This is a genomic window from Paraburkholderia lebeckiae, assembly GCF_014201005.1.
GTDB lineage: Bacteria > Pseudomonadota > Gammaproteobacteria > Burkholderiales > Burkholderiaceae > Paraburkholderia > Paraburkholderia tuberum.
Genome location: NZ_JACHDK010000002.1, coordinates 400,867 through 631,552 on the forward strand (window position 1 = coordinate 400,867; position 230,686 = coordinate 631,552).

Annotated in this window: 192 protein-coding genes, 5 tRNA genes and 8 pseudogenes (2 of these 205 running past the window's edge); 74 read left to right on the top strand and 131 right to left on the bottom strand. The window is 64.8% G+C overall.

The window, feature by feature from the left end; genetic code table 11:
- Window positions 1–2,901 carry the 3' portion of an efflux RND transporter permease subunit gene (locus tag HDG39_RS05115; RefSeq protein WP_184003773.1) on the top strand. Its footprint begins 159 nt before the window's first position, so the window shows 2,901 of its 3,060 coding nt (coding positions 160–3,060); the start codon falls outside the window, past its left edge; it ends in the stop codon at window positions 2,899–2,901.
- A 38-nt stretch (window positions 2,902–2,939) separates the two neighbouring features.
- On the opposite strand, the gene hpnK is transcribed toward HDG39_RS05115, so the two are convergent.
- From hpnK to HDG39_RS05130, 3 genes are read right to left on the bottom strand one after another with little or no spacing between them, the layout of a single operon-like run.
- A complete protein-coding gene (gene hpnK, locus HDG39_RS05120; RefSeq protein ID WP_184003776.1) occupies window positions 2,940–3,770 on the bottom strand; it encodes a hopanoid biosynthesis-associated protein HpnK in 831 nt (276 codons plus the stop codon).
- Window positions 3,770–5,035: a bacteriohopanetetrol glucosamine biosynthesis glycosyltransferase HpnI gene (gene hpnI, locus HDG39_RS05125; RefSeq protein ID WP_184003778.1), complete on the bottom strand. Its 1,266-nt coding sequence runs from the start codon at window positions 5,033–5,035 to the stop codon at window positions 3,770–3,772. The genes hpnK and hpnI (HDG39_RS05125) overlap by 1 nt, the downstream gene beginning before the upstream one ends.
- 19 nt (window positions 5,036–5,054) lie before the next feature.
- Window positions 5,055–5,405 carry a hypothetical protein gene (locus HDG39_RS05130; protein ID WP_184004192.1) on the bottom strand — a complete coding sequence of 117 codons (351 nt, stop codon included), beginning with the start codon at window positions 5,403–5,405 and terminating at the stop codon, window positions 5,055–5,057.
- Between the two features lie 387 nt (window positions 5,406–5,792).
- Between HDG39_RS05130 and HDG39_RS05135 the strand changes: the two genes are divergently transcribed.
- The gene (locus HDG39_RS05135; RefSeq protein WP_184003780.1) at window positions 5,793–6,452 is read left to right on the top strand and encodes a response regulator; all 660 of its coding nucleotides are present in this window, start codon (window positions 5,793–5,795) and stop codon (window positions 6,450–6,452) included.
- Window positions 6,449–7,852, top strand: a complete 1,404-nt coding sequence (locus HDG39_RS05140) for an ATP-binding protein (protein ID WP_184003782.1) — start codon at window positions 6,449–6,451, stop codon at window positions 7,850–7,852. The genes HDG39_RS05135 and HDG39_RS05140 overlap by 4 nt, the downstream gene beginning before the upstream one ends.
- Before the next feature lie 17 nt (window positions 7,853–7,869).
- Here the strand turns inward: HDG39_RS05140 and HDG39_RS05145 are convergent, their stop codons facing one another.
- From HDG39_RS05145 to HDG39_RS05165, 5 genes are all read right to left on the bottom strand, one after another.
- Window positions 7,870–8,931 carry a lysylphosphatidylglycerol synthase domain-containing protein gene (locus HDG39_RS05145; RefSeq protein WP_184003784.1) on the bottom strand — a complete coding sequence of 354 codons (1,062 nt, stop codon included), beginning with the start codon at window positions 8,929–8,931 and terminating at the stop codon, window positions 7,870–7,872.
- 145 nt (window positions 8,932–9,076) lie between these two features.
- Window positions 9,077–10,237, bottom strand: coding sequence for a bacteriohopanetetrol glucosamine biosynthesis glycosyltransferase HpnI (hpnI, locus tag HDG39_RS05150; RefSeq protein ID WP_184003786.1), 1,161 nt, complete (start codon window positions 10,235–10,237; stop codon window positions 9,077–9,079).
- Window positions 10,234–11,655: a hopanoid biosynthesis associated radical SAM protein HpnJ gene (hpnJ, locus tag HDG39_RS05155; RefSeq protein WP_018417789.1), complete on the bottom strand. Its 1,422-nt coding sequence runs from the start codon at window positions 11,653–11,655 to the stop codon at window positions 10,234–10,236. Before hpnJ ends, hpnI (HDG39_RS05150) begins: the two co-directional genes overlap by 4 nt.
- Before the next feature lie 381 nt (window positions 11,656–12,036).
- Window positions 12,037–12,447, bottom strand: a complete 411-nt coding sequence (locus HDG39_RS05160; protein WP_184003788.1) for a hypothetical protein — start codon at window positions 12,445–12,447, stop codon at window positions 12,037–12,039.
- A gap of 36 nt (window positions 12,448–12,483) precedes the next feature.
- A complete protein-coding gene (locus tag HDG39_RS05165) occupies window positions 12,484–12,687 on the bottom strand; it encodes a cold-shock protein (RefSeq protein ID WP_007181784.1) in 204 nt (67 codons plus the stop codon).
- 293 nt (window positions 12,688–12,980) lie between these two features.
- On the opposite strand from HDG39_RS05165, the gene HDG39_RS05170 reads away from it, so the two are divergent.
- On the top strand, window positions 12,981–14,426 hold the full coding sequence (locus HDG39_RS05170) for an NAD-dependent succinate-semialdehyde dehydrogenase (protein ID WP_184003790.1): 1,446 nt from the start codon (window positions 12,981–12,983) through the stop codon (window positions 14,424–14,426).
- A gap of 133 nt (window positions 14,427–14,559) precedes the next feature.
- Window positions 14,560–15,180 carry a GNAT family N-acetyltransferase gene (locus HDG39_RS05175; RefSeq protein ID WP_184003792.1) on the top strand — a complete coding sequence of 207 codons (621 nt, stop codon included), beginning with the start codon at window positions 14,560–14,562 and terminating at the stop codon, window positions 15,178–15,180.
- Window positions 15,181–15,211: 31 nt separating this feature from the next.
- Here HDG39_RS05175 and HDG39_RS05180 read toward each other — a convergent pair.
- Window positions 15,212–15,862: pseudogene (locus tag HDG39_RS05180) on the bottom strand (2-keto-3-deoxygluconate permease); the annotation flags it as partial.
- Between the two features lie 75 nt (window positions 15,863–15,937).
- Between HDG39_RS05180 and HDG39_RS05185 the strand changes: the two are divergent.
- The 3 genes and pseudogenes from HDG39_RS05185 to HDG39_RS05195 all read left to right on the top strand — a co-directional run bounded on the left by HDG39_RS05185 (window position 15,938) and on the right by HDG39_RS05195 (window position 18,046).
- A pseudogene (locus tag HDG39_RS05185) lies at window positions 15,938–16,643 on the top strand (IclR family transcriptional regulator domain-containing protein).
- Window positions 16,644–17,335: 692 nt separating this feature from the next.
- The gene (locus HDG39_RS05190) at window positions 17,336–17,722 is read left to right on the top strand and encodes a hypothetical protein (RefSeq protein WP_184003794.1); all 387 of its coding nucleotides are present in this window, start codon (window positions 17,336–17,338) and stop codon (window positions 17,720–17,722) included.
- A 75-nt stretch (window positions 17,723–17,797) separates the two neighbouring features.
- Window positions 17,798–18,046: a hypothetical protein gene (locus HDG39_RS05195; protein WP_026225344.1), complete on the top strand. Its 249-nt coding sequence runs from the start codon at window positions 17,798–17,800 to the stop codon at window positions 18,044–18,046.
- A gap of 45 nt (window positions 18,047–18,091) precedes the next feature.
- Here HDG39_RS05195 and HDG39_RS05200 read toward each other — a convergent pair whose 3' ends face one another.
- The 4 genes from HDG39_RS05200 to HDG39_RS05215 form a co-directional block, all read right to left on the bottom strand.
- Window positions 18,092–19,474, bottom strand: coding sequence for an MFS transporter (locus HDG39_RS05200; RefSeq protein ID WP_184003796.1), 1,383 nt, complete (start codon window positions 19,472–19,474; stop codon window positions 18,092–18,094).
- A 175-nt stretch (window positions 19,475–19,649) separates the two neighbouring features.
- Window positions 19,650–19,988, bottom strand: coding sequence for an NIPSNAP family protein (locus HDG39_RS05205; protein ID WP_184003798.1), 339 nt, complete (start codon window positions 19,986–19,988; stop codon window positions 19,650–19,652).
- The gene (locus tag HDG39_RS05210; RefSeq protein ID WP_184003800.1) at window positions 19,985–21,772 is read right to left on the bottom strand and encodes an FAD-dependent oxidoreductase; all 1,788 of its coding nucleotides are present in this window, start codon (window positions 21,770–21,772) and stop codon (window positions 19,985–19,987) included. Before HDG39_RS05210 ends, HDG39_RS05205 begins: the two co-directional genes overlap by 4 nt.
- Window positions 21,773–21,782: 10 nt before the next feature.
- Window positions 21,783–22,667, bottom strand: a complete 885-nt coding sequence (locus HDG39_RS05215) for an SDR family NAD(P)-dependent oxidoreductase (protein WP_184003802.1) — start codon at window positions 22,665–22,667, stop codon at window positions 21,783–21,785.
- A gap of 179 nt (window positions 22,668–22,846) precedes the next feature.
- Here HDG39_RS05215 and HDG39_RS05220 point away from each other — a divergent pair, with 179 nt between their 5' ends.
- Complete coding sequence (locus tag HDG39_RS05220; RefSeq protein WP_184003804.1) at window positions 22,847–23,737, top strand: helix-turn-helix domain-containing protein; 891 nt, start codon at window positions 22,847–22,849, stop codon at window positions 23,735–23,737.
- Window positions 23,738–23,772: 35 nt separating this feature from the next.
- On the opposite strand, the gene HDG39_RS05225 is transcribed toward HDG39_RS05220, so the two are convergent.
- From HDG39_RS05225 to HDG39_RS05245, 5 genes and pseudogenes are all read right to left on the bottom strand, one after another.
- Window positions 23,773–24,963, bottom strand: coding sequence for a 4-hydroxybenzoate 3-monooxygenase (locus HDG39_RS05225; protein WP_184003806.1), 1,191 nt, complete (start codon window positions 24,961–24,963; stop codon window positions 23,773–23,775).
- Window positions 24,964–25,201: 238 nt separating this feature from the next.
- A pseudogene (locus HDG39_RS05230) lies at window positions 25,202–25,776 on the bottom strand (threonine ammonia-lyase); the annotation flags it as partial.
- 283 nt (window positions 25,777–26,059) lie between these two features.
- Window positions 26,060–27,325 (bottom strand): virulence factor family protein, encoded by a 1,266-nt coding sequence (locus HDG39_RS05235; protein WP_184003808.1) that lies wholly within the window; start codon window positions 27,323–27,325, stop codon window positions 26,060–26,062.
- Window positions 27,322–29,913 (bottom strand): bifunctional lysylphosphatidylglycerol flippase/synthetase MprF, encoded by a 2,592-nt coding sequence (gene mprF / locus HDG39_RS05240; protein WP_184003810.1) that lies wholly within the window; start codon window positions 29,911–29,913, stop codon window positions 27,322–27,324. The genes HDG39_RS05235 and mprF overlap by 4 nt, the downstream gene beginning before the upstream one ends.
- 518 nt (window positions 29,914–30,431) lie before the next feature.
- Window positions 30,432–30,575: a hypothetical protein gene (locus HDG39_RS05245; protein ID WP_018417771.1), complete on the bottom strand. Its 144-nt coding sequence runs from the start codon at window positions 30,573–30,575 to the stop codon at window positions 30,432–30,434.
- Window positions 30,576–30,803: 228 nt separating this feature from the next.
- Here HDG39_RS05245 and HDG39_RS05250 point away from each other — a divergent pair, with 228 nt between their 5' ends.
- Window positions 30,804–32,207: an MFS transporter gene (locus HDG39_RS05250; RefSeq protein ID WP_184003812.1), complete on the top strand. Its 1,404-nt coding sequence runs from the start codon at window positions 30,804–30,806 to the stop codon at window positions 32,205–32,207.
- A gap of 52 nt (window positions 32,208–32,259) precedes the next feature.
- On the opposite strand, the gene HDG39_RS05255 is transcribed toward HDG39_RS05250, so the two are convergent.
- The 6 genes from HDG39_RS05255 to HDG39_RS05280 all read right to left on the bottom strand — a co-directional run bounded on the left by HDG39_RS05255 (window position 32,260) and on the right by HDG39_RS05280 (window position 38,993).
- A complete protein-coding gene (locus HDG39_RS05255; RefSeq protein WP_184003814.1) occupies window positions 32,260–32,754 on the bottom strand; it encodes a DUF421 domain-containing protein in 495 nt (164 codons plus the stop codon).
- An 89-nt stretch (window positions 32,755–32,843) separates the two neighbouring features.
- Entirely contained in the window at window positions 32,844–33,509 is a 666-nt protein-coding gene (locus HDG39_RS05260; RefSeq protein ID WP_018417768.1) for a glycosyltransferase family 2 protein, read from the bottom strand.
- Window positions 33,506–34,111: an SAM-dependent methyltransferase gene (locus tag HDG39_RS05265; protein ID WP_184003816.1), complete on the bottom strand. Its 606-nt coding sequence runs from the start codon at window positions 34,109–34,111 to the stop codon at window positions 33,506–33,508. Before HDG39_RS05265 ends, HDG39_RS05260 begins: the two co-directional genes overlap by 4 nt.
- A 33-nt stretch (window positions 34,112–34,144) precedes the next feature.
- Window positions 34,145–35,341, bottom strand: coding sequence for an acyl-CoA dehydrogenase family protein (locus HDG39_RS05270; protein ID WP_184004194.1), 1,197 nt, complete (start codon window positions 35,339–35,341; stop codon window positions 34,145–34,147).
- A gap of 120 nt (window positions 35,342–35,461) precedes the next feature.
- Window positions 35,462–37,435, bottom strand: coding sequence for a PAS domain-containing hybrid sensor histidine kinase/response regulator (locus HDG39_RS05275; RefSeq protein ID WP_184003818.1), 1,974 nt, complete (start codon window positions 37,433–37,435; stop codon window positions 35,462–35,464).
- 499 nt (window positions 37,436–37,934) lie between these two features.
- Window positions 37,935–38,993, bottom strand: a complete 1,059-nt coding sequence (locus HDG39_RS05280; RefSeq protein WP_184003820.1) for an NAD(P)/FAD-dependent oxidoreductase — start codon at window positions 38,991–38,993, stop codon at window positions 37,935–37,937.
- Between the two features lie 242 nt (window positions 38,994–39,235).
- Between HDG39_RS05280 and HDG39_RS05285 the strand changes: the two genes are divergently transcribed.
- A complete protein-coding gene (locus HDG39_RS05285; RefSeq protein ID WP_184003822.1) occupies window positions 39,236–39,673 on the top strand; it encodes a carboxymuconolactone decarboxylase family protein in 438 nt (145 codons plus the stop codon).
- 41 nt (window positions 39,674–39,714) lie between these two features.
- Here HDG39_RS05285 and HDG39_RS05290 read toward each other — a convergent pair whose 3' ends face one another.
- Window positions 39,715–40,575 (bottom strand): LysR family transcriptional regulator, encoded by an 861-nt coding sequence (locus HDG39_RS05290; RefSeq protein WP_184003824.1) that lies wholly within the window; start codon window positions 40,573–40,575, stop codon window positions 39,715–39,717.
- A gap of 151 nt (window positions 40,576–40,726) precedes the next feature.
- Between HDG39_RS05290 and HDG39_RS05295 the strand changes: the two genes are divergently transcribed.
- The 5 genes and pseudogenes from HDG39_RS05295 to HDG39_RS05315 form a co-directional block, all read left to right on the top strand.
- The gene (locus tag HDG39_RS05295) at window positions 40,727–42,124 is read left to right on the top strand and encodes a DHA2 family efflux MFS transporter permease subunit (RefSeq protein WP_221305632.1); all 1,398 of its coding nucleotides are present in this window, start codon (window positions 40,727–40,729) and stop codon (window positions 42,122–42,124) included.
- A gap of 94 nt (window positions 42,125–42,218) precedes the next feature.
- A complete protein-coding gene (locus tag HDG39_RS05300) occupies window positions 42,219–43,148 on the top strand; it encodes a LysR family transcriptional regulator (protein WP_184003826.1) in 930 nt (309 codons plus the stop codon).
- Between the two features lie 77 nt (window positions 43,149–43,225).
- Window positions 43,226–43,453 carry a hypothetical protein gene (locus HDG39_RS05305; protein WP_184003828.1) on the top strand — a complete coding sequence of 76 codons (228 nt, stop codon included), beginning with the start codon at window positions 43,226–43,228 and terminating at the stop codon, window positions 43,451–43,453.
- 228 nt (window positions 43,454–43,681) lie between these two features.
- Window positions 43,682–44,797 (top strand): glycosyltransferase family 2 protein, encoded by a 1,116-nt coding sequence (locus tag HDG39_RS05310; RefSeq protein WP_184003830.1) that lies wholly within the window; start codon window positions 43,682–43,684, stop codon window positions 44,795–44,797.
- A gap of 140 nt (window positions 44,798–44,937) precedes the next feature.
- Window positions 44,938–45,156, top strand: a pseudogene (locus HDG39_RS05315) (hypothetical protein); the annotation flags it as partial.
- A gap of 138 nt (window positions 45,157–45,294) precedes the next feature.
- Here HDG39_RS05315 and HDG39_RS05320 read toward each other — a convergent pair.
- The 13 genes from HDG39_RS05320 to HDG39_RS05380 all read right to left on the bottom strand — a co-directional run bounded on the left by HDG39_RS05320 (window position 45,295) and on the right by HDG39_RS05380 (window position 63,989).
- Window positions 45,295–46,602 (bottom strand): MFS family transporter, encoded by a 1,308-nt coding sequence (locus HDG39_RS05320; RefSeq protein WP_184003834.1) that lies wholly within the window; start codon window positions 46,600–46,602, stop codon window positions 45,295–45,297.
- Between the two features lie 256 nt (window positions 46,603–46,858).
- Window positions 46,859–48,382, bottom strand: a complete 1,524-nt coding sequence (locus HDG39_RS05325; protein WP_409259153.1) for a SpoVR family protein — start codon at window positions 48,380–48,382, stop codon at window positions 46,859–46,861.
- A 231-nt stretch (window positions 48,383–48,613) separates the two neighbouring features.
- A complete protein-coding gene (locus HDG39_RS05330; RefSeq protein ID WP_184003838.1) occupies window positions 48,614–49,885 on the bottom strand; it encodes a YeaH/YhbH family protein in 1,272 nt (423 codons plus the stop codon).
- A gap of 162 nt (window positions 49,886–50,047) precedes the next feature.
- Complete coding sequence (locus tag HDG39_RS05335) at window positions 50,048–51,970, bottom strand: PrkA family serine protein kinase (protein WP_018417752.1); 1,923 nt, start codon at window positions 51,968–51,970, stop codon at window positions 50,048–50,050.
- Window positions 51,971–52,552: 582 nt separating this feature from the next.
- Window positions 52,553–53,314, bottom strand: coding sequence for a 2-keto-4-pentenoate hydratase (locus HDG39_RS05340; protein WP_184003840.1), 762 nt, complete (start codon window positions 53,312–53,314; stop codon window positions 52,553–52,555).
- A gap of 366 nt (window positions 53,315–53,680) precedes the next feature.
- Window positions 53,681–55,471: a methyl-accepting chemotaxis protein gene (locus HDG39_RS05345; RefSeq protein WP_184003842.1), complete on the bottom strand. Its 1,791-nt coding sequence runs from the start codon at window positions 55,469–55,471 to the stop codon at window positions 53,681–53,683.
- Between the two features lie 358 nt (window positions 55,472–55,829).
- Window positions 55,830–56,759: a ribokinase gene (rbsK, locus tag HDG39_RS05350; RefSeq protein ID WP_184003844.1), complete on the bottom strand. Its 930-nt coding sequence runs from the start codon at window positions 56,757–56,759 to the stop codon at window positions 55,830–55,832.
- Window positions 56,760–56,845: 86 nt separating this feature from the next.
- Window positions 56,846–57,889 (bottom strand): LacI family DNA-binding transcriptional regulator, encoded by a 1,044-nt coding sequence (locus HDG39_RS05355; protein WP_184003846.1) that lies wholly within the window; start codon window positions 57,887–57,889, stop codon window positions 56,846–56,848.
- Between the two features lie 200 nt (window positions 57,890–58,089).
- The gene (locus HDG39_RS05360; RefSeq protein ID WP_184003848.1) at window positions 58,090–59,181 is read right to left on the bottom strand and encodes an ABC transporter permease; all 1,092 of its coding nucleotides are present in this window, start codon (window positions 59,179–59,181) and stop codon (window positions 58,090–58,092) included.
- Window positions 59,181–60,773, bottom strand: a complete 1,593-nt coding sequence (locus tag HDG39_RS05365) for a sugar ABC transporter ATP-binding protein (protein WP_184003850.1) — start codon at window positions 60,771–60,773, stop codon at window positions 59,181–59,183. The genes HDG39_RS05360 and HDG39_RS05365 overlap by 1 nt, the downstream gene beginning before the upstream one ends.
- Window positions 60,774–61,128: 355 nt before the next feature.
- Window positions 61,129–62,103: a sugar ABC transporter substrate-binding protein gene (locus HDG39_RS05370; RefSeq protein WP_184003852.1), complete on the bottom strand. Its 975-nt coding sequence runs from the start codon at window positions 62,101–62,103 to the stop codon at window positions 61,129–61,131.
- 315 nt (window positions 62,104–62,418) lie between these two features.
- On the bottom strand, window positions 62,419–63,396 hold the full coding sequence (corA, locus tag HDG39_RS05375) for a magnesium/cobalt transporter CorA (RefSeq protein ID WP_184003854.1): 978 nt from the start codon (window positions 63,394–63,396) through the stop codon (window positions 62,419–62,421).
- Window positions 63,397–63,575: 179 nt separating this feature from the next.
- Complete coding sequence (locus HDG39_RS05380; protein WP_260327537.1) at window positions 63,576–63,989, bottom strand: hypothetical protein; 414 nt, start codon at window positions 63,987–63,989, stop codon at window positions 63,576–63,578.
- Between the two features lie 367 nt (window positions 63,990–64,356).
- On the opposite strand from HDG39_RS05380, the gene cydX reads away from it, so the two are divergent.
- The gene (gene cydX / locus HDG39_RS05385) at window positions 64,357–64,503 is read left to right on the top strand and encodes a cytochrome bd-I oxidase subunit CydX (RefSeq protein WP_184003859.1); all 147 of its coding nucleotides are present in this window, start codon (window positions 64,357–64,359) and stop codon (window positions 64,501–64,503) included.
- Window positions 64,500–65,081, top strand: a complete 582-nt coding sequence (locus HDG39_RS05390; protein ID WP_184003861.1) for a P-loop nucleotide/nucleoside kinase family protein — start codon at window positions 64,500–64,502, stop codon at window positions 65,079–65,081. The genes cydX and HDG39_RS05390 overlap by 4 nt, the downstream gene beginning before the upstream one ends.
- A gap of 116 nt (window positions 65,082–65,197) precedes the next feature.
- Here the strand turns inward: HDG39_RS05390 and HDG39_RS05395 are convergent, their stop codons facing one another.
- A complete protein-coding gene (locus HDG39_RS05395) occupies window positions 65,198–66,295 on the bottom strand; it encodes a saccharopine dehydrogenase family protein (RefSeq protein ID WP_184003863.1) in 1,098 nt (365 codons plus the stop codon).
- 257 nt (window positions 66,296–66,552) lie between these two features.
- Complete coding sequence (locus HDG39_RS05400; RefSeq protein ID WP_184003865.1) at window positions 66,553–67,011, bottom strand: Lrp/AsnC family transcriptional regulator; 459 nt, start codon at window positions 67,009–67,011, stop codon at window positions 66,553–66,555.
- A gap of 344 nt (window positions 67,012–67,355) precedes the next feature.
- On the opposite strand from HDG39_RS05400, the gene HDG39_RS05405 reads away from it, so the two are divergent.
- Window positions 67,356–67,874: a Spy/CpxP family protein refolding chaperone gene (locus HDG39_RS05405; protein ID WP_184003867.1), complete on the top strand. Its 519-nt coding sequence runs from the start codon at window positions 67,356–67,358 to the stop codon at window positions 67,872–67,874.
- 265 nt (window positions 67,875–68,139) lie between these two features.
- Window positions 68,140–68,577, top strand: a complete 438-nt coding sequence (locus HDG39_RS05410; RefSeq protein WP_184003869.1) for a PGDYG domain-containing protein — start codon at window positions 68,140–68,142, stop codon at window positions 68,575–68,577.
- A gap of 28 nt (window positions 68,578–68,605) precedes the next feature.
- Here the strand turns inward: HDG39_RS05410 and HDG39_RS05415 are convergent, their stop codons facing one another.
- From HDG39_RS05415 to HDG39_RS05450, 8 genes are all read right to left on the bottom strand, one after another.
- The gene (locus tag HDG39_RS05415) at window positions 68,606–68,971 is read right to left on the bottom strand and encodes a DUF3022 domain-containing protein (protein ID WP_018417736.1); all 366 of its coding nucleotides are present in this window, start codon (window positions 68,969–68,971) and stop codon (window positions 68,606–68,608) included.
- 96 nt (window positions 68,972–69,067) lie between these two features.
- Window positions 69,068–69,964, bottom strand: a complete 897-nt coding sequence (locus HDG39_RS05420) for a YhfC family intramembrane metalloprotease (protein ID WP_184003871.1) — start codon at window positions 69,962–69,964, stop codon at window positions 69,068–69,070.
- Between the two features lie 83 nt (window positions 69,965–70,047).
- A complete protein-coding gene (locus HDG39_RS05425; protein ID WP_184003873.1) occupies window positions 70,048–71,136 on the bottom strand; it encodes a LacI family DNA-binding transcriptional regulator in 1,089 nt (362 codons plus the stop codon).
- A 54-nt stretch (window positions 71,137–71,190) separates the two neighbouring features.
- Entirely contained in the window at window positions 71,191–72,156 is a 966-nt protein-coding gene (locus tag HDG39_RS05430) for a 2-hydroxyacid dehydrogenase (RefSeq protein ID WP_184003875.1), read from the bottom strand.
- Entirely contained in the window at window positions 72,156–73,445 is a 1,290-nt protein-coding gene (locus tag HDG39_RS05435) for an MFS transporter (protein WP_184003877.1), read from the bottom strand. Before HDG39_RS05435 ends, HDG39_RS05430 begins: the two co-directional genes overlap by 1 nt.
- A 123-nt stretch (window positions 73,446–73,568) precedes the next feature.
- Window positions 73,569–74,552 carry a sugar kinase gene (locus HDG39_RS05440; RefSeq protein WP_184003879.1) on the bottom strand — a complete coding sequence of 328 codons (984 nt, stop codon included), beginning with the start codon at window positions 74,550–74,552 and terminating at the stop codon, window positions 73,569–73,571.
- Between the two features lie 143 nt (window positions 74,553–74,695).
- Window positions 74,696–75,490, bottom strand: a complete 795-nt coding sequence (locus HDG39_RS05445) for a sugar phosphate isomerase/epimerase family protein (RefSeq protein ID WP_184003881.1) — start codon at window positions 75,488–75,490, stop codon at window positions 74,696–74,698.
- Between the two features lie 236 nt (window positions 75,491–75,726).
- The gene (locus HDG39_RS05450) at window positions 75,727–76,620 is read right to left on the bottom strand and encodes a LysR family transcriptional regulator (RefSeq protein ID WP_184003883.1); all 894 of its coding nucleotides are present in this window, start codon (window positions 76,618–76,620) and stop codon (window positions 75,727–75,729) included.
- A gap of 132 nt (window positions 76,621–76,752) precedes the next feature.
- Between HDG39_RS05450 and HDG39_RS05455 the strand changes: the two genes are divergently transcribed.
- The 6 genes from HDG39_RS05455 to HDG39_RS05480 all read left to right on the top strand — a co-directional run bounded on the left by HDG39_RS05455 (window position 76,753) and on the right by HDG39_RS05480 (window position 82,990).
- Window positions 76,753–77,832 (top strand): YeiH family protein, encoded by a 1,080-nt coding sequence (locus HDG39_RS05455; RefSeq protein ID WP_184003885.1) that lies wholly within the window; start codon window positions 76,753–76,755, stop codon window positions 77,830–77,832.
- 202 nt (window positions 77,833–78,034) lie between these two features.
- Complete coding sequence (locus tag HDG39_RS05460) at window positions 78,035–78,772, top strand: glutathione S-transferase (RefSeq protein WP_184003887.1); 738 nt, start codon at window positions 78,035–78,037, stop codon at window positions 78,770–78,772.
- Window positions 78,773–78,884: 112 nt separating this feature from the next.
- On the top strand, window positions 78,885–80,618 hold the full coding sequence (locus tag HDG39_RS05465) for a ClcB-like voltage-gated chloride channel protein (protein ID WP_184004198.1): 1,734 nt from the start codon (window positions 78,885–78,887) through the stop codon (window positions 80,616–80,618).
- A 143-nt stretch (window positions 80,619–80,761) separates the two neighbouring features.
- Window positions 80,762–82,099, top strand: a complete 1,338-nt coding sequence (locus HDG39_RS05470; protein ID WP_184003889.1) for a C45 family autoproteolytic acyltransferase/hydrolase — start codon at window positions 80,762–80,764, stop codon at window positions 82,097–82,099.
- Between the two features lie 215 nt (window positions 82,100–82,314).
- Window positions 82,315–82,569, top strand: a complete 255-nt coding sequence (locus HDG39_RS05475) for a hypothetical protein (protein ID WP_184003891.1) — start codon at window positions 82,315–82,317, stop codon at window positions 82,567–82,569.
- A 190-nt stretch (window positions 82,570–82,759) separates the two neighbouring features.
- Entirely contained in the window at window positions 82,760–82,990 is a 231-nt protein-coding gene (locus HDG39_RS05480) for a DUF2795 domain-containing protein (protein ID WP_184003893.1), read from the top strand.
- Between the two features lie 31 nt (window positions 82,991–83,021).
- Here HDG39_RS05480 and HDG39_RS05485 read toward each other — a convergent pair whose 3' ends face one another.
- Window positions 83,022–84,086, bottom strand: a complete 1,065-nt coding sequence (locus tag HDG39_RS05485; RefSeq protein WP_184003895.1) for a LysR family transcriptional regulator — start codon at window positions 84,084–84,086, stop codon at window positions 83,022–83,024.
- A gap of 269 nt (window positions 84,087–84,355) precedes the next feature.
- Between HDG39_RS05485 and HDG39_RS05490 the strand changes: the two genes are divergently transcribed.
- Window positions 84,356–84,568 (top strand): hypothetical protein, encoded by a 213-nt coding sequence (locus HDG39_RS05490; protein WP_018417722.1) that lies wholly within the window; start codon window positions 84,356–84,358, stop codon window positions 84,566–84,568.
- Window positions 84,569–84,653: 85 nt separating this feature from the next.
- On the opposite strand, the gene HDG39_RS05495 is transcribed toward HDG39_RS05490, so the two are convergent.
- On the bottom strand, window positions 84,654–85,271 hold the full coding sequence (locus HDG39_RS05495) for a TetR/AcrR family transcriptional regulator (RefSeq protein ID WP_184003897.1): 618 nt from the start codon (window positions 85,269–85,271) through the stop codon (window positions 84,654–84,656).
- Between the two features lie 218 nt (window positions 85,272–85,489).
- Between HDG39_RS05495 and HDG39_RS05500 the strand changes: the two genes are divergently transcribed.
- From HDG39_RS05500 to HDG39_RS05510, 3 genes are read left to right on the top strand one after another with little or no spacing between them, the layout of a single operon-like run.
- On the top strand, window positions 85,490–86,638 hold the full coding sequence (locus HDG39_RS05500) for an efflux RND transporter periplasmic adaptor subunit (RefSeq protein WP_184003899.1): 1,149 nt from the start codon (window positions 85,490–85,492) through the stop codon (window positions 86,636–86,638).
- Entirely contained in the window at window positions 86,635–89,763 is a 3,129-nt protein-coding gene (locus tag HDG39_RS05505; RefSeq protein WP_184003901.1) for an efflux RND transporter permease subunit, read from the top strand. The genes HDG39_RS05500 and HDG39_RS05505 overlap by 4 nt, the downstream gene beginning before the upstream one ends.
- Window positions 89,764–89,771: 8 nt before the next feature.
- Window positions 89,772–91,304: an efflux transporter outer membrane subunit gene (locus tag HDG39_RS05510; RefSeq protein ID WP_184003903.1), complete on the top strand. Its 1,533-nt coding sequence runs from the start codon at window positions 89,772–89,774 to the stop codon at window positions 91,302–91,304.
- Between the two features lie 620 nt (window positions 91,305–91,924).
- On the opposite strand, the gene HDG39_RS05515 is transcribed toward HDG39_RS05510, so the two are convergent.
- The gene (locus HDG39_RS05515; protein WP_184003905.1) at window positions 91,925–94,426 is read right to left on the bottom strand and encodes a penicillin-binding protein 1A; all 2,502 of its coding nucleotides are present in this window, start codon (window positions 94,424–94,426) and stop codon (window positions 91,925–91,927) included.
- A gap of 559 nt (window positions 94,427–94,985) precedes the next feature.
- Here HDG39_RS05515 and HDG39_RS05520 point away from each other — a divergent pair.
- The 4 genes from HDG39_RS05520 to HDG39_RS05535 all read left to right on the top strand — a co-directional run bounded on the left by HDG39_RS05520 (window position 94,986) and on the right by HDG39_RS05535 (window position 99,793).
- A complete protein-coding gene (locus tag HDG39_RS05520) occupies window positions 94,986–95,669 on the top strand; it encodes a hypothetical protein (RefSeq protein ID WP_184003907.1) in 684 nt (227 codons plus the stop codon).
- Between the two features lie 449 nt (window positions 95,670–96,118).
- A complete protein-coding gene (locus tag HDG39_RS05525; protein WP_018417715.1) occupies window positions 96,119–96,799 on the top strand; it encodes a PspA/IM30 family protein in 681 nt (226 codons plus the stop codon).
- A gap of 178 nt (window positions 96,800–96,977) precedes the next feature.
- Entirely contained in the window at window positions 96,978–98,162 is a 1,185-nt protein-coding gene (locus tag HDG39_RS05530) for a tetratricopeptide repeat protein (protein ID WP_184003909.1), read from the top strand.
- Between the two features lie 140 nt (window positions 98,163–98,302).
- Window positions 98,303–99,793: a flavin-containing monooxygenase gene (locus HDG39_RS05535; RefSeq protein ID WP_184003911.1), complete on the top strand. Its 1,491-nt coding sequence runs from the start codon at window positions 98,303–98,305 to the stop codon at window positions 99,791–99,793.
- Between the two features lie 247 nt (window positions 99,794–100,040).
- On the opposite strand, the gene HDG39_RS05540 is transcribed toward HDG39_RS05535, so the two are convergent.
- From HDG39_RS05540 to HDG39_RS05555, 4 genes are all read right to left on the bottom strand, one after another.
- Window positions 100,041–100,859, bottom strand: a complete 819-nt coding sequence (locus HDG39_RS05540) for an ABC transporter permease subunit (protein WP_018417711.1) — start codon at window positions 100,857–100,859, stop codon at window positions 100,041–100,043.
- Window positions 100,856–101,788, bottom strand: a complete 933-nt coding sequence (locus HDG39_RS05545; protein WP_184003912.1) for an ABC transporter permease subunit — start codon at window positions 101,786–101,788, stop codon at window positions 100,856–100,858. The genes HDG39_RS05540 and HDG39_RS05545 overlap by 4 nt, the downstream gene beginning before the upstream one ends.
- Window positions 101,785–102,951: an ABC transporter ATP-binding protein gene (locus HDG39_RS05550; protein ID WP_026225328.1), complete on the bottom strand. Its 1,167-nt coding sequence runs from the start codon at window positions 102,949–102,951 to the stop codon at window positions 101,785–101,787. Before HDG39_RS05550 ends, HDG39_RS05545 begins: the two co-directional genes overlap by 4 nt.
- 90 nt (window positions 102,952–103,041) lie before the next feature.
- Complete coding sequence (locus tag HDG39_RS05555; protein WP_409259152.1) at window positions 103,042–104,142, bottom strand: polyamine ABC transporter substrate-binding protein; 1,101 nt, start codon at window positions 104,140–104,142, stop codon at window positions 103,042–103,044.
- Window positions 104,143–104,652: 510 nt separating this feature from the next.
- On the opposite strand from HDG39_RS05555, the gene HDG39_RS05560 reads away from it, so the two are divergent.
- Window positions 104,653–105,954, top strand: a complete 1,302-nt coding sequence (locus HDG39_RS05560) for an Nramp family divalent metal transporter (RefSeq protein WP_184003914.1) — start codon at window positions 104,653–104,655, stop codon at window positions 105,952–105,954.
- Between the two features lie 123 nt (window positions 105,955–106,077).
- Window positions 106,078–106,281 carry a DUF1289 domain-containing protein gene (locus HDG39_RS05565; RefSeq protein ID WP_018417706.1) on the top strand — a complete coding sequence of 68 codons (204 nt, stop codon included), beginning with the start codon at window positions 106,078–106,080 and terminating at the stop codon, window positions 106,279–106,281.
- A gap of 107 nt (window positions 106,282–106,388) precedes the next feature.
- Here HDG39_RS05565 and HDG39_RS05570 read toward each other — a convergent pair whose 3' ends face one another.
- Both HDG39_RS05570 and HDG39_RS05575 read right to left on the bottom strand, forming a co-directional pair.
- A complete protein-coding gene (locus HDG39_RS05570) occupies window positions 106,389–107,981 on the bottom strand; it encodes an ABC-F family ATPase (RefSeq protein WP_035470072.1) in 1,593 nt (530 codons plus the stop codon).
- A gap of 93 nt (window positions 107,982–108,074) precedes the next feature.
- A pseudogene (locus HDG39_RS05575) lies at window positions 108,075–108,752 on the bottom strand (NAD(P)-dependent oxidoreductase).
- Window positions 108,753–109,049: 297 nt separating this feature from the next.
- On the opposite strand from HDG39_RS05575, the gene HDG39_RS05580 reads away from it, so the two are divergent.
- Complete coding sequence (locus tag HDG39_RS05580; RefSeq protein ID WP_018417703.1) at window positions 109,050–109,259, top strand: dodecin; 210 nt, start codon at window positions 109,050–109,052, stop codon at window positions 109,257–109,259.
- Between the two features lie 109 nt (window positions 109,260–109,368).
- Here HDG39_RS05580 and HDG39_RS05585 read toward each other — a convergent pair whose 3' ends face one another.
- The 4 genes from HDG39_RS05585 to HDG39_RS05600 form a co-directional block, all read right to left on the bottom strand.
- Window positions 109,369–110,463 carry a BMP family ABC transporter substrate-binding protein gene (locus tag HDG39_RS05585; RefSeq protein WP_184003916.1) on the bottom strand — a complete coding sequence of 365 codons (1,095 nt, stop codon included), beginning with the start codon at window positions 110,461–110,463 and terminating at the stop codon, window positions 109,369–109,371.
- 65 nt (window positions 110,464–110,528) lie between these two features.
- A complete protein-coding gene (locus tag HDG39_RS05590; protein WP_090800507.1) occupies window positions 110,529–111,458 on the bottom strand; it encodes an ABC transporter permease in 930 nt (309 codons plus the stop codon).
- A 39-nt stretch (window positions 111,459–111,497) separates the two neighbouring features.
- A complete protein-coding gene (locus tag HDG39_RS05595; protein WP_184003917.1) occupies window positions 111,498–112,604 on the bottom strand; it encodes an ABC transporter permease in 1,107 nt (368 codons plus the stop codon).
- Between the two features lie 93 nt (window positions 112,605–112,697).
- Window positions 112,698–114,296, bottom strand: coding sequence for an ABC transporter ATP-binding protein (locus HDG39_RS05600; RefSeq protein WP_184003919.1), 1,599 nt, complete (start codon window positions 114,294–114,296; stop codon window positions 112,698–112,700).
- A 269-nt stretch (window positions 114,297–114,565) separates the two neighbouring features.
- On the opposite strand from HDG39_RS05600, the gene HDG39_RS05605 reads away from it, so the two are divergent.
- Window positions 114,566–115,498: a LysR substrate-binding domain-containing protein gene (locus HDG39_RS05605; protein ID WP_018417698.1), complete on the top strand. Its 933-nt coding sequence runs from the start codon at window positions 114,566–114,568 to the stop codon at window positions 115,496–115,498.
- Window positions 115,499–115,599: 101 nt separating this feature from the next.
- On the opposite strand, the gene HDG39_RS05610 is transcribed toward HDG39_RS05605, so the two are convergent.
- Window positions 115,600–116,988 carry an 8-oxoguanine deaminase gene (locus HDG39_RS05610; RefSeq protein ID WP_184003921.1) on the bottom strand — a complete coding sequence of 463 codons (1,389 nt, stop codon included), beginning with the start codon at window positions 116,986–116,988 and terminating at the stop codon, window positions 115,600–115,602.
- A 546-nt stretch (window positions 116,989–117,534) separates the two neighbouring features.
- Between HDG39_RS05610 and uraH the strand changes: the two genes are divergently transcribed.
- The 4 genes from uraH to HDG39_RS05630 all read left to right on the top strand — a co-directional run bounded on the left by uraH (window position 117,535) and on the right by HDG39_RS05630 (window position 121,123).
- Window positions 117,535–117,888: a hydroxyisourate hydrolase gene (gene uraH / locus HDG39_RS05615; protein ID WP_184003923.1), complete on the top strand. Its 354-nt coding sequence runs from the start codon at window positions 117,535–117,537 to the stop codon at window positions 117,886–117,888.
- 160 nt (window positions 117,889–118,048) lie between these two features.
- Window positions 118,049–119,242, top strand: coding sequence for a urate hydroxylase PuuD (locus HDG39_RS05620; RefSeq protein WP_184003925.1), 1,194 nt, complete (start codon window positions 118,049–118,051; stop codon window positions 119,240–119,242).
- A gap of 268 nt (window positions 119,243–119,510) precedes the next feature.
- A complete protein-coding gene (locus HDG39_RS05625; protein WP_018417694.1) occupies window positions 119,511–119,777 on the top strand; it encodes a helix-turn-helix domain-containing protein in 267 nt (88 codons plus the stop codon).
- Window positions 119,774–121,123 (top strand): type II toxin-antitoxin system HipA family toxin, encoded by a 1,350-nt coding sequence (locus HDG39_RS05630; protein WP_184003927.1) that lies wholly within the window; start codon window positions 119,774–119,776, stop codon window positions 121,121–121,123. The genes HDG39_RS05625 and HDG39_RS05630 overlap by 4 nt, the downstream gene beginning before the upstream one ends.
- A 95-nt stretch (window positions 121,124–121,218) precedes the next feature.
- Here HDG39_RS05630 and HDG39_RS05635 read toward each other — a convergent pair whose 3' ends face one another.
- From HDG39_RS05635 to HDG39_RS05685, 11 genes are all read right to left on the bottom strand, one after another.
- Entirely contained in the window at window positions 121,219–121,731 is a 513-nt protein-coding gene (locus HDG39_RS05635; protein WP_184003929.1) for an ureidoglycolate lyase, read from the bottom strand.
- Entirely contained in the window at window positions 121,728–122,738 is a 1,011-nt protein-coding gene (gene alc, locus HDG39_RS05640) for an allantoicase (protein WP_184003931.1), read from the bottom strand. The genes HDG39_RS05635 and alc overlap by 4 nt, the downstream gene beginning before the upstream one ends.
- Window positions 122,739–122,805: 67 nt before the next feature.
- Window positions 122,806–123,327 carry a 2-oxo-4-hydroxy-4-carboxy-5-ureidoimidazoline decarboxylase gene (uraD, locus tag HDG39_RS05645; RefSeq protein ID WP_184003933.1) on the bottom strand — a complete coding sequence of 174 codons (522 nt, stop codon included), beginning with the start codon at window positions 123,325–123,327 and terminating at the stop codon, window positions 122,806–122,808.
- A complete protein-coding gene (gene puuE, locus HDG39_RS05650; protein ID WP_184003935.1) occupies window positions 123,324–124,274 on the bottom strand; it encodes an allantoinase PuuE in 951 nt (316 codons plus the stop codon). Before puuE ends, uraD begins: the two co-directional genes overlap by 4 nt.
- 194 nt (window positions 124,275–124,468) lie before the next feature.
- The gene (locus tag HDG39_RS05655) at window positions 124,469–125,251 is read right to left on the bottom strand and encodes an aspartate/glutamate racemase family protein (RefSeq protein WP_184003937.1); all 783 of its coding nucleotides are present in this window, start codon (window positions 125,249–125,251) and stop codon (window positions 124,469–124,471) included.
- A 58-nt stretch (window positions 125,252–125,309) separates the two neighbouring features.
- Window positions 125,310–126,791 (bottom strand): NCS1 family nucleobase:cation symporter-1, encoded by a 1,482-nt coding sequence (locus HDG39_RS05660; RefSeq protein WP_184003939.1) that lies wholly within the window; start codon window positions 126,789–126,791, stop codon window positions 125,310–125,312.
- Window positions 126,792–127,159: 368 nt separating this feature from the next.
- The gene (locus HDG39_RS05665) at window positions 127,160–127,873 is read right to left on the bottom strand and encodes a GntR family transcriptional regulator (protein ID WP_176108312.1); all 714 of its coding nucleotides are present in this window, start codon (window positions 127,871–127,873) and stop codon (window positions 127,160–127,162) included.
- 320 nt (window positions 127,874–128,193) lie between these two features.
- Window positions 128,194–129,120: a muramoyltetrapeptide carboxypeptidase gene (gene ldcA / locus HDG39_RS05670; protein WP_184003941.1), complete on the bottom strand. Its 927-nt coding sequence runs from the start codon at window positions 129,118–129,120 to the stop codon at window positions 128,194–128,196.
- Window positions 129,121–129,146: 26 nt separating this feature from the next.
- Window positions 129,147–129,758: a tRNA adenosine(34) deaminase TadA gene (gene tadA, locus HDG39_RS05675; protein ID WP_260327538.1), complete on the bottom strand. Its 612-nt coding sequence runs from the start codon at window positions 129,756–129,758 to the stop codon at window positions 129,147–129,149.
- A 113-nt stretch (window positions 129,759–129,871) separates the two neighbouring features.
- Window positions 129,872–130,273 carry a DnaJ family domain-containing protein gene (locus HDG39_RS05680; protein ID WP_018417683.1) on the bottom strand — a complete coding sequence of 134 codons (402 nt, stop codon included), beginning with the start codon at window positions 130,271–130,273 and terminating at the stop codon, window positions 129,872–129,874.
- Between the two features lie 447 nt (window positions 130,274–130,720).
- Window positions 130,721–131,395, bottom strand: coding sequence for a 2'-5' RNA ligase family protein (locus HDG39_RS05685; RefSeq protein WP_260327539.1), 675 nt, complete (start codon window positions 131,393–131,395; stop codon window positions 130,721–130,723).
- Window positions 131,396–131,542: 147 nt separating this feature from the next.
- Between HDG39_RS05685 and HDG39_RS05690 the strand changes: the two genes are divergently transcribed.
- Complete coding sequence (locus HDG39_RS05690) at window positions 131,543–132,391, top strand: amidohydrolase family protein (protein WP_409339015.1); 849 nt, start codon at window positions 131,543–131,545, stop codon at window positions 132,389–132,391.
- On the opposite strand, the pseudogene HDG39_RS05695 reads toward HDG39_RS05690, so the two are convergent.
- Window positions 132,355–132,606: pseudogene (locus tag HDG39_RS05695) on the bottom strand (DUF2827 family protein); the annotation flags it as partial. The gene HDG39_RS05690 and the pseudogene HDG39_RS05695 sit on opposite strands and share 37 nt — an antisense overlap.
- A gap of 437 nt (window positions 132,607–133,043) precedes the next feature.
- Between HDG39_RS05695 and HDG39_RS05700 the strand changes: the two are divergent.
- Genes HDG39_RS05700 through HDG39_RS36020 form a run of 4 tightly spaced genes read left to right on the top strand, consistent with a single transcriptional unit; the run spans window position 133,044 to window position 139,708 of the window.
- The gene (locus HDG39_RS05700; RefSeq protein WP_018417679.1) at window positions 133,044–134,504 is read left to right on the top strand and encodes a DUF3375 domain-containing protein; all 1,461 of its coding nucleotides are present in this window, start codon (window positions 133,044–133,046) and stop codon (window positions 134,502–134,504) included.
- Window positions 134,505–134,506: 2 nt separating this feature from the next.
- Complete coding sequence (locus tag HDG39_RS05705; RefSeq protein ID WP_184003945.1) at window positions 134,507–135,163, top strand: DUF4194 domain-containing protein; 657 nt, start codon at window positions 134,507–134,509, stop codon at window positions 135,161–135,163.
- Complete coding sequence (locus tag HDG39_RS05710) at window positions 135,156–138,527, top strand: ATP-binding protein (RefSeq protein ID WP_184003947.1); 3,372 nt, start codon at window positions 135,156–135,158, stop codon at window positions 138,525–138,527. The genes HDG39_RS05705 and HDG39_RS05710 overlap by 8 nt, the downstream gene beginning before the upstream one ends.
- On the top strand, window positions 138,524–139,708 hold the full coding sequence (locus HDG39_RS36020) for a Wadjet anti-phage system protein JetD domain-containing protein (protein WP_184003949.1): 1,185 nt from the start codon (window positions 138,524–138,526) through the stop codon (window positions 139,706–139,708). The genes HDG39_RS05710 and HDG39_RS36020 overlap by 4 nt, the downstream gene beginning before the upstream one ends.
- Window positions 139,709–139,800: 92 nt before the next feature.
- On the opposite strand, the gene HDG39_RS05720 is transcribed toward HDG39_RS36020, so the two are convergent.
- Both HDG39_RS05720 and HDG39_RS05725 read right to left on the bottom strand, forming a co-directional pair.
- A complete protein-coding gene (locus HDG39_RS05720; protein ID WP_260327540.1) occupies window positions 139,801–142,272 on the bottom strand; it encodes a DEAD/DEAH box helicase in 2,472 nt (823 codons plus the stop codon).
- A 282-nt stretch (window positions 142,273–142,554) separates the two neighbouring features.
- Window positions 142,555–142,683, bottom strand: a pseudogene (locus HDG39_RS05725) (tyrosine-type recombinase/integrase); the annotation flags it as partial.
- A gap of 103 nt (window positions 142,684–142,786) precedes the next feature.
- Here HDG39_RS05725 and HDG39_RS05730 point away from each other — a divergent pair.
- Both HDG39_RS05730 and HDG39_RS05735 read left to right on the top strand, forming a co-directional pair.
- Window positions 142,787–143,059: a type II toxin-antitoxin system TacA family antitoxin gene (locus tag HDG39_RS05730; RefSeq protein ID WP_184003951.1), complete on the top strand. Its 273-nt coding sequence runs from the start codon at window positions 142,787–142,789 to the stop codon at window positions 143,057–143,059.
- A complete protein-coding gene (locus HDG39_RS05735; protein ID WP_184003953.1) occupies window positions 143,056–143,538 on the top strand; it encodes a GNAT family N-acetyltransferase in 483 nt (160 codons plus the stop codon). The genes HDG39_RS05730 and HDG39_RS05735 overlap by 4 nt, the downstream gene beginning before the upstream one ends.
- 611 nt (window positions 143,539–144,149) lie before the next feature.
- On the opposite strand, the gene guaA is transcribed toward HDG39_RS05735, so the two are convergent.
- From guaA to guaB, 3 genes are all read right to left on the bottom strand, one after another.
- A complete protein-coding gene (gene guaA, locus HDG39_RS05740; protein ID WP_184003955.1) occupies window positions 144,150–145,733 on the bottom strand; it encodes a glutamine-hydrolyzing GMP synthase in 1,584 nt (527 codons plus the stop codon).
- Between the two features lie 215 nt (window positions 145,734–145,948).
- Window positions 145,949–146,692, bottom strand: coding sequence for a hypothetical protein (locus HDG39_RS05745; protein WP_184003957.1), 744 nt, complete (start codon window positions 146,690–146,692; stop codon window positions 145,949–145,951).
- Window positions 146,693–146,698: 6 nt separating this feature from the next.
- A complete protein-coding gene (guaB, locus tag HDG39_RS05750) occupies window positions 146,699–148,159 on the bottom strand; it encodes an IMP dehydrogenase (protein ID WP_184003959.1) in 1,461 nt (486 codons plus the stop codon).
- Between the two features lie 317 nt (window positions 148,160–148,476).
- Between guaB and HDG39_RS05755 the strand changes: the two genes are divergently transcribed.
- Complete coding sequence (locus HDG39_RS05755; protein WP_184003961.1) at window positions 148,477–149,463, top strand: DMT family transporter; 987 nt, start codon at window positions 148,477–148,479, stop codon at window positions 149,461–149,463.
- Between the two features lie 71 nt (window positions 149,464–149,534).
- Here HDG39_RS05755 and HDG39_RS05760 read toward each other — a convergent pair whose 3' ends face one another.
- On the bottom strand, window positions 149,535–149,867 hold the full coding sequence (locus HDG39_RS05760; protein WP_090800565.1) for an RnfH family protein: 333 nt from the start codon (window positions 149,865–149,867) through the stop codon (window positions 149,535–149,537).
- Window positions 149,864–150,301, bottom strand: coding sequence for a type II toxin-antitoxin system RatA family toxin (locus HDG39_RS05765; RefSeq protein ID WP_018417666.1), 438 nt, complete (start codon window positions 150,299–150,301; stop codon window positions 149,864–149,866). The genes HDG39_RS05760 and HDG39_RS05765 overlap by 4 nt, the downstream gene beginning before the upstream one ends.
- Before the next feature lie 100 nt (window positions 150,302–150,401).
- On the opposite strand from HDG39_RS05765, the gene smpB reads away from it, so the two are divergent.
- Window positions 150,402–150,848 (top strand): SsrA-binding protein SmpB, encoded by a 447-nt coding sequence (smpB, locus tag HDG39_RS05770; protein WP_013089686.1) that lies wholly within the window; start codon window positions 150,402–150,404, stop codon window positions 150,846–150,848.
- A gap of 100 nt (window positions 150,849–150,948) precedes the next feature.
- On the opposite strand, the gene HDG39_RS05775 is transcribed toward smpB, so the two are convergent.
- From HDG39_RS05775 to ppsA, 3 genes are all read right to left on the bottom strand, one after another.
- Complete coding sequence (locus tag HDG39_RS05775) at window positions 150,949–151,896, bottom strand: SPFH domain-containing protein (RefSeq protein ID WP_090800567.1); 948 nt, start codon at window positions 151,894–151,896, stop codon at window positions 150,949–150,951.
- 87 nt (window positions 151,897–151,983) lie between these two features.
- On the bottom strand, window positions 151,984–152,439 hold the full coding sequence (locus HDG39_RS05780) for an NfeD family protein (protein WP_184003963.1): 456 nt from the start codon (window positions 152,437–152,439) through the stop codon (window positions 151,984–151,986).
- 117 nt (window positions 152,440–152,556) lie between these two features.
- Window positions 152,557–154,959, bottom strand: coding sequence for a phosphoenolpyruvate synthase (gene ppsA / locus HDG39_RS05785; protein ID WP_184003965.1), 2,403 nt, complete (start codon window positions 154,957–154,959; stop codon window positions 152,557–152,559).
- 513 nt (window positions 154,960–155,472) lie between these two features.
- On the opposite strand from ppsA, the gene ppsR reads away from it, so the two are divergent.
- The gene (gene ppsR, locus HDG39_RS05790) at window positions 155,473–156,288 is read left to right on the top strand and encodes a posphoenolpyruvate synthetase regulatory kinase/phosphorylase PpsR (RefSeq protein WP_013089690.1); all 816 of its coding nucleotides are present in this window, start codon (window positions 155,473–155,475) and stop codon (window positions 156,286–156,288) included.
- A 63-nt stretch (window positions 156,289–156,351) separates the two neighbouring features.
- Here the strand turns inward: ppsR and HDG39_RS05795 are convergent, their stop codons facing one another.
- The 16 genes from HDG39_RS05795 to rpsB all read right to left on the bottom strand — a co-directional run bounded on the left by HDG39_RS05795 (window position 156,352) and on the right by rpsB (window position 172,614).
- A complete protein-coding gene (locus HDG39_RS05795; protein WP_184003967.1) occupies window positions 156,352–157,140 on the bottom strand; it encodes a TrmH family RNA methyltransferase in 789 nt (262 codons plus the stop codon).
- 92 nt (window positions 157,141–157,232) lie between these two features.
- Window positions 157,233–157,982 carry a ribonuclease HII gene (gene rnhB, locus HDG39_RS05800; RefSeq protein ID WP_184003969.1) on the bottom strand — a complete coding sequence of 250 codons (750 nt, stop codon included), beginning with the start codon at window positions 157,980–157,982 and terminating at the stop codon, window positions 157,233–157,235.
- A complete protein-coding gene (gene lpxB, locus HDG39_RS05805; protein WP_184003971.1) occupies window positions 157,979–159,148 on the bottom strand; it encodes a lipid-A-disaccharide synthase in 1,170 nt (389 codons plus the stop codon). The genes rnhB and lpxB overlap by 4 nt, the downstream gene beginning before the upstream one ends.
- A 3-nt stretch (window positions 159,149–159,151) precedes the next feature.
- Window positions 159,152–159,940, bottom strand: a complete 789-nt coding sequence (gene lpxA, locus HDG39_RS05810) for an acyl-ACP--UDP-N-acetylglucosamine O-acyltransferase (protein ID WP_184003973.1) — start codon at window positions 159,938–159,940, stop codon at window positions 159,152–159,154.
- Between the two features lie 100 nt (window positions 159,941–160,040).
- Window positions 160,041–160,505 carry a 3-hydroxyacyl-ACP dehydratase FabZ gene (fabZ, locus tag HDG39_RS05815; protein WP_006048683.1) on the bottom strand — a complete coding sequence of 155 codons (465 nt, stop codon included), beginning with the start codon at window positions 160,503–160,505 and terminating at the stop codon, window positions 160,041–160,043.
- A 185-nt stretch (window positions 160,506–160,690) separates the two neighbouring features.
- Window positions 160,691–161,803: a UDP-3-O-(3-hydroxymyristoyl)glucosamine N-acyltransferase gene (gene lpxD / locus HDG39_RS05820; protein ID WP_184003975.1), complete on the bottom strand. Its 1,113-nt coding sequence runs from the start codon at window positions 161,801–161,803 to the stop codon at window positions 160,691–160,693.
- 94 nt (window positions 161,804–161,897) lie between these two features.
- Window positions 161,898–162,419: an OmpH/Skp family outer membrane protein gene (locus HDG39_RS05825; protein ID WP_026225318.1), complete on the bottom strand. Its 522-nt coding sequence runs from the start codon at window positions 162,417–162,419 to the stop codon at window positions 161,898–161,900.
- Between the two features lie 89 nt (window positions 162,420–162,508).
- Window positions 162,509–164,821, bottom strand: a complete 2,313-nt coding sequence (gene bamA, locus HDG39_RS05830; protein ID WP_184003977.1) for an outer membrane protein assembly factor BamA — start codon at window positions 164,819–164,821, stop codon at window positions 162,509–162,511.
- A gap of 67 nt (window positions 164,822–164,888) precedes the next feature.
- A complete protein-coding gene (gene rseP / locus HDG39_RS05835; protein ID WP_184003979.1) occupies window positions 164,889–166,283 on the bottom strand; it encodes an RIP metalloprotease RseP in 1,395 nt (464 codons plus the stop codon).
- A gap of 7 nt (window positions 166,284–166,290) precedes the next feature.
- Window positions 166,291–167,496: a 1-deoxy-D-xylulose-5-phosphate reductoisomerase gene (locus HDG39_RS05840; RefSeq protein ID WP_184003981.1), complete on the bottom strand. Its 1,206-nt coding sequence runs from the start codon at window positions 167,494–167,496 to the stop codon at window positions 166,291–166,293.
- 11 nt (window positions 167,497–167,507) lie between these two features.
- On the bottom strand, window positions 167,508–168,329 hold the full coding sequence (locus tag HDG39_RS05845) for a phosphatidate cytidylyltransferase (RefSeq protein WP_018417651.1): 822 nt from the start codon (window positions 168,327–168,329) through the stop codon (window positions 167,508–167,510).
- Window positions 168,323–169,105 (bottom strand): polyprenyl diphosphate synthase, encoded by a 783-nt coding sequence (uppS, locus tag HDG39_RS05850; protein ID WP_184003983.1) that lies wholly within the window; start codon window positions 169,103–169,105, stop codon window positions 168,323–168,325. The genes HDG39_RS05845 and uppS overlap by 7 nt, the downstream gene beginning before the upstream one ends.
- Window positions 169,106–169,167: 62 nt before the next feature.
- Window positions 169,168–169,728: a ribosome recycling factor gene (gene frr / locus HDG39_RS05855; protein ID WP_013089702.1), complete on the bottom strand. Its 561-nt coding sequence runs from the start codon at window positions 169,726–169,728 to the stop codon at window positions 169,168–169,170.
- Between the two features lie 97 nt (window positions 169,729–169,825).
- Window positions 169,826–170,539, bottom strand: a complete 714-nt coding sequence (gene pyrH, locus HDG39_RS05860; protein ID WP_090800588.1) for a UMP kinase — start codon at window positions 170,537–170,539, stop codon at window positions 169,826–169,828.
- 222 nt (window positions 170,540–170,761) lie between these two features.
- Entirely contained in the window at window positions 170,762–171,643 is an 882-nt protein-coding gene (gene tsf / locus HDG39_RS05865) for a translation elongation factor Ts (RefSeq protein WP_018417647.1), read from the bottom strand.
- A gap of 218 nt (window positions 171,644–171,861) precedes the next feature.
- Window positions 171,862–172,614 (bottom strand): 30S ribosomal protein S2, encoded by a 753-nt coding sequence (gene rpsB / locus HDG39_RS05870; protein WP_018417646.1) that lies wholly within the window; start codon window positions 172,612–172,614, stop codon window positions 171,862–171,864.
- Window positions 172,615–173,089: 475 nt separating this feature from the next.
- Between rpsB and map the strand changes: the two genes are divergently transcribed.
- Genes map through HDG39_RS05885 form a run of 3 tightly spaced genes read left to right on the top strand, consistent with a single transcriptional unit; the run spans window position 173,090 to window position 178,782 of the window.
- A complete protein-coding gene (gene map, locus HDG39_RS05875; protein ID WP_311665558.1) occupies window positions 173,090–173,980 on the top strand; it encodes a type I methionyl aminopeptidase in 891 nt (296 codons plus the stop codon).
- Window positions 173,981–174,009: 29 nt separating this feature from the next.
- Window positions 174,010–176,589, top strand: coding sequence for a [protein-PII] uridylyltransferase (locus HDG39_RS05880; protein ID WP_026225316.1), 2,580 nt, complete (start codon window positions 174,010–174,012; stop codon window positions 176,587–176,589).
- 6 nt (window positions 176,590–176,595) lie between these two features.
- Window positions 176,596–178,782 carry a pseudouridine synthase gene (locus tag HDG39_RS05885; protein ID WP_184003987.1) on the top strand — a complete coding sequence of 729 codons (2,187 nt, stop codon included), beginning with the start codon at window positions 176,596–176,598 and terminating at the stop codon, window positions 178,780–178,782.
- Between the two features lie 96 nt (window positions 178,783–178,878).
- On the opposite strand, the gene def is transcribed toward HDG39_RS05885, so the two are convergent.
- The 5 genes from def to HDG39_RS05910 all read right to left on the bottom strand — a co-directional run bounded on the left by def (window position 178,879) and on the right by HDG39_RS05910 (window position 187,836).
- Window positions 178,879–179,412: a peptide deformylase gene (gene def, locus HDG39_RS05890; RefSeq protein ID WP_184003989.1), complete on the bottom strand. Its 534-nt coding sequence runs from the start codon at window positions 179,410–179,412 to the stop codon at window positions 178,879–178,881.
- The gene (gene ligA, locus HDG39_RS05895; protein WP_184003991.1) at window positions 179,412–181,475 is read right to left on the bottom strand and encodes an NAD-dependent DNA ligase LigA; all 2,064 of its coding nucleotides are present in this window, start codon (window positions 181,473–181,475) and stop codon (window positions 179,412–179,414) included. Before ligA ends, def begins: the two co-directional genes overlap by 1 nt.
- Before the next feature lie 166 nt (window positions 181,476–181,641).
- Window positions 181,642–182,958, bottom strand: coding sequence for a cell division protein ZipA C-terminal FtsZ-binding domain-containing protein (locus HDG39_RS05900; RefSeq protein ID WP_184003993.1), 1,317 nt, complete (start codon window positions 182,956–182,958; stop codon window positions 181,642–181,644).
- 113 nt (window positions 182,959–183,071) lie between these two features.
- Window positions 183,072–186,590 (bottom strand): chromosome segregation protein SMC, encoded by a 3,519-nt coding sequence (gene smc, locus HDG39_RS05905; protein WP_184003995.1) that lies wholly within the window; start codon window positions 186,588–186,590, stop codon window positions 183,072–183,074.
- A gap of 184 nt (window positions 186,591–186,774) precedes the next feature.
- Window positions 186,775–187,836 (bottom strand): DMT family transporter, encoded by a 1,062-nt coding sequence (locus HDG39_RS05910; protein WP_184003997.1) that lies wholly within the window; start codon window positions 187,834–187,836, stop codon window positions 186,775–186,777.
- Window positions 187,837–188,209: 373 nt separating this feature from the next.
- On the opposite strand from HDG39_RS05910, the gene dapC reads away from it, so the two are divergent.
- From dapC to cls, 6 genes are all read left to right on the top strand, one after another.
- On the top strand, window positions 188,210–189,430 hold the full coding sequence (gene dapC, locus HDG39_RS05915) for a succinyldiaminopimelate transaminase (RefSeq protein WP_184003999.1): 1,221 nt from the start codon (window positions 188,210–188,212) through the stop codon (window positions 189,428–189,430).
- Between the two features lie 73 nt (window positions 189,431–189,503).
- The gene (gene dapD / locus HDG39_RS05920; RefSeq protein ID WP_184004001.1) at window positions 189,504–190,331 is read left to right on the top strand and encodes a 2,3,4,5-tetrahydropyridine-2,6-dicarboxylate N-succinyltransferase; all 828 of its coding nucleotides are present in this window, start codon (window positions 189,504–189,506) and stop codon (window positions 190,329–190,331) included.
- Window positions 190,331–190,696, top strand: a complete 366-nt coding sequence (locus HDG39_RS05925; RefSeq protein ID WP_018417635.1) for an ArsC family reductase — start codon at window positions 190,331–190,333, stop codon at window positions 190,694–190,696. The genes dapD and HDG39_RS05925 overlap by 1 nt, the downstream gene beginning before the upstream one ends.
- A gap of 141 nt (window positions 190,697–190,837) precedes the next feature.
- The gene (gene dapE, locus HDG39_RS05930; protein ID WP_184004003.1) at window positions 190,838–191,977 is read left to right on the top strand and encodes a succinyl-diaminopimelate desuccinylase; all 1,140 of its coding nucleotides are present in this window, start codon (window positions 190,838–190,840) and stop codon (window positions 191,975–191,977) included.
- 14 nt (window positions 191,978–191,991) lie between these two features.
- Window positions 191,992–192,876, top strand: coding sequence for a 50S ribosomal protein L3 N(5)-glutamine methyltransferase (gene prmB / locus HDG39_RS05935; protein ID WP_184004005.1), 885 nt, complete (start codon window positions 191,992–191,994; stop codon window positions 192,874–192,876).
- Between the two features lie 201 nt (window positions 192,877–193,077).
- Window positions 193,078–194,553 (top strand): cardiolipin synthase, encoded by a 1,476-nt coding sequence (gene cls, locus HDG39_RS05940; protein ID WP_184004007.1) that lies wholly within the window; start codon window positions 193,078–193,080, stop codon window positions 194,551–194,553.
- Between the two features lie 10 nt (window positions 194,554–194,563).
- Here the strand turns inward: cls and HDG39_RS05945 are convergent, their stop codons facing one another.
- On the bottom strand, window positions 194,564–195,043 hold the full coding sequence (locus tag HDG39_RS05945; protein ID WP_184004009.1) for a glutathione peroxidase: 480 nt from the start codon (window positions 195,041–195,043) through the stop codon (window positions 194,564–194,566).
- Between the two features lie 166 nt (window positions 195,044–195,209).
- Here HDG39_RS05945 and HDG39_RS05950 point away from each other — a divergent pair, with 166 nt between their 5' ends.
- Window positions 195,210–197,165: an ATP-binding cassette domain-containing protein gene (locus HDG39_RS05950; protein WP_184004011.1), complete on the top strand. Its 1,956-nt coding sequence runs from the start codon at window positions 195,210–195,212 to the stop codon at window positions 197,163–197,165.
- A gap of 108 nt (window positions 197,166–197,273) precedes the next feature.
- Entirely contained in the window at window positions 197,274–198,329 is a 1,056-nt protein-coding gene (locus HDG39_RS05955) for a CaiB/BaiF CoA transferase family protein (protein WP_184004013.1), read from the top strand.
- Window positions 198,330–198,399: 70 nt separating this feature from the next.
- Here the strand turns inward: HDG39_RS05955 and HDG39_RS05960 are convergent, their stop codons facing one another.
- The 3 genes from HDG39_RS05960 to alr all read right to left on the bottom strand — a co-directional run bounded on the left by HDG39_RS05960 (window position 198,400) and on the right by alr (window position 201,282).
- Window positions 198,400–198,678: a DUF2866 domain-containing protein gene (locus tag HDG39_RS05960; RefSeq protein WP_184004015.1), complete on the bottom strand. Its 279-nt coding sequence runs from the start codon at window positions 198,676–198,678 to the stop codon at window positions 198,400–198,402.
- A gap of 153 nt (window positions 198,679–198,831) precedes the next feature.
- Entirely contained in the window at window positions 198,832–200,208 is a 1,377-nt protein-coding gene (gene radA, locus HDG39_RS05965) for a DNA repair protein RadA (RefSeq protein ID WP_184004017.1), read from the bottom strand.
- Window positions 200,209–200,211: 3 nt separating this feature from the next.
- Window positions 200,212–201,282 carry an alanine racemase gene (gene alr / locus HDG39_RS05970; protein ID WP_184004019.1) on the bottom strand — a complete coding sequence of 357 codons (1,071 nt, stop codon included), beginning with the start codon at window positions 201,280–201,282 and terminating at the stop codon, window positions 200,212–200,214.
- A gap of 218 nt (window positions 201,283–201,500) precedes the next feature.
- Here alr and lplT point away from each other — a divergent pair, with 218 nt between their 5' ends.
- Together lplT and thiD are read left to right on the top strand one after the other, a co-directional pair.
- Entirely contained in the window at window positions 201,501–202,808 is a 1,308-nt protein-coding gene (gene lplT, locus HDG39_RS05975) for a lysophospholipid transporter LplT (RefSeq protein WP_018417625.1), read from the top strand.
- A gap of 61 nt (window positions 202,809–202,869) precedes the next feature.
- Window positions 202,870–203,676, top strand: coding sequence for a bifunctional hydroxymethylpyrimidine kinase/phosphomethylpyrimidine kinase (thiD, locus tag HDG39_RS05980; RefSeq protein WP_184004021.1), 807 nt, complete (start codon window positions 202,870–202,872; stop codon window positions 203,674–203,676).
- A gap of 6 nt (window positions 203,677–203,682) precedes the next feature.
- Here thiD and HDG39_RS05985 read toward each other — a convergent pair whose 3' ends face one another.
- Genes HDG39_RS05985 through tsaB form a run of 4 tightly spaced genes read right to left on the bottom strand, consistent with a single transcriptional unit; the run spans window position 203,683 to window position 207,125 of the window.
- Window positions 203,683–204,708 (bottom strand): DUF1853 family protein, encoded by a 1,026-nt coding sequence (locus HDG39_RS05985; RefSeq protein WP_260327554.1) that lies wholly within the window; start codon window positions 204,706–204,708, stop codon window positions 203,683–203,685.
- A 2-nt stretch (window positions 204,709–204,710) separates the two neighbouring features.
- The gene (locus tag HDG39_RS05990; protein WP_184004023.1) at window positions 204,711–205,811 is read right to left on the bottom strand and encodes a uracil-DNA glycosylase; all 1,101 of its coding nucleotides are present in this window, start codon (window positions 205,809–205,811) and stop codon (window positions 204,711–204,713) included.
- Window positions 205,798–206,292, bottom strand: coding sequence for a ribosomal protein S18-alanine N-acetyltransferase (gene rimI / locus HDG39_RS05995; RefSeq protein WP_018417621.1), 495 nt, complete (start codon window positions 206,290–206,292; stop codon window positions 205,798–205,800). Before rimI ends, HDG39_RS05990 begins: the two co-directional genes overlap by 14 nt.
- Window positions 206,289–207,125 (bottom strand): tRNA (adenosine(37)-N6)-threonylcarbamoyltransferase complex dimerization subunit type 1 TsaB, encoded by an 837-nt coding sequence (gene tsaB / locus HDG39_RS06000; RefSeq protein ID WP_184004025.1) that lies wholly within the window; start codon window positions 207,123–207,125, stop codon window positions 206,289–206,291. The genes rimI and tsaB overlap by 4 nt, the downstream gene beginning before the upstream one ends.
- A 167-nt stretch (window positions 207,126–207,292) precedes the next feature.
- On the opposite strand from tsaB, the gene HDG39_RS06005 reads away from it, so the two are divergent.
- Entirely contained in the window at window positions 207,293–207,562 is a 270-nt protein-coding gene (locus HDG39_RS06005) for an acyl-CoA-binding protein (RefSeq protein ID WP_184004027.1), read from the top strand.
- Between the two features lie 286 nt (window positions 207,563–207,848).
- On the opposite strand, the gene HDG39_RS06010 is transcribed toward HDG39_RS06005, so the two are convergent.
- Entirely contained in the window at window positions 207,849–208,055 is a 207-nt protein-coding gene (locus HDG39_RS06010; RefSeq protein ID WP_184004029.1) for a hypothetical protein, read from the bottom strand.
- Window positions 208,056–208,063: 8 nt separating this feature from the next.
- Between HDG39_RS06010 and HDG39_RS06015 the strand changes: the two genes are divergently transcribed.
- Both HDG39_RS06015 and aceA read left to right on the top strand, forming a co-directional pair.
- Entirely contained in the window at window positions 208,064–209,692 is a 1,629-nt protein-coding gene (locus tag HDG39_RS06015) for a DEAD/DEAH box helicase (protein ID WP_184004030.1), read from the top strand.
- A 402-nt stretch (window positions 209,693–210,094) separates the two neighbouring features.
- Window positions 210,095–211,399, top strand: coding sequence for an isocitrate lyase (gene aceA / locus HDG39_RS06020; protein ID WP_026225311.1), 1,305 nt, complete (start codon window positions 210,095–210,097; stop codon window positions 211,397–211,399).
- 270 nt (window positions 211,400–211,669) lie between these two features.
- On the opposite strand, the gene HDG39_RS06025 is transcribed toward aceA, so the two are convergent.
- Complete coding sequence (locus HDG39_RS06025) at window positions 211,670–212,104, bottom strand: universal stress protein (RefSeq protein WP_018417615.1); 435 nt, start codon at window positions 212,102–212,104, stop codon at window positions 211,670–211,672.
- Between the two features lie 127 nt (window positions 212,105–212,231).
- Complete coding sequence (locus HDG39_RS06030) at window positions 212,232–213,134, bottom strand: LysR family transcriptional regulator (RefSeq protein WP_184004033.1); 903 nt, start codon at window positions 213,132–213,134, stop codon at window positions 212,232–212,234.
- A gap of 151 nt (window positions 213,135–213,285) precedes the next feature.
- Here HDG39_RS06030 and HDG39_RS06035 point away from each other — a divergent pair, with 151 nt between their 5' ends.
- Both HDG39_RS06035 and aceB read left to right on the top strand, forming a co-directional pair.
- Window positions 213,286–214,092 carry a haloacid dehalogenase type II gene (locus HDG39_RS06035; protein WP_184004034.1) on the top strand — a complete coding sequence of 269 codons (807 nt, stop codon included), beginning with the start codon at window positions 213,286–213,288 and terminating at the stop codon, window positions 214,090–214,092.
- Window positions 214,093–214,172: 80 nt separating this feature from the next.
- Window positions 214,173–215,765, top strand: a complete 1,593-nt coding sequence (gene aceB, locus HDG39_RS06040; RefSeq protein ID WP_184004037.1) for a malate synthase A — start codon at window positions 214,173–214,175, stop codon at window positions 215,763–215,765.
- A 127-nt stretch (window positions 215,766–215,892) separates the two neighbouring features.
- On the opposite strand, the gene HDG39_RS06045 is transcribed toward aceB, so the two are convergent.
- Complete coding sequence (locus tag HDG39_RS06045; protein ID WP_184004039.1) at window positions 215,893–216,294, bottom strand: gamma-glutamylcyclotransferase family protein; 402 nt, start codon at window positions 216,292–216,294, stop codon at window positions 215,893–215,895.
- 182 nt (window positions 216,295–216,476) lie between these two features.
- Here HDG39_RS06045 and HDG39_RS06050 point away from each other — a divergent pair, with 182 nt between their 5' ends.
- Window positions 216,477–217,376, top strand: coding sequence for an AraC family transcriptional regulator (locus HDG39_RS06050; protein WP_184004041.1), 900 nt, complete (start codon window positions 216,477–216,479; stop codon window positions 217,374–217,376).
- 47 nt (window positions 217,377–217,423) lie between these two features.
- On the opposite strand, the gene HDG39_RS06055 is transcribed toward HDG39_RS06050, so the two are convergent.
- The 8 genes and pseudogenes from HDG39_RS06055 to gltX form a co-directional block, all read right to left on the bottom strand.
- Window positions 217,424–217,888 carry a GNAT family N-acetyltransferase gene (locus HDG39_RS06055; RefSeq protein ID WP_018417609.1) on the bottom strand — a complete coding sequence of 155 codons (465 nt, stop codon included), beginning with the start codon at window positions 217,886–217,888 and terminating at the stop codon, window positions 217,424–217,426.
- Between the two features lie 123 nt (window positions 217,889–218,011).
- Window positions 218,012–218,807, bottom strand: a pseudogene (locus HDG39_RS34890) (reverse transcriptase domain-containing protein); the annotation flags it as partial.
- A 442-nt stretch (window positions 218,808–219,249) separates the two neighbouring features.
- Window positions 219,250–219,326, bottom strand: a tRNA-Asp gene (locus tag HDG39_RS06065).
- Between the two features lie 81 nt (window positions 219,327–219,407).
- Window positions 219,408–219,483 (bottom strand) — tRNA-Glu (locus tag HDG39_RS06070).
- A gap of 61 nt (window positions 219,484–219,544) precedes the next feature.
- Window positions 219,545–219,621: transfer RNA gene (locus tag HDG39_RS06075), tRNA-Asp, on the bottom strand.
- Window positions 219,622–219,711: 90 nt separating this feature from the next.
- Window positions 219,712–219,787: transfer RNA gene (locus tag HDG39_RS06080), tRNA-Glu, on the bottom strand.
- Window positions 219,788–219,974: 187 nt separating this feature from the next.
- A tRNA-Ala gene (locus HDG39_RS06085) sits at window positions 219,975–220,050 on the bottom strand.
- 119 nt (window positions 220,051–220,169) lie between these two features.
- The gene (gltX, locus tag HDG39_RS06090; protein ID WP_184004043.1) at window positions 220,170–221,579 is read right to left on the bottom strand and encodes a glutamate--tRNA ligase; all 1,410 of its coding nucleotides are present in this window, start codon (window positions 221,577–221,579) and stop codon (window positions 220,170–220,172) included.
- A 322-nt stretch (window positions 221,580–221,901) separates the two neighbouring features.
- On the opposite strand from gltX, the gene HDG39_RS06095 reads away from it, so the two are divergent.
- Window positions 221,902–223,014 carry a patatin-like phospholipase family protein gene (locus tag HDG39_RS06095; protein WP_409259151.1) on the top strand — a complete coding sequence of 371 codons (1,113 nt, stop codon included), beginning with the start codon at window positions 221,902–221,904 and terminating at the stop codon, window positions 223,012–223,014.
- Between the two features lie 113 nt (window positions 223,015–223,127).
- On the opposite strand, the gene HDG39_RS06100 is transcribed toward HDG39_RS06095, so the two are convergent.
- The 6 genes from HDG39_RS06100 to HDG39_RS06125 all read right to left on the bottom strand — a co-directional run bounded on the left by HDG39_RS06100 (window position 223,128) and on the right by HDG39_RS06125 (window position 230,207).
- Window positions 223,128–223,793, bottom strand: a complete 666-nt coding sequence (locus tag HDG39_RS06100; RefSeq protein ID WP_184004047.1) for a C40 family peptidase — start codon at window positions 223,791–223,793, stop codon at window positions 223,128–223,130.
- A gap of 136 nt (window positions 223,794–223,929) precedes the next feature.
- Window positions 223,930–225,561: an ABC transporter ATP-binding protein gene (locus HDG39_RS06105; protein ID WP_184004049.1), complete on the bottom strand. Its 1,632-nt coding sequence runs from the start codon at window positions 225,559–225,561 to the stop codon at window positions 223,930–223,932.
- Window positions 225,558–226,664 carry an ABC transporter permease gene (locus HDG39_RS06110; protein ID WP_184004051.1) on the bottom strand — a complete coding sequence of 369 codons (1,107 nt, stop codon included), beginning with the start codon at window positions 226,662–226,664 and terminating at the stop codon, window positions 225,558–225,560. Before HDG39_RS06110 ends, HDG39_RS06105 begins: the two co-directional genes overlap by 4 nt.
- Window positions 226,664–227,701 (bottom strand): microcin C ABC transporter permease YejB, encoded by a 1,038-nt coding sequence (locus HDG39_RS06115; protein ID WP_013089745.1) that lies wholly within the window; start codon window positions 227,699–227,701, stop codon window positions 226,664–226,666. The genes HDG39_RS06110 and HDG39_RS06115 overlap by 1 nt, the downstream gene beginning before the upstream one ends.
- Before the next feature lie 49 nt (window positions 227,702–227,750).
- Entirely contained in the window at window positions 227,751–229,667 is a 1,917-nt protein-coding gene (locus tag HDG39_RS06120) for an extracellular solute-binding protein (protein WP_184004053.1), read from the bottom strand.
- Window positions 229,668–229,859: 192 nt separating this feature from the next.
- The gene (locus tag HDG39_RS06125) at window positions 229,860–230,207 is read right to left on the bottom strand and encodes a hypothetical protein (protein WP_184004055.1); all 348 of its coding nucleotides are present in this window, start codon (window positions 230,205–230,207) and stop codon (window positions 229,860–229,862) included.
- Between the two features lie 83 nt (window positions 230,208–230,290).
- Between HDG39_RS06125 and HDG39_RS06130 the strand changes: the two genes are divergently transcribed.
- Window positions 230,291–230,533 carry a hypothetical protein gene (locus tag HDG39_RS06130; protein WP_184004057.1) on the top strand — a complete coding sequence of 81 codons (243 nt, stop codon included), beginning with the start codon at window positions 230,291–230,293 and terminating at the stop codon, window positions 230,531–230,533.
- A gap of 135 nt (window positions 230,534–230,668) precedes the next feature.
- Window positions 230,669–230,686, top strand: the beginning of a protein-coding gene (locus tag HDG39_RS06135; RefSeq protein WP_184004059.1) for an MFS transporter. It continues 1,269 nt past the right edge of the window; only the first 18 of its 1,287 coding nucleotides appear in the window; it begins with the start codon at window positions 230,669–230,671; the stop codon falls past the right edge of the window.

Consider the following 230,686-nt stretch of genomic DNA (forward strand, 5'->3'; position numbering starts at 1 on the left):
CGCCCCGCCGAGCAGATGACGACGCTCGTCACGATGCCGGTCGAGGAAGCGCTGCGCCGCGTGCCGAACGTGCGCGACGTCGAATCGAGGACGAGCCGCGGCGCCGCGGAGATCTCGCTGAACTTCGACTGGGGCACCGACATGGCGCAGGCCACGTTGCAGGCGCAATCGGCGATCAGCGAAATTCTCGCGACGCTGCCGCCCGGCACGACGATGCAGGTGCGGCGCATGGACCCGACCGTGTTTCCGGTGCTCGCGTACAGCCTCACGTCGACGCGGCAGTCGCTGTCCGCACTGCACGATCTCGCGCAATTCCAGATGCGGCCGCTGCTGTCGTCGGTGGAGGGTGTCGCGCGCGTCGAGGTGACCGGCGGCGCGCAGGACGAATTCGAAGTCGCGGTCGATCCCGCCCGCCTCGCCGCGTACAAGCTCTCGCTCGCCGATGTATCGAAGGCGATCGGCGCGAGCAATGTGCTGATGGCAAACGGCCGCATCGAGGATCACGACAAGCTGTACCTCGTCGTCACGAACTCGACGATCACGCAGCTCGACGAACTGCGCAACGTCGTCGTGGCCGCCAACGGCAATGCGAACGGCGCGCAGATCCGTCTCGGCGACGTCGCGACGGTGAGCCAGGGCGTGGTGCCGCAATGGATGCGCGTCACCGCCGATGGCCAGGATGCGGTGCTACTGAACGTGTACCAGCAGCCCGGCGCCAACAGTGTCGCGATGGCGCGCGCGATCCGCGCGAAGATCGCGGCATTCGAGCCGCAGATGCCCGCGGGCGTGCATCTGTCGAACTGGTACGACCAGAGCGAACTCGTGATCGCATCGGCCACCAGCGTGCGCGACGCGATCATGATCGGCATCGTGCTCGCGGCACTGACGTTGTTTGTGTTCCTGCGCAACTGGAAGATCACCGCGATCGCGGTCGCGCTGGTGCCGGTCGTGATGGCCGCGACGATCCTGCTGCTCGACGTGTTCGGCATGGGCTTCAACATCATGACGCTGGGCGGTATGGCGGCCGCGGTCGGCCTCGTCATCGACGACGCGATCGTGATGATCGAGCACATCGTGCGGCGCATGCGCGAAGCCGGCGCGCGCGCGTTCCACGGCCGCGTGATGGCCGCGGCGCTCGAATTCACGCGGCCGCTCGCGGGTTCGTCGGCGGCGACGCTGATCATCTTCGTGCCGCTCGCGTTTCTGTCGGGCGTGACGGGGGCCTTTTTCAAGGCGCTGTCGCTGACGATGGCGAGCGCGCTGTTCATTTCGTTCCTCGTCACATGGCTCGCGGTGCCGATCCTGTGCGACCACTGGCTGAAGCCCAAAGACGCCGAGGAGCACCAGGAAACACGTTTCTCCGCATGGCTGAACCGGCGCTATGCGGTGACGGTCGGGCGTGTGATCGCGAGGCCGCCGCTCGTGCTGCTCGGCGTCGTGCCGTTGATCGTCGTTGCAGCGTTTGCGTTCACGCGCGTCGGCAGTGGCTTCATGCCGAGCATGGACGAAGGCGGCTTCGTGCTCGACTATCACACGCAGCCGGGCACGTCGATCACCGAAACGGACCGGCTGATGAAGCAGATCGAGCAGATCGTGCGCGCGAACCCGAACGTCGCGACCTATTCGCGCCGCACCGGCGCGGGTCTTGGCGGCGATCTGAACGAGCCGAACAAGGGCGACTTCTTCGTGCGGCTGAAGTCCGGCAAACGCGAGCCGATCGACACTGTGATGGAAGAAATCCGCTCGCAGATCGACACGCAGGTGCCGGGCGTCAGCATCGAGCTCGCCCAGCTGATGGAAGACCTGATCGGCGATCTGACCGCGGTGCCGCAGCCGGTGCAGATCAAGATCTTCTCCGACGATCCGCACACGCTCGACACCACCGCGCGCAAGGTGGCCGCGCGCATCGGCCAGATTCAGGGCATCGTCGACGTGAACGACGGCATCAATCCCGCCGGCGACGCGATCGAGCTGCATATTCTGCCCGCCGCAGCCGCGGCCGAAGGCATGGACCCCCAAGCGATCGCGCAGGCCGTCACCGACATGCTCGAAGGCAATGTCGCGACGCAGTTCCAGAGCGGCCCGAAAACGGTCGGCGTGCGCGTGCGCGTGAACGGCGCGCGCCAGATGACCGATACGCAACTCGGTCAGCTACAGATACGCGCGCCGGACGGACATCTGTTCGCGCTGAAGCGCGTCGCCGATCGCGTGAGCGTCACCGGTCAGCCCGAGATCAGCCGCTCGAATCTGAAGCGGATGGTCGCGGTCACCGCGCGCATCGACGGGCGCGATCTCGGCTCGACGATCGCCGACGTGCAGAAGGCGCTCGGCGACGCGAACCTGCTGCCGTCGGGCGTCTATTACGAGCTCGGCGGTCTGTACCAGCAACAGCAGATCGCCTTCAAGGGTCTGTTGACCGTATTCGGCGCCGCGATCGCACTCGTGTTCGGCCTCCTGCTGTTCCTGTACGAGCGCCTGCGCGTCGCGCTCGCGGTGCTGGCGATGCCGCTGCTAGCGGCCGGCGCGGTGTTCATCGGCCTGTGGATCACCGGCATCGAGTTGAACATCTCCGCGATGATGGGCATGACGATGATCATCGGCATCGTGACCGAGGTCGCGATCTTCTACGTGTCGGAATTGCAGGCGCTGGTGCGCGACGACGAGATGCCCTTCGACGACGCGTTGCAGGCCGCCGGCCGCAACCGTCTGCGGCCGATCGCGATGACGACGATCGCCGCGATCCTCGCGCTGCTGCCGCTCGCGTTCGCGCTGGGGCAAGGCTCGGCGATGCAGCAACCGCTCGCGATCGCGATCATTTCGGGGTTGATCGTGCAGTTGCCGCTCGTGCTGTTGCTGCTGCCGGCTTTGCTGAAGCTGTTGATGAAAAAGCAGCCGGTGTGAGCGCAGTCCAGGTTATGCGCGTTTCGCGAAGCATGGCGCTACTCAAGCACATCCGCGAACCCGCCGAGCCGCCCCCCAAGCGCGCGGATCGCGGCGGCCACCCGTGGCGACAGCAGCGCCTGCAACTCGTCGGCATGCCGGTAGTCGTGCATGCCGTCGCTCAGCGCGTCGCCGGCCAGCGCCGGATGACAGTAGATTTCGCCGACACCATGCGGCAGATTCGCGAGCGCGGCGAGCCAGGCCGCCTCATCCATGCGCCCGCTCGCCGCGATGCCGACCACGTAGTCGTTGTGCGCGATCCCCGCGCGCTCGAGCCGCGTCTTCACGTGCGCGATCCACGGCCGCAGCCACAGCGGCGCGTTCGCTTCGAACGGCAAACGCATCGCCTTCATGCCGTAGTCGCGGCCGATGTCGACGATCAGGCCCAGCACCGTCGGATGCAGATGAAAATGCTTGTGCGTGTTCACGTGGTCGAGCGTAAGGCCGGTCGCGGCGAAGGCTTCGAATTGCGCGCGAATTTCGTGCGCGAGCTGCCGGCGCACGTGCGGCAGAAAAAAGAAGCGCACGCCGTCACGCACCATGTTGCTGCCGAAGCGGCCGTTCCCGTCGAGCAGCGCGGCGACCTGCTCGCGCGGCGCCAGCGCGGCGCCATCGGCCAGCACCAGATGCAGGCCCACGCGCAGTTCCGGCAGCATACGCGCGCGCGCGACCGCGTCTTTGGCGGCCGGCGCGCCGACCATCAGACTCGCGGCGCGCAGCACACCGTTGCGATGTGCGCGCTCGACCGCGATATTGACGCGCCGATGCAGACCGAAATCGTCGGCGGTGGTGATCAGTCCGCAAGGCGGGGTGGGTTTAGCGCTCTCCATCACGTGAGGCTGTCCAGCCGGCCGCTGCGCTCGGCGGAGGGCGTGCCGAGCTGCATGCGCTCGCCGCGCCACACGACGTGCGAACCGAACGCGCTGACGAGCCACTGGAGCGCGAGCAGCGTATCGCGCAACGGCACCAGCGGCAGATCGCGCCAGAACGTGCGCGCGCGGCGTGCCGCGCGCAGGTGCAGCAGCAGGCGCGCGCCAACGCAGACCGCGGTGGCCGACGCGCTCGCGACCACCGCCGCGAAAGGCGCGTGAGCACACGTCGCGAGCGACACGGTCAGCCCCGCGCTCGTCAACAGCCACGGCGTGGGGAACGTGATCAGCAGCGACACGAAGCCCGGCGGATTGACCGAGCGGATCGTGCGCAGCCAGCGCGTTTCGCGCTGCCACAGCGCCGCGAAGGTCGGCTCGATCACGTCGGTCGCGACCATCACGCGCGACAGCACAGTTTGCAGACCGAGCGCGCGCACGTGCTCGGCGAGCCAGTAGTCGTCGGCGAGGCAGTTTTTCAGCGCTTCGAAGCCGCCGATGCGCTCCAGCGTCGCGCGCCGCAACGCGAGCGTCGCGCCGAAGCCGAAGCGGCGCGAGCCCATCGCATGGGCGACCCGCACCGAGGGCGCGAACCACTCGTTGATGAACAGCGCACCGACACGCGGCCAGAAACCGCCGACGCCGCGGGCGACGTACAGGCACGTGACCACGCCGACGTTCGGGTCCGCGAGCGGCGCGGCGACGCTGTCGAGATAGTCCGAGTCGACCGCGATGTCGCTGTCCGCGATCACGATCACGTCGTGGCGCGCGCGTGACGCCATGTTGATCAGGTTGCTGACTTTCAGATTGCTGCCGTGTACGCGTGTGTCGATTGCAAGCTCGATGTCGCACTTCGGATAGGCGGCCTGCAAACGGCGCACCACCGCGATGGCGGGATCGTGCGGCGACGACACACCCAACACCAGCTGAAAATGCTGATGTCGCTGTTCGCAGAAGGTTCGCAGATTTTCGTAGAGACGCGGCTCGGCGCCGCACAGCGGCTTCAGCACGCTGACACCGACCTGCGCGAACGGCCCGGTTGGGCAATCGGGCGAATCCATCAGCGAACGGCTGAGCGCGCGAGTGACGGCCCTGCCCCCATGATGGTTCGATTTATGTCGGGCGGTGAAAAACGGCATGGCGAGCGCGGCGGCTACCGTATAGATCGAAGCGCTAACGCAGGCGGCTAACAGAAGCCATTGACATGCCATCAACGCGTGCGCCGCCATTGTGTGTCGTCCGTGTGCGTCAGTGCCCGGCCAGCACGAAAGGTTGCCCCGTTAGCCGCAGGTGAAGCACGACGAGCCACCGGCGCGGACAATTCGCTGCGATCACGGCGGGCGATGCGCCGACAGCAGCGCGAATCGCGTAGTCGCGCCGCACCGCGACCTCGAAGGCGACCTCGGCAAATTCGCGCGCGATCACCACGCCGCCGATGATCAGCGCGAGCGCGAACAGCCTGAACGATGCCGAAGCGAAAAAAGCGTCAGAGACGGGCAGTACCGGCAACGCGATGCACAGCAGCGCTTCGGTGGCTGCGGCCGTCAGAGACGCGACTAGCAGATGGGCTCGTAGCATGTCGATGGTGACTCGCTTCATAACGTGCCTTGTGCGCGGCCTTGCGGCCCGACCGGATGCTGGCAATGGGCGGGACTCGTCGAGATCGTCCATCGACGCCATCAACCAACCAGCATAAAGAATGCCTCGCGCGTCGCTCCATCGAAGTCCTTACGATCAGGTTGCGATGGTCTGACGACAACCTGGTCTCGCACATGCATCACGATCTGCGACGACCATTTTATAGCGCGTCGATGGTATCGATTCAAGCTGAAGGAAACCTTAAGCACGCGCATGGCATAAAGCGGCTAACGAACGGCGTGGTCACACTTCGGAACGCGGCAGATTGTTCGTCTAGGTGCATCAATGTCGCTTGCATCATAATGCTCGACGTTATGCAACAAAGCCCCACAACGGAATATTTGCCTCATGCGCTTACTCCTCGTAGAAGACGACGAGCTCATCGGCTGCGGTGTCGAGGCGGGCCTTCGTCAGGCCGGCTTCACAGTCGACTGGGCACGCGACGGCCACAAGGCCGGCCTCGCGCTCGACACGACTCAATATGCCTTGGTGGTACTCGACCTCGGCCTGCCGCGCGTGAGCGGCACGGAACTGCTCAAACGTGTGCGCGAAGCCGGCAATGACGTGCCGGTGCTGGTGTTGACCGCAAAAAGCACGGTCGTCGATCGCGTCGACGGACTCGAAGCGGGCGCCGACGACTATCTCGGCAAGCCGTTCGATCTCACCGAGCTGGTGGCGCGGTGCCGCGCGCTGTTGCGCCGCGCACAAGGTCGCAGTATCGATCTGATTCGTTACCAGAATCTGACAGTGAATCCGGCCGCGCAAACGGTGCAGATCGACGAGGCGCGCGTGCCGCTCACGTCGCGCGAATGGGCGATTCTGCTGCAACTGCTGACTAATCTCGGCATTCCTCAGTCGCGCTCGCGGCTCGAAGAAAGCCTGTACGGCTGGCAGGAAGAAATCGAAAGCAATGCGATCGAGGTGCACGTCTCGAACCTGCGCAAGAAGCTCGGCGCAAGCCTGATCAAGACCGTGCGCAACATCGGCTATGTGATGGAGAAAGAATGATCGGTCCGTCGATTCGACGGCGCCTCGTGCTGCTCGTGCTCGCCAGCATCGCGATCGTATGGGGCGGTGCGCTCGTGTCGAGCTACCGGCAGGCGAGCCACGAAGTCGCCGCGTGGGAACGAGCGCGTCTCGCCGAACTCGCGCAGATGCTCGCGCTGCTCGATTCGACCAATCTGATGACGCTCGCCAATGCGCGCATCGACGTGCGCGAAGAAGAGAGAGGCGGTGAGCCCGGCGCGAGCGATCTCGACGACGACGACACGCTGCCGCGCGACGCCCTCTTCCAGGTGCGCGCGGCCAACGGCGCCATTCTGGCGGGCAGCCCGCAACTGCATGCGCTCGCCGCGTGGGATTTGCCGTTGCCGCCCGCGAGCGGCGCGCAGGACGTCACGCTGGGCGGTCAGCTCTATCACTCGTTCACGTTGCGCGAAACGGCGCTCGGTCACTGCGTGCGTGTGTTCGAACTGGCCAACACCCGCAGCGACCTGGTGAGCGGTGTCGCGAGCCGCATCGCGCGGCCCACGCTGATCGCGCTGCCAGTGCTCGCGGTGCTCGTGTGGCTCAGCATCGGCTGGAGTCTCGCGCCGCTGAAGGTGTTGTCGGCCGCGATCCGTTCGCGCGACATCAACCGCATGGAACCGGTCGGCATCGGCCGCACGCCGCTCGAGGTGCGCGCGCTCGTCGACGCGATCAACCAGATGCTGGCGCGTCTGCACCATGCGCGCGAGCTCGAGCGCGCCTTCACCGCCGATGCCGCGCACGAACTGAAGACGCCGCTCGCCGCGATCAAGGTACAGGCGCAGGTCGCGCTCGCCGAGCCCGATATCGCGCTGCAGCGGCTCGCGATGGAGCGCGTCGTGCAAGGCGTCGATCGCAGCGCGCGGCTCGCCGAGCAACTGCTGCTGCTCGCGCGGCTCGACGTGCAGGAGAAGCTGCCCACCGAGCCGCTGAGGCCGGCGGCGATCGCGAAAGATACGCTGCTCGCGAACAGGCGCAATGCGCAACAGAAGCACATCAATGTGAAGCTGGTCGGCGACATGCTCGCCGAGATCGACGCGGAGCCCGTGCTGATCGGCATCCTGCTCGACAATCTGCTCGATAACGCGATCAAGTACGGACGCACGGGCGGCACTGTCGAAGTGGCGGTGCGCCATGCCGACGAGCAGGTGCAGCTGATCGTGCGCGACGACGGCCCCGGCGTCGCGCCGGACGATCTCGCGCGGCTCACGAACCGCTTTTTCCGCGCGACCGGCAATCAGGCGACCGGCAGCGGGCTCGGTTTGTCGATCGTTGCGCGGATCGCCGAGCATTTCGGCGCGAGTCTGCAGCTAGGCGCCGGGATCGGGGACCAGGGGCTTGCGGTGCGGGTGTCGTTTCCGGCCTGTCGCGCGACGCGCTGAAGGCGCGCGGGGAGCGCTCAGCGCCGCTCGCCGCCCCGGTTCGCGTCAGCGACGCGCGAACGCTGCCTGGTCAGTTCGGCGCGCACGCCGTGCGGTGCGGCATGCGGCCGCGCGCTGCCGGACGCCTCGAACAGCTGCCACGCGATCAGGCCCGGCACGAATATCAGCAGATCGCGAATTCGCCGCGCGGCCGCGAGCGCGAGACAGGTGGCGGGGTCGAGCCCCAGTGCGCCGCCAATCAGTACGAAAGCGCCCTCCTGCACGCCCAGACCGCCCGGCACGAAGAACGCGGCGCTGCTGACCGCCTGGATCAGCGATTCGATCACGATCGCCTCGACGAGCGTCACGCGTGCGCCGAGGAAATACAGCGCGAGCCAGATTTCGAGCGAGGTCAGCACGCATTGCAGCGGCTGCCAGAAGAACAGATAGCGCAGCACGACCGCGCGGCGGCGCCAGATCACCTTGATCGACTGATCGAACTGCGCGGACTGGCCGACCAGCGCGGTTAGCTTGCCGCTCGTCACGCGGTTCGCCACGCGCGTGATGCGCTCGAACGGATTGGCATGCTGGACGAGCCCGAACAGCAACAGCACCGGCGTCAACGCGACCACGCCCCACGCGAGCTGCCCGGCGAGCCGCAGCGCGCCCGATTGCGCGTTGGCGAACAGAAAACCAATGCCGACCATCGTGAACATCAACTGGCTGATCACGGTCAGCTGCATGTCGACGATGGTGCTGGCCACCGCTGTCGACGGCCTGACGCCCCAGCGCTTGAACATACGGAACGACACGAGTTCGCCGCCGATCCGCGCGACCGGCAGCATGCAGTTGACCGATTCGCGCACCCACACCAGATGCAGCATCCTGCCGAAGCTGGGGCGGTTCGCGCCGCGAATCAGCGAGCGCCAGTCGCACGCGTTGGCGATCATTGGCAGCACATGCGCGAACGCGGCCACCACGAGGCCCGCGCCAGCCGCGCGCAACGCGCTGAGCACCGCGCGCGGATCTTCGCGCCAAACGAGCCACAAAGAGATCAGCAAACCCGCGAGCGCAGCCGCGCGGCCCAGATGCTTCATCATGCGGGCACCTCGCACACGACTTCGGTATACGTGATGCGCCGCACGCCGCGTGTCGCCGGGGCGCTGCCATGCGTCTCCAGGGCGCTCCCATTTCGCCCGTTCGAAGCTTCTTCGTTCATTGCCAGCCCAATCTGCCGTTCGTTCGTCATTCGTCCTGCGCCGCCGACAGCAGCCCATCGCCGTCGACCTTGAAGCTGAAGCCCCGCCAGATCACCCGCGACGAGCGGAAGCTCGCGACGAAAATCGCAAACGATACGATATCCCATAACGGCAGAAGCCACAGATCGCGGCAGCGCTGACGCAACGCCCGATCCGCGCGCCACTTCAACGCGAGACGCGCGAGCACCGTCACTGCCGCAAGCAGCCACGCCCACGGCGCGCCGCCCGAGCACGCGAGCGCGAGCAGCGCGAACGGCAACGGATGCACGAGCGCCGTGCCGAAGTGTCCGAGCGGATCGATGCGGCGAATCGTGCGGCTCCAGCGCAGTTCGTGCGTCACGAGTTGTGCCGCGCTCGCTTCGACACACGCATGCGTGATTGCGAACGGCGGAATCGTGACCCGCTCGCCCGCCGCGCGCACCGCCGCGCCGATCTCGTAGTCCTCGGCCAGATGCTGCACGAACGGCTTGAAGCCGCCGATCCGCTCGTAGGTGTCGCGCCGCATCGCGATGGTCTGGCCGAAGCACGGCCGCGCGAGCCCGAGCGCGAGTCCAGTGACGACGCCGGGCAGGAACTGGTAGTTGGTTGCGATCGCCGACAGCCGCGGCCAGAAACCCGGATCGGGCTGGCCGCGATAGGCGCAGGTGACGAGCCCGACGCCCGGCTGCTGCAATTCGCCGATCACGTTGCGCAGATAGTCCGGGCCGACGCACACGTCGCTGTCGGCGAACACGAGCACGTCGTGGCGCGCCTGCGGCAGCATGTTGAGAATATTGCTGATCTTGCGGTTCGGGCCGTACAGACGCGCATCGGCGACGACGGTGATGTCCGCCTGAGGATGCAGACGCCGCAGTTCGTTGACGGTTTGCAGCGCGGGGTCGGCGCAGTCATGCACGCCGAACAGGAATTGCACGGGCCCGGGATAATTTTGCGCGCAGAAACTCGACAAATTGTCGAGCAACGCCCACTCGTTGCCATGCAACGGTTTGATAACCGTAATGGGTGGAAAGCTGGAAGGTTCGGCTACATCCCTCGCGAAGAAGCGCCCGATCAGCGCGCTCGCGAGCACGGTGTAGCCGATGCCGACAACGGTCGCCGCCGCGCACGCGTACGCGAGCGTGACGGCGGCGAGGTGTGCGGCGCTCACGCCTCGTGCGCGCGCAGGAAGCGGAAAAATTCGACGCCTTCGCGCAGGCGCCGTTTCATCATGTCCCAGCTCGTCAGCATTTCGCGCAGGATCTCCCAGATCTTCGACGGCCGGAAATAAAAGCGTTTATAGAAGTTTTCGAGCTGGTGGTACATCTCGTCTCGCGACAGATGCGGGTAGCCGATCGCCGCCAGCTGCACGCCTTCCTTGCTGACGAGATTGATCACCTTGTTCTCCGCGAGCCAGCCGTTCTCGACCGCCTGGTTATAGAGCGTAGTGCCCGGGTACGGCGCGGCGAGCGACACCTGGATCGTCAGCGGATTGATCTCCTTCGCGTACTCGATGGTCTTCTGGATCGTTTCAGGCGTTTCACCCGGCAGACCGAGAATGAAGGTGCCGTGCACCTTGATGCCGAGGGTGCGGCAGTCTTGCGCGAAGCGCCGCGCGATGTCCGTACGCAGGCCCTTCTTGACGTTCAGCAGGATCTGGTCGTCGCCGGACTCGTAGCCGACCAGCAGCAGGCGCAGGCCGTTGTCCTTCATGATCTTCAACGTCGAGTAAGGCACGTTGGCCTTCGCGTTGCACGACCACGTGACCCCCAGCTTGCCCATGCCTCGCGCGATTTCTTCGGCGCGCGGCTTGAAGTCGGTGAACGTGTCGTCGTCGAACATGATCTCCTTGACTTCGGGCATGTTGTCGCGAATCCACTTGACTTCCTCGAGCACGTTCTCGACCGAACGCACCCGATAGCGATGGCCGCCGACCGTTTGCGGCCACAGGCAGAACGTGCACTTCGAGCGGCAGCCGCGGCCGGTATAGAGTGACACGTACGGATGCTTCAGGTAGCCGTTGAAGTAGTTCTTGATGGTCAGATCGCGCTTGTAGATCGGCGCGACGAACGGCAGCTCGTCCATGTTCTCGAGGATCGGGCGGGATTCGTTGTGCTCGATCGAGCCGTCGGGGGTGCGATAGCTCAAGCCGAGGATCTGTGCGAACGGCTTGCCTTCGGCGATTTCCTTGCAGGTGAAATCGAATTCCTCGCGACACACGAAGTCGATGGCCTCGGTCGCGGTCAGCGAATTATGCGGATCGACCGCGACCTTCGCGCCGACCATGCCGATCAGCAGCGACGGCTTGCGCTTCCTGAGGTCCTGGGCGAACAGCGCGTCGGTCGGGAAGGATGGCGTGCTGGTGTGGATCACCACCAGCTCGTATTGCGAGGCGATGTCGAGGGCGGCGTCGACGGACAGGCCGTCTGCCGTGGCGTCGAGCACGCGGCTGTCGGGAACCAGTGCCGCGGGTTGGGCGAGCCACGTCGGATACCAGAACGAGCGAACTTCACGCTTGGCCTGATAGCGCGAACCCGCGCCACCATCGAAGCCGTCGTACGACGGCGCCTGCAAGAACAGAGTTTTCATGGATGCTCCAGCAAGCCTTTATAGGCGCTTTCGGTTTTCAGTAGGGAATCTATTCTGTTCCATTGCCCGAATGCAGGTCGGGAAAGCCGGTGCTCGACCTGCACGTAGCGGTGGCCGCGGTCCGGAAAGGCCACGGGCAGTGGCGCAAATAGTACGGAGCAAAGCTGAAGGAAACCTGAAGAATAATACTGCGTTCAGACCGTGCGCGGCATGCTCCGATGGGGCGATTTGTGCAATTGACGCGCTCGTGCAATCGTGTCGCATCGATGTCGTATCGGTGTGGTAAATGGATAGGTTGTCGCGTGGCGTGCGGGCGAGCGCCGCCGGCGCCGCCGATTCACGCCACCTTCACGGGCGCGAACGCTCGGCCCGACGCGTCGCTCATCGCGCGAGATGCTTCGCCCATTCGAGCCAGCCGAGATTGAGGGCCACGTTTACCACTACGCCGAGCGCCGACGCGAGCGCGGCGATCATGGTCCAGAAGGCCGAGCGCCGCGCCGCGCGCGCCGACGTGTGGGCGGCGGCCGCAGCGTCGCGCGACGCGCTCGCCGCCGCCTGCGCGATATGCGACGACGCCTCCATGCGCGCGAGCGACCTCAGCGCGAAACCGCGCTCGTCGTCGTGCGTGGCGGCGGCCGCCTCATGCGCCGCGTCGTCACGCTGCGCCTGCTCGAACAGATAGCGATGACAGAACGGCGTCAGCGGTTCGTCGGGATAGCGCGCGGCGAAGTTTTTCGCATAGGCGGCGGCGCCATTGCGCTCGATCTCCGCGTAGGCGGCGTCCTTATCCATGGTTGCCTCGCATGCGGATGAGCCGCCCGGCCGGCGTCACACGGGCTTGATGTCGGCAGCCTGTTTGCCTTTCGGCCCCTGCTTGATTTCAAAGCTGACTTTCTGGTTTTCCTGCAACGACTTGAAACCTTCGGATCGAATCTCCGAAAAATGGGCGAACAGATCTTCGCCGCCGTCATCGGGAGTGATGAAGCCGAAGCCCTTTGCGTCGTTGAACCATTTCACTGTTCCGGTTGGCATGGCGATGTCCTCGTGATGCGCTGTAGTAGCGGTTGAATGGATGAAGTGCTGCGTCCTGCAAGCGTTTCGTGCAGCGCTGACGCGGCGCCCCGGCACGACCCGCAAAATCGCTCCGGTGCCAAGCCTCAGCAAGCCGCATGCCGCGACCGGGCGCCTGCGGGCCGCGCCCGGTGCGATTGCCCGCAATCGGATAAGATAAATAGTATCGGCAATTCATTCATGGCCGCGCAGGAATGTCGCCTCGTGCCGCACGTCCGCGCGGCCAGTTGTTTTCCCACTCACAGGAACCCAGCATGGCCATCTCGAGCTATACCGATACCCGTCTTCTGATCAACGGCGAATGGCGCGACGCCGCCAGCGGCAAGACCCTCGACGTGATCAACCCCGCGACCGGCCAGGCCATCGGCAAGGTCGCGCATGCCGGCATCGCCGATCTGGACCGCGCGCTCGAAGCCGCGCAGCGCGGCTTCGAGGCCTGGCGCAAGGTGCCGGCCAACGAGCGCGCAACCATCATGCGCCGTGCCGCCGCCCTCGTGCGTGAGCGCGCCGCGGACATCGGCCGCCTGATGACGCAGGAACAGGGCAAGCCGTTCGCCGAGGCGCGCGGCGAAGTGCTGGCCGCTGCGGACATCATCGAATGGTTCGCGGATGAAGGCCGTCGCGTGTATGGCCGCATCGTGCCGTCGCGCAATCTTGCCGCGCAGTCGCAGGTGCTGAAGGAGCCGATCGGCCCGGTCGCGGCGTTCACGCCGTGGAACTTCCCGGTCAATCAGGTCGTGCGCAAGCTTTCGGCGGCGCTCGCCTGCGGCTGCTCGTTCCTCGTCAAGGCGCCGGAAGAAACCCCGGCGTCGCCGGCGGCGCTGCTGCAGGCTTTCGTCGAAGCCGGCGTGCCGGCCGGCACGGTCGGCCTCGTGTTCGGCGATCCGGCTGAAATCTCGAGCTACCTGATCCCGCATCCGGTGATCCGCAAGGTCACGTTCACGGGCTCGACGCCGGTCGGCAAGCAGCTCGCGGCGCTGGCCGGCTCGCACATGAAGCGCGCGACGATGGAGCTCGGCGGCCACGCGCCGGTGATCGTCGCGGAAGACGCCGACGTCGCGCTCGCCGTCAAGGCAGCCGGCGCCGCGAAGTTCCGCAACGCGGGCCAGGTCTGCATCTCGCCGACGCGTTTTCTCGTGCACAACAGCATCCGCGAAGAGTTCGCCGCGGCGCTCGTCAAGCACGCTGAAAGCCTGAAGCTCGGCGACGGTCTCGCCGAAGGCACGACTCTCGGGCCGCTCGCCAACTCGCGGCGTCTGAGCGCGATGGCCAAGGTCGTCGACGACGCTCGCAAGACCGGCGCGAAGGTCGCGACGGGCGGCGAGCGCGTCGGTACCGAAGGCAACTTCTTCGCGGCCACCGTGCTGACCGACGTGCCGCTCGAGGCCGACGTGTTCAACAACGAGCCGTTCGGCCCGGTCGCCGCGATTCGCGGCTTCGACAAGCTCGAAGAAGCGATCGCCGAAGCAAACCGCCTGCCGTTCGGCCTCGCCGGCTATGCGTATACGAAGTCGTTCGCCAACGTGCATCTGCTGTCGCAGCGCATGGAAGTCGGCATGCTGTGGATCAACCAGCCCGCCACGCCGACGCCGGAAATGCCGTTCGGCGGCGTCAAGGATTCCGGCTACGGCTCGGAAGGCGGCCCGGAGGCGATGGAAGCCTACCTCGTCACCAAGGCGGTCACGGTGATGTCGGTTTAATCACGGGTTTAATCACGCCAATCACGCGCTTCGGGAACGGCGCCGCGGTTTTCCCGCTCGCATCGTTCCCGAACGCGGCTCAACCGATCTGCCGGGTCCACGAGTCTTCCGCTCGCGGGCCTTTTTTATTGCCATGAACGATATTTCCGCCGAATCGATGCAGCCCACGCTGAGCGGCTCGTTCGTCGAGCTGCGGCCGCTGCGCGAGGAGCACGCGCAAGCTCTCGTCGACGCCGCCGACGACGGGAAACTGTGGGACATGAAGCTGACCGTCGTGCCGGGCCCGGCGACGATCGACGCCTATATCGCCACCGCGCTCGCCGGCCGCGCGGCCGGCAAGGTGATGCCGTTCACGATCGTGCGGCGCGACAAGGACGAAAAGAATGGGGGCGCTGGCCGGATCGTCGGCAGCACGCGGTTCTGGAAAATCGACCGCGCGAACCGCAAGCTCGAAATCGGCCATACGTGGCTCGCCGCCTCGGCGCAGCGCTCGGTCGTGAACACCGAGGCGAAATATCTGCTGCTGTGCCACGCGTTCGACGTGATGCGCTGCGTGCGCGTGCAGTTCACGACCGACGAGCTCAACGACAAATCGCGCGCGGCGATCCTGCGCATCGGCGCGAAACAGGAAGGCATCGTGCGGCACGAGCGGATCATGCCCGATGGGCGCAAGCGCAACTCGGTGCGCTTTAGCATCATCGACGACGAATGGCCGGCGGTGAAAGCGATGCTCGAAGGAAAGCTGGCGCGCTGAGCGGCGCGCCGGCTTCCTGCTACCGACTCATTCAAATGGGCGCATCGCGCTGCTCGTTGAGCGGCGGCGCCTGCGTCGCGGTGGCGAACTCCTCGCGAAGCCCGTCGTGCGCATGATGCCGGCGCACCCACAGCGCCCTGAGGATCGGCACCAGAATCGCGGGCACGAGGCAAGCGGTGGCGACCATTGCGGTCGCGGCCGGCACCAGCGGTTTGAAGCTCGGAATCATGTCCGCGATGATCGCCGGATTCGCGACCGCGGCCCCCGCCGTCGACGACGCCGCCAGCCCCGCCGCGCCATTGCCGCCGGCAATCCAGCGATCGGCGAGAATCAGCGGCACGCCGATCACGACGATCACGCCAAGCCCCAGCACGATGCCCGGCAGGCCGCTCGTGACGATCACGTTCTGATCGATGCCGTTGCCGAGCGCAAAGCCGAAAAACGGAATCAGCGGATGCACGCAACGGCCGAACAGCTCGCGCAGCTCGCTATCGAAGTTGCCGAGCGCAAACCCGATCAGAAACGGCAGCACCGCGCCGACGAACAGGCGCGGCTCGAAGAACGCGACCCCCGTCGCACCCAGAATGATCATGCTGATCAGCGGCCCCGATTCGACCGACATCAGGACGAACGCGCCCGCCTCTTCCTTCGTGCCGTACTGTTGCATCACGGCCGCGTATTCCCTGTTGATGGCCTGTCTCACGTCCATTGATCGTTCTCCTGTCAATATACGGGGCGCGGCGAATCGGCGTCGTCGATCGGGCGCGTGTTCGCGATTCTCGGCGCGATCGGCGACACCGGACAGATCGGCATCAGCGAGCTGCCGCAACGGCTCGGCATGTCGAAGACGACCGTGCATCGTGTGATTCAAACACTGAAGGCGCTCGGCTACTTGACCCAGGAAGTCGAAACCGAGCGCTATCGGCTGACGATCCGTCTGTTCGAGCTCGGCGCGAAAGCGCTCGAAAGCGTCGATCTGGTGCGCGAGGCCGACATCGAGGTGCGCCGCATCGGCCAGATGACACGCGAAGCGGTACAGCTGGGCGCGTTCGACGACGACGCGATCATCTACATCCACAAGATCGACGCCAACTACGGGCTGCACTTGCAGTCCCGGATCGGCCGACGCGCGTGACGTGCTCTCGCACATCGAATTTCGCAAGTCGACGCAAAAAACCTTGACCTGCGCCGAAGCGGTGTCGAGCATCCTGCCGCGCGTACGCGAGCAGGGCTATGGCCAGGACAACGAGGAGCAGGAAGAAGGTCTGCAATGCATCGCGGTGCCCGTGTTCGACCGCTTCGACCGTGTGATCGCCGGTCTGTCGATTTCGTTTCCGACGATGCGCTGCGGTGCCGACACGAAGCAGCATTACGTCGCGTTGCTCAAAGAGGCCGGTCTCGCGATCTCGACGCGGCTCGGCTATCGCGAAGCGACCGCCCCGGAGCCCGCGGCCGCGCAGTAAGTTGTGCGCGCGCGACGCGTTTTTACCTATCTCGCCGAAGCTGACGACAAGCTGATGACGCTACAGGTGTAGCGTCTTTCCATCACGCTCGCCCGAGCGCACCACCGAACTTCTTACCCAGTCTGCAACCGAATGTATCTGCGCCGCATACATATGCCGAAAATCGATGCGCTTCTTTTTTCAGCAAGCGAGGCGCCGAACCTTCGCTTCGAATCCATACCTCGTCTGCCATTGAATGCGGTTTTTTTCATAGACCCTTCAAGGGTTTGACCGCGCGCTCGACAGTCGCCCGGCATTTCGACCCGTAACCCACGGCGCCTTCCCTCCTCGTTCATCGCACGCGTATCGACGTTTCGGCGCGAACTCGGATCGACACGTCCTGTTACACACAAACACACCGGTAATCGCGCCGCTCAGTAGAGTTCGGTTCAAACGAAAGCGGTTCTGATGAAACGCTTCGCACGACAGGCACGCGCATCACAGATTTCAGGGAGCAACATCATGAAAAAAATCCTCGCATTGGTCATTCTTGCCGCCACGCTCGGTGGCGCGTTGAGCGGCTGCATCGTCGTCCCTGGCGATCATCCGCATCATGACCACTACTACGAACGTTATTGATCGGGCCATCACGCGCAGTAGGTGCGCGTCCGGCTCGCACTCCATCACAGACATCCAAACAACAGAGAACAATCATGAGTCTTTCACGCAACCGCTGGGTATCGTTGACCGTCGTCGCGGGTCTCGCGATCGGCGCATCGACGGCCGCCTTCGCGCACGTCGATGTCGGCGTGAACATCGGCGTGCCGGGCATCGCGGTCGCGCCTGCCGTGGTCGAGGCTCCGCCGCCCGTCTATGTGCAGCCCGCGCCCGTCTATGCGCCTGCGCCGCCTCCCGCGGTCATAGTCGCTCCGGGCTGGTACGGCGAACGCTACTACGATGGTCATCGCTATTGGGAGCGTCGCGAGTGGGAGCGTCATCACGACGAATGGCGCGATGCACGCGGACCGCACGGCGATTGGCACGACAACGGCTGGCACGGTCATGGTCATGACCATGACGATCGCGGGCATGACCATTGATAGACGGCAGGTGGCGTCCATCGCGCCAACGTGTCGCGCCTGCATTCGCGCCACCCCTTTGACAGGAGCGACGACGTGCTACGCAATGATCCGAGACGAGTAACCGCGCAGGTCGACGGCGCGCACATTTGCGCCGAATACAGCGAGCTGACCGGCCAGCTGTGCCTGCGCCAGGACGGCACGCTGGTGCGCGAATGGTTTCCACCGCATTCGTGGATGGCGATCGCGTCGGTGGCCGGCGCGCGCCACTGGGGCACGCGGCCAACCGACGACGAATTGCTCGCGCTGCTGCACAACGAAATGGCGTTGCTGCGCGCGTCCTGAGCGGTCGCGCGTTGTTCGAGCGTAGCGGCACGCCCGACGCCGCGCTCATTCGATCGCTATGGCACCGACGTTTTCATCGACCGGTGCGTGATCGAGCGGCTCGCGCCGCATCACCAGTACCACCCCGCCCGCCGCGATCACGGCCGGCACCGCGAGCAGGCTGAACACCGCGCCGAACTGCCAGCCGAGCCCCATCAACGCCGCACCGACGAGCGCGCCCGCCACGCCGCCGACGCGGCCGATTCCCAGCATCCACGCCACGCCCGTCGCGCGTGCCCGGGTCGGGTAGAAGCTTGCCGCGAGCGCCGACATCGACGTGACCGCGCTGGTCGCGACCGTGCCGGTCAGGAAGATCAGCGTCCCGAGCCAGACCTGATGGCCGACGCCCCGCCCGACCAGCAACACGAGCGCGCCGACGAGGACATAGGTGAACGCGATCACGCGATGCCCGGCGAAGCGATCCATCACCCAGCCGACGCACAGATTGCCGAGGATGCCCCCGAGCGGAAACAGCGACGTCATCAACGCGGCCTTTTCACCGGAGAAGCCGGTGTCCTTGAACAGCGTCGGCAGCCAGTTGGTCAGCAGATAGTAAATCAGTAGCCCCATGAAATAGGCGAGCCACAGCATCAGCGTGCCGAAGCGGTAGCGCGCCGACAGGATGATCGCGAGCGCCCATTGCGAACGTGCATAGCAGGTATTGCCGCGCACGTCGACCGCGAAAAAACGGCATCCGTCGAAGCGGTCGTGGGGCGCGATGCGTTGCAGGATTCGCGCGATCCGTTGATCGGCGCGCTTACGCACCGCGAGAAATTGCGCCGATTCCGGCAGCAACAGTATCAGCATCACGCTCAGCACGAGCGGACCGGCGCCGCCGGCGACCAGCACGCTCGGCCAGCCGAAATGCGGAATCAGCCATGCGGATGCGAGACCGCCGATCGCGAGACCGCCTGAAAAGCCGCAGAACATCGTATTGACGGCGACCGCGCGAATCCGCGCGGGCGCGTACTCGGACATTAGTGTGACCGCGTTGGGCATCGCCGCGCCGAGACCGAGGCCGGTGAAAAAGCGCAGCAAGGTCAGCGATTCGATCGAGCTCGCGCGGGCCGCCGCGAGACTCCACAGCCCGAAAAAGAACACGGACAGCACTAGCACTGTCTTGCGTCCGATACGGTCCGCGCAGGGACCGGCCGCGAGCGCGCCGATGCCGAGTCCCACCAGCGCCGCGCTCATCACCGGGCCGAGCGCACTGCGCGCGATACCCCACTGCTGCACGAGCGACGGCGCGATGAAGCCGACCGCGGCGGTGTCGAAACCGTCGGCGGCGACGACCAGAAAGCACAGCACCAGAATCGCCCATTGAAACGGCGAGAAGCGCTGTCCGTCGATAAGGGCCTGCACGTCTACACTGCGTTCGGAGCGGCTCATGTGCGTGCTCCTTTCAGCTTGTTCATTGCGATGTCTCCTTGAGATGGATGAAGAGGTGTTTTCTTATTGTTCGAATTGCTGTTCAACACGCGGACGCCGCGACGGTGGTCGCGACCGTGCTTGCGAGCGTCGCGCTGTCCGTTCGTTCATGCCTGTCTCCTCCTCGAACGGGCGGCTAGCGCAGCATCGCCAGCGTCCTGAAGTCGACTCGCCTGATGATGCGGCTCTCCTGCGCGACGATCAGATGCGCGGACGCCTGCAGATACGCGGGCCACTCCGGATCGGCATCGCGCGCGGTGCGGCGCTGGTCGTAGTCGCCGATGCTCTCGTAGCCCCACAGATGCACGACCTGGTTCAGCGCGCCGATATCGCTCATGTAAAAGCCGACTGGCGCGCCCAGATACTTGAGCTGAATCGGCATCGCGAGCCGGTCGAAAACGTCGATGAACTCCGCCATGCCGCGCGGACGGATCGTGTAGATGCGATGATCGACGAATGGTTTGCCCTGGCTCATGTGCCGGTCCTCAATACGGTTTCGGCTGCGCGGGGGTCCGCGTTGCTTGCGCTCTTCGCGCTGTTTGCGCTTTTGACGCTCACGCCCGCGAGATGACGACCGGTGATATAGCCGAACGTCATGATCGGCCCGAGCGTGATCCCCGCGCCTGGATAGTTGCCGCCCATCACGCTCGCGCGATCGTTGCCGACCGCGTACAGGCCGCCGATCGGTGCGCCTTTCACGTCGAGCACTTCGCCGGTCACATTCGTCGAGATGCCGTCGAAGGTGCCGAGATCGCCCATCACGACCTTCAGCGCGTAGTACGGACCGTCGCCGATCGGCGCGACGCACGGGTTCGGCTGGTGCTCCGGATCGCCCAGATAGCGATTGAACGACGTCGTGCCGCGGCCGAATTCCCGATCTTCGCCACGCACCGCGTCGGCGTTGTAGCGCTTCACGGTCGCCTCGAGCGCCGTGCCGTCGAGACCCGCGTTGCGCGCGAGTTCCGCGAGCGTGCGGCCCTTGCTCAGATAGCCGTTGCGCAGCAGCGGGCCCAGCGGCACGGGCGCCGGCTTCGCATAACCGAGCCCGTATTTGCGGATCGTCGTGTGATCGCAGATCAGCCACATCGCGGTTTCGCGTTCGTTCGCGCAGGCCTCGATCATCGCGGCACCCACGTCGTGATACGAATTCGCTTCGTTGGTGAAGCGCTTGCCCGCGCGCGTCACGCCGATCACGCCAGGCTTGTAGCGATCCACCAGATGCGGAAACACACCGACGCTGCCGTCGCTCATCGGCACGCGCGACACCGGCATCCATGCGGCGGGCTGTGGATAACGGATCGTCACCTGCGCACCGAGGCGTTCGGCCATGCCGACGCCGTCGCCCGTATTGCCGCGCGGCACCGGTGACAGGTGTTCGCCGCCGCGCCGCAGATGCGGATACGCGTGGGCGATCCGCGCGACGTCATGCGAGAAGCCGCCGCACGCGAGCACCACGCCACGTCGCGCGACGATGCGCATCTCGCCTTGCGGTCCGGCGACGAGTGCGCCGGTCACGCTGCCGTTCGTCACGGTCAGCTCGCGAGCGGCCGTGTTCGTATGGATCGGAATGCCGAGATCTAGCGCGGACTTCGCGAGTCGCGCGGCGAGCGCGTTACCGCTCGTGATCTGCACGCCGCGCCGGTACAGCGCAAGATCCTTCAGATGGCTCGCGAGGCGCTTCGCGACGTACAGCGCGGAGGTGAGCGAACGCGTCGCATTGAAGAAGTGCTTCAGGTCCGCGTTCGACGAGTTGAACATCATGCCGATGAACGTGATCGTCTTCAGCGGCGGGCGCAATCGCGAGATGTCCTGGCCCAGCGCGCGCGCATCGAACGCCGCGGCGACGACCGAGCGGCCAATGTCGATACCGCCTCCCACGTTCGGGTGATAGTCGGGATACAGCGTCGGCACGAATTTGACGGCGGTTTCGCGCTCGAAGAAGTCGAGCATTTCTGGGCCCGTGTCGAGAAACGCGTCGACGGCGGCGGCATCGAAGCAGGCGCCGGTTTCGTTGCGCATATAGGTCAGCGCCGCTTCGCGCGTATCGCTGACGCCGTTGCTCTTTGCGTGACGGTTGCCCGGAATCCACAGCACGCCGCCCGAGAACGCGGTGGTGCCGCCGAAGAACGGCTCCTTCTCGATCACGACGACATCGAGACCGTGTTTGCGCGCGGTGATCGCGGTCGACAGCCCTCCCGCACCCGAACCGATGACGAGCACGTCGCACGTGAGTGTCGCGCCGCGTGTTGCGTTGGTCATGATGGTTTCCTTACGCGCGGACCTGGCGGTCGGCATGGGTGGCTTGCGCGGCCTGGTTGGCTTCGAAGCCGGGACGCGGCACGAGGTCCATCAGCATGGTTTCGAAGCCACCATCGACGACGACTTCGGCGCCGTTCACATAGGCGGCGCGTTCGCTCGCGAGAAATGCGACGACATCGGCGATATCGTTCGGCTCGCCGATCCGTCGGCTCGCCGTCATCGCGCTGCGACGGCGTTCGATATCGCCGTGCTCGTAGAACGCCGCCGACAGCGGCGTGCGGATCAAGCCCGGGCACACGGTATTGCTGCGAATGCCGCGTGGCCCCCACTCCGCCGCGATCTGCTTCGACAGCATCGCGACGCCGGCCTTGCCCGCGCTGTAAGCGCCGCTATAGGTCTGCGGATGATGCGCGGCCACCGACGCGACGTGCACGATCGCGCCAGCGCCGCGCTTCAGCATGCGTTGACCGAATTGCTGCGAGCACAGCATGTAGCCGGTCAGATTCACGCGCAGCATCGCGTTCCATGCATCGAGTTGAATCTCTTCGATGCCCCCCGGCCGCAACAGGCCCGCGTTGTTCACGAGCACATCGGCGACGCCGAGGCGCGCTTCGACCTCCGACACCGCGCCGCGCACGCTATCGATGTCGCCGATATCGCAGGCGAGCGCCAGCGCTTCGACACCGCTCGCGTTCAGCGCTTGCGCGACGTCACAGCACTTCTGCTCATCGCGATCGAGCAGCGCCACGCGTGCGCCAGCGTCGCCCAACACCTGAGCAATCGCGCTGCCGATGCCGCCCGCCGCGCCGCTCACGACGCAGACGCTGCCTTCGAGCCCGAGCCAGTGTCGCGCGTTGGCGGGTGTGTCGCGCCGCCGATCTTTCCGTTGATTCATTTGCTTAGTCCTCCCGATCTCCATGTTCACGATCGCGGCGAGCTTAGGTTGGCTGGCTTCACCAAACTGCGTCATTCAACCGCGTCTTCGATGGAAAAAAGTATAGCCACGCGGTTCGGGACGAAATTGGACAAAGGCAGCGCATCGCAGGACAATTCGAACATTGGAGACAAAACCGCATGAGGAATATCCCTAACTACGATCTGTACGGAGAGTCCGCGCGGCCGCCGTGGTACGACGCGTTCAATTTCGAATGGATCGTCGAGCGCAGTCGTCCGAACGACTGGCATATCGCCGCGCACCGGCACGATGCATTGCTGCAGATTCTCTATATCCGCAGCGGTTCGGGCCACGTGCTGATCGAAAGCGAAAAGCTCACGATCGAAGCGCCATGCCTGATCCTGATTCCAGCGCAAACGGTGCACGGTTTCGTGTTTTCGCCGGAGATCGACGGGCTCGTGATTACAGCCGCGCAGCGCGCGCTGGAGTCGATTTCGAAAGCGGTGTCGCCGGGCCTCGTGCCGGTGCTGCAACGGCCCGCGCTGATTCCCGTGCGGCCCTCGGTCGGCGAGCGCACGTTGATGCCCTTGTTCGGTTTGCTGGAGCAGGAATTTCGCGGCAGCGCGCGCGGCCATATCGCCGCGGGCATGTCGCTGATGATTGCACTTTTTGTGCAGGTCGCCCGTCTGACCGATGCCGCCTCGAGCGCGGGCGCAAGCGTCAATGACCGGCGCGCCGCGCAGATCAAACGGCTACGCGAACTGATCGCCACGCATGTGCGCGAGCATCTGCCGATCGATTTTTACGCGGAAAAATTGGGGGTGACCGCGGCGCAACTGGGCCGCATCTGTCGTGAGGAGCTTGGTCATTCGCCGCTGTCTCTCGTCAACGATCAGTTGATACGCGAGGCGCAGCGCGATCTGGTCTACTCGGGTTCGAGCATCAAACAGATCGCGCATGCGCTCGGTTTCGAAGATGCGGCCTATTTCAGCCGCTATTTCCGCAAGCAGACCGGCGTCACGCCCAAGGTGTTTCAGGCGGCCGCGCATCGGGATCTGTCGATCAATTAGCGATCCCGATGATCGCGCGGTGCTTGCAGTAGCGCTTACAGCTGCGCCTGCATCTGCGCGCCGGCGACGCCGACGTAGTTCTCCGCCAGTACGGTCGCGGCCGTGCGCGACGTCGTCACGTACTCGAGCTCGGCAACCTGCAGCTGCTGCTCGAACGCCGAAGCGCCTTCGATACGATGCAGCATGCTGGTCATCCAGTACGAGAAGTGCTCGGCACGCCAGATGCGTTTGAGCGCGGTTTCGCTGTAACGGTCGAGCAGATCGGCACGGTTTTCCTTGTAGAACGCGTCGAGCGCCTTGCTGAGCACGTTCACGTCGGCGACCGCGAGGTTCATGCCCTTCGCGCCAGTGGGCGGCACGATATGCGCGGCGTCGCCAGCGAGGAACAGGCGCCCGTATTGCATCGTCGTCGACACGAAGCTGCGCATGCCGACGATGTTCTTCTGAAAGATCTTGCCGTCGATGATCTTGTGGCCTTCGTCCGAATCGGCGCGCGCATGCAGCTCGGCCCAGATGCGATCGTCGGACCAGTTGTCGACCGAGTCCTTCGGATCGCACTGGAAATACATGCGCTGCACGTTCGGCGAGCGCGTGCTGATCAGCGCGAAGCCGCGCTCGTGGCGCGCGTAGATCAGCTCGTCCGACGACGGCGGCCCTTCGCACAGAATGCCGAACCAGCCAAACGGATAGACGCGCTCAAAATCCTTGCGCAGCGTCTGCGGGATCGCCTGGCGCGACACGCCTTGCGAGCCGTCGCAGCCGATCACGAAGTCGCATTGCAGTTCGTGCTCCGCGCCTTCGTGTCGATAGCGGATCGACGGCTTATCGGTATCGATGCCGTGCACCGACGTCTCCGATACGCCGAAACGCAGTTCGGCGCCCGCTGCGACGCGCGCCGCGACTAGATCCTTGATCACTTCATGCTGGGCATAAACCGTGATCGCATGACCAGTGAGGCCGGTCAGATCGATGCGGCGACGCTTGCCTTCGAACGCGAGTTCGAAACCGTGATGCAGCGCGCCTTCGGCTTTCATGCGTTCGCCGAGACCGGTTTGCGTCAGCAGGTCCATCGTGCCCTGCTCGAGCACGCCGGCGCGAATCGTCGATTCGATCTGATCGCGCGTGCGCGTTTCGAGCACGACCGAGTCGATACCGCGCAAATGAAGCAGATGGGAAAGAAGCAGGCCAGCGGGCCCTGCACCGATGATGCCGACTTGGGTGCGCATGTATGTCTCCTGAATGCGGTGATGAAATTTGCGCTCAGTGTGACGATCGCGACGCCTATCGCACAACGCGATATGGCGGATAGGCCGTATCGCGTTGCGCGATAGAAGGTGTAAGGCGGGAGCCGGCGCCGTGTGGCTGTTTCGTTCGCAAACGCAAGACTGGTGGGGTTTTCCGGCGATTTGGACGACACGCGGCTCGTGCTGCGGCATGGCGCGCCCTCAGGTAAACCCCGATCCGCTAAAGGAGCTTCAACTCGCCAAGAAACAGTCGGTAGACCGGATTTTTCGTCTCTTCCCAGCACGGATAACCGAGCGTTTCGATGAAGCGCTCGAACGCCGCATGGTCGCTCCCGGGCACCTGAATGCCGACCAGAATCGAGCTGTAGTCCGCGCCCTGGTTGCGGTAGTGGAACAGGCTGATGTTCCAGTTCGGCGCCATCGACGACAGGAATCTCATCAGCGCGCCCGGACGCTCGGGAAACTCGAAGCGAAACAGTCGTTCGTCGCGCGCGAGCGGCCGCCGACCATGTAGCGGATGTGCTGCTTCGACAGTTCGTCGAAGGTCAGGTCGACGGTGGCAAAACCGTGCGCTTCGAAGGCGCCGGCGATCTGCGCCGATTCGCTGCGATTGCGGATCTGCACGCCGACGAAAATATGCGCCGAGTTCGCGTCGGCGATCCGGTAGTTGAACTCGGTGACGCTGCGCGCGCCGACCAGTTCGCAGAAGCGCCTGAAGCTGCCGCGCTCTTCGGGGATCGTCACCGCGAAAACCGCTTCGCGCGCTTCGCCCACTTCCGCGCGTTCGGCGACGAACGCGGCATGTTCGCCAGGAGGCAGGCGGAGAATGAACCTGAAAGCGGACATAAAAAAACCCGCCTCGCTTGGCGGGTTATGTGTGACTGCAAGTCGACGCGCGCTAACCCACCATTCGATGAATGATGCTAATAATCAGCGCAATACGGATGTCGAGGCAGTTCATGTCGGCGATCTTCGTCGACCTGGCAAGCTTTGTCAATCTCCGCGCAGTGCGGCAGTGACACAAAGAAAAACGGGGCGCACCGGCAAGCGCGCCCCCGCTGATACGATCACACCGACATCAATCGCGCACGCCGCTGTGCTTTTTGAATGCCGCGAGAATGCGTTGCTCGAGCGCATTGTAATCGTGGCCAAAGTGATGATCGCCGGTGGTGCGGATGACTTCGACGCCGGTCTTGTCGAGCGCCGGACACAGCGTGTCGGCCTCGCTCTTGCCATAGAAGCATTGAACGATCGACGGCGGCACATGCGTCAACTCGGGGCGCACGTTCAGCGCCTTGTCGCTCGCGGGCATGCCGAGCCAGCCGCCGACGCGGATCTGGAAATCGGCGTCAGGCGCGAAGCCTAGCAGCGAGATCAACGACACCTTATCGCGCTGCGCCTGCGGCAGCAGGTTATACGCAAACGGCATCACGTCCGCGCCGAACGAATAGCCGATCAGCGCGATATGCTGCGCGTGCCAGCGCTCGCCATAGGTTTGCATCACCCGCGCGAGATCGCGGCTCGTTTGCGCGGGCGGCTTCTCGCTCCAGAAATAGCGCAGGCTGTCCCAGCCGACGACCGACACGCCATCTTTCTGCAGTGCCTGCGCGATCGTCTTGTCGAGATCGCGCCACCCGCCATCGCCGGAAATCACGATCGCCATCAAACCGTTCGGATGCGCGGCCGGCAATTCGATCAGCGGCAGGTCGGATACGTCGTCGGCGCTGGTCGAGACCGGCTGCAGATGCGGCGTCAGCAATGCAACGAGACGCGCGCGGTCGGCATTGCCCGTGCTCGCCTTTTCGACGAAGCCCGGCACCTTGTCGCGAATCACGGTCGGGTCGGGCGGACACGGTTCGAAGCGCGCGTCTAGCGTGTGATCGGCGTCGACCGACACCGCGCCCGCGATCGTATTGGACGGCGCCTGCTCGAGCACGTGCATCGCGAGCGTCGCGCCCTGGCCCGTACCCGCGACGATCGGCGCGAAGTAGCGGCTCGACTGCGATTGCCGTTCGAGCTGATGGCTCAGCGCCTCGGCATCGCCCACCAGCTGATGACAGGTTTCCTTTTTCGCGGCAAGGTTGGCCGCGTAGTGCGCGGTATCGACGCCGACCGTCATCGCGCCCGCTTTGGCGAGCGCATCGGCGCTCTGCTGATCGGCTGCGCTCCAGCCGCTTGCCTGCGAATACAGCACGACGAAGCCGCGCAGCGGCCCCTCGGGCTGCGTCACGCGCACGTCGCCATAGCGGCCGCCAGGCACGGTGGTGGTGGCCGCGTGCGCGAGCGCGCCGCAGCTCAGAACGCTCGCCGCAACGGCGAGCCGGAACAACGGATGCAATGTCATGAACGCCGGCCTCCTGCCAGCAGCGACAGATCCGCGAGCGTGAAGAACACGCCCGAACCGGATGCCGCGAGATAACGCGGCTCCCAGCGCGGCTGGAACTTGCTCTTGAAAGCACGCAGTCCGCGGAAGTTATAGAAGCGGCCCCCGAAGCGCCACACGATGCCGGCCAGCCGATGCCAGCGTGACGCGAGCGGCGTCGGCTGCACGCCGGAGAGCGGCGCAATACCGAGACTGAGCGAGCGGAAACCCGCCTGTTTCAGATGCAGCGCGAGCTGCGTGAACAGATATTCCATCGCATACGGCGACGCGCTTTCGACGTGACGCATCACGCCGACGGTCGCCTCGGTATTCATATCGGTCGTCATGAAGGTCACGAATGCGACCGGCTCGCCGTTCTGGCGCACCAGCATCACCGACTGCGCGGCCAGGTATTCGTCATGGAAAGCCGCGACCGAGAAGCTCTTCTCGCGCGCGTCGCGGCTGTCGAGCCAACCGTCGGAAATGCCGCGCAGCATTTCGAGCGAGGCCGGCACATGGGCCTGATCGATCACTTCGACGCTAAAACCGTCGCGCTCGCCGCGCTTGAGCGCATAGCGCAGATGCGCGCGATGCGAGCCCTTCAGCTCGAAGTCGTCGAGCACGACGTGCGCTTCCTCGCCGAGCTTCATCAGCGTGAGGCCAGCGTCGAGATACAGCGGCAGCGCATTCGCGCGCACCTGGTAGAACGCGGCGCGACCGCCATGTGCATGCGCGAGCGCGACGAACTTGCTGATGAGACCCGCCCACTCTTCGCGCGGCCCCACCGGATCGTGCAACGCGGCCCACGTGCGGCCGTATTTCGCGTACATCAGGAACGCCTCGCGCGACTCCGAAAACAGGAAGCTCTTGTCGCCCATCAACGCGAGACCGGCATCGCTGCGTTCCTGCGCGCGCACGATGCGCGCGGCGTCGTGCAGATCTTCGGGCGCCGGCTTCACGAAGCGGCCCGGCGCCGGACGCAGCAATTGCCAGAACGAGAAGGTCGCGGCGAACACGCTCGCGGCGAGCGTCGCGCGCAGCGCGCGCGGCGCGCGCTCGTCGAACGCGAATTGCCACCACAGATCGCCCGTGTACGGCACGTCACGGAAAGCGAACAGCATGACCCACGTCGCGAGCATCAGCACCATCGCGACCGACACGAGCCAGCCGGCCGTGAAACGCTCCGCGAACAGCGACGAATGACGGTTGAAGCGCTTGCGCGTCGCGAGCAGCAGCACGATCAGCATGCCGAGCACACCGGCTTCGACGAACGCGAGACCCTTGGTCAGCGACAGCGCGAGGCTCAGCAACGCGAGTGCGAGCGTCATCCACCATGCCGCGTCGAGCCGCCGCAGCAGGCCGCGCGCGACGAACAGCAGCAGCACGCCGAGCACGCTGCATAGCATCTGCGAGCTTTCGAGCACCCACAGCGGCACCAGGTCGCGCAGCATATGAATGCGCTGCCAGAACGCCGGCGTCGCACTCGAAATGACCAGCATGCCGCCGACCACGAACGTGACGAGGCTCAGAAACAGCGGCGCGAGTTCCGACACGCGCTCCGCCTGCAACATCGACAGACGATTCTTCAGCGCGCGCCCCTCGAAGCCCGCGAGCAGCGCTGCGGAGACGATCAGCGGCACGCCGAAATAGATCGCGCGATAGGCGAGCAGCGCGGCGACCATCTGATGCATCTGCACGCTGCCGCTCAGCGTGAAGACCATCGCCGCTTCGAACACACCAACGCCGCCGGGCGTATGGCCAATCAGGCCGAGCAGCATCGCGGCCGCGTAAACGGTGATGAAGCCGACGAAGCTCACGTTCGCGTGCGGCAGCAATGCCCACAACGCGAGGCCCGCGGCGACCACGTCGAGCACCGCCAGCGCAACCTGCGCGAGCAGATCGCGGCGCGCGGGAATATCGAACGAGAGCCACTCCCAGCGCGTGCGGATCGGCCGGGTTTGCCGACGGCACGCGGCCGCGGCGAGCGCCAGCGCGAGCAGCAGCGCAGCGCCGCTCCAGCGCAGCGCGACTGGCGACACATGCAGCATCGGCGCGAGCTGGCCCGCCATGCAGACCATGCCCAGCGCGGTCATCAACACGAGGGCGAGCGCGAGCGACACGCTCGTAAACACCGTCATGCGGCCGATCTGCGCGGGCGTGATGTTCGCGACGCCGTACACGCGCGCGCGCACCGCTCCGCCTGTCAGCGCGCCGAAACCGGTCGCATTGCCGAGCGCCGAACCGGCCGTCGCGCCGACCCACAGCGCTGCGCGCGGCACGCTCGCGCCGAGATAGCGCAGGCCGACCGCGTCGCGCCCGACCAACGCGACGTAGCTGAGCGCGGTCGCGCCGAGCGCGCCGATCCACTCGCGCGCCGACAGCTGACGCAGTTCGCGGATCACCGAACGGTAATTCACCGCCTCGGACAGATGCTGCAGAACGACCAGCAGCAGCCCGCAAATGACGAGCGCGAGCACGGACGACAGCAGGCCCCGGCTGCCAAGCGCTTTCGATGCACGGCCGAGCAGCGCGGGGAGGCGCTCGAAGCTGTGTTGAAGTCGGTGGAACATGGTCAATGCGGGCCTTGCGAGGAGCGGTCGCGGCGACGGGTCGTCACGCGCGGGGTCGCCTGTGGCGGCGATTACAAAGTGATAACGGCAAAACGTGCAAAAGGTTGACAGCATTAGCAATTTTGCTATCAATTCACTTGCGCGGCGCGCGTCAAAAGAGCGCGATTGTAATGCTTCCTCGTGTGATGCGAGGCATCGGGCCGGCGCAACCGCGGCATCAAGATCCCGGCTGGGCGCGCCGTAATCAGGAGCGGAAGCACGATCTCAGGAAGGGAAACGGCGCTGGCGGACCAGAATTGGCCGGCAGCGAACGTCTATTTTGGGGGACTGATTTCGACGGCGCGCCTGATCAGCACGCTGTCGATATGCGCCAGGCGCATCCGCAAAGCGCCGTCACAAACGCACGGCAGACGAGCTGAACGCGCTCTGCCTGGCGGGGCCAGAAAGCACAATGCCCGCTACTCGAGCGGGCATTGACACGACAGCCGCGGCTTGGGGCCCGCGGACACCCGCCGCGCTTAGTTCGGGCGACGGTACGCTTCGGCGATCACTGCACAGTTTTGCAGATGCAGGTTCAGCGCATGCAGCGCCAGCGCGCGCAGCTTGCCGAAGAACGTGTTGGCAGCGGGGGTGGAACGGACGACATTCGATGCGGTATTCATGGCGACTCCTTATCAGGGTTTATACCTACGCAATAACCCGATTATAGCGATCTCGTGCCGCAGCGCAACAAAACAATATTTTTGGCGACGGCGCGACGCCAACGTCGCGCACCGGATACGGAAGATTCGTAAAGGGGCGGCATCGGTCGTGCAGGTATTAACAATCCGCACCGTACAGGTGCAATAATGACCCCTTTGCCTGCGACGCTTCGCCGCAGGCTCGCCGATATGACCATCGCCCAGACCCGAAAAGCTCTGATTGCGCCTCTTATCGTCGCGTGCGCGATGTTCATGGAAAGCGTCGACGCCAACGTGATTGTCACCGCGCTGCCGGCCATGGCGCGCGATTTCGGGCGCGATCCGGTCACGCTGAAGATCGCGGTGACAAGTTACGTGCTCGGGCTCGGCGTGTTCATCCCGGTATGCGGCTGGCTCGCCGACAAGTTCGGCGCGCGCACGGTATTCCGCACCGCGATCGGCATCTTCGTGACGGGTTCGCTGTTGTGCGCCGCGTCGAACTCGCTGGCCACTTTCACGGTAGCGCGTTTCATCCAGGGCGTCGGCGGCGCGATGATGGTGCCCGTCGGGCGGATCATCATCTTTCGCGTGGTGGAGAAAGCCGACTTCATCCGCGCGATGAATTACCTGAGCGTGCCCGCAATGCTCGGCCCTGCCGCCGGTCCGCTGCTCGGCGGCTTCATCACCACGTATCTGCACTGGCGGCTGATCTTCTTCATCAACGTGCCGATCGGTATTCTCGGCATCTATCTGACCAATCGCTATATCGCCAATACGCGCGAGCCCGACCCCGGCCCGCTCGACTGGATCGGTTTCCTGCTGTCGGCGGCGGGCGCGGTGCTGCTGTTGCTCGGCTTGTCGCTGGTCGGCGGCGAACTGATTTCGAATACGGACGCGTTCGGCATGTGCGCGCTCGGCGCGCTGCTGCTCGCGATCTACGTCGCGTATGCGCAGCGCGTCGCACTGCCGCTTCTGGATTTGCGTTTTCTCAAGGTGCCGACTTTCCAGGCGAGCGTGCTCGGCGGCTCGCTATTTCGCATCGGTCTCGGCGCGTTGCCGTTCCTGCTGCCGCTGCTGCTGCAGGAAGGCCACGGCATGAGCGCGTTCCAATCGGGGCTGATCACCTGCGCGTCCGCGTTCGGCGGCATGTTCATGCGCACGATCGCCTCCACGGTGCTGCGCCGCTTCGGCTTTCGCCAAGTGCTCGTGTTCAACGCCGCGCTATCGGGCATTTCGATCGCCGCGTGCGGGCTGTTTTTCCCGGACACGCCGACGTGGATCATCTGGATCGTCGTGTTGCTCGGCGGCTTCTTCCCCGCGTTGCAGTTCACGAGCCTCAATTCGCTGACCTACGCGGAGATCGCGAGCCGCGACGTCGGCCGCGCGACGAGCCTCGGCAGCGTCGTGCAGCAGATGTCGCTCGGCCTCGGCGTGACGGTCGGCGGCATCGTGCTGCAGATTTCGCGCGCGCTGCATGGGCATCCGAGCATCACCTGGTCGGATTTCTGGCCCGCGTTTCTCGTGGTCGGGCTATGCTCGTTCGCGTCGATTCCGGTCACGCTGCGCCTGCCGCGCGGCGCGGGCGCGGAGATTTCGCGAGGCGGGCGCGGCTGAGCCGGCTACCGTGTCCCCGCGCGAGCGCCCCGCACTTCACGGGTCCGGGCGCTCACGCGCGCTTGCGAATCACGCTCACTTCGCCATTGCGTTCGAGAATCGCGGCGGCCACGTCGTCCATCGAGCGCGAGCCGGTTTTCTGCCGCACGCTTTCCTCGATGTCGGTGCGCGTGACGAGCGCCGCGTGCATTTCGTTCGCGTGGAACTTGCCGTCGCTGAACACCTCGCGCTCGGCGCCGCCCACCAGCAGCTCGAAGCGGCGCGAGCGTATGAACGCCCACGCGAGCACCCGGTGACACACGACGATCGCGAACGACGCGACCACGGTCGCGATAAACGGCGACGCACCGACGATCGCTCGGCTCAGCGTCGCGCCGAGCAGAATCACGACGACCGAATCGAACGGCGAGCGCTGCCCGAATGAACGGCGCCCCGATACACGGATCAGCGCGAGCGCGATCACGAACACGGCGATCGAGCGCATACCCATCTGCAACGGATCGAGCTCCCTGCCCTGGCCGAATAGAACGAAAAACGCGTCCATCATGTTCGTCCTCCCCGCGACGGATTGCCGTGCGAATGTTCTGGTGTACGGATAGTTGCGAGCGAGACGAGCGCGCGACGCATCGCCGTCGCTCAGGCCAGCGCGCCGTCCGTTGCCCATGAGATGAGCGTATCGCCGAAACCGCCGCGCACGCGGGCCACGGTGCGCGCGCTCGTGGTCACGCGCGGCGCGGCGCTCCACGCGATGCGCGCGCCGGTCGCGATCAGGCGATCGACGAGCGCGGCGTCCTCGCTGCACTTGAGCGGCGGAAAGCCGCCCGCGCGCCGATAGGCGTCCGCGGAAACGCCGAGATTCGCGCCGTGCACATGACGATGTCCGTCGGCGTCGACATACGTCTTGCGAAAATATTCGCGCACGCTGTGCGGATGCGCGCTCCAGTCGTCGACGGCGATCGAGCCGCACACCGCGTCGGCGCCGAGCGCCAGTTGCGCGGCCAGCCAACCGGGCGACACGCGGCTGTCCGCATCGGTAAACGCCAGCCAGCGCGCGCCGTGCGCGAGCAGCAGCGACGCGCCGAGCGCCCGCGCGATCCCGACGTTGCGCGCCTTCAGCGTCAGCGTCTGCACGCCGTAAGCGCGCGCGATCGCCCCGCTGAAATCGCTGCACGCGTCGAGCGCGACGACGATCCGCACCTCCTCGCCGGCGAGCGCTTCATGTCGCGACGCTTCGAGCAAGGCCGCCAGGCACCGTGCGAGCAACGCCTCTTCGTTATGCGCCGGAACGATCACGCCGATCATAGAAGCCCCTCGCGCTGCGCGACCGAACGTGCGTCGCGCGACCACACGTCGATCAGCAAGTCGGCTTCGTCATGATGCGCGAGACGCGCGAGACCGCAGCGCGCATCGAATAGCGCGTGCGCATGGTCGGCGGATTCGCGCGCTTCGGCGAACGGCCGGCGCCAATGACAGGCGAGCAGCGTGCCGTCCGCCGTCAGCGACCCGGCGATGCGCGCGGCCAGCGTTTCGAGCTCGGCCGCGTCGAGGTAATACGCGAACTCGCTGATCACGATCAGATCGAACGGCCCGTGCTCCGTCGGCCAGTCGCGCGGCACCCTGCGCTGCTCGATCCGCACGTTCGATGCGCCCGCCACGCGTTCACACGCAAGCTCGACGGCGCGCGCGTGCAGATCGGCGGCGAGCAGCGCGTCGCAGCGCGTCGCGAGCCCGGCCGTCAACTCGCCGTTCGCGCAGCCCGGTTCGAACGCGTTGCGATAGCGCGGCCGCGGCAGCAGCGCGAGCGTCAGCGAACGCTTGCGGCGTTCGTACCAGCCTTCGCGCAAACGCCACGGATCGTCGCTGCGTCGGTAGAGTTCATCGAAGTACGGCACCGTCGAGCTCATCTCAGCGATCCTCCCAAGGCTGGGGGAAAAAAGTCATAGCGTCCACGGCGCGAGTGTTTGCGAAGACGCCCGATGCGATGCCGGCGCGGCAGTCGTGTCAGCGGCCTCGACGAGCCGTTCGCCGAGCGCTGCGAGGTCGCGTTCCGCGTGGCTCTGCCGCAGAAACACCGGCAGGTCGGCGAGCGCCCGCGCGAAGCGCGCGTCGCGGCACAACGGGCCCGCGCCGAGCGCGCGCGTCGCGTGCTCGATCACGGCGCTCGCGGCCTGCTCGACGACCAGACGCGCGCGCAACACGCGCGTCGCTGCATCGGCCGACGGCTGCGCGTCGATCCACGCGGCGGTTTCGCGCAGCAGCGCGGCGGCCGACTGCAAGGCGACATCGGTCGCACCGAGATGAGCCAGCCGATGCGCGTCCGCGTGCCGGGCGCACGCGTCGCGCAGCGTGCGCGCGATTTGCGCGGCCGCGCCGTACCAGCACGCGGCGATACCGGCGCCGCCATGCCAGAAGCCCGCGCGGCGCAGATACGCATGCGGCGCGCCGACGAGCGTCGCCACGGTGTCTTTGAACGTGACATCCGCGCTCGCGGTCGCCTGCATGCCGACGGCCTGCCACTTCGATGTATCGATCGAGATCGAGGTCTGGTCCAGCGCGAGCGCCGCGAGCACGGGCTCGTCGTCGCGCCATGCGGTCACGAGCGCATGGGTGAGCGCCCGCGCGCCGGAGCACCAGGCTTTGGTGCCGGACAGGTGCACCTGCGCGCCCTCGCCGGCAACGTTCTGGATTCCTTCATCGATGGCGCGCACCCGCGCGTGCGGCGCCTCTGCGGCCCACACGCCCCAGCGGCTTGCCGCGGGCGGCAGCGGACCATCGAGCTCGGCGAGAATCGCGAGCGCATCGGTATGGCCTTCGAACAGTTTGACGAGACCGAGGTCGCATGCGGCAACGGCGGCCAGCGCGCGCCAGCGCACCGGCGTCTCGCCATGCCCCGGCAATGGCAAGGTCGGCGCGCGATCGTAGCCGCGCTCGATCAGGTCAGCGAGCAGCGCTCCGAGGGCAGCGGGATCGTTCGCATCGAAACGCGCGTCGCGCAGAAAATCGTCGAGCGAGATAGCTGGCTTGCCGGGCTGCGGCGCGCGGGCGCTCGCGCGTAGTGCGCGGCCACCGTGTTGATTTGAGACCTGCCGTGACTGGGCCTTGAAGCTGGCCGCATGGTCGCGCGTGTCGAGCATCGTGCCTCCCTGCACCGGTTCGATCCACGGCCAGCCGAGCGGCGGCGGACCGGAACGTATGCAGAGTCGCAGCAAACACCGTGCCCCGGCTGGCGGGGCAGCCGCGCAGCGAAAAAGCGGCTACGTCCCGCCGCTTCCGCTCAGACGTCCATCCGCCTTCCCGAGCAACGCGTCAAGGACCGCCATCTCGACCGGCTTCACGAGGTGCGCATGGAAACCCGCGTTGCGAGTTCGATCGAGATCGCTCGCATGGCCGAAACCCGTCATCGCCGCGTACATCGTGCGCAACATCTCGGGCCGCGCGCGCATCGCCGCAAGCGTCGCATAGCCATCCATCTTCGGCATCGCGAGGTCGATCAGCGCGAGATGCGGCGAGAAGCGCGGCGCGATCTGCAGGGCCTGCTCGCCCTCGTAGGCTATACGCACCTCGTGGCCCTTCAGTTCGAGCAGCATCGCTAGGCTGTCGGCCGAATCGCGATTGTCGTCGACGAGGAGAATGCGCAGCGGCTGCACGTGGGGCGCGGCATCGATCGTGCCGCTCTCCGCGGTGTCGGACTGCGCGGAGGCGAGCGGCAGACTCAGCGTGAACGTGCTGCCGAGTCCCAGTCCTTCGCTGCTCGCGACGATGCTGCCGCCATGCATTTCGACGAGCGACTTGCACAGCGTCAGGCCGATCCCAAGGCCGCCCTCGCCGAAACTTTGCCCTTCCTTCTCCTGCGCGAACAGTTCGAAGATCTTGTCGAGCGAGCGCACCGGAATGCCGCAGCCGGGGTCGCGCACTTCGAGCACCGCCATGCGAAAGTCGACACGTCCCTGCATCTCGATCGCGCTGCCGTTCGGCGAAAACTTCGACGCGTTGTGCAGCAGGTTTTGCAGGACCTGCACGAGCCTCGTCATGTCGCCGCGAATCATCACGGGAGCGTCGGGTACATGCGCGACCACGCGCTGCTCGCGCGAGTCGGTGAACGGCCGCGCCGCTTCGATCGCGCGCGCGACGAGCTCGGCGAGATCGACGCGCGCAATACGCAGTTCGACCTTGTCGGACATGATGCGGCCGATATCGAGCAGATCGTCGACGAGTCGCGTCAGGTGGGTGACCTGGCGATCGATCAGATCGCGCGCCCGCGCGACCACCGGGCTCAGATCGGTTTCCATCTGCATCGTGCCGACCGCGTTGCGCACCGGCGCGAGCGGATTGCGCAGTTCGTGCGCGAGCGTCGCGAGAAATTCGCGCATGCGCTCCCCGGAGCGCTCCAGTTCCTCGCGCCGGCGCCGCTCGGTCAAATCGCGCGTGACCTTGGCGAAGCCGCGCAAGCGTCGCGATTCGTCATAGACGGCCGTGATGATCACGTTGGCCCAGAACGTCGAACCGTCCTTGCGCATGCGCCAGCCTTCGTCTTCGACGGCGCCGATCTGGCGCGCGATCGCGAGCTCGCGCGCGGGCTTGCCGGCCGCGGCCTCCTCGGGCACATAGAACTGCGAGAAGTGCCTGCCGACGATTTCGTCGTGCGTATAGCCCTTGATGCGCGCGGCGCCCGAATTCCAGCTGACGACGAAGCCTTGCGGATCGAGCATGAAGATCGCGTAGTCCTTCACGCTATCGACGAGCAGTCGGAAGCGCTCCTCGCTCTGGCGCAGCGCTTCGAGGTATTCGCGCTGCGCGGTCAGGTCGCGCGTGATCTTCGCGAAGCCCGTGACCTCGCCCTTCTCGCTGCGTATCGCGGTGATCACGACATTCGCCCAGAACGTCGTGCCGTCCTTGCGCACGCGCCAGCCTTCATCTTCGAAACGGCCGGTCAGCGCCGCCTGTTCCAGCTCGTAGGTCGGCCAGCCGCGCGCGACGGCTTCCTCGGTATAGAAGCGCGAGAAATGCTGACCGACGATCTCGCTCTGCGCATAACCCTTCAGCTTCTGGGCGCCGGCATTCCAGCTGACGATGTTACCTTTCGCATCGAGCAGAAAGATCGCGTAATCCGAAATCGCCTGCACGAGCGACAAATAATCAACGCCGACGGGCGCCGACGGCGCGACCTCGGCCTGCACTCGAGCGCGCTCGGCGTGGTCGTGGGAAGAAGAAGCATCGAGCTGGGTCATGGCGGACACGTCATTGGAACTTTCGTTTTAAGCAACCCTCGCGCCTGGCCGGCGGCGAAGCCCTCGCGCAAGCGGTTGCGCGGTCCACGGAGGGGCCGTGATGCGTCGCGAAGGGCGCCCGCGCGCCGGCTGACAAGGCGCAAAGCTTATAACGGCGAGCCTCGCGATAGCCAGCGGGGCATGACGGAAAACGTCGCCGCGCCGCGGTTTCGGCTTTCCGTTTTGGCCTTCGTTGGCAAAAACAGGAGTGTCAATTGAAAAAGGTATTCACGACGCGGCGGCCTGCGCGATTGACCACCATGAGGCCAGCAAGAAAGACAAGGGCGCGAGCGCCGCGGCCGCTGCGAGTCGACCCGCTGGACCATACTGCCTGCCGCGAGGAACAAGAGTAGATAACAGCGGGCCGACCGTCGCGTGATGCCAACGGCCGGCCCGGCTCGACATCGCTGAGAATCGGCACGCGTCGCCAATCGAAACTGCTGCCGCGCGGGCGCGCCCGTCAAGCCGCCGCGCCGATCTTTTCCGCGAGCTTCGCGTCGTAGCTCGAATGGACATGCACGCGTTTTTTGTCGGGATACGCGTACGCGTACGCCTTGCGCAGCGCGAGCGACGCCTCGTGAAAGCCCGACAGGATCAGCTTCTGCTTGTTCGGATAGTTCGCGATGTCGCCGACGGCGAAGATGCCCGGCCGCGAGCTTTCGTAGTTCGAGGTATCAACGTCGACGCGCCCGCCATGAATCGTCAGTCCCCATTGCGCGATCGGTCCGAGATCGGCGACGAGTCCATACAGCGCGATCAGATGCTCGGCTTCGAGCTGTGTCTCGCCGTTGACCTGCCGCAGCGTCAGCGAACGCAGCGCGCCGTCTTCCACATCGAGCGCCGCGATCCCGCCGACGACGAAGTCCATCTCGCCAGCGTCGACCGCGCGCCGCATCAGCTCGACGCTCGAATCGGCCGCGCTGAAGCCGGCGCGCCGATGCACGAGGGTCACGCGCCGCGCGACCTTGCGTAGTGCCAGCGCCCAGTCGAGCGCCGAATCGCCGCCGCCCGCGACGACCACGTTTTTGTCGGCGAAATCGGCGAGGCGCGGCACGCTGTAGTGCACGTAGCGCTGTTCCAGCGGCGCGGCCTCGGGGAGCGTGAGCTTTTGCGGGACGAACGCGCCGTTGCCGGCGGCGAGCAGGATCGCCGCGACGTCGAACACGAGGCCGCGCTGCGTGCGCACGGTCCAGCGTCCGTCGTCGCGCTGCTCGACCGTGTCGACGCGCTGTTCCAGATGAATCGGCACATCGAACGGCTTGCACTGCGCGACCAGTCGCTCGACCAGTTCGCGCGCGGTGCACGACGGAATCGCGGGGATATCGTAGATCGGCTTGTCGGGATACAGCTCGATGCATTGGCCGCCGACCCGTCCGAGTATGTCGACGATCTGACAGGTGAGGCCGATCACGCCGGCCTCGAACGCCGCGAACAGAGCCACGGGACCGGCGCCGACGATCAGGACATCGGTGCGGATCGGCGAGGTGGGCACAGCGGACGGATCGGTGGCAACGGTCATGGGGCAGGTCTCCGGATCACGGTGAAAGGCGCAATGGAAGCGTCGATGACCCACCATACCGAATCGGCCCGCACGCGGCAACGATGCCATCGTCGACGGTAAGGGTGCTGGGCGGGCACGCTCAACGCCGGAAAGTGGCTACCTGAAAATACCTGGAATCGGCCATTCTTATGATCCAAACGACGGACTAAGCTAACACCTGTCCGATGCATCGCATCGTCCAACCCGCCAAGGAGCCCATCATGGAACAACGTCTCGACTTCTACAAAGCCAATCCCGCCGCGATCAAATCGCTGCTCGGCGTCGAAGAGCGCATCGGCAAATCGTCGCTCGAAAAATCGCTGACCGAACTGGTGCGGCTGCGCGCGTCGCAGATCAACGGCTGCGCGTATTGCGTCGATATGCATACGGCGGACGCGCGCAAGGGCGGCGAAACCGAGCGGCGTCTCGCGACCGTCGTCGTGTGGCGCGAAACGCCGTTCTTCACGGACCGCGAACGCGCGGCGCTCAAGTGGACCGAAGCGCTCACGCTGGTGTCGCACGATCATGTGCCCGACGCGGTATGGCAGGCGGTGCGGCCGCATTTCAGCAACGAGGAACTGGTCGACCTGACGCTGCTCGTCTCGGCGATCAATGCATGGAACCGCTTCGCGATCTCGTTCCGGAAGATGCCGGCCTGAGCGGCGGCATGACGGCAGCATGAGGCGACGCACTGCCCGCCTCACTCCCCGATCCACGACCCCCGCAGGTCGCTGTCATGCAGCAACTGCAACAGCGTGCCCGCCGGGCGACTCAAGCGCTTCGCCGCCAGCGCGATGAATTCCACCGACGGCAGGGTCGGCAGTCCGGTCGCATTCAACGGCGGCGCGAGGCCGCGCGCGGCCAGATACTGCGGCCGCACGGTGATGCCGAGTCCGCCGCGCGCGGCCGCGATACAGCCGGAATGACTGCTGCTCGTGCAGACAATCTGCCAGCTCGCGCCGGCTTCGGCGAGCGCATCGAGCACGACCGCGCGCGTCACGCTCGGCTCGGCGACCAGAATCAGCGGCAGCGGCTGACTCAGATCGACCAGCGTGCCCGTCCGCGCGAGCCATTCGAGGCGCCCGGTGAAGAGCGGCACGCCGCGCCGGTCACCGAGCCGGCGCTTGCCGACCAGCAGATCGATCGCGCCCGCGTCGAGCAACTCGTAGAGCCTGCCCGTCATGCCGATCGTGATTTCCAGTTCGACGTCGGGATGCGCGTTGCGAAACGCCGCGAGCACGGTGGGGAGCGGGCCGAGCGCGATGTCGTCCGACGAGCCGAGCCGCACGCGCCCCTTCAGACGCGGCGCGCGAAACTGCGATTCCGCGCGCGACAGCGCCTGCAGGATCATGCTCGCATGCGCGAGCATCGCTTCGCCGTCGGGTGTCATCGCGAGCGAATGGGTGTCGCGCACGAACAGGCGCCGGCCCACGCTCTGTTCGAGGCGCCGGATATGTTCGCTGACGCTCGACTGCGTCAGGTCGAGCCGCCGCCCCGCTTCGCTGAAGCTATGGCAAGCCGCGACGGTCGAGAAGGTCTTGAGCCAGATTGGATTGAGCATGCGCGATTGTGGCGCTGCTTATCGGCATTGTCGATAACAGTCAGCGAGCTTAGCGGGGTTCCCGATCGACGAGAATGTCAATAAGATGACGGAATTCCGCCTGGCCCCGCTCTGGCGGCGCTTTGCCGCCGCCGCGCCCGCTGTCGAAAACATGACCAAGGATTCCTCTCAAACCGCCCTACTATGGATCGTCGCCGCCGGCTTCTTCATGCAGTCGCTCGACACGACGATCGTCAACACCGCGCTGCCGTCGATCGCGAACAGCCTGCGCGTCGCGCCGCTCGCGATGCAACCGGTCGTCGTCGCCTACACGCTGACGATGGCGATGCTGACGCCCGCCTCCGGCTGGCTTGCCGACCGCTTCGGCACCCGCCGCGTCTATTTCGCCGCCATTCTCGTGTTCGTGCTCGGCTCGATCTGCTGCTCGAGCGCGCACACGCTCGGCCAGCTCGTGATGGCGCGCGTGCTGCAAGGCCTCGGCGGCTCGATGCTGCTGCCGATCGGACGCCTCGCGGTGCTGCGCAGCGTGTCGGGCGAGCAATACGTGTCGGCGCTCGCGTTCATATCGATCGCGGGGCAGCTCGGCCCGATCGCCGGGCCAACGCTCGGCGGCTGGTTCGTGCAGGCGATCACGTGGCACTGGATCTTTCTGATCAACGTGCCGATCGGCGCGCTCGGTCTGTACGCGGTGCACCGCTTTCTGCCGTCGCATGACGAGACTCAGGCGCCGCCGTTCGATGTGATCGGCTGCGCCCTGCTGTCGTTGTGCATGATCGCGTTTTCGCTCGCGATCGACGCGCCGGTCCCTTCGCATCGCGCGGCGTGGTCGGCGGGGCTGTTCGCGTTGGCCGTCGCCAGCGCGCTCGCCTATATTCCGTACGCCAGAAACCGCCGCGATCCGCTGTTCAAGCTGTCGCTGTTCGGCGAGCCGAACTTCAGCGTCGGCCTGATCGGCAACCTCGTATGCCGGGTCGGTTCGAGCGCGGTGCCGTTCCTCGTGCCGCTGCTGCTGCAATTGCAGCTCGGCTACTCGCCGCTGCACTCGGGTCTGATGATGCTGCCCGCGGCACTCGCCGGCACGCTCGCGAAACGCTGGATCGCGCCGCTCGTGCGCCGCTACGGCTACGACACGTTCCTGCTCGTCAACACGGTCATCGTCGGCGCGGCGATCGTCGCGTTCTCGCTGATTTCGCTCGGCACACCGCTCGTGATCGAAATCGCGATCCTCGCGGTGTTCGGCGCGGCCAACTCGATGCAGTTCGCGGCGATGAACAGTGTCACGCTGAAGGACCTGTCGCACGAAGACGCTGGCATGGGCAATAGCCTGTTCTCGATGGTGCAGATGCTCGCGATCGGGCTTGGCGTGTCGATCGGCGGAGGGCTCGTCAATCTGTTCGCGGCGCAATGGTCGGCGGCGCTCGGCTTCCGGCTCGCATTCGTGTGCGTCGGCGCGATCACGCTCGTGTCCGCGTGGATCTTCCGCCACCTCGACGACCCGTCGGGCACGCGCGTGATTCGCGGCCAGGCTGCGCCGAGCGTGGGGCGTTGAGACGCGACGCGTTTCATCGTGTGCCGGCGCATGCATTCGAATGGTCTTCGCGTTAGCATGTCGAGCATCCATGGCTACCAGGCAGGGAGCCCCGATGCCATTCGATGAGCGCGTGCTGAACGGCATGGGCGTCCTGACTGCGATCGTCGATTGCGGCAGTTTCGCGGCCGCCGGTGAAGCGCTCGACATGTCGCAATCGGGCGTAAGCCGTTCGGTCGCCCGGCTCGAAGCACGCCTCGGCATTCGTCTGTTCGACCGCACCACGCGCTCGGTCACGCTGACCGACGAAGGCCGGCGATTCTACGAGCAGATCGTGCCGTTGCTCGGCGGACTCGAGGAAGCGGCCGCCTCCGCCGCGCAGGGCGCGACCGCGGTGCGCGGGCGTCTGCGCGTCAATATGGACCCATTCTTTTCGCGGCTCGTGCTCGGGCCGCGCCTCGGCGGTTTCATCGACAAACATCCGGACCTGCAACTCGAACTCGTCACGCGCGACCAGTTGGGCGACATGGTCGGGGACGGCTTCGATGTCGCGATCCGCTTCGGCGACCCGCCGGTGTCGACGCTCGTCGCCCGCAAGCTGCTCGATACGCGCATCCTGACCGTCGCGGCGCCGTCGTATCTGAAGAAGCATGGCAAGCCGGCGAATCCGGGCGAGCTCGAAGACGGCCGGCATATCTGCATCAAGTTTCGCGATCCGCTCACAGGTTATCCGTTCAGCTGGGAATTCCATCGCGGCCGCAAGCAGCTCGCGCTGACGCCGCAGGGACGGCTGACCGTCAACGACGTCGGCACGCTGCATAGCGTATGCATCGCGGGCCAGGGCATCGCGCAGATTCTCGCGCTCGGCGCGGAGTCGCTGCTCGCGAGCGGCAAGCTGATCGAGCTCTTTCCGGATTGGGGCGACGAGGTGTACCCGCTGTACGCGCTGTATCCGTCGCGGCACCATCCGCCGGCCAAGGTGCGCGTGTTTCTCGACTTCATCATGTCGCTGACGGGCGGCAGGCCGCGCCACGCGGCTGCCTGAGCGCGGAACTTCTGTTTGCTCCCGCCCGGGTCCGCGTCTTGCTGCCGGAGGCTTGTCTTCCCTCCAGGAGAGCAGCGATGAGCAAGACGACGGAAAAATCCCAAGGCGAAGCAAAAAGCGCGGCCGAGAACGAATCGAAAAGCGAGGCCAGCGCCCAGACCGAGGATTTTGCGCATCCGCACCGCGCCGTGCATAGCGACAACGCGAAGAGCAAGATGCCCGAGCGCCACGACGAAGGTCACAAGCAGTCTCCGGCGGACCGTCCCGGCAAAAAGCCCGGCGAGGGCGAACCGTCAGTCGGTTGAAAAAATAGAACCCTATATCAGAGCGGCCCTGGCTGCGTCGTGGACCCGGGCCGCATCACTTTTCCCTTCCAGAACCTTTCTGTAAGCAAACATTTCTTCCTCATTTTTACCGAATATTTTTTTGACGCCTTGGACTATTTTTGCTGCTTGCAGCAAGGTGTGCGCCCTGCGACCCGGCTGCCGCTTTCCGCCGGTTTATGCCGCTTCCGATCGATAAAAGGCGTCATCATGTCCAACGCGTCAAGTTCTCCCCTCGCCCGTGCGGCCGTCGCCCAAGTGTCCATCTGCGTGCCCACCTGCAATCGTCCCGACCTGCTGATCGAATGCATCGACTCGTGCCTCGCGCAAACCTATCCGCATGTCGAAATCGTGATTGGCGACGATTCGACGGACGCGCGCTCGCGGCAACTGGTCTTGCAGCGTTACCGCGACGAGCCGCGCGTGCGCTACGAGAAGCACGAGCCGCCGCTTGGCCAGGCGCGCAATGTGTCGAGCCTGTTCGAGCGGGCGCGCGGCGACAAGATCCTGCTGATCCACGACGACGATCTGCTGACGAGCGACGCCGTCGACAAACTTGTGTCGTTATGGGAGCGCTATCCGCGGCTCGATGCGGCATTCGGTGCGCAATACGAAGCGGATCACGACGGTGCGATCGATCTCGCCGCGAGCGCGCGCCTGAACGAGGCGTTCCGGCGCACTCAGGCCAGCGAGGGTCTCCAGCCGCTCGCGGGCCGCACGGGCCTGATCCAGATGTTTCCGAACAATGGCTGGATGGCCGACGCGCGGCTCGTCAAGCGGGTCGGCTACGACGCGCGGTATGACGTCTGCTGCGACTACGTGTTCGGCACCGAGCTATGCCTGGCCGCGCGCGAGGTGTTTTATCTGCACGACTACGTGTCGGTGTATCGGAAGACCGCGACGTCGGTCTCGCACGGCACGCGCGGCACGAGCATGGCCGCAACGTCGAGCGCCTATGCGTTCGTGAAGTCGCTGCGTCTGCCGGCGCCGCTCGAACCGTCGCGGCGGCAGGCGCTGCGGCGGCTAGTACCGATCGTGGTGTCGATTCACGCGAGAAACGGCGAGGCGCGCGCGGGCTGGCGGATCGCGCGCGCGCATCTGTTCGCCTACAACTACGGCTTTAGCGCGCGGCTCTACTACCATCTGCTGATGCTGGCGCGCGCGGCCTGGCGTGGCCGTCTGCCGATGCCGCGCGCGGCGGCCGATGCTGTCGGCGGCGTAGCGGCGACGCCGTCGATGGCGACGGTCGCGGCCGTTGGCGCGGCCACGGTGAATGAGGCCGCGAGGGTCGATGAGTTCGTCGACAACGGGTCGAAGCCGGTATGAACTGCGACCGGTGCGAGCGCGTGCAAGGCGATTTTCTGCCAAGCATTCCCTGCTAGGCAAACGCGTATTCGTTGCTTGGTCCCGCCCGCGCCGCTGATTACGATGGGTACGACCCGTCTTCGCAGCAGAGGTGTTTCGCCATGTCAGACAATGCGTGTTTCAAGCCGCGCGTGATCGAACCGGTCGTCGATGACCAACCCGAAGGACTAAGCCTCGCGGTCGAGTTATGGTTCGCGCAACCGATCGACGGCATCGCGGGCCGCGCGGTGCGGATTCATCTGCGCAGCTGCGCGAGGATGGAACAGGCCGAGAGCTTGCGCGACCTGCTGTGTGCGTGGCGGACACGGATCGTCGTCAGTTCAGCGAAGCGCGCTGCTGCTCGCTTGCGGATTGACGCGCAAACGTCGATGCCATGACAAACAGCGGCCCGGTTGCCCTGGACCGCCGCTTGAACGCTGCCATCGCGGCACGACGTTTCGCCGTGCCCGACTAGCGGTTCACGGCTCGTGCCGCAGATACCCTTCCGACGACGGATCGCGCATGCGCAGCGACACGATACCCGCGAGTGCACACAGCGCCGTCACGTACCAGAAGAACATCGTCTCGACACCGGCGGACTTCAGCCACAGCGCGACATATTCCGCCGAGCCGCCGAAGATCGCATTGGCGACCGCATACGACAGCCCTACGCCAAGCGCACGCACTTGCGGAGGAAACATTTCCGCCTTGATCAGGCCGCTGATGGACGTATAGAAGCTGACGATCGCGAGCGCGACGACGACCAACGCGAAGGCCGCGTACGGGCTCGTCACGTCTTTCAGCGCATGCAGCAGCGGCACCGTGCCGAGGGTCGCGAACAGGCCGAAACACAGCATCGAGCGGCGCCGCCCGATGCGGTCCGACAACGCGCCGAACGCCGGCTGCATCAACATGTAGACGAACAACGCGGCGGTCATCACCGAGCTCGCGGTCTTCGCGTGCATGCCGGCCGTGTTGACCAGGTACTTTTGCATGTAGGTGGTGAACGTATAGAAGATCAGCGATCCGCCGGCCGTGAAGCCGAGCACTGTCATGAACGCGGTCTTGTGCTCCCACAGCCCGCGCAGCGTGCCCGCTTCCTTGCGCTGGCGCGTCGCCGCGGTGGTGGTTTCATCAAGGGATTTACGCAGATAGAGCGCGATCAACGCGGCGATAGCGCCAATCACGAACGGCACACGCCAGCCCCACGCCTTCAGCTCTTCGGTCGTCAGCGTCTGTTGCAGGGTCACGAGCACGAGCAGCGCGCACAGTTGGCCGCCGATCAGCGTGACATACTGGAACGACGCGAAGAAGCCGCGCCGGCCCTTCAACGCGACTTCGCTCATATAGGTCGCGCTGGTGCCGTATTCGCCGCCCACCGACAGGCCCTGGAACAGCCGCGCGATCAGCAGCAGCGCAGGCGCGAGCGCGCCGATCTGCGCGTACGTGGGCAGCATCGCGATCACGAGCGAGCCGCCGCACATCATGAATACCGACACCATCATCGCGGTGCGGCGACCACGTTTGTCGGCGAGCCGCCCGAAGAACCAGCCGCCAATCGGCCGCATCAGAAAGCCCGCGGCGAACACGCCGGCCGTGTTCAGCAACTGCGTGGTCGTGTTGCCGCTCGGGAAGAACGACGGCGCGAAGTAAAGCGCCGTGAACGAATACACATAGAAGTCGAACCACTCGACGAGATTGCCCGATGAAGCGCCGACGATTGCAAAAATGCGGCGCCGCGTGTCGTGCGCCGAGGCCACGACGTATTGTTCTGTTTGGTCGTTCATGCTGGTGTCTTTCCTTATTTAAACGAGGAGGACGGTCGTGGCGCCGCCTTGATGTCGCGCGCCCAGCCTGAGCGGCCGTCGCGGGTGCGCGAATTTTACATAAATGAAAGCACAGGAAGGTTTTTTGTCAGCGTGGCCTGATGAAAGCCCTGGGTCGGCCGGATTTGCGTACCAACAGAACGAAGCCCCTGCCAGTTGGGGACTGGCAGGGGCTTGACGGGCGACACGGACCGCTCAGGCGGGAGTCAGGCGGCGCTCATATTCTCACGGACGGCGGCATATACCGGCAGTCGTAGCGTTTTCTGACGGTACCGTTTTCGTCGACGCTCTCGAGGTACACGTCGAACTGCCACAAGCGCGCCATGTGCTTGAGCACCTCCTCGCTATCCGACGACAGGTGCCGGTTGTCGCTCATGAAATGCCGCAACGTCAGGCTGCGATCGCCGCGTGTATTGACGGCCCACACCTGAATGTTCGGCTCGCGGTGATGCATGTCGTACTGCCGCGACAACGCCTGCCGCACGTACTGGTAGCCGCTATCGTCGTGAATCGCCGACACTTCGAGCGCGTCGCGCATGTCGTCGTCGAGCACCGAGAACAGGCGCATTTCGCGGATCAGATGCGGCGACAGATACTGCGCGATGAAGCTCTCGTCCTTGAAGTTGCGCATCGCGTAGTGCATCGCGGGCAGCCACGGACTGCCGGCCAGATCCGGAAACCACTTGCGGTCTTCGTCGGTCGGCGCTTCGCAGATGCGCCGGATATCGCTCATCATCGAAAAGCCCAGCGCATACGGATTGATGCCGCTGTAATACGGCTTCGTGACAGGCGGCTGATAGACGACGTTGCTGTGTGAATGGAGAAACTCCATCATGAAGCCGTCTTCGAGGTTGCCCTGGTTGTACATCGTATTGAGCAGCGTGTAGTGCCAGAACGTCGCCCAGCCTTCGTTCATCACCTGCGTCTGCCGCTGCGGATAGAAGTACTGTCCGATCTTGCGCACGATCCGGATCACCTCGCGCTCCCACGCTTCGAGCAGCGGCGCGTTTTTCTCCGCGAAATACAGCAGGTTTTCCTGCGGTTCGGGCGGATAGCGCCCCTCGACCTCTTCGGGCAGCGGCGTATGGCGCGTGGGCAACGTGCGCCACAACTCGTTGACCTGCGACTGCAGATACGCCTCACGTTCGCGACGCGCGGCGAACTCTTTCTGGAGCGACAGCTTCTGCGGCCGCTTGTAGCGGTCCACGCCGTAATTCATCAGCGCGTGGCACGAGTCGAGCAATTCCTCGACGCGATCGAGCCCATAGCGCTCCTCGCATTCCGCGATGTAGTTCTTTGCGTAGACGAGGTAGTCGATGATCGCGTGCGCGTCCGTCCACAAGCGGAACAGATAGTTGCCCTTGAAGAACGAGTTGTGACCGTAGGCCGCATGCGCGATGACGAGCGCCTGCATCGTCATCGTGTTCTCTTCCATCAGATACGCGATGCAGGGGTTCGAATTGATGACGATCTCGTACGCGAGCCCCATCTGCCCGCGACGATAGCTTTTTTCGGTGGAAAGGAAATGTTTGCCGAACGACCAGTGACGGTAGTTCACCGGCATGCCGACGGACGCATAGGCATCCATCATCTGTTCGGCGCTGATGAGTTCGAGCTGGATCGGATACACGTCGAGCTCGTATTGCTCCGCAACACGGGCAATATGCGAGTCGTACTCTTCGATCAATTCGAAGGTCCAGTCGGACGGGCACGGCAGAGGCCGTCTATCGGCTACGTTCATACGGACTTCCCTTTGCCCTTCGATGGGCGTTCCGGTGCGTCCCGTGCTGCAGATCGCGGACTGCTCCGGCGCGAGCGGCTCCGTGCTGGCCACTCCTGCCTCGGCATGCCCCGACTGTCGCTGCGGCACGCCTTTGTTGCGCTGCGGCGCGGTCATACGACGGTCACCCCTTGTCGTACGAATCGCCGCGCGCTTCGTCGTTCAGGCGCTTCGTGCGCCACCAGTAACCCATCAAGAAGTCGCCGCCTGCTTCTCGAACAGCTCGCGAAACACCGGATAAATATCGGCCGCGGTTTCGACCTTCTTCATCGCCATGTGCGGTTGCGATAGCGCCAGTTGCGCGTATTCGAGCCACAGATTCTGCTCTTCGGGCGTCACCTGAATATACGCAAAATACCGCACCTTCTCCAGGATGTCATCCGAGAGTATTTTGCGGCACTTCGGCGAGTCGTCGGTCCAGTTGTCGCCGTCGGAAGCCTGCGCCCCGTAAATGTTCCATTCAGTTGGCGAGTAGCGTTCGTCCATCACCTTGCGCATCAGTTCGAGCGCGCTCGACACCACGGTGCCGCCGCTTTCGGTCGAGTGGAAGAACGTGTCTTCGTCGACTTCCTCGGCGCGCGTGTGGTGGCGAATGAACACCACTTCGATGCGCTCGTAGTTACGCTTCAGGAACAGGTACAGCAGGATGAAGAAGCGCTTCGCAAGATCCTTGCGCTGCTCGTCCATCGAACCGGACACGTCCATCAAGCAGAACATCACCGCCTGGCTCGACGGCGTGGGCTGCTTCACGCGATTCACGTAGCGCAGATCGAACGGATCGATGAACGGAATCCGCCAGATGCGTCCTTTCAGATGGTGGATGTCGTCTTCGAGCAGCTTGATCTCTTCGCGGCGATCGGCGGGATCGGCCTTCAATTCTTCCAGCTGCCGCTCCATTTCGTGCAGCTGGTTGACGAGCGGCGCGCCGAGCGCGATGCGCCGGCCGAGCGCGCTGCGCAGCGAACGCACGACGTCGATGTTATTCGGCGTGCCCTCCGCGGCCCAGCCCGCGCGGACGCTTTTCCACGTCGGCACGGCCATCAGATGGGTTTTGACGAGACGCGGCAGTTCGAGGTCGTCGAAGAAATACTGCATGAACTCTTCGCGGCTCAGCTCGAACACGAAGTCGTCCTGACCCTCGCCCTCGTTGCTGGCCTGACTGCCTCCGCCGCCACCACCGCCGCCTTGCGGGCGCTGGATCTTGTCGCCGCGGATGTAGTCCGAGTTGCCGGGATGCACCATCTCGCGCCGGCCGCCCGGTCCATGACGGAACGACGGCTCCGCGATGTCCTTGCGCGGAATGGTGATGCTCTGGGTGTTCTGGATGTCCTTGATGCTCCGATCGCGCACCGCCTCCGAAACGGCACGACGAATATAGTTTTTGACGCGGCGCAAAAAGCGCTCGCGGTTCGCAATACTCTTGTTCTTGCCTGCCAATCTGCGGTCGATGATTTGATGAAGCACGCCCGGTCTCCCATCCATGCAACCGCGATTCCCTGCGGCCGCACTAATATTTCGGGTGCGCGAGACGCCCGCCGCGCAGTGCAATGCTATGCGGCTTGCGCCTCGCCGGTTGCCCGTACGGTCGAACCGTACGGGCGGCACACCATGTGTATCATGCGCGTATCATGACGACTTGCGCACGCGCAGATACCAGTCGCACAGCAAGCGCACCTGCTTCGGCGTATAGCCCTTCGCCACCATGCGATTGACGAAGTCTTCATGCTTGCGCTGCTCTTCGGCCGAGCCTTTCGCGTTGAACGAGATTACCGGCAACAGTTCTTCCGTGTTCGAGAACATCTTCTTTTCGATCACGACGCGCAGCTTCTCGTAGCTGATCCACGCGGGGTTCTTGCCCGCATTCGCAGCCCGCGCACGCAGCACGAAATTCACGATCTCGTTGCGGAAGTCTTTCGGATTGCTGATGCCCGCGGGCTTCTCGATCTTTTCCAGCTCGGCGTTCAACGCGGCACGGTCGAAGCTCTCGCCGGTGTCGTGGTCGCGGAACTCCTGATCCTGGATCCAGAAGTCCGCATACGTGACATAGCGGTCGAAGATGTTCTGACCGTACTCGGAGTACGACTCCAGATACGCGGTCTGAATCTCCTTGCCGATGAACTCCGCATAGCGCGACGCGAGCACGTCCTTGATGAAGGACAGATACTTCTGCTCGGTTTCCGGCGGGAACTGCTCGCGTTCGATCTGCTGTTCGAGCACGTACATCAGATGCACCGGATTGGCCGCGACCTCGGTCGAGTCGAAGTTGAACACGCGCGACAGAATCTTGAACGCGAAGCGGGTCGACACGCCGGTCATGCCTTCGTCGACGCCCCCGAAGTCGCGATACTCCTGATACGACTTCGCCTTCGGGTCCGTGTCCTTCAGATTCTCGCCGTCGTAGACCTGCATCTTCGAGAACAGGCTCGAATTCTCCGGCTCGTGCAAACGCGTGAGCACGGACAACTGCCCCATCATCTTCAGCGTGCCCGGCGCGCAGACCGCGTTGGCCAGCGACGAGTTGCGCAGCAGCTTCTCGTAAATCTTGACCTCTTCGCTATAGCGCAGGCAGTACGGCACCTTGACGACGAAGATCCGGTCGAGCAGTGCCTCGTTGTTACGGTTGTTGCGGAATGCCTTCCATTCCGATTCGTTCGAGTGAGCGAGGATGATGCCGTCGAACGGAATCGCGCCGAAGCCTTCCGTGCCCTTGAAGTTGCCTTCCTGGGTCGCGGTGAGCAGCGGGTGCAACACCTTGATCGGCGCCTTGAACATTTCGACGAACTCGAGCAGGCCCTGATTGGCGAGGCACAGGCCGCCCGAATAGCTGTACGCGTCGGCATCGTCCTGCGCGTACTGTTCGAGCTTGCGGATGTCGACCTTGCCGACCAGCGACGAAATGTCCTGATTGTTCTCGTCGCCCGGTTCGGTCTTCGAGATAGCGATCTGGCGAAGGATCGACGGATAGCGGCGCACCACGCGGAACTTGCGGATGTCGCCGTTGTACTCGTGCAGGCGCTTGACCGCCCACGGACTCAGAATGCCTCGCAGGTAGCGACGAGGAATGCCATATTGCTCTTCGAGGATCGGACCGTCTTCCTCGTAGTCGAACAGACCGAGGGGCGATTCATTGACGGGCGAGCCCTTGATCGCATAGAAGGGCACGCGTTCCATCAATTGCTTCAGACGTTCCGCGATCGACGACTTGCCGCCGCCGACCGGTCCTAACAGATACAGGATCTGCTTCTTTTCTTCGAGCCCCTGGGCCGAATGCCGGAAGTAGGCGACCACCTGCTCGATCACCTCTTCCATTCCGTAGAACTCACGGAATGCGGGGTATACCTTGATGACCTTGTTCGCGAAGATTCGCGATAAACGCGGATCGTTGCGCGTGTCGATCTGTTCCGGTTCTCCGATTGCCGTCAACATGCGTTCGCCGGCGGTGGCGTACGCGGCGGGATTGTCTTTGCAGAGCGCGAGATACTCCTCGAGCGAGAGTTCGTCCTCCCGTGTTTTCTCGAAGCGGGTCGCGAAACTGCTGTAGATATCCATGCTACCTCCTCGCCAAAGTCTGGAGCGATGTCGTGCGCGGCGCGCTATTCGGAAACGACATCGCTCGAATTCATCCTAAACCCTTTTAAATTTTTTTTCACGGACTACGTTGCGAAAATCGCGCCGTAACCGCCACTGCTACAATCCTCACTTGGAAACAGAGATTCGACCATCTACAATTTTTTTACTCACGCGGCAACCAGTCACATCATCTGCCGCTCCGCTGTATCGCTACTTTCTTCAGCACCGCATCGCTATTCAGTGCTCCTGCACGACTTCGCCGGACCGCTGCATCGCGTCATGTCACCGCGTTGCTATTGCACATCCCGTACCCGCACCGTCGACCCTCCACCAAAATGCGGCTGTCTGCGCACGCACACTTGGTCACAAAAAGCATGCACGTGACGAGCTCGCGGCGGTCTCATAGGTGTGGAAGCGGCAAAGTTGCAACAAATGCATTCGAACAGGTTAACGATCAAAGACTGCCACCGTTTCAAATTCGCCAAAATAAAAACGGCTGCGCGCGGGCAGCCGTTTGGAATCAAGCGTTGTAATTTGCGGTTACAAGCGCCGCAGCATCGATCAGGTCAGTTCAATTTCCACTTCACCCAATCCGTCGATTTGACCACGCACGATGCCTGGCTCGTCGATCTTGTGCGCGCCGACGTATGACCCGGTGGTCAAGGTCCAGTTGCGCTCGATCGTGATGCCCATCGCCGCGCAATGGTTGACGAACCACACGAGCAGTTCGCGCGGATCGCCTGCCGGATTGCCGGTCACTTCCGGTATCAGCGAGCGGCCGTTGAAACTCAGCTCCAGTTCCGGCGACACGAAGTCGAAGCCGCGCGCGAGGCTCGCATAGACGGCCGGATGGCCGGTGATCAGCGCGCCGTTGTTCTGCGCGTCGGCCAACTGCGCGAGCGGCGCGACGTTCGGCCATTCGGCGAAGCGGCTGTCGACGATCTCGATGGCCGGCAGCACGGCGCCGACCTTCGACAGTACTTCGTCGCGCGCATACGCCTGAGCGCGCGGCTCGATCGTCACGTCGAAGCGGAACGCGATCTCGAGCTCCACCAGCACGCGAAAGAATCCGTCATGCGCGAGCGTCGCTGGCGACGGCATCACTAGCGAGGCCGGAATCGGTGCGCCCGACGCGGCGCCGCCCGGCGACTTCGCGCCGATCTTCCACGCGCCGGTCGACTCGCCGAGGCCCACGATCACCGCCTGCTGGATCGCGTAGGCGGTCGCCGCGTCGGGCGGCAGGCTGTCGGGTGCGGGCGCGTCGATCGGCCGGCGCTGCCGGCGTGCCTCGACGAGGCGTTGCGCAAGATCGTATCGCGTCATGTCGGTTCTTTGTGGCTGGCGCATGGCAGGGTTCGCAGGACGTAGCAATATGTGGGAACCACCTGTTGAGGTGCGGGCAGCCGCGCGCCGCGCAAACGGATCGGGGCCGTGCCCGTCAATGTACCGGATCGCGGCACGCGCCGGTGAAAGGCGGCGGCGCGCAAACGTTAATTCTTGCGGGAGCTGAAAAAAAACCGCGCATGGGGGTCCAGGCGCGGTTTTTCGCGAAGCGATCGTCGCGGGTGCGACGCGGATACCGGACAGCTAGCGAACGGAAACGGGAACGGCTGTTGCGCCGAACGGCGCGTCTCGACTGACCTGACGCACGACGGCGCCGCCGCCCGTGTACATCTGATCCGAGCCAGCTCAGAAGGTCTCCCAATCCTGATCGCTGCCGGCCGTCGCCGCGGACCTGGCGGGCGCGCGCGTGGGCGTGGACGCGGCCGCTAACTGCGGCGCGACAGCGGCCGCGGCCGGGATCGATGCCTTCGCCGGCAACGCCGCCTGCGCGGTAACCGGCGTGAGCTTGCGTGCGCGTGTCGCGACCGGCCTCGTGGACACCGGGCGCTTCGGCGCCGCAAGCGCCGACGCCGCTTCGTGACCGCCACGGCCGCTGTCGTCGACCTGGAACACCGCGACCGCGCTGCGCAGCCGCGCCGCCTGCTCCTCGAGCGACGACGCGGCGGCGGCCGCTTCCTCGACGAGCGCCGCATTCTGCTGCGTGACCTCGTCCATCTGCGTGACCGCGCGCGCGACCTGGTCGATGCCGCCGCTCTGCTCCTCCGACGCCGCCGCGATCTCGCCCATGATGTCGGTCACGCGCTGCACCGCGCCGATGATTTCGCTCATCGTGCGGCCGGCCTCGTCGACGAGCGCCGAGCCCGACTGCACGCGCTCGACCGACGTATCGATCAGCTCCTTGATCTCCTTGGCCGCCGCCGACGAACGCTGCGCGAGGCTGCGCACTTCGCCCGCGACGACCGCGAAGCCACGCCCCTCCTCGCCGGCGCGCGCCGCCTCGACGGCTGCGTTCAACGCGAGGATGTTGGTCTGGAAGGCAATGCCTTCGATGATCGAGATGATGTCGGCGATCTTCGCCGAGCTCTGGTTGATGTCGCCCATCGTGCCGACCACCTGGCCGACCACCGCGCTACCCTTGTTAGCAATCTCGGACGCGTTGGCCGCGAGCGCGCTCGCCTGGCGCGCGTTGTCGGCATTCTGCCGCACGGTGCCGGTCAACTGCTCCATGCTCGAGGCGGTTTCCTGCAGCGCTGACGCCTGCTCCTCGGTCCGCGACGACAGGTCGATGTTGCCCGCCGCGATCTGGCGCGTCGCGGTCGCGATCGACTCGCTACCGCCGCGCACGCTGCGCACCGTTTCGGTGAGGCTGCGCTGCATTCTGGCGATTCCTTCGAGCAGTTGCCCCATTTCGTCGCGCGATGTCGCGATCACCGGACGACGCAGATCGCCGGCCGCGATCGCATCGAAGTGGCCGAGCGCTTCGTCGAGCGGACGCGCGATCGAGCGGCTCAGCGTCAGATACGACAGCGCCGCCGCCAGCACGCCGATCACCAGCGCGCCGATGCTGACCACGCGGAACGTCTGGAAACTGTTCTGCGCGGAGTCGTAGCCCTGCCTGGCCGAGTCGAACTGGTATTTGCGCAGCACGTCGTCGGCACCGACGAGGTCGTTGAAGACGACCTGCAGATTCTTCGCGTCCTCGACCAGCTTGCCCTGATCGTTCGCCGTGATCGTCGCCGCGAACGTTTCGAGTTGCTGATGCAGCGCGTTGCGCTTCGCGGCGACGTCCTGCGCAAGCCGGTCTTCGTCCGCGTTGCGTGGCAGATCGAGATATTTTTTCCACCACATGTCGGACGAGCCCCCGAGCATGCGCCCGCGCTCGATGGTGGTGGCCGCTTCCGGTGTGCCGACCAGGAACGCGGCGCGGTCGAGCGCGAGTCGTTCGCGCGCCGCGTAGATTTCCGCGTTGCCGATGTTCACCGCGCTCGGCATCGCGTTGGTGAACGTGTCCTCAAAGGCGTCGTTCGAACGGCTCATGCCGAACAGACCGAAAACGCCGATCGCAACCAGCAACGCGGCGAGGAACGCCATCGTGAGGCCAATTCGCGCCTTGATCGTGATGCCTTTATTCAACATGCTTGGTCCTGTGTGCTGTACTCAATGAGAGGCTGCTGCCTACGCAGCGTGGGAACGGCGTGTGTTGGGTCCGGCGCTTTTTTGAAAGAGCGCTCTAATTTCCGTTTACGGCAGCGCACTCATAGACTTGAAGCATTTAAAAGGTATGAACAAAGACGTTGTTGGACGTTGAAAGCAAGTTGACTGGAAACGAGTGTGTTCGCGGCCCGCAGGGGAAACGCGGCGATATTCGTCAAAGCACGATCTTTGACGTTTTGGCGGCGGGAATGGGTGGAGATGCGAGCCGTTCGGAGTCGCCCGAAGCGGTGGCAGGACAGTTCGATCAGGCAACGTGCGAGGTGCCAATGCCGCCGCGGCATCACTCCAATGCGTCGACCTCGGAGCGCGTCGGAATCGATGGCTGCGCGCCCGCGCGCGTCACCGATAGCGCGGCAGCGCGCTGCGCGAAGCGGATCGCCGCATCGACGCTCGCGCCCTGCGCGAGCTGCGCCGCGAAGCCGCCGATGAAGGTGTCGCCGGCCGCGGTCGTGTCGACCGCCTCGACGCGCGGCGCGTCGTACAGCGTCGCGCCCGCGCCTTCGAGCGATGCATGCAAGCCGCGCGCACCAAGCGTGACCAGCACGTTGCGCGCGCCGGCCGCGCGCAACGCGGCGGCGGCCCGTGCGGCGTCCTCGGGCGAATCGACGGGGAGACCGCTCAGCGCGGCGGCTTCGAGTTCGTTCGGAATCAGGTAGTCGATCAGCGGCAGCCAGTCGGCCGGCAACGGGCCGGTGGCGGGCGCCGGATTCAGGATCACGGTCTTGCCGAGCCGCCGCGCCGCCGCCAGCGCCGCGCGCACCGCTTCGGGCGGGGTTTCGAGCTGACAGATCACGACGTCGGCGGCGGCGAGCGTCGCTTCGTGTCGCGCGACGGTGGCCGGCGTGACCTCGCCGTTGCTGCCCGCGACGATCACGATCGTGTTCTGGCTCGCATCGTCGACGACGATCAGCGCAACACCGCTCGGCTCCCTGCCGGTTTCGAGCGCGGCGCAGTCGATGCGCTCCGCTTCGAGGCCCGCGCGCAACTGCGCGCCATTCGCATCGGCACCGACGCAGCCGAGCATCGACACCTGCGCGCCGAGCCGCGCGGCAGCGACCGCCTGGTTGCCGCCCTTGCCGCCCGCGACCTGCGCGAAGCCGCGGCCGGCCAGCGTCTCGCCCGGTTGAGGCAGGCGTGGCGAACGCACCACGAGGTCCATGTTCAGACTACCGACCACCGTGACGCGTGCGCGCGTTGGGTTGCTTGCCACTCGAGTGTCCTCCGTTGCGCGACGGGTCGCGTCGCTATTGCGCGCGCGTCCTTCGAGCGCTCCTCATGCATCCTTCATCCGGCGCATCAGGCCGCCAGATCCCGCCGTTCCGCGCCCGCCCATGTCGCGGTGGACTCCCGCACGATCAGCCGCGGCGACACCACGCGGCGGCGCGCAGGCGCCCGCGCGGTGCCGTTCGATGACGCCTCGGCGATCCGGTCGATCAGCGTCTGCGCGGCCGTGTCGCCAAGCGCGCGCACCGACTGTCCGACCGTCGACAGCGACGGGAACGTGAAGCGGCCCAGCTCGATATCGTCGAAACCGATGATCGAGCAATCGCGCGGCACGCTGATATTGCGCTCCGCCGCAGCGCGCAACGCGCCGATACCCATCATGTCGTTGCCCGCGAAAATCGCCGACGGCCTGACCGTATCGAACAGCTGCGCGGCCGCACGATGTCCGCCCGTCCCCGAAAAATCGCTTTCGACGATCGCATCGGCCGGAATCTCGATGCCACGCTCGGCCATCGCGCGAATGAAGCCGTGCACCCGCATCGCGCTGACCGCGGTCTGCACCGGCCCCGTGATGCAACCGATCCGCACATGCCCGAGCTCGAGCAGATGACGCGTGGCCAGATACGCGCCCTTCTCGTGATCGATCTGCACGAGGTCCGCGGTGACTCCCTCGATGTTGCGGTCCACCACCACGAGCGGCTCGCGCGCGTCGGCGAGCGCCTGTGCCAGCACGGCGTCGTCGCCGGCCGACGCGACGATCAACCCGTCGATGCGTTTTTCCTGCAGCACGCGCAGATAGTTGCGCTGCTTCGCGGGGTCATCGTCGGAGTTGCAGAAGAACACGCAGTAGCCATTGCGCGCGCAGCCGTCCTCGATGCCGCGCGCGAGCTCCGCGAAATACGGGTTCGTGCTGTTCGGCACCACCAGTCCGATCGTCGCGGTCGAGCGCGCCTTCAGCGAGCGCGCGACTGCCGACGGCACATAGTGCAGTTGACGGATCGCGTGCTCGACTTTCGCGCGCACATCGGCCGACACCGGCCGCGAGTTGTTCACGACGTGCGATACCGTCGTGAACGACACGCCCGCCACCGCCGCTACATCCTTGATCGTCGTCATAACCTGTTGCTCTCCTGTCGAACGGAGTTAGCGCTTTAGCGCTTACTCCGGTCCCATGCAGTCTCATCGCGGTCGAACGGAGTTAGCGCTTTAGCGCTTACTCCGGTCCCATGCAGTCTCATCGCGGTCGAACGGAGTTAGCGCTTTAGCGCTTGCTCCGGTCCCATGCACTCACTCATCGTTGCGCCGCGGCTCCCACCTCAGGCGCGTTTGCGACGGCTGCGGTACGTATCGAGCACCACCGCCACCACGATCACCGCGCCGGTGATCATGCGCTTGGTCGGCTCGTTCGCGCCGATCTGCGCGAGGCCCGCCGCCAGCACCGAAATGATCAGCACGCCAAAGAACGTGCTGATAACCGAACCACGTCCGCCCATCAGACTCGTGCCGCCGATCACGACCGCCGCGATCACCTGCAGCTCCAGGCCGACACCCGCATTCGGATCGGCCGCCTCGAGCCGCGAGATCTGGAACAGCGCCGCGAGTCCGGACAGCGCGCCCATCAGCGCGAACACGATCACCTTGTACGGCCGCGGATTGACGCCCGCGAGCCGCACCGCTTCCTCGTTGGTGCCGATCCCGACCAGATAGCGCCCGAACACCGTGCGCGTCAGCACCAGCTGCGCGATCACCATCACCGCGACCGCGATCAGAAAGGCCGGCGAGATGCCGAGCGCGATCGGGTTCGACAGAAAATCGAACGCGTCGCCGATATACGCGGTGCGCGAATTGGTCATCTGATACGCCATGCCGCGCGCCGCCTCGAGCACGCCGAGCGACACGATGAACGACGGAATTCGCCAGCCCACCGTCACCGCGCCGGTCACGGTGCCGGTCAGCGCCGCGACCGCGACCCCGAGCAGCGCGCCGGCAGCCGGCCCCCAGCCCCACTTCAGCGTCACCACGCTGACCACCGACGCCCCGAGCGCGAGCACCGAGCCCACCGACAGATCGATCCCCGCGATGATCAGCACGAAAGTCATGCCGACCGACATCACAACGAGATCCGGAATCTGGTTCGCGATCGTGCTGAACGTGTCGTAGGTCAGAAAGTGCGAACTCAGCAGCGAGAACAGCACGATCATCGCGAGCAGCGCGCCGGCGAGGCCCAGGTAGTTCGAAAAGCCGAGCCGCGTGCCGGCCGGTTTGCCGCTCGCGAGCGGCGCCGACGGATCGGCGGGCGGCGTCACGGCGGGCGCGTCCGGCGCACCGCCTTGCTTGCCGCCCTGTTGGCCGTCCAACTGGCCGTCCTGTTTGACACCCGCCGCCTCGCGCCACGATTGATCGGTCATCACAGACTCCCTGCTTCGTTGACGCCGTGCGTGTGCAGCAGCGCGTCACGGCCGCGGTAGCCGGCGAACGCAGCCGCGAGCAGCGCATCCTGACTCCAGCTCGCGCGCTCGAACACGCCTGTCATGCTGCCCGCCGACATCACGCCGATCCGGTCGCAGATCAGCATCAGTTCGCGCAGATCGCTCGACACCACGACGAGCGCGCGGCCGGCGCGAGCGAGCGCGCCCATCAGGCCGTAAATATCGAACTTCGCGCCGACGTCGATGCCGCGCGTCGGTTCGTCGAACAACAGCACGCGGCAGTCGCGCGCGAGCCAGCGGCCGATCACGACTTTCTGCTGGTTGCCGCCCGACAGCTCGCCGACGATCTGCGCGGGCCCCGAGCTGCGAATCCGCATCGCGGCGATCTGCTTGTGCGCCAGCGCGTTCTCGCGCTTCGCGTCGACGAGGCCGTGCCGCGCGACGCTGCGGAGATTGCCGAGCGACAGGTTGGCCGCGATCGGTTGCGGCAGCAGCAGGCCTTCGCCCTTGCGGTCTTCGGTGATCAGCGCGATACCCGCGCGTACCGCGTCCGCCGGCGAGTCGATTCGCATCGGCGTAGGCGACGCGCCCGGCGTCGCGGCGAGCGACACGTTGCCGCCGTCCTTGCGGTCGGCGCCGTAGATGAGCCGCATCAGCTCGGTGCGGCCCGCGCCGATCAGTCCGCTCACACCGAAAATCTCGCCCGCGCGCACCTCGAACGACACGTCGCGCACGACCTTGCCGCGCGCAAGCCGCTCCACTTTCAGGAGCGGCGCGCCGATGTTGCGCTCGCCGAGATCGATATGCTCGCCGAGCTCGCGGCCAACCATCCACGTGACGATCTGCTCGCTCGTCAGGTTCGCCATCGCGTCGACATGCACGAGGCGGCCGTCGCGCAGCACCGCGACCCGTTCGGCGACCCGCGCCAGCTCTTCGAGCCGGTGCGAGATATAGACGAGCGCGACGCCGCGAGCCTTGAGCCGCCCGATCTGCGCGAACAGCAGATCGACCTCGCGGGCGGTCAGCATCGCGGTCGGCTCGTCGAGGATGAGCACGCGGCAGTCGTCGATCAGGTTGCGGGCGATCTCGACCATTTGCTGATGACCGATGCCCAGTTCGCCGACCAGCGTGTCGGGATCGATCGCGTCGAGTCCGACCTGCGCCATCGCCTCGCGCGCGTTCTCGCGCAGCTTGCCGCGATCGATCCAGCCGAAGCTGAACGCGCCCGCACGCGGCAGCCGGTTCAGGAACAGGTTCTCGGCGACCGACAGCGTAGGCAGCAGATTCAACTCCTGCATGACCATGCGCACGCCGAGCGCCTCGGCCTCGGTGCGGCTCGCGGGCGCGTACGGCGCGTCGGCAAGCCGCATGGTGCCCGCGCTCGCCTCGACCAGCCCGCCGATGATCTTCGACAGCGTGCTCTTGCCCGCGCCGTTCTCGCCGGTCAACGCCAATACCTCGCCCGCTCGCAGCGACAGCGATACGTCGGCGAGCACCGGTTCGGCATAGGTCTTGCCGATGCCGCTGACGCTCAGTACGACAGGCAAGGCGTCGTGGTCGGTCGAATCCATCGCGCTCCTGGTTGCATGGCGCTTCTGGCGCCTTCGTGGCGCCCCGGCGGTCCGCTGCGCTTGCCGCATGGCACACCGCGCCCGGCTGCCACGAGTCATGCCGGCCCACTGCGCGGAATGCACAGATGCTCATGGCCGCGCTCCCTCTCACCACGCGAGCCGCTGTCATGACGCTTATCTCTGGGATTAACGGCGGTGCGGCGGGATTCTTGAGCGTCCGTTGAATAAAAGCGGATCACTGGGTGGTGGTTTGCCTCTAAAACATGCTACCCGCATAATTCGTGGCGATTTTTACGACTTCCCGTGCGCTTTTCCGGCTGCGCCCGGCTCGTGCTTCACGCCGGGCGCGGCGCGCTTACTTCAGGGTGTCCTTCGTCACCAGAACGACCGGCGTTTCGACGACGCCCGACAGCTGCGACTGCTTCTTGTTTTCGCTCAACGCCTTCAATGCGGTATCGATGCCGAACACGGCCTGCTTCGCCGCGTACTGGTCCGCGGTGGCGAGCACGCGGCCGTCCTTCAGCATCGGATGGATCGCGTTGATGTTGTCGTAGCCGACCACCAGCACCTTGCCCTGCTTGCCGGCCGCGCGCACGGCCGACACCGCGCCGATCGCCATGTTGTCGTTGCCGGCGAGCAGCGCCTTCAGGTTCGGATACTCGTTGAGCATCGCCGATGCGACCGCGTTGCCCTTGTCGATTTCCCACTCGCCCGACTGCACCGACACGACCTTCGCGCCGACCGCCTGCATCGCGTCCTTGAAGCCCGCCGTGCGCTGCTGCGCGTTGGTGGTGGTCGAGACGCCTTCGAGGATGCCGACCTCGTCGCCGGCCTTCAGGCGCTTCGCGAGGTAGTCACCGACGAGCCGCGCGCCCTTGCGATTGTCGGGGCCGACGAACGGCACGTTCAGGTCTTTCGACTTCAGCACGTCCTGATCGAGCCGGTTGTCGATGTTGACGACGATGATGCCCGCGTCGACCGCCTTCTTGACGACCGGCACAAGCGCCTTCGAATCGGCCGGCGCAAGCACGATCGCGTCGACCTTGGACACGATCATCTGCTCGACGATGCGGATCTGGTTGGCGGTGTCGGTTTCGTCCTTGATGCCGTTCGTGATCAGCTCGAACTTGTCGGGGTTGTGCTTCTGATAGTCCTTCGCCCCGGTCTCCATGGTCAGGAAGAACTCATTGGCGAGCGACTTCATTACGAGCGCGACCTTCGGCTTATGAGCCGGGGCGTTCTGCGCGTGGGCGGCGGAAAAAGGCAGGACGGCGGAGGCGGTGGCGAGAACTGCGGCGGCTAGAATGCGACGACGGGTTCGATGGCTCATGCGTATCTCCAAGGTTGTCAGGCTCGCGGGCGAGCCGTATTTTTTGTGATGCGCAAACGTTTGCGAGGCCTATTCTCAGCGCAAGCTCTTCGGAATGTCAACGATTCGCGGTGTTGCAACGCACCGGCGCGCAACATCTGCGGCGCCGCAATACGCTCGTTCGATCCGGGCAGCGTGTGGCAAGGTTCCCTCGCTCAGTCCGTGCAGTCGATGACGCCCGTGTGTCGCGTGCGGCGCGACACACAGGCCGCTTATGCTGGCCTGGTATCGCGCGCGCCGCAAGTGAAACCCCGAGGAAATTGAACGGTGCGCCGGCTACAACCAGCCGGCCTTGCGAAAACGCCGGTACAGCACGAAGTCGATCGCCAGCATCACCGCCAGCACGACCGGATAGCCGTACCGGAAATGCAGCTCGGGAATGCGCTCGAAGTTCATCCCGTAGATGCCGGCGATCATCGTCGGCACCGCGAAAAGCGCCGCGAACGAGCCGAGCCGCTTGGTGATTTCGCTCTCGGCGAGCGAGATCATGCCGAGGTTCACCTGCACCGCCGTGACGACGATTTCGCGACGCCCCTCGATGGTTCTGACGATCCGGTCGAGGTGATCGTAGACGTCGCGGAAGTACGCCTGCATGCCTGCGCAAACACTCGGAATGCGGCCGCCCGTCAGTTTGCCGACCGCTTCCTGCAGCGGCACGATATGGTGCTGCAGGATCACGAGCCGGCGCTTCATCGAGTACAGGTCCTGCACGATCGCGCGCGAGGCGGCCGAATCGTTCCTCTCGAAGATGCGGTCCTCGAGCGTTTCGAGCTCGGTGCTCATCGCCTCGATGATCGGGAAATAACGGTCGACCACGTCGTCGATCAGTGCGTACAGCACGAACGCCGAGCCTTCCTTCAACAGATGCGGCTCGCGCTCGCAGCGCGTGCGCACGCTCTGGAAACCGGTGCGCGTGCCGCGGCGCACCGACAGCACATAGTTGGCGCCGGCGAACACATCGACTTCGCCGATCACCAGCTCGCCTGTCTCATCCATCTCGACCGTGTGCATCACGGTGAAGACCGAATCGCCGTACTCCTCGATTTTCGGGCGCTGATGACCGTGTTGCGCGTCTTCGATCGCGAGCTCGTGCAGATTGAATTCGTCTTTCATGGCCGCGAGTTCCTCGGGCTCCGGGTCTTTCAGTGCGACCCAGACGAAGCACTCGGGCCGCGCGACGTAGTCGCTGATGCTGTCGACATCGATGTCGGCGAGTTTCCGGCCGTCCTGATAGGCGGCGCAATTGATCAGCATGTTCGGATTACCTTGCATACGAAAGCAGACCTCGCCACCCTCTCACGTAAGCATTGCGTAAGACGGTCGACGGTTCTGCATGAACGGACAAGCACGCTTCCAGGCCGCTTGTATCAGCCGCCATGTTAAGGCGCGATACCTAAGCCGCGCGTATCCAATTGTTAATGCTCGAGCGCACGCTACTGCGCGACCCGCTGCAGGCCGATGCGGTGATCGTCGTTGAACGTGACCGAGGCGCGGTTCGTGTAGCGCGGGTCGGCCGTTACGACGAAGTTCAGCTCGATGACCGGATCGAACTGCGTCGATACGCCGATCCGATGCGCGCCGAGCGGCAGATAGAACACCACGTGCTCGCCGTTCATCAGGTCGGTCACGCGCTCGCCGTCGATATAGACGAGCGCATTGCGAAACCGCACGATCACGTCGCGCGAACGCTCGCGCCGCAGGTCCACCGCGACAAGGCCGGGGCCCGGCGCCGTATAGCCCTGTCTGACGATGCGCTCGGCAGGCACCGGTTTGAACGGTACCGGCTCGGCCGGCGTCGACGCGCAGCCGGCCAGCGCGAGCACGCTGAACGCGACGCCTGCGGCCAACGCGGCACAGCGTGCGGACCCGGCCAGCCGTGCGGCTCGGCAGCGGCAAGACAGGCGCATCGGCATGCTGGTTCTCCCGTGTGCTCCCGATTGTGGCCCCGAGTTTCCGACTACGCGGTGTAGGTCGTCGCTCCGCGTCCGCCGGTTCGGCGGACACGGTACGCTCGTACGCATGAATGTTCCGCATCATAGCAACGCGCGGACATTCCGCCAGCCACGGCGCACGGAGCTCGGGCGCCGCGCCTCTTGCATGGCGCGGCGTTCTTCTTCATGATCGGTGCAGGCGGCCGCGCTCGCGGCTGGCCGTCGTCGGTTGCCGGCATGCCTGTCGATCCGCGTCGCCGGACGCACGATCAAGGAGACTGCGATGTGGTATTTCACCTGGATTCTCGGCGTGGGTGTGGCGCTCGCCTTCGGCATCATCAACGTGATGTGGCTCGAGACCAACGGCAAGTTCGCGCGCGACCCGCGCCCCGATGCCGCCGCCGCGCCGCGTGAGGACAAGCCTGCGTGACCTCTCTGGTTTTCTTTTGCGGTCATGCGGGCACGGGCAAGACGACGCTGGCGAAAAAACTGCTCGGCCCGCTGATGAAAGTGAGCGGCACCCCTTTCTGTCTGCTCGACAAGGACACGCTGTACGGCGGCTATAGCGCGGCCGCGATGGCGATGCTGACCGGCAATCCGAACGATCGCGACAGCCCTCTTTTCCTGCAGCATCTGCGCGACCCCGAGTATCGCGGCCTCATCGATACGGCGCGCGACAATCTCGAACTCGGCATCAGCGCGTTGGTCGTCGGCCCGCTGTCTCGCGAGGTGCGCGAGCGGCGGCTGTTCGATCACGCGTGGCTCGGCGTCGCGCCGGACGTGAGATTGCGTGTTGTCTGGGTACGGACCTCCGAGGACGTGGCGCGGCAGCGGATCGTCGCGCGCGCGAATCCCAACGATGCGTACAAGCTCGCGCACTGGGACGTCTACCGGCGGCGGCGTTTCGAGCCGAGCGGCGCGAGCCGCGAGGGTCTGCTGATGTTCGACAATACCGCGCCCAGTTCGGCGGACCATGAAGCGCTCGTCGCGCAAATCGTGGCTGGATGACGGCCCTCCCTTCTGTCTGGCGAGTGCCGCGCTGGCCCGATGCTGGCTGAAAAACGGAAAATCCCCGTACGTCGGCGACGTACGGGGATTTTCATTCGACGCGAGCCATGCCGGCCTCAAACGGTCGCCATCGCCTCCAGCGACTGCCCTTCGTACAACTTGCCGAAGCGGTTCGCCAGAAAATCGCCGAGCGACACCTGCTCCTGGCGCACGAAGCCTTTTTGCGGCAGCTTGCGCTCGCGGAACAGATCGAGCACCGCGCACATCGCGCCGGCAGTCGTGATCTGAATCGCGCTCATCGGCACGCCGCAGACGGTCTTCGCGAAGATCTTGCGCGTGAACACCTCCTGCACGAGCTGACCGTCGCGCATGCCGCTCACGGTGATGAACACCAGCACGACATCTTGCGCGGTCGATGGCACCGAGCGGCGCATGATGGTCTTCAGCGTATCGCGGTCGCTCGACAAACGCAGGTCTTCGAGCAGGAACTGCATCAGGTTGCGATGACCCGGATAGCGCACCGACTTGTAGTCGAGCGATTCGACGCGGCCCGCCAGCGTTTCGCACAGCGTGCCCAGCCCGCCCGACGTGTTGAACGCTTCGTACTCGGTGCCGTCGAGCGAGAAATGCTCGAGGCCTTCGAGCGGCTGCACCCATTGCGTGCGGCCATTGCGGATGGCCTCGCACGGCTGGCAGTACTCGTTGATCAGGCCGTCGACGCTCCACGTCAGGTTGTACTTCAGCGCATTGGTCGGAAACTCGGGCAGCGCGCCCACGCGCATCTTCACGTCGCGGATTTCCGTAAAGCGGTTCGCGAGCTCGTGCGCGGCAATGCCGATGAAGCCCGGCGCGAGACCGCACTGCGGCATGAATGCGTGATCGGCATCTTCGGCGATCGCGCGGATCGCGTGCGTCGCGCGTACGTCCTCGGTCAGGTCGAAGTAATGCACGCCCGCGCTCTTCGCGGCCGATGCGACGTTGACCGCGAGGTAGTACGGCAGCGCGTTGATCAGCACGTCGAAGCCCTGGATCGCGGCGCGCAGCACGGCGGCGTCGGCGGAATCGATGCGGCGGGTGGGAATGCCCTGGGCGGCGAGCTTGTCGAGCGCGTGCTGATCGCGGTCGAACGCGACGACTTCGTAGTCGCCCGTCTCGCGCAGCATATGGGCAATGGTGTGACCGATCAGACCTGCGCCAACGATAGCTACTTTCATCTGCTTCTCCTTGTTATCCATGTGCTGTTTCCGAGCTTGGGAAGTGCGCCGCGTGTTGCGCGCGGCGCCTGCGGGCCGAACCCTTGAATGACAGTGTAGGAAGAAGCAAAAACAGTTCATACGCGCAAAATGCTGCGGTATGACCATCGGGTTCGACGTTCTGACGAACCGGTCAAACGATTTGTCGAAACAGCGTAAAAAAGGCGTCAACGATGGACTCTCGCAGCACTCGCGAAGAGGTTACGCCGCGCGCCGACTCACACCGTGCCGCGATCGATCTTGCGCGCGAGAATGATCGACGTCGTGGTCCGCTCGACGCCCTCTAGCCCGCCGATCTGATCGAGCAGATCGTTGAGCCGCTCCGGCGAATCGGCGCGCAGCCATGCCACGTAGTCGAACTCGCCGCTGACCGCGCACAGCAGCTGCACTTCGGGCATTCTGCCGAGGCGTTTCTGCACGGCCGGCCCGTGCTTCGGCGCGATGATGATGCCGACATACGCGACGATGCTCGAATCGAGCACGTCCTGGCCAAGCCTCACGCTGTAGCCGGCGATCACGTTGCTGCGCTCGAGCCGCGCAATGCGCGCGATCACGGTCGTGCGCGCGACGCCGAGCTGCCGCGCAAGATTCGCGACGCTCTCGCGCGCGTTGGCTTGCAGCAGTGCAACGAGGTTGCGGTCGAGGTCGTCGAGCTGGTCGAGGCGCGGAGGTCTCATCGAAGGGGAAGGAAGTTGGTATGGAATGTCGCGGATTATCGCGCGCCTGCACGCAGCGGCGCCATCTCACGCCACGCGGTACGGTCACAGATGCACGGCACACTGTGGGGCGGCCCCGGCGCAGTATGTCGGCGCGATTGCCGCTCAGGCGCGAGCCGTTTCGCGTTCGTTTCGGTTGTAAGCGTTTGTCGCACACGCACCGTATTGTAGGGTTAACGTGTTACTAATAGCGGCGACGGGCGAATGCGGCAGCCGCTTGCGGTGCGGCGCCATTCGCCGCTGGCGCGGGGCAAGACGCTCGCCGCGCGCCGTGTCTCAATAACGAACAGACATCAGGAGTTTCGATGAAAAAAGCACTGGTTATGCTGGCTACGGCCGTTTCGATGGGCGGCGCGTTCGCCCAAACCGCCGCGCCGGCCGCGGCGCCGGACACCACCGCCTCGGCCTCCGCGGCCAAGGCCGGCCACGAACGCAACGTCGAAGACCGCATCGCTTATCTGCACTCGCAACTGAAGATCACGCCCGCGCAGGAAACGCAATGGAAGGCGTTCGCCGACGTCATGCGCAGCAACGGCGAAACGATGGGCCAGCTGTTCGAGCAGCGCAAGGCGGCCACCAACGTGAGCGCGCTCGACGACATGAAACAGTACGCAACGATCGCGCAGGCGCATGCGGACGGCATGAAGAAGCTCGTCGATGCGTTCGATCCGCTGTATAGCAGCCTGTCGCCGGAGCAGAAGAAGCTCGCCGACGCGACGTTCCATCAGGGCGGCCCCGAGGGTCATCATCGCGGCCACCATGGCAAGGGCAAGGGCGGCAAGCCCGCGGCGGAAGCCGCGAGCGACGCGACTGTCAAGCCGTAATGAAAGAGCGCCCGCGGCGGGGATTGCCCCGTTGCGGGCGCGGGTCCGTTCGGACGCGGTTGATTTCGGCAATTCCGCCGGCGCCCGAGCCTCGGCTTTGTCACCACGCCTCAGCCTTTCGCCTCCCCCCGCCCGGCTCATGCATCTGGCATTATTCGGGGGCGCGCTGTCTGGGCCGGCTACCCATCCCAGCGACTCGACGCACGATCGCGGCAAAGCGGCAACTCGCGCCGCAACGCTCACCCCCTAATCTTCCACCCGCTTCATGACTGAACTCAGCAATCTCGATTTGCGTGACGATCCGCACGCCCAACGCGTCGTCAAGGACGAAACGGTAAGCGTCGAATTCGCCGCCGCCGAAGGGCAGTTGATGAGCCTCGAAGGCCCGAACCGCTATGTGCGCGGCGATGCGCTGATCACCGGCTCGACCGGCGAGCGCTGGGTCGTGTCGCGCGAGCGCTTCGACGCGAAGTACCTGCCCGCCGATGCCGCGCTCGCACACGGCGAAGCCGGCGCCTACCGCAACCGCCTGGCGGTCGTACTTGCCCGCCGGATGGACGAGTCCTTCTCGCTCGCGCGCTCGGCGAGCGGCGGCGACGTGCTGCACGGCGCGGCCGGCGACTGGGTCATGCAGTACGCGCCCGGCGACTATGGCGTCGTGCAGGCCGCGCGTTTCGCGAAGGTCTATCGGCTCGCGAATTGAATCCACTGCACACGCGCTTCACCGCGCGTCACGCGAACTCTTCGCCGAGATCGACCGTGACTTCGCGCGGGACCGCCTGGCCGTTCGCGTACATTTCTTCGAGCGAGCCCAGGCTCGCTTCGACGTACGCGCGCAACACCGCAAAGCTGCGGCCACGCAACCGCGCCGGCATCGCGCGATAACGCGCGAGCGCCGCCGGCGCGATCGCGACCGTCATCGCGATACGGCGCGCGGTGGAACCGAAGCGCATTGCTACCCAGTGAACCGTCAGTGTGGGCGTGCCATCGTCGGCGGCACGCTCGATGAACTGCGTCTGCTCGGGAAACAGATCGCTGATGACGCGCGCGAGTTCGTCGAACTCCGGATGCGCGCAGTCGTATTGGTAAGCTTCCATGAAGGCTGCCGGGAAAAGAGGATCCTGAAACGTAGGCGCATTTTAGAGAAACGCTGAAAGGATAGCGAGGCGCCTGCCGTCCAGCGGCTCATCCGCTCACGCCGCCGGCCGCCGGTAAATCCGTATCAGCAGTCCCGCGACGAACACCGCCGCCACCACATAGATCGTATCGGCTGCCGCGAGCGGCAGCAGCCGCGCCTGCGTCATTGCCGCAGGCACGTCGATCAGCGCGTGCACCCCGATCGCGAGCGGCAGGATGCCGCGCGAGCCGGCCCGCACGCCGCGCCACATCAGCACCGACAAGCCAATCTGGAACACCAGCGCCGCGACGCGTTCGAGCGCGAAAATACCGGCCAGTTGCGGCGTCAGGCTCGCGAGAATCAGATGCACGCGCATCACCGCTTCGGCCGGCAGATTGCCGAGGTAATCGCCGAGCCGGCCACGGTTTTCGAGGACCGCGAACACGAGCCACTGGAACTGCACGAACACGCCGACCATCCATGCTTCCGCGCCGCCGTGGCCGAGGCCGTAGCTGAGCGCGGCGCCATCGTCGGCGCGCAATGCGGCGGTGCGCGTGTCGGCGGTCATGCTGGCGGCGGGGCTCGCGCCCGCGCTTGCGTCGACGCCGGCGGGCGCGTCGACGTTCGCCTTTTTCCGCACCGCCGGCCGCGCCGCCGCGCGCTTCATGAGCAGCCGCATGCCGAAGAACCGCCCCACTTCCTCGCAAACGCCCGCGGCCAGCGCACCATAGACGACGAACGCGAGCGGCTGCGAAAGGAACGCCGCGGTCGTCTCGTTGCCGCGCAACAGATAGTCGTGCAGCGCACGCTCGATGACCATCGCGAACAGCGCGAACACCGCGACGCCGGCGATCGCGTCGCGCGGCCGAAGCGCGAGCGGACGGCGCAATTGTCGGTAAATCAGAAACGGTAAAGCGGCGATGACGAGCGTGGCGAGCGCGAGGCTCGCGAGGGTAAGCGGTGGCACGACCATGAGTATCCTTGCGGGGTTCCTTGCAATCTCCGGCGCGCAACTGCTGCGCGCCGCAGCCCGCATCATCGCAGATTGGCCGGAAATCAGCGTGCGGTCGACGCACGCACGATCAACTCGCCGGGCAACAGGCAGTCGCGCGCGCCCATCTGCGCGCCTTCGATGCGCTCGTGCAGGAATTCGACCGCGCGATAGCCGATGTCGTAGGTCGGCTGGCGGATCGTCGTGATGCCGGCGAGCTCGGCCCAATCCGGATCGTCGATGGAAAGCAGCGCGACGCGGCTCTGCCAGTGCGCGCCGTAACGCGCGTTCAGATGCAGCGCGAGACGCAACGCGACCGGTGCGTTGGCCGCGAACAGCGCGATGCGTGGGGAGGCGCCGGCAGGCTCGGCACCGGCCCCGCCCGGCGAGTCGATCGCATGATCCAGCTCCGCGAGACCGCGCTCGAGCGCAGTTGCATCGGCGAGATCGAGCACCAGCGTACGACCGCGCGCGCGGCCATCGTCGCGCATCGCCCGATCGAATGCTTCGACGCGCAACTGTCGCGAGCTGACCTGCTCGAACGGCTGCACGACGAACCAGACGTGCTCGAAGCCCCGTTCGAGCAGATGACGCGTACCGAGCGCGGCGGCCGCGCCATTGTCGAGACCGACCATGTCGGCGACCAGCCCCTCCACGCGCCGATCGACCAGCACCGCCGGAATCCCGCCGTCGCCGACCGGCCGCAACGTCTCCTCGCGCACGCCTAGCGCGTTGACGATCACACCTTCCACGCGATACGTGGTCAGCAGTTGCAGGTAACGCCGCTCCATCTCGACTTCGTTCGCCGCGTGGCAAATCAGCGGCATCAAGCCGAGCGCGTGGCACGCGGCCTCGACGCCTTGCAGCACTTCGACGGAGTACGGATTGGTCAGGTCGGCGACCAGCATGCCGATCAGCCGGTTGCGGCCGCGCTTCAGGCCGCGCGCCATCTGGTTCGGCTGATAGTCGAGCCGCGCGATCGCGGCTTCGATGCGCGCGCGCAGCTCGGGCGACAGCGCGCTGAACTCGCCGTTCAGATAGCGCGAGATGCTGGTCTTGCCGGTGCCGGCCTCGCGCGCGACATCGGTGATCGTCGCGCGGCGCGTCGGCGCGCTCGGGGGACCAGGCGGCATGCTGGGCGGGGTCGTGCTCATTCGCTCATCGCTCGTGTCGGTCCGAGGGCGGGAGCTTGCGCGCCGCCCTGCGATTCACTTCGCCAGGACTTCACGGTTGACGATGTTGGTCGTCAATGTGCCGTCGAGCGCGGCGACCAGGTTCTCCGCCGCGTTGAGCGCCATCGCATGACGGGTCTCGTGCGTCGCCGAGCCGATATGCGGCAGCGCGACCACGTTCGGCATCGCGAGCAACGGCGAGTCGGCAGGCAACGGTTCGGTGTCGAACACGTCGAGGCCCGCGCCGTGAATCGTGCCGTTGCGCAGCGCCTCGATCAGCGCCGGTTCGTCGACGGTCGCGCCGCGTGAAGCGTTGATCAGGATCGCGCTCTTCTTCATCGCGCGCAGTTCGGCGGCGCCGATCAGATGCCGCGTCTCTCGCGTGAGCGGCACCTGCAGACAGACGAAATCGGACTGCGCGAGCAATTCAGCCAGCTCGACGCGCCGCGCGCCATACGCGTGCTCCGCTTGGTGGTTCGCGCTGCGGTTCGTATACAGCACCTTCATGTTGAAGCCGAGCGCCGCGCGTCGCGCGACCGCGCCGCCGATGCGTCCAAGCCCGACGATGCCGATCGTCTTGCCCTGCACGTCGAGCCCGAACTGCGCGGGCCCGATGCTCGTGCGCCACTGCCCCGCCTTGACCCAGTCGGCCAGCTCGACGACGCGCCGCGCGCACGCGAGGATCATCGAGAACACGGTATCGGCGGTCGATTCGGTCAGCACGTCCGGCGTGTGCGCGAGCACGATGCCGCGGCGCGTGAGGTCGTCGACGTCGAACTGGTCGTAGCCGACCGAGATCGTCGACAGCGCCTTCAGCCGGCTTGCGCCTTCGAGCATCGCCGGCGTGATCTGCACGCTCGCGCCGATGCCACCGTCGGCATCGCGCAGCGCGGCGACGAACGTATCATGCTGTGACGGATCGACCTGCACGACCTGCGCATGCTGTTGCAGATAGGCGAGCACATCCTCGGGCAGCGACTTCCAGGCGACGATCTTGTTCATCAGCTAATTTTCCTTGCGACGGTGGGACGAGCGGAGCCACGTTGTTCGGCGGCGGCCGGCTTGACGGCGAGCGTGAGGATCACCGCGGCGACGAGCGCCACGCTCATGAATGCATACGATGCCGCGGGCGAACCGGTCGCGCCGTTCAGATAGCCGACCACGTACGAGCCGACGAACGAACCGAGCGCGCCCATGCTGTTGATCAGCGCCATCGCGCCGCCCGCGACGTTCTTCGGCAGCAGCTCCGGTACGATCGCGAAGAACGGTCCATACGGCGCGTACATCGCGGCGCCCGCGATCACGAGCAGCGCATACGAAACCCAGAAATGCGCGGAGCCGAGCCCGTACGACGCCGCGAACGCAATCGCACCGATCAGCAGGAACGGCCACACGAACACCTTGCGGCGGTTGAGTTTATCCGATGCCCACGAAGCTGCAAGCATCGCGATCGTCGCGGCCAGATACGGCAGCGCCGACAGCCAGCCGGTTTCCACCATGCCGAACGACGAGCCGTTCTTCAGGATCGACGGCAGCCACAGCACGAAGCCGTACACGCCGATGCTCCAGCAGAAATACTGCGCGCACAGCTTGATGACCGCGGGCGTGCGAAACGCCTCGCTGTAGTTGCGCACCGGCTTGATCGCGGCCTGCTCGGCGCGCAGCGTCTGCGCGAGCGCGTCCTTTTCCTCTTGCGTGAGCCACGACACCTGCTCGGGCTTGTCCTTGACGAGGAACCACCAGCAGATCGCCCAGATGATCGCGGGCGCGCCCTCGGCGATGAACATCTGCCGCCAGCCGAACGAATGCACGAGATAGCCCGACACGACCGACATCCACAGCACCGTGACAGGATTGCCGAGGATCAGGAACGTGTTCGCGCGCGAGCGCTCGCTCTTCGTGAACCAGTTGCTGATGAAGATCAGCATCGCCGGCATTACCGCGGCTTCGACGACGCCGAGCAGGAAGCGGATCGCCATCAGCGACGGAATGTTGCTGACCATGCCGGTCAACGCCGCGCAGCCGCCCCACAGAACGAGGCTCCAGAACACGAGCTTCTTCACGCTGCGGCGCTCGGCATAGATCGCACCCGGAATCTGGAAGAAGAAATAGCCGAGGAAGAACAGCGCGCCGATCAGCGACGCGAGCCCCTTGCTGATGCCGAGATCCTGGTTGATGCCGGCCGCCGACGCGAAACCGAAATTCGCGCGATCCAGATACGCGAGGCTGTAGGTGATGAACACGATCGGCATGATCGTCCACCAGCGGCGAATCGCAAGCGATGAGGTCATGGAAGTCTCCTTGGACGGCGTCGTCCCGAATCAATGATGAAAAAATCTGGGCGCGCTGTGGGCGCTCTTGTTGTCGTCGATGCTGGTTGTGGATACAGCGCTATCGATGCGGTCCGATCCGCCTCAGGCCGCGCTTGCGATGTCCGGTACCTCGGCCAGCTCCAGCGCGTCGAGTTCGGCGCGGCTCGGCAAACCTTCCGAATCGCCGATCACCTGGATCGCGAGCGCGCCGATCCGATTGGCGCGCGCGACTGCCTGCGCGAGCGTGCGGCCTTCGAGCAGCGCGCTGATCACGCCGACCGCGAAACCATCGCCCGCGCCGACCGTATCGACGACGTTCGCGACCGGCCGGCCGGCGATCGTCGCGGCATCGGTCGCGGTGCGGTAATACGCGCCCTGCGCGCCGAGCTTGACGATCACGCCGCGCGCGCCGCGCTCGAGATAGAACTTCGCGATGTCGTCCGGCTGCGTGTGGCCGGTCAGAATCTCGCCCTCGCCGATGCCGGGCAGCACCCAGTCGGCGAGCGCGGCGAGCGCGTTCAAGCCTTCGACCATCGCCGCGCGCGAGGGCCACAGCGCCGGACGCAGGTTCGGGTCGAACGAGATCGTCCTGCCTGCAGCGCGCATTTCGCGGGCCAGGTGGAATGCGAGTTCGCGCGAGCTTGCCGAGATCGCCGGGGCGACGCCGGTCAGATGCAGATGACGCGCGGGCAGCACGTAATCGGCGACGTAGTCGTCGAGCGACAGATGGCTCGCCGCCGAGCCCCTGCGGAAGTATTCGACCGCCGGGTCGCTGCCGTCGTCGCTCTTCGACTTCAGCTGGAAGCCGGTCGGATGGCGCGCGTCGGTGCTCACGCATTGCTGGTCGATGCCCTCTTTCGTCAGCGTGGCGCGCACGTACCGGCCGAACGAATCGTCGCCGACGCGGCTCATCCAGCCCACCCTGAAGCCGAGTCGGGACAAGCCGATCGCGACGTTCAGATCCGCGCCGGCGATGCGCTTCGTGAAGTGCCCGACGCCCGCGAGCGGGCCGGCTTCGGCGGCGACGAACATCGCCATCGCTTCGCCGTAGGTGATCACGTCGAGGGCGGGGTAAGGGTGGGTCATGCCGGGCTCCTGGTGGTGCTTCTGATGCGGTGATTCGTGTTGCGTGGAATGCGTTCTTTGCTGCTTCGGTTGCTGCTTCGGTTGCTGCCTCGTCTGCTCCATACGGCTTCGACCGAGGCGCTTCGTGATGCCGCGTCGTGCGTCTACACGCGCGCAAGCCAGCTCACATAACGCGCGGCATCCGCGTCGATCCGGCTCGGATCGAACGGAAACTCGATGCCGCGCGGCACATCGCGCGGCAGCCGGTCGAGGAGCGCGAGGAATGGCGCGTCATCCTCGGCCGGCGCGCTCGCAAAGCGCCGCACCCCCTCGCCCGTGGTGGTCTTGCAATGGATGTACTCGACGTACGGCGCGAGCTGCGGCGCGATGTGTAGCGGCGCGACGTCGAGCCACGCCCAGTTGCCGGTATCGAACGTCATGCCGAGCACGCCCGCGTGGCCTTCACGCGCGAGCGCATCGAACAGCCCGACGAACTGGGCGGGCGAGCCGCCCTGCGCCAGTTGCCCGTTTTCGACGACGAGCCGTGGCTGCACACCGCCCGTGGTGCCCGAGCCGCCCGCGACGTGCGCGACGATGGCCGCGCCGTGGGCCTCGCCCGCGAAGCCGCCGAGTTGCAGCTTGACGAAGCGCGCGCCGAGCGCGGCCGCCTGATCGAGCGCGACACGCAGTGCGTCGGTATCGAGCTGGCCGTGCGCCGCGTACAACGATGCCGGCGTCGAGAACACCGACCACAGCCCGAGATCGGCCAACGCCGCGCCGAACGCGCGCAGCCGTTGCGGGTCCGCGTCCGCGTCGCTCGCGAATAGCTCCCGGCGCACTTCGAAACCCGCCGCGCCGGCGCGCTTTGCCGCCTGCGCCCATTTCAGATGGCCGTCGGCGCGCACGGCGTTCACACCGAACGCGCTGGCGACGACCACGATCTGCACTGCATCAGCCATGTCCAACTCACTCGATCCTGACGCGAAACCGCTTTTGGAACCGGTTCCAACTAAATTTTGAAAAAAAGCGCCGAGGCGCTGCGATGTGCGAATGGTGCTCGGGACAGCCATCGCGCACCATAGAGGAAATCCCCAGGCGCGGCCGGCATACGGCGAGCGTAAAGCGAAGCGCGCCGGCCACGGCAGCGCCCCGCGCGGGTTCGGATTCTCGACCCCATACGCTGCCAGCGCGGAAGTCAGCCGGCCTCGTCCGCGACGCACATCGCCAGAAACTGCTCGACCACCCGCGACGGCGCGCTCGCATGCGGCACCAGAATCGACAGCCGCCGCGTCAGCGGCTGCGGGCTCAGCGACATGAGCCGCAGCGCACCGTCCTCATGCCGCATCGACATCGCCGACACGAAACCGACACCCATCCCCGCCCGCACCGCCTCCTTCACCCCTTCGACCCCCGCGATTTCTAGCGCCACGCGCATCGGCACGCCCGCGCGCGCGAACTCGCGCTCGACCGTCTGCCGCACGCCCGAGCCTTCCTCGCGCAGCACCAGCGGATACGCGCCGAACGCGGTCAGCTCGATGCGCCCGCCGTGTTCCGCCTGCGCGAGCGGATGCGAGCGCGGCATGATCGCGACGATCTCGTCCTCGCGCCACGCATGGACGACCGTGTCCGGCGGCAGATCTGCGCCGGCGGGACCCTCGATCATCGCGATGTCGACCGAGCCGAGCGCGCCGACGATCTCGGCCGTGTTGCCGTTGGCGGTATGCACGGTCACGTGCGGATAGCGGCGATGGAATTCGGCGATCAGGTACGGCAGCAGGTAGCTCGCCGGCGTCGTGCTCGCGCCGATCCGCAAGGTGCCCTGTTCGAGACCGCGCAGCGCGTCGCGATAGGCATGCGCCTGCCGCCAGGTGTCGCGCAGCCGCGCCGCATAGGCGGCGAGCTGCTCGCCAGCTGGCGTCAGTCGCACCCCGCGGCCGTCGCGCTGATACAGCGGCTCGCCGAACTCGTCCTGCAATTGCCTCAGCTGGCCGGAGACCGCCGGCTGCGACAGATGCAGCGCCACTGCCGCCCGGCTGATGTTGCGATGCTCAGCGACGGCAGCGAATGTTATAAGTTGATCCGGGGTCATCTCGATTAAATATCCGTTGAGCCGATACTTCACATTCTAAATCACGATTTTTCATATCGATATATCTAATTTAGGATTAGCCCCATTGCTGCCCATGCAGTCCCACGCAAGTCCGTTACGAAGCCACCGATCATGTCCACGCCCACCGCCCGGCTCGCCGCCGCCTCCCCCGCGCTGTCCACCCGCGGCCAGCTCAACGGCGTACTGTTCGTCGCGCTGTTCGCCGCCGCGGTCACGCGCATCGCGGCGATTCCGGCGATTGCCGGCCTTGGCCTGAGTCCGCTGATCGTCGGCATCGTCGCGGGGGCGATCTACGGCAACGCGCTGCGCGACAGCATGCCGGTCAGTTGGGCGGCCGGCGTGAATTTCTCGGCGCGCAAGCTGCTGCGCATCGCGGTCGCGTTCTTCGGCTTGCGTGTGAGCCTGCAGGAAATCGCCCAGGTCGGCCTGCCGGGTCTCGCGGAGTCGGTGCTGATCGTCGTCAGCACGCTCGTGATCGGCACCTGGGCCGGCATGAAAATCATGAAGCTCGATCGCGACACCGCGCTCCTGACGGCGGCCGGCAGCGCGATCTGCGGCGCGGCCGCGGTGCTCGCGTTCGAATCGACGCTGCAATCGAAGCCGCACAAGAGCGCGATGGCGGTCGGCAGCGTCGTGCTGTTCGGCACGCTGTCGATGTTCCTCTACCCGGTGCTGTTCAACGCAGGCTGGCTGCATCTCGACACGGTCGGCGCCGGCCTGTTCTTCGGCGGCACGATTCACGAGGTCGCGCAAGTGGTCGGCGCGGCGAGCAACGTGAGCCCCGAAGCGACGCACATCGCGACGATCGTCAAGATGACCCGCGTGATGCTGCTCGTGCCGGTATTGCTGGTGGTCGGCCTGTGGGTGAACCGCGCGACGCGCAGCGCGAAGGATGGCGGCACGGACGGCGCCGCCCCGCGCAAGCTGGCGATCCCCTGGTTCGCACTCGGCTTCCTCGCCTGCGTGGCGATCAACTCGCTGCATGTGCTGCCGGAAAGCGCCACCTCGACGCTGAACCTGTTCGACACCTTCGCGCTGACGATGGCGATGACCGCACTCGGCATGGAAACGCGCTTCTCGCAGATTCGCGAAGCGGGTCCGCGCGCGCTGACGACCGGCCTGATTCTGTATGTATGGCTGATCGTCGGCGGACTCGGCATCACATGGACCGTCCAGCACCTGTTCCGCTGAGCCGTCGCCGGCTTCCCCGCCTTCGCCGATACCCCGCCGCGCGCGGGGTTTTGCGCTTTCTGGCGCCCCATCCGGGCCGATCACACGGCATACTCGTTGCTGCGAACTTTGCTCCCACAACCCGCCTATGCACACGGTCCGATGGCAGCGGTGAAACTGCCTTCCCGCGATGCGTCCCGGCGACCGGAATGAGGATCGATCGATGAGCCTGGAACTGTACTACTGGGATGGCCTGCAAGGCCGCGGCGAATTCGTGCGGCTCGCGCTGGAGGAAGCCGGCGTCGACTATGTCGAAGTCGCGCGCGGCAAACCTTCGAAGGGCCTTGGCACCGAGGCGATGATGGCCGTGATGGACAGCCCCGACGAACCGTATCCGCCGTTCGCGCCGCCGTTTCTGAAAGACGGCGATCTGGTGATCGCGCAGACCGCCAACATCCTGTTCTATCTCGGCCCGCGGCTCAAGCTCGCGCCGGAGGTGGACAGCCTGCGCTACGTCGCGAACGGCCTGCAGCTGACGATCGCCGACGTCGTCACCGAAGCGCACGACACCCACCATCCACTCGCGAGCGGCCTCTACTACGAGGAGCAGAAAGACGCGGCGAAGGTGCGCGCGCACGATTTCATCGACCATCGGATTCCGAAGTTCATGTCGTACTTCGAGCGCGTGCTCGCGCAGAATCCGGCCGGCGACAGCTTCATGGTCGGCGACACGCTGACCTATGTGGACCTGTCGATGTTCCAGCTGATCGACGGTCTGCTGTACGCGTTTCCGCGCGCGCTGAAACGCTTCGGCGAGCACTATCCGCGGCTCGCCGCGCTGCACGACATGGTGATCGCCAGACCGAACATCGCCGCGTATCTGGACTCGGACCGGCGCATCGACCATAACGAAAGCTGCATCTTCCGGCACTATCCTGAACTCGACAAGGCGGCGACTTGAACCGCGCCGCCGGCCCCCGCCCGCTCGTCGCCGCGCGCCCGCCATTCGAGGCGGGCGCGCTGTTGTCATGGCCCGGCTTTTCCAACCTCCCATCACGCCCTGTATCGTCGACGTGCTTTCATTCCTGCTGAAGCTGCGCACCCGCGCCCAACGCCTGTTCCGCCTCTCCGAAGCCCACACGATGCTGGTCTGGTCGGTCGTGGTCGGCATTGCCGGCGCGTTCGCGACCGTCGCGTTTCGCTGGTGCATCGAACTGCTGCAACTGGCGATGACCGGTCGCTCCGGCAGCTTCGTCGAAACGGCGCGCAGTCTGCCGTGGACCACGCGCATCTGGGTGCCGGCCGCGGGCGGTCTCGTCGCCGGCGTGTTTCTGCTGATCGCGCAGCGTTATGCCGACAGAAACACACACAGCGACTACATGGAAGCGGTCGCGATCGGCGACGGCGCCGTGCCGGTGCGCCTGAGCCTGTGGCGCAGCGTGTCGTCGCTGTTTACGATCGCGAGCGGCGGCTCGATCGGCCGTGAAGGTCCGATGGTGCAGCTCGCGGCGCTCGCCTCGTCGCTGATCGGCCGCTGGGTCCACTTCGATCCGCCGCGGCTGCGCCTGCTCGTCGCGTGCGGCGCGGCGGCCGGTATCACGTCCGCGTACAGCGCGCCGATCGCGGGCGCGTTTTTCGTCACCGAAATCGTGCTCGGCTCGATCGCGATGGAAAGCTTCGGACCGGTGCTGGTCGCGGCGGTCGTCGCGAACATCACGATGCGCGAGTTCGCCGGCTACAAGCCGCCCTACGAGATGCCGGAGTTTCCGACCGTGACCGGTCCCGAGGTGCTGCTGTTCGTCGCGCTCGGCGCGCTGTGCGGCGCGGCCGCGCCGCAGTTTCTGCGGCTGCTCGACGCATCGAAGGCGGCCTTTCGCAAGCTGCCGATGGCGTTGCCGGTGCGGCTCGCGCTCGGCGGTCTCGGGGTCGGCATCATTTCGGTCGCGGAGCCCGAGGTGTGGGGCAACGGCTACAGCGTCGTGAACTCGATCCTGCATTCGCCGTGGACATGGTCCGCGCTCCTGCTGGTGCTCGTCTGCAAGCTCGCTGCGACCGCGGCGACGGCCGGCTCCGGCGCGGTGGGCGGCGTGTTCACGCCGACGCTGTTCGTCGGCGCGGCGGTCGGCTCGCTGTTCGGCCAGGGCATGCACGCGTTGTGGCCGCATGCGACGTCGGCCGCTTACGCGTATGCAATGGTCGGCATGGGCGCATTCCTCGCGGGCGCGACCCAGGCGCCGCTGATGGCGATCCTGATGATCTTCGAGATGACGTTGAGCTATCAGGTCGTGCTGCCGCTGATGCTGTCGTGCGTGGTCGCGTATTTCATCGCGCGCGCGATCGGCAAGACCTCGATGTACGAGATCACGCTGCGCCGCAATCGCGAGGAGCAGGAGCGCTCGAGATTGCGCGCGACGCAGATGCGCGAGCTGATCCGCCCCGCGCAGACCGTCGTGCCGCCGAACGCGACCGTGCACGACATGACGCGCGTGTTCCTCGAGTATCCAGTCAAGTATCTGTATGTCGCGAACGACTCGGGCGCGTTTCTCGGCGTGGTCGCGCTGAAGGACATCACGTCCGATCTGCTCGACCGGCGCGACACGTCGATGAAAACCGCCGCCGATTATCTGCAACCGCATTTCGACGTGCTGACGCCGGACATGTCGCTCGCCGTCGCGTTACAGCACTTCATGGCGTTTCAGGGCGAGCGGCTGCCGGTGATCGAAAGCACCGCGCACCCGAAGCTCACCGGCGTCGTCTACAAGACCTCGCTGCTCGACGCGTACTTCCGCATGAATCCGTCGCGCTAGAGTCTTCGCCGAAGCTTCGCGGGGCGCGATGCAAAGCGCCGCGGATTCTCTACAATGGACAGACCGCCGGCCCTTCACGCGGCCGGCACGCGTGAGCCCAGCTTGGGCGCAGCGACAGCGCCCGCCGTATCGTCGGAGCGAAGATGAGCGAACCGTCCCCCGAGGCCGTACGCCGCGATCAGGCTGGCTGGATTTTCGTGCATATCGAAGGCGAGCCGTACGATCGCGGCGAGCAGCACGGCCAGTTGCTCGCCGACGAAATCAGAAACGCGATCCGCACCGCGCGCTATCTCGCCAAATGGGACACCGGCGAGGAGTTCGACACCTTCGTCAATGCCGCGACGAGCCAGTTCGCGAGCAAGCTCGACACCGAATTCGCCGATGAAATCCATGGCATCGCCGACGGTGCGAAGCTGCCGTTCGCCGAAGTGCTCGCGTGGAACGGCTACATGGATCTGCTGCAAAGCTGGTGGCCGACGCACGCCGCGCAGGCGCAGCCGCATCTGGGCGCGAAACTGTGGCGCGGCCGGCGGGGTCACCACTGCAGCGCGTTCATCGCGACCGGCAACGCGACGCGCGACGGCCGTATCGTGATGGCGCACAACTCGTGGGACCGCTACGCGGCCGGCGACGCGTTCAACGTCGTGTTCGACATCGTGCCCGACCGTGGCAACCGCATCCTGATGCAGGGCCTGCCGGGCTGCATCTCGAGCCTGACCGATTTCTGGGTCACGGCGGCCGGCCTGATGATCACCGAAACGACGATCTCGAACTTCGCGGGCTACAACGCGGCCGGTGCGCCCGAGTTCTATCGCTCGCGGCGCGCGTCGCAATATGCGAACAGCATCAAGGAATGGTGCGACATGTTCTCGCTCGCGAACAACGGCGGCTACGCGAACAGTTGGCTGCTCGGCGACACGAAGACCGGCGAGATCGCGCGTTACGAACTCGGGCTGCACTATGCGGGCTTCGAGACCACCAAAGACGGTTTCTACAGCGGCTACAACACCGCGACGGATCTGAAGATCCGCAACCAGGAATGCATCGGCGAAGGCGAGGACTATACCGACGTGCGCAAGAACGGCGCGCGGCGTCTGCGTTTCATGCAGCTCGAGGAACTGCATCGCGGCAGCATCGACGTCGAGCTCGCGAAGCAGATGATCGCCGATCATCACGACGTCTATCTCGATCGCAACGACAACCCGTGCTCGCGCACGATCTGCGGGCATCTGGAGCTCGACGACGCGCGCTTCGGCGGCACCGATCACGGGCCGTTCAATCCGTGGGGCGCGAACGACGGCAAGGTGGTCGACAGCGAAATGGCCCGCGAGATGGCCTTCACCGCGCGCTGGGGGCATCCGTGCGGCCGGCCGTTCGACGCGCAGGCGTTCATGAAGCGGCATCCGCAGTGGAACTGGCTGAACGGCTATATGCGCGACCGGCCGTCGTGGCCGTGGACACGCTTCGACGTGCTGCGCTAGCGCATGGCGGACGCGCGCGCCTGTTCGTGCGATGATGGAATTTACAAGACGGTTTGTCGCAAATGTGCGCGCGTTGCAGTATTTGCCATCTAAGATGGTAAGGAGCCTGGGCCGCGCAGCGCCATGCCGTCCTCGACTTGCACCGTCCTCTCGACGCGGGACGGCACAGGGTTTGCTCGATTGTCAGCGCCGCATGAGCTTTAGGAGGTCGGGCGATGAAAACCTCGACACTGTTAATAATGGTGACGCTGTCAGCCTCGTGCTTTGCCGCGCCGGTTCATACCGCGTCGGACAGCACGGATTCCATCACGCTTGCGCAACGCGCGAACGCCGCGCCGGTCGCGCCTCCGGCCCCAGACGTGTCGAGCACCGACGCCAGCCGTCCGCAGCACTGGGAGCATATTGCGCTACCGAAGTCCCGACATCTGGAACGCAGCCTGACCGGGCAGAACGAGCATCTGACCACGTGAGGGCCGCCGCAACGGCGGGCGGCGGCGCGGCTACGACGGCGCGCCTGTCCGGTTTGCGCCGGCTGCCATGACGATGGGGGCGATCCGCGCGGGATTGCGACAGACTGCGATAAACTCATCGCGGCGAGGCGCTGGCTTTTCGCGGCAGCAATAACAACGTGACTAATTTAAGCTCACCAGGAGCATGCGCATGACGGCCTCGGACATCCCCGGCGAATCGATCGATCTGCAGATCGCCGATCTTCTCAGCGAAGTCGAATTCCCGACCAACAAGGATGCACTCGTCGACGCCGCGCGCGAAGCCGGCGCGAGCAACGAGGTGTTGGCGATGCTCGATGGTATGCCGGAGCAGGATTATGTCGACATCGAGTCGGTCACGCGCCTGATCGGCGGCAACTATGGCCCAGGCTTAGGGATCTGAACCCGGATTCAGCCTCGCTTCACCTCACACGTCAGAACTGCGACGCCGCCGCGATCCGCGCGCGCGCCACCCGCGTCACACGGCGCGTCGTGCGGCTGGTTTCGAGCGCGTCGTCGGCGATCTCGCGCGGCGTCGGATCGTCGGACCCGCTCACCTCCGCCACCGCCCGCACCGGCGCCACGCTACGGGAATCCCGCGCCCGTGCGCTTTCCGGCTGGAAATGCTCGACCAGATGGTCGATGAACGTCCGCACCTTCGCCGGCAGATGCAGCCGGCTCGGATACGCAATCGTGATCTCGATGGGCGGCAGACTGTACGCGTCGAGCAGGCGCACGAGCCGCCCCGCCGTCAGATCACGGCAGATCAGGTAGCTCGGCAGGATCGCCACGCCCATGCCGAGCAGCGCGAACTGTCGCAGCATCTCGGCGTTGTTCGCCGCGATCGCGTTGGTCGGCCGCACCCGCACTTCGCCGTCCGGCCCATTGAACGTGCGCTCCTCGCCGCCCTGCTCGGCCGGCCTGCTCAGGCACGAATGCCTGAGCAGATCCTCGGGGCGCTTCGGCGTGCCGTGTTGCGCCAGATACTCGGGCGTCGCGCAGACCGTCATGTAGCCGGTCGTCAACCGCCGCGTGACGATGCTCGCGCTGCGCATGTGCCGCGCAGCCAGGATGCCGACGTCGAAGCCCTCTTCGACCAGATCGACGTGGCGGTCGGCGAGCGTGACGTCGGGCACGACGTCGGGATAGCGCGCCGCGTACGACTGCACGACCGGCGCGAGACTGTGCAATCCGAACACGACCGGCGCGACGATGCGCAGCGTGCCGACCGGCTCGTGATTGCGCGCCACCACCATCTGCTCGACGTTTTCGAGATCGGCGAGGATGTGGCGTACGCGCTCCAGATAGGTCGCGCCCGATTCGGTCAGCGAAAGACGGCGGGTGGTGCGGTTCAGCAGTCGCGTGCCGAGCCGCGCTTCGAGATCCGCGACGTGCCGCGTGACGACCGCGGTGGACAGATCCAGCGCGCCCGACGCGCCGACGAAACTGCCGAGGTCCGCCACCTTGACGAACACGCGCATCGACTGCAGTTGATTCATGGGACGACTCCTGCCTCGGTAAAGCCGGGCCGGCGCAACCGTTGCCGCCTGTGTCGACCCGCGCCGCATGGGCGCGCGCGGGTCCGCCCAACGCAACCGATTCTAGCTATAGGACATGTCCCAACCCTGACCCAGACATGACATTCCGGTCAGATTCGGCGCGACGTGTCCATCGCGCCACTATTACGGCGTCTATCGTGGATTTTAGCTAGGTATAAACCCTAATCTCTGGTAAGATGGCGACCAAAGAAAGTTACCGCTACACCGCCATGCCACATCGTTTTCGTCTGCTGGAAAAGATCGCGTTTTCGCTGGTTTGCTGGTCGGCCGCCGCGAGCTCGGCCTATATCGGCTACGAGCGCTGCCCCGATATCAAGGTTGCCCTGCACGCCGGGGAAAAATTCCTCGACGCCAGCGGCCAATACGCATTCGCGTGCGCGGCGCCCGCCGCCGAGGCCTGCGCGCGACTGCCGGTCGAATGATTTTTCCGCCTTGAACCGTATCTGATGCGCGATCCCTCCGGGTCGCGCATTCGCGCATCTGCGCCTCCAAGCTCAACGCCTACCGTTACGCATCGCGCCCGAACACCACGCGCGAGAAAAACCCCGCCAACACCGTTTCGGCCATCTCCGTCGGCACATTCTGCGGATCGACCGTGTAGAAGAACTGCACGCCGTCGCACAGACCCATCAGGCCGATCGCGAGCTGCTCGGGCGGCATCGACATCGGCGTGCCCACGCGCTCCGAAAACTCGCGCACATAGGCGCTCAACTGTTCGATCTTTTCGTGCATGAACGCGTTGAAGCGCAGCCGGAAACGGCCGTCGCGCACCGCCAGCAGCTTCGCCTCGACCCACAACAGAAAACACTTGTTCTCGCGATGCAGCGAGCTGTAGTAGCGCAGCACGCGCGCCTCCATCTCCTCGCGCGACGCCGCGCTTTCGAAGATCGCATGCAGGCCCGCCTGCATCGCTTCGTGATCGCGCCGCAATAACTCCAGAAACAGCTCGGCCTTGCTGCGGAAGTTCGAATAGAACGCGCCGCGCGTATAGCCAGCCGCCGCCGCGATGTCCTCGACACTCGCCGCGACGAAGCCCTTCTTCATGAAAGTTGCCTGCGCGGCATCGAGCAGCCGCTCCCGCGTCTGGTCCTTGCTCTGCTCTCTTGTCAGTCTTTGACGTTTCATGGCCGCAAGCCTAGCACCCAAAAGAATTCAAATCCATCCATACATTCAGATACAGGAGTGTATTAGAATGCGTCTCGTCATTCAAAGCCATCCCTGTATGCCATTAGCATGACGCGGCATGCGGGTCTTCGCTGGCGGGCCGCGCGGCTTGCCGTGTTCGTTCGCTGTCTCCAGTTGGGGTAATTGTGAAGCGTCCCGGTTCTCCCGCATCGTCAGCGATGCGCCAGCAGTCTCCCCCATCCTCTCACCGCGGTTTCTCCAGGCAGACCTGCGCGCTGGCGCTGGCAGGCGTGCTCGCGCTCGCGGCCTGCTCGAAGAAGGAAGCCGCGGCGCCCGCGCCGCGCCCGGTGGTCGCGCTCGCCGTGCATGCGGACGGCCACGCGCTGCAGGCGGCGTCGCTGCCCGGCGAAGTGCAGGCGCGCTATTCGACGCCGCTGTCGTTCCGCGTCGCCGGCAAGATCATCGAGCGGCGGGTACGGCTCGGCGACACGGTGAAAAGCGGCGAAGTCGTCGCGCTGCTCGACCCGGCCGATGCGCAGAAAAACGCCGCCAGCACGCAGGCGCAGCTCGACGCCGCGCAGCACAACCTCGTCTATGCGCAGCAGCAGCTCGAACGCGACAGGGCGCAGGCCAAAGAAAACCTGATCGCGCCCGCGCAGCTCGAACAGACCACCAACGCCTACGCGTCCGCGCTCGCGCAGCGCGATCAGGCGCAGCAGCAGGCGGCGCTCGCGAAAAATCAGCTGCAGTACACGACGCTCGTCGCCGGTCATGCGGGCGTCATCACGGCTGAACAGGCGGACACGGGCCAGAACGTGTCGGCGGGTCAGGCCGTCTACAACCTCGCGTGGAGCGGCGACGTCGACGTGCTGTGCGACGTGCCCGAAAGCGCGCTCGCCGCATTCGCGGTCGGCCAGAACGCGAGCGTCACGCTCGCCGCGCTGCCGGGCCGCAAGCTCCGCGCACGCGTGCGCGAGCTGTCGCCGGCCGCCGATCCGCAAAGCCGCACCTGGCGCGCGCGTCTGACCCTGCTCGATGCCGGCGCCGGCGTGCGCCTCGGCATGACCGCCGACGTCACGCCGGCCGTGCCGCTCGCCGCGGCGGCCGCGCAGCACGGCGTGTTCACGCTGCCGGTCACCGCGCTATTTCACGAGGGGCGCGAACCGGCCGTGTGGGTCGTGCGCGCCGCGGACAACACGCTCGAACTGCGCCGCGTGACCGTTACGCGCTACTACGAGCGCACGTTCGTCGTCAGCGATGGCCTGAAAGATGGCGAAAGCGTCGTGCTGCAAGGCGTGCACACCGTGAGCGCCGGCCAGAAAGTCCGCGCGATCGCGCCGCTGCATCCCGAGGACTTCGCTTCATGAGCACGTCGCACGAAGAAGGACGCTTCAATCTGTCCGCGTGGGCGCTGCGTCATCAGGCGCTGGTCGTATTCCTGATCGCGCTCGCCACCGCGTTCGGCATCCTCGCCTACACGCGGCTCGCGCAGTCGGAAGACCCGCCCTTCACGTTTCGCGTGATGGTGATCCGCACGTACTGGCCGGGTGCCACCGCGCGCCAGGTGCAGGAGCAGTTGACCGATCGCATCGGCCGCAAGCTGCAGGAAACGCCGTACATCGATTTCGTGCGCAGCTACTCGCGTCCCGGCGAATCGCTGATCTTCTTCACGATGAAGGACTCGGCGCCGGTGAGCCAGGTGCCCGAGACGTGGTACCAGGTGCGCAAGAAAGTCGGTGACATCGCGGCGACCTTGCCGTCGGGCATCCAGGGCCCGTTCTTCAACGACGAATTCGGCGACGTCTACACCAACATCTACACGCTCGAAGGCGACGGCTTTTCCGCCGCGCAACTGCACGATTACGCGGACCAGTTACGCTCGGTGCTGCTGCGCGTGCCGGGCGTCGGCAAGGTCGACTATTTCGGCGACCCCGATCAGCACATCTACATCGAGATCGCGAACACGCAGTTGACGCGTCTCGGCATCTCGCCACAACAGCTTGGGCAGGCGATCAACGCGCAGAACACGATCGCTCCCGCAGGTACGCTGACCACCACCGACGACCGCGTGTTCGTGCGTCCGAGCGGCCAGTTCAACGACGTGGGCGCGCTCGCCGACACGCTGATCCGCATCAACAACCGCACGTTCCGTCTCGGCGACATCGCGACGATCAAGCGCGGCTACGACGACCCGGTCGTCACGCAGATGCGCTTCGGCGGCAAACCCGTGCTCGGTATCGGCGTGACGATGCAGCCGGGCGGCGACGTGATCCGCCTCGGCCGCGCGCTCGATCAGCAGATGACCCAACTGCGCGCCGCGCTGCCCGCCGGCTTGAATCTCGTCGAAGTATCGAGCATGCCGCACGCGGTCGCGCGCTCGGTCAACGACTTCCTCGAAGCGGTCGCCGAAGCGGTCGGGATCGTGCTGGTCGTGAGCCTCGTATCGCTCGGCGTGCGCACCGGCATGGTGGTCGTGATCTCGATTCCGGTGGTGCTCGCGGTCACCGCGCTGTGCATGTACCTGTTCGATATCGGCCTGCACAAGGTATCGCTCGGCACCCTCGTGCTCGCGCTCGGCCTGCTCGTCGACGACGCGATCATCGCGGTCGAAATGATGTCGGTGAAGCTAGAGCAAGGCTGGAACCGTACGCGCGCCGCGGCCTTCGCGTACACCAGCACCGCGTTTCCGATGCTGACCGGCACGCTCGTCACCGTATCCGGCTTCCTGCCGATCGCGCTCGCGAAGTCGAGCACCGGCGAGTACACGCGCTCGATCTTCGAGGTGTCGGCGATCGCGCTGATCGCGTCGTGGCTCGCGGCGGTCGTGCTGATTCCGCTGCTCGGCTATCACATGCTGCCCGAGCGCAAGCGCCATGCGCACGAGCCTGACGATCACGAACATGACATCTACGACACGCGCTTCTACACGCGTTTGCGCGGCTGGATCGGCTGGTGCATCGAGCGGCGCTTCGTCGTGCTCGCGATCACCGTGCTGCTGTTCGTGCTCGCGATGGCCGGCTTCTCGCTCGTTCCGCAGCAGTTCTTCCCGAGCTCGGACCGGCCGGAGTTGCTGGTCGATGTGCGGCTGCCCGAAGGTGCGTCGTTCGATGCAACGCTGCGCCAGGCACAGCGCCTCGAGCAGGTTCTCAAAGGCCGGCCTGAAATCGATCACTCAGTCAGCTTTGTCGGCACCGGCGCGCCGCGCTTCTATCTGCCGCTCGATCAGCAATTGCAGCAGCCGAACTTCGCACAGTTCGTGATCACCGCGAAGTCGGTCAAGGATCGCGAGAAGCTCGCGCAGTGGCTCGAACCGGAGTTGTTCAACAACTTCCCGGCGATCCGCACGCGCCTGTCACGCCTCGAGAATGGGCCGCCGGTCGGCTATCCGGTGCAGTTCCGCGTGAGCGGCGACGACATCGCGACCGTGCGCTCGATCGCCGAACGCGTCGCCGCGACGATGCGCGCCAATCGCGGCACGCGCAACGTGCAGTTCGACTGGGACGAACCCGCCGAGCGCTCGGTGCGCTTCGAGATCGACCAGAAACGCGCGCGCGAGCTCGGCGTGACGTCCGAAGACATCGCCAGCTTCCTCGCGATGACGATGTCCGGCTACACGGTCACGCAGTATCGGGAGCGCGACAAGCTGATCAGCGTCGATCTGCGCGCGCCTCGCGCCGAACGCGTCGACCCGTCGCAGCTGACCGCGCTCGCGATGCCGACGCCGAACGGGCCGGTGCCGCTCGGCACGCTCGGACATCTGCGCAACGACCTCGAATACGGCGTGATCTGGGAACGCGACCGTCAGCCGACCATCACCGTCCAGTCGGACGTGTCGGCGGGCGCGCAAGGCATCGACGTCACGCACGCGGTGGACCGCGCGCTCGCGCCGATCCGCGCGACGCTGCCGGTCGGCTACCGGATCGAGATCGGTGGCTCCGTCGAGGAAAGCGCCAAGGGTCAAACCTCGATCAACGCGCAGATTCCGATCATGGTGATCGCGGTGCTCATGCTGCTGATGATCCAGCTGCAAAGCTTCGCGCGCGTGCTGATGGTCGTGTTGACCGCCCCGCTCGGCCTGATCGGCGTCGTGCTCACCTTGCTGCTGTTCGGCCAGCCGTTCGGCTTCGTCGCGATGCTCGGCGTGATCGCGATGTTCGGCATCATCATGCGCAACTCGGTGATCCTCGTCGATCAGATCGAGCAGGACATTGCGTCGGGGCACAAGCGTTTCGATGCGATCGTCGGCGCGACCGTGCGGCGGTTCCGGCCGATCACGCTGACCGCCGCGGCCGCTGTGCTCGCGCTGATCCCGCTGCTGCGCTCGAACTTCTTCGGGCCGATGGCGACCGCGCTGATGGGCGGCATCACGAGCGCGACGATCCTCACGCTGTTCTATCTGCCCGCGTTGTACGCCGCGTCGTTCCGCGTACGCGCCGACGAGCGCGAGCCGCAGACGCCGTCCGGTGCCGGCGCCACGCACACGGGTAACTGAGCATGAGCATGACTATTCCCGCCCTATCCCGCCACCGCCGCGCACGCTTCGACGCGCTGGCCCGTACCACGCTTGCCACCAGCATCGCCAGCATCACCTGCATGCTCGGCGCTTGCTCGTTCGGACCGAACGGCGACGCGCCCGCGATGCCGCAGCCCGCGCACTACGGTGCCGAGCCGCTACCGACGCAAACCGTGCCCGCGCAGGGCGTCACGCAGCAGTTCGTGACCGGCGCGCAGCCGGTGCCCGAATGGTGGAAGCTGTACCGCTCGGATGCGCTGAACGCGCTCGTCGACGAAGGCCTGCGCAACAGTCCGACGCTCGACGCGACCGACCGCAGTCTCGCCGCCGCGCGCGAGCAATTGCGCGCGCAGGTCGGCAGCTCGCTGCTGCCGACCATCGACGCCGGCGGCCAGGCCACCCGCAATCGCGCGCTCGCGATCCCCGAGATCGGACCGAACACGTTTCTGTACAACGTGTTCGTCGGTCAGTTGCAGGCGCACTACACGTTCGATCTGTTCGGCGCCGCGCGTCTCGCGAACGCGGCGCTCGCCGCGCGCGTGAACGTGCAGGTCTACCAGCTCGAGGCGGCGCGGCGCGCGCTCGCCGCGAACATCGTGACCGCGACGATCACGAGCGCCGCGCTGCATGCTCAGATCGATACGACCGAGCGGCTCGTGGTCCTCGCCAACGATCAGGCGCGCGATACCGAACGGCGCTTCGCGCTCGGCGCGGTATCGCATGCCGATCTGCTGAACGCGCAGCAGAGCGCCGCGAGCGTGTCGGCAAGTCTGCCGGCGCTGAAGCAACAGTGGCTCACTACGCGTCACGCGCTCGCGGTGCTGCTTGGCCGCACACCCGATGCCGCGCCCGACGACATCGATCTCGCGCAGTTGCATGTGCCGGAGCAGGTGCCGGTGGTCGTGCCGTCGGAGCTGCTGCGCACGCGACCTGACATCGAGGCCGCCGACGCCGCGCTGAAAGCCGCGGCGACCGATGTCGGCGTCGCCACCGCGCAGATGTTCCCGAGTCTGTCGCTGTCGGCATCGATGGGACAAGGCGGGTTTAGCTGGCCGGTCGCGATGTCCGGTGCCGGGGCCATCTGGAGCATCGGCGCGTCGCTGTCGCAACCGCTGTTTCATGGCGGCGCGCTGCTCGCGCAGCGCCGCGCGGCGCAGCACACGTACGAAGCGAGCGTGTCGCAGTACAAACAGACCGTGCTGGCCGCGTTTCAGAACGTCGCCGACACGCTCGCCTCGCTCGAGCACGACGCGCAGTCGCTCGATGCCGCGAACGTCGCCGCGCGTTCGGCACAGGGCGTGTTCAACGAGACCTCGGCGCGCTATCGGCTCGGCGCGCTGCCCGTCGCCGCGACGCGTTCGAGCGAGCAGCAATGGCGCAATGCGCAGCTCGATGAGATCCGCTATACGAGCGCGCGGCTGACCGATACGGCCGCGTTGTTTCAGGCGATGGGGAATCCGCCGGTTGATCAAAGAGGGACGTCGTCTGCCGGTACACCGAACACAACCGCATCGAATTAAACCTGGGATTCCCTACGGAGTGCGGCGCACTTATCCCCAGTTTGTGTTGACAGACTTGTTGATCAGCCTGGGGCGAAGCGTCTAAGTGCTTGAAGCGAATCGCATTGTCGTGCAAGTCATGCAAGGGAGCAGCTTTGAAGCAATAGAGCGCGGTCGGGCGGAATCACGAGGGGAAAACAACGGCCGGGTCCGTTATCCACAGAATGTGTTGAATGACCTGTTGATAAGGCCTGGAGATCGCGCCCAAGTGCTTGCGCGCGCGATGGATTCAGCCGCCGATACATTCGCGCACACAGGCCGCAAAGAAGGTTCGGGTCAGTAGGGAATCGTTAACCGACCATTCAACAAAGGGCGGCGGACCCGTCGACCGATGGAACGATTACGAGTGGCGCGCGGCGCGTCGCCGCGTGGGCATCACCGAGAAGTTCAGGTTTCACGACGTGCGCCACACGCGGGTGAGTTGGCATGTGCAGAGCGACACCGTACTGCTCTGCATACCACGCCGGCGCCTTAGCTCGTTGCAACGAGCTAAGGCGCCGGAAAATAATCACACTTTCGGTGCACTGTGAACAGATTTTGTGGCACACCGCGGAAAAGCCCCGCCGTATAAGGCTTCTACATCAAGGCTTGTTCGACTCGAACAGATCCATGATCTGCTTCTTCTCGTTCGTCGACACGCTCGGCGGCGGCACCACCGGCGGCGTCATGCCCGCCGGCCCGACACCGCCCACCGCATCGGTCGCGCCAGCCATCGGATTGCCCGAATCTAGACCGATGCTCGCGACGAAGCCTTGCCCCGGCAACTTGTCGGTAAAGAACAGCTCGCCGTTCATCACCGTCACACCGTCGGGTTGCTGCGGCTCGGCCTGTGGCACACCGCGCAGCGCGCGCTGCATGTACTCGACCCAGATCGGCAGCGCGAGCTGCGCGCCGAATTCGCGGCTGCCGAGACTCTTCGGCTGGTCGTAGCCCATCCACGCGACCGCCACCAGCGACTGCTGATAGCCGGCGAACCAGCCGTCCTTCGCGTCGTTGGTCGTACCGGTCTTGCCCTGCAGGTCCGAGCGCTTCAGCACGTTGGTGCCTGCTCCCGTACCCTCGGTCGCGACCGAGTGCAACAGGCTGTTCATGATGTATGCGTTACGCGGCTCTAGCGTGCGCGGCGCATCGTGCCCAGCGACGAGCGGCTGCGCGCGCGAGATCGCCACGCCACGCGCGTCGGTCACTTCGTTGATCAGATACGGATTGATCCGGTAGCCGCCGTTCGCGAACACCGAGTACGCGCCCGCCGACTGCAGCGGCGTGACGAGGCCAGCGCCCAGCGCCATCGGCAGATACGGCGGGGTCTTGTCGGCGTCGAAGCCGAAGCGCTGCGTGACGAAGTCCTGCGCGTATTTGGTGCCGATGAACGACAGGATGCGGATCGACACGAGGTTCTTCGACTTCTGCAACGCGACGCGCATCGACATCGGACCGTCAGGCTGGTCGTCGTCCTTCGGCTCCCACGCGTCGCCGCCCGGCGTGCTCGGCGGAAAGTACAGCGGCGCGTCGTTGATGATCGTCGCCGGTGCGAGCCCCTTGTCGAGCGCCGCCGAATAGATGAACGGCTTGAAGCTCGAACCCGGCTGCCGCCACGCTTGCGTTACATGGTTGAACTTGTTCTTGTTGAAGTCGAAACCGCCGATCAGCGCGCGGATCGCGCCGTCCTGCGGCGTCAGCGACACGAGCGCGCCCTCAACCTGCGGCAGTTGCGTGATCTGCCAGTTGCCCTTGTCGTCGGCGACGAGGCGCACGATCGAACCCGGCTTGATGCGCAGCGTCGCGTTCGCGCGCGGGCTCAGCGCCGCGGCGACGAAGCGCAGGCCATCGCCCGACACCGTCACCTGCGTACCGTCGACCAGTTGCGCGACCACCTGCTTCGCGCTCGCGTCCGTCACCACGCCGGCGATGATCTCGCCGTTGTCCGGATGATCGGTCAGCGCGTCGTCGATCGTCTGGTCGCGGTCGTCGCCCGCCTCGGGCAACTGCACGAAGCCTTCCGGTCCGCGATAGCCGTGGCGCCGCTCGTAGTCCATCACGCCCTTGCGCACCGCGCGATACGCGGCGTCCTGATCGGCGGAATCGATCGTGGTCGTGACGTTCAGGCCGCGCGTATAGGTTTCGTCCTTGTACTGCGCGTACATCATCTGCCGCACCATTTCGGCGACGTACTCCGCGTGCACGCTGTACTCGTTGCCCGGATTCTTCGTCTGAATCTCTTCCTTCACGGCCTGGTCGTACTGCTGCTGCGTGATGTAGTTCAGCTCGAGCATGCGTCGCAGGATGTACTCCTGGCGGATCTTCGCGCGTTTCGGATTGACGACCGGGTTATACGCGGACGGCGCCTTCGGCAGACCCGCGAGCATCGCGGCCTGGGCCAGCGTGAGGTCCTTCAGGTCCTTGCCGAAGTACACGCGCGCGGCCGCGGCGAAGCCATACGCGCGCTCGCCCAGATAGATCTGGTTCATGTACAGCTCGAGGATCTGGTCCTTCGTCAACGCGCGCTCGATCTTGTACGCGAGCAGCATCTCGTAGATCTTGCGCGTGTACGTTTTCTCACTGGAGAGGAAGAAGTTGCGCGCGACCTGCATCGTGATCGTGCTCGCGCCCTGCGATGCGCCGCCATGCGCAAGGTCAGCGAAACCGGCGCGCAGGATGCCGACGAAGTCGACGCCGCCGTGTTCGTAAAAGCGGTAGTCCTCGATCGCGAGCACCGCTTTTTTCATCTGGTTGGGGATGTCCTGGAAGCGCACGAGGCTGCGCCGCTCCTCGCCGAATTCGCCGATCAGCACGTGATCGGCGGTGTAGACGCGCAGCGGAACTTTCGGGCGATAGTCGGTCAGCGCGTCGAGCGACGGCAATTGCGGCCCCATCACGACGAGCGCATAGCCGACGATCAGCGCCCCGACCACGACGACCGTCGCGATCAGGCCGAAGAACCACAGCACGAGCGACGCGCCGATCGATCGACGGCCGCGCTCGGGCTCGCGCGAAGCGGCATTGCGTCCAGGGGTGCGTTGGTGGGAGTCCCGGTCTTCACCGGCCGGAGAGTTCGAGGAATGCGGTCGTTTGATGATTGGCATGACTGGAATAAGGGGCCCGCGACTGCGCGCCTGTCTGCACGCGCTCGCGGCGCGCGCATGGGTCGTGTTCGACATCCTGGCCGGGACGTACGCCGCCCTGCGGACCTTGCCCCCGGCCGGCCGCACGGCACGCCTCGGACCATGTCCGGCGCAACGTAACAGCACATTTTAAAGAAATCGGCAGCGGTCCAAGGCAGTTTTTTTGTAAGAATTCCCTTCGCCGGCCGCCTTTTCCTGGTAAGGGTCTGTAATTTCGCGCAGCGCGCATTGCAGCGTGCGTGCGACGCGCAGCTTATGCGGGGTTATCAACATTTTCTGTTGAAAGGGCTGTGGACAAGCCGGCCGCAAACACTACAACTCATTGATGTCACGGGATTTTCGCACCGCGCTTGTTCCGTGGCGGCGCAACTCGTCATATGATGAACCCCGCGCGCGTCCCTCGATGCGCGCGATGGGGACCCGAACGGCGGGATCCAACGGCAGTTCCGATGACGGGTTCCGACACCGTATCCGGAGGCACGCGCCGACCCGCCCATGCTAACAAGACTGCGAGTCGATCATGTCCAAGCCCAGTGAGCGCATCGTCGTGTTCGTCACGACCGCGCAGAAACGTGCGATCACAGCGACTGCCGAGGATCTGGGCATCAGCGTGAGTGAACTGATGCGGCGCGCGGTGCTGAGCTTCGGCGCGACCAGCGAACAGGTCAAGGCCGCGAGCATCGTCGACCGGCTGCGCGCGCCGCGCGCGCCCGATCCGCTGAACGCGGCGCTGCAGCGCGTCGCGCGCGGTACGCGCTATGCGCGCGCCGCGCTGCCGGTAGCGCTGCAAGCGCACGAGAAAGACGCGGCGGCTCCAGCGGCCGCCGCCGCAAGCGCGGCTGCCGGCGCGGCCGGTGCCGTGGATTCGCCCTCGATGCAGCAAGCCGGTCGACCCGCTCTCGCGACCGACGCTGCGGATGCTCCCGCCCCGCTGCTTCCCGCGGGCGTCGCCGCCGCGCTCGCCGCCGAGCAGGACGAACAGGCCGCGGCCACCGCCGAAGCCGTCGCGCGTCTGACGGCAGCTCGAGCCGCCGAAAACGCGGAAAACGCCGAAGCGGACGCAATCGACAACGCCGCATCGAAACGACTGGCCGGCACGTCGGCGCGTCTGCGCAACTCGCTCAAGCGCCGCCACAACGACCCGGACTCCGACGACGACGAACCGCACGGCGACCCGAGCGCCGAAGGCGGCCGCTTCGCGTGACGGTAAATTACCGCGCGCCGAGCCGCAATCACTGCATCCGAGCGAGCACGCGGGCGTACGCAACGAGTCCCCGTTGCATATCGTTACATCAGTGACACCTGCGTGAAAACGTCGCGCGGTAACACCCGCCCACACCCGCAAACAGCGGCTTTTCGCGCATCATTCGGGCCTTCGGGAAGCCGCGTCGATTAAGCCATCTTCAACACGGCCGATGGTGTAATATCCGCCGTCAAGTCCATGCCCATCGCGGCTTTCCATCATCCAGGCAATCCTCAACCCGGCATTGCGCCCCAACAAAAACGGACCGCGCTATTGCAATTGGCAAGTGCGCCCCGAACTCCGGTCCGAACGTTGCGCAGCATGGCGCGCGGCGGCGTAAAGTAGCAATGATTCAAGGCAGTCAGGCGCGCACGCATCGTCGGCGCCGCTCACATTCTCTGGAGGTTTTCATGTCGCTTTTTGACAGCATTTCGCGCACGCTCAAAGGTCTTTTGAACGATGCGGCCGACTCGGTGCAGGATCCGTCGCGCGACTCGCGCCAGATCGTGCGCGAACTCGACGACAGCATCGGCAAGGCCGAAAACTCGCTGATCGAGATTCAGGCGCAGGTCGCCACCCAGCAAAGCAAGCGCGATGTTGCCGCGGACAAGGCGAAGAAGTATGAAGACGGTGCTCGCCGTGCGCTGCAGTCCGGCGACGAAGCGCTCGCGCGTGAAGCGCTTGGCGCGCAGGCCACGGCCGAAGCCGAACGCGATGCGCTGACGAAAGAACTGACTTCGCTGGAGCCGTCGGTCGCGCAACTGAAGAGCCAGATAGAGGACATGCGCACGCGCCGCAACGACCTGAACGCGCGCTCGAACATCCTGCAAGCCAAGCAGCAGATCGCGCAGGCGAAAGATACCGCGGCCACCGCACTCGGCGGCATCGGCGGCAAGAACCTGTCCGAGGATTTCCAGAAGCTCGAAGATAAAGTCGCGCTGTCGAACGCGCGTTCCGACGCACGTCTGAACTCCGCCGACGAGAAAAGCGGCAAGGCGCTCGACGACAAGCTCGCGGATCTGAACCGCGGCCCGTCCGTCGACGATCGGCTCGAAGCGCTGAAGAAGCAGCTCAATACGCCGGCGCAGTGAATGCTGGATGCGTGTACCCGCTTCAAAGCAAGTACGCACAGCAAGTACGCGCGGCAACGACAACGGCAGTAGCAGTACATGCCGGTGCGCTCACTTCTGAACGCACCGGCATACCGGCCGCCACGGGCAGCCACCGCAATCGACTGATGGAGACGGGCGCACCCCGCCCGGTCCGCAAATGAAAAAACTCTTCGCAACCGCCTTCGCTTCGCTGTTGCTCGTGTCGGCCGCGGCGTTCGCGGTGCCGACCGCTCAGCAAATCGAATCGGCGATGTCGCAGGGCAACTGGCAGCAGGCCGACGCCGGCCTCACCGAAGTGTTGCAAGCGCATCCGAACAACGCGCACGCGCACTATCTGTACGCCCAGGTGCTCGATCGCGAAGGCCGTTCCGCCGAGGCGCTCGCGCAGCTCCAACAGGCAAAGACGCTCGATCCGCAGATCCGCTTCACCGACCCGGGCCGCTTCGCGCAAACCGAAGCGCGCCTGCGCCGCGACGCGGAACGCGCGGGCGGCAACGTCACCCGTCACGCCGCGAATCCGTTCGCACAGCAGAATGCGCCTGCTGTGCAGCAACAGTCGGCGATGATGTCGCAAGCGCAACAACGGCATGGTCCGGGGGTGGGTATGTGGATCGGTATCATTGTTCTGATCGCGGTGATCGCGCTCGTGCTGCGCTGGACCTTGCGCCGCGCGCGCAGCCAGGAAGACACGCGCGCCGACGAGGACCGCCGCGCGCAATTGAAGCGCGCCACCGACATGCTCAACACGGTGCGTTCGATCAAGCTCGACGTGAAGCTGTCCACCACGCCGGGTCACGAGTTGCTCGAGAAAGACGTCGAAGCGACCGAAGAGCAGTTGCGCGGCGCCGTCGAAACGCTGTCGAACGGCAAGAATCCGCTGCCGCCCTATGCACTCGACGAATTCGAGCAGCGCATCGCGAGCCTGCGCGCGCGCGCCGACGGCCGGCCCGATCCGACCGCCGCCTCCGTGGGCACCGCTCAGCAATCGACGTACGCGCAGGAGGCCGAGCGCTTCGGCAACCCGCAACCGCCTTATCCGCAACAGGGTCCCTATCAGCAGCAGCCGCAGGTCATCGTGCAGCAAGGCGGTGGCATGGGTGGCGGCATGGGCGGTCTGCTGACCGGCGTGCTGCTTGGCGAGGCGCTCAGTCATGGGCGTGAGCGCGTAGTCGAGCGCGACGTGGTCGTCGACCCCGACGAACTGCGCCGGCGCGGCAACGACGGCGCAAACGGCGGCGGCCTCGACTTCGGTCAGGGTTCGAACGACTGGAACGATGACGGCAGCGGCGGCGGCATCGACATGGGCAGCAACGACGATTCCGGCGGTTGGACCGATACCTGATCGAACCCGATCGATCCGCGTCGAATGAAAAGACAGGCTGTAGACGCGCGATTTCGCCCCTGCCCGTCGCGCCGCGCGAGTCCAGCGCGCCGGAGCCGCTATCGTTTCACCCGCCGCTTTCGCCCCGTGCCGGAGACCGCGTGACGCCTGTCCCTTCCGCTTCATCCACCGCGCTGCGCATTGCGATCGTCGGCAGTGGCTTTGCCGGCATCGGCATGGCCATCCGTCTGCAGCAAATGGGCATCACGTCGTTCACGGTCTATGAGGCCGCGAGCGGCATCGGCGGCACTTGGCGTGACAATACCTACCCCGGCGCGGCCTGCGATGTGCCCTCGCATCTCTATTCGTTTTCGTTCGAGGCGAATCCGGCGTGGTCGCGCTCGTTCAGCAGCCAGGCCGAAATTCTCGCGTATCTGCAGCACTGCGCGCGCAAGTACGGCGTCGATCGCTACGTGCGTTGCAATGCGAAAGTGAGCGCCGCGCGCTTCGACGAAGCGCGGCAGATCTGGCTCGTCGAGCTCGACACGAACGGCGCGCGCGAAATCGTCGAGGCCGACGTGCTGATCGCCGCGAACGGTCCGCTGTCGCGTCCCGCGCTGCCGCGCATCGCCGGCATCGAACGGTTCGAGGGCAAGCTGTTCCATTCGGCGCGCTGGGATCATGCCTATCCGCTCGACGGCAAACGCGTCGCAGTAATCGGCACCGGCGCGAGCGCGATCCAGTTCGTGCCGAAAATCCAGCCGCGTGTCGCGCATCTGGCTCTGTTCCAGCGCACCGCGCCGTGGGTGATGCCGAAGCGCGACAAGCCGATCGGCCTGCGCGCGCAATGGCTGTTCCGTACGCTGCCATTCACGCAGCGCTTCGTTCGCAGCGCGATCTATTGGCAGCTCGAGTCGCGTGGGATCGCGTTCGTCGTCAATCCGAAGCTGATGAAGACGCCGATGAAGTTCGGCCTCAGCTATCTGCAGCGACGCGTCAAGGACCCGGCGCTGCGCGCGAAGCTCACGCCGAAATACCGGCTCGGCTGCAAGCGCGTGCTACTGTCGAGCGACTATTACCCGGCCGTCTGTCAGCCGAACGTCGACGTCGTGACGAGCGGCATTCGCGAGATCGTCGCGGATGGCATCGTGACCGACGACGGTGTGCATCACCGCGCGGACGCGATCATCTGCGGCACCGGCTTCCAGGTCAACGACGTGCCCGCGCCGTTCGAAGTGACCGGCCTCGATGGCACCGACCTCAGCACGCTCTGGCTGCGCGATGGCCCCGAGGCCTATCTCGGCACGAGCATCGCGAACTTCCCGAACTTCTTCATGATCGCCGGCCCGAACACGGGGCTCGGCCATAACTCGATGATCTACATGATCGAGTCGCAACTGCGGTATATCGGCGATTGCCTGCGCGTGCTGCGCAAACAGAATGCGCGCACGATGACCTTGCGCGCCGACGTGCAGCGCGATTTCAACGCGCGTTTGCAACAGGAGATGCGGCACGCGGTGTGGACTAGCGGCTGCCACAGCTGGTATCAGACGCAGAGCGGCAAAGTCACCGCGATCTGGCCCGGCTTCACGTTCAGCTTTCGCAAGCGTACGCGCCGCGTGCGGCCGCAGGATTACCGCTTCGCGCCTTGAGTCCGCACAATGGCAATCCGGCGCCCTGGGCATGGGCCGGCGCATTCGTTACCCGCCACCGCTCAGCAACCGCAACAGCTCCCACAGAAACTTCACGATGATCACGATCAGTTCCCACAGCCGATAGAGCGGCTGCCAGTCCAGCACGCGCAGAAGGGACTCGATCATCGCTATCGTGAGAAGAAGTGAGGGCCGCGATTTCCAGTTCGATCACGCGTCGCGCGCGATGTCCGCGCATCGCGCAAGCTCAAACCGCCATCATGACCCGCTTGCGCTCCGCGCGCTGCATGAAGAAGTTCGCCGCGACGACGCCGACCGTGACGACCGCGATGAACAGCGTCGCGAGCGCATTCATCTCCGGGTTCAGACCAAGTCGCACGCGCGAGAACACGACGAGCGGCAAGGTCGTCGAACCGGGACCCGACAGGAACGCGGACAGCACCACGTCGTCGATCGACAGCGTGAACGACAGCAGCCAGCCCGACACCAGCGCCTGTGAGATCAGCGGCAGCGTGACGAAGAAGAACACGCGCAGCGGTGTCGCGCCGAGGTCGAGCGCGGCTTCCTCGAGCGACGGATGCAGTTCGCGCACGCGCGATTGCACGATGATCGCGACGTACGAAATACACAGCATCACGTGACCGATCCAGATCGTGAAGATGCCGCGTTCGGCCGGCCAGCCGATCCAGCGCGCCATTTCGATGAACAGCAGCAACAGCGAGATGCCCTGAATCACTTCGGGGATCACCAGCGGCGCGTTGATCATGCCGGTGTACAGCGTGAAGCCGCGAAAGCGCCCCATGCGCGCGAGCACGAAGCCGGCCCACGTACCGATGATCACCGACGCGAACGCCGTGAGCAGGCCGATACGCAGCGACAGCCACGCCGACGTGATCAGCTCGCCGTCCTGCAACAGCGCCGCGTACCAGCGCGTCGAGAAGCGCGTCCACACCGTCACCAGTTGCGATTCGTTGAACGAATACACGACGAGGCTGACGATCGGGATATACAGAAACAGAAAGCCGATGCCCAGAGCGATCAGCTGCAGCATGCGATTCGGCTTCATTGGCGGCCCTCCTCCAATGCCTTCGCCTGGGCATGCTGGAACAGCGCCATCGGCACCAGCAGCAGCAACACCATCGCGCACGTGACGGCGGATGCCATCGGCCAGTCGGCGTTGTCGAAGAACTCATTCCACATCACGCGGCCGATCATCAGCGTGTTCGCGCCGCCGAGCAGCTCAGGAATCACGTACTCGCCGACCGCCGGAATGAACACCAGCAGACAGCCGGCGACGATGCCGTTCTTCGACAGCGGCAGCGTGATCTGCCAGAACGCCTTCCACGGCTTCGCGCCGAGGTCATAGGCGGCTTCCAGCAAGGTCAGGTCCATTTTCACCAGATGCGCGTAAAGCGGCATCACGAGAAACGGCAGGTACGAATAGACCATGCCGATATAGACCGCCGTGTTGGTGTGATACAGCTCGATCGGCGAATGGATCAGGCCGACCGACATCAGGAAGTTATTCAGCAGCCCGTTGTTCTTCAGAATGCCGATCCATGCGTACACGCGGATCAGGAACGAGGTCCAGAATGGCAGCATCACGGCCATCATCAGCAGATTGCGGGTGGCCGGATTGGAGCGCGCGATGTAGTACGCCATCGGATAGCCGATCAGCAGACACAGCACGGTCGAAATCGCCGCGACGACGACCGAATTCACATAGGTCGCGAAGTACAGGCTGTCGGTCAACAGAAACGCGTAGTGCGACAGATCGAGCATGATGTGCAGCGCGCCTTCCGCGAAGGTGACGAGCTGCGTGTACGGAGGAATGCCGAGCTGCGAATCGGCGAAGCTGATCTTCACGACCAGCAGGAACGGCACGAGGAAAAACAGCAGCAGCCAGATGAACGGCCCCGCCACCACCGCGGTGCGTCCCGTGAACTTCAGACGCCGCGCGGGCCACGCGAAAAACGACGAAAGCGCCTCTTTCATGACGTCAGCACCACGCCGGCCGATGCGCTCCAGCGCACGTAGACTTCGTCGCCCCAGGACGGCGGATCGATTTCGGTGAGCGCCAGGCTCGTCACGTTCGCGATCACGGTCTTGCCGCCGTCGAGCTTCACGTGATACAGCGAATAGCCGCCCATGTACGCGATATTCGTGACGACGCCCCTGCCCCAGTTGTAGGCGCCCTCCGGCGGCTTACGCGTGAGGGCGATGCGTTCGGGGCGCACCGAGATCGTCACCGGCATGCCGAGCGGACCGCTGATGCCGTGATTGACGTGCAAGTGGCACGTCAGATCCGGCGTTTCGATGAACACGTGATCGGGTTCGTCCTCGACCGTATGGCCTTCGAACAGATTGGTCGAACCGATGAATTCCGCCGAGAAACGGCTGTTAGGGTACTCGTAGACTTCATGCGGCGTGCCGAGCTGCACGATCTGGCCTTCGCTCATCACGGCGAGGCGGTTGGCCATCGTCATTGCTTCCTCCTGATCGTGCGTGACCATCATGCAGGTGACGCCGACCTGGTCGAGAATGTTGACGAGCTCGATCTGCGTGCGCTGGCGGATCTGCTTGTCGAGCGCCGACATTGGCTCGTCGAGCAGCAGCAGCTTCGGCCGCTTGACGAGCGAGCGCGCGAGCGCAACGCGCTGCTGCTGGCCGCCCGACAGCTGATGCGGCTTGCGCTTCGCGAAGCGGCCCATCTGCACGAGTTCGAGCGCGTTGTGCACGCGATCTTTCAGCTCGGCCTTCGGCACGCCTTCCTGCTTCAGACCGAACGCCACGTTCGCCTCGACCGTCATGTGCGGAAAGAGCGCATACGACTGGAACATCATGTTGACCGGCCGGCGATACGGTGGCAGTTGCGCGAGATCTTCGCCATCGATCAGGATCTTGCCCGACGTCACGGTTTCGAGCCCGGCCATCATGCGCAGCAACGTCGACTTGCCGCAGCCCGAGCTGCCGAGCAGCGCGAACAGCTCGCCCTTCTTCACCGTCAGATTGACCCCTTTGACCGCGACGGTCTCGCCGAACTTCTTCACGACATCGACGATCTGGATGTACTGCTCCGCTGCGTCGCCCGTAGCGGCGTTCGAGCCCGTCGACGGCACGGCCGTCCCGGCCAGCGCGCCCGGCTGGTCACTACTCATCATAATGCTGCTTCACTCCGGCGTTTGACGAACAAAGCCCCCGGTGAACACCGAGGGCTTCATAGGCTGCTTATCTGTTTGTTGCCGCGCCTAGCGGCCGGACTTGTACTCGGTCCACAGCCGCGTTTGCAGCCGCTGGATTTCCTGCGGCAGCGGCTTCAACAGGAACAGCGTCTTGATGGTTTCCGGCGACGGGTACACGGCCGGGTCGTTCGCGACGTCCTTGTCCACGTACTTGCGCGCTTCCATATTGACGCTCGGGTAGTACACGGCGTTGGTGATCGCAGCGTGCACCTGCGGCGTCTCGATGTAGTTGATCCACTCGAGCGCGGCTTCCTTGTGCTTCGCATCCTTCGGAATCGCCATCACGTCGAACCACACCGGCGCGCCGCCCTTCGGCACGAAGTACTCAATCTTGTACGGCTTCTTCGCCTCGATCGCGCGATGCTTGGCGATCACGACGTCGCCCGACCAGCCGTACGCGAAGCAGATGTCGCCGCCGACGAGGTCGTTGATGTAGCCCGACGAGTTGAACTGCGTGATATACGGGCGGATCTTTTTCAGCATCGCGAGCGCGGCGCGGTAGTCGGCCGGGTTCGTGCTCATCGGGTCTTTGCCGATATAGTGCAGCGCGGCTGCGAACATCTGGTCCGGCGCGTCGAGCACCGACACGCCGCAGGCCTTCAGCTTCGAGATGTTTTCCGGCTTGAACAGGATGTCCCAGCTATCGAGCGGCGCGTCCTTGCCGAGGATCTGCTGGACCTTCGTCACGTTGTAGCCGAGGCCGGTCGTGCCGTACGCCCAGGGCACCACGTACTTGTTGCCTGGATCGGCGCCGGCGACGAGCGCCATCAGCGACGGGTCGAGGTACTTCAGGTTCGGCAGCTTCGATTTGTCGAGCGGCTCGAAGATGCCCGCGGCGATCTGCTTGCCCGCGTAGTTGCTGGTCGGCACGACGATATCGTAGCCCGAGTTGCCGGTGAGCAGCTTCGCCTGCAGCGTGTCGTCACTGTCGTAGTTGTCGTACTTGACCTGGACGCCGGTCTGTTTGGTGAAGTTCGGGATCGTGTCCTTCGCGATGTAGTCAGACCAGTTATATACGTTGAGCTGCGTATCCTTCGCAGCAGCCGTCAACCACGGCGTCGCGCACAAGACCAGCGCCGCCATATGCCTCACTATCCGCTTGTTCATCTCGTTCTCCGATCCTCTCGTCACTCAAGCCGCGCCGTCGCCCGCACGGTCCCCTGAAAACCCCGAAAACTACCACCAATTATTGCCCGCACAAAAAAAAACCCGGAGCTGTCGCGCAAACGGTACAGGCTCTGGCCGCACCCTTGCAAAATGGGCGCAATTTTAACGGGTTATCGGCGCCTGTCTACCGAAAAATACGCGGGCGTCGGCCGCGCTCTATCCGCGCTGGGCACCGGCTGCGGGGGTTCGTCGAGTCGCTGTCATCTGGTTGTCAGGTCGGCGTTGGCTCGCACCTGGGCGGCGCGCCGCTCTGGCACGCGCGAGTGCCGGACGGTGCTTGCCGGTGCAGAGCCGCGTCGGCGTCCGACGCACCTTTTATGCGCCGCGGCGCCGCCACGACGGCTCGAACGCTCCTATCATGATCTTTTGATGCGTATCGCGCGACGTCCTGCGCGCGTGCGATGGGCATGTGACTTGCGGCAGGATGCGTTTCCCAGAAGCTCTGGCACGATGAACACCAATCCTTTCGCGATGCGTCCCGACCGGCGCCGGCGTCTGCCGGGCGAGCCGACGCGTCCCGCGCACTGGTTCTCGTTCCTCGGCGCCGGCGCGCTGATCGCGGTCGGCTATATCGATCCCGGCAACTGGGCGACCGCGCTCGGCGCCGGCGCGGGCTATGGCTACGGCCTGCTCGGCATCGTGCTGCTGTCGAGCCTGATGGGGATGCTGATGCAATGGCTGTCGTCGCGCCTCGGCGTCGTGACCGGGCGCGACCTCGCGCAATTGTGCCGCGAGCGCAATGGCCGGCGCGCGACGCTGTTCCTGTGGCTGACGAGCGAGGTCGCGATCATCGCCTGCGATGTCGCCGAGGTGGTCGGCAGCGCGGTCGCGCTGCAACTGCTGCTCGGCGTATCGCTGACGGTCGGCGTGCTGATGTCGGCGGTCTGCACCTTCGCGCTGCTCGCGCTCCAGCAGAAAGGCGGCCGCCGGCTGGAGGCGGTGATCGCCGCGCTGATCGGCTTCGTCGGCCTGTGCTTCGTCGTGCAGCTCGCGCTCGCGCGACCCGACTGGCACGCGGCGCTGGCCGGTACGGCGCCGAGCCTCGAGCTGATCAGAAACGCGGGCATGTTGTGGCTCGCGGCCGGCATCGTCGGCGCGACGGTCATGCCGCACAACCTGTATCTGCATTCGGCGCTCGTCAAGCATCACGCGCCCGACAGCAGCGACGCGCAGATCAAGGCCGCGCTGCACGTCGTCAATCTCGATACTTTCGGCTCGCTTGCGTTCGCGTTCGTGATCAACGCGGCGCTGCTGATCGTCGCGGCCGCCGTGTTCTATGCGAGCGGCCATCGCGACGTGACCGATCTGGCCGATGCGCATCGGCTGATCGCGCCGCTCGTCGGCAGCCGCTGGGCCGGCATCCTGTTCGCGACGGCGCTGCTCGCGTGCGGACTCAGCGCGACCGTCACCGGCACGCTGGCCGGTCAGACGGTGATGGAGGGCTTCCTGCGGCTGCGGTTACCGCGCTGGAAACGCGCGCTGCTCACGCGTGCGCTCGCGATCGGGCCGGCCCTGCTCGCGGTGGGCGTGTTCGGCCAGCATGGCTCGAATCAGTTGCTGGTCGCGAGCCAGGTCGTGCTGAGCCTGCAATTGCCGCTCGCGGTCGTGCCGCTGATCCGCTGCGCGTCCGATGCGGCGCTGATGCGCGGCTGGCGCGTGCACGGCGTGCCGCTGGTGCTGTCGTGGCTGTCGGCGGCGTTCATCATTGCGCTCAATGGCGCGCTGATGTGGCAACTGGCGACTTCGGCGTGATCGCAGACGCAAAGGTCAGCGCAATTGACATGAAGTTCGCACGACGCTGAGCGGCGCATGCGAGGCGCACGGCGCGCATCGGTTAACATAGCGGCACTTCGCCTCCCCGCCTCAAGGTTTCCGATGACTTCGAATCTCCACGATCTTCCCGATAGCCCGTGCATCGGCGTCTGCTCCACGCTCTTCGACGAGGTCTGTAAAGGCTGCGGCCGAACCGCCACCGAAGTGTCGAACTGGGTGTTTCTGAGCGACGAGGAAAAGCGCGCGATCTGGGCTCGGATCGAACGGGAAGGCACGGCGATGCGGTTTCAGAACGACAAGGTGTGAGGGTGTTCGTTGCGCGCATCGCACATTGACGCGACCATAAAAAAAGCCCGCTTCGACGAAGCGGGCTTTTTGCTGTGACGCGATTCGATCAGCGTGAACCGAAGCGCTTATTGCACGCCCTGACTCGTCAGGAAGTCCTCATAGTTGCCACCGAAGTCGTTCAGCGTGCCATTGGTCTTCACTTCGATGATCCGGTTCGCGAGGCCGCTCACGAACTCGCGGTCGTGGGAGACGAAAATCAGCGTGCCGTCGAACTTGTCGAGCGCGATCTGCAGCGACTCGATCGACTCCATGTCCATGTGGTTGGTCGGCTCGTCCATCAGCAGCACGTTGTGGCGGCCCAGCATCAGCTTGCCCCAGATCATGCGGCCCTTCTCGCCGCCCGACAGCACCTTGACCGACTTGCGGATGTCGTCCGCATTGAACAGCAGCCGGCCGAGCGTGCCGCGCACCATCTGCTCGTCGTCGCCTTCCTTGCGGTACTGGTCGATCCAGTCCATCAGCGTGACGTCGCTCGGAAACTCTTCGTACGTGTCCTGCGGCATGTAGCCGACGTTGGCGTTCTCCGCCCACTTCACCGTGCCGTGGTCGAGTTGCAGATTGCCGAGCAGCGAACGCAGCAGCGTGGTCTTGCCCGCGCCGTTCTCACCGATGATCGCGATGCGCTCGCCCGGCTGCACGCTGATGCTGAAGTTATTGAAGATCGAGCGCTCGTATTTCTTGGAGATGCTGTCGGCGACCACCGCGATGTTGTGCAGCTTCTTCTCGAACTCGAAGCGAATGAACGGGTTCTGCCGCGACGACGGTTTGAATTCCTCGATCTTGATCTTGTCGATCATCTTCAGACGGCTGGTGGCCTGGCGCGCCTTCGACTTGTTCGCCGAGAAGCGGCGCACGAAGTCCTGCAGATCGGCCACGCGCTCCTTCGCCTTCGCGTTGGCGGCCTGCTGACGCTCGCGCGCCTGCGTGCTGGCGAGCATGTAGTCGTCGTAGTTGCCCGGATAGACCTTTAGCGTGCCGTAGTCCATGTCGGCCATGTGCGTGCAGACCTGGTTCAGGAAGTGCCGGTCGTGCGAGATGATGATCATCGTCGAGTTGTACTGGTTGAGAACATCTTCCAGCCAACGGATCGAGTTGATGTCGAGGTTGTTGGTCGGCTCATCCAGCAGCAGCACGTCCGGCTTCGAGAACAGCGCCTGCGCGAGCAGCACGCGCAGCTTCCAGCCGGGCGCCACGTTGCTCATCGGGCCGTTGTGGTCTTCGATCGCGATGCCGATACCGAGCAGCAGCTCGCCCGCGCGCGCTTCGGCCGTGTAGCCGTCGTACTCGGCGAACTTCGCTTCGAGTTCGGCCGCGTGCATGTAGTCGTCGTCGGTCGCGTCGGGGTTCGCGTAGATCGCGTCGCGCTCGGTCATCGCGGCCCACATTTCGGCGTGGCCCATCATCACGACGTCGAGCACGCGCACGTCTTCGTACGCGAACTGGTCCTGGCGCAGCTTGCCCAAGCGCACGTTCGGCTCGAGCATCACGTTGCCCGAGCTCGGCTCCAGGTCGGAACCCAGAATCTTCATGAAGGTGGATTTGCCGCAGCCGTTCGCACCGATCAGGCCATAGCGGTTCCCTCCCCCGAATTTGACCGAAATGTTCTCGAAGAGGGGCTTCGGCCCGAATTGCATGGTGATATTGGCAGTAGACAGCACAGCGCGTCCCTTTGAATGTGATATCGGCGAAAAACCGAATATTTTAGCAGGTTTAGAGATTTCAACCCGACAGTTGGTCCGGCGCGGCCCGTCTCACCCGTTCGAGCTGCCGCGCGGCGTCTGCAGAATGTCGATGAAGGCCGAAAATCCGCGTCGGCGAGCCCCATCGCGGCACCCAGTCGCAGCAATTGCTGGACCGTCGACGCGACCGGCATCGGCGTGCCGTTCTCGTAGGCGGTCGCCGCGACCGTATCGACGTCCTTCTGGAACGTGCGCAACGCGCCGATCGGCGCGAGCCCGCTTTGCGTCATGCGCGGTACGAAAGTCCGCAGCAGCACCGAATCGGCCCAGCCGCCGGCGAGCGCCTCGCTCAGCTTCGCGGCGTCGATGCCGCTGCGCTGCGCGAGGCTCACCGCTTCGGCGATCGCGGCGACGGTCGCGGTGACGATCGCCTGATTGCAGAGCTTCGCGGTTTGCCCGGCTCCGACCTCACCCATGTGCGTGACGCGGGCGGCATAGGCATCGAGCAAGGGGCGCCCCGCGGCGAGATCCGCCATCGAGCAGCCCCGCCGGGCCGAACACGATCTGCTCGACCGCCGCCGCGTCCGCTACGCACAGCAGCACCGCGTCGCAGCGCGCGGCCAGCTCACGCGGCGTATCGACGACGTGCGCGCCCTCGGCCCGCAAGGCCTCGGCCTTGGCTCGCGTGCGGTTCCACAGATGCACGCTATGACCCGCGTGCAGCAGGTGCCGGATCATCGGCGCGCCCATCAGACCGGGGCCGCAAAAACCAGTTTCCACGTTCGAACCTCGTCGGCTATCAGATTGAATGGCTTATGTTGCGTACAGATGATAGCGACCGCGCGCCGCGCTGAAGTCGCGCGATACCGGGCATGCGATGTGCGGTATCGATGGTTCGAGCGGCGAGGTCTGATCCGCCGCGCCGGCAATCGGGCTGGCGAGGACGCATATGTCCGTCGGACTGCGCGAACCGTTGCCTATACTTTTGTCCATGCACGTTTCCGAGCAGCGTTTTACTGACCAGCGGCGCACACCAAGGAGAAACTCATGTCAGAACACGTTTACAAGAAGATCGAACTGACCGGTTCGTCGACGAAATCGATCGACGACGCGATCACCACCGCGATTGCCAAAGCGTCGGAAACGCTGCGCAATCTGCACTGGTTCGAGGTCACGGAAACGCGCGGCCAGATCGAGGACGGCAAGGTCGCGTACTGGCAGGTAACGCTGAAGGTCGGCCTGCGCATCGAGGACTGAGCGGCGACCGCACGACACGCTTGCCCGTTGCCACGCGCAAGCCGCAAACAGAAAAGCTGCGTCCAGGCCGGGCTGGACGCAGCTTTTTTTCAACAACGGACCGCCCGATTTACTTCGGCAGCGACCCGTCGACACCCTCCACGTACCAGTTCAGGCGCTGCAGTTCCGCATCGGTCAGCGTCTTGCCTTCAGGCACCTTCACCGTGCCCGACTGATCCTTGATCGGGCCCGTGAACACGTCGCGCTTGCCGCTCGCGAGTTCGTCGCGCTTCGCGGCGACCTGCTTCTGCCCATCGGCCGGAATCGCCGACGTGTTCAGGTCCTCGAGGTTGACGGCCTTCTGCGGAATGCCCCACCACACCGGATCGTTCTTCCACTTGCCGTCGAGCACCTGCTGGATCACCGCGCTGTAGTACACGCCCCAGTGCGCGACGACCGAGCCGAGATGCGCGTCAGGACCGAACTTCTTCATGTCCGAATCCCAGCCGAACGCGTGCACGTGCTTCTCCGACGCGGTCGCGAGCGTCGCGCTCGAATCTGTGTTCTGCAGCAGCACGTCGGCGCCCTGGCCGATCAGCGTTTCGGCGGCCTGCTTTTCCTTGCCCGGATCGAACCAGCTGTTGATCCAGATCACCTTCGTATGCACCTTCGGATTCACCGAGCGCGCGCCGAGCGTGAACGCGTTGATGTTGCGCACCACTTCCGGAATCGGCACCGACGCGACGAAGCCGAGCGTGTTGCTCTTCGTCACGTAGCCCGCGGCGACGCCGGCCAGGTACGCGCCCTGGTACATGCGCACGTCGTAGGTGCCGAAGTTCGGCGCCTTCTTGTAGCCGGTCGCGTGCAGGAAGATCGTGTCCGGGAAGTCCTTGGCGACCTTGAGCTGAAAGTCCTGGAAGCCGAAGCTCGTGCCGAAGATGATCTTGTTGCCCTTGTTCGCGAGATCGCGGAACACGCGCTCGGAGTCGGCCGATTCGGGCACGTTCTCGACGCGCGTGATCTTGATCCTGTTGCCGAACTTCGCTTCGGCCTCCCGCGAGCCCTGGTCGTGCGCGAAGGTCCAGCCGGCATCGCCTGGATTGCCGAGGTAGACGAACGCGACGCCCGGCACGTCTGCGGCCTGCGCGGTTTGCGCGAGCGGCGCGGCAAGTGCAAGCGACGCCGCGCCCCACGCGAAAGCGGTCAGCAGATTTCTTCTCTTCATGTTTTTTTCCCCCTGTCGTAATGAGCGAATAGTTTGAGCGGATCGATAAAGAATCTGTGTCGCCGTCAGCCCGCCGAGAAAAACGGCTTGCCGAGCGACGCGGGTGCATTCAGGCGAATCGTGTTCGGATTGCGCGAGATCAGCGCGAGCACGACGATCGTCGCAACGTACGGCAGCATCGCGAGGAACTGCGTCGGCACCGGCACACCGATCGCCTGCGCATAGAACTGCAGCCCAGTCACCGCGCCGAACAGCAGCGAGCCGATCAGCAGTCGCCCAGGGCGCCACGTCGCGAACACCACGAGCGCGAGCGCGATCCAGCCACGGCCCGAGGTCAGGTTCTCCTGCCACAGGTGCAGATTGACGATCGAATAGTAGCCGCCCGCGAGACCCGCCATGCCGCCGCCGAACGCGACCGCCCCATAGCGCACGCCGACCACCGGAAAGCCGACCGAGTGCGCGACCTGCGGCGATTCGCCGACCGAGCGCAGCACGAGTCCCGCGCGCGTGCGATAGAGGAACCAGCCGATCGCGGCGAACATCAGGAACGCGAGGTAATCGAGCGGCGTGAGGGTAAACAGCGCGGGGCCGAGCACCGGGATGTTCGACAGGCCGGGGATCGTCCACGTATCGATCGTCGCGCGCACCGCCGCCGACGTGTACGGCTTGCCGACGTACGCGGACAGCCCGATGCCGAAGATCGTCAGCGACAGGCCGGTCGCGACCTGGTTGGCGAGCATCGTCAGCGTGAGGAACGCGAACAGCAGCGACATCGCGAGACCGGCGCCGATCGCGGCGAGCACGCCGAGCCACGGGCTGCCGGTGATCGACGTGACCGCGTAGCCGCTGACGGCGCCCATCAGCATCATCCCTTCCACGCCAAGATTGAGTACGCCCGATTTTTCGGCGACGAGTTCGCCGGCGCCCGCGAACATCAGCGGGATCGACGCGGTGATCGCGCTCGACGTGAGCGCGCTGGCTTGCTGGATATCCATATCGAGTCTGAAAGCGGATTAGCGAGCTTATTGGCAAACTTAACGAGCCACTGCTGCGGCCGAGCGGCGCCGCACGCGGTAGTTCACGAACAGGTCGGCGCCGAGCAGGCAGAACAGCAGCAGCCCCTGGAACACGCCCGAGAGCGCCTGCGGCAATTGCATCGAGGTCTGCACCGCTTCGCCGCCGAGATACAGCAACGCCATCAGCAGACTGGCGAGCACGATGCCGAGCGGATGCAGCCTGCCGACGAACACGACGATGATCGCGGTGAAGCCGTAGCCCGGCGACCACGTCGCCTGCAACTGGCCGATCGGACCGGCGATTTCGCCCATACCGGCGAGGCCCGCGAGGCCGCCGCTAATCAGCAGCGACGTCCAGATCGTCTTCTTATCGGAGAAACCGGCGTAACGCGCGGCGAGCGGAGCAAGTCCGCCGACGTTCATCCGGTAGCCCGCGAAGCTCTTGCGCATGAACAGCCAGACGAGCGGAATCGCGATCAGCGTGAGGAACACGGACGCGTTCAGGCGCGTGCCACGCAGAAATTTCCAATGCCAGTCGCCATACAGCGTGGGAAACAGCGCGTCGCCGCTGAACATCTCCGACAGCGGGAAGTTCATGCCCTGCGGATCGCGCCACGGGCCGCTCACGAGATAGATCAGCAGTTGCGTCGCGACGTACGTGAGCATCAGGCTCACGAGAATCTCGTTGGTATTGAAGCGGCTCTTCAGAAACGCGGGAATCGCGGCCCACGCCATGCCGCCGAGAACGCCGGCCGCCATCATCGTCGGCAGGATCCACCAGCCGCTCGCCTGATCGAAATAGATCGCGACGCCGCTCGCCGCGATGCCGCCGAGCAGCATCTGCCCTTCGGCGCCGATGTTCCACACGTTCGCGCGATAGCCGATCGCGAGACCGAGGCCGATCAGGCACAACGGCGACGCCTTCAGCAGCAGTTCCGACCAGCCGTTGATGCTCGACAGCGGCTCGATGAAAAACCCGTACATCGCCTGCAACGGGTCGCGGCCGACGAGGCCGAAGATCAGGAAGCCGATCGTGAGCGTCAGCAACGCGGCGATCAGCGGCACGGCGAGCTGCATCGTGCGCGACGGCGACGTGCGGGCTTCGAGTCGATAGGGAAGCATCATGGGTAGCGTGTATTTGTTCGGGTTCTGTTCTTCAGGGTCCGCATTCGCGTGCGTGGTTAGCGTCCGGGCGTGGCCGGCGGGCAACGCCTCGCCTCATGCATGCGCCGGCTGATCCGCCGCGGGCGCCGCGCCCTCGCGGTCGCCGAACAGCCCCGCCATCCAGCGGCCGATTTCCTCGGCGTTGGTCGCACCGGTCGCGCGCACCGGCGAAAGCCGCCCACCCGCGAGCACGGCGATGCGATCGCAGATATCGAACAGCTCTTCCAGTTCCTCCGAAATCACCAGAATCGCAACGCCGCGCGCCGACAGATCGAGCAGTTGCTGACGGATGAACGCCGACGCGCCGACATCGACGCCCCACGTCGGCTGCGCGACCACGAGCACCTTCGGCGCCTGCAAAATCTCGCGGCCCATGATGTATTTCTGCAGATTGCCGCCCGACAGACTTTGCGCGAGCGCGTCGGGGCCGCCGCAGCGCACGTCGAACGCGTCGATGCAACGCTTCGCGAACGCGCGCATCGCACCCGTTTTGATCCAGCCCGAGTTGACCATGCTCTGCCGATGCGCGGTGAGCAGCGCGTTGTCGGCGAGGCTCATCGCCGGCACCGCGCCGCGGCCGAGCCGCTCTTCGGGCACGAAGCCGAAGCCGAGCGCGCGGCGCCCGCCCGCGCCGAGGCGCGCGGCCGGTTTGCCGCAGATCACGATCGTGTCGGCCGGCAGGCTGCGTTGTTCAGCGCGCTTCTCTCCGGACAACGCCGCGAGCAGTTCCGCCTGCCCGTTGCCCGACACACCGGCAATGCCGAAGATCTCGCCCGCATGCACGCTGAACGACACGTCGCGCAACGAGGTGCCGAACGGATCGTCGCTCGCAACCGACAACTGCCTGACGTCGAGCAGCACCGCGCCCGGCTTGTGCTCGCGCCGCGTGTAGTCCGGCAGCGAGTGGCCGACCATCAACTGCGCGAGCGACGCATGCGTCTCGTTCTTCGGCGTCACATGGCCGGTCACGCGACCGCCGCGCATCACCGTCGCGGTGTCGCACAACTCCTGGATTTCGTCGAGCTTGTGACTGATGTAGAGGATGCTGCAGCCTTCGGCCGCGAGCCTGCGCAGCGTCGTGAAGAGCTTGCGGACCGCCTGCGGCGTCAGCACCGAGGTCGGTTCGTCCATGATCAACAGACGCGGATTCTGCAGCAGGCAGCGCACGATTTCGACACGCTGCCGCTCGCCGACGGTGAGGCTGTGGACATGCCGCTGCGGATCGATGTCGAGCCCGTAGTCGGCCGACACCTCGCGAATGCGTTTGGCCAACGTCTTCAGATCGAACGGTTCGTCGAGCGCGAGCGCGATGTTTTCGCCGACCGTCAGCGTCTCGAACAGCGAGAAGTGCTGGAACACCATGCCGACGCCGAGCTTGCGGGCGGCCGCCGGACTCGCGATGTCGACCGTCTCGCCTTCCCAACGGATCTCGCCGGCGTCGGGTCGCACCGCGCCGTAGATGATCTTCATCAGCGTGCTCTTGCCCGCGCCGTTCTCGCCGAGCACCGCGTGGATTTCGCCGGGCGCGACGACGAGCGTGACATCGTCGTTGGCGCGCACGGCCGGGTACTGCTTCGTGATGCCCGTCAGCGCGAGCCGAGGCACCGCCTGGCCGGTGAGTTGCGCGTCGTCGCTAAGTGGAGTGTCGCTCATGAGATTCCGTAGTGCGTTCGTGACGCTGCTTGCCGCCCGCTTGCCGCCGGATTGCGGACTATCGGCCCGCCCCGCCGATGGGCGATCCGTCACCACAACCGGTGACAATACCTAATTCGCCCCACTCAGTCGAGTTGACAAAATTCCCGCAAACCCCCGCCGCTACAAGCTCTGCGGGTATGTCACCCTTGACGCCGTTTTTCGTCCATATTAAAACGCATATACCCCCACGCTCGTTCGATCAGCCTGCACATATATTTGGAGAATCCATGAGCCAGCAACGCGAGGCGATCGACACGTACCTGCTGCGCGTGTTGCACACGCTACTGATGGAGCGCAGCGTCACCCGCGCCGCCGTCAAACTGAACCAGTCCCAACCCGCCATCAGCGCGGCGCTGCGCCGTCTGCGCGACATCACCGGCGACCCGCTGCTGGTGCGCGGCAAGTCCGGCATGGTGCCGACCGAGTACGGTCTGCGCCTGCTCGAACCGGTGCAGAACGCGCTGCGCGAAATCGAGCGCATCAAGTTCCAGCAGCACAACTTCGATCCGGCCACCTCGATCCGCTGCTACCGGATCGGCTGTCCCGACTACCTGAACGTCCTGTTCGTGCCGACGGTCGTCGAACGTTTCCGCCAGGCCGCGCCGAACGCAACGCTCGAATTCCATTCGCTCGGCCCCGCGTTCGACTACGAACTCGCGCTCGAGGACGGCAAGCTCGACATCGTGGTCGGCAACTGGCCGGAGCCGCCCGAGCAGTTGCATCTGTCGAACCTGTTCGTCGATCAGATCGTCTGCCTGATGAGCAACGCGCATCCGTTCGCCAAACGCGGCGGGCTCACGCTCGACCAGTACCTGAACGCGCCACATCTCGCGCCGACGCCGTATTCGGTCGGCCAGCGCGGCGCGATCGACGTGCATCTCGCGCGCGAGCGGCTCAAGCGCCATGTGGTCGTCACGTTGCCCTACTTCAATCTCGCGCCGTACGTGCTGATCAAGTCCGATCTGATCTTCACGACGACGCGCCTCTTTGCCGACTACTACGCGAAGTTCCTGCCGCTGACCGTGGTGGCCGCGCCGCTCGACTTTCCGCCGATGCAGTACTACCAGCTGTGGCACGAGCGCGTGCATTACTCCGACGAAGTGCGCTGGCTGCGCGGCCTGGTTGGCGAGGCGACCCGGACCTTGATCGACAAGTCCTGACGCCGCCTGCGACGCCGATCGCACCGGGCGCCACCGCTCACGGATCAGCGACTCGCGGCTTGCGCGCGGCGCGGCGCGAGTGCCGCCCGTTCCGCTCGAGCTCAAGCCGCCGCCTCGTAAAGCTGCCGCGCGAGCGCGTTGTGCCGCTCGAGCACCGGCCCGAGTTCGAGCGTCGCCAACTGCCCATTCTTCACCACCACCTTGCCGTCGATCACGCTATAGCTGACCTGCGACGGCGCGCAGAATACCAGAGCCGCCACCGGATCGTGCAGCGCGCCGGCAAAATGCGGCTCACGCAGATCGAACGCGACAAAATCCGCGGCCATGCCGGGCGCGAGCGCGCCGATGTCGTCGCGATTGAGCACGCGCGCACCACCCAGGGTCGCGATTTCGAGCGCCTCGCGTGCGGTCATAGCATCGGGCCCAAAACCGACGCGCTGCAGCAACAGCGCCTGGCGCACTTCGCCGATCATCTGCGCACCGTCGTTCGACGCCGAACCGTCGACGCCGAGCCCGACCGGCACGCCCGCGAGCCGCATTCGCTTGATCGGCGCGATACCCGACGCGAGCCGCATGTTCGAGCACGGACAGTGCGCGACGCCGGTGCCGGTGCGCGCGAACAGCGCGATGCCCGCGTCGTCGAGTTGCACGCAGTGCGCATGCCATACGTCATGGCCGACCCAGCCGAGATCGTGCGCATACTCGGCCGGCGTCATGCCGAACTTCTCGCGGCTGTACGCGACGTCGTTGAGGTTCTCCGCCAGGTGCGTATGCAGCGACACGCCGTACTGGCGCGCAAGCGCCGCCGATTCGCGCATCAGGTCGCGGCTCACCGAAAACGGCGAGCACGGCGCCACGACGACGCGCAGCATGGAGTAGCGCCCATCGTCGTGATACGTCTCGATCAGACGCTGCGTGTCCTTCATGATGTCCGCTTCGCGCTCGACCACCGAATCGGGCGGCAGGCCGCCGTCCTTGCGTCCCACGCTCATGCTGCCGCGCGCCGCATGAAAGCGCATGCCGATTCGGCGCGCGGCCGCGATGCTGTCGTCGAGACGGCTGCCGTTCGGATAGATATACAAATGGTCGCTCGACGTCGTGCAGCCCGACAGCAGCAGCTCGGCCATCGCGGTCAGCGTCGATACTTCGATCATGTCAGGCGTGAGGTTCGCCCACACCTTGTACAGGTTCGTGAGCCAGCCGAACAACTCGGCGTTCTGCGCGGCGGGAATCGCGCGCGTGAGGCTCTGGTACATGTGGTGATGCGTGTTGACGAGGCCCGGAATCACGAGATGGCCGTGCAGGTCGAGTACCTGGTCGGCCGATTGCGGCAGTTGCGCGGTCGGTCCGACCGCGACGATCCGGTTGTCCTCGATATACAGCCCGGCGTCGCGCAGTTCGCGCCGCTCGTCATCCATCGTGACCAGCACGTCCGCGTGCTTCACGAGCATCGTTTTACCGGGTTGTTTCAGTGCTTCATTCATCGTCATTCGTCTGTCCGCCTGATTGCCTGCATGCAAAGCCGTTCGAACGCGATGCGGCGGCACGCCACCGTGCCGTCGCGTTCCGTTGAACGCCATTGGCCCGGTTACCCAGCGTGAGTCGCCGTCTTCGGGGTTTTCCATGCCAAAGGCCTGCCTTTGCACGGGTGTGTCGCGCCGCCACCTCGCGCGAACCGCATCGGGTTCGCGTGGGTCGCGCCGCACAACGCTTACCTTCGGTAGCCAAAATCCCGCTGACAACCCGCGCGGTTGCGATACCCAACTTCACACCACCAATATAGTGGTGCATTTTTGGCGCCGGTACGATCGGCCGATGAGCCGGCGCGGCTTTCGTCTGGCTGTCCATCATGCGCGAACTATTATCTTTCCTATCGCTCGCGCTCGGGACAGAGCATCCTTTCTACAATGGCTGCCACGGCGCTCGCTTCGATTCGCCGACGGGTATGTAGCCACTGACGTGGAGCCTCGATCCGCCGCAAACGTAATGGATCGGGCCGCCGCCGACACCTCGCATTCACACAAGGACCATTGCGAATGGGCAAGCTCACTACCCACGTGCTCGACACCGCGAACGGCCGTCCCGGCGCAGGCATCAAGGTCGAACTCTTCGCGCTCGCGGGCGACACGCGCCGCGCGCTCAAAACCACTGTCACCAATCACGACGGCCGCTGCGACGAGCCGCTGCTCGAAGGCGACTCGCTCGTCGCGGGCGAGTACGAACTCGTGTTCGGCGCGGGCGACTACTTCGCCTCGCTCGGCACGAAGGTGCCGGAACCACGCTTCGTCGATCGAGTCGTGCTGCGCTTCGGCGTCGCCGAAGCCGACTCGCACTATCACGTGCCGCTGCTGGTGTCGCCGTTTTCGTACAGCACGTATCGGGGCAGCTAGCGCGCCGCGCCCGACCGGGACAAGCAGGCACAACCAGGCACAAGCGCCCCGCGATACCCATAACAACCCGCGAGCTGCGTCCTTTATCCCGCAGTCGGCGCGAAGACCGACGACGTCGACCGTCATCGCGCGCGCAACGAATCAGAAGTGGAGGAGTTTCATGGAAGGCTTTATCACCGACTGGTTGAACCTCGCGATTCGCTGGTTCCACGTCATCGTCGCCATTGCATGGATCGGCGAATCGTTCTATTTCGTCGCGCTCGACAACAGCCTGAAGCCGCCGACCGATCCGAACCAGCGCCGTCGCGGCGTGTTCGGCGAGCTGTGGCACGTGCACGGCGGCGGCTTCTACAACATGCAGAAGTACACGGTCGCGCCGCCCGAAATGCCCGAAGACCTGCACTGGTCGAAATGGCCGTCGTACACGACGTGGCTGTCGGGCTTCGGTCTCTTTACCGTGCTGTATCTGTTCTCGCCGAGCACCTACCTGATCGACAGAAACGTGCTCGACATGGGTCCGGTGGTCGCCGTCGCCTCGGCGATCGGTTTTCTCGCGGCCGGCTGGATCGTCTACGACTCGCTGTGCCGCATTCTCGGCACGCGCGACAGGCTGCTCGGCATCTGCGTCGGCGTTTATGTGCTGATCGCGGCGTATCTCGCCTGCCATATCTTCGCGGGCCGCGCGGCGTATCTGATCATGGGCGCGATGCTCGCGACGATCATGTCGGCCAACGTGTTCTTCGTGATCATTCCGGGCCAGCGCAAGATGGTCGACGCGATGCTGAAGGGCGACACGCCGAACCCGATCTACGGTAAGCGCGGCAAGCAGCGCTCGGTACACAACACGTATTTCACGCTGCCGGTCGTGTTCGCGATGCTGTCGAACCACTACGCGATGACCTACACGCATCCGTACAACTGGGCGGTGCTCGTCGTCATCATGCTGGCCGGCGCGCTGATCCGTCAGTTCTTCGTGATGCGCCATCGCGGCCAGGTGTTGTGGTATCTGCCGCTCGTCGGCGTCGCGCTGATGTGCACGGCACTCGTGTGGACCATGCCGCGTCCGGTGGTGCCGCAGGCGCAGGCCGCCAACGCGCCGGCGCTGAAGGTCGCCGACATCGCGCCGGTGCTGCAGCAGCGCTGCGTGGCCTGCCACTCCGCGCATCCGACGATGATGGGCAGCGCGCCCGCCGGCGTGCTGATGGATACGCCCGACGAAATTTCGCAGAACGCGCAGCGCATTTACCAGCAGGCGGTCACGTTGAAGGCGATGCCGCTCGGCAACGTCACGCATATGACCGACGACGAGCGGATGAAGATCGCCGCGTGGTTCGAGGGTGGCGCGGCGAAGTAAGGATGTCTGTCCGGATCACGGGTCCGGCGCCGAGGTAAAGGCTGGAATGTGAAGCGGGCTTGTCACGTGAGCGGCAAGCCCGCTGTCGTTTTGGGATGGCGACGGGTGCAGTCAACCGGATCGACATTTCATTTTGTAGCCCTTGGGCCACAAAATCTGTAAATCCACTGAAATTGTAGCCCTTGAGACACAAAACAAATTAATGTTTTGTACCCCTTGAGCTACAATTAATCTCAGATTCGCCGAATTTGACGCCCTGAGGCTACAAATGACCAACCTCGCCGATGTCTCGGACATGCTCAAAGCCGTACGACGAGACAGCAAACTATCGCAGGAAGACCTGGCGCGCCGCGCGGGCGTTGCCCGCACGACCGTCGCACGGATGGAAACGCTCGCCAAAAACGATATGAGCGTGTCCGTGCTCGTGCGCCTGCTCGAAGCCGCCGGTTACGACCTCAAGTTCGTCGCGCACGGGCACGGCCGCACGCTTGAGGACATCCTCGCCGAACAGCGCAGCCCGGATGCGCAGCCATGAAGCTCGACGTTCAGGTACTAGGCAAGCACGTTGCCACGCTGTTTCGCGAGCGCGATGACTATGTCCTCAAATACAACGTCGATGCGAGCGCGGCCGACTTCGTCAGTCTGACGATGCCGGTGCGCGAAGAGGCCTGGCGCTGGCCGCGCGACCTGCATCCGTTTTTCCGGCAGAACCTGCCCGAGGGCTACCTACTGAATCTGATCCGCGAGCAATTCGGCCCGTTGCTGGACGGAACCGATCTCTCGTTGCTCGCCGTCGTGGGTTCGATGGGGATTGGCCGGGTCACTGTCACGCCCGAAGGTGTCGCGCCGGGCACGGAACTTCAGGCGCTCGACGTCCAGCACATCCTGCACGGCGACAACACCGCCGAACATTTCGCGCAACTCGTACGTGAATACGCGCGAGCGGCTATTTCGGGCGTCGTGCCGAAGTTCATCGCGCCAGAGGCGCAGCCGTCTGCTGCGTCACCGCCGTTGCAGCTCGGTAAGCCGACGATTCGAACGAGCCGTCACATCGTCAAAGGTTCCGACGACAACACACCCTTTCTCGGCTTCAACGAGTTCTATTCGATGCGCGTGCTGGAACGGCTTGGGGTTGCGTCCGTTGCGCGCACGCAGATGTCGGACGATGGCCGCGCACTGATCGTCGAGCGCTTCGATGTGGACGCGCAAGGACTGCCGGCGTACGGGGTGGAAGACCTGTGCGGCCTGCTCGGTTTGCCGCCGCACGAAAAATACAATTCGACCAGCGAGAAAATGCTCAACGCGGCGAGAGCCTATCTGCTCGATCGCGACACCACGCGGATGCAACTCCAGCAGCTCGGCTGGCATCTGCTGACCAACTACGTCGTGCGCAATGCGGACTGCCACACCAAGAACGTCGCACTGTTCTATACGTCGGTCGACGATGTCGCGTTCACGCCCGTCTACGATGTCGTGACGACGCAGGCTTATCCGCGCTTCGCAGCCAATCCGCCCGGCTTGCCTGTGGACGGCCGGAAGACCTGGGCAGCCGGTAAAGCGCTGGAACGATTTTTCAACACGCGCATGGGCATCGCTCCGCGCCAATATGCGCAGATGATCGAAGCGCTGTGCGATTCGGCTGTCGAGGTCGGCCATGAGTTGATCGAAGCAGCACGCAACGAACCGCAGTGGCGCACGGTCGCGAAACAGATGCTGCACGCGTGGGACGACGGCATGACATCGCTGCGCTCGCCAAAGAAAAGCGTGCAATTCAGGGGGCTCAAGCCGGCGATCGAAGCAGCGGGATTTTCGGCGCCTGAGCCGCCCGAACGGTCAAGGGAAGTCATCGGGCATTCGCCGCTGCTCGGCAGGCGCAAGTGATCGCCATCCATGCAAAAAAGCCCACGACGTAACGCACGTCGCGGGCCTGTTCTTCGAACCGCAACGCTGCCGGCGACCCGGCAGCTGCATCGCCATCAAACCGCCACCGCGCTCAACGCATCTTCCGTGAGCCACAGCGACTCCGCCAGATCCTGCTCGTTCAGATTGAGCCCCTCGCCGCCACGATCGACGACGATAAAGTCGCTCGTCTCGCCCAAAGCGATCAGCGGATGGTGCCACACGCCTTTCGCGTAGTTGACGCCCTGCCAGCCAGTGGTGACGAACGCGCGGATCTTCTTCGTGTCGAGTTCGCCCGCGGGGGTGACGACGACCAGATACGGCTTGTCGTTGAGCGGCACGAACGCCTGGCTGCCAAGCGGATGACGCTCGAGCATCTTCACTTCGAACGGCAGCGTGCGCGGCTGGCCACGAAACAGATTGACGAGCGTGCGGCCGTGCTCATCGGCCACGTCGACTTTCGCGAGGTCGTGATAGCGGATCGTCGTGCCGAGGTTGATCGGAATCTGCTTCGCGCCTTCGAGTTCGATCACGTCGCCGAATGCGGCGAACGCCGCTTTCGTCAGCGGTTCGATGGCGAGCGTTTTCATTCGAGCGTACCCCACAGACGCAGACGCGACACGCCGCCGTCCGGATAGATGTTGAAGCGCACATGCGTGACGGGCCCGAGCGCCGCGATCTCGCTCTCGAAGAAATGCTGCTTGTCCATCTGCAGTTTCTGTTCGCCGAGCAGCACCGGCCAGAACATCGCCTGCGTGACGAGCGAGCTGTCGGTGCCGCCCTTTACGTACGCGGCCTGGATCGAGCAGCGATCCGGATAATTGCCCTTGAAGTGTGCGGTGTCGACTTCGATCTTGCGGATCACGCCCGGCTGCGCGAGCGCGATGATCGCCCAGTCGTTGCCCGGCTCGCGACGACGACGCGTTTCCCAGCCGTCGCCCATATTCACGCCGCGACCCGGCATCAGCAGCGTCGAGGCCGCGCCGAAGTGCTGGTTGTTCGCGCCGACCAGATACGCGCCGTTTTCCATCGCCGCGAGATCGAACTGCTCGGTGCGGCTCGCGCCGGCCCAGTCGACCTGCGGCTGACCGTAAACACGCAGACGCGCGATGCCGCCGTCCGGATAGATGTTCACGCGCAGATGCGTGTACGCGCTCGCGTCGCCGACTTCGAGGTAGTGGTGGCTATTGCCCTGCAACGTGGTCGACGGCGCGATCTCGGTCCATTGCGTCGCCTGATTCGGCTCGCCATCCGCAACGCGCGCCGCTTCCACCGACGCCGCCGGCGGGAAGTTGCCGGTGAAGTGGCTGGTGTCGAGGTCGAGTCCCTTGATCACGCCGGGCCGCGCGAGCTTGACGATGCACCAGTCGTAGCCGGTCGTGCGCTTGCGACGCGTTTCCCAGCCGTCCATCCACTTGCCGTTGTCGTCGTACTTGCCCGGAATGAAGACGGCCGGTTCCGGATTCAGCATGCGGTCCTTCGGCGCGAAGAATTCGTCGCTGGCCTCGAGCGCCTGCGCGCCCAGACGCGGGTCCGCCAGGTTCACGTAACGGCGCGTGAATTCCGGTGCGTTGGGGTCGAGAATCGGAAGTGCCATCTTTGTCGTCCTTGAGATCGATTGGTGCGGGAAAAACGTTACGGCTCGCTGCGTGACGCGGCGCGCGTCACGCGCCGATCAGGTCGTCGAGCCGCAAACGTGCAATGCGATAGATCTGATCGAGGCTCGCGCGCAGTTCGTCGGCGCGGCTGTTGTTCACGCGCGATTCGAAGGTCGCGATGATGCCGTGGCGGTCGTAGCCGCGCACCGCGAGAATGAACGGAAAACCGAATTTCTCGCGATACGCGTGATTGAGCGCATGCAGCTTGTCGAACTCTTCCTGCGTGCATTGCGCGAGACCCGCGCCGCTTTGCTCGCGCGTCGACTCGGCGGTCAGCTCGCCGCGCACCGCGGCCTTGCCGGCCAGCTCCGGGTGCGCGTTGATCAGCGCGAGCTGCTTGTCCTCGCCCGAGGTTTCGACGATCTGCGACATCCTGCGATGCAGCTCGTCGATGCTCGCGAACGGACGCTCTCGCGCCGCGACTTCGGCGACCCACGGCGAGTGCTCGAAGATGCCCGACAGCGCCGCGACGAACGCGTCGGTCGAGATATTGTTGAGTTGGTCCAGGGTGTATTGCATCGCCTTCATGCCGCAGCCTCGCGGCTGTCTTGCTGGTAAGGATGAGTTTCGTGCCAGTGCCGCGCGATATCGACGCGCCGCGACACCCACACGCGATCGTGCTGTTCGATGTGATCGAGAAACCGCTGCAGCGCCCGGAAACGCCCCGGCCGCCCGAGCAGCCGGCAGTGCATGCCGATCGACAGCATCTTCGGCACTTCGTCGCCCTCTTCGTACAGCACGTCGAATGCGTCGCGCAGGTAGGTGAAGAAGTGTTCCGCGGTGTTGAAGCCTTGCGGGGTGGCGAAGCGCATGTCGTTGGTGTCGAGCGTGTACGGCACGATCAGTTGCGGCACGGTCTTGCCGCCCGCCACCTCGACGTCCATCCAGAACGGCAGATCGTCGCCGTAGTAATCGGAGTCGTACAGGAAGCCGCCGTATTCGGCGACCAGCCGATGGGTGTTCGGACTGTCGCGGCCGGTGTACCAGCCGAGCGGCCGCACGCCGGTCACGCGCTCGATCGCCTCCATGCCGAGGCGCATGTGCTGCGCTTCCTGCTCCGGCGACATGTCCTGATAGTGAATCCAGCGATAGCCGTGGCACGCGATCTCATGCCCGAGTTCGACGAACGCTTGCGCGACTTCCGGATGCCGCTCGATCGCCATGCCGACGCCGAACACCGTCAGCGGCAGGTCGCGCCTTTCGAATTCGCGCAGGATGCGCCACACGCCCGCGCGCGAGCCGTATTCGTAGATCGACTCCATGCTCATGTGCCGCGCCGGATACGCCGCCGCGCCCACGATCTCCGACAGGAACTGCTCGGAACCGGGATCGCCGTGCAGCACGCAGTTTTCGCCGCCCTCTTCGTAATTGAGGACGAATTGCACCGCAACGCGCGCTCGCCCCGGCCAGTTCGGATGCACCGGGTGGCGGCCGTAGCCGATCAGATCGCGTGGGTAGTTCGGGTCGAGTGGCATGGTTTGACGGATGCGTAGTGACGGGACCAGGAATGCGCGTGAACGCGGTTCGAAACCCCTCGGCAACGGTGCGGGGTTCACACGTGTAGCCACGCAACGGGCGGCTTCAGCGGCTGCGGAAACCGCAGCGCCGAGTTGACCCAGTGTAGCGAAAACACCCCGGTGCGCCCATACAGCCGGGCAGATAGTGCGTGTTACAGCGAGTGTATGTGCGAGTCCGCCGACTCGGCGTTTACCCGCAGCGGACCCGGACTGAACGATGCGAGCGCGCCGTCGTAGCGCTTCGCGAGCGGCCGCGCGTAGTCGCCGCGCTTGGCCGTCGCGAGACGCAGCGCGACCAGCGCCTCGGTCCATTTGACGGCCGCCGTCACGCCTTCGATCACCGGCGCGCCGAGCGCATCCTCGATCTCCGCGCACAGCTCGGCCATGCCCGCGCAGCCGAGCACGATCGCGTCCGAGCCGTCCTCGGCGAGCGCGCGCCGGCATTCGTCGAGGATGATGCGGCGCGCCGCCGAGCCCGGCTGGTCGAGATCGAGCACGGCGACGTCGGTCGCACGCACGTTGCGGCAGAAGCGCTTCATGCCGTAGCGCTCGGCCAGATGCCAGGCCATGCCGCAGGTGCGCGCGAGCGTCGTCACGACCGAAAAGCCCGGCGCGAGCACGCTCGCCGCGTGCATCGCCGCCTCGGCGATGCCGATCACCGGGCCGCGCGCCAACTCGCGGGCCGCATAGAGACCGGGGTCGCCGAAGCACGCGATCACGTAGCCATCACAGCCGTCCCGCTCGCCCGCCTCGACTTCGGCGAGCAGACCGGGCGTGGCGAGCGCTTCGTCGTAATAGCCCTCGATCGACGGCGGCCCCATCGTCGGATTGACGGCGATCACTTCGGTGCCGGGCGCGGCGACGTCGCGCGCGCAGCGCCCCATCGCCTCGGTCATGCGGCGCGTCGTGTTCGGATTGATCAGTTTGATACGCATGGCGACTCCAGTTCGACTCGTGATTGCAGCGGCGAAATCTTGCGCAAAGCCTCGAAACTCAGCGTGCGAGCATCCGGTAAAACAGCGCGCCGAGTCCCGCGCCGATGAACCACGAGAAATTCGCGCAGCCGTCGAGCCCCGGCACCATCACGCAGATCACCGCGATCAGCGCGGCCGGCAGCAACGCGGCGACCGCGCGATAGTTGACGCCGTTGCGATACCAGTACGAGCCGCTCGGCGCGACCGTGTACAGATCGTCGAGCACGATCTTCTGACGCTTCACAAGGTAGAAGTCGACGATCAGGACGCCGTACAAAGGTCCGATGAAGCTGCCGAGCACGTCGAGCGTGTAGTGGATCACGGCCGGATTGTTGAACAGGTTCCACGGCGTGATGAACACCGACGCGACCGCCGCGAGCATGCCGCCCGCGCGCCAGCTGATCAGACGCGGTGCAACGTTCGAGAAGTCGAAGGCCGGCGACACGAAGTTCGCGACGATGTTGATGCCGATCGTCGCGATCGTGAAGGTCAGCGCGCCGAGAATCACGGCCATCGGATAGTCGATGCGGCCCACCGTCTCGACCGGGTCCGTGATCAGTTCGCCGAACACCGGCAGCGTGGCCGCGGTCGTGATCACCGTGACGAGCGAGAACGCGAGGAAGTTGACCGGCAGGCCCCAGAAGTTGCCGCGCTTGACGCTGCGAAAGCTCCTGCCGTAGCGCGAGAAGTCACCGAAATTCAGCATCGGTCCCGAGAAGTACGACACCACCAGCGAGGTAGCCGTGATCATCACCGGTAGCACTTCCATGCCGTGATATTTGACGCCGCCGAGGTTGATGCCGATGTTGCGCCAACCCGCGCGATACACCATGTAGCCGGCAAGAATGAACATCACGACGTAGACGGCTGGCCCGGCGAAGTCGATGAACTTCTTGATGGTCTCCATGCCGTGCCAGAACACCAGCGCCTGCAGTACCCACAGCAGCATGAAGCCCGCCCAGCCGAGCGTCGACAGACCGAAAAGACCATGCCGATGCACGTCCGCATAGGGCAGCAGTTGCGGCACGAACTTCAGCACGACGATCACGAGCGCGCTCGACGCGAGATAGGTCTGGATGCCGTACCACGCGACCGCGATCAGGCCGCGAATTACTGCCGGGACATTCGCGCCGAGCACGCCGAAGGTCGCGCGACACGCGACCGGATACGGCACGCCGTTCAGCTGGCTCGGCTTCGCGATCAGGTTGCACAGCACGTTCACGAGCGTGATGCCGACGAGCAACGCGACCAGCACCTGCCAGCTCGTCAGGCCGAGCGCGAAGAGACTCCCCGCGAATACATAGCCACCCACGCTATGCACGTCCGACATCCAGAACGCGAAGATGTTGTACGCGTTCCAGTTCTGCGCGCGCAGCGGCGCGAGGTCCTCGTTGTAGAGCCGCTCGCTGTAGCCGGCCGGCATCGACGGATCGGTTTGAGCCGTGCCGTCCGGATAGTTGGAGATGGGGTGACTGCCTGGCGCTGCACTGAACTGAGCCATGATTCCTCCTTTGGATAAGGACCGTCGAAAGAGCATCGACGGACACTGCATCGGCCATGCCAGTTGCTCGCTTCTCGTCCCGCGAGGGTCGAAGAAGTCGGCGTCGTGGTCTCGGACCGTGCCGCGCGTGTCTCCGTACTGACGTACTTGTGGTTGTCGCATCGCCAGCCGCCGCGGAGTTCCGGCGATGCGTCGCTACCTGAAAGTCCGTCGTCTCGCGACGGACGTGCGTGTTCAAGCCGGCGGCGCTCACGCGAGGCCGCCTAGCCGTGCATCTGTCGGTTCAGTTCAATTCAGTGCGGCGCGCACCACCAACGGGCGCTCGCCTGCTGCTTGCCTCAGCCTGGGGTGCAGTCGGCTTCGGCTCTTTACGTGGACGTTTCTTTCGGCGCGAGCGCGCCGAATACCTCATGCAGATCCGCTGCCCCACGCGCGGGGCGCTCCAGCATCTTCAACTCGACGCTTTGCAGATGGCGCGACATCAGCGCGGCCGCCTGCTTCGCATCGCCGGCGTCGAGCGCGGCGAGAATCGCTTCGTGGTCCTCGAACGAGCATGGGCTGCGTCCGAGCGATTCATACAGCGCGGAAATCAGCGTGGAACGCGCGACCAGCCCGTTCAGGCAATCGCACAACACTGAGTTGCCGGTCAGGTTCGCGAGCTCCGTATGAAACTCGCCCGACAAGCGGATCCATGCCGGAAAATCACGCGTTTCGAATGCCTTGCGTTCCCGGCCGATCATGCCGCCGATGTTCTTCAAACGCCGCATGCCGTGTCCGCTACAGATCTTTTCGACGACGGCCAGCTCGATGATGCGGCGCATTTCGAACACCTCGTGCACCTCCTGCAGCGACGGACTCGCGACGAACGCGCCACGATTCGGCTCGAGATCGACGAGGCGCTCACCCGCCAGCTGCGACAGCGCCTGGCGGATCGGGCCGCGCTTCACACCGAATACTTCGCATAGCTGAGCTTCGGTGAGCTTCGCGCCGGGTGCCAGCCGGTGCTCGAGGATCGCCGCGCGGATGCGCTCGGCGATTGCTTCGGGCTTCGAACTGTTCGCGACGGATTCGGTGTCGGACATGATTGGCGTCTCGGTATGTTGGTCATCATAGGACGGACACAAATATTGTCAACAATTTTTGCGTGTATTTTCGACATTTTTCGTGCTGCGTTGCGTCAGCAGATGCCCTGTGACCCAAGCTGTTCGGTTGTCTTGGCGGGAATCTTACCCGGTTTTGACAATGCCAAGACGAGTACTGGCAGCCAATTTTTGTCAACAAAAACTGAAAACATTGGCGAAGGCTTTGGGGGTGGTGAGTGTGAAAATACCGACAGTTAGTTGCGTTGCTGATGCAAAAAAAAAGCGGGCGATCCGCCCCCTCCGCCCCGCCTATGGCGGCTTCAGCCAATGCTCGGATAGCCCGACGCCGTCAGCCTGAAGCCATGCGCATTGGCGACCAGACGCGCGTCCGCGCCGACCGGCAGCGTCACCATGTTATGAACGTGTCCGAACTGCAGCCCCGTCACGACAGGAATGCCGATCAGCGAGCGCACTTGCTCGACCATCGCGTACAGGTCGTAGCCGTTGTCGTAGTCGTACGGCTTGCCGCCCGAGAAATCACCGAGCACCAACGCCTTCTGCTGTGCAAGGATGCCGGCCAGATGCAGCTGATAGAGCATCCGCTCGATGCGGAACGGCTGCTCGTTGATGTCCTCGACGAACAGGATGCCGCCCTGCACCAGCGGCATATACGGCGTGCCGACAAGCGACGCCACCACCGCCAGATTGCCGCCCCACAACGTGCCCGTTACGTCGACGCTCTGCGCTTGCGGCGTGTCGCTCTCGACCGTGATGGTCGACTGCGTCAACGCCGACCAGAAATGCCGCATCGTGAATTCGCTGAGCTGCTCGGCGCCGAAATCGCTCATCAGCATCGGGCCGCCGAAGGTCTTCAAGCCGGCGCGCGCGAGCAGCGCCAGTTGGATCGCGGTGAAGTCGCTGTGACCGACCAGCGCTATCGGCTGATCGGCGAGCCGCCGCTGCAGCCCCTCGTAGTCGAGACCGTGCAGAATCCGCACCGCGCCGTAGCCGCCGCGCACGGCCAACACGACATCGGGCAGCTCACGCGATGGATCGGCGAGCCGGTTCAGATCGGCCGCGCGCTCGCCGTCGGTGCCGGCGAAGCGCTGGTAGCGGCGCTTCGCGGCCTCCTCGCCGTCGACTCGATGCCCCTGCGCACGCAACCGATGCAGCGCGCGATGGAGCACCTCCGGATCATGCGGATAGCCGGATGGCGCAATCAGTTCGATGGTGCGAGAAGCGGTCATGGCGAGACCCGTTGGGCGTGGATGTTTTAGAGCGGCGTGGTTGGAGGCGGTTCGCTGCTGGAGGGTGTGGCGGTGTCAACGCCCGCTTCGGCCGCTTCCGCCGTTTCGCCGCGCGCCGCCGCGCGGGCCGCGCGACTCGTCCGACGCCGCTCGGCAAAAAACGACCTGAGCGCGGCACCGCATTCGGCTTCGAGGACGCCGCCGCTGACCGTCGTGTGATGGTTCAGCTGAGGATTCGCGAACGCATCGACCACGCTGCCGCACGCGCCGGTTTTTGGATCGCGCGCGCCGAACACGACACGTGCGATGCGCGCATGCATGATCGCGCCGGCGCACATCAGGCAAGGCTCGAGCGTCACATAGAGTTCGCAACCCGGCAGACGGTAGTTTTGGAGCGACTGCGCGGCTGCGCGCAGCGCGACCATTTCGGCGTGCGCGGACGGGTCATGCGCGCCGATCGGATGATTGAAGCCCGTGGCGATGACTTCATCGCCGCGCACGAGCACCGCGCCGACCGGTACTTCGCCGGCCGCGCGCGCTTCTTCGGCGGCGGCCTGAGCGAGCGCCATGAAGCGCAGGTCGCGTTCGGAGATGATGGCAGCGTCGGAATTTCCGGGAGGGATGGCGGCAGCGGCCATCGGGTGATCAGCCGCCGGTGCGAAGACCGCGCCGATGCAAGCGCCAACGGATTTCTCGCCGGCCTCGGCTTGCGCAGAAGAGCCGATCGAGGCGGCACACGGGAGCGACTCGTTCACTGCGAACCCGCGGCGGCTACATCGACATTGCCCACGCGCTCCGAGAGACGCTCCGCGATGCGGCGGCAATATTCGCGCGGCAGGACCATCGGGCCGCCGCGCAGCGATTCGAGCGCCATATCGAGCGCGAGCATGCGCGCCTGGAGACGGCAACGGGTCGGCTGATCGCTCACGGCATTCAGCTCCGTTTGCAGATCGCGCAACGCGCGAAGCTGCTCAACGGCGGGCGGCACGAAGCCCGCGTTTTTCAGAATCCGGTTGGCGACGCGCACCTCTTCCGGCACCAACGCATCGTCGTCGAGGGCCAGCGGCGCGCCCGCACCCGGCAAGTCGTCGAACTCTCCGCGCGCGGCGGCGGCGGCAATACGCTGTTCGACAAGCGCATCAAGCAATTTCATCTGCAATCCACAACGTTGCGGCCCGAGCATTCTATCAGGGAGCGCACGGACGCTCCGTGCTCACGTGACGGCATAAAGGCACCGATTTGCCGGCAACTCGGCATTTGACGGTGCTTCAGCGTGGACTTAGAGTAAGTCACCAAGTCGCACAACGCGCGCGGCGCTTAACCGGCGCGGCACGCAGAGGTTCCCTCTCGTCGAATTTGATGCCGCCATGCCATTCACATCGATCGGCCGTCCCAGTGCTCTCCCCGTCGCGGAACCGCATCCGATCTGCGCCGCGCAGCCAGTGCGAGGGAGCCAGCAAGCGTCTCGGCGGAACGGCGTGCGTAGCGCGCTGGCGGCGATTACCGCGGCCGTGCTGCTTTCCGGCTGCGGCGTTTTTTGCGGTGGCGCCGCGGCGAGCGGCGGCGCCTATGCCGGGGGCTGCGGGACGAGCGTGCGGTTCTAGCGGGCGCCTCGCGAAACAGCCGCGAATTCGTCACCGAGGTGGCCTACGCCGCCTCCCTCAGCTCGGGGCCCCACCAACGGCCACCGCGCGAGGACGATATGTCTGGTCCGTCCCAGCAGGCTGTGCATCAGCGCAAACTCGCGCACATTCCAGCACGCCGCCTCGGCCGTACGGCGCTCGATCCACTGCATCCCGTACGCCAGCGTCACGTGCGGCGTAAAACGTGCGTCGGGCTCGATGCCGTCGTCGCGCAAACCCGCTTCGAGCGCATCGTGAAGCATCTGCAGTCCGTGCACACCGTCCTCGCCCACCAGCACCGCCGGCCCGAGCCGCGGCCTTTTCGCGAAGCTGGCGACCGCGTCGAATTCGACCGTAAACGGCGCCATGCTGACCGCCGCGGCCGCCCGTTTCGCCGCCTCGACCACATCCGCCGGCAAGCCGCCCGCGAAATTGCCGAGATGCCTGAGCGTGACGTGCAGACGGTTCGCCGCGAGCGGTTTGCCGCGCACGCCGCTGTGCCCGCCGCTACGCACGCGTGCCTCCATGCAAAGCTGCTGCGCGAACTTCGCGATACCGGCCGCGGTATTGGCATCGGGATAGACCGCGAAAAAGAGCCCGTCGGTGAGCGGGGGCGGCGCCTCGAGTCCGGGCAACCACAGTTGTTCAGCCATCGCGCCTCGTTCCTTCGCTGATTTTTTCCGCCGATCCGCACACCGCCGCACTAGCGGCCCATTGCAGTCATGATACTGTATATTCATACAGTAGGACAGGCCGTGTGCAACTGAGACCGGCTGCACCGTCGAAAGCCCGGTCGTCATATAGGACACTTCGTACTCGACCGCCTTGCGCATGCCGAGCGTGAACAACGTTTCGTCGATCAACTTGCGGATGCCGCTCGTCGACTTGATGCAGAAACTGCGCCGCACCTGCGAGAACGGCGCGAGCGCGTGATGGTGCTCGCGAACATCGCGGGACGCAGCCTCACCGATCCGATGTTCGCGCCGATCTGGGCCGAGATCGACCGTCGCGCGTTGCCGGTACTCGTGCATCCGACCGATCCGCCCGGCGTCGATCTGATGGACATGACGAAGTTCGATCTGAGCTGGGCGGTTGGTTTCATGTTCGACACGACGCTCGCCATCACGCGGATGATCTTCGAAGGCTTCTTCGATCAGTATCCGAATCTGAAGCTCATCGCGTCACATGCGGGCGGCGCGTTGCCTTATCTGGCGGGCCGCTTCGAGAAAGGCAACGAGGTCGAGATCCCGCAACGTCGCAAGATGAAGCGCAAGCCGATCGATTATCTGCGCCATATCTACTACGACTGCATCACGTATAGCCCGGCGTCACTCGAATTTCTCGTCTCGGTGGTCGGCGCGGATCGCGTGATGTTCGGGACCGACAGGCCGCATCAGGTATACGACATCCGCGGCGCGTTCGCCAACACCGCGCGTCTGCCGAAGGAGCAACGCGACGCGATCGCGGCAACAACGCGCTGCGGGTCTTCGGGTTCTGACGCGAGTCACGGCGGCAGCGAAGACCTGATGCGCCGGGATACGTTGGCAATTCTGTTCTCGCAACGACACCTCGCCCTTGCGCCGCGCGCGACGACTACCGCGGCGCTCGCGCGATCAGCGCCGCCCATCTCGACGATCACGTCGACCTGATCGGTCGCTTCGGCGGTCGCCATGACGCGCGGCGCTTTCGCATTCGTGTCGACCTGCGGCGACATCGCGAACTGGTCACCGACATCGATCAGGACAACCGAGTTCACAAACGGCAGTCGTTGAAACAGTTCGGCGAGAAAGATGACGTTCTGCCCCAGACCGTTCTGCCAGATGTCCTGGCCGGCACGGGTGACGACGGAAATCCCGATACGCATGTTCAGGTCAGAACCAACAATTGTTGAGGAGCGTCGAGGCGATCTTGACGAAGGTGTAGCCGGTGACGCGCGCACTCGCGCCTACGCATCTCCATCGCAATATGTGGGTGGGCGCTGCGCACCACGTTGGCGATGTTCTGCTGAACGGCCTGAATCCGCACAACATTTAGCGCAGGAATAGAATCTCATTCGACAATGCCTGCGCAAATGCCAACTAATGTGAACGGCATGTGAGCATCTGAAGCCGATTCGATACCGTCGTCGATACCGTGCGCGAACCCCTGCGCCGGCGCCCACGTACACCGCCAGAAACACCGTGAGACTCATTCCAGAGCGGAGCCGTGCAAAATTGGGATGACAATCGGAGTAGGATACTGGCCTTTTGAGCCAAAGATCGGCGATCTCCTCAGGGGTGCCGAACCCGTCATCTCGCACCGATGCCCCTCGACTACCCTACCCTCGATGCGCTGCGCACGCGCCATCCCGCTTGGCGCCTGTTACGCTCCGACCACGCGCCGCTCGCTGTCAGCTTCCTGCACCGCGTGTTCGTCGCGCCAAACGTGCGCGTGGTGGCGGCTCCGCTTCTTGCCGAAGCACTCGAAGATGAGCTTTACGCGTTGCGCGAACAACTCGGCGATGACGCCTTCCCGAAGCCGGCGCTCGAGTATCTGAACGACTGGGCCAGCCCTGAAAAGGGATGGTTGCGCAAGTACTATCGCCAAGGTTCCGATGAACCGCAGTTCGACCTGACACCCGCCACGGAGAAAGCGATCGCGTGGCTCGGCACGCTGACGGAACGCAGCTTTGTCGGCACGGAATCGAGGCTCTTGACACTTTTCGAGCTGCTGCGGCAGATGGGCGAAGGCAGCGAGGCGGACCCCGAAAAGCGTCTTGCCGAGCTCCACACGCGGCGCGGCCAGATCGACGAAGAAATCGCCCGCGTGGAGGCCGGTGACGTTCGGCTGCTCGACGATGCCGCGCTCAAGGACCGCTTTCAGCAATTCATGCAGATGGCGCGCGACCTGCTCACGGATTTCCGTGAAGTCGAACAAAACTTTCGGCTGCTGGACCGACATGTGCGCGAGCGAATCGCGCTCTGGGAAGGATCGAAGGGTGCGCTCATCGAGGAAATCATGGGCGAGCGCGACGCGATCGCCGATTCGGACCAGGGCAGCAGCTTCCGGGCGTTTTGGGACTTCCTGATGTCGAGCCGCCGTCAAGAGGAACTCTCGAAACGGCTCGAGCGCGTGCTGGCGCTGCCGGCGGTCATGGAAATGAGGCCCGACGCGCGCACGCGGCGCGTCCACTATGACTGGCTGGAAGCCGGCGAGCATACGCAGCGCACGGTAGCTCAGCTCTCGCAGCAGCTTCGACGCTTCCTGGACGATCAAGCGTGGCTCGAAAACCGCCGCATCATGGACATTCTGCGCGGCATCGAAACGAAAGCGCTTGCGCTGCGCGAAGCGCCCCCACCAGGCTCCGTCATGGAGATCGAGACCGCATCCACTGACATCGAGCTGCCGATGGAACGCCCGCTTTACGCGCCGGCGCTGCGCCCTCTCATTGCCAACGTCTCTATCGAAACCGGTGAGGCGAACCTCGATGCCTCGGCACTCTACACGCAGATCGTCGTCGATCGCGCGCGCCTCGCAGGCCATATCCGCCGATGCCTGCAAGATCGGCCGCAAGTGACGCTTGCCGAACTGACCGCTTCGCAGCCTCTCGAGCATGGGCTCGCCGAGCTCGTCGCCTATTTGCAACTGAGCGCCGAAGCTGGATCATTTCGCGCGACCGTCGATGAGACCATTTCCGATACGATCGAGTGGCAGGCGAACGACGCCAACGGAACACCAATCATTAAGCGCACGACGATGCCGCGTGTGATTTTCACAAGGTAGAGATGACGCAAGAACAGCAAGCCTCGTCGCCTGGTCGAGGTGATTTGTCGACAGTTGCCATCGCGCTGCTCAAGGGCGTGGTTTATCGTGATGGAAACGAGCGCCTCTGGGCCGCACTGCTCGAATTGCAGACGCACGCGCGCGACTACGTCGCCGTGCTTGGCCTCGAGCTCGTCGTGGACGAGGCGGAAGGCTACGCCTTCGTAAAAAGCCGCGCCGCGCATGACGCTGAAGTCGATGGGGAACAGGCTAAGCTACCCCGGCTCGTTGCCCGGCGTCCACTCTCGTTCCCCGTGAGCCTGCTGCTCGCGCTGCTGCGAAAGAAGCTGGCGGAATGGGATGCTGGCGGCGGCGACACGCGGCTCGTCCTTGTGCGCGAGGACATCGTCGAGCTCGTACGCGTATTCCTTCCCGCGAGCACCAACGAGGCGCGCCTCGTCGATCAAATCGATACACACGTGAACAAGATCGTCGAGCTCGGCTTCCTACGCCGGATGAAGACCACGAGCGGACCGCCCACATTCGAGGTGCGGCGCATTCTCAAGGCGTTCGTCGATGCGCAATGGCTGCTCGATTTCGACGCCCGGCTCGCGAGCTATCGGGCGCACCACCTTCAAGATTCGACGGGTTCTGACCAACAGGAGAGTCGCGATGAATGAGCCGCGCACGCTCGGCCTCGATTTTGCCATCGACGACGCCCTGACGGGCTTTCGCCTCGAGCGGCTCGAGGTTTTCAATTGGGGAACCTTCGACCAACGAGTCTGGGTGCTGCGGGTCGATGGCCGCAACGGCCTGCTGACAGGAGACATCGGCTCCGGCAAGTCGACGCTCGTCGACGCCATCACCACCCTCCTCGTGCCCGCGCAGCGCATCGCCTACAACAAGGCGGCAGGCGCGGACAGCAAGGAACGTACGTTACGCTCGTACGTGCTTGGCTACTACAAGTCGGAGCGCAACGAGGTCACGGGGACGGCCAAGCCCGTGAGCCTGCGCGACCATAACAGCTATTCGGTGATTTTGGGCGTGTTTCGTAACGCCGGGTACGATGCCACAGTCACACTCGCGCAGGTGTTCTGGATGAAAGACGCACACGCTCAACCCGCGCGATTCTTCGTCTGTGCCGAACGCGATCTCTCGATCGCCGCTGACTTCTCGCGCTTCGGCACCGACATCGCACAGCTGCGCAAAAAGCTGCGCGGGCTGGGTGCCGAAATCGAGGACACATTTCCGAAATACAGCGCCTGGTTCCGGCGGCGCTTTGGAATCGAAAACGAGCAAGCGCTCGAACTCTTCCATCAAACGGTATCGATGAAATCGGTGGGCAATCTCACCGACTTCGTACGCAGCCACATGCTTGAGCCGTTCGACGTTGCACCGCGCGTCGACGCACTGATCACTCACTTCGACGATCTGAATCGCGCGCACGAGGCGGTACTGAAAGCCAAGCGCCAAGTGGAACTGCTGACACCGCTCGTCGACGACTGCGATCGCCACAGCGAGCAAGGACACGTTCTCGAAGGCTGGCGAGCGTGCCGTGAAACACTGAAACCCTACTTCGCCGGGCTCAAGCTCGGCCTCATCGAGCGCCGCCTCCAATTGCTCGACGAGGATCACGCGCGTGCAATATCACGCAAGGCGCGGCACGAAGAAGCGCGCGACCAGGCGCGCCAGCGCGTTGACGATTTGCGCCGCGCCGTGGCCGAACAAGGCGGCGATCGCATCGCGCAGCTCGAGGTCGAAATCCGCCAGCACGACCGAGAAAGCGCGCGTCGCCGCGAACGCGCGCAACGCTATGCCACCATCGTTACGCTGCTCGGCGAAACCGAGGCCACGGATGAGGCCGCATTCGCTTCCCAACGCCAACGTCTGGCCGAGCGGCGCAGCTCGCTCGTCGACGACGAAGCGCAAAAGCAAAATGCGATTACCGAATGGAGCGTGGCCTTTCGCGAAGGGAAAGCGCAGCGTGATCTGCTAGAGGACGAAATCGCGAGCCTGAAAGCTCGACGTAACAACATCCCGAAGGAACAAGTCGCGATGCGGGCGAGCCTATGCTCGGCGCTCGGTCTGGAGGAGGACGCCCTGCCGTTCGCCGGCGAACTCATTCAGGTGCAGGAGGATGCGCGCGATTGGGAGGGCGCCGCCGAGCGCGTCCTGCGCAACTTCGGCCTGTCGCTGCTCGTGCCCGACGAGCACTATGCGAACGTCGCGGCGTGGGTCGATCGCACTCATCTCCGGGGGCGGCTCGTCTACTTTCGCGTGCGCTCTGAACGCGCCGCGCGTGCAGCCGAGGCCATCGAGCTACACCGCCACTCGCTCGCGCACAAACTCGCGATCAAGCCCGATTCGCTGTTCTATGGCTGGCTCGAGCGCGAAATCGGCCGCCGGTTCAACTATGCATGCTGCGATACGCAGGAGCAGTTTCGGCGCGAGATGCGCGCGATCACGCGTGCGGGCCAGGCGAAAGCGCCTGGCGAGCGCCACGAAAAAGACGACCGCCACCCGCTTGACGATCGCAGCCGCTACGTGCTGGGTTGGAGCAACACGGCCAAAATTGCCGCCCTCGAAGCACAACGGCGAGCGCTCGAGGTTCGGCTTGGCGAGATCGGACAGAAGCTTGGAGAAGCTCAAAGCGAGCACGCGAAGGTGCGCGAGCAGCTCGAGGCGCTTGCGCGCATCGGCGAGTTCGTCGACTTCCGCGACATCGACTGGGGAAGCTGCGCGACCGCGATCGCACGTCTGGCAGACGAAAAAGCCCGCCTCGAAGCGGCAAGCGACGCCCTCGCGGAGCTAACGGCCCAATTGGACTCGGCGCAAGCGTCGTTGACAAAGAGTGAAGCGGCGATCTCGGAAACCGACTCGGAACTGGGCGGTATCCTGGCCAGGCGGGAGGCAGCGCAAACGTTGCGCGACGAGACGCGCTCGCTCGTTGCGGAAGTGAATGCCGAACTTGCCGAGCGAATCGAGGCGCTGCGAGCGGAGATTCTCGGCGAACACCAGCTTTCCGTCGAGTCATGCGACAACCGCGAGCGGGACGTGCGAGAGGCGTTGACAACCCGTATCGACAACGAAACGAAGTCGCTCGGCCGCCTTGCCGAAAAAATCGTCAAGGCCATGGCGGCCTTCAAGGATGCCTACAAGCTCGAAACGGCCGACTTCGATGCGAGCCTCGACGCGACCTCAGAGTACCGTGACATGCTCGCGCGGCTGCAAGCGGACGATCTGCCGCGCTTCGAAGCGCGTTTCAAAGAGCTGCTCAACGTCAATACGATCAACGAGATCGCCAACTTCCACGGCCAGCTCGCCCGCGAACGGCAAACGATCAAGGAACGTATCGAACGCATCAACGAATCGTTGCGACAAATCGACTACAACGCGGGCCGATACATCGTCCTCGAGAGTCAGTCCAGCCCCGACGCGGAGATCCGCGAATTCCAGAGCGACCTGCGTGCTTGCACCGAGGGCGAACTCACCGGCTCGGACGATAGCCAATACTCGGAGACCAAGTTCCTGCAAGTCAAACGGATCATTGACCGGTTCCGCGGCCGCGAAGGGTTGACCGAGCAGGACCGGCGCTGGCGCGCCAAAGTGACCGACGTGCGCAACTGGTTTCTGTTCGCCGCCAGCGAGCGTTGGCGTGAGGACGACAGCGAATACGAGCACTATTCGGACTCGGGCGGTAAATCGGGCGGCCAGAAGGAAAAGCTCGCCTATACGATCCTTGCCGCGAGTCTCGCCTATCAGTTCGGCCTCGAATGGGGCGCCGTGCGTTCTCGATCGTTCCGCTTCGTCGTCATCGACGAGGCGTTTGGACGAGGCTCCGACGAATCGGCGCAATACGGCCTCACCTTGTTTCAAAAACTGAACCTGCAACTGCTGATCGTCACGCCGCTGCAGAAGATTCACATCATCGAGCCGTTCGTTTCGAGCGTCGGATTCGTTCAGAACGAGGGCGGACGCGCCTCGAAGCTGCGCAACCTGTCGATCGAGGAGTACCGCGCGCGCAAGGCGGAGTTCGAGCAATGAATTGGACGACGACCGCCGAACTGCGCGTTCGCCTCCAGCGCCTATGGGAGCGTGGCGAATGGCTGCGGAGCCTCGTAGACGGCACCGAGGGGCTGTTCCCGCTACGTCTAACGATAAAAGGCCCGAGCTCGTCCGAATTGGCCGAACGCTTCGAGGCGGTACGCGCATGGATCGCGGAAATTTCCGCGACACCGCGCGTACGCATCGAATGGCGAGAAATCAATCATCGAATTCTCGGCCTGCAGCGTTTGCCACAAGCAGCTTGGGTGGACAGTCTGGACGATGCGCTCGCGGTCGCCGGCAAGCGCCGCGACGCAGCGCAGTTCGAGCGGCTGCTCGAAATCACACGCTCCCGCCAGCCGAAGCTCACCACGTGGCTTGCGCAGCGCCCGTTGCAAGCACTCGAATTCGCAGGCGATTGGGAACGACTGCTGGCGGTCGTCGATTGGCTGCAAGCACATCCGCAGCCGGGCGTATATCTTCGCCAAGCCGAAATCGCCAACGTCGACACGAAATTCATCGAGGCGCGGCGCGGCGTCCTCGCCCAATGGCTCGATCTCGTGCTGCCGTCGGAGTCAATCGACAGCAGCCGGACAGCCGCCGCCCAATTCGCTGCTCGCTACGGGTTCCGCGAGAAGCCGCCTCGGATTCGATTTCGCGCGCTCGATGACAGGCTCGCCGTTCTGCCCGGCATGGGCCGGCCCGACATCGCACTCGACGCTGACAGCTTCGCGCGCCTCGCACTGCCATGCCGCCACGTGTTCATTACGGAAAACGAGATAAATTTTTTGGCGTTTCCCGACGTTCCGCAGTCGATCGTGCTCTTCGGGGCGGGCTACGGTTGGGAAGCTCTCGAGCCGGCGCGATGGCTCACGGACTGTGCGCTCCACTACTGGGGCGACATCGACACGCACGGCTTCGCCATTCTCGATCAATTGCGCAGCCGGTTCCCGCATGTTGGATCGTTCTTGATGGACCGCGCGACGCTGGTGGCGCATGAAGCGTTCTGGGGAGAAGAAGGCGATCAGGTCACGCGCGATCTGCCGCGGCTCACTGCCGAAGAGCGGGAACTCTTCGATGACCTCCGCGACAACCGGATTCGCCATGGATTGCGGCTCGAGCAAGAGCGCGTGGGATTCGGGTGGGTCAGGGCGGCGCTCGAAGAGCGGGCTTGCGCTTAGAACTTCCCCATCTCACCGCCAGGTACAACTCGAATACGGCTCGAAGCAGGCCGCCTCGAAGATGCCTGCCCCAACTCCCACGTTCAGCGACTTTAGTTTGCGCTGCCGTTGCGCAGCAGAGCATCCGAGATCGTCGACAGCACCTCAGCCAGTCGTCTTGCCGTCTCGGGAGATGGCAGCGGCAACCTGAGACTTCGCGCGCCCGTCACGGCATCGCGCTCGACCCACGGGTGTGCGGCAACCGCGCCATCGCCCGGCTCATTCAACGCCGACGCCAGCGCCGCGCCGAACTGCAGCAACCCTGACCACGGTTCGAAGGACGCGCCTCGTTGAGCTGTATCGATGGTCGAAGCTTGAGGCTGCTCTCCGGTACCGGCGAGGTCGGTTTCCACGACGCTCGCGTCACGCGCCGCGTCGCCGGACACGACTGCGCCGCTCGCGGCTTCCTCCGCCGCGGCCATGACCTCGCTCTCTCCCATGCGCCCCGCGACGTTTTCGACATCCTTCATGAAGCGGGTCAGGCGCGAACCACCGAGCAGAATTTCGCTGGCGCCGCCATCGAGGATGCCTTCCGCCAGCGAGCGCTTGAAAGCCAGCACCGACAGCATGCCCTCCTCGATCGTTCCCTTCGCGATGTAATTGACGACTTGTACCGGCTTTTTCTGGCCCAACCGATAGATACGCGCGATGCGCTGTTCCAGCACCGCCGGGTTCCACGGCAGATCCATGTTCACGAGCGTCGACGCGTGCTGGAGGTTGAGCCCCGTGCTACCTGCGTCCGTCGACAGAAATACCCGACAGTCCAAATCGTCCCGAAAGCGCTGCACCAGCGCGGGCCGATTTTCCGACGGCACGCCGCCATGGAAGCTGACGTAGCCGATGCCGAGCTTCTTGAGCCGGCGAATGACTATCTCATGCGTGCGCGTCCATTGACTGAACACCACGACTTTCTCGTCCGGCTGCGTGAAAAGCGACTCGAACAACGTCGCCAGCTCGTCGGCCTTCACGCCGTGATCGGTTTCCTGGTCCAGCAGATAGGTGCTGTTGCACGACATGCGCATGTTCTGCAAAGCACAGGTGAGGCGCCGCTGGTCCTGATCCGACAGAAACCTGGTGTTACGCCAGCGCCGGACGATTTTGGCCACGATGTCCGCGTTTTCCGTGTGATACGCCATCTGCAGCTCGGTCATGGGCACCAGCAGATTCTGATCGGTGCGCCCGGGCAACTGCAGCAGCACCTCGGACTTGCGACGCCGTATCATGATCGGTGCCAGGGTCTGGCTGATCTTCTCGAGGCCCGTGTATCCCGTCACGCGTCCCGCCTCGTCCTTGACCTGATGTTCGTGCAGCAGCTTCCACGTGGGCCCGAGACGGTGCTGGTCGACGAATTGAACGATGGAAACGAGTTCCTCCAGCTTGTTTTCGAGAGGCGTTCCCGTCAGCACGACGGCATAGGGGCTGTCGATTCGCTTGAGAACCTTCGCCGCAATGGTGTTCCAGTTCTTGATGCGCTGCGCCTCGTCGACGATGACCAGCTCCGGCGCCCACGCGGAAATCATGTCAAGGTCCGATTTCAGCTTCTCATAGTTGGTGATCTTGTAGAGATCCTGGGCCGCATATTCGCCCCGCCTCTGGGCAAGGCCGCCCGCGACTACCCTCGAAGCGTGGCCGGAGAACCGCGTGATCTCGCTCTGCCACTGATACTTGAGCGAAGTAGGGCAAATCACCAGCACTTTCGACACGCCAAAATGCCGGATCAGGATTTCCGCCGCCGCGACGGCCTGCACCGTCTTGCCGAGGCCCATTTCGTCGCCGATCAAGGCGCGCCCGGCACGCACGGCGAACAATGCGCCTTCGGCCTGGTACGGATAGAGCGGCACCTTGAGCAGCTTCTTCAGCGAGGGCGTCGCGCCTCCTTGCGGAAACTGCTCGTCGAGCATCCTGGCACGGCGCGCCGCATCGTTTCGGCCGGCGATGAAATCGAGCGCGTCGTCATGGGCGCGCAATTCGTGCCCGGCCTTCGCCACCCTGGAGAGAAAGCGCCCGAGATCTTCGAAACGGTCCTCCGGCAGATGCCATCGCCGAGACTCGTCGAACAAAGCGGCGGCCGCTTTGGCTACCTTTGCCGGACAATCCGCGCCGGCGCGAAAATGGACCGCTCGCCCTCCCTCGTTTCGCAAATACAGCTCCGAGAATGCGGGCTGATAACCACGGGCGAAGGCCGCCTTTGCGCCTCGCTTGCGCAGCAGTCGCGACAAGGTAAATTCAATGTGCTTGCAGGTGCCGAGTTCGTTGGTGGCGTAATCGGGACAGTCGCAAAAGTTGTCGCCCGGGCAGGCCCCACGAATCGACACGCGATAGCTGAAGTTCGACTCCGGATTGCCGACGCGGAATTCGGAGAAATACGTCTCCGTCCCGAGATTCTCCAGTGAGAACGCTTGCTCTTGCCCGAATTGCCGACGCAAGGCGCGCTGCCAGTCGGCGGGCGACATGTGATCGGGGGCGTGGATGCGGGAAAGCTTCGAGGATCGACGTGACTTGGTGGAAGAGTGTTTGCTAGTCATGACTTGACGTGATATTTGCGCGACCGACCCGCTCCAACAATGCGAAGTCCAGCGGGTCTCGGATTGCCTCCCACGCGGGCAGATCCAGTCAATCCGCCAACTGCTGAATCCGCCCCCCGGATCGAGTCCGTAACGCGTCCTTGATTGCCTACCGGCTCGGTAAAAACGAGGACACACAGTATATCCCGGACCTCGTCCTCCATCGCCCGCAGATTCGACACACAAGGTGGCACTCAGCACCGGCACTACCACATTCTCGGACAATAGCTTCGGCACGTAGCTCTACCCGTCGATACGGGCATCGACCATGTTGGCCCACTCTTGCAGCATGTGGCGCCGCTGCTCGGCGTACTCTGCCTTGTTGTAGATCGAACGTCCGTCCTCGTGCGCCAGGCACTTCTCGATCCAGTCGCCAGGCTGAAACTTGACTGATTCTGCTACGGCGCGTACTGACATCAGATATACATTGCTCTATCACACGTATATCTATCGTATATACAGTGTGGAGTGCATCATGCGCGACGCACCTATTAATCTTCGCGCCTTGCCAGAGCAACGTGATCTGATCGATTACGCAGCGAGCCTGCTTGGCAAAAACCGCTCCGACTTTATGTTGGAGGCCGCTTGCGAGCGCGCTCAGGCCGTCGTCCTGGATCGCACTTTCTTTGGGCTCGATTCGGAAAAATTTAAGCAGTTCACCGAATTGCTAGACGCGCCGAAAGTCGCAAACGCGGGTCTTGCCCGTCTTATGGACGTGAAAACCCCTTGGAATGAAAACAGCGAATGAATCGGAAGCTTTCTGCTCCGCAGCCGCTGCTGGCCGAGCACGACGTTGCCAGCTTTTCCTGCGGAAGGCTGGAGCTTGACGACTGGCTGAAGCGGCGCGCCCTGATTAACCACAACAGTGGGGCAAGCCGTGTATTAGTAACGACCGATGATACCGGCCGCGTCTACGGCTACTATGCCCTCGCGGCTGGAGCCGTTGCCCATGTCGATGCAACCGGCAACGTTCGTCGAAATATGCCGGATCCAATTCCGGTGGTTGTGCTTGGCCGGCTAGCACGAGACGTCAATACAAAAGGCATCCAACTCTGCGCTGCCCTTTTGAAGGACGCCCTCAATCGCGCTAGCTCGATCGCAAAAGATCTTGGCGTACGTGCGATGCTTGTGCATGCGATTGACGCACACGCAGCGGCTTTCTATGAGTCGTACGGGTTCACACCTTCTCCGATTCGTCCCCTCACACTCATGCTCCGACTGGCATGACGAGTGCGCAGAAAAGCCGCAGGGTGCGGCTTTTCTTCACCTGGCCAACTTTCCGCCACTACAGAATTGTCCAAAATATACGTCGGTACACGTGCCGTGGACAGCTGAAATTGCTGTCCGTGTACGAGCTTGCGCACGACCGAAACCCGGCTTCATGAAGCCCTGGCATGTAGTTCCGAAGCTGACGAATGACGCTCAGAAAGGCTGGTCGGCAATCTTGTACAGAGTTGTACGGGGCTTGAGGTTGCGAAGCGCGAATTCGGTGAGCATCGTGTGTCGTTCTCGTGGTTGGGACGACTTTTTACCGTCACCAACCACAAGACCTACAGACGCCCGCAAACCCACGCGGAGTCTAGCTTTTCGGGGAAAACCTTACCGTCATGCCCGGAATCGCATTGACGGTAACAATTGAAACCCGAATTTCGAACGGAACCATACCGTCCGGTTTACCGACACTTGTACCGTCTTTGATACCGTCAAATACGCCCCAGCTTTCTACGGAATGGTGGAGATACTCATTAAAAATCAAATACTTAGAGGCAACGTTGCACTCTGATAGACAATCCGAACAAGCCTCGTAAGCCATTGATTTAATTGAGATATTTTTACTCTCATTCCCATTCGATCGTCGCAGGCGGCTTCCCCGAGATGTCGTAGACGACCCGGTTGATCCCGCGCACTTCGTTGATGATCCGGTTCGACACATGCCCAAGCAGTTCATGCGGCAGATGCGCCCAATGCGCGGTCATGAAGTCGAGCGTCTGCACCGCGCGCAACGCGACGACGTACTCGTAGGTGCGCCCGTCGCCCATCACGCCGACGCTCTTGACCGGCAGGAACACCGCGAACGCCTGGCTCGTTAGGTCATACCACGACTTGCCGGTTTCGTTGTCGATCGTGTTGCGCAGCGTCTCGATGAAAATCGCGTCCGCGCGGCGCAGCAGGTCCGCGAAATCGCGCTTCACTTCGCCGAGGATCCGCACGCCCAGACCCGGACCCGGGAACGGATGGCGATACACCATCGAGTGCGGCAGACCGAGCTTCACGCCAAGCTCGCGCACTTCGTCCTTGAACAGCTCGCGCAGCGGTTCGAGCAGCTTCAGATTCAGCGTCTCCGGCAGACCACCGACATTGTGGTGGCTCTTGATGGTTTGCGCGGCCTTCTTGCCCTTGCCCGCCGATTCGATCACGTCCGGATAGATCGTGCCTTGTGCCAGCCACTTCGCGTCGGTGAGCTTGCCGGCTTCGGCCTGGAACACTTCGACGAACTCCGCGCCGATGATCTTGCGCTTCGCTTCAGGATCGGTCACGCCGGCGAGCTTGCCGAGGAATGCTTCGCTCGCGTCGACGTGAATCACCTTCACGCCAAGGTGATCGGCGAACAGCGCCATCACCTGCTCGGCTTCGTTCAGGCGCAGCAGGCCATGATCGACGAACACGCAAGTCAGTTGATCGCCGATCGCGCGGTGCAGCAGCGCCGCCGCCACCGACGAATCCACGCCGCCCGACAAGCCCAGAATGACGTGCTCGTTACCGACCTGCTCGCGAATCTTCGCGACGGCTTCGTCGATGTAGTGGCCCATTTCCCAATCGGCCTTCGCGCCGCAGATCTGCAGCACGAAGCGCTCGAGCATCGCGCGGCCCTGCACCGTGTGCGTGACTTCCGGATGCCATTGCAGGCCGTAGAAGCGGCGCTGTTCGTCGGCCATCGCGGCGATCGGGCACGATTCCGTCGATGCCATCAGCGCGAAACCCGGCGGCATCTCCAGCACCTTGTCGCCGTGGCTCATCCATACCTTCAGCATGCCGTGGCCTTCGGACGTGGTGAAGTCGCTGATGCCTTCGAGCAGGCTCGTATGGTTGCGCGCGCGCACTTCGGCGTAGCCGAATTCGCGCAGATGACCGATGTCGACCTTCCCGCCGAGCTGCTGCGCCATCGCCTGCATGCCGTAGCAGATGCCGAGCACCGGCACGCCGAGTTCGAACACGGCTTGCGGCACGCGCGGCGTGTCTTCCTCGGTGACCGAGCTCGGGCCGCCCGACAGAATCACGCCCTTCGGCGCGAAGTCGCGGATGAACGACGCGTCGACGTCGTACGGATGGATTTCCGAATACACGTTGGCTTCGCGAACGCGACGTGCAATCAGTTGGGTGACTTGCGAACCGAAGTCGAGAATCAGGATCTTGTCATGCATGGCAGCGGACGGAATCAGAAGTGAGCGGATACGGAATGCCGCGCGCGAGGCGCGGCGTCGAATTCAAAGCGGTCCACGCGGCGACGGTCTTGGCGCGGCGCGGACAGACAACGTTACGATGAAGCACAAGGGCGCGGCCAACCACGGAACTCGCCGCCTGCGATGCGCGCGAACGCAATCCGGTAGCTTCGGCAAACGGCCTGGCGCGCGGCGCTTCAACCATGAAACGGCGGGCGGGGTGCGCCGGGCACGTCGTTGCTGGTGTCGCGCGCGGCGCGTTCGGACTCGCTCACGCCAGGCTCGCTTGCGGCCGGATGAAGCGGCGCGGTAGTGCCAACGGAAGCCGCGGCAGCCGGATGGACCGGCCGCGTGACCGGCACGACGGGCTCTGGCACCGGCTCGGCGTGATAGACCGGAAAGCCCGCTGAGGCACGTGGCTCGCGCGCGTTGTCGCGTTCGGGTTCACGCTGCCGTGCGGCATCCTTTTCGGCTTCATTCGCGACACGCTTATTGGCACGACTGTCGGCCTTGCTCGACGAGGGCTTGACCACGATCCCCTTCTCGCGCCGCCGCACCGCACCCGACAGTCGCACGCCGCCGAGCCCGATCACCACCAGCACGATACCGGCCAGCACCGCCACCATCTGCCCGAAGCCGGTCAGTGACGGCGTATGCAGCCCCAGCAGCCAGACCAGCATCAGCACGCCGATCAGCCAGTGCGCATGACCGACGACCTTCGCGACCGTCGAGGTCAGCGCCCCGTCGAACGACGCATGCACCGCGAGCCAAGCGAGCCCGATCAGCGCGACGCCGAACGCCTGGCCGACCAGCATCGGCTCCGTTGGCACCAGTTGCAACGCGTCGTACAGCGAGGTCCACGGCGTCAGCACGAACAGCAGGCCGAACGCCAGCAGCAACAACGCATCGAGGATCAGTACAACGCGCAGCAGTGGCTTCATGGGCGTTTAGTCCACGTGGTAGTTGGGCGCTTCCTTGGTGATTTGCACGTCGTGCACATGCGACTCGCGCAGGCCCGCACCGGTGATCTGCACGAACTCGGCCTTCTCGTTCATTTCGGCGATGGTGCGGCAGCCGCAGTAGCCCATGCTCGCACGCACGCCGCCGATCAGCTGGAACAGGATCGCGTTGACCGAACCCTTGTACGCGACGCGACCTTCGATGCCTTCCGGCACCAGCTTGTCGATGTTGGCCGAGTTGTCCTGGAAGTAGCGGTCCGCCGCGCCGTCCTTCATGGCGCCGACCGAGCCCATGCCACGGTACGACTTGTACTGGCGGCCCTGGTACAGGAATACCTCGCCCGGCGACTCCTCGGTACCGGCGAACATGCTGCCCATCATGACCGCGCTGGCGCCCGCCGCGAGCGCCTTGCTGACGTCGCCCGAGAAGCGCACGCCGCCGTCGGCGACGACCGGCACGCCGGTGCCGTTCAGCGCTTCGGACACGTTGGAGATAGCGGTGACCTGCGGCACGCCGACGCCTGCGACGATTCGCGTCGTGCAGATGGAGCCCGGGCCGATACCGACCTTGACGCCGTCCGCGCCGTATTCGACGAGCGCCTTGGCGGCCGCGGCGGTTGCGATGTTGCCGCCGATCACCTCGACGTGCGGGAAGTTCTGCTTGACCCACTTGACGCGCTCGAGCACGCCCTTGCTGTGGCCATGCGCGGTATCGACGACGATCACGTCGACGCCGGCCTGCACGAGCAGCTCGACGCGCTCTTCGTTGTCCGCGCCGACGCCGACCGCCGCGCCCGCGCGCAGCTTGCCGTGCTCGTCCTTGCATGCGTCCGGGTGCTCGGTCTGCTTGGTGATGTCCTTGACGGTCATCAGGCCGCGCAGTTCGAATGCGTCGTTGACGACCAGCACGCGCTCGAGGCGGTGGCTGTGCATCAGCGCCTTCGCTTCGGCGAGCGGCGTGCCTTCCTTGACGGTGACGAGGCGCTCGCGCGGCGTCATGATGTTGCGCACCGGCTCGTCCAGACGCTCTTCGAAGCGCAGGTCGCGGTTGGTCACGATGCCGACGAGCTGCGAGCCTTCGACGACCGGGAAGCCCGAAATGCCATGCTGGCGCGACAGCGCGATCACGTCGCGCACTTTCATTTGCGGCGGCACGGTGATCGGGTCGCGCACGACACCCGACTCGAAACGCTTGACCTTCGCGACTTCACGCGCCTGCTCGGCCGGTGTGAGGTTCTTGTGGATGATGCCGACGCCGCCCATTTGCGCCATGGCGATTGCCAGACGTGCTTCGGTGACCGTGTCCATCGCGGCGGACACGAGCGGCATGTTGAGGGAGATGTTGCGGGTCAGCCGGGTCTTGAGGCTGGTGTCGCGCGGCAGAACGTCGGAGAAGGCCGGGACGAGGAGCACGTCATCGAATGTGAGTGCTGTTTGGATCAGACGCATGGCAAATCCTATAGGCGCAAAAGCGAATTATACGCGATACCACCCCGGTTTTCACTGCGCGAACAGCAGCTTAGCGAATTTCAGACGATTTTTTGCCGCTCCCGCATGCGTCGATTTCGCTTGCCTGTTCGCGTCGGGTTCGATCGGGTTTCGTTTGCGCGTTCGCAGGCGAAATCGGGGCAGAGCCGACGGCATTTTCGCGGCACGTACCCTGTCGAGCGGCGGTCGAGCGGCCCGAATGCAGGATCGAACAAGACGCCCCGCTCGCATAACCGCTATTCTGCCGGCCATTCCAGTTTCTTCAGCAGAGGCAGTCGATGCAGCGAGGTGTCGTATACGGGGTCATGGCCGGAGCCTTGTGGGGCATGGTGTTTCTGGTGCCGCGCGTGCTGCCCGACTTCTCCCCGCTCCTGCTCGTCGCCGGCCGCTACTCGATGTACGGCGTCGTGTCGCTCGCCGCGGCGCTACCGATCGCGCGTTCGCTCGCCAAACGGCTGAGCCGCGAGGATCTGATCGCGCTCGTGAAGCTCGCGCTGGCCGGCAATATCGTCTATTACCTGCTGCTGACGGCCGCCGTGCACCTGATCGGAATCGCACCGGCCTCGCTGATCGTCGGCGTGCTGCCGGTCACGGTCACGCTGGTCGGCCGGCGCGATCACGGCGCGGTGCCGCTCGCGCGCCTCGCATGGCCGCTCGCGACCGTGATGGCGGGCATCGTCTGCATCAATATCGACGTCTTTACGGTGGCCGGCGCGGCGCCGGTGAGCATCGCGACGCGCCTGCTCGGCGTGGCCTGCGCGGTGGGCGCGCTCATCTGCTGGACGTGGTTCGCGGTCGAGAACGCCCGTTACCTGCAGCGTCAGACGCACTTCAGCGGCAATGAGTGGTCGGTGCTGTGGGGTGTCGTGACTGGCGCGCTCGGCGGCGCGTTGTGGCTCGTGGTCGCGGCGCTGCCGTCGGGCGGCCCGCAGGGTGAGTTGGCCGACCCGCGCTGGCACACGTTCTGGCTGCTCAACCTCGCACTCGCGATCGGCGCGTCGTGGCTCGGCAACGGCCTGTGGAATGCCGCGGCAAAACGGCTGCCGCTTACGCTGTCCGGCCAGATGATCGTGTTCGAGACGCTGTTCGCGCTGCTTTACGCGTTCATTTACGACGAGCGCCTGCCGCGCCCGCTCGAACTCGCGGCGATCCTGCTGCTGGTGGCGGGGGTCTGGTGGTCGGTGCGCCGGCATTCGGACGACGATTCTTCGGGTGCGGCGCGCATCGAGGGCATGAACGATAAGGCGCAGACGGCGCCGCCCTGAGGTGACGTGACGTGATGATGCAAGACGGGCGGCGCGCGAAAAAGTCCGCCGCCCCCCCCAACTAGCGCCGCCTAGCGCGAATCCTTGTTCAACCAACGCCGCCCCTCGATCGACCCCGCCTTGCGTGTCTTTTCGACGCGGCGTTGGCGCGACACCTTCGGGTCCACCAGCAACGGCCGGTAAATCTCGACGCGATCATGGTCGGCCAGCACCGTATCGAGCGGCTTGAGCTTGCCGAACACGCCCACCTTCTGCGTGTTCAGATCGATCGATGGAAAGCGCTGCAGAATCCCGCTTGCGCCGATAGCCTGTTGCAGCGTCGCGCCCGCGGGCAACTCGACCGCAATCAGCGCCTGCTCGGCAGCGAGCGCATAGCAGACCTCGACTGTTAGCCGCGCGCTCATGACTGACCATAGCGCTGGTTAGCGCGCTTCACGAAAGATTCGACGAAGGTATTGGCGATGTGATTGAACACCGGCCCGATGATCTTCTCGAGCAGGATGCTGGTGAACTCGTAGTGCAGCGCGAATTCGATCTTGCATGCATCGGCGCGCAGCGGCGTGAAGCGCCAGAAACCGGTGAACTTGCGAAACGGACCGTCGGCGAATTCCATGTCGATGCGCGTGGGGCGCTCCATCGAGTTACGCGTGGCGAAATGCTGCTTGATGCCCTTGAAGTTGATATCGATCCTCGCCTCCATGCTGGTGTCGTCCCGGTGACGAATTTCGATGCCCCCGCACCATGGCAGGAACTTGGGGTAATCGTCGACGTCGGTGACGAGGTCGAACATCTGCTCCGCCGAATGGCGAATCAAAACGGTTTTCTGGACATCTGCCATAAATTGAACAGCGCGTGGCAACGGTGGACGAGCGCCGCGGGCTTTCCTTGCCCCGCTTTGCTAAAATCGTGATTTTAAACGAGTTGGGCACTTTCCATTCATGAGCATCATAGACAACAGAAAAGCCTTCTACGACTACTCGGTCGAGGAACGCTATGAGGCAGGCCTCGTGCTCGAAGGATGGGAGGTCAAGGCGTTGCGCGCCGGGCGCGGCCAGATCAAGGAAGGCTACGTGGTGATCCGCAACGGCGAGCTGTTCCTGATCGGCACGCACATCAGCCCGCTGCCCGAAGCGTCGACGCACATCCATCCCGATCCGGTGCGCACGCGCAAGCTGCTCCTGCATAGCGAGGAGATCAGCAAGCTGATCGGCAAGGTCGAGCAGCGCGGCTACACGCTCGTGCCGCTGAATTTTCACTACAAGAACGGTCGCGTCAAATGCGAGATCGGTCTCGCGAAAGGCAAGAAGATGCACGACAAGCGCGAGACCGAGAAGAAGCGCGACTGGGAGCGCGAGAAGGCGCGCTTGATGCGCTCGCCGACCTGAACGCGATTCGTTTCCGGCTCATGCAAAAACGGCCCGCACATCGATGTGCGGGCCATTTGTTTTTACGTCAGGCGCTCATTGCGCATGCGTTGCCCGTTCGTCAGCGCAAGTCGCCGCGCGGCGGCTCCGCTGCCGCCTTGCTCTTGTTCACGATGGTCAGCGCCGACGCGATCATCGAACTCATGTTCGACATGTCGCCCGGCACGATCAGTGTCGTGCCCTGCCTGGCGAGGTTCGAGAACGCGTTCACGTATTGTTCGGCCACCTTCAGATTCACCGCGTCCATGCCGCCGTTCAGCTGGATCGCCGCCGCGATCTTCTGGATCGCCTGCGCGTTCGCCTCGGCCACCGCCAGAATCGCCGCGGCCTGCCCCTGCGCCTGGTTGATCGCTGCCTGACGCTCGCCCTCGGACTTCTGGATCGCCGCCTCGCGGCCGCCCGACGCGATATTGATCTGCTCCTGCTTGCGCCCTTCCGATGCCGCGATCAGCGCGCGCTTCTCGCGCTCGGCAGTGATCTGCGCCTGCATCGCGTGTAGGATTTCCTTTGGCGGCGTCAGGTCCTTGATCTCGTAGCGCAGCACTTTTACGCCCCAGTTCGCGGCCGCCTCGTCCAGCGCGGACACGATGCTGTGATTGATGAAATCGCGCTCCTCGAAGGTCCGGTCCAGCTCCAGCTTGCCGATGACCGAGCGCAGCGTGGTCTGCGACAACTGCGTGATCGCGAACACGAAGTTGCTCGATCCATACGATGCCTTCATCGGATCGGTGACCTGGAAATACAGCACACCGTCGACCTGCAGTTGCGTGTTGTCGCGCGTAATACAAACCTGGCTCGGCACTTCGAGAGGAATTTCCTTCAGCACGTGCTTGTACGCGACCCGGTCGACGAACGGGAACGCGAAGCTCAGACCCGGCGTCAGCGTCGCGTGATAACGGCCTAGGCGCTCGAGCACCCACGCATGCTGCTGCGGCACGATCTTGATGGTCTGCGACGCGAGCACGATCACGACGATCAGCAGCACTGCCCCGACGATGGTTGAATCCATATCTTTATCCTCCGGTTCTGCTTCGAATAGTTGTGCGCAGGTTGGTCGGGCCTGCGTTTTCAGCTTAGGCGGCCGGCGCTCAGATGGTCAGGTCGCGCTCGCGCGCGCCTTCGGCTGCCGCCTCGCGACGACGACGAGGCAACTGCCCCGTAACTCCCTGATCTCGTAGACCTGCGCGTCTTCCGGTTCGCCCGCGGCCAGCTCGACGTCCCATGCCGCGCCACGATAGGTCGCGCGTGCTTTGCGCCCCTGCCAGGCCGGCACGTTCAGCGTCTGCCCGATATCCAGATTGACATCCGGATTGCGCGACGCCTGCTCGCGCCTACGACGGCCGAAGCGCGAGCGTCTGAGAACCACGACCGCCGCAAGCGCAACCAGCGCCGCCACCACGAATTGCAGATCGGTCCCGGCGCCGGCAATGCGCGCAAGTGCGGCCGCGACGAAGCCGAACGCGATCATCAACAGATAGAAGGTGCCGCTCATCAGTTCCAGCACGACAAGCACACCCGCCCCGATCCACCAGAACAGTTCACCAGGCGCCACATCGACCTCCACAAAGCAAAACACCCCGGTTCTACCGGGGTGTTTATAGCACGAAGCGGACGTGCCTTTAACGCGTGCCGAATGCCGCCTGCGAAGCGGCATTCGATGCCTCGCGAGTTACTGCTTCGCCTTTGCCAGTTGCTGCCACGTATCGATGATCGTGTCGGGGTTGAGCGAGATCGACTTGATGCCTTCGTCCGTCAGCCATTGCGCAAAGTCCGGATGATCCGACGGCCCCTGGCCGCAGATACCGACGTACTTGTCCAGACGCAGACAGGTTTCGATTGCGCGCTTGAGCAGGAACTTGACCGCTGGATCACGCTCGTCGAAATCGACCGCGAGCAGCTCCATGCCCGAGTCGCGGTCGAGGCCGAGCGTGAGCTGCGTCAGGTCGTTCGAGCCGATCGAAAATCCGTCGAAGTACTGCAGGAACTCTTCCGCGAGGATCGCGTTCGTCGGCACTTCGCACATCATGATCAGACGCAGGCCCTTCTCGCCGCGCTTCAGGCCGAACTTCGCGAGCAGCCCGACCACGCGCTCCGCCTGCTTCAGCGTACGCACGAACGGCACCATGATCTCGACGTTGTCGAGGCCCATCTCTTCACGCACCTTCTTCAGCGCGACGCATTCCATCTGGAACGCCTCGGCGAAGTCTTCCGCGATATAGCGCGACGCGCCGCGGAAGCCCAGCATCGGGTTTTCCTCGTCCGGCTCATAGCGCGAGCCGCCGATCAGCTTCTTGTACTCGTTCGACTTGAAGTCCGACAGACGCACGATGACGGGCTTCGGATAGAACGCCGCCGCGATCGTTGCGATACCTTCGGTCAGCTTGTCGACGTAGAACGCGCGCGGCGAAGCGTGACCGCGCGCGACGCTTTCGACCGCCTTCTTCAGGTCCTGATCGACGTTCGGGTACTCGAGGATCGCCTTCGGGTGCACGCCGATGTTGTTGTTGATGATGAACTCGAGCCGCGCGAGACCCACACCTGCGTTCGGCAGTTGCGAGAAGTCGAATGCGAGTTGCGGATTGCCGACGTTCATCATGATCTTCACCGGAATTGGCGGCAGTTCGCCGCGCTGCACTTCGGTGATTTCGGTTTCGAGCAGGCCGTCGTAGATCTTGCCTTCGTCGCCTTCCGCACATGACACGGTGACGAGCGCGCCGTCCTTCAGCACGTCGGTCGCGTCGCCGCAGCCGACCACGGCCGGCACGCCCAGCTCACGCGCGATGATCGCCGCATGGCAGGTGCGGCCGCCACGGTTCGTGACGATCGCCGACGCACGCTTCATGACCGGCTCCCAGTTCGGGTCGGTCATGTCGGCGACGAGCACGTCGCCCGGCTGCACACGGTCCATCTCCGACGGGTCGTGGATCACGCGTACCGGACCCGCGCCGATCTTCTGACCGATCGCGCGGCCCGTTGCCAGCACGTTCGACTGGCCCTTCAGCTTGAAGCGCTGCTCGGCCTTGCCGCCGCCCTGGCTCTTCACCGTTTCCGGACGCGCCTGCAGGATGAAAATCTTGCCGTCGCGGCCGTCCTTGCCCCACTCGATGTCCATCGGACGCTGGTAGTGCTTCTCGATGATCACCGCGTACTTCGCGAGCTCGATCACGTCTTCGTCGGTGATCGAGAAGCGGTTGCGCTGTTCGTGCGCGATGTCGACGGTCTTCACGCGGCCCGGCTCGCCCGGCTTCGTGAACTCCATCTTGATCAGCTTCGAGCCGATCGAGCGGCGGATGATCGGGTACTTGCCCTGGGCGAGCGTGGTCTTGAACACGTAGAACTCGTCCGGATTCACCGCGCCCTGCACGACGGTTTCGCCAAGGCCATAGCTCGACGTGATGAAGACGGCGTCCTTGAAACCGGATTCGGTATCGAGCGTGAACATCACGCCCGCGGCGCCGACATCCGAGCGCACCATGCGCTGCACACCCGCCGACAACGCGACTTCAGCATGCGTGAAGCCCTTGTGAACGCGATAGGAGATGGCACGGTCGTTGTACAGCGACGCGAACACATGCTTCATGCGATCGAGCACGTCGTCGATGCCGACCACGTTCAGATAGCTTTCCTGCTGCCCGGCGAACGATGCGTCCGGCAGGTCTTCCGCGGTCGCGGATGAACGCACGGCAAACGACAGCTCCTCGGGCGAGCTCTTTTGCAGCGTGTCGAACCCCGCGCGAATGTCAGCCTCGAGTTGCGGCTGCAGCGGCGCGTCGACGATCCATTGACGGATCTCCTTGCCCGCTTCGGCGAGCGCCTTCACGTCGTCGACGTCGAGCGTCTCGAGACGTTTGGCGATGCGTTCAGTCAGATCGTTGTGCTGCAGGAAGTCACGGAACGCGAGCGCGGTGGTCGCGAAGCCAGTCGGCACGCGCACGCCGGCTTCCGCGAGCTGGCTGATCATCTCGCCCAGCGACGCGTTCTTGCCGCCGACGATTTCCACGTCGGTCATCCGCAACTGCTCGAACGGAACTACATACGCCTTGTCCTTTGCGACGGTAACTGCGTTAGTCATACAAGCCCCTAAGTGTGAAAGAAATTCGCGGCTGTGCAAGTGGGCTTGAACACGGGCAGCCCATTGGAAGCTCGACCCCGTGTCTTGCACAACCTGTTAGATAAGCAATCGCCTGGACAGCGGAGATGCGTTGCATGGCGCGCCGGCCGTGCAGCACGAGGCGGACGCACCGAAGAACGCGGTTGAGCGGACTTACCGCTCGATCTGTCGCGTTCAACGCACATTGCCATTAGATAGCGTGACGTTGAACGACCGTTCGCGGCAAGTTAGCGGCCAATCGCCTGCAATTGCTTATCCAACAGGTTGCCGTTATTCTACCGTGCCGACTCCTGAAATGTGACAGTCGGTCGAGAATTGCGCCTCGAATCGCGCCCCGACCGAGCCAGCGGGCTTTTGCGAGACCGCCCGCGCGGGCGCGAGCGTGGCGCGCCCGCCGCCGCGCGGTTTGATTCGAGCGCGTTGTCGCGCTCGCGCTTTCCGGCTCATTTGCCTTTCACGTTCACAGCTCCACTGATGCCGCCCACCGTATTCATCGTCTCAGACGGTACCGGGATTACTGCCGAAACCTTCGCGCATTCGATCCTCTCCCAGTTCGACCAGAAATTCCGCCTGGTCCGCGTGCCTTTCGTCGACTCGACCGAGAAGGCCTATGCGACGCTCGAAAAGATCAACGAAGCGGTCGTGCAGGACGGCCGTCGTCCGATCGTGTTCACCACGCTGGTCGATAGCTCGTCGAATCAGATCGTGAAGGATTCGAACGCGCTCGTGCTCGACATGTTCCAGACCTTCGTCGAGCCGCTCGAGCAGGAACTGGAGCTTAAGTCGAGCCACGCGATGGGCCGCGGCCACCAGAACGCGGACACCGAGGAGTACAAGAACCGGATCGAGGCGATCAATTTCTCGCTCGCGCACGACGACGGTCAATCGAACCGCAATCTCGCAGACGCCGACGTGATTCTCGTCGGCGTGTCGCGCAGCGGCAAGACGCCGACGAGCCTTTATCTGGCGATGCAGTACGGCGTGAAAGCCGCGAACTATCCGCTGATTCCCGAAGATTTCGAACGCGGCAAGCTGCCGACGCCGCTGCTCGAGCATCGGCAGAAGATGTTCGGGTTGTCGATCGATCCACAGCGCTTGTCGGAAATCCGCAACGAGCGGCGGCCGGGTAGTAAGTATGCGGCGCTGGAAAACTGTCGCTACGAGATCAACGAAGCGGAAGCGATGATGCGGCGCGAGGGGATCAAGTGGCTGTCGTCGACGCACAAGTCGATCGAGGAGATCGCGACGACGATCCTGCAGGAGATCAAGCTGGATCGGCCGTCGTATTGAAGGACAGCCGGGCAGGCATTGCGTTGCCGGGCCAGAGCCTTGGCAACGCCACTTACAGTGAGTCTACTTTTTGCGCCCGCGCTGCTGCCGGCACTGCTCGAACACGCAGACCGCCGCCGCGGCCGCCACGTTCAGCGACTCCATGCCGCCGGGCTGCGGGATCGTCACGCGCAACGACACGGCATCGCGCCACACCTGCGACACGCCCGCCCCTTCGTTGCCGAACACCCACGCGAGCGACCTGGTCAGGTCACAGTCGTAGATCGCTTCGGCACCGTGCGAATCGGTGATGGCGATCGGTACCGCGAGCCGTTCGATCAGCGCACGCGCTTCGACATCCTCATGAATCTGCAACAGGAAGTGCGCGCCCATCCCGGAACGCAGCACCTTCGACGACCACGCGTATGCGGTGCCCGGCGCGCAGAACACGTGCTCGATACCCGCAGCCGCTGCGCTGCGCAGAATCGATCCGACGTTGCCCGCGTCCTGCACGCCGTCGAGCACGAGACAGTTTTGCTCGACGCGCTCGGGCAGCGGCGCGTCGAGCTTCTCGACGAGCAGCAGAATCCCGACCCCATGCACGACATTCGACAACTGCCCGAACAATGCATCCGGCAACGTCACGAGCCGATGCTCACCGATGCGCGAAACGATCGCCCGCGCTTCGTCGTGACGCAGCGCGCCATCAGTGACGACGCATAGCTCCGGCTGACCGGCGACGTCGAGATACGTGCTCGCGAGATGGAAGCCCTCGAGCAGCGCGTGGCCGCTGCGGCGCTGTTGATGCGTCGAGCCGGCCAGTGCCTTCAGGCGCTTGTAGAGCGGATTGTCCCGCGAGGTGATGGCTTTCACAGGCAGCGAAGGCGGTAAGAAGGGAAAAGGAATCAGCGGCAATCAACGGCACGCAAGCGCGGAGTGCGCTCGAGCCGCGCTGATGGGGTCGGTCAAGCGAGGCCGGCTTCGCCGAACGCATCGCCGTCGAGCAGCAGCGCGTCGGCCACGATGACGGCGTCCGCCGGCGGCAACGGCACGCCTGTGCCGAACCGCAGATGCGCTTCGCGCACCGGCGCGAACGACCGCCGATGATGTTCGCACGGCCCATGCTCGAGCAGCGCCGCGAGATGTTGCGGCGTGCCGTAACCGGCATGCGCGTCGAAGCCGTACATCGGATACGCCTGGTGCAGTTCGACCAGCATGCGGTCGCGCGTGACCTTCGCGAGAATCGACGCCGCCGAAATGCTCTTCACGAGCGCGTCGCCGCCGATCACCGCTTCACTACGAATGCTCAGCGTCGGGCAACGGTTGCCGTCGACCTTCACGAGCGTCGGCACGACCGACAGGCCCTCGACCGCGCGCTTCATCGCGAGCATGGTGGCATGCAGGATGTTCAGCGAATCGATTTCCTCGACTGTCGCCGACGCGACGCAGTACGCGAGCGCACGCTCGACGATCTTGTCGTACAGCGCTTCGCGCTTGAGTGCGCTCAGCACCTTCGAATCGTCGAGGCCGCGGATCATCGGCTTGGCGGGATCGAAAATCACCGCCGCCGCGACGACCGGACCGGCCAGCGGTCCGCGCCCTGCCTCGTCGACGCCGCAGACGATGTCGTCGGCGCTCTCGAAGTTCAGGCCGGCTTGCGCCACGACCCGAACGGTGGCCGCGATCTTCCGGCGAGGCGCGCGCGCGGCGGTCATGGCCGCCCCGCCCGCTGCTCGACGACGCTCGCCACGACTTCGGCCGCGCGCTGCGCGGTGTTCTGCTTCAGCACGTGATGCATCTCCGTGAAGATTTCCTTCAGCGTGCGCCGGTTCGCCTCGTCGCGCAACTGTTTCAGCGTCGCCTCGGCGAGCGCCTGCGGCGTCGCGAAGTGCTGCAGGATCTCCGGCACCACGAAACGCCCGGCCAGGATGTTCGGCAGGCCGACGTACGGCAGATAGCCCTGGCGGCGCATGATCTGGCCGGTCAGCCAGGGCACCTTGTACGAAATCACCATCGGCTTTTTCAGCAGCGCGGCTTCGAGCGTGACGGTGCCGCTCTTCACGAGAATCGCGTCGGCGGCGGTCATCGCGAGTTGCGACTGCCCTTCGGTGATGGTCAGCGCGAGGCCCGGATGCGCATCGACGAGCGGCTGCAGCAACGCGCGCAACGCGGGCGTCGCCGCCGGCATCACGAAGCGCACGCTGGGCTCCTGGTGCTGCATCATCTCCATCGCCGCGAAGAACGTCGGGCCGATCAGGTCGATCTCGGAGCGCCGGCTGCCCGGCAGCACCGCGATCACCGGCCCGCTTTCCGCGAGACCGAGCGCGCGGCGCGCACCGAGGGTGTCAGGTTCGAGCGGGATCTGATCGGCCAGCGGATGCCCGACGTACGACGCCGCGACACCCGCCTTTTCAAGCAGCGCGGTTTCGAACGGGAACACGCACAGCATGTGGTCGACGGCCTTGGCGATCTTTTTGATGCGCCCGCCACGCCACGCCCAGATGGACGGGCAGACGAAGTGCACGGTCGGAATGCCGGCGTCGCGCAGTGCGTGCTCGAGCCCGAAATTGAAGTCGGGCGCGTCGACGCCGACGAACACGGACGGCGGTTCGGCGAGCAGTTGACGCTTGAGCTCGTTGCGGATACCGAGGATTTCGGGAATGTGCCGCAGTGCTTCGACATAGCCGCGCACCGTCAGCTTTTCCATCGGCCAGTGGGCGTCGAAGCCCGCGGCCATCATGCGCGGACCACCGATGCCGTAGTACTGGGTGGTGGCCGGCAGCGTGCTGGCGAGACCGTCGAGCAGCGACGCGGCGAGCAGGTCGCCGGACGGCTCGCCGGCCACCATCGCGACGCGCAGCGGACTGGGTTGCAACGTCATCGGTTAGCGGATGATGCCGCGCTGCGACGCTTCGACGAACGCGAGCAGCGTCTGCACCGGGGCGTCGCCGTCACCGCCGGCCGAACCGAGTTCCTTCAGTTGCACCTTCGCTTCTTCGAGCGACAGGCCGTTCTTGTACAGCACGCGATACGCGGTGCGCAGCACCGAGATCGCGTCGGCCGAGAAGCCGCGGCGGCGCAACCCTTCGACGTTGATGCCGTGCGGCTCGGCCTTGTTGCCCGCGGCGATCACGTACGGCGGCACGTCCTGCACGAGCGCCGACGCGCCGCCGAGCATCGAATGCGCACCGATGCGCACGAACTGATGCACGCCCGACATGCCGCCGATGATCGCGAAGTCGCCGATCGTCACGTGACCGGCCATCTGCGCGTTGCTCGACAGGATCACGTTGTTGCCGACGTGGCAGTCGTGACCGATGTGCACGTAGGCCATGATCCAATTGTCGTCGCCGAGCGTGGTGACGCCCGCGTCCTGCACCGTGCCGGTGTGGATCGTCGTGAACTCGCGGATCATGTTGCGGTTGCCGATCACGAGCCTGGTCGGCTCGTCCCGGTACTTCATGTCCTGCGGGCGGCCGCCGACCGATGCGTAATGGCCGATGCGGTTGTCTTCACCGAGCGTGGTATAGCCTTCGATCACGCTGTGCGAGCCGACCGTGCTGCGCGCACCGATCGTCACGTGTGCGCCGATCACGGCATAGGGTCCGACTTCGACGGATTCGTCGAGCTGCGCGCCCGGCTCGATGATCGCAGTGGGATGGATCCTGCTCATGCGTCCTCGCTTCTGATTCTGTTGCGTTGTGTGGATGGCCTTGCCGTCAGGGCCACCGCGCGCGTGCCCTGCCGCGCCGCGACCTGCCCCGACACGGGCTTTACGCGTCTTTGTCCGTGTGGCGCACTGCGCACATCAGATCGGCTTCCGCCGCGACGACGCCATCCACTTCGGCGCGCGCCTTGAACTTCCAGATGCCGCGCATGTGACGCTCGAACGTGCAGTTCAGGATCAGCTGATCGCCCGGTTCCACCACGCGCTTGAAGCGCGCGTTGTCGATGCCGACGAACAGGTACAGCGTGTTCGACGGATCGCTCGGTTCTTCCGAGAACGTCAGCAGCGCCGCGGTCTGCGCGAGCGCTTCGAGGATCAGCACGCCTGGCATCACCGGCCGCGTCGGGAAATGTCCCTGGAAATACGGCTCATTGATCGACACGTTCTTCAACGCTTTGATGCTCTTGTGCGGTTCGAGTTCGAGCACCCGGTCGACCAGCAGGATCGGATAACGATGCGGCAGCAGCGTGAGAATCTTATGAATGTCGAGATTGATTTTTTCGGTGCTCATGGTGTTTCTGCTCACGCATTGACTGCGCGATGATGACTGCGGATGCTGGTGCAGGTGGGTTGAAAACGCGCACGACCGGCGCCTCTGATGACCGGTGGCCGTGCCACCCGGTCACGGCCACCGGCTTCGCTTCATGATGCTCGACCACTATTTTACGTGGTGCCGATGGGTCGCCGGGATAACTGTCAGATCTTGTTGCCTGCGGGTTGACCTGCGGCGCCGTCAGTGGCATTGCCGGCTTTGTCGACGGTGGCGTTCTCCAGCGCTTTGATGCGATCGCGAAGCTTGTCGATATTGCGCAGCAGCGCGGCGCTTTTGTTCCAGTCCGCGTGGTTCACGGCCGGGAACGCGCTCGTGTACATGCCGGGTTTCAGCAGCGACTTCGACACGCCCGACTTTGCGGTGACGATCACGTAATCGGCGAGCGTCACGTGTCCGGCAATGCCGACCGCGCCGCCGATCATGCAATGACGGCCGATAGTCGTGCTGCCCGCAATGCCCGCGCAGCCCGCGATCACCGTGTAGGCGCCGACCTTGCAGTTGTGGCCGATCTGCACGAGGTTGTCGATCTTCACGCACTCCTCGATGATCGTGTCGGCCATCGCGCCGCGGTCGATCGTGGTGTTCGCGCCGATTTCGACGTCGTTCGCGATCGACACGCCGCCGACCTGGGGAATCTTCACCCAACTGCCGGTGCGCGCGTCGCCCTCGCCGACGAAGTCCGGTGCGAAGCCGAAGCCGTCCGAGCCGATCACCGCGCCCGCGTGGACGATCACGCGCTCGCCGAGCTTGCAGCCGTGGTACACGGTCACGTTCGGATACAGATGCGCGTTCGCGCCGACACGCGTGCCGCGGCCGATCACGACGTTGGCGTCGAGCCGCGCATGCTCGCCGATCACCGCGCCCGCTTCCACGGTGACACGCGGACCGATCACCGCGCTCGTGGCGACCTGGGCGGAAGGATCGATGGTTGCGCTCGGATGCACGCCGGGGACCGCCCTCGGCGCGGCCAGGTCGATGAAGGTTTGCGCGATGCGCGCAAAGTAAGCGTAGGGATTCGGCGTGACGATGAAGTTTCGAGCTTCGCGCGAGGCGAGCTTCGCGAGGTCGCCGGCATTGATCAGCACTGCACCGGCGCGGGTCGTTTCGACCTGCGACAGATACTTCGGATTGGCGAGGAACGCCAACTGGTCCGGGCCTGCCTGGTCGAGCGGCGCAAGACTGCCCACGTGCTGCGCCCCGTTACCGACTAATTCACCGCCGAACCGCTGGACGATGTCCTCGAGCGTAAATGCCATGCCTATCCTGTCTCCAACCTGTTCAATCATTGGAGGGCGCGCGCCGAGACGTGCGGGGCGACCGTGCGCCGCCCTCAGTTGCCCTCAATTGCCCTTAGTTGCCCGATGCCGCAAGTGCCTTCAGTACCTGGTCGGTGATATCGATGCGCGGGCTCACGTACACCGCTTCCTGGACGATCAGATCGTAGTGCTGCGTTTCGGCGATCTGCTTGATGACCTTGTTCGCGCGATCGAGCACCGCCGCGAGTTCCTCGTTGCGGCGCTGGTTCAGGTCTTCGCGGAACTCACGCTGCTTGCGTTGGAAGTCCGAGTCGAGCTGCGACAGGTCGCGCTGCTTCTGCGCGCGATCGGTCGCCGACATTGTCGCGCCATTCTTGTCGAGTGCATCGGACATCGACTTGAGCTTTTGCGCCATGTCGGCGAGATCCTTGTCCCGCTTCGCGAATTCGGCCTCGAGCTTCAGCTGCGCGGCTTTCGCCGCCGCCGATTCGCGCAGGATGCGGTCGGAATTCACCGCGGCGATCCTCGCCTCCTGCGCGTGCGCCATGCCGACCCCGAGGGTCATTGCCAGCGCCAATGCGCACGCTACACGTTTCGAAAACATACCGGTTAGCAAAGTCATCCTCTCGATACTGTAGTTTGGCCGGGTCCGCCGCCGCAGCCGGCCGCCGGCAACGCCGGCCGCCGGGAACACCCGCCGCCCGATCAGAACGCCGTCCCGATCTGGAACTGGAACTTCTGGTACTGGTCGCCAGTATGCTTCGTGAGCGGGAAGCCAAGGCTCAACTTGAGCGGGCCGATCGGCGAGATCCACGCGAGACCCACACCGTAGCCGTAACGCAGGCCATTTGCGCCAGTCGACGTCGCTGCCGTGCTCGCGTCCGCCCAGACATTACCAGCGTCCAGGAACGTGAACACACGCAGCGTACGGTCATAACCGGTGCCAGGCAGCGGGAACGTCAACTCAATATTGCCCACCAGCAGCTTGGAGCCGCCGATCGGGTCGCCGGTCGTCTTGTCGCGCGGACCCAGTGAGCTGGGCTCGTAGCCACGCACCGAACCGATACCGCCCGCGTAGTAGTTCTTGAAGATAGGATAAGGCTTACCGCCAAGGCCGTTACCATAGCCGCCCTGGAAGTTGAAGCCCAGCACGAAGCCGCGCGCAAACGAGTAATAGTACTGCGCGTTGATGTCGGCCTTGTAGTACTGGGTGCCGCCGATCGGCGTTCCGTATTCGGCGTTCGCCTGCGCGAAGTAGCCGCGGCTTGGCACGAGCGCGCTATCGCGCGCGTCACGCGACCAGCCAACCGTAAGCGGCACGTTGTTCGAAACCCGGCCGAAGTCAGTCACGTATTGCCTATACGAAGCCGGCGTGTTTGCATCGACGTCCAGCTGATTCTGTTCGAAGCCCGCGCCGAAAAACACCGTGTCGACTTCGGAGAACGGAATGCCGAACTTCAGGTCACCGCCAATCGTGACGATCTTGAAGCTCGAATCGGTCGAATAGTACAGCGGCTGGTACGTGCGGTAGTAGACGTCGGTGATCCGCTTGATGCCGTCCACCGTAAAGTACGGGTCGACCTGCGTGACCGTCAGCGTACGGTACGTCTTCGCGGTATTGATGTTCACCGAGAGGCTCGTGCCGGAGCCGAACACGTTGTCCTGCGAGATACCCGCCGACAGCACCACCTTGTCCGTCGATGAGAAGCCCGCGCCAAGCGTGATCGCGCCGGTCGGCTTTTCGGCGACCTTCACGTCGATGTCGACCTGGTCGGGCGTGCCTTCGACCGGCACCGTGGTCACGTCGACGTCGGTGAAGTAGCCGAGACGGTTGATACGATCCTTCGACAGCGCGAGGCGGTTCGAATCGAACCACGAGCTTTCGAGCTGGCGCATTTCACGGCGCACCACTTCGTCGCGCGTGCGCGTGTTGCCGACCACGTTGATGCGGCGCACGTACACGCGACGGCTCGGGTCGACCTGAAGCGTCAGGTCGACGGTGTGGTTGTTCTGGTCGATCTGCGGCTGTGCATTGACGGTCGCGAACGCGTAGCCGTACTCGCCGAGCTTGTCGACGATCGCCTTCGTGGTGGCCTGCAGCTTTTCGGCCGAGAAGCGGTCGCCCGGCTTGATCTTGATCAGCTTCTTCAGCTCCGCTTCGCGGTCTAGCAGATTGCCGGCGAGGCGGATGTTCGAAATCGTATACGGCTGACCTTCATGCAGCGTGACCGTCAGGTACATGTCCTTCTTGTCCGGCGAAATCGACACCTGGGTCGATTCGATGCTGAACTCGAGATAGCCGCGGTTCAGGTAGTACGAGCGGACGTTCTCGAGGTCGCCGGTGAGCTTGTCTTTCGCGTATAGGTCGTTCTTCGTGTACCACGAGAACCAGTTCGGCGTGGACAGCTGCATTTCGTCGCGCAGCGTGCCGGTGCTGAATGTCTTGTTGCCGATGAAGTTGATCTGACGGATCTTCGCGCTCGGACCTTCGGCCACCGAGAACAGGATGCCGACGCGGTTGCGGTCGATCGGCGTGATCGTCGTGGTGACTTCAGCCGCGTAAAATCCGCGCGTCAGATACTGGCGCTTCAGTTCCTGCTCGGCCTTGTCGACGAGGGCCTTGTCGTAGTAGCGGCCTTGCGACAGCCCGACCGCGCGCAGCGCCTTGATCAGGTTGTCCTTGTCGAACTCGTGGATACCGGCGAAGTCGATCGTGCCGATGGCCGGGCGCTCTTGCACCTGCACGATCACCACGTTGCCTTCGGTCGCGATCTTGACGTCGTTGAAGAAGCCCGTCGCGTACAGCGCGCGAATCGCTTCGGACGCCTTGTCGTCGGAAAAGGTATCGCCTTGCTTGATGGGCAGGTACGCGAACACCGTGCCCGGTTCGACGCGTTGCAATCCCTCAATGCGAATGTCTTGCACCACGAAGGGCGTCGTTGCGTGAGCAACCAGCCCATGCGCGGCGAACGCCGCGGCTACAACCGTCTTTGGACCAAAGCGATGAGGTTTGAACAACGTGCTTCCCCAGTGTGTATAGCTGCATCAGGCCTGGCGGCCGCCCTCGTGAACGCCGCCGGACACTTTAAAAATGGATTAAACGAGCCAGATCGTTGAACAGCGCAATCGCCGACAACGCGACGATGCAGGCAAGCCCCGCTCTCTGAAAAACGAGTTGCCAGCGATCGGAGACAACTTTACCGGTCACAGCTTCAACCAAATAATATAACAGATGACCCCCGTCCAATACCGGAATTGGTAGCAGGTTCAGCACGCCGAGGCTAATGCTGACAAGGGCCAGGAACGACAGAAACGCGGCAGGACCCAGACGTGCGCTCTTTCCCGCGTAGTCGGCGATCGTCACCGGACCGGACAGATTCTTCAGCGACGCCTCGCCGACGATCATCCGGCCGAACATCCTGACCGAGTACACCGCGAGATCCCAGGTGCGGCGCGCGCCGAGGTGGAGGCTCTCGAGCGGCCCGTAGCGCACGTCGATCGACGGCACCTGGGTCGCCAGCTCCGCGCCGATGCGGCCGATCTGCTGCCCGCTCGCCGCATCGCGCTGCAGTTGCGGCACGATGGTGATTTCTTCGAGCGCGCCCGCCGCATGACCGCCACGGCCCCCGCGCTCCACCCGCAGCGTGACCGGCACGCCGGCGTGCGATTTTACAAAAGCGATGAAGGCCGAGGCATTATCGGTCGGCGTGCCGTTGATCGCGCGCAGCCGGTCGCCGGCGACGAGCCCCGCCTTTTGCGCGGCGCTGCCCGTCTGCACGCCCGCCACCGTCAGCTTGCCGCCGCCGGGCTCGAAGCCGAGGCGTGACATCAGATCGTCGTCGACGTCTTTCTCGCCGAGGCCGCGCAGGTCCATCGGAAAATCGGACGTGCCGTGCGCGTCTTTTGCACTGAGCACGATGCGCTGCTGATCGAACGCGGCGCCGAGCAGCTTCCAGCGCAGATCCGACCACGACCGCACCGGCTCGGTCTCATCGCTATGGCCGGTGCGCACACCGACGATGGTCTCGCCGCCTTCGAAGCCCGCTTGCGCGGCCGGCGTGTTCGGCGCGGGTGTCGCGATCACGGCGGCCGGTTCGGTCACGCCAGTTGCGAACACGAGCGCGAACAGCACGATCGCGAGCAGGAAATTCGCGACCGGACCGGCCGCGACGATCGCGAAGCGCCGCCACACCGACTGGCGGTTGAACGCATGCGGCAGATCCGCTTCGGGAATCGAACCGGGGCCGGTCTCGCGCTCGTCGAGCATCTTCACGTAGCCGCCGAGCGGCAGCGCGGCAATCGTCCACTCGGTGCCCGTCTTCGGACTGACCCACTGAACGAGCGGCTTGCCGAAGCCGATCGAAAAGCGCAGCACCTTCACGCCGCACAGACGCGCGACGCTGTAGTGCCCGTACTCGTGGACCACCACGAGTACGCCAATCGCAACCGCGAACGCGAGCAGTTCGATCAGCAGGTTCATAGGCGCCTCACTGGACGGCGCGTTCCGTGCGACGGGCGCCGTCAGGCAGACGCGCGATGAATTCGGTAGCAGCTCGGCGTGCGGCGGCGTCCGCTTCGATGACGTCGTCGAGCGCGTGCGCGCTGCGGTTCGGCAACGCGTTCAGCACCGAGTCGACCGCCTCGGCAATCGCCATGAAGCCGATGCGGCGCGCGAGAAACGCCTCCACCGCGACCTCGTTCGCGGCGTTCAACGCCGCGCTCGCGACGCCGCCTTCCGCGAGCGCCTTCATGGCGAGCGCGAGGCACGGGAAGCGCGCGTAGTCGGGTTTTTCGAACGATAGCGACGCGATCTCCGCGAGATCGAGCTGCGCGACCCCGGAATCGACGCGATCCGGAAACGCGAGCGCGTGCGCGATCGGCGTGCGCATATCGGGGTTGCCGAGCTGCGCGAGCACCGAGCCGTCCGCATACGACACCAGCGAATGAATCACGCTCTGCGGATGGATCAGCACGTCGATGCGCTCGCCGGACAGGTTGAACAGCCAGTGCGCCTCGATCACTTCGAGGCCCTTGTTCATCATCGTGGCCGAGTCGACCGAGATCTTGCGGCCCATCACCCAGTTCGGATGCTTGCAGGCTTCGTCAGGCGTCACGTCGACCAGCGTGGCCGGTTCGCGCGTGCGGAACGGACCGCCCGACGCGGTCAGGATGATCTTCGAGACGCCGCCATGCAGCGACGCTTCGCGCGGCAGGCACTGGAAAATCGCATTGTGTTCGCTGTCGACCGGCAGCAGCACCGCGCCGTTGTCGCGCACCGCGTCCATGAAGATCGCGCCGGACATCACCAGCGCTTCCTTGTTCGCGAGCAGGATGCGCTTGCCGGTGCGCGCCGCGGCAAGGCTCGGCGCGAGACCGGCCGCGCCGACGATCGCCGCGACCACCGTGTCGCAGCCCTCGCTCTTCGCCACGTCGACGAGCGCCTGCGGCCCGTACGTGACCTCGGTCTTGCTGCCCGCTTCGCGAAGCTTCGCGGCGACCTTCGCGGCCGTGTCGGCGTCGCCGACCACCGCCACTTCGGGCGCAAAGCGCAGGCATTGCCCGACGAGCTTGTCGCCGTTGCGATGCGCGCTCAGCGCGTAAATCGAAAAACGCTCGGGGTGACGCGCGACCACGTCGAGCGTACTGTCTCCAATCGAGCCCGTGGAACCGAGCAATGTCAGACTTTTTTGCATATCTCTTTTCTCTAGCCGAGCAGCAGCATGGCGAGCGGCAGCACCGGCAACAACGCGTCGATGCGATCGAGCACGCCGCCGTGCCCCGGCAACAGTCCGCTCGAGTCTTTGACGCCGGCCTGGCGTTTCATCATCGATTCGAACAGGTCACCGACCACGCTGAAAACCACCAGCAGGGTCAGCGCGAGCACCGTGCGCAGCGCACCCAGTTGCGCCAGCAGCGCAGAATACAGGGTCGGCTCGAACGCGTGCAAAAAGATCGCCGCCGCCGCGACGATCATGACCAGCAGCCAGCCGCCGATCGCCCCCTCCCAGGTTTTACCCGGACTGATGGCTGGCGCCAGCTTGTGCTTGCCAAATGCCTTCCCGGAGAAGTATGCGCCGATATCGGCGAGCCATACCAACAGCAGCAGCGACAGCACGAACGGCACACCCTGCATGCGCGCAGCGACGAGAGCATGCCAGCACGCGATGAAACCGACGATTCCGGCAAGAAACAGAAAGGCGCGCCAGGCGCCCTGCGCGAGCACGGGCTTGCGCAGCAGCACGAACGGACCGGCGATCACCCAGAAAATCGACGCCGCCTGGAAGAACGGCCGCGCAGGCTCGGTGCCGATGCCCACCCGCGTACTGGTGACGAGTCCGAGTGCCGCGACGAGCGCGTACAGCACCGGACCCGCGCCGCCGAGCTTTAGCAGGCGCGCCCACTCCCACGCGGCGAAGACGACGACGAAAGCGATCAGCGCGCCGAATGCGCCGACAGGCGCGAACAGCGTGACAGGCAGGAACACTGCCAGCAACACGATCGCCGTGATGACACGGGTCTTTAGCATGGAAGCGAATCGACGTTCTGCGATTGCGGCTCAAGCTGAGCACTGGTGCGGCCGAAGCGGCGTTCCCGCTCCGCGTACGAAGCGATGGCGTGACCGAGCGCGTCGGCGTCGAAATCCGGCCAGAACGTGTCGGTGAAATAGAACTCGGTGTAGGCAAGCTGCCACAGCAGGAAGTTGCTGACGCGGCGCTCGCCGCCGGTGCGGATGAACAGGTCCGGCTCGGGTGCGTAGGCCATCGACAGGTGCTCGGCGAACGCGTCCTCGTTGACCTCGACCGGCTTGCCCGCCGCCACCGCTTGCTCGACGAGCTTGCGGGTGGCCTGCATGATGTCCCAGCGCCCGCCGTAGTTCGCGGCGATGGTCAGCGTGAGACGGGCGTTGCGCGCGGTCTTGGTTTCCGCGCGCTTGATCAGATCGCGGATCTTGTCGTCGAAACGCTCGAGATCGCCCACCACGCGCAAACGGATACCGTTCGCGTGCAGCTTGCCGATCTCGCGCTCGAGCGCGGTAACGAACAGGCGCATCAGGAACGATACTTCCTCGTTCGGACGGCGCCAGTTCTCCGAGCTGAACGCGAACAGCGTCAGATATTCGACGCCCCGCCGCGCGCACGCCTCGACGGCCGCCCGCACCGCGTCGACGCCGCGCGTATGGCCCGCCACGCGGGGCAGACGCCGCTGCGTGGCCCAACGGCCGTTGCCATCCATGATGATCGCGATATGTCGCGGCACCGCGGCGACTTCAGGCACGCGCACGGTTGAGCTGGTATAGGTCATGGCCGTTGGGACAGTAATGCCAGTAAAGAAGTGGAAATCAGAAAGTGCTGAGCCGAACGGCGTCAGACCGTCATGATCTCGGCTTCTTTCGTTGTGACGAGCTTGTCGATTTCGGCGACGAATTTGTCCGTCAGCTTCTGGACGTCGTCACCGGCACGACGCTCGTCGTCTTCCGAGATTTCCTTGTCCTTGACGAGCTTCTTCAGTTGCTCGTTGGCGTCGCGGCGCAGGTTGCGCACGGCCACCTTGGCCGTTTCGGCTTCGCTGCGAACGACCTTGGTCAGCTCGCGGCGACGCTCTTCGGTCAACGCGGGCATCGGTACGCGGATCACATCGCCATGGGTAGCTGGGTTCAGACCGAGATCCGACTCGCGGATCGCCTTTTCGACCACCTGGACCATTTTCTTTTCCCACGGCTGCACGCCGATCGTGCGCGCGTCGATCAGCGTCAGGTTCGCGACCTGCGAAATCGGCACCGGCGAGCCATAGTAGTCGCACTGGATATGATCGAGCAGGCCCGTGTGCGCACGGCCCGTGCGGATCTTCGACAGGTCGTTCTTGAACGCGTCGATGGAGCGCTGCATCTTCTGTTCAGCGCCCTTCCTGATATCAGCCACAGACATTTTTAAACCTCCGAACCTTCAAAACGGTGCGAGCCGCCCGGCACGCTCGATGCGGCGGCCCGGGCTCGCGTCAAAGCCCACGTAATGTAAACGAAGTTTATACGTGGACGAGGGTGCCCTCGTCCTCACCTAGCACGATGCGCTTGAGCGCACCGGGTTTGACGATCGAAAACACGCGGATCGGCAGCTTCTGGTCGCGGCACAGAGCGAAAGCCGTCGCGTCCATCACCTGCAGATTGCGGCCGATTGCCTCGTCGAAGCTGATCGTGCTGTAGCGGGTCGCGCTCGAATCCTTCTTCGGATCGGCCGAATAGACGCCGTCCACCTTGGTCGCCTTCAGCACCACTTCCGCGCCGATTTCCGCGCCGCGCAATGCAGCGGCCGTGTCGGTCGTGAAAAACGGGTTGCCGGTGCCGGCCGCGAAGATCACGACCTTGCCTTCCTCGAGCTGGCGGATCGCGCGGGGCCGGATGTACGGCTCGACGACCTGGTCCATGCGCAGCGCCGATTGCACGCGCGCCTCGATGCCGGCGTGGCGCATCGCGTCCTGAAGCGCCAGCGCGTTCATCATCGTGGCGAGCATACCCATGTAGTCGGCCGTTGCGCGGTCCATACCCGCCGCACCGCCCGCGACGCCGCGAAAAATGTTGCCGCCGCCGATCACCACGGCCAGTTGCGTTCCGAGACGGACCACTTCGGCCACGTCCGCCACCATTCGTTCGATGGTTCCGCGATTGATGCCGAAGGCATCGTCGCCCATCAGAGCTTCACCGGAGAGTTTGAGCAGGACGCGTTTATAGGCAGTGGGCATAGGGGTATCCAGATCGCGCGGAACAGGGCAACAACAAGGGACTAATGTAGGGGTGAAATGCTGATTCGGGCAAGCACCGCCAAATTGGCGAACCCTGGGGTTCGCCAGCGGCGGCCGCGCGGCGAGGGTCAACTCGTGCGCGGCCTTGTGGCGCTGCCGACCGCAGCGAGGTCTTGCCTCGCCGCGGGTCCAAACGGTACGGCGGTGAAGCTTAGGTAACGCTTATTGTTGCTTTGCAGCAGCGACCTGGGCGGCCACTTCCGCGGCGAAGTCGTCCTGCTTCTTCTCGATGCCTTCGCCGACCACGAACAGCGCGAACTTCTGCACGCTTGAGTTGCCCGCCTTCAGCATCTGCTCGATCGTCTGCTTGTCGTTCTTCACGAACGTTTGGTTCAGCAGCGACACTTCCTTCAGGTACTTCTGCACGCTGCCGTCGACCATCTTCGCGACGATTTCCGCCGGTTTGCCCGATTCGGCGGCCTTCTGTTCAGCGATGCTGCGTTCCTTGGCGATCAGGTCCGCCGGCACGTCGTCCGACGACAGTGACACCGGCTTCATCGCGGCGATGTGCATCGCCACGTCCTTGCCGACCTGCTCGTCCGCGCCGGTGTACTCGACCAGCACGCCGATGCGCGTGCCGTGCAGGTACGCCGCCAACTTGTTCGCGGTGTCGAAGCGCACGAAACGGCGAATCGACAGGTTTTCGCCGATCTTGCCGACCAGCGCGAGGCGCACTGCGTCGACGGTTTGGCCGTCGAGCGGCAGGGCTGACAGCGCAGCGACGTCAGCCGGGTTTTGCGTCGCGACGAGTTCGGCGACCTTCTTCGAGAACGCGAGGAAGTCGTCGTTCTTCGAGACGAAGTCGGTTTCGCAGTTCAACTCGACGAGCGAACCAGCGTTGCCGTTGATGAACGATGCGACGACGCCTTCGGCCGTCACGCGCGATGCCGCCTTGCTCGCCTTGTTGCCGAGCTTCACTCGCAGCAGTTCTTCAGCACGCGCCAGATCGCCGTCGGCTTCCGTCAGCGCCTTCTTGCATTCCATCATTGGCGCGTCGGTCTTCGCGCGCAGTTCTGCAACCATGCTTGCGGTAATTGCCGCCATCATTTGCTCCTTGAGTTCTGTCTGTCACACGCCGCCCGCATTTCGATGCCGGCGGCAGGAATTCGTTTCAGCGTTTTCGCGCATTTTTTGCGAGCGACGCGCCGCGCGTCGCCTCGAATACTCTGCCAGATGCCCGTTACGACAACTGTCATAGACGTCGCGGCTTAAAAAAAGGGGGCCTGTCGAAAGCCCCCTTTTGTGCCGGACACTGGGCAGCCTTACGCTTCCGAGTTGACCTCGACGAACTCGTCGCCGTCGCCGCCACGTGCAGCCTGGACCACTTCGTTGACCGCGTTAGCACGGCCTTCGAGGATCGCGTCGGCCACGCCAGCCGCGTACAGAGCGACGGCCTTGCTGGCGTCGTCGTTACCCGGGATCACGTAGTCCACACCTTCCGGCGAGTGGTTCGTATCGACCACGGCAATGACCGGAATGCCGAGCTTGTTCGCTTCGGTCACGGCAATCTTGTGGTAGCCGACGTCAACCACGAAGATCGCGTCCGGAATGCCGCCCATATCCTTCACGCCGCCGATCGACTTCTGCAGCTTGGCCATCTCGCGTTCGAACAGCAGCGCTTCCTTCTTGCTCATGCGCTCCGTTTCGCCGGCTTCCAGCGCCGCTTCCATGTCCTTCAGGCGCTTGATCGAAACCTTCAGCGTCTTGAAGTTGGTCAGCATGCCGCCGAGCCAGCGTGCGTTCACGAACGGCATACCAGCGCGCTGCGCTTCCTGGGCGATCGTGTCGCGCGATTGACGCTTCGTACCGACGAACAGGATCGTGCCGCGGTTCGATGCCAACTGACGCGCGTACTTCAGCGCGTCGTTGTACATCGGCAGCGTCTTTTCGAGGTTGATGATGTGAATCTTGTTGCGATGACCGAAAATGAAGGGGGCCATCTTCGGGTTCCAGAAGCGGGTCTGGTGACCGAAGTGGACACCTGCTTCCAGCATTTGACGCATCGTAACTGCCATGAAATTCTCCACGAGGGTTGGGTCTTAAGCCGACTGCCGCATCGGTCGCGCTCGCCCTGACTTGGGCTGGAACGCGTCGACACCCTGGGTGCGCCGGCTTGCGAATTGGTTGCCTGACACGACTTTCTCTCACTCACGACACCAGCAACCGGAGTGCCGCGAGAAGCCGTTCCGCCAAGCTGCCATGCGCGAATTTGCGGACTCGCGAATAAAAGCGGACTAGGACCGACTTAGCCAAAGATTATAGCACGCGACGACCGGCTGACTCAACCGGCCCGACCAGCGGCCGATGAGCCTACGCACGGGACCGCGCCGCTGGGCCCGAAGCCCGGCCTGGCGTCCTTTGGGCCGCCATTTAGCCGATTCTGGCCGCTTTTAGCCCATTGCCGGCCGATCCAGCGCAACGACCCGGCCCCCACTGCTGTAAAATGGCTCGATTCCGCCACGCGCGAGGGATCGTTAAGGATCGACCGGCATTCCGTTCCCGGCATACGCCCCTCCGCCAGGCCACCGCAACACCCAGCAAGCCTTATCCAGCAAGGCTTCCGAGGAAACCATGGCTATCACCATCAAAAACGAAGACGATATCGCAAAGATGCGCGTCGCCTGCCGGCTCGCGAGCGAAGTGCTCGACTACATCACGCCGTTCGTCAAGGCCGGCGTCACCACTGGCGAGCTCGACCGTCTGTGTCACGAATACATGCTGAAGGACCAGGGCACGGTCCCCGCGCCGCTGAATTACCAGCCGCCCGGCTACCCGCCCTACCCGAAAGCCACCTGCATTTCCGTCAACGACGTGATCTGCCACGGCATTCCGGGCGACAAGGCGCTCAAAACCGGCGACGCGCTGAACATCGACGTCACCGTGATCAAGGACGGCTATTTCGGCGACACGAGCCGCATGTTCATCGTCGGCGACGGGTCGATCATGGCAAAGCGCCTCGTGCAAGCCACTTTCGAATGCATGTGGCTCGGCATCGACCAGGTGCGACCCGGCGCGCATCTCGGCGACATCGGCTATGCGATCCAGAAGCACGCCGAAGGCCTCGGCTACAGCGTGGTGCGCGAATATTGCGGACATGGCATCGGCACCGTATTCCACGAAGATCCGCAGATCCTGCACTACGGTCGCCCCGGCACCGGATTCGAACTGCAGGCCGGCATGATCTTCACGATCGAGCCGATGATCAACGCCGGCCGCCGTGACATCCGCACGATGCCCGACCAGTGGACCGTCAAGACCAAGGACCGCAGCCTGTCGGCGCAGTGGGAGCACACGGTGCTCGTCACCGAGACCGGCTACGACGTGCTGACCGTGTCGGCCGGCACGCCCGCGCGTCCGCCCGTGGTCGCGGCCACGGCCTGACCGATTCCGACCTCACCGCCTTCCTGCCAATGAGTAGCGTTCCAGCCGTCGCCCCCTCCCATGCCTCGTCGCTCAAGGCGGACTACAAAGTGGCCAAAGCCCAGTTGCTGGAACGCTTCCGAACGGCCACCAACGTCGACGCGTTGATGGCCGCCCTCGCGCGCGCCACGGACCATTCGCTGCGCGCCGCCTGGGACACCTGCGAGCTGCCCGACGACCTCGCGCTGGTCGCGGTCGGCGGCTATGGGCGCGGCGAACTCGCGCCGCACTCCGACATCGACATCCTGGTGCTGTTGCCCGACGCGCGGCTCGAGCATCTGGACGCGCGCATCGAGCGCTTCATCAGCCTCGCGTGGGATCTCGGGCTGGAACTCGGCAGCAGCGTGCGCAGCGTCTCGCAATGCCTCGAGGAAGCGGCCAACGACGTCACGGTGCGTACCTCGCTGCTGGAAGCGCGCCGCATCACCGGCAGCGCCGCACTGTTCGACGATTTCGCTCGGCGCTACCGTGCGGCGCTCGACCCGAAGGCGTTCTTCCAGGCGAAGGTGCTCGAAATGCGCCAGCGTCACGCGAAGTTTCAGGACACGCCCTACGCGCTCGAGCCGAACATCAAGGAAAGCCCGGGCGGGCTGCGCGACCTGCAGCTGATCCTGTGGATCACACAGGCGGCTGGCTTCGGCAGCAGCTGGCGCGAACTCGAAGCGCGCGGACTCATCACCGAGCGCGAGGCGCGCGAGCTGCGCCACAACGAAGGCTTCCTGAAGTCGCTGCGCGCGCGGCTGCACGTGATCGCCGGGCGCCGCCAGGACATCCTGGTGTTCGACCTGCAGACGCCGGTCGCGGAAAGCTTCGGCCTCAAGCCGACCGCGACCAAGCGCGCGAGCGAGCAGCTGATGCGCCGCTACTACTGGGCCGCGAAAGCGGTCACGCAACTCGCGACAATCCTGATCCAGAACATCGAGGCGCAGCTGTTTCCGAGCACGAGCGGCATCACGCGCGTGCTGTCGGATCGCTTCGTCGAAAAGCAGGGCATGCTCGAAATCGCCTCCGACGACGTGTTCCAGCGCGAGCCGAACGCGATCCTCGAGGCGTTCCTGCTATACCAGCGCACCCCCGGCGTCAAGGGTCTGTCGGCGCGCACGCTGCGCGCGATCTACAACGCCCGCGACGTGATGGACCAGCACTGGCGGCGCGATCCGGAAAATCGCCGGCTCTTCATGGAAATTCTGAAGCAGCCGGCCGGTATCACGCATGCGTTCCGGCTGATGAACCAGACGAGCGTGCTCGGGCGTTATCTGCTGAATTTCCGGCGCATCGTCGGGCAGATGCAGCACGACCTGTACCACGTGTTCACGGTCGATCAGCACATTCTGATGGTGCTGCGCAATCTGCGCCGCTTCGCGGTCGCCGAGCATGCGCACGAATACCCGTTCTGCAGCCAGTTGATCGTCAACTTCGACCGGCCGTGGGTGCTGTACGTGGCCGCGCTGTTTCATGACATCGCGAAGGGCCGCGGCGGCGATCATTCCACGCTGGGCATGGCCGACGCACGGCGCTTCTGCCGCCAGCACGGCATCGAAGGCGAGGATGGCGAGCTGGTCGTGTGGCTCGTGCAGCAGCATCTGACGATGAGCCAGGTCGCGCAGAAGCAGGACACGAGCGACCCTGAAGTGATCAGGCGCTTCGCCGAGCTGGTCGGCACTGAGCGCCGCCTGACCGCGCTCTATCTGCTGACCGTCGCCGACATCCGCGGCACCAGCCCGAAGGTCTGGAACACGTGGAAAGGCAAGCTGCTCGAAGACCTCTACCGCACCACGCTCGCCGTGCTTGGCGGTGCCCAGCCGGACGAGCATTCCGAGCTGAAGTCGCGCCAGGAAGAGGCGCTCGCGCTGCTGCGTCTCGAAACCGTGCCGGAAGGCGCGCAACGGGCGCTGTGGGACAAGCTGGACGTCGGCTATTTCCTGCGCCACGACGCGGCGGACATCGCGTGGCAGACGCGCGTGCTGTATCGCCACGTCGAAACGCCGACGCCGCTCGTACGCGCGCGACCGTCGCCGATCGGCGAGGCGCTGCAGGTGCTCGTCTACGTGAAGGACCAGCCCGATCTGTTCGCGGGCATCTGCGCGTATTTCGACCGCAACGGCCTGTCGGTGCTCGATGCGCGCGTCAGCACGACGCGCCACGGCTACGCGCTCGACAACTTCCTCGTCGCGCACACCGAAGAGGACGTGCACTATCGCGACATCGCCAATCTGGTCGAGCAGGAGCTGACCGCGCGCCTCGCGGGCCACGGCACCTTGCTGCCGGGACCGTCGAAGGGCCGGCTGTCACGGCTGTCGCGCACCTTCCCCATTACGCCGCGCGTCGACCTGCGGGCCGATGAGCGCGGCCAATACTACATCCTGTCCGTGTCGGCGAACGACCGGCCGGGCCTTCTTTATTCAATCGCGCGCGTGCTGGCCGAGCACCGGGTCGGCGTCGCCTCGGCGCGGATCAATACGCTCGGCGAACGCGTCGAGGACGTGTTCCTGCTCGAAGGACACAGCCTGTCAGACAACCGCCTGCAAATTCAGGTCGAGACCGAACTGCTGCGCGCGATTGCAGTGTGAGATTTCATGCGAACCAAATTAACAGCAAAACATCCGCGGCCGGCGTCGTCCGAACGCGCCCCTGTCCGCCCCGGCAGCGCGTCGGCGCGTAAGCCGACCCGTCCAGCGCGGCCGAAGCCATTCGAGGCCGAGGCCGGCGCGAAGCGTGAAGGCGCGACATCGACGGGTGGTGGCGCGAAGCGGCCGGTCGGCGCGAAGCCGGCTGGCGCCGGTGCACGCGCGCCGCGTGCCGAAGGGTCGGGCGTGCGCGAACGGGGCACGGCTGCCGCGGGCGCACCGCGCCGCTTCGAAGGTGCGGCTGAGCGAGGCGATCGCGGAGAGCGCGCGCCGCGTCGCTTTGAGGGCGGCGCTGAGCGTGGCGAACGCGCGCCTCGGCGCGATTTCGGCGAACGGACTGAACGCACGCCGCGTCGTTTCGAAGGCAGCGCCGAGCGCGGCGAACGCGCGCCTCGGCGCGAATTCGGCGAACGGACTGACCGCGCGCCGCGTCGTTTCGAAGGCAACGCTGAACGCGGCGAACGGGCGCCTCGGCGCGATTTCGGCGAACGGACTGAAAGCGCGCCGCGTCGTTTCGAAGGCAGCGCTGAGCGTGGCGAACGTGCTCCTCGGCGCGAATTCGGCGAGCGTGGCGAACGCGCGCCGCGTCGTTTCGAGGGCAGCGCCGAGCGCGGCGAACGCGCGCCTCGGCGCGAATTCGGCGAACGGACTGACCGCGCGCCGCGTCGTTTCGAAGGCAACGCTGAACGTGGCGAACGGGCGCCTCGGCGCGATTTCGGCGAACGGACTGAAAGCGCGCCGCGTCGTTTTGAAGGCAGCGCTGAGCGTGGCGAACGTGCTCCTCGGCGCGAATTCGGCGAGCGTGGCGAACGCGCGCCGCGTCGTTTCGAGGGCAGCGCTGAGCGTGGCGAACGCGCTCCTCGGCGCGAATTCGGCGAGCGTGCAGAACGCGCGCCGCGTCGTTTCGAGGGCAATGCGGAGCGCGGCGAGCGCGCACCGCGCAGTTTTGGTGAGCGCGCACCGGGCCGCGACGCCGGCGAACGCCGTCCGTTCAGCGGTCCGCGCCCAGGCACAGGCAGGCCGCCGGAAGGCGGCGCGCGTGGCGATCGTCCGGTGCGCCGGGAGCGCGAGGCCGCCGACCGTCCGCGCTTCGGTAACGATCGCGGTGAGCCGCAGGAGCGTCGCGGTGGCGATCGAGGCGAGCGCGGCGAGCGCAGCTTCGCGAAGCCGGCAAAAGGCGGCTACGGCGAGCGCACCGAGCGTCGCGAGCGCCCTGCGCGCAGCTTCGACGACACGTTGCCGGCCGCGAACCGCCGCTTCGGCGACGACCGACCAGCCCGCGCCGCCAAGCCGCGCGCCTCGGCATCAGCAACCGCCCGCCCCGTCGACAGCACCATCGACACCCCCCACCCGCCTCGCCGCGATCGCGAAGACGCGCCGGGCATGCTGCGTCTGTCGAAGCTGATGTCCAAGCTCGGCATGTGCTCGCGTCGCGAGGCCGACGAATGGATCGAGAAAGGCTGGGTCATGGTCGACGGCGAGCGCGTCGATACGCTCGGCACGAAGGTGTTCCCGGATCAGCGCATCGACATCGACCCGGCCGCCGAAGCCTTTCAGTCGAGCCAGGTGACCGTGATCGTTCACAAGCCGGTCGGGCTCGTGTCGGGCCAGGCGGAGGACGGCTATCAGCCGGCCATCACGCTCGTCACGCCGGAGAATCGCTGGGAAGGCGACCATTCGGGGATCCGCTTCTCGGCGTCGCATCTGCGCCAACTCGCTCCGGCCGGGCGTCTCGACATCGATTCGACGGGCCTGCTCGTGCTGACGCAGGACGGCCGCATCGCGAAGCAACTGATCGGCGGTCATTCGGACGTGGACAAGGAGTATCTGGTGCGCGTCGCCTACGGCGATCACACTGTCGACGTCGAAAGCCATTTCCCGGCCGAAAAAATCGCGCTGCTGCGCCACGGCCTGTCGCTCGACGACGTCGCGCTGAAGCCCGCGCAGGTCAGCTGGCAGAACGGCGAGCAGCTGCGTTTCGTGCTGCGCGAAGGCAAGAAGCGTCAGATTCGCCGCATGTGCGAACTGGTCGGTCTCGAGGTGGTAGGCCTGAAGCGCGTGCGCATGGGCCAGGTGATGCTCGGCGCGCTGCCGCCGGGACAGTGGCGCTATCTGTCGGAAGACGAGTCGTTCTGAGGTCCGTCCCATGCGCCTCCTTGCTGAGAGCGGGCGCATCGGCACAACAAAAAACCCACGCACTTTGGCGTGGGTTTTTTGTTGGCGGCAGCTGTGTCAGTCGTCGCTATTCGTATCGAGATCCGGGAACAGGACCTCGGTAAAGCCGAACTTCGAGAAATCGGTAATCCGCATCGGATACAGCTTGCCGATCAGATGATCGCATTCGTGCTGCACAACCCGTGCGTGAAAACCCTCGGCGACCCGGTCGATCGGATTGCCGAACTGATCGAAGCCGTGATAACGGATCATCGAAAACCGGCTCACCACGCCGCGCAGTCCCGGCACCGACAGGCAACCTTCCCAGCTTTCTTCCATGTCCTGCGAGACCGGCGTGATGGTCGGGTTGATCAGCACCGTCTCCGGCACCGGCGGCGCGTCCGGATAGCGCTCGTTCGAACCGAAGCCGAAGATCACCACCTGCAGATCGACGCCGATCTGCGGCGCGGCGAGACCCGCGCCGTTCGCCGCGTGCATGGTCTCGAACATGTCTTCCACGAGCCGGTGCAGCTCGGGCGTATCGAAGTGAGCGACCGGCTCGGCGATTCGCAGCAGGCGCGGATCGCCCATCTTCAGAATGTCGTGAATCATCAGTGCCCCTCCAGGAGCTTGCGCATACCATCTTCGTCGAGTACGGGGATGCCAAGTTCCTCCGCCTTCGCGAGTTTGCTGCCCGCGTCGGCCCCCGCCACCACGTAACCGGTTTTCTTCGATACCGACCCCGCCACCTTCGCGCCGGCTGCCTCGAGCATTTCTTTCGCGTCCTCGCGCGACAGGTTTGGCAGCGTACCGGTCAGCACGACCGTCTGCCCGGCCAGCACGCCCTGCGGCGCCTTCGGCGCGGGCGGCCCCTCGGGCCACGTGACCTTGCCCGGCGCGCGCAGCTGTTCGATCACCGTGCGGTTGTGGTCCTCGGCGAAGAACTGGTGGATCGATTCGGCGACGACCGGCCCCACATCGTTGACTTCGAGCAGTTCCTCCAGCGACGCATCCATGATCGGATCGAGCGAGCCGAAGTGCTTCGCGAGATCCTTCGCGGTCGATTCGCCGACATGGCGAATCCCCAACGCGTAGATAAAGCGCGCGAGCGTCGTGTGCTTGGCCTTTTCGAGCGAGTCGAGCAGGTTCTGCGCGGACTTTTCGGCGAAGCGGTCGAGTTCCGCGAGCGTCGCGAAGCCGAGGTTGAATAGATCGGCCGGCGTACGGACCAGGCTCTGTTCGACCAGTTGATCGATGATCTTCTCACCGAGGCCGTCGATATCGAGCGCGCGGCGCTGCGCAAAGTGCCACAACGCCTGCTTGCGCTGCGCCGGACAGAAGAGCCCGCCCGTGCAGCGCGCGATCGCCTCGTCGGGCAGCCGCTCGATCGCCGAACCGCACACCGGGCACTGCGTAGGCATCACGAACTCGCGCGCGTCGGCCGGACGACGCTCGAGCAGCGCGTTGACCACCTCCGGAATCACGTCGCCAGCGCGCCGCACGATCACCGTGTCGCCGATGCGGATGTCCTTGCGGCGCACTTCGTCCTCGTTGTGCAAGGTCGCGTTCGTGACCGTCGCGCCGCCGACGAACACCGGTTCCAGCCGCGCGACCGGCGTGATCGCGCCGGTGCGGCCGACCTGCACGTCGATCGCGACGAGCTTCGTCAGCGCTTCCTGCGCGGGGAATTTGTGCGCGAGCGCGAAGCGCGGCGCGCGCGACACGAAACCGAGCGCATCCTGCTCGTCGCGCCGGTTGACCTTGTAGACCACGCCGTCGATGTCGTAGGGCAGCCTGTCGCGCTTCTCGCCGACCGCGTGGAAGAAGCCGAGCAGGCCTTCGGCGCCCTGCACGACCGCGCGCTCGCCATTGACCGGCAAGCCCATCTCCTTGTACCAGTCGAGCAGTTCGCTATGGGTGGCCGGCATCTCGATGCCTTCGAGCACGCCGATGCCATACGCGAAAAACGACAGCGGCCGCAGCGCGGTGATCTTCGAATCGAGCTGCCGCAAGCTGCCCGCCGCCGCGTTGCGCGGGTTCGCGAATTCGCGTTGTTCGGCGGTGCGCTGGCGTTCGTTCAGGCGCTCGAAATCGCGCTTGAACATCAGCACTTCGCCGCGCACGTCGAGCACGCGCGGCACGCGCTTACCCTTCAGCCTCAATGGAATCGAGCGAATCGTGCGGACGTTTTCGGTGACGTTCTCGCCGGTTGTGCCGTCACCGCGCGTGGAGGCCTGCACGAACACGCCGTCCACGTAGCGCAGCGAGATCGCGAGGCCGTCGAATTTCAGCTCGGCCGCGTAGTCGACGGGGACCGGCGGCTCGCTCGCGTTGTTGCCGAGCGCGTCGCCGATGCGCTTGTCGAACGCGACGATGTCTTCGTCGGCGAAACCGTTGTTCAACGACAGCATCGGCAGATCGTGCACGACCGGCTCGAAACCGCTCGCGGCCTCGCCGCCGACGCGCTGCGTCGGCGAATCCGGCACGATCAGATCGGGATGCTCGGCCTCGATGCGCTCCAGCTCCTTGAACAGCTTGTCGTACTCGGCGTCCGGCAGGTCCGGTTGATCGAGCACGTAATACGCGTAGTTCGCGCGTTCGAGTTCCGCGCGCAACCACACGGCCCGCTCGGCCGGAGCGCTGGTTGCAGAAGGAGGGACGGAGGATCGGGCCATGCTGTCGGAAGCTTCTCGAGAAGAAAGTCGGACATCGGATTATCGCAGGAAGCGTGCCCCTTTACATCGCTGAATCGGGGCGGGCCGCGCTGCGACGTAAGCCGGAAACGACGACGGCCGCACATCGTGCGGCCGTCGTCAAAACGCGTAGAACGCTGCAAAAGGCTTACTGGCTGAACAGGCGCCGCGTGGCCGGCGAACCCGCCGGAATACCCGCCTGTTCGAGCTTCGCGTACAGCGTCATCAACTGTTTTTCGATCGCGAGCAGCGCGCTTTCCGGCAGCGGCCGGCGACCGTCGTCGACCACGCGTCCGCCGATGCGCTCGGCCAGCGACTTCGCGTAATCGCACATCAGACGGAACGGCAGGATGTCTTCGTCGGCGACCGGCACGTCGAGCACCAGCGTGATCATCTCGCCGCCTTTGTACGTGAGATCGTCGCGCAGGAAATTGGTGTCGCCGAACTGCAGCATGAACACCGGGCTTTGCCGCGAGTCGAGCTTGACGAAACGCGTGCCGTCGCGCGACAGCAGCAGACCGTCCTGCGATGCGACCGCCTGCACGTAGTTGGCCGACCACGGCGCGCCGTCCGACAGCACGTTGATCGACAACTGCGCGTCGCACTGGGCGGCAAAGCCGTCGAGCTCGCGCGCCATCGCGACGGTTTCGAGCATGTCGGGGAATTCCGGCGCCGCGTCGAGCGCATCGGCGAACTGCTGTACGCCGGTCACGAACTCGGAAAATTCGAGCTCGTTCAGCGCGCCGCTACGGTTGGCGAGCTGCGCGGCCGCGCGCAGCTCTTCGTAGCGCGTGCCGTTCTGCAGCAGCTCCCACGAGCCGCCGCCTTCGGGTTTGCCTTCGATGTGCACGGGCTTGCTGCCCGCCCGACGCAGGCGCTGCGCGAGCGGAAGCATCTTGTCGCCGGCCACGGGGCCGTTCAGCCGGATCGGCACGATACAGTCGATGCGCCGATCGACGATCGCGGGCGGCGCCGACGAAATCGTCGTGGCGGCCGGCAGGATCGGTTCGACCCGCTCGTGCCCGGACGACGCGGGCTGGGCCGCGGACGCTTCGGCCGCGGGCCGCGCCGCGTGCGCGCCCGGCGCCGCCGCATGTTCGCCTTCGCCCACGGTATCGCCGTCCGCCGATGGATAACCGTTCGGCGACGTCATCTCGGCCTGGATATCGGCCGGTGTATCGAGCGGTGCGGCGCCCGCGCCGAACGTCGGCTCGACGCGCGCCGCGGTCGGGCCCGCCGCCGCCTCGGCGCTCACGCTCGGCTCGCGCCGCGTGGTCGGCCGGGCCGGCTCGATGAACGGGCTCTGCTCCTCATGCTCGTCCCGCGCAAAGCTCTCGGCGGTCTCGGCCGGCATCGACCGCGGCATCTTGCGGCGCACCTTCGCGCCCTGCCACGCGTTGTACACGACCACGCCCCCCACCACCACGGCACCCGCGCCGATCAAACCGAGTGTCAACTCGTCCATGCATGCTCCATCAGCAATTCTTCTATCCGCGCGGGCCTTTCGTCCGCTCCACGTACCGCGCGGCGCTCATCGAGGCCGCTGCGCTGGATGCGGATGCCCGCGAAAGCATTAACTCAAGCGATATTCTGGGCGAAACCCGCCGCCGATTCCATGTCGACCGCGACGATCCGCGAGACGCCCTGCTCCTGCATCGTCACGCCGATCAGCTGCTGCGCCATCTCCATCGCGATCTTGTTGTGCGAGATGAACAGGAACTGGGTTTTGTCCGACATCGCCCGTACCAGATTCGCGAAACGCTCGGTGTTGGCGTCGTCGAGCGGCGCGTCCACTTCGTCGAGCAGACAGAACGGCGCCGGATTCAGCTGGAACATCGCGAACACGAGCGCGGTCGCGGTCAGCGCTTTCTCGCCGCCCGACAGCAGGTGAATCGTCGAATTCTTCTTGCCCGGCGGTTGCGCCATCACCTGCACGCCGGCGTCGAGAATTTCGTCGCCGGTCATGATCAGCTTCGCCTGGCCGCCGCCAAAGAGACGCGGGAACAGCTCGCCGAAATGACGGTTCACTTCGTCGAACGTGCTTTGCAGCAGCGTGCGCGTTTCGGCGTCGATCTTGCGGATCGCGTCTTCGAGCGTTTCGATCGCGCTCGTCAGGTCGGCCGACTGCGAATCGAGGAAGCTCTTACGCTCGGTCGCGGCCTTCAGCTCGTCGAGCGCGGCCATGTTGACCGGCCCCAGCGCAACGATCGCGTTGTTGATGCGCGTGACTTCGCCCTGCAGGTACGACGGCTTCATGTCCGCCGTCAGCTTGGCTTGCAGTTCGGCTTCATCGACACCGGCCGCGGCCAGCTGCTCGACGAACTGCTCGCCGCTGATGCGCGCAGCCTGCTCCTTCAACTGCAATTCATTGATGCGGTCGCGCAGCGGCTGCAGGGCGCGCTCGGCGGTGAGGCGCGTTTCGTCGGCCGAGCGCAGCTTCGCGGTCAGGTCGTCGAGCTCGACGCGCGCGGCGCGCAGCGCCTCTTCTTTCACGGCGCGGATGTCGAGCGCGTCCTGCAGCCCGGTGTGCGCGGTCTGCTCGTTGATCGTTTCCAGTTCGGCGCGCGCGTCTTCGAGCGCGCCCGCGACGCGCTCGCTCTGCTCGTGCGCGACCTGGATGCTGCGCTTCAATTCGTCGATGCGGTTCGCCATGTTGCGCGCCGCGAAGCGCGCGTCGGTAGCGGCGCGGTCGAGGTCGCGTGCTTCGCCGCGGGCCGTCGTCAGTTCTTCGTCGAGTGCTTCGAACGCGAGCTGGTGGTCTTCGAAGCGCGCCTGCAGTTCGGCGAGCTCGCCGTCGTGACGCTCGAAGTTCGCTTCCGACTCGGCGCGCAACGCCCGCTGCTCGTCGATCTGCGCGGCGATCTCTCCGAGTTCCTCGCGAATCTGCGTGCTGCGCTGCGTGTAGCGTTCGTGTGCCTGGGTGAGCCTCAGCACGTCCATCTGCAACGCGTGCACCCGCTGCGTCGCGCGTTCGGCCTGCTGGCGCAGCTCGGCGAGCGCCTGCGCGGCTTGCGTGTGCGCGGCTTCGGCGCGGATCGCGGCGGCCTTCGCCTCGTCGGCGAGCAATGCCTGTGCGCGCACCTGGCGGCCGAGGTTTTCGATTTCCTGCTGACGCGCGAGCATGCCGGCCTGTTCGGAATCGGCCGCATACAGCTGCACGCCGACGCGCGTGACCACGTGCCCCGCCTTGACGACGAACGCGCCGCCCTCGGGCAGCTGTGCGCGCATCGAAAGCGCCTGCTGCAGATCGTCGGCGACGAACGCGAGGCCCAGCCAGTCGGTCAGCACCGCGCGGATGCCCGCGTCCTCGATGCGCACGAGCGACAGCAGCGAGCGCAGCGCGCCCGCCGCCGGGGCCGGCTGACCAGCCGCGGGCGGCGCGTAGAACGCGAGCTTGGCCGGTGGCGCGTCGGTTGCGAACGCCTTGACCCAGTCGAGATTCGACACCTCGAGCGCGGCGAGGCGCTCGCGCAGCACCGCTTCGAGCGCGGTTTCCCAACCGGCCTCGACATGCAGCTTCTTCCACAGACGCGGCAGGCTGCCCAGCTCGTGCTTGTCGAGCCACGGCTGGATCTTGCCTTCGGTCTGCACGTTTTCCTGCAACTGCCTGAGCGCGGCGAGGCGCGCGTCGAGCTGATGGATCTGCGCGCTTTCGGCCTGCACGCGCTCCTGCGCGGCGCGGCGTTCACCGTCGAGCCGCGGCAGTGTTTCCTGCGCGTCGGCGAGGCGGCCCTGCGCGTCGTGAAGGATTTCCTCGTGCTCGGCGAGCTGCATGCGCAACTCCTCGAGCTGCGCCTCGTCGGGCGCGTCGAGGCCACCCTCTTCCGATTTCAGCCGCTCATGGCGCTGCTGCAGCTGCTGCAACTGCTGATCGGCATTACGCTGATGCGCGGCTTCGAGCTTCAGCGCCTGCTCGGTCTGCGCGATGCCGCCGCGCTCGGTGTTCAGCTCCGCCTGAGCGTCGCGCCAGCGCGCTTCGAGGGCGGGCAGCGCATCGTGCTTCGCGGCGGCGTTCTCTTCGGCGAGCACGGCTTTTTCTTCAGCGACGGCCAGTTGCTCTTCAGCGTCGGCGATATCGTCCTGCGCCTTGTCGGCCTGCGATTGCCACTGCTCGCGCTGCGCGGTCAGCGCGGCGATCTGCGCCTGCACGCGGTTGCGCGATTCGACGATGAAGCGGATCTCAGCTTCCAGCCGGCTCACTTCCGCGTTCGCCTCGTACAGCGCGCCCTGCGCGCCTTGCATCGCGTCGCTCGCCGAATAGTGCGCGACGCGCAGCGTTTCGAGTTCCGCCTCGACTTCGCGCAGCTTCGCGGTTTGCGCCTCGAGGTCGATCTGCGCCTGCTCGATCGCGCGTTGCTGGCGCTGCTGCTCGCCGGCCGCCTCGTTCTTGCGCAGCAACCACAACAGACGCTGCTTTTCCTCGCCGTCGCTTTGCAGCTCGCGATAACGCGTCGCGACGACCGCCTGCCCCTCGAGCTTCTCGAGATTCGCGCCGAGCTCGCGGACGATGTCCTCGACGCGCGTCAGGTTCTCGCGCGTGTCGTGCAAACGGTTCTCGGTCTCGCGGCGGCGCTCCTTGTACTTCGACACGCCGGCGGCTTCTTCGAGGAACACGCGCAGCTCTTCGGGCTTCGCCTCGATCAGCCGCGCGATCATGCCCTGCCCGATGATCGCGTACGCACGCGGCCCGAGGCCGGTGCCGAGGAAGATGTCCTGGATGTCGCGGCGCCGCGCCGGCAGATTGTTGATGTAGTAGCTCGACGTGCCGTCGCGCGTCAGCACGCGCTTCACGGCGATCTCCGCATACTGGCCCCACTGGCCGGCGGCGCGGCCGTCCGCGTTGTCGAACACGAGTTCGACGCTCGCGCGGCTGCCGGGCTTGCGGGCGGTCGAGCCGTTGAAGATCACGTCCTGCATCGACTCGCCGCGCAATTCAGAGGCGCGCGATTCGCCGAGCACCCAGCGCACGGCGTCGATGATGTTGGATTTGCCGCACCCGTTCGGACCGACCACGCCAACCAACTGGCCTGGGACCTGGAAATGCGTGGGATCGACGAAGGATTTGAAACCAGCGAGTTTGATCGAGGTGAGCCGCACGGCGATTTCGCTGTTTGAAAAGAGAGAGTGATAGGTGGCTCGCGAGGTTGCGCCAGTCGTTCACCGCCGCAGCGGGACGGCCCCACGCAACCTCGCGAGCCTTCGCAATTTGGTTGCCGGCTGCATGCGCTCATGCACATCTGAGGCACACGCAGGTACGCATGCGCCGGCTAATGAGGGGGAATCATACCATCGCGCGTGGACGATTCTCACCGCCCTTTCGGTGCTCGTCGCTGTCGCCGTCAGGGCCGGGTTCGTCACCGCGGTGGTCACCGCGTTTGCCACCGCATTGACCACCGCGTCCGTCGTCGCCGCCGGGCCCGTCCGTATCCCCGATGGCGGGATCGGGCGGCGCCAATTTCGTCCGATGCACCCAGCTCGACAAGGCCGACGCGAGCACGATGCACGCGCCGCCGGCCCATTCGCGCGGGCCCGGTACTTCGCCGGCGAACAGCCACGCCGACAACGCCGTCACGACGAGTTCGAACAGCATGATGATCGACGCGCGATTGGCCGGCACGCGCGAGAGCCCGTATTGCACGAGCATGTTGTTCGACGCGAGCAGCAGACCGAGACCGAGCACCAGCAGCGCCGCGGTGCCGAGATGCGCGCCGACCGGCGGCGCGGGCATCGGCTCGAACAGCGACGCGAGCGCGCCGAACAGCGCCGCGCCGCCGAAGATCACCGCGGTGCGCATTTCGGGCTTCATGTCCGGCAGCACGCGGCTCGTCTTCAGGATCAGCACATTGCTCATCGCGAAGCCCATGCCGCCGGCAAGCCCGGCCCATTCGGCGGGATTGCCGGGTACCGGAATGCCGAGACGCGGCGACCATAGCATCGTCATCGCGCCCGCGAGCGACAGCGCTGCCAGCGCCGCGCCCGACCACGTGAGGCGCTCGTGCAGGATGAAATGCGCGAACAGCGCGGTCCACGCGGGCGTCAGATAGAACAGCAGCAGCACGCGCATCACCTGACCGTGGATCGCGCCCCACACGAAGCCGAGATTCGTGACACCCGCGGCAAGCGCGAGCGCCGGCAGCAGCCAGTGCCACCGCACGGTCTTCAGCGCGCCATTCCGCACGAGCAGCACGAACAGGCAGCCGGTGCCGCTCGTGAGCGCGCTCGCGGCGGTCCCGGTCACGCCGAGCGCGGCCAGCATCCGCAGCGGATACCAGACCATCCCCCAGACCGACGCGCCCAGCATGATCGCGAGCGTCGGCCAGCCGTTGCGAAGCCAGTTGGTCATGGGGCGGGACTCCGACGGGCGTCGTGGGCGGGTCGTATGACGGTCCAGCCTGCCGTCTCCTGAACTGCTGCGTACATTGCTGCTCCTGCGTATTCTTTTACGCGAACCGTGACGGATTCGCGCCGTTCCCGCCGCGGCGCCCCGGTGCGCGGCCTCGCGGATTGCTCCCGCGCCGCGGGCCAGGCTCCCGCCTGGTCCGCGGGCGCGCCACGCTATAATCGTCTGTTCGCCGCCACTGGTGGCCGGTTCGTCGCTGGCCAGTCCATCGCGCGCAGGGATGCCGATTCATGATTGATGCACCGCCGCCCGCCGGCGCGCGTGCCCGGTTGTCCCGCCTTTCATCCGCGTCCATTCCGATCAGGCCATTTCGTCCGTGAATCCGCTACTCGACTCCCTTCAGCCCTATCCGTTCGAAAAGCTGCGCCTGCTTTTCAAGGACCTCACGCCGCCGGCCGGCCTCGCGCACATCAGCTTCGGCATTGGCGAGCCGAAACATCCGACCCCGCCGCTGATCCGCGACGCCGTCATCGATTCGCTCGGTGGCCTCGCCGCGTATCCGGCCACGCTCGGCTCGGCGCCGCTGCGCGAGTCGATCGCGAAATGGGTCACGCAACGCTACAACCTGCCGCCGCTCGATCCGCTGAACGAGGTGCTGCCGGTGGCGGGCTCGCGCGAGGCGCTGTTCGCGCTCGCGCAGACGGTGCTCAATCCGCGCCGCGATGCTGACGGCGAGCCTGCGATCGTACTCTGTCCGAACCCGTTCTATCAAATCTACGAAGGCGCGGCGCTGCTCGGCGGCGCGCAGCCGTACTTCGTCAACAGCGACCCGGCGCGCAACTTCGCGTGCGACTACTCGGCGGTGCCCGCCGACGTGTGGGCCCGCACGCAATTGCTGTACGTCTGCTCGCCGGGCAACCCGACCGGCGCCGTCCTCACGCTCGACGACTGGCGCGAGCTGTTCGCGCTATCGGACCGCTACGGCTTCGTGATCGCTTCGGACGAGTGCTACTCGGAAATCTATTTCGACGAGTCGAAGCCGCCGCTCGGCGGCCTCGAAGCGGCCCACAAGCTCGGACGCGGTTTCGAGCGCCTCGTGATGCTGTCGAGCCTGTCGAAGCGCTCGAACGTGCCGGGCATGCGCTCGGGCTTCGTCGCCGGCGACGCCGCGATTCTCGAGGCATTCCTGCTGTACCGCACGTACCACGGCACGGCGCTGTCGACCGTGTTCCAGAGCGCGAGCGTGGTCGCGTGGAGCGACGAGACGCACGTGCGCGAGAACCGCGCCAGGTACCTGCGGAAGTTCACGACCGTCACGCCGATGCTCGCCGAGGTGCTCGACGTGCGCCTGCCCGACGCCGCGTTCTACCTGTGGGCCAACGTCGAGCGCACCGGCCTCACGGACACCGAGTTCGCCCAGCGCCTCTACGCCGACTATAATGTGACGGTTCTGCCGGGCTCGTTCCTCGCGCGCACCGCGCATGGCGTGAACCCCGGCCGCAATTTCGTGCGCCTCGCGCTCGTCGCCGACGTCGACGAATGCACGGCGGGCGCGCAGCGGATCGTCGAATTCTGCCGCTCGCTCAGTGTCAACTGAGTGCAGCCTGAGCCTCGTTTGAACTACACGGCATCCCCTTCTTCAGACTTCAACCCTTCAGATAATCACGCATATGTCGCAACAACTTCAGAGCATCATCGATACCGCCTGGGACAAGCGCGCCGAACTGTCGCCGAAAGCCGCGCCGGCAGAAGTGCGCGAAGCCGTCGCCCATGCGATCGAGCAACTCGATAAGGGCGCGCTGCGCGTCGCCGAAAAGAAGGACGGCGACTGGGTCGTCAACCAGTGGCTGAAGAAGTCCGTGCTGCTGTCGTTCCGTCTGGAAGACAACGCGCCGATGCCGGCCGGCGGCTACAGCCAGTTCTACGACAAGGTGCCGTCGAAGTTCGCGAACTACACCGCTGAAGACTTCGCCGCCGGCGGCTTCCGCGTGGTGCCGCCCGCGATCGCGCGCCGCGGCTCGTTCATCGCGAAGAACGTCGTGCTGATGCCGTCGTACACCAACATCGGCGCGTACGTCGACGAAGGCACGATGGTCGACACGTGGGCCACCGTCGGCTCGTGCGCGCAGATCGGCAAGAACGTGCACCTGTCGGGCGGCGTCGGCATCGGCGGCGTGCTGGAGCCGCTGCAGGCCAACCCGGTCATCATCGAAGACAACTGCTTCATCGGCGCGCGCTCGGAAGTCGTCGAAGGCGTGATCGTCGAGGAAAACTCGGTGATCTCGATGGGCGTGTACCTCGGCCAGAGCACCAAGATTTACGACCGCGAAACCGGCGAAGTCACGTACGGCCGCATTCCGGCGGGATCGGTCGTGGTGGCGGGCAACCTGCCGTCGAAGGACGGCACGCACAGCCTGTACTGCGCGGTCATCGTCAAAAAGGTCGACGCGAAGACGCGCGCGAAGGTCGGCCTGAACGAGTTGCTGCGAGGCGATTGATGGCGCGCGGCACCAAAACCGTCGTCTACGGCATTCCGAACTGCGACACCGTGAAGAAGGCCCGTGTATGGCTCGAAGAGCACGGCGTCGAGTTCGAGTTCCACGACTTCAAGAAGGCCGGCGTGACCGAGCCGCTCGTGCAGGACTGGCTCAAGGACGTCAAGCTCGATGCGCTGCTGAACCGCCGCGGCACGACGTGGCGCGCTCTGTCCGACGACATGAAGGCGGCCGCGGAAACGCAGCCGGGCGCGATCGCGCTGATGATCCACAAGCCGTCGGTGATCAAGCGGCCGGTGCTGGTCGTGAACGGGCGGGTGAAGTCGCTCGGCTTTTCGGCGGATGAGTACGCGGCGCTGTTTGTCTGAGCGCGGCGCTGAAGCGCCGGGCTCGAGCACGAGGTAGTCGAACGCGCGGCCTCGCGCCGCGTCGTTCAAAGGCTGTTGCCGGCTGCGGTGCCTCACCGCGAGCCGGCATTTTTTCATTTCAAAATGGCTTGTCCTAAATCCATGTCCGGCACCCTCGCCCTTACCGAACAACTGATCGCGCGCGCGTCCGTCACGCCCGACGATCAGCATTGCCAGCGTCTCCTGATCGAGCGCCTCGCCGCGCTCGGCTTCGAGCACGAGACGATCGAATCCAACGGCGTGACCAACCTGTGGGCCGTCAAACGCGGCGTCGACGGCACGCAAGGCAAGCTGCTCGCGTTCGCCGGCCACACCGATGTGGTACCGACCGGCCCGCTCGAACAATGGCACTCGGCGCCGTTCGAGCCGACCCAGCGCGACGGCAAGCTGTACGGCCGCGGCGCGGCGGACATGAAGGCGTCGATCGCCGGCTTCGTCGTCGCGAGCGAGGAGTTCGTCGCCGCGCACCCCGAGCACCGCGGCTCGATCGCGTTCCTGATCACGAGCGACGAGGAAGGCCCCGCCACCGACGGCACCGTCAAGGTCGTCGAAGCATTGCAGCAGCGGGGTGAGCGCATGGACTACTGCATCGTCGGCGAGCCGACGTCGAGCGAACGTTTCGGCGACATGGTCAAGAACGGCCGGCGCGGCTCGATGTCGGGCAAGCTGATCGTCAAGGGCGTGCAGGGCCATATCGCCTACCCGCATCTGGCGAAGAATCCGGTGCACGTGCTGGCGCCAGCGCTCGCCGAACTCGTCGCCGAGCGCTGGGACGAAGGCAACGAATATTTCCCACCGACCACCTGGCAGGTGTCTAACCTCCACAGCGGCGCCGGCGCGACCAACGTGATCCCCGGCCATGCGGACGTGATGTTCAACTTCCGCTTCTCGACCGCGAGCACCGTCGAAGGACTGCAAAAGCGCGTACATGCGATTCTCGACAAACACGGCCTCGAATACGAACTGCAATGGACCGTGAGCGGCCTGCCATTTCTCACCCCGCGCGGCGAGCTGTCGAGCGCGCTCGCGCAAGCGATCAAGGACGAAACCGGCGTGGACACCGAGCTGTCGACCACCGGCGGCACGTCGGACGGCCGCTTCATCGCGCGCATCTGCGAGCAGGTGATCGAGTTCGGTCCGCTGAACGCGAGCATCCACAAGATCGACGAACATATCGAAGTCGCCCATATCGAGCCGCTGAAGAACGTGTATCGCCGCGTGCTCGAACAACTGATCGCGTAACCTGGAACCTTGCGATGACGCTTCCTTTTTGCACCGTCCGCGATCTGCTGCGTTATGCAGTGTCGCGTTTTAGCGAGGCCAAACTGTCGTTCGGCCACGGCTCGGCCAATGCCTACGACGAAGCCGCCTACCTGATCCTGCACACGCTTCATTTGCCGCTCGACCTGCTCGAGCCGTTTCTCGACGCGCGCCTGACCACGGCCGAAATCGAGGCGGTGCTGAAAGTGATCGAGCGACGCGCCGCCGAACGCGTACCGGCCGCGTACATCACGCAGGAAGCGTGGATGCACGGCTATCGCTTTTACGTCGACGAGCGCGTGATCGTGCCGCGCTCGTTCATCGGCGAGTTGCTGCAGGACGGCCTGCAGCCGTACGTCGAGGACCCCGAGCAGGTCGGCGCGGTGCTCGAACTGTGCACCGGCTCCGGGTGCCTCGCGATCCTCGCCGCGCACGCGTTCCCGAACGCCGACATCGACGCGGTCGATCTGTCCGCGCCCGCGCTCGAAGTCGCGACGCGCAACGTGCTGGACTACCACCTCGACGAGCGCATCGCGCTGTTCGAAGGCGATCTGTATGCGCCGCTCGCCGAGCGCCGCTACGACGTGATCATCAGCAATCCGCCGTACGTGAACGCCACGTCGATGCAGGAGCTGCCGGCCGAATACAAGCACGAGCCGGAGATGGCGCTCGCGGGTGGCGCCGATGGTATGGACATCGTGCGACGGATCATTGCCGACGCGCGCAACTGGCTGACCGAAGACGGCGTGCTCGTCATCGAGATCGGCAACGAACGCGAGCACGTCGAGGCGGCGTTCGGCGGTCTCGACCTCGTGTGGCTGTCGACCAGCGCCGGCGACGACAACGTGTTTCTGATCCAGGGCAGCGACTTGCCGGTCTGAGTCCGGCATGCTGACCGTTTGATCTTCGTTTCAAGCGCGTTTCTCAGGCAGGGTCACGAGCAATCGCCGCGACAGCGCGTGGCCTTGCCCGCAACCGCAGCCTGAGCCCGTTGCCCGACGCGTTCGCCGCAGACCACGGAGCGAGCCCGTGCCCGCCTCCGTTTCCTGAACCACGGCGCTTCGCCAACTGTTCGCGAGCTTATGACAATCGATCTGCTTCACGTCGGCCCGCTGGTTCTCCTTGCCCACATTCTCGGCATCATCGCGGCCGCTCACGCGATTCTCCATACCCGCACCTCGCAAGGGGCGATCGCATGGGCCGTGTCGCTGGTCGCGATGCCTTATCTGACGCTCGTGCCCTACCTGTTCCTTGGCCGCAGCAAGTTCGCCGGCTACGCGGACGCGCGCCGCGTCGAGAACGAGCTGCTGCGCACGCGCGCGCATCCGCAGGTGTGGGACACGCAGGCGTCGTCGGCCGGGGTGCCGACGCAGCAGCTCGGCTCGCGGCTCGTGCATTCGCTGACGCGCCTCGGCGGCATGCCGTTCCTGCCAGGCAATACCGTGCGCACGCTGGTCAACGGCACGGCGACTTTCGAGGCGATCTTCGAGGCGATCGAGAACGCGCGTCGCTATGTAATCGTGCAATTCTTCATCGTGCGCGACGACGCGCTCGGCGACATGCTGAAGGACGCGCTGATCGCCAAAGCCAAACAGGGCGTGCGGGTCTACTTCCTGTATGACAGTATCGGCAGCTTCGATCTGCCGCACCGCTACGTTGCGGCGCTGCGCGCCGCCGGCATCGAGATGCAGCCGTTCGCCACGAACCGCCGCTTCGTCAACCGTCTGCAACTGAATTTCCGCAATCACCGCAAGATCGTGGCGGTCGACGGCGAGCGCGCGTTTGTCGGCGGTCATAACGTCGGGGTCGAATATCTGGGCGCGAAGCCGCCGCTGTCGCCGTGGCGCGATACGCACATCGAAGTGCGCGGGCCAGCAGTCGCAAGCATCCAGTTCGTCTTTATCGAGGACTGGTACTGGGCCACGCAGCAGTTGCCCGAGTTCGACGCGCCGGCCGCCGATTCGGTTGACGAACCCGCGGATGCCGCCACCAACGAGCGCGCCGCGAACAACATGCACTGCCTCGTGCTGCCGAGCGGCCCGGCCGACAAGCAGGAGACCTGCTCGCTGTTTTTCGTCGAAGCAATCAACGCGGCACGTGAACGCATCTGGATCACGACGCCCTACCTCGTCCCCGACGAAGCCGTATTCGCTGCGTTGCGCCTGGCTGCGCTGCGCGGCGTCGACGTGCGCATCCTGATTCCGAGCCGGCGCGATCACCTCGTGGTGTTCGCGGCGTCGAAGCTCTATGCGTACGACTCGCTGCGCGCGGGCATTCGCATCTTCCGCTATCAGCCGGGCTTCCTGCATCAGAAGGTCGTGCTGATCGACAGCAGCGCGGCCGCGATCGGCAGCGCCAATCTCGACAACCGCTCGTTTCGCCTGAACTTCGAGATCATGGTGCTGACCGTCGACCGCGGCTTCGCGCTCGAAGTCGAGACGATGCTGCTCGACGACTTTGCCGAGTCGCGCGAAATCGACCGCGACGAGTACCGCAAGTCGAACGCGCTGCGACGCATGCTGATGCACGTCGCGCGGCTCTTTTCGCCGATCCTGTAGGCGTGCCCGCTTACAGCAGCGCTTCGATATCCGCGGTGATCGCCTCGGGCTTGGTCAGCGGCGCATAGCGCTTGACGACGTTGCCGTCGCGGCCGATCAGAAACTTCGTGAAATTCCACTTGATCGCCTCGAGACCGAGCAGTCCCGGCGCCTCGATCGTCAGATAGCGGAACAACGGGTGCGCGTTCGGGCCGTTCACGTCGATCTTGTCGAACATCGGAAACGTCACGCCGTAGTTCTTCTCGCAGAAGCTGCCGATCTGCGCGGCGTCGCCCGGCTCCTGCTTGCCAAACTGGTTGCACGGAAAACCGAGCACCGCGAGCCCGCGCGCCGCGTACGCGTCATACAACTTCTGCAAGCCCGCGTATTGCGGCGTGAACCCGCATTCGCTCGCGGTATTGACGATCAGTATCACCTTGCCTTCGTACTTCGCGAGACTCGCTTCCGCGCCGCCGAGCGTGCGTGCCGAGAACGAATAAATCGATGTCATGTGCCCTCCTGTGAAAGCCGTCAGTCTATGCCAAAAGCGCTGCCGATACAGTTTGCCGGATGGCGGATGGCGGCCGCGCGAAAAGTGACAGCCGGGCCATCGGCGCCGCGCGCCCGGCAACGCGCCGGGCAGTCTAAAATAGCGGTTTTCTTCAGCCGGCCACGTCGTGATCCGCTTCAATCAGTTCAGCCTCGCACGCGGCACCAAGCCGCTTTTCGACAACACTACGTTCAGCTTGAACCCCGGTGAAAAAGCCGGCCTCATCGGGGCGAACGGCGCGGGCAAGTCGACGCTGTTCGCCGTGCTGCTCGGCGAGCTGCATGCGGACGGCGGCGATTTCTCGATCCCGCCGACCTGGCGCATCGCGCACGTCGCGCAGGAAACGCCCGCCGTCGACAAAACCGCCCTCGCCTACACGCTAGACGGCGACGCCGCGCTGCGCGACATCGAAGCGCGCATCGCTTCGGCCTCCGCGGCGCACGACGGCGCCGCAGAAGCCGAAGCGCACGCCGCGTTCGCCGACGCCGACGGCTACACCGCGCCGGCTCGCGCCGAAGCGTTGCTGCTCGGCCTCGGCTTCACGCTCGACCAGACCCGCGAGCCGGTCAGCAGCTTCTCGGGCGGCTGGCGCATGCGCCTGAATCTGGCGCAGGCGCTGATGTGCCGCTCCGATCTGCTGCTGCTCGACGAACCGACCAACCACCTCGACCTCGACGCGATCGTCTGGCTGGAAGATTGGCTGAATCGCTATGCGGGCACGCTGATCGTGATCTCACACGACCGCGAGTTTCTCGATTCCGTCTGCAACGTCACGCAGCATCTCGAGAACCAGCAGATCAAACGCTACGGCGGCAACTACTCGCAATTCGAAGTGCTGCGCGCGCAGCAGATCGCGCTGCAACAGAGCGCGTACGAAAAACAGCAGCGCACGGTCGCGCATCTGCAGAGCTACATCAACCGCTTCAAGGCGCAGGCCACCAAGGCGCGTCAGGCGCAAAGCCGGGTGAAGGCGCTCGAGAAGATGGAGCTGATCGCACCCGCGCACGTCGCGTCGCCTTTCACGTTCGAGTTCCGCACCCCTGACTCCGCGCCGAATCCGATGATGGTGATGGAAGACGTGCGCTGCGGCTACCATGCCGAAGACGGCAGCGAGATTCCGATCGTCGAGCGCGTGATGCTGTCGATCCAGAACGGTCAGCGCATCGGCCTGCTCGGCGCGAACGGCCAGGGCAAGTCGACGCTGATCAAGACGCTCGCGGGCACGCTCGAACCGTTGAGCGGCCACGTACGCGAAGGCAAGGGTCTGCGCATCGGCTACTTCGCGCAGCATCAGCTCGAAACGCTGCGTCCGGACGACACCCCGTTGCAGCACCTCGCGCGTCTCGCGCCCGATACGCGCGAGCAGGAGCTGCGCGACTTCCTCGGCAGCTTCAACTTTTCCGGCGACATGACGACCGCGAAGATCGCGCCGTTCTCGGGCGGCGAGAAGGCTCGCCTCGCGCTCGCGCTGATCATCTGGCAAAAGCCGAACCTGCTGCTGCTCGACGAGCCGACCAACCACCTCGACCTCGAAACGCGCCACGCGCTGACGATGGCGCTCGCGCAATTCGAAGGCACGCTGATCCTGGTCTCGCACGACCGGCATCTGCTGCGCGCGACGACCGATCAGTTCATGCTGGTCGCGAAGCATCGTCTGCAGGAATTCGACGGCGATCTCGACGACTACCGCGACTGGCTGCTGCAGCATGCGGCCGAGCAGCGCGCCGCGCTGAAGGCCAATGCTTGCGGTGCGCCGGACGCAGCGTCCAACGGCGCGGCAAGTGGCGACAGCAACGTCAATCGCAAGGAGCAGCGCCGCCTCGAAGCGGAAACGCGGCAGAAGCTCGCGCATCTGAAGAAGCCGCTGCAAAGCCGCATCGCGAAGATCGAAAAGGAAATGGACGCACTCAACGCGGAGAAAGCGACGCTCGATACATTCGTCGCCGATCCCGCGAGTTACGAACCGGAGCAGAAGAGCAAGCTGACGGAGGCGATCCGCCGTCAGGCAGACGTGAACGCGCGCCTCGACACGCTCGAAGCCGAATGGCTCGAGACGCACGAGGAACTCGAACAGATCGGCTAGCGGCACCGCGCCGGCATCCACGGGAGCTTGGCTTTGTCATTTGCGAATTCATCGTCCGGGTTATCGGCCCCAGAATCAGCAGCTGCATCGGCAACCGATGCGCCGCCGTTGCAGGGACTGCGCGTGCTCGACCTCACGCGCCTGCTGCCGGGTCCGGTGGCCGCGCTGCGCCTCGCCGAGCTCGGCGCCGATGTGCTGAAGATCGAGGCGCCCGGCGCGGGCGACCCGACTCGCACGATGATGCAGTCGTCGAACGATCGTGTCGCGGGCCGACCCGGCGCGTTTTACCGGATGGTCAATCGCGGCAAGCGCGAGACGCGCCTCGACCTCAAGTCCGAAGCAGGACGCCAGGTGCTGCGCGCACTCGCGGCTGAAGCCGACGTGCTGATCGAGAGCTTCCGGCCCGGCGTGATGGAGCGGCTCGGGCTCGGCTACGCGACGCTCAGCGCAGCCAATCCGCGGCTCGTCTATTGCGCGATCAGCGGATATGGCGCGAGCGGTCCGTTCGCGGACCATGCCGGCCACGATCTGAATTACATCGGCTACGCAGGCGTGCTCGATCAACTGGCGAACCGCGACGGTGCGCCGATCCTGCCGAACTTCCAGATCGCCGATCTGCTCGGCGGCGCATTGAGCGCGGTCACACAGATTCTCGCCGCGCTCTGGCATGTCGCGCGAGGCGGCGCGGGCCGCTTCGTCGATGTATCGATGACGCACACGAGCTATGCGCACAACTTCGTCGCGCAGGTGTCGCTCGTCAACGAAGGTGCGGCGCCCGCCGCGGGCAGTGGACTCTTGAACGGCGGCGTGCCCTGCTACAACCTCTACCGCACCAGCGATGAACGCTGGCTCGCGGTCGGCGCGCTCGAATTGAAGTTCTGGGAAACGCTGTGCATGGCGCTCGATCGGCCGGAATGGGCGACGCGTCACTGGAGCCTGGGTCAGGCGATCGGCGGTCCCGATGCCGTGGCACTCATTCAGGAAGTCGCCGATCTGATTGCGACGCGCACGCTCGGCGAATGGGTGGAATCGCTGGAATCGCTCGATTGCTGCGTGTCGCCGGTGCTTACGCCCGCTGAAGCGGCGCAGCATCCGCTGTTCAATCCGCACGCGTATGCGGCGGTGGCCGCGAGCGCCGCCGACTCACACGACGACGGGGCCTAATGCGCGTGGCGCAGCCGCGACGCGGGCGCAATGAAGATCAAGGCCCGGTCAATCGAAAAACCCGCCGCCGTCAACGCCGCGTCGGCGTCTGCCTCGGCAGCGTTTGCCGCGGCGACTTTTCGTCGTCGTACAGCAGGTGCTTGCGGCCTTCCACATGGCGGCTGATCGTGGCACGCACTTCGGCGGCCGTTACGTCTTCGGCCACCACCCGCCGCGAGATCTGACCCGCGGTGTCGATCCACTCGACGATCCGGCAAGCGCCGCCCCACGGCTGATGAATCGGTGCGGAGACCCGGCAGCCGCGCACCTGGATGTTATGGTGGGCAGCGGTTTCACGAGACAGTTTCAAGGCGCGATCCTTTTTCGAGCATCAGACGGGATGCATATCATTACAGATTAGAAAAAAGGTATGGCGGCCAGGTTACAGCCAATATGAAGATATTTACCGGGCATTACGGGACCGCAAGCGTACAAAGTACTGACGAGCCGTCCCGGCCCCCGTCTATTCGAGCGTGCGGACGCGGTCGATGGCCTGTTCGATCCGTTCGACCGCAACGACCTGTAAGCCTTCGATTGGCTGTTTCGGCGCATTGGCCTTCGGAATCACCGCCACCGAGAAGCCGAGTTTGGCTGCTTCCTTCAGGCGCTCCTGACCGCGCGGCGACGGCCGGATTTCGCCGGCGAGGCCCACTTCGCCGAATACGACGAGCCCCTTCGGCAGCGGCTTGTTGCGCATCGAAGAATGGATCGCGAGCAATACCGCGAGGTCGGCGGCGGGCTCGGAGATCTTCACCCCGCCCACCGCGTTCAGGAACACGTCCTGATCGAAACAGGCGATGCCCGCGTGCCGATGCAGCACCGCGAGCAGCATCGCGAGCCGGTTCTGTTCGAGGCCGACCGCAAGGCGTCGCGGATTTGGCGCGTTGGCCGCATCGACGAGCGCCTGCACTTCGACGAGCAACGGCCGCGTGCCTTCCTGCGTGACGAGCACACATGAGCCCGGCACCGACTGCTCGTGCTGCGATAAAAACAATGCCGACGGATTCGCGACGCCGCGCAAACCACGCTCGGTCATCGCGAACACGCCGAGCTCGTTGACCGCGCCGAAACGGTTCTTGATCGCGCGCACGAGACGGTACGACGAGTGCGTATCCCCCTCGAAATACAGCACCGTATCGACGATATGTTCGAGCACGCGCGGACCCGCGAGCGCGCCCTCTTTAGTCACGTGCCCGACCATGATGATCGTCGTGCCCGACTGCTTGGCGATGCGCGTGAGTTGCGCCGCGCACTCGCGCACCTGCGCGACCGAGCCCGGCGCCGATGTCAAAGCATCCGAATAGACGGTCTGGATCGAATCGATCACGGCGACTTCAGGCCGTTGCTCCGTGATCGTTGCCTGAATCTTTTCGAGCTGGATTTCCGCGAGCAATTGCAGCTCGCTTGCCTTCGAGCCGGGTTCGAGCAACGCCAGCCGTTGCGCGCGCAACGCGATCTGCGCGCCAGATTCTTCGCCGCTGATATAGAGCGCGCGTTTGTCCGCCGCGATTTCCGCGAGCGATTGCAACAACAGCGTCGATTTACCGATGCCCGGATCGCCGCCGATCAACACCACGCCGCCCGGCACGAGGCCGCCGCCGAGCACGCGGTCGAATTCGCCGACGCCGGTGGAAAAGCGCGGCACGTCCGACGCGTCGATTTCGGCGAGGCGCCGTACCGGCGTGCTCTTCGCGAGTGACTGGAAACGGTGACCGGACGGCGCCTCCGCGACCGATTCTACGAGCGTGTTCCACGTCTGGCAGGACGGGCATTGACCGGACCACTTCGGCGACTGTCCGCCGCATTCCCCGCAGATGTACAACGTCTTCGCTTTCGCCACGCGTTACTCCGCCCGAACCGGCACACGCGGCGCGACCGCGCACATCAGCTCGTAGCCGATCGTGCCGCAGGCCTGAGCGACGTCGTCGATGGGCAGCGCGGTGCCCCACAATTCCACGCGCGAACCGACGTTGGCGGTCGGCACCGGGGTCAGGTCGACGGTCAGCATGTCCATCGACACACGTCCAACGATCCGCGTGCGCACGCCATCGACAATCACCGGCGTGCCTTCCGGCGCGACGCGCGGATAGCCGTCCGCGTAACCGCACGCGACCACGCCGATGCGCATCAGACCGCGCGCAGTGAACCTCGACCCATAGCCGACCGAGCTGCCTTCGCCGAGCGTCTGCACGGCGATCAGTTCCGACGCGAGCGTCATCGCGGGCTGCAGACCCGTGCCGTCGATCGCGGCCGTCACGCCGGACGGCGACGCGCCGTACAGGATGATGCCCGGACGCACCCAGTCGAAATGCGCTTCCGGATGCCACAGCGTCGCGGCCGAATTCGACAGACTGCGCGCACCGGCGATGCCCTGCGCGCCACGCTCGAACGCCTCCATCTGATGCGCGATGCCGCGCTCGGCATCGGCATCGGAGAAATGCGTCATCAACGTGATCTGGCCGACGCCCTGACAGGCGCGCGCACGTTCCCACGCGGCACGGAATTTTTCGACCGTGTAGCCGAGCCGGTTCATGCCGGTGTTCATCTTCAACTGAATATTGACCGGTTTCGACAGACGCGCCATTTCGAGCATGCGCAGTTGCTCGTCCGAATGCAGCGCCGTGGTCAAACTGTAGCGGTCGATTACGTCGATATCGGTCGGCCGAAAAAAGCCTTCCAGCAGAAGAATTGGGCCCGCCCAGCCCAATTCGCGCAACTTCACCGCTTCTTCGAGGTCCAGCAACCCAAAGCCGTCCGTAGCGCGCAAACCGGGAAACACGCGCGCGAGGCCATGCCCGTAGGCATTAGCCTTGACGACGGCCCAGATTTTCGATTTCGGCGCATAGCGCCGCGCGACAGCGAGGTTATTGGCGAGAGCAGCGGTATGAATCGTGGCGGAAAGGGGGCGCGGCATGGGATTTTTTCGTAAAGACACTTGCGAATCAGCGGCTTACAGGGCGTTTTCAGCGCTCGGCGGCCCGCTGGGCGGTGCGATCAAGGATTCTGCTAGTCCGAATTCAGCTATTTTCATGATATAAAGCCGTGCGCACAACCCATTTCGATCGGCATAAGCCCGGACGCATGACAAACGGCCGGGGCGGACAGACCGCAGCGAGGACAGCATCGCATCAGATGAAAAAAGGTTTTTACACCATCATGGCCGCGCAGTTTTTTTCGTCGCTGGCCGACAATGCGCTTCTGATCGCTGCTATCGCACTGTTGAAAGATCTTCACGCTCCGAACTGGATGACGCCGCTGCTCAAGCTGTTTTTCGTGCTGTCATACGTCGTTCTTGCCGCCTTCGTGGGCGCATTCGCCGATTCCCGTCCGAAAGGACGCGTGATGTTCATCACCAATACGATCAAGGTGGTTGGCTGCATAACGATGCTGGTCGGCGCGCATCCGCTGATTGCGTACGGCATCGTCGGTTTCGGCGCGGCGGCCTACTCGCCCGCCAAATACGGCATTCTCACCGAACTGTTGCCGCCTGACCGGCTCGTTGCCGCGAACGGCTGGATCGAAGGCACCACGGTCGGCTCGATCATTCTCGGCACGGTGCTCGGCGGCGCGCTGATCAGCCCGCATATCGCCGCGCCGATTCTCAAATGGCACGTCCCCACCGTCAACACGCCCGCGGAAGCCGCGATGCTCGTGATCATGGCCATTTACGTGATCGCCGCGCTGTTCAATCTGCGCATTCCCGACACCGGCGCGCGCTATCCGCGACAGGAGCACGGGCCGATCCGCCTGATCACCGATTTCGCCGACTGCTTTCTCGTGCTGTGGCGTGACAAGCTCGGACAGATTTCACTCGCCGTGACGACGCTGTTCTGGGGTGCGGGCGCGACGCTGCAATTCATCGTGCTGAAGTGGGCCGAGGTGTCGCTGGGCATGTCGCTGTCCGAGGCGGCGATCCTGCAGGCGGTGGTCGCGGTTGGCGTCGCGTTCGGCGCGATTTTCGCGGCTTCGCGTGTGCCGTTGAAGAAGTCGCTGTCGGTCTTGCCGGTCGGCATCATGATGGGTATCTCCGTGATGCTGATGGCGTTCTACACGCGCGATCTGTTTCCCCCGCATTGGGGCGTGTATTTTGGCCGCATGCACGTGTCGGGCTATCTGATTTTCGCGTATATCTTCCTGATGTTCGTGGGCGGCCTGTCGGGCTTTTTCGTCGTGCCGATGAATGCGCTGCTGCAGCATCGCGGGCACGTGCTGCTGTCGGCGGGCCATTCGATCGCCGTGCAGAACTTCAACGAGAATCTGTCCGTGCTCGTGATGCTGTGCCTGTACGCGGTGCTCGTGTGGCTCGACGTGCCGGTCACCGTCGTGATCGTGCTGTTCGGCACCTTCGTTTGTCTGATGATGTGGCTCGTGATGCGACGCCATCAGGCGAACCAGCGCGCCTTCGATTCGGTCGCGCTAATCGGCGAAGCCAAGCACTGATCGGCTGCGCCGGGCCGGCCGCGACACACACGAGCGCGCCCTCCTTCTTCCTCGCTCGACCATGACTCAATCGATTCCCAATGTGCTGACGATCGCCGGTTCCGACTCCGGCGGCGGCGCCGGCATCCAGGCCGATCTGAAGACCTTCTCCGCGCTCGGCGCCTATGGCGCGAGCGTGATCACCGCGCTGACCGCGCAGAACACGCGCGGCGTGACCGCGATACACGCGCCGGACCCGGGCTTCGTCACCGCGCAGCTCGACGCGGTGTTCGATGACATCCGCATCGACGCGGTGAAGATCGGCATGCTCGCGAATGCGCCGATCGCGCGTGCGGTCGCCGACGCGCTGCGCCGTCATCAGCCCAAACACATCGTGCTCGACACGGTGATGATCTCGAAGAGCAATCACGCGCTATTACTACCCGATGCGGTCGCGGTGGTACGCGACGAACTGCTGCCGCTCGCCGATCTGCTGACGCCGAATCTGCCGGAAGCGGCCGCCTTGCTGAGCATGCAACTCGCCGCCGACGAAGCCGGCATGGTCGAGCAAGGCGAAGCGTTGCGCGCGCTCGGCGCGCGCGCGGTGCTGATGAAGGGCGGCCATCTGAGCGCGACCGATAGCCCCGACTGGCTCGTGCAGGAAAGCGGCACGCTGCGTCTCGGCGGTCCGCGCGTGCCGGTGAAGAACACGCACGGGACAGGCTGCACGTTGTCGTCGGCGATCGCGGCCTTGATTGCGCAGCGCGACGATCTCGCTAGCGCGGTCGCCGATGCGAAGGTTTATCTGACGGGTGCGTTGCAGGCGAGCGAGCGGCTCGACGTCGGCCACGGCGTGGGGCCGGTGCATCACTTTCATCGGTGGTGGTGAGCGACGTCATTGCTTCGCGTAACGCCGCGCGTGCTCGGGCCAGTCGTCGGGCACGATAAAACCGCGCGAGCGTTCAAGTACACGCCCCGTGTTGTCTTCGATGAATCCGGCGACCATCGTCGGGCCGTGTTGCGGTGAGATCTGCGCGGCGAGCGTGTTTGCGTCGACGTAGCACGTGTCGTCCGCACCGGCTTGCGTTCGATCTTGCGGCGCGAGCCATTCGAGCCGCGGCAACACTCGCCACCTGTGCGCATGCGCGCACGCGAAAGCCGGCCAGTCGCGCTGCGTGACCCACCAGCCGCGACCGTGCGCGGGATCGAGTTCGGCAGGATCGGTGGGCATCTCGCCATGCCGGTAAAACAGCCAGCCTTTGACGAACATCTGCGGCGTCCACTCGCCCGCATAGCCCGTCGAGGCAAATTCCTCGCGTGCGCTGAGCGGCAACTGATGAGCGAGCAAATGCGCGAGCTTCAGATCGAAGCGGTCTTTCAGATTGGGGCCGACATAATCGGCGAGACGCGCCGCCTCTGCCCCATTCGCATCGCCCGCATGCAGATAGCACTTCACCGCGAGTTCCCAATGCAGTCGCGCGCCCTGGCGCGTGCGCACGAGGAAATCACATTCACCGAGCGTGAGACCCGCATGTCGTAGCGGCACACCCGCTGCGATCAGTTGCGTCGCCGGTCCATGACGAAGGAAAAAGCCCAGCAGGCGTTCGGCGTAGCGGCCAAGGCGCGTGATTCGCGTTGCCGCGAGATCCTGACGCAGAAGTCCCGGCGCGGCGTCGAGCGCGCGCAGCCAGTCGAGCGTGGCCCGCAATTCCTGCGGTGTGCCGAAAGGATCGGCGAGCGCGCCTGTGGGAAGCTGAGGGCGCAACAGATTGGGACTGAGCAGCAGCCACGCGAGATCGCGGACAGCGGGATCGCGCAGCGCATCGACTAAAGCATCGCCACGCAAACCCAGCAAGGTATCGAGAAGCGCCGCGCGGCTGACAGACGCGGCGGGCATGCGCGCCGCCGGTCCCTCGGGCATCGTCACTTTGATTCGTTCGACGGCACGCCGCCGTTCGCGAGCCACGTGGAACGCGCGAGGCACAGGTCCGCCCAGGCCTTGGCCTTGTCGGGCAGGCTACGCAGCAGATAGGCCGGGTGATAGGTGACGATCACCGGCACGCCCTCGTACGTATGCACGCGGCCGCGCAACGACGAAATGCTCGCGTCGGTCTTGAGCAGACTTTGCGCGGCGAAACGGCCGAGCGCGACGATCAGCTTCGGCTTCACGAGCGACACCTGACGCTGTAGATAAGGCTCACAACGCGCGACTTCGTCCGGCTGCGGATTGCGATTGCCAGGCGGCCGGCACTTGATCACGTTCGCGATATACACGTTGGTGCCGCGCGCGAGCGTGAGCGAGTGCAGCATGTTGTCGAGCAGCTTGCCGGCCTGGCCAACGAACGGTTCGCCTTGACGGTCCTCGTTCTCGCCGGGCGCTTCGCCGATCAACATCCAGTCGGCCTCGCGATCGCCGACGCCGAACACCGTGTTCGTGCGCTTCTCGCACAGCCGGCACGCCTCGCATCCGGCGACGCGCTCGGCGAGCGCGTCCCAGTCGAGTGAGTGGATAGACGGCAGCGCGGGCGCGTCGCGGCGCGCTTCGGCGGGCGCGGGGGCCGATGCGGCCGGATCGTCGAACCACGCGAAGTCGTCCTCGGAAGGGGCGTCGAAAGTCGGCGGGGCTGAAAAGTCAGTTTGCGGTTGTGATGTTTCGCGCCGCGCTGCAGTTTCGTCGAAGCGCGCAGTGGATTCGCTCTGCGCTTGCGGCGGCTGCACCTCGGCCGACGCGCGCAGCGCTTCGCGCGAGGTCTGTGTCACAGGCTCCGCGCGACGCACGTCGTCTGCGTGTTCCCGCAGCGACTGCAACGGCTCCTCCGCTTGCTTCAGCGTCGCGGGCTCGCAAGACGGCTGAGTTGCGTCATCCGCCATAGCCGCGTCGTCGCGCACCGGCGCACGTCGATCGCCGGGCGTTTGCGCCGCAATTGCATCACTCTGCCCGGCCTCCTCGCGCGCCGCGAGACCGCGACGCACCCACAACGGCGCGAGTCCGAATTCTTCGAGCACCGATTCATGCAGCGCCATCTGCGCCCTCCGTGGCTAACGACAGACGCATCACGATCGCGTCCTCCCGGCCGCGATGCCGCGCCGGATAATAATTTTTGCGCCGGCCGATCGACGCGAAGCCGAAGCGCTCGTACAACCGGATCGCCCGATGATTCGACGGCCGCACTTCGAGCAGCAGCCCCTCGAGCCTCTCCGCGTGCGTGATGCGCACCGCCTCGCGCAGCAGCGCGAGGCCTGCGCCTGCGCCTTGTGCTTGCGGCGTGACGCATAGATTCAGCAGATGCATTTCATCGACGACTGGCATCAGCACGCAGTAGCCGATCAACGTCCCCGTCACGTGACGCAGACAGACGCCGAAATAGCCATTGCGCAGCGAGTCGCCGAAGTTGCCGCGGCTCCACGGAAACTCATACGCGAGCTTCTCGATCGCGGCAACTTCGTCCAGGTCGCTTTCGGTCATCGGCGACATGTAGCGGTCCGTGAGCAGCACGCCGCTCATGGGCGCGCCTCGTCGTGGGACGGTTGGCCTGAGCCGCCATCGGGCGCGTGCTGCGCGGACTGCTCGGCGCTATGAGCCGCTTTGGCTGATTTCGCCGCTTTGTCGGCCATGCGCTCTGCGGTCGTCTGCGCGACCTTGTCGCGCACGTACTCGGGTGCGGCCTGATCGGCGCGCACCGTGCGGCCCGCATGAAGCGCGCGCAGCGCCGCGTACGCGAGCGGCAACGCATGCGGCAACGCTTCGCCATCGACGCTCCGCGCGGCCGCCACCGCCGGCAACCGCTCGCCGAACGCGGCGGCCGCGTTGCCGGCGAGTGTGAACGGCACGTCGGGCAGCACGAGCCGCTCGGGTGCATCGAGCGTCGCCGTCTGCACGGTGCGCCATTCGTGTTGCGTGTCGTCCCACGCGTAGTCGGCCCAGTAGATTTCGTCCATGCGCGCGTCGAGCGCGGCGAGCACGCGCGTCGTCGACGGATCGCGCAGGCGGGCGCTCTCCGCGCACGCGAGCAGCGTGCCGATCGGTACGACCGGCAGGTTCAGGCCGAACGCGAGGCCTTGAGCCACGCCGGTCGCCGTACGCAGTCCGGTGAACGAACCCGGACCCGAGCCGAACGCGATCGCATCGCAATTCGCCAGCGTGAGGCCGGCTTCGTCGAACAGTTCGCGGATCGCCGGCAGCAGGCGGGTACTGGACACCGCGCCGGTTTGTTCGTGACGAACCCAGACGCGCGGTTCGGCGCTGGGCTGACCGGCGGCATCGACGGACGCGGACACGAGCGCCGCCGAGCAGAACTCGGTCGATGTATCGAGGGCAAGAAGCACTGTTTGAGTCATGGACCGTATTGTAATCGGCGCGGTGCGCGTGAATGGTGGATTGCGCGGCCGCGCTGCCCGGCTTCGCGGCCGCCACCGTTTGGAATAAGCCCTCGGCCCCGCGGCGGCGGGCAATTGGTATGATTTTCGGCCGACCTCATCTATCCCGCCACGCGGGCCAAACGACCATGACCGACATCAATTCCCAGTTCGAGCAAGCCCAGCAAGACGTCAAGCAATTGCCCGAGCGTCCGGGCAATCTGACGCTGCTGCGTCTCTATGCGCTCTTCAAGCAGGCGAGCGAAGGCGACGTGCACGGCGACAAGCCGGGCTTCACCGACATTGTCGGCAAATACAAGTACGATGCGTGGGCGGCGCTCAAGGGCACCGCGCAGGACGCTGCGAAGCAGCAATACATCGAAGTCGTCGAATCGCTCAAGAGCGGCGCCGCGGCCTGAGTTTCCGGAGCGCCAGTCATCTGTCGAAATGGCCGTCTGGCAATTCTGCGACCGCCTCGCGGCGATTTCGGACACGAAGCTCCGGGCCGCCGCCCTCACTCGCCTACTTCATTCCGGCACTTTCTTCTGTCGGAACTGCCTGAATGGTGGCGCAGTGCAGCAAATGTCGCTATAATGCCGCCTGCGCTTCACTGCTTTGCCCGTTTTTTCCAGCGGTCCTCGCGGCGCAGCGTCCATAGCGTTTGCTCCAATCCAGTTTAGAACCTGTCCCCTTCTGCCTAGCCCCCTACGGGCTCAAGTCCCAGGCTGGCGACTCGCCATGTTGGCACGTCGCATCCGATACAGCTTCTAACGAAAAACTCGCCTTCACTGTCGCGAGTTGCCCCCGTTTTTCGATTTGCTCGCTGCTGTTTTGCTCGCTGAATCCGACGACTTGGGTATGCCGATTGGCGTTGACGTTTTCATCCGATGAACCACCCAGGATCGTTTTCAAGGATTCACATGACTTTGAGCCACACCCCCAGCAGCCCGTTGAACGCCGTCGCCGACGAAGCACTCGGTCTTACGCCCGCCGCTCCCGAAGCCGTCGCACAGGCTGACGCCAAGCCGACCTTCGCGTCGCTCGGCCTGTCCGCGGACGTCGTCTCCGCGCTGACCGCCGCCGGCTACGAGCACCCGACGCCGGTGCAGCAACGCGCGGTGCCGGCAGCTATCGCCGGCCGCGACCTGCTGGTTTCGAGCCCGACCGGTTCGGGCAAGACTGCCGCATTCATGCTGCCCGCCATCGAGCGTTTCTCGCAGTTGCAAAAGACGCAGGCGAGCCAGCCGCGCGAACCGCGCCCGGCCGACGGTGGCCGCGGCCGCCGTCCGCAGCCGGTCGCACGTCCGACCATGTTGGTGCTGACCCCGACCCGTGAGCTCGCGATGCAGGTCACGACCGCCGCAGCAACTTATGGTAAGCACCTGAAGCGCCTGCGCACCGTCAGCATTCTCGGCGGCGTCGCTTATGGCCAGCAGCTGATGCTGCTCGCGAAGAACCCTGAAATCCTCGTCGCAACGCCGGGCCGTCTGATCGACCACCTCGAGCGCGGCCGCATCGATCTGTCGCAACTGCAGATCCTCGTGCTCGACGAAGCCGACCGCATGCTCGACATGGGCTTCATCGACGACATCGACACGATCGTCGCCGAAACGCCGGCTACGCGTCAGACCATGCTGTTCTCGGCCACGCTCGACGGTAAGATCGGCTCGCTGACCGGCCGTCTGTTGAAGGACCCGGAGCGGATCGAGATCGTCCAGCGCCTGGAACAACGCACCAACATCGCGCAAACCGTCCACTACGTCGACGACCGCGATCACAAGGACCGTCTGCTCGACCATCTGCTGCGTGACGACGGCCTCGACCAGGCCATCGTCTTTACGGCCACCAAGATGGACGCCGACCAACTCGCGGGCCGTCTGGCCGATGCCGGCTTCGAATCGGCCGCGCTGCACGGCGACCTGCCGCAAGGCGCGCGTAACCGCACGATCCGCGCACTGCGCGAGCGCCGCGTGCGCGTGCTGGTTGCGACCGACGTCGCCGCTCGCGGTATCGACATCCCCGGCATCACGCACGTGTTCAACTATGACCTGCCGAAGTTCGCCGAAGACTACGTGCACCGTATCGGCCGTACCGGCCGCGCGGGCCGCTCGGGTATCGCGGTGAGCCTCGTGCATCACGCCGAACAGGGCGCGTTGAAGCGTATCGAGCGCTTCGTGCGCACGCCGCTGCCGGTCAACGTCGTCGAAGGCTTCGAGCCGCGCAAGGCCCCGTCTTCGGGTAGTGGCCGTCCTGGCTTCGGCGGCCGTGGTCGTCCGGCTGGTAACGGCCGTCGCTTCGGCAGCGGCTCGGGCAAGCCGGGCGGCTACGGCGGCTCGCGCAGCGGTAACGGCAATGGCAATGGCAATGGCAATGGCAACGGCAATGGCAACGGCGGCGGCTGGGGCAACAAGTCGGCCGGCGGTTCGCGCGACGGCTATGGTTCGCGCGAAAGCCACGGCGGTTCGCGCGAAGGCTTCGGCGGTGGCTCGCGTGACGGCTACGGCGCGCGCCGCAACGACGGTCCCCGTTCGGCACGTCGCGGCAGCTGATAGCGATCCACCTGAGCTACCGGATGGCTTCGCGCCGTCCGTGACACAAAAAGAAAACCGGCGCTCGGGCGCCGGTTTTTTTTCGTCTATCGACTGCCCGCCCCAAATTTCACGATGTAAAAAATTTTTTTGCGTCGTAAAAAATCATGCTGCAAAGCACAAGAAGGACTATTGCAACAGGGAAAATATCGTTTCTTATCGCGAAACGCAGGAATCAAGTCATTGATTTTATATAAAAATAAATATTGGAAAAACGCTTTGCGGCATCTATTGCGCGTCCTTCGATTTGCCTAGACTCTTATATAAGACTTCACGAAACAGAACACCTCTCCGGGCCCGACGCTTCGAGAAGACAGAGTCACCCATCCCCCATAACTGGCATCGAAGGAGCACATCATGACCATGACCCGCGAACAGCAAGTGCAGCAACTCAAGCAGCAATGGGAAGCGGACCCGCGTTGGAAAGGTGTCAAGCGCACCTACTCGGCCGAAGACGTGGTGCGTCTGCGCGGCTCGGTGCAACCTGAGCACACGCTCGCGAAGCGCGGCGCGGAAAAGCTGTGGGCCGCCGTCAACAACGAGCCGTTCGTCAACTCGCTCGGCGCGCTGACCGGCAACCAGGCGATGCAGCAGGTGAAGGCAGGTCTGAAGGCAATCTATCTGTCGGGCTGGCAGGTCGCGGGCGATGCCAACGTCGCCGGTGAAATGTACCCGGACCAGTCGCTGTATCCCGCCAACTCGGTGCCCCTCGTCGTCAAGCGCATCAACAACACGCTGACGCGCGCCGACCAGATCCAGTGGTCGGAAGGCAAGAACCCGGGCGATGAAGGCTACGTCGATTACTTCGCGCCGATCGTGGCCGACGCGGAAGCCGGTTTCGGCGGCGTGCTGAACGCGTTCGAACTGATGAAGGCGATGATCGAAGCGGGCGCGTCCGGCGTGCACTTCGAAGACCAGCTCGCATCGGTCAAGAAGTGCGGTCACATGGGTGGCAAGGTGCTCGTGCCGACCCGCGAAGCCGTCGCGAAGCTGACCGCCGCGCGTCTGGCCGCCGATGTGTCGGGCGTGCCGACCGTGCTGCTCGCCCGCACCGACGCGGAAGCCGCCGACCTCGTGACCTCGGACATCGACGACAACGATCGCCCATTCCTGACCGGCGAGCGTACCGTCGAAGGCTTCTACCGCACGAAGCCCGGTCTCGACCAGGCAATCTCGCGCGGCCTCGCCTATGCGCCGTACGCCGACATGATCTGGTGCGAAACCGGCAAGCCGGACCTCGAGTTCGCGAAGAAATTCGCCGACGCGATCCACAAGGAATACCCGGACCAGCTGTTGTCGTACAACTGCTCGCCGTCGTTCAACTGGAAGAAGAACCTCGACGACGCGACGATCGCGAAGTTCCAGCGCGAACTCGGCGCGATGGGCTACAAGTTCCAGTTCATCACGCTGGCCGGCTTCCACGCGCTGAACTACTCGATGTTCAACCTTGCGTACGGCTATGCGCGCAACCAGATGACCGCGTTCGTCGAAATGCAGCAGGCGGAGTTCGCGGCGGCCGAAAAGGGCTTCACCGCGGTCAAGCATCAGCGCGAAGTCGGCACCGGCTACTTCGACGCCGTCACGCAGACGGTCGAGCGCGAAGCATCGACGACCGCGCTGCACGGTTCGACGGAAAACGAGCAGTTCTTCGACAAGAAGGTCGCCTGAGATCAGCCAGTCGGGTTATGCAGTCCCGTGGCCTGAGCGCAGGAACGATCGGCAAACGTCGAGCGGCACCACCGGAGTGCCGCCGACGCAGGGAGGGCCGTGCCGTCCCGAATTGGCGAGAGCGTCAGCGCGAATGCCGACGGCCGGAGAGTCTGAAAGAAGCCAGCGCGCGGCAAGCGTGCGGCGAACCTGAACGCGCCGGCAGCGCCGCCGGCGCGTTTTTTTTCGAGGGCGGTGCATACCGGCACGCGGCCGGCAGCGCCAAGCGATTCAGCGATAGACGATCACAGGAATTTTCGTATGCGTGAGCACGCGCTGCGTTTCACTGCCGATCAGCAGGCTGCCGAGCCCGCGCCGCCCATGCGATGCCATGAAGATCACGTCGCAGCGCCCCTGCTCGGCCGCTTCGATGATGCCGAGATACGGCGCCGGATGCACGCTCGTGCGGCTCTCGACACTGACGCCGACGCGGTGCGCCGCATGCTCGACTTCGCGCAGATGCACGCGCGCCTCGCGCTCGCTGCGTCGCAGGAACTCGCCGGGCGGTTCGACCACGACATCGGAGAACGGCGAGTACGGATATTGCGGCAGACAGGCGTATGCGGTAACGCGGGCGCCCACGGCCTGCGCGAGGTCGATCGCGCCCGCTATCGCCTTGCGTGACAGATCTGAACCATCGGTCGGAACCAGGATGTGCCTGAACATGATCCTCTCCGTCGCGGGCTGCGCGCAGCACGGCGTCAGCGTCCAACAAAGCCCAGGGTGCAGGCTGCTCGAAACGATTGTAATGCGTATGAAGGCGGGTATTCGCGTCTGTCTGGAGATTGGCGCATCAGTCCCAGTAACCGGGTTCGCCATACGTATGCTTGAGAAAGTCCAGAAACAGCCGCACCCGCAGCGGCAGATGACGGCGCTGCGGGAACACCGCGTGGATGCCGATCGGCGGCGCGGCGAATTCGTCGAGCACGCTGACGAGGCGGCCTGTCGCGATCTCCGCGCCGACCTCCCACCACGAGCGCCACGCGAGCCCGTGTCCGGCGAGACACCATTCGTGCAGCACCGCGCCGTCCGAGCACTCCATCGTGCCGGACACCTTGATCGACACGACCTTGCCGTCGTGCTGAAACATCCAGCCGCGCTGCTGGTTCGCGCTGGCGCCGAGCGCGAGGCAGTTGTGGCGCGCGAGATCGGCCAGGCTGTGCGGCGCGCCGCGCCGACTCAGATACGCGGGCGACGCGACGCATACGCGCCGGTTCTCCGCGAGCTTCAGCGACACCAGCGACGAATCGGGCAACTCGCCGAGACGCACCGCGCAATCGAAGCCTTCGTTGACGAGGTCGACGAGGCGGTCGGACAGATCGAGGGTGATCGACACGTCCGGATGCGCGACCGTGAACGCGGGCACCAGTGGCGCCACGTGCCGACGCCCGAAGCCGGCCGGCGCCGACAGCCGGAGATGGCCGCTCGCCTTCACGCCGCCCGCCGACACGCTCGCCTCGGCGTTCTGCATGTCGTGAAGAATGCGCTGGCAGTCTTCGAGAAAGGCCGAGCCTTCGAAGGTCAGCGTGATCTTGCGCGTCGTGCGCACGAGCAGCTTCACACCGAGGCGCTCCTCCAGTGCGTCGATGCGCCGGCCGATGATCGCGGGCGCGACGCCCTCGGCGAGCGCCGCCGCGGACAGGCTCCCTTTGGCCGCGACAGTGGCGAAGGTCTCGATCTGCTTGAAACGGTCCATGAACGATACGCGCCGCGGCGAGGCGGAAAAGTGAGCAGTGCGCGTCAGATTAGGTACGAAAAAGTAAAAGATCAAGTGATATTTAGCCTATTTTTTAGCACCTAAGGTCAGCAATACAATCGATCCCGACCTCTGACAGGAGCGCATGGCAATGTCGGCCACAACGACACCTTCCCCGCGAGCAGTGATTTTCGACGCCTACGGCACGTTGTTCGACGTGCATTCGGTGATCGCCGCCGCGGAGCAACTGTTCCCCAGCCACGGCGACGCGCTGTCGCAGCTGTGGCGCCAGAAGCAGATCGAATACACGCAATTGCGCACGCTCGCCGCGCGCAGCGATGCCCCCGGCGAACACTACCGCCCGTTCTGGGACATCACGCTCGACGCGCTGCGCTTCGCCGCGAAAAGACTGCAGCTCACGCTCGGCCGCGCGGCCGAAAAGCGGCTGATGGACGAATACGCGTGCCTGTCCGCGTTTCCCGACGCGGTGCCGGTGCTGCGCGCGTTGCGCGAGGCCGCCGCCGCGCCACGCGTGGGGCTCGCGATTCTGTCAAACGGCAATCCTCAAATGCTCGACATCGCGGTAAAGAGCGCCGGCATGAACGCCCTCTTCGATCACGTGCTGTCGGTCGACGCCGTGCGCGCGTACAAACCCTCGCCTGCCGCGTATGCGCTCGGCCCCGACGCGTTCGGCGTGGCCGCGCGCGAGATCGTGTTCGTGTCGTCGAACGGCTGGGACGTCGCGGGCGCGACGTGGTTCGGCTTCACGACGTTCTGGCTGAACCGGCAGAACCTGCCCGTCGAAGAGCTCGGCGTGACGCCGCATGGCACCGGTGGCGGCATGAACGATCTGCTGGACTTTCTGCACACACTCGCGACGTCGTCACGCTCGAGCGGCGGCCGTGGAACGAAAGTTCCTGGCAGTTGCAGTCGCAAGCGCGCCGGCCCGCGCGTATGACGGCGCCCCTCGCATTCGGCGATCCACTTCCCCCTTCTCAACCTTCGCATTTTTGCAATCTGACCGACCAAGGAGAAAACATGGCTAATCCGCTGTCGTTGCCGCAAGGCATGGAAATCACCGGCGACATCAAGCCCGGCTTTGAGGCGATCCTCACCCACGAAGCGCTGGAACTCGTCGCGGTCTTGCACCGTACGTTCGAGCCGCGCCGTCAGCAGTTGCTGCAGGCGCGCGTCGAGCGCGCGAACCGGCTCGACGCGGGCGAGCGGCCCGACTTCCTCGCCGCCACGAAGAGCGTGCGCGAAGGCGACTGGAAGATCGCGCCGCTGCCGCAGGATCTGCAGTGCCGGCGCGTCGAGATCACCGGCCCCGTCGAGCGCAAGATGATCATCAACGCGCTCAATTCGGGCGCCGACTCCTACATGACCGACTTCGAGGATTCGAACGCGCCGAGCTGGGACAATCAGATCACCGGTCATATCAATCTGAAGGACGCGGTGCGCCGCACGATCTCGCTCGAACAGAACGGCAAGTCGTACCGGCTCAACGACAAGACCGCGACGCTGATCGTACGTCCGCGCGGCTGGCATCTCGACGAGAAGCACGTGAAGGTCGACGGCCAGCGCGTGTCGGGTGGCATCTTCGATTTCGCGCTATACATGGTGCACAACGCGAAGGAGTTGATCGCGCGCGGCTCGGGCCCGTACTTCTATCTGCCGAAGATGGAGAGCCATCTCGAAGCGCGGCTGTGGAACGACATCTTCGTCGCCGCGCAGGAAGCGGTCGGCGTGCCGCGCGGCACGATTCGCGCGACGGTGCTGATCGAGACGATCGTCGCCGCGTTCGAAATGGACGAGATCCTGTACGAGCTGCGCGAACATAGCTCGGGCCTGAACGCGGGCCGCTGGGACTACATCTTCTCGGCGATCAAGAAGTTCAAGAGCGACCGCGACTTCTGCCTTGCCGATCGCTCGCAGATCACGATGACTTCGCCGTTCATGCGCGCGTACGCGTTGCTGCTGCTGAAGACCTGCCATCGCCGCAACGCGCCGGCGATCGGCGGCATGAGCGCGCTGATTCCGATCAAGAACGATGCGGCCGCGAACGACAAGGCGATGGCCGGCGTGCGTTCAGACAAGGCGCGCGACGCGGGCGACGGCTACGACGGCGGCTGGGTCGCGCACCCGGGCCTCGTGCCGGTCGCGATGGAAGAGTTCGTCAAGGTGCTCGGCGATCGGCCGAACCAGATCGGCAAGCAGCGCGTCGACGTGCTCGTGAGCGCGACCGACCTGCTCGACTTCCGCCCGGAAACGCCGATCACCGAAGCGGGCTTGCGCAACAACATCAACGTCGGCATTCACTACCTCGGTTCGTGGCTCGCGGGCAATGGCTGTGTGCCGATTCACAACCTGATGGAAGATGCGGCCACCGCCGAGATTTCGCGCTCGCAGGTCTGGCAGTGGATCCGCTCGCCGAAGGGCAAACTCGACGACGGTCGCAAGGTGACGGTCGAACTGGTGCGCGAGCTCGCGGCGCAGGAGCTCGACAAGGTCAAACAGACGGTGGGCGGAGATACGAAGCCGTATGAGCGTGCCGCGCAGATCTTCGAGCAGATGTCGACCGCGGAGCAGTTCACCGATTTTCTGACGCTGCCGCTTTACGAAGAGATTTGATGGTGTCGACGATGCGGGCTCGAGCGCCTTGGGCCTGCTCGAGCCAGGTGATCGCATCAGCTTGAACGACGGCACGCCGCGGACATACGTGGCGCGCCGTTTTTTTTGCTCGCCTTCGTGGACCAGCTCAGCGCGTGCGCCGATGTTCGGCCCAATCTCCTGAACGGATCTCGGGCAGCCCTCTTACCGCGCTCGGCGCGACCGGATAGAAGCGGCAATTCACGACGTTGCCGTCCACTTTGACCATCACCTCACGTGCCAGAAAACGATTCTCGACGCCCGGATACACGGCTTCGATTTCGTCGAGCACCGCGACGAGCGCATCGTCGATTTCATAGACTTCGCCGCGCACTTCGATGCCCGTTTCGTCGACGACGAGACCCGGATAGTCGCCAAAATCGAACAGATGGCCGCGCACGGTGGTACTGCCGAGCAGGCTCGGTGCGGGGATGTCGTTGCGCGCGGCGGCTTCGCTGATGTCGTTGGTTTCACCGGCACGCAGCGTGCCGTAGACAAAGACGGTCTGCATCGTCGTTGAGTCTCCATGGTCAGAGGTGATGTCGGTGGCTCGGGGGCCATCGGGACATTATGCAACGGCGGCCCGTCGGCAACAGAAAACTGGGCACGCTCTACAATGCTTGATGCCCGCGGCGGAGAATGGCCTCGAGCGCGCTTCGCCTTTGCTGCTCCGTGATCCCAACCGACCTTGCCATGACTTCGCCCACCGACTCCGACCTGTCGAGCCGCGTGCGTTTCGCCGACATACCGCCCGAGTTCGCGCCGAACGACATGCATCCGATCCGCGTGCGCTCGCGGCCAATGCCGGCGGGCTGGCATATCGCGCGTCATACGCATGCCTGGGCGCAGGTCGCGTATGCGTCGCGCGGCGTGCTGCGGGTCGCAACGACGGGCACGACATGGATGGTGCCGCCATCGCGCGCAATCTGGTTGCCGCCGCATGTGACGCACGAAGTGGTCGCCGTCGAGGATGCGTTCCTGCGCACGCTGTACATCACCGAGAGTACGGTGCCGGCCGGGCTCGATACGCCGCGCGTCGTCGAAGTATCGAACCTGTTGCGCGAGGTGATTGCCGCGCTCGATACGCCTGGCCTGTCCGCCGCGCGCGAGCAGCTGCTCGGCGCGCTCGCGCTCGATGAACTGACGCGCTCGGAGCCGTTGCCGCTGTCCGTGCCGATGCCCAGCGAAAAGCGCCTGCGCGCGCTGTGCGAGGCCGTGATCGCCGACCCGATGCATGGCGAGTCGCTCGAGCAGTGGGCATCGACGGTGGGCGCGAGCACGCGCACGATCGCGCGGCTGTTCCGCCAGGAGCTGGGTGTGAGTTTTTCGCAGTGGCGTCAGCAGGCGATTCTCGCGCGCGCCATTCCATTGTTGAGCCAGGGACGGCCGCTGTCGCACGTCGCGCAGGAACTGGGCTATCAGAGCCAGAGCGCCTTCTCCGCGATGTTCCGGCGTGCGTTCGGCGCGAGTCCGCGCGCGTTTATCGAGCGAGGCGCCGAGCATCGCGCGAGCAACGGCGAGCATGATGACGCGCAAGCGGATGATGAAACGGCACAGGATCAAGCCGGTTCGACGGACGTCGCCGAGCGGTGAATGGCGACAACTAGCGGTGCGCGTCGGCCATCAATGCGGGGCACACCTCAAACCCGCCGCGCCAGATGACGGATTGCGCCTAGCTGCGCGAGCCGCGGCCCGGCGAGCTTATAGCCCTTGCGCTGATAGAGCCGCGCCGCCGGATTGTCGACGAACACGCGCAACTGCAACTCGCGCAGCCCGCGCTCGCGCGCCCATTGATGCGAGATGTCGAGCAGAAACGTACCAGCGCCAAGCCGACGATATCCTTCGGCGATCTGCACGTCGCGGATATGCAGCGAATCACCCTCCTCGGTGATACGCAGCACGCCCATCGGCACGCCATCCACTTCGAGAATGAAATTCTCCGATTCGCGCCAACTGCCGAGAAACAGATCGCTGCGCCACACCAGATGATGCCGGCGATAGTACCCGCCCATGTTATTGCGGGTCAGCGCCTCGGCAAACTCGAAATCGTCCATGCTGGCCGTGCGCAGGTGAAACGGTGACGGAGCTTCGGTGGGATCGAACATGGCAGGACCGCGAGGACAAGTCGGATAAACGGTAAAACAGGCCGCGCGCGCTGGCAATGGCTGTTTGTCCCGAGCCTTCCGGGAGGCGGCCGGCAACGGCAGTAGAAGCGGAGCGGTTGCGGTCCTATGTGCAGGCGCCATCATCCGCTCACCAGCACGACGACGGCTGCGGACATACACGTTCGCATCGTCGGCATCGCGCACGAAGCAGTGGCCGCGCCGTTCCAGTTCCTTGTCCACCTCGTCGAGCAACACGTTAGCCAGCAACGGCGGATCAGCCGGATCACGCTGGCCTCCCCAATTCGTTTCTGTAGACGGTCAATCAGGATGTCGTGGTTGACCCGGTCGAAGAACTTCTCCAGATCAACGTCCACCACGATTCACCGGCCCGACTACACGTACGACTGCGCGGCAAGCACCGCATCGTGCGCACGCCGTCCGGGCCGGAAGCCGCAGCTGTGCTCGTTGAAGGAAGGGTCCCAGAACCGGCTGCAGCACCTGCTGCAGCGCCTGCTGGATCAGCCGGTCCGTTACCGTCGGGATGCCAGGCTCGCGCTCACCTCCGTCCGGTTTCGGGATCGTCACCCGCCTTACCGGACTGGGCCGGTACGTCCCCTTCAGCAAAACTGTTCACGGATCGCGGGCCACGCTGTCACCGGATCGCGCGACGTCTGGTCAATGTCCAGACCGTCCACGCCAGCGGCTCCCTTGTTGGCCCGTACCCGTTTAAACGCGTGCTTCAGGTTCTCTCTCGTCAACGCCGCTACCAGTAGCGATGACAGCGATGACCCTGTGTCCCCGGATTCATGGCGCGGGCGACAGGCTTCGTCGCTCACGGAAATAGGCGCAGCTTCACCGTGCGTGCCTTCCGATCGCCCCCTTGCGCGGGCATCTGACGCAATTCCTGTCGCATCGGCATGGCGCTGGACACTCCCTCCCGTTCGGCCCTTCATCACCAGCTTCAGTCTCACCGATCTGTCCTGCGACTACCACGGCCTCTGCTGACTTCTAGCTCCGGCTCGACGCCGTCGCCCTTTCAGGCATGAGGCGAAATCTCCCTAGGTAGAGCGCACTCCTTAATCGCACAGCCGCCGCATTTACACCGCTTCGCCTTGGTCACGAGAGCTTCGCGGTCTTTTGCTCGCCCGCCGTGCTTGGCAACGCCTTCAATGCAGTTCTTGTTCATCGGCTCGCGATTTACGCTCCACGCTTCCTTCCCACATTCGGCCGCCCTCATGCAGTTGCGCTTCACTTCATTCGCTGTGACCAGCTTATGGCGGGACTTGCACCCGCAGGAGTGCGCCCATGCTGGGGCACAACAAAAAAAAGCCCACTTCTTGCGAAGTGGGCTTTCTCAAATCTGGCGGAGCGGACGGGACTCGAACCCGCGACCCCCGGCGTGACAGGCCGGTATTCTAACCAACTGAACTACCGCTCCAGATTTTGCATCGCAGCCTGCGATGCCATACTCACAGCTTGCTGCACCGTTCAAACTTCCAACCGAACGACGCCGATGTTCTGGCGTCCCCTAGGGGATTCGAACCCCTGTACTCACCGTGAAAGGGTGATGTCCTAGGCCTCTAGACGAAGGGGACAACGTACTGCTTACACCTTTAATGAAAAAGCCCGTTCAAGTATGTGTGAACGGGCTTTGTCTGGCGGAGTGGACGGGACTCGAACCCGCGACCCCCGGCGTGACAGGCCGGTATTCTAACCGACTGAACTACCACTCCAGTCTTTACACCCTGCTTGCGAGCGTCGGTTAATTCTCCGCAAGCTGCGCTGCTTTACTACTACTCGAATACTAAAGCGACGCTGATGTTTGGCGTCCCCTAGGGGATTCGAACCCCTGTACTCACCGTGAAAGGGTGATGTCCTAGGCCTCTAGACGAAGGGGACAAAATCTTTTCAGATCCGTCTCAATTCGCTTTTGACTTGATCAACTCGCGCTAACTTTTCAGTTAATTCGCCAAGCTATTTTCTGGTCAACAGCGAAGACCGCTACTTTAACTACATTTCAGCGATTTGTGAAGTCTTTTTTCTACAACCATCAGACTTCTTAACCACTTTAACCTCTCTGCTCTGTTGGTGGAGGTAAGCGGGATCGAACCGCTGACCTCTTGCATGCCATGCAAGCGCTCTCCCAGCTGAGCTATACCCCCGCGCACATCAGAGAAACGAGATTCTAGAGGGCGATCTGCGCTTTGTAAATACCCTTTGAGCAATTACATGCGGATTTTTCCGGCGGCATGCGAAACCTCTGACGCACGCCGCCAACGGATTAGCCAAGCGCTTTTTCGATGCGGCTAACGACGACGTCGCGACCGAACAGCATCAGCACGCTATCGATCGACGGTGTATGCGTCGTACCGGCCACCAGCAGACGCACCGGCATCGCGAGCTGCGGCATCTTCAGCTTGTGCGTGCCGAGCGTCGCTTTCAGCGCGGCAGCGATCGCCTCCCTGGTCCATTCGACCGTCTTCAATGCAGCGGCCAGATCAGCGAGCGCCGGACGAACCGCATCGGTTACGTGCTGTGCAAGCGACTCAGCGTCGGGTGCCGGCGTGCGATAGAACATCGCGGCGTTCTGCGCGATCTCCTTCACGGTCGACGCCCGATCCTTCATCAGTCCCACCACGCCCGTCAGATCCGGACCTTGGGCGAGTGTGGCTTCCTCGATGCCGAGCTCCGCGTAGAACGGTTTCGCCAGTTCGGCGAGGCGTGCGTTGTCGGCTTCCTTGATGTAGTGCGCGTTGAGCCAGTTCAGCTTGTCATGGTCGTACTGCGCCGGCGACTTGCCGAGGTGCTCGAGATCGAACCACTCGACGAACTGCTCGCGCGTGAAAATCTCCGCGTCACCATGCGACCAGCCGAGGCGCGCCAGATAGTTGACGACCGCTTCCGGCAGATACCCCGCATCGCGATAACCCATCACGCTCATTGCGCCGTGGCGCTTGCTCATCTTCTCGCCCTGCTCGTTCAGCACGGTCGGCAGGTGTGCATACACCGGCGGCTCGCCACCGAGCGCGCGCAGTATGTTGATCTGGCGCGGCGTGTTGTTGACGTGGTCGTCGCCACGAATCACGTGAGTGATGCGCATGTCGAGATCGTCGACGACGACGCAGAAGTTATACGTCGGCGTGCCGTCTGGACGCGCGATCACGAGGTCGTCGAGTTCTTCGTTCGAGATTTCGATGCGGCCTTTCACCGCGTCGTCCCACGCGACCACGCCGGTCAGCGGATTGCGAAACCTTAGCACCGGCTTCACGCCCACGGGCGGCTCCGGCAGCACCTTGCCCGGCTCCGGGCGCCACGTGCCGTCGTAGCGCGGCTTTTCGCCTGCTTCGCGCTGGCGCTCGCGCAGCGCGTCGAGCTCTTCGGTCGACATGTAGCACGGATAGACAAGCCCCGCCTCCTGCATCTGCTTCAGCACTTCGCGGTAGCGGTCCATGCGCTGCATCTGGTAGAACGGGCCTTCGTCGAAATCGAGGCCGAGCCACGCCATGCCTTCGAGAATCGCGTCGACGGATTCGGTTGTGGAGCGCTCGAGGTCGGTGTCCTCGACCCGCAGCACGAAGGTCCCTTTCATCTTGCGCGCGAACGCCCACGGATACAGCGCGGAGCGGATGTTGCCCAGGTGGATGAAGCCGGTGGGACTCGGTGCGAAACGGGTACGAACGGAGGTGGTCATTAGCGGTTACTCGGAAAACAGGCGCCGGCGCTCAGGCGAACATGACTGCGAAGCGCGGCAACGAAGCGTGCCCATGCCGCATGCGATGTCGCGCACGGCCACGAGGGAATAAGTGCAAGAGCCGAATTATACCTTCCGCACGCGGGTTGCCGTCCTCGTCCGATCGGCCTAAGGCGCATGGGCGAACGGCGTCCGGATATCTGCGTATGCACCTTCCCAGCGCTCGCCCAACTCATCTTGAAAAAGCGCCGCGCCAGTTCCGAATACTTCCTCTGCAACGTTTCATTACAGCGGACCGCGCGAGCCGATCGTTTGCATTAAGATGTGCGCGCGCTGCGATGCGGGCTTACCGCACATCGATCCGATACGGAGCGAACACCGCTGCAGCGCGCGCAATCGCCGTCGGCGATCCGCCCAGTCTGCCCTCAGCCTGATCGCGGTGCGCGCGACGCCGCCCGCGTCGCCCGCGCCGTTGCTGGAGAACTCGTTGAAACCCTCATCCCCGAACTTGAGCCGCCGCAGCTTTTCGCTGGCGGCCGCATCCGCGGTGCTTGCCGCCTGCACCACGACCGCCGGCAAACTCGATGGCACGCCGATCACCACGACGCCCGCCGTTCCCCCGCCGCCTGAAAAAGCGCAACAGAAGCCGGTTCGCGTCGCGCTCGCTCTCGGCGGCGGCGCCGCGCGCGGCTTTGCGCACATCGGCGTCATCAAGGCTCTCGAGGCGCGCAATATCCAGATCGACCTGATCGCCGGCACGAGCGCCGGCTCCGTCGTCGGCGCGCTGTACGCGTCGGGCATGAACGGCTTCGCGCTGAACAAGCTCGCGCTGTCGATGGACGAAGCGTCGATCAGCGACTGGGCGATGCCGTTTCGTACGCGCGGCTTCCTGCAGGGCGTCGCGCTGCAGAACTACCTGAACACGACGCTGAACAACCGCCCGATCGAGAAGATGGCGAGGCCGCTCGGCGTGGTCGCGACAGATCTGCAAACCGGCCAGCCGATCCTGTTCCAGCGCGGCAACACCGGCATCGCGGTGCGCGCGTCGTGTAGCGTGCCGTCGATTTTCGAGCCGGTGAAGATCGGCGGTCACGAGTACGTGGATGGGGGTCTCGTGAGTCCGGTACCGGCGTCGTTCGCGCGCAAGATGGGCGCGGATTTCGTGATCGCCGTCGATATTTCCCAGCGACCGGAAACCGGAGTCACGACAAGCTCGTTCGACGTGTTGATGCAGACCTTCACGATCATGGGCCAGACGATCAAGGCCTACGAGCTCGACAAGTACGCCGACGTGGTGATCCGGCCGAATCTCGCGGCAATGAGCGGCAGCGATTTCTCACAGCGCAACGCCGCGATTCTCGCCGGCGAGGAAGCGGTCGCGAAGATGATGCCGGAGTTGCAGCGCAAGCTAGCCGCGCGGCGCATGGGAGCCTGAAAGCCCGGTGGCGCACAGTCGCTGTGCGTCGCCATGGCAAAAATGCGCGCATCAAACGCAAAAAGCCTGCTTCGAACGAAGCAGGCTTTTTTATCGCCCGGCGCAGCGCGGAATCAGTTATTCCCGCCGATCGTCGCGGTCACGCGCTTGCGCAGATCGTCGGCCTGATACGAGGTCTCGATCCGACGCGCACCCGTAAAGCGTTTTTCCCAGTAGCCGTCATCCATGTCGTCGACGCGGATCGTGCTGCCGGTGGACGGCGAGTGCACGAACTTATTGTCGCCGATATAGATGCCGACGTGCGAGAACGTGCGGCGCATCGTATTGAAGAACACCAGATCGCCCGGCTTCAGGTCGCTTACCCGCACCTTCTCGCCCAGGCGGCTCATTTCCTCGGCACGGCGCGGCAGCGCGAGACCGAGCGTGTCCTGAAACACGTAGCGCACGAAACCGCTGCAATCGAGCCCCGAATCAGGCGTATTGCCGCCCCAGCGGTAGCGAACGCCGATCATGTTCAACGCGCCGACCACCACGTCGCCCGCTTTGCCGGCCATGCCCGAAAGGAACGATTTGGCGCTGCCGCTTTCGCTGCCGGCGGCCTTGGTTTGCGGAGTGAGAAGAGAAAGAGGATCCGAGCCATTAGTGGTCGGATATGAGGCATTCTGATTAAAACCGCTTACTTCGTCGGCGAACGCGCCGGGAGCTGCTGCCATCAAGACGCCAATGAACATCCCGGCGACGACGCGCGTGCAAGCCTGGGTGAAGTTTCTGTGCTGCATTGGTCGGTAGTTTTTGCCAAAAAATCAGGGGTCTAGAAAAAAAGTTTGCTCGATACTAGCCAGTAAGTATTTGCGTGTCAAAAGGAATAGGAAAAATCAATCGACAGGCGCACTCAATTGGGGAAAGGGTGAAAAATCAACGATCAAGCGCCGCTTTCAGCAGCTTTCGCGTGTAAGGGTGCGCGGGGGCAGCAAAAATTTTCTCGACTTCGCCGGTCTCGACGATCAATCCGTTTTGCATCACCAAGACTCGGTGCGCCATCGCCCCGATCACTTCCAGGTCGTGACTGATGAACACGAAGCCGAGGTTGTATTTGTGCTGCAAACCGGTGAGCAGCTTGAGCACCTGCTGCTGGATCGAGACGTCGAGCGCGCTGGTCGGTTCGTCGAGGATCAGCACGCGCGGCTCGAGTACCAGCGCGCGCGCGATCGCGATGCGCTGCCGCTGCCCGCCCGAAAATTCATGCGGATAGCGATACAGCGCGGTCCGGTCGATGCCGACTTCGCGCAGCACCGCGACGACCTTGTCGCGCCGCGCCTGCGGAGTCATCTGCGGACGATGCAGCGCGAGCCCCTCGCCGACGATCCGCTCGATCGTCTGCCGTGGCGACAGCGAACTAAAAGGGTCTTGAAAGACGACCTGCATATTCGAGCGCAGTGCGGTCTTTTCGCCGCCGCGATAGCTCGCGAGCGCCCTGCCCTGAAACTGGATCTCGCCACGCGCGGTGCGCTGCAGACCGAGCAGTGCCATCGCGAGCGTCGACTTGCCCGATCCCGATTCACCGACGATCCCGAGCGTCTCGCCCTGGCGCACCGACACGTTCGCCGCGTCGACCGCGCGAAACCGCCCCGCGCCGAACCAGCCACGCAGGCCGGGCAGTTTCGTTCTGAAGTCGACCGCCACGTCGCGCGCTTCGAGCAGCACCGGCGAGATCGGCAGCACCGGCACGACCTCGCGCTGCGGCCGGCTCGCGAGCAGCCGCTGGGTATACGGATGGCGCGGCGCTTCGAACACCTGCTCGACCGTGCCGGTTTCGACCAGCACGCCTCGCTCCATCACCGCGACGCGCTGCGCGAAGTGACGCACGAGGTTCAGGTCGTGCGTGATCAGCAGCACGGCCGTGCCGCGCTTTTGTGCTTCGTCGCGCTGCAGTTCCAGCAGAAGCTCGACGATTTGCGCGCGAATCGTCACGTCGAGCGCGGTGGTCGGCTCATCGGCGAGCAACAGGCGCGGCCGGCAGGCGAGCGCCATCGCGATCATCGCGCGCTGCCGCTGCCCGCCCGACAGCTGATGCGGGTAGCTGTTGATGCGCTTCTCCGGCTCGGTGATGCCGGTGCGCGCGAGCAGCGCGACCGCCCGCCTGCACGCTTCGGTCGCGCTGACGCCGTCATGCACGACGATCGTTTCCGCAATCTGGTCGCCAATCGTATACAGCGGATTGAGCGCGGTCATCGGTTCCTGGAAGATCATCGCGATGTCCGAGCCGCGCAGGCCACGCATCGCACGCTCGCTCTTCGCGAGCAGATCTTCGCCATCGAAGCGGATCGCCCCGCTCACCTGCGCGTCGTTCAGCAGGCGCAGCACCGACAGCGCGGTCACGCTCTTGCCCGAGCCCGACTCGCCGACGAGCGCGACGCGTTCACCGCGCGCGATCGCGAGCGTGACGTCGTCGACGGCCACCGTGTCGCCGAACGCGACACGCAGATGGTCGAGTTCGAGCAGCGGCGTGTCCGTCGATTGCGGATCGATTTGCGGCAGCGGGCTCATTGACCACCTCCGGCGTGTATCGCATCGGCGATACGCGTGTCGAGCGCGTTGCGCAGCGCGTCGCCCATGAAGGTCAATAGCAGCAGCATCGCCACCAGCACGCCGAAGGTCGACACCGAGATCCACCACGCGTCGAGATTCGCCTTGCCCTGAGCGAGCAGTTCGCCCAGGCTCGGCGTCGGCGGCGGCACGCCGAGGCCGAGGAAGTCGAGGCTCGTCAGCGCGAGAATCGCGCTGCTCATGCTGAACGGCAGGAACGTAATGACCGGCGTCAGACTGTTCGGCAACACGTGACGCCACATGATCTGCCAATGGGACAAGCCCATCGCGCGCGCGGCGCGCACATAGTCCTGCTGGCGATTGCGCAGGAACTCGGCGCGCACGTAGTCGGACAGGCCGATCCAGTTGAACAGCGACAGCAGCACGATCAAAAGAGCGAAGCTGCGCTCGAAGATCGATGAAAAGATGATCAGCAGATAGAGCTGCGGCATCGCGTTCCAGATCTCGATCAGACGCTGCCCGACGATATCCGTTCGCCCTCCGAAGTAACCTTGCACTGCCCCCGCGACGATGCCGACGATCGTGCTGATCACGGTCAGCACGAGGCCGAACACGACCGACACGCCGAAGCCGTACAGCAGACGCGCGAACAGATCGCGGCCACGGTCGTCGGTGCCGAGCCAGTTCTCGCGCGACGGTGGCGCCGGGTTGGGCGCCTTCGAAAAGTAATTGAGCGTGTCGTAGTAGTAATGATTCGGCGGATACAGCGCGAAGTTTCCCGGCGCATCGAAGCGGTGACGGATGTACGGATCGAGATAATCGGTCGGCGTGGGGAAGTCGCCACCGAAGGTGGTCTCGGCGTAGGTTTTGACGAGCGGGAAATACAGATGGCCGTCGTAGCGCACGACGACCGGCTTGTCGTTCGACCACAGCGGCCCCACGAGGCTCGCCGCGAACGCGACGACGAAGATGATCAGGCTCCAGTAGCCGAGACGCTGCTGGCGAAAACGCTGCCACACGCGACGCGCCGGCGACGGCGACATCAGTGCGCGCGCGGGTTCGGTGCGCGCCGCCGCGTCGGCGGAAAGGCGGGCTCGATTCATCAGCGCTCCAGTTGTTCGAATTGGATGCGGGGATCGACCCACACATAGCAAAGGTCGGAGATCAGCCGCGTGACGAGGCCGATCAGCGTGAACAGATACAACGTGCCGAGCACGACCGGATAGTCCCGCCGCATCACCGATTCATACGACAGCAACCCGAGCCCGTCGAGCGAGAACAGCGTTTCGATCAGCAGGCTGCCGGTGAAGAACGCGCCGATGAAAGCGCCCGGGAAATTGACGATCAGCGGCAGCAGCGCATTGCGAAACACGTGCTTCCACAACACTCGCCGCTCGGACAAACCTTTTGCACGCGCGGTCAGCACGTACTGCTTGCGGATTTCGTCGAGGAACGCGTTTTTCGTCAGCATCGTGACGACCGCGAAGCTGCCCACCACCGACGCCGTGATCGGCAGCGTGATATGCCATAGATAGTCGAGGATCTTGCCGACGAGGCTCAACTGGTCCCAGTTGTCGGAGGTGAGGTTGCGCAGCGGAAACAGCTGCAGGAACGTGCCGCCGCCGAACAGCACGAGCAGCAGCACGCCGAGCACGAAGCCCGGAATCGCGTAGCCGACCAGCACGACGAGGCTCGTCGCGATATCGAAGTGCGAGCCGTTGCGCACCGCCTTCGCGATGCCGAGCGGCACCGATATCAGATAGGTGAGAAAGAACGTCCACAGGCCGATGCTGATCGACACCGGCAGCTTCGACACGATCAGCGACCACACGCTTTGATGACGGAAATAGCTCTGGCCGAGATCGAAGGTCGCGAAGCGCTTGAGCATCAGCACGTAGCGTTCGAGTGGCGGTTTGTCGAAGCCGTACAGCTGCTTCAGTTGCGCGATCTGTTGCGCATCGACGCCGCTATGCGAGCGCAGCCCGAACGGCGAGGCGCCCTCCGCGCCCTTGCGCAGTTCGTGCTGCATCTGCTCGACGGGGCCGCCCGGCACGAACTGGATCACGACGAAGGTCAGCGTCAGCACGCCGAGCAGCGTCGGGATCATCAGCAGCAGGCGTTTGAGGATGTAACTCCACATAGGCGGTGTTCCAGTGCGAACGCGTTGGTGGGGGCGATGGATCGGCGAATCAGTCGGCGCTGCCCGTGGGCGTGCGCGCCTGCGGGTCCTCGTACCACCACATCGTCGTGATCCAGCCCTCCGCGCCATAGTACAGCGGCAGCGTCTTCGGCCATGCGAGCCCGCGCTTGAACGCGACGCGATGCGTGCCGCTGTACCAGTGCGGCACCACATAGTAGCCATGCGTCAGCAGACGGTCGAGCGCGTGCGCGGCATCGGTCAGCTGCTCGCGCGTTTGCGCATGCACGAGCGCGTTCAACACCGCGTCGACGGCCGGCGACTTCAGGCCGATCGCGTTGTCCGAGCCGGGCGTATCGGCGGCCTTGCTGCCGAAGCGGGTGATCTGCTCGGAGCCCGGCACCTGCACGTCGGGCATGCGAATCGTCGTCACGTCGAAGTCGAATGCGTCGAGCCGCTTCTGATAGACCGCGAAGTCGGTGGTGCGGAAGTTCGCGGTAATGCCGAGCTTTTGCAGATTGCGCGTGAAGGTCGCGATGATCGGCTCCATCGACGAGGCCGAACCCGAGTCGTCGAGTATCTCGAACTGGAACGGCTCGCCCTTCGCGTCGCGCAGCGCGCCGTCACGATAGGTCCAGCCGGCCTGCTGCAGCAGATCGCGCGCCTGCAGCAGATTCGCGCGCAGCGAGCCGGGCGGATCGGTATCGGGCTGCTTCGGCGGCGGCCCGAATACCGCCGGGTCGAGTTGGACGCGAAACGGCTCCAGCAGCGCGAGCTCGCCCGGTGAAGGCAGCCCCTTCGCCTGCCATTCGGTGTTGGCAAAATAGCTGTCGATGCGCGTGTACTGGCTGAAAAACAGCTGGCGGTTCAGCCACTGAAAGTCGAGCGCGAGATCGAGCGCCTTGCGCACCCGCACGTCCTGGAACAGCGGCCGGCGCATGTTCAGGAAAAAGCCCTGCATGCCGGTGCCGTTGTGCTGCGCAAACTCGCGCTTGATCAACTCGCCACTGTCGAACTTCTTGCCGACGTCGCGCCGCACCCAGTTGCGCGCGATGTATTCGACCAGCGCGTCGTACTCGCCAGCCTTGAACGCCTCGAGCCGCGCGGTGCTATCGGCATACAGCTTGTAGACGATGCGATCGAAGTTGTTCATGCCGACGCGCACCGGCAAATCGGCGCCCCAATAGTGCGGGTCGCGTTTGAACGTGATCGTGCGGCCGTTGTCGTAGCTGTCGATCAGATACGGCCCGCTGCCGATTGGCTTTTCGAATGCGAGCTGGTCGAACGGAACGCGGCTGTCGTCGGGCTTCATCCCCCACTTACGCGAGAACACCGGCATGCTGCCCGCGAGCAGCGGCAACTCGCGATTGCGCTCGCGAAACTCGAAGCGCACCGTGGCCGGATCGACGACGACCGCGCGCTTGATCTCGCTGAAAAGCGATGCGAACTGCGGCGCGGCCTGCGGGCTCTTCAGCGTGTCGAGAGAGAACTTGACGTCGTCGGCGGTCACAGGGTCGCCGTTCGAAAAGCGCGCGCGCGGATTGATGTGGAACGTGACCGACAGGCCGTCGGGCGCGACGACGATGTCGTCGGCGAGCAGCCCGTAGGCGGACGCGACTTCGTCGCTGCTGCCGATCGTCAGGCTCTCGAACATCAATTCGAGGCCGGGCGCCGCATTGCCACGCAGAGTGAACGGATTGAACTTGTCGAAGCTCGTTAGACGGCTCGGGTTCGCGAGCACGAGCGTGCCGCCTTTCGGCGCATCGGGATTGACGTAGTCGAAGTGCTTGAAGCCGGCCGGATATTTGGGCTCGCCGTATTGCGCGATTGCATGCGCGGCATGCGCGTGCGGCGCGACGAGCAGACTCGCGCACAGCAGCGCGATGGCGAGCGCGGCGCGCAAGGGTCCGTGGATCACGCTGTGTCGAAGTCCCTCAGGCGTTTGAACCCGTCGCGAGCCAGTTGTCATGGAGTCGTGCTGGTAAATGGGCAGTGGCGATGTGGGGGATTCTACCCAATTAGCTTGCGCGATCTGGCGGGCGACTGCGACGAAATGCGTCAGCGACGGATGTTTCAGCACAAAAAACAAAACCGCCCTCCCAGGGCGGTTCTGTCATCGCTGCGGCCGGTTGGCGCGCTCCAGCGCTGACGCAGTGGCGACTCAGTGCCAGCCGCGATGCTGGTCGTAGTGGCCGCGCGCATAGCCGCCGTGGCCCGGCGGATGGTGGCGATACCAGTCGTCGCGCGCCCAGTAGCGACGGCCGTCCCAGTAACGGTCGCCATGCCAGCCGATCACGATTTGCGGACCGCCGTAGTACACGGGAGCCGGCTGATAGACGACGGGCGGCGGCGGAGGCGGCGGCGGTGCGTAGACCGGCGCCGGTGCGACGTAGACCGGCGCGGGAATGCCGATATTGACCCCGACGTTGAGCCCCGCGGCCATCGCGGCACCCGATGCAGCCAACGTCAACACGCCGAGCACTAGCGGAACAAGACGAGCGGACTTCATTGATCACCTTTGTAGAAACATGTTTTGTTGGCGGAAATATAACGCAAGGCAGCAACGCGCGTATTTCAACTTTGTAATTACTGATGCTGAAAATCACCTCGCCGGGCGGCGGCGTAATGTCTGGTTACACACGCCAGACGGCGGTAAAAAACACCCTCCGCGCGGGCGCCGCCTCGCGGCCTGGCCGGCATCCTAAAACGAACATTTTCAAGTTCGAAGGAACATATCTGTTCGATTTTATTCACCGAAGTCATCAGATCACTGATCGGAAGACCAAGCAAAAAATATCAAATTATCCCGAAATTTCAGGGAAAACGTGGCAATAGCTATGGTTTCCCCGGATATCCAGGTCGCTTCCAAGTGGTAGGATGACTTCCATTGAAAACCAATAAATGTTCGAATTCGCGCATACCCGAGCACTGCATCGGAAGCAACTGCTCAATGCGCCACGGAGACTGATTTTGAAAACGATCAAGGGA

Excerpts from the sequence above, each read along its gene's own strand:
- hpnK (WP_184003776.1), bottom strand. The coding sequence starts at position 3,770 with ATGGAGAGCGCTAAACCCACCCCGCCTTGCGGACTGATCACCACCGCC.
- hpnI (WP_184003778.1), bottom strand. The coding sequence starts at position 5,035 with ATGGCGGCGCACGCGTTGATGGCATGTCAATGGCTTCTGTTAGCCGCC.
- HDG39_RS05130 (WP_184004192.1), bottom strand. The coding sequence starts at position 5,405 with ATGAAGCGAGTCACCATCGACATGCTACGAGCCCATCTGCTAGTCGCG.
- HDG39_RS05135 (WP_184003780.1), top strand. The coding sequence starts at position 5,793 with ATGCGCTTACTCCTCGTAGAAGACGACGAGCTCATCGGCTGCGGTGTC.
- HDG39_RS05140 (WP_184003782.1), top strand. The coding sequence starts at position 6,449 with ATGATCGGTCCGTCGATTCGACGGCGCCTCGTGCTGCTCGTGCTCGCC.
- HDG39_RS05145 (WP_184003784.1), bottom strand. The coding sequence starts at position 8,931 with ATGATGAAGCATCTGGGCCGCGCGGCTGCGCTCGCGGGTTTGCTGATC.
- hpnJ (WP_018417789.1), bottom strand. The coding sequence starts at position 11,655 with ATGAAAACTCTGTTCTTGCAGGCGCCGTCGTACGACGGCTTCGATGGT.
- HDG39_RS05160 (WP_184003788.1), bottom strand. The coding sequence starts at position 12,447 with ATGGATAAGGACGCCGCCTACGCGGAGATCGAGCGCAATGGCGCCGCC.
- HDG39_RS05165 (WP_007181784.1), bottom strand. The coding sequence starts at position 12,687 with ATGCCAACCGGAACAGTGAAATGGTTCAACGACGCAAAGGGCTTCGGC.
- HDG39_RS05170 (WP_184003790.1), top strand. The coding sequence starts at position 12,981 with ATGGCCATCTCGAGCTATACCGATACCCGTCTTCTGATCAACGGCGAA.
- HDG39_RS05175 (WP_184003792.1), top strand. The coding sequence starts at position 14,560 with ATGAACGATATTTCCGCCGAATCGATGCAGCCCACGCTGAGCGGCTCG.
- HDG39_RS05190 (WP_184003794.1), top strand. The coding sequence starts at position 17,336 with ATGAGTCTTTCACGCAACCGCTGGGTATCGTTGACCGTCGTCGCGGGT.
- HDG39_RS05200 (WP_184003796.1), bottom strand. The coding sequence starts at position 19,474 with ATGAGCCGCTCCGAACGCAGTGTAGACGTGCAGGCCCTTATCGACGGA.
- HDG39_RS05205 (WP_184003798.1), bottom strand. The coding sequence starts at position 19,988 with ATGAGCCAGGGCAAACCATTCGTCGATCATCGCATCTACACGATCCGT.
- HDG39_RS05210 (WP_184003800.1), bottom strand. The coding sequence starts at position 21,772 with ATGACCAACGCAACACGCGGCGCGACACTCACGTGCGACGTGCTCGTC.
- HDG39_RS05215 (WP_184003802.1), bottom strand. The coding sequence starts at position 22,667 with ATGAATCAACGGAAAGATCGGCGGCGCGACACACCCGCCAACGCGCGA.
- HDG39_RS05220 (WP_184003804.1), top strand. The coding sequence starts at position 22,847 with ATGAGGAATATCCCTAACTACGATCTGTACGGAGAGTCCGCGCGGCCG.
- HDG39_RS05225 (WP_184003806.1), bottom strand. The coding sequence starts at position 24,963 with ATGCGCACCCAAGTCGGCATCATCGGTGCAGGGCCCGCTGGCCTGCTT.
- HDG39_RS05235 (WP_184003808.1), bottom strand. The coding sequence starts at position 27,325 with ATGACATTGCATCCGTTGTTCCGGCTCGCCGTTGCGGCGAGCGTTCTG.
- mprF (WP_184003810.1), bottom strand. The coding sequence starts at position 29,913 with ATGTTCCACCGACTTCAACACAGCTTCGAGCGCCTCCCCGCGCTGCTC.
- HDG39_RS05245 (WP_018417771.1), bottom strand. The coding sequence starts at position 30,575 with ATGAATACCGCATCGAATGTCGTCCGTTCCACCCCCGCTGCCAACACG.
- HDG39_RS05250 (WP_184003812.1), top strand. The coding sequence starts at position 30,804 with ATGACCATCGCCCAGACCCGAAAAGCTCTGATTGCGCCTCTTATCGTC.
- HDG39_RS05255 (WP_184003814.1), bottom strand. The coding sequence starts at position 32,754 with ATGATGGACGCGTTTTTCGTTCTATTCGGCCAGGGCAGGGAGCTCGAT.
- HDG39_RS05260 (WP_018417768.1), bottom strand. The coding sequence starts at position 33,509 with ATGATCGGCGTGATCGTTCCGGCGCATAACGAAGAGGCGTTGCTCGCA.
- HDG39_RS05265 (WP_184003816.1), bottom strand. The coding sequence starts at position 34,111 with ATGAGCTCGACGGTGCCGTACTTCGATGAACTCTACCGACGCAGCGAC.
- HDG39_RS05270 (WP_184004194.1), bottom strand. The coding sequence starts at position 35,341 with ATGCTCGACACGCGCGACCATGCGGCCAGCTTCAAGGCCCAGTCACGG.
- HDG39_RS05275 (WP_184003818.1), bottom strand. The coding sequence starts at position 37,435 with ATGACCCAGCTCGATGCTTCTTCTTCCCACGACCACGCCGAGCGCGCT.
- HDG39_RS05280 (WP_184003820.1), bottom strand. The coding sequence starts at position 38,993 with ATGACCGTTGCCACCGATCCGTCCGCTGTGCCCACCTCGCCGATCCGC.
- HDG39_RS05285 (WP_184003822.1), top strand. The coding sequence starts at position 39,236 with ATGGAACAACGTCTCGACTTCTACAAAGCCAATCCCGCCGCGATCAAA.
- HDG39_RS05290 (WP_184003824.1), bottom strand. The coding sequence starts at position 40,575 with ATGCTCAATCCAATCTGGCTCAAGACCTTCTCGACCGTCGCGGCTTGC.
- HDG39_RS05295 (WP_221305632.1), top strand. The coding sequence starts at position 40,727 with ATGACCAAGGATTCCTCTCAAACCGCCCTACTATGGATCGTCGCCGCC.
- HDG39_RS05300 (WP_184003826.1), top strand. The coding sequence starts at position 42,219 with ATGCCATTCGATGAGCGCGTGCTGAACGGCATGGGCGTCCTGACTGCG.
- HDG39_RS05305 (WP_184003828.1), top strand. The coding sequence starts at position 43,226 with ATGAGCAAGACGACGGAAAAATCCCAAGGCGAAGCAAAAAGCGCGGCC.
- HDG39_RS05310 (WP_184003830.1), top strand. The coding sequence starts at position 43,682 with ATGTCCAACGCGTCAAGTTCTCCCCTCGCCCGTGCGGCCGTCGCCCAA.
- HDG39_RS05320 (WP_184003834.1), bottom strand. The coding sequence starts at position 46,602 with ATGAACGACCAAACAGAACAATACGTCGTGGCCTCGGCGCACGACACG.
- HDG39_RS05325 (WP_409259153.1), bottom strand. The coding sequence starts at position 48,382 with ATGAACGTAGCCGATAGACGGCCTCTGCCGTGCCCGTCCGACTGGACC.
- HDG39_RS05335 (WP_018417752.1), bottom strand. The coding sequence starts at position 51,970 with ATGGATATCTACAGCAGTTTCGCGACCCGCTTCGAGAAAACACGGGAG.
- HDG39_RS05340 (WP_184003840.1), bottom strand. The coding sequence starts at position 53,314 with ATGACGCGATACGATCTTGCGCAACGCCTCGTCGAGGCACGCCGGCAG.
- HDG39_RS05345 (WP_184003842.1), bottom strand. The coding sequence starts at position 55,471 with ATGTTGAATAAAGGCATCACGATCAAGGCGCGAATTGGCCTCACGATG.
- HDG39_RS05355 (WP_184003846.1), bottom strand. The coding sequence starts at position 57,889 with ATGACGACGATCAAGGATGTAGCGGCGGTGGCGGGCGTGTCGTTCACG.
- HDG39_RS05360 (WP_184003848.1), bottom strand. The coding sequence starts at position 59,181 with ATGACCGATCAATCGTGGCGCGAGGCGGCGGGTGTCAAACAGGACGGC.
- HDG39_RS05365 (WP_184003850.1), bottom strand. The coding sequence starts at position 60,773 with ATGGATTCGACCGACCACGACGCCTTGCCTGTCGTACTGAGCGTCAGC.
- HDG39_RS05370 (WP_184003852.1), bottom strand. The coding sequence starts at position 62,103 with ATGAGCCATCGAACCCGTCGTCGCATTCTAGCCGCCGCAGTTCTCGCC.
- corA (WP_184003854.1), bottom strand. The coding sequence starts at position 63,396 with ATGCTGATCAATTGCGCCGCCTATCAGGACGGCCGGAAACTCGCCGAC.
- cydX (WP_184003859.1), top strand. The coding sequence starts at position 64,357 with ATGTGGTATTTCACCTGGATTCTCGGCGTGGGTGTGGCGCTCGCCTTC.
- HDG39_RS05395 (WP_184003863.1), bottom strand. The coding sequence starts at position 66,295 with ATGAAAGTAGCTATCGTTGGCGCAGGTCTGATCGGTCACACCATTGCC.
- HDG39_RS05400 (WP_184003865.1), bottom strand. The coding sequence starts at position 67,011 with ATGAGACCTCCGCGCCTCGACCAGCTCGACGACCTCGACCGCAACCTC.
- HDG39_RS05405 (WP_184003867.1), top strand. The coding sequence starts at position 67,356 with ATGAAAAAAGCACTGGTTATGCTGGCTACGGCCGTTTCGATGGGCGGC.
- HDG39_RS05410 (WP_184003869.1), top strand. The coding sequence starts at position 68,140 with ATGACTGAACTCAGCAATCTCGATTTGCGTGACGATCCGCACGCCCAA.
- HDG39_RS05415 (WP_018417736.1), bottom strand. The coding sequence starts at position 68,971 with ATGGAAGCTTACCAATACGACTGCGCGCATCCGGAGTTCGACGAACTC.
- HDG39_RS05420 (WP_184003871.1), bottom strand. The coding sequence starts at position 69,964 with ATGGTCGTGCCACCGCTTACCCTCGCGAGCCTCGCGCTCGCCACGCTC.
- HDG39_RS05425 (WP_184003873.1), bottom strand. The coding sequence starts at position 71,136 with ATGAGCACGACCCCGCCCAGCATGCCGCCTGGTCCCCCGAGCGCGCCG.
- HDG39_RS05430 (WP_184003875.1), bottom strand. The coding sequence starts at position 72,156 with ATGAACAAGATCGTCGCCTGGAAGTCGCTGCCCGAGGATGTGCTCGCC.
- HDG39_RS05435 (WP_184003877.1), bottom strand. The coding sequence starts at position 73,445 with ATGACCTCATCGCTTGCGATTCGCCGCTGGTGGACGATCATGCCGATC.
- HDG39_RS05440 (WP_184003879.1), bottom strand. The coding sequence starts at position 74,552 with ATGACCCACCCTTACCCCGCCCTCGACGTGATCACCTACGGCGAAGCG.
- HDG39_RS05445 (WP_184003881.1), bottom strand. The coding sequence starts at position 75,490 with ATGGCTGATGCAGTGCAGATCGTGGTCGTCGCCAGCGCGTTCGGTGTG.
- HDG39_RS05450 (WP_184003883.1), bottom strand. The coding sequence starts at position 76,620 with ATGACCCCGGATCAACTTATAACATTCGCTGCCGTCGCTGAGCATCGC.
- HDG39_RS05455 (WP_184003885.1), top strand. The coding sequence starts at position 76,753 with ATGTCCACGCCCACCGCCCGGCTCGCCGCCGCCTCCCCCGCGCTGTCC.
- HDG39_RS05460 (WP_184003887.1), top strand. The coding sequence starts at position 78,035 with ATGAGCCTGGAACTGTACTACTGGGATGGCCTGCAAGGCCGCGGCGAA.
- HDG39_RS05470 (WP_184003889.1), top strand. The coding sequence starts at position 80,762 with ATGAGCGAACCGTCCCCCGAGGCCGTACGCCGCGATCAGGCTGGCTGG.
- HDG39_RS05475 (WP_184003891.1), top strand. The coding sequence starts at position 82,315 with ATGAAAACCTCGACACTGTTAATAATGGTGACGCTGTCAGCCTCGTGC.
- HDG39_RS05480 (WP_184003893.1), top strand. The coding sequence starts at position 82,760 with ATGACGGCCTCGGACATCCCCGGCGAATCGATCGATCTGCAGATCGCC.
- HDG39_RS05485 (WP_184003895.1), bottom strand. The coding sequence starts at position 84,086 with ATGAATCAACTGCAGTCGATGCGCGTGTTCGTCAAGGTGGCGGACCTC.
- HDG39_RS05490 (WP_018417722.1), top strand. The coding sequence starts at position 84,356 with ATGCCACATCGTTTTCGTCTGCTGGAAAAGATCGCGTTTTCGCTGGTT.
- HDG39_RS05495 (WP_184003897.1), bottom strand. The coding sequence starts at position 85,271 with ATGAAACGTCAAAGACTGACAAGAGAGCAGAGCAAGGACCAGACGCGG.
- HDG39_RS05500 (WP_184003899.1), top strand. The coding sequence starts at position 85,490 with ATGCGCCAGCAGTCTCCCCCATCCTCTCACCGCGGTTTCTCCAGGCAG.
- HDG39_RS05505 (WP_184003901.1), top strand. The coding sequence starts at position 86,635 with ATGAGCACGTCGCACGAAGAAGGACGCTTCAATCTGTCCGCGTGGGCG.
- HDG39_RS05510 (WP_184003903.1), top strand. The coding sequence starts at position 89,772 with ATGACTATTCCCGCCCTATCCCGCCACCGCCGCGCACGCTTCGACGCG.
- HDG39_RS05515 (WP_184003905.1), bottom strand. The coding sequence starts at position 94,426 with ATGCCAATCATCAAACGACCGCATTCCTCGAACTCTCCGGCCGGTGAA.
- HDG39_RS05520 (WP_184003907.1), top strand. The coding sequence starts at position 94,986 with ATGTCCAAGCCCAGTGAGCGCATCGTCGTGTTCGTCACGACCGCGCAG.
- HDG39_RS05525 (WP_018417715.1), top strand. The coding sequence starts at position 96,119 with ATGTCGCTTTTTGACAGCATTTCGCGCACGCTCAAAGGTCTTTTGAAC.
- HDG39_RS05530 (WP_184003909.1), top strand. The coding sequence starts at position 96,978 with ATGAAAAAACTCTTCGCAACCGCCTTCGCTTCGCTGTTGCTCGTGTCG.
- HDG39_RS05540 (WP_018417711.1), bottom strand. The coding sequence starts at position 100,859 with ATGAAGCCGAATCGCATGCTGCAGCTGATCGCTCTGGGCATCGGCTTT.
- HDG39_RS05545 (WP_184003912.1), bottom strand. The coding sequence starts at position 101,788 with ATGAAAGAGGCGCTTTCGTCGTTTTTCGCGTGGCCCGCGCGGCGTCTG.
- HDG39_RS05550 (WP_026225328.1), bottom strand. The coding sequence starts at position 102,951 with ATGAGTAGTGACCAGCCGGGCGCGCTGGCCGGGACGGCCGTGCCGTCG.
- HDG39_RS05555 (WP_409259152.1), bottom strand. The coding sequence starts at position 104,142 with ATGAACAAGCGGATAGTGAGGCATATGGCGGCGCTGGTCTTGTGCGCG.
- HDG39_RS05560 (WP_184003914.1), top strand. The coding sequence starts at position 104,653 with ATGAACACCAATCCTTTCGCGATGCGTCCCGACCGGCGCCGGCGTCTG.
- HDG39_RS05565 (WP_018417706.1), top strand. The coding sequence starts at position 106,078 with ATGACTTCGAATCTCCACGATCTTCCCGATAGCCCGTGCATCGGCGTC.
- HDG39_RS05580 (WP_018417703.1), top strand. The coding sequence starts at position 109,050 with ATGTCAGAACACGTTTACAAGAAGATCGAACTGACCGGTTCGTCGACG.
- HDG39_RS05585 (WP_184003916.1), bottom strand. The coding sequence starts at position 110,463 with ATGAAGAGAAGAAATCTGCTGACCGCTTTCGCGTGGGGCGCGGCGTCG.
- HDG39_RS05590 (WP_090800507.1), bottom strand. The coding sequence starts at position 111,458 with ATGGATATCCAGCAAGCCAGCGCGCTCACGTCGAGCGCGATCACCGCG.
- HDG39_RS05595 (WP_184003917.1), bottom strand. The coding sequence starts at position 112,604 with ATGATGCTTCCCTATCGACTCGAAGCCCGCACGTCGCCGTCGCGCACG.
- HDG39_RS05600 (WP_184003919.1), bottom strand. The coding sequence starts at position 114,296 with ATGAGCGACACTCCACTTAGCGACGACGCGCAACTCACCGGCCAGGCG.
- HDG39_RS05605 (WP_018417698.1), top strand. The coding sequence starts at position 114,566 with ATGAGCCAGCAACGCGAGGCGATCGACACGTACCTGCTGCGCGTGTTG.
- HDG39_RS05610 (WP_184003921.1), bottom strand. The coding sequence starts at position 116,988 with ATGACGATGAATGAAGCACTGAAACAACCCGGTAAAACGATGCTCGTG.
- uraH (WP_184003923.1), top strand. The coding sequence starts at position 117,535 with ATGGGCAAGCTCACTACCCACGTGCTCGACACCGCGAACGGCCGTCCC.
- HDG39_RS05620 (WP_184003925.1), top strand. The coding sequence starts at position 118,049 with ATGGAAGGCTTTATCACCGACTGGTTGAACCTCGCGATTCGCTGGTTC.
- HDG39_RS05625 (WP_018417694.1), top strand. The coding sequence starts at position 119,511 with ATGACCAACCTCGCCGATGTCTCGGACATGCTCAAAGCCGTACGACGA.
- HDG39_RS05630 (WP_184003927.1), top strand. The coding sequence starts at position 119,774 with ATGAAGCTCGACGTTCAGGTACTAGGCAAGCACGTTGCCACGCTGTTT.
- HDG39_RS05635 (WP_184003929.1), bottom strand. The coding sequence starts at position 121,731 with ATGAAAACGCTCGCCATCGAACCGCTGACGAAAGCGGCGTTCGCCGCA.
- alc (WP_184003931.1), bottom strand. The coding sequence starts at position 122,738 with ATGGCACTTCCGATTCTCGACCCCAACGCACCGGAATTCACGCGCCGT.
- uraD (WP_184003933.1), bottom strand. The coding sequence starts at position 123,327 with ATGAAGGCGATGCAATACACCCTGGACCAACTCAACAATATCTCGACC.
- puuE (WP_184003935.1), bottom strand. The coding sequence starts at position 124,274 with ATGCCACTCGACCCGAACTACCCACGCGATCTGATCGGCTACGGCCGC.
- HDG39_RS05655 (WP_184003937.1), bottom strand. The coding sequence starts at position 125,251 with ATGCGTATCAAACTGATCAATCCGAACACGACGCGCCGCATGACCGAG.
- HDG39_RS05660 (WP_184003939.1), bottom strand. The coding sequence starts at position 126,791 with ATGGCTCAGTTCAGTGCAGCGCCAGGCAGTCACCCCATCTCCAACTAT.
- HDG39_RS05665 (WP_176108312.1), bottom strand. The coding sequence starts at position 127,873 with ATGTCCGACACCGAATCCGTCGCGAACAGTTCGAAGCCCGAAGCAATC.
- ldcA (WP_184003941.1), bottom strand. The coding sequence starts at position 129,120 with ATGACCGCTTCTCGCACCATCGAACTGATTGCGCCATCCGGCTATCCG.
- tadA (WP_260327538.1), bottom strand. The coding sequence starts at position 129,758 with ATGGCCGCTGCCGCCATCCCTCCCGGAAATTCCGACGCTGCCATCATC.
- HDG39_RS05680 (WP_018417683.1), bottom strand. The coding sequence starts at position 130,273 with ATGAAATTGCTTGATGCGCTTGTCGAACAGCGTATTGCCGCCGCCGCC.
- HDG39_RS05685 (WP_260327539.1), bottom strand. The coding sequence starts at position 131,395 with ATGGCTGAACAACTGTGGTTGCCCGGACTCGAGGCGCCGCCCCCGCTC.
- HDG39_RS05700 (WP_018417679.1), top strand. The coding sequence starts at position 133,044 with ATGCCCCTCGACTACCCTACCCTCGATGCGCTGCGCACGCGCCATCCC.
- HDG39_RS05705 (WP_184003945.1), top strand. The coding sequence starts at position 134,507 with ATGACGCAAGAACAGCAAGCCTCGTCGCCTGGTCGAGGTGATTTGTCG.
- HDG39_RS05710 (WP_184003947.1), top strand. The coding sequence starts at position 135,156 with ATGAATGAGCCGCGCACGCTCGGCCTCGATTTTGCCATCGACGACGCC.
- HDG39_RS36020 (WP_184003949.1), top strand. The coding sequence starts at position 138,524 with ATGAATTGGACGACGACCGCCGAACTGCGCGTTCGCCTCCAGCGCCTA.
- HDG39_RS05720 (WP_260327540.1), bottom strand. The coding sequence starts at position 142,272 with ATGACTAGCAAACACTCTTCCACCAAGTCACGTCGATCCTCGAAGCTT.
- HDG39_RS05730 (WP_184003951.1), top strand. The coding sequence starts at position 142,787 with ATGCGCGACGCACCTATTAATCTTCGCGCCTTGCCAGAGCAACGTGAT.
- HDG39_RS05735 (WP_184003953.1), top strand. The coding sequence starts at position 143,056 with ATGAATCGGAAGCTTTCTGCTCCGCAGCCGCTGCTGGCCGAGCACGAC.
- guaA (WP_184003955.1), bottom strand. The coding sequence starts at position 145,733 with ATGCATGACAAGATCCTGATTCTCGACTTCGGTTCGCAAGTCACCCAA.
- HDG39_RS05745 (WP_184003957.1), bottom strand. The coding sequence starts at position 146,692 with ATGAAGCCACTGCTGCGCGTTGTACTGATCCTCGATGCGTTGTTGCTG.
- guaB (WP_184003959.1), bottom strand. The coding sequence starts at position 148,159 with ATGCGTCTGATCCAAACAGCACTCACATTCGATGACGTGCTCCTCGTC.
- HDG39_RS05755 (WP_184003961.1), top strand. The coding sequence starts at position 148,477 with ATGCAGCGAGGTGTCGTATACGGGGTCATGGCCGGAGCCTTGTGGGGC.
- HDG39_RS05760 (WP_090800565.1), bottom strand. The coding sequence starts at position 149,867 with ATGAGCGCGCGGCTAACAGTCGAGGTCTGCTATGCGCTCGCTGCCGAG.
- HDG39_RS05765 (WP_018417666.1), bottom strand. The coding sequence starts at position 150,301 with ATGGCAGATGTCCAGAAAACCGTTTTGATTCGCCATTCGGCGGAGCAG.
- smpB (WP_013089686.1), top strand. The coding sequence starts at position 150,402 with ATGAGCATCATAGACAACAGAAAAGCCTTCTACGACTACTCGGTCGAG.
- HDG39_RS05775 (WP_090800567.1), bottom strand. The coding sequence starts at position 151,896 with ATGGATTCAACCATCGTCGGGGCAGTGCTGCTGATCGTCGTGATCGTG.
- ppsA (WP_184003965.1), bottom strand. The coding sequence starts at position 154,959 with ATGACTAACGCAGTTACCGTCGCAAAGGACAAGGCGTATGTAGTTCCG.
- ppsR (WP_013089690.1), top strand. The coding sequence starts at position 155,473 with ATGCCGCCCACCGTATTCATCGTCTCAGACGGTACCGGGATTACTGCC.
- rnhB (WP_184003969.1), bottom strand. The coding sequence starts at position 157,982 with ATGACCGCCGCGCGCGCGCCTCGCCGGAAGATCGCGGCCACCGTTCGG.
- lpxB (WP_184003971.1), bottom strand. The coding sequence starts at position 159,148 with ATGACGTTGCAACCCAGTCCGCTGCGCGTCGCGATGGTGGCCGGCGAG.
- lpxA (WP_184003973.1), bottom strand. The coding sequence starts at position 159,940 with ATGAGCAGGATCCATCCCACTGCGATCATCGAGCCGGGCGCGCAGCTC.
- fabZ (WP_006048683.1), bottom strand. The coding sequence starts at position 160,505 with ATGAGCACCGAAAAAATCAATCTCGACATTCATAAGATTCTCACGCTG.
- lpxD (WP_184003975.1), bottom strand. The coding sequence starts at position 161,803 with ATGGCATTTACGCTCGAGGACATCGTCCAGCGGTTCGGCGGTGAATTA.
- rseP (WP_184003979.1), bottom strand. The coding sequence starts at position 166,283 with ATGAACCTGCTGATCGAACTGCTCGCGTTCGCGGTTGCGATTGGCGTA.
- HDG39_RS05840 (WP_184003981.1), bottom strand. The coding sequence starts at position 167,496 with ATGCAAAAAAGTCTGACATTGCTCGGTTCCACGGGCTCGATTGGAGAC.
- HDG39_RS05845 (WP_018417651.1), bottom strand. The coding sequence starts at position 168,329 with ATGCTAAAGACCCGTGTCATCACGGCGATCGTGTTGCTGGCAGTGTTC.
- uppS (WP_184003983.1), bottom strand. The coding sequence starts at position 169,105 with ATGACCTATACCAGCTCAACCGTGCGCGTGCCTGAAGTCGCCGCGGTG.
- frr (WP_013089702.1), bottom strand. The coding sequence starts at position 169,728 with ATGTCTGTGGCTGATATCAGGAAGGGCGCTGAACAGAAGATGCAGCGC.
- pyrH (WP_090800588.1), bottom strand. The coding sequence starts at position 170,539 with ATGCCCACTGCCTATAAACGCGTCCTGCTCAAACTCTCCGGTGAAGCT.
- tsf (WP_018417647.1), bottom strand. The coding sequence starts at position 171,643 with ATGGCGGCAATTACCGCAAGCATGGTTGCAGAACTGCGCGCGAAGACC.
- rpsB (WP_018417646.1), bottom strand. The coding sequence starts at position 172,614 with ATGGCAGTTACGATGCGTCAAATGCTGGAAGCAGGTGTCCACTTCGGT.
- HDG39_RS05880 (WP_026225316.1), top strand. The coding sequence starts at position 174,010 with ATGAGTAGCGTTCCAGCCGTCGCCCCCTCCCATGCCTCGTCGCTCAAG.
- HDG39_RS05885 (WP_184003987.1), top strand. The coding sequence starts at position 176,596 with ATGCGAACCAAATTAACAGCAAAACATCCGCGGCCGGCGTCGTCCGAA.
- def (WP_184003989.1), bottom strand. The coding sequence starts at position 179,412 with ATGATTCACGACATTCTGAAGATGGGCGATCCGCGCCTGCTGCGAATC.
- ligA (WP_184003991.1), bottom strand. The coding sequence starts at position 181,475 with ATGGCCCGATCCTCCGTCCCTCCTTCTGCAACCAGCGCTCCGGCCGAG.
- HDG39_RS05900 (WP_184003993.1), bottom strand. The coding sequence starts at position 182,958 with ATGGACGAGTTGACACTCGGTTTGATCGGCGCGGGTGCCGTGGTGGTG.
- HDG39_RS05910 (WP_184003997.1), bottom strand. The coding sequence starts at position 187,836 with ATGACCAACTGGCTTCGCAACGGCTGGCCGACGCTCGCGATCATGCTG.
- dapD (WP_184004001.1), top strand. The coding sequence starts at position 189,504 with ATGTCGCAACAACTTCAGAGCATCATCGATACCGCCTGGGACAAGCGC.
- HDG39_RS05925 (WP_018417635.1), top strand. The coding sequence starts at position 190,331 with ATGGCGCGCGGCACCAAAACCGTCGTCTACGGCATTCCGAACTGCGAC.
- dapE (WP_184004003.1), top strand. The coding sequence starts at position 190,838 with ATGTCCGGCACCCTCGCCCTTACCGAACAACTGATCGCGCGCGCGTCC.
- prmB (WP_184004005.1), top strand. The coding sequence starts at position 191,992 with ATGACGCTTCCTTTTTGCACCGTCCGCGATCTGCTGCGTTATGCAGTG.
- cls (WP_184004007.1), top strand. The coding sequence starts at position 193,078 with ATGACAATCGATCTGCTTCACGTCGGCCCGCTGGTTCTCCTTGCCCAC.
- HDG39_RS05945 (WP_184004009.1), bottom strand. The coding sequence starts at position 195,043 with ATGACATCGATTTATTCGTTCTCGGCACGCACGCTCGGCGGCGCGGAA.
- alr (WP_184004019.1), bottom strand. The coding sequence starts at position 201,282 with ATGCCGCGCCCCCTTTCCGCCACGATTCATACCGCTGCTCTCGCCAAT.
- lplT (WP_018417625.1), top strand. The coding sequence starts at position 201,501 with ATGAAAAAAGGTTTTTACACCATCATGGCCGCGCAGTTTTTTTCGTCG.
- thiD (WP_184004021.1), top strand. The coding sequence starts at position 202,870 with ATGACTCAATCGATTCCCAATGTGCTGACGATCGCCGGTTCCGACTCC.
- HDG39_RS05985 (WP_260327554.1), bottom strand. The coding sequence starts at position 204,708 with ATGCCCGAGGGACCGGCGGCGCGCATGCCCGCCGCGTCTGTCAGCCGC.
- HDG39_RS05990 (WP_184004023.1), bottom strand. The coding sequence starts at position 205,811 with ATGGCGCTGCATGAATCGGTGCTCGAAGAATTCGGACTCGCGCCGTTG.
- rimI (WP_018417621.1), bottom strand. The coding sequence starts at position 206,292 with ATGAGCGGCGTGCTGCTCACGGACCGCTACATGTCGCCGATGACCGAA.
- tsaB (WP_184004025.1), bottom strand. The coding sequence starts at position 207,125 with ATGACTCAAACAGTGCTTCTTGCCCTCGATACATCGACCGAGTTCTGC.
- HDG39_RS06005 (WP_184004027.1), top strand. The coding sequence starts at position 207,293 with ATGACCGACATCAATTCCCAGTTCGAGCAAGCCCAGCAAGACGTCAAG.
- HDG39_RS06015 (WP_184004030.1), top strand. The coding sequence starts at position 208,064 with ATGACTTTGAGCCACACCCCCAGCAGCCCGTTGAACGCCGTCGCCGAC.
- aceA (WP_026225311.1), top strand. The coding sequence starts at position 210,095 with ATGACCCGCGAACAGCAAGTGCAGCAACTCAAGCAGCAATGGGAAGCG.
- HDG39_RS06025 (WP_018417615.1), bottom strand. The coding sequence starts at position 212,104 with ATGTTCAGGCACATCCTGGTTCCGACCGATGGTTCAGATCTGTCACGC.
- HDG39_RS06030 (WP_184004033.1), bottom strand. The coding sequence starts at position 213,134 with ATGGACCGTTTCAAGCAGATCGAGACCTTCGCCACTGTCGCGGCCAAA.
- HDG39_RS06035 (WP_184004034.1), top strand. The coding sequence starts at position 213,286 with ATGTCGGCCACAACGACACCTTCCCCGCGAGCAGTGATTTTCGACGCC.
- aceB (WP_184004037.1), top strand. The coding sequence starts at position 214,173 with ATGGCTAATCCGCTGTCGTTGCCGCAAGGCATGGAAATCACCGGCGAC.
- HDG39_RS06045 (WP_184004039.1), bottom strand. The coding sequence starts at position 216,294 with ATGCAGACCGTCTTTGTCTACGGCACGCTGCGTGCCGGTGAAACCAAC.
- HDG39_RS06050 (WP_184004041.1), top strand. The coding sequence starts at position 216,477 with ATGACTTCGCCCACCGACTCCGACCTGTCGAGCCGCGTGCGTTTCGCC.
- HDG39_RS06055 (WP_018417609.1), bottom strand. The coding sequence starts at position 217,888 with ATGTTCGATCCCACCGAAGCTCCGTCACCGTTTCACCTGCGCACGGCC.
- gltX (WP_184004043.1), bottom strand. The coding sequence starts at position 221,579 with ATGACCACCTCCGTTCGTACCCGTTTCGCACCGAGTCCCACCGGCTTC.
- HDG39_RS06095 (WP_409259151.1), top strand. The coding sequence starts at position 221,902 with ATGTGCGCGCGCTGCGATGCGGGCTTACCGCACATCGATCCGATACGG.
- HDG39_RS06100 (WP_184004047.1), bottom strand. The coding sequence starts at position 223,793 with ATGCAGCACAGAAACTTCACCCAGGCTTGCACGCGCGTCGTCGCCGGG.
- HDG39_RS06105 (WP_184004049.1), bottom strand. The coding sequence starts at position 225,561 with ATGAGCCCGCTGCCGCAAATCGATCCGCAATCGACGGACACGCCGCTG.
- HDG39_RS06110 (WP_184004051.1), bottom strand. The coding sequence starts at position 226,664 with ATGAATCGAGCCCGCCTTTCCGCCGACGCGGCGGCGCGCACCGAACCC.
- HDG39_RS06115 (WP_013089745.1), bottom strand. The coding sequence starts at position 227,701 with ATGTGGAGTTACATCCTCAAACGCCTGCTGCTGATGATCCCGACGCTG.
- HDG39_RS06120 (WP_184004053.1), bottom strand. The coding sequence starts at position 229,667 with ATGACAACTGGCTCGCGACGGGTTCAAACGCCTGAGGGACTTCGACAC.
- HDG39_RS06125 (WP_184004055.1), bottom strand. The coding sequence starts at position 230,207 with ATGAAGTCCGCTCGTCTTGTTCCGCTAGTGCTCGGCGTGTTGACGTTG.
- HDG39_RS06130 (WP_184004057.1), top strand. The coding sequence starts at position 230,291 with ATGCTGAAAATCACCTCGCCGGGCGGCGGCGTAATGTCTGGTTACACA.